The sequence below is a fragment of the Pseudomonas sp. nanlin1 genome, assembly GCF_045571515.1.
Lineage (GTDB): Bacteria > Pseudomonadota > Gammaproteobacteria > Pseudomonadales > Pseudomonadaceae > Aquipseudomonas.
Map to the genome: position 1 here is coordinate 1,436,281 of NZ_CP124218.1, position 225,289 is coordinate 1,661,569.

Annotated in this window: 212 protein-coding genes, 1 tRNA gene and 2 pseudogenes (2 of these 215 running past the window's edge); 93 read left to right on the top strand and 122 right to left on the bottom strand. The window is 61.0% G+C overall.

Going from position 1 to position 225,289, the window contains the following annotated elements; genetic code table 11:
- The 6 genes from QCL65_RS06675 to QCL65_RS06700 all read right to left on the bottom strand — a co-directional run.
- Positions 1–60: the start of an ATP-binding protein gene (locus QCL65_RS06675; protein ID WP_407316715.1), read on the bottom strand. It extends 1,557 nt beyond the left edge of the window; only the first 60 of its 1,617 coding nucleotides appear in the window; it begins with the start codon at positions 58–60; its stop codon lies beyond the left edge, outside the window.
- Between the two features lie 155 nt (positions 61–215).
- Positions 216–2,096, bottom strand: coding sequence for a tyrosine-type recombinase/integrase (locus tag QCL65_RS06680; RefSeq protein ID WP_407315465.1), 1,881 nt, complete (start codon positions 2,094–2,096; stop codon positions 216–218).
- A 240-nt stretch (positions 2,097–2,336) separates the two neighbouring features.
- Positions 2,337–2,410 (bottom strand) — tRNA-Gly (locus QCL65_RS06685).
- A gap of 143 nt (positions 2,411–2,553) precedes the next feature.
- Positions 2,554–3,279: a pseudouridine synthase gene (locus QCL65_RS06690; protein ID WP_407315466.1), complete on the bottom strand. Its 726-nt coding sequence runs from the start codon at positions 3,277–3,279 to the stop codon at positions 2,554–2,556.
- Positions 3,280–3,501 (bottom strand): cysteine-rich CWC family protein, encoded by a 222-nt coding sequence (locus QCL65_RS06695; protein WP_407315467.1) that lies wholly within the window; start codon positions 3,499–3,501, stop codon positions 3,280–3,282.
- Positions 3,494–4,978 (bottom strand): diguanylate cyclase, encoded by a 1,485-nt coding sequence (locus QCL65_RS06700; protein ID WP_407315468.1) that lies wholly within the window; start codon positions 4,976–4,978, stop codon positions 3,494–3,496. Before QCL65_RS06700 ends, QCL65_RS06695 begins: the two co-directional genes overlap by 8 nt.
- A 261-nt stretch (positions 4,979–5,239) precedes the next feature.
- Here QCL65_RS06700 and QCL65_RS06705 point away from each other — a divergent pair, with 261 nt between their 5' ends.
- Positions 5,240–5,641: a hypothetical protein gene (locus QCL65_RS06705; RefSeq protein ID WP_407315469.1), complete on the top strand. Its 402-nt coding sequence runs from the start codon at positions 5,240–5,242 to the stop codon at positions 5,639–5,641.
- 106 nt (positions 5,642–5,747) lie between these two features.
- Here QCL65_RS06705 and QCL65_RS06710 read toward each other — a convergent pair whose 3' ends face one another.
- Positions 5,748–6,860 carry an enoyl-CoA hydratase/isomerase family protein gene (locus QCL65_RS06710; protein WP_407315470.1) on the bottom strand — a complete coding sequence of 371 codons (1,113 nt, stop codon included), beginning with the start codon at positions 6,858–6,860 and terminating at the stop codon, positions 5,748–5,750.
- A gap of 128 nt (positions 6,861–6,988) precedes the next feature.
- On the opposite strand from QCL65_RS06710, the gene ung reads away from it, so the two are divergent.
- Positions 6,989–7,681, top strand: a complete 693-nt coding sequence (ung, locus tag QCL65_RS06715) for a uracil-DNA glycosylase (protein WP_407316717.1) — start codon at positions 6,989–6,991, stop codon at positions 7,679–7,681.
- On the opposite strand, the gene QCL65_RS06720 is transcribed toward ung, so the two are convergent.
- The 4 genes from QCL65_RS06720 to QCL65_RS06735 all read right to left on the bottom strand — a co-directional run bounded on the left by QCL65_RS06720 (position 7,670) and on the right by QCL65_RS06735 (position 11,731).
- Positions 7,670–8,704, bottom strand: coding sequence for an AbrB family transcriptional regulator (locus QCL65_RS06720; RefSeq protein WP_407315471.1), 1,035 nt, complete (start codon positions 8,702–8,704; stop codon positions 7,670–7,672). The genes ung and QCL65_RS06720 overlap by 12 nt on opposite strands.
- Entirely contained in the window at positions 8,697–10,211 is a 1,515-nt protein-coding gene (locus QCL65_RS06725) for a tripartite tricarboxylate transporter permease (RefSeq protein WP_407315472.1), read from the bottom strand. The genes QCL65_RS06720 and QCL65_RS06725 overlap by 8 nt, the downstream gene beginning before the upstream one ends.
- A 3-nt stretch (positions 10,212–10,214) precedes the next feature.
- Positions 10,215–10,673: a tripartite tricarboxylate transporter TctB family protein gene (locus QCL65_RS06730; protein ID WP_407315473.1), complete on the bottom strand. Its 459-nt coding sequence runs from the start codon at positions 10,671–10,673 to the stop codon at positions 10,215–10,217.
- A gap of 77 nt (positions 10,674–10,750) precedes the next feature.
- Positions 10,751–11,731: a Bug family tripartite tricarboxylate transporter substrate binding protein gene (locus QCL65_RS06735; RefSeq protein ID WP_407315475.1), complete on the bottom strand. Its 981-nt coding sequence runs from the start codon at positions 11,729–11,731 to the stop codon at positions 10,751–10,753.
- Positions 11,732–11,976: 245 nt separating this feature from the next.
- Here QCL65_RS06735 and QCL65_RS06740 point away from each other — a divergent pair, with 245 nt between their 5' ends.
- Both QCL65_RS06740 and QCL65_RS06745 read left to right on the top strand, forming a co-directional pair.
- Positions 11,977–12,648: a response regulator gene (locus QCL65_RS06740; RefSeq protein WP_407315476.1), complete on the top strand. Its 672-nt coding sequence runs from the start codon at positions 11,977–11,979 to the stop codon at positions 12,646–12,648.
- Positions 12,641–14,044 carry a sensor histidine kinase gene (locus tag QCL65_RS06745; protein WP_407315477.1) on the top strand — a complete coding sequence of 468 codons (1,404 nt, stop codon included), beginning with the start codon at positions 12,641–12,643 and terminating at the stop codon, positions 14,042–14,044. Before QCL65_RS06740 ends, QCL65_RS06745 begins: the two co-directional genes overlap by 8 nt.
- Here the strand turns inward: QCL65_RS06745 and QCL65_RS06750 are convergent.
- Together QCL65_RS06750 and QCL65_RS06755 are read right to left on the bottom strand one after the other, a co-directional pair.
- A complete protein-coding gene (locus QCL65_RS06750) occupies positions 14,037–14,846 on the bottom strand; it encodes an HDOD domain-containing protein (RefSeq protein ID WP_407316719.1) in 810 nt (269 codons plus the stop codon). The two genes, QCL65_RS06745 and QCL65_RS06750, sit on opposite strands and share 8 nt — an antisense overlap.
- Positions 14,847–14,892: 46 nt before the next feature.
- The gene (locus tag QCL65_RS06755) at positions 14,893–15,834 is read right to left on the bottom strand and encodes a YgfZ/GcvT domain-containing protein (protein ID WP_407315478.1); all 942 of its coding nucleotides are present in this window, start codon (positions 15,832–15,834) and stop codon (positions 14,893–14,895) included.
- Between the two features lie 144 nt (positions 15,835–15,978).
- Here QCL65_RS06755 and QCL65_RS06760 point away from each other — a divergent pair, with 144 nt between their 5' ends.
- On the top strand, positions 15,979–16,233 hold the full coding sequence (locus QCL65_RS06760) for a succinate dehydrogenase assembly factor 2 (RefSeq protein WP_407315479.1): 255 nt from the start codon (positions 15,979–15,981) through the stop codon (positions 16,231–16,233).
- Positions 16,217–16,669, top strand: coding sequence for a protein YgfX (locus QCL65_RS06765; protein WP_407315480.1), 453 nt, complete (start codon positions 16,217–16,219; stop codon positions 16,667–16,669). Before QCL65_RS06760 ends, QCL65_RS06765 begins: the two co-directional genes overlap by 17 nt.
- Here the strand turns inward: QCL65_RS06765 and nadB are convergent.
- Positions 16,638–18,254, bottom strand: a complete 1,617-nt coding sequence (gene nadB / locus QCL65_RS06770) for an L-aspartate oxidase (protein WP_407315481.1) — start codon at positions 18,252–18,254, stop codon at positions 16,638–16,640. The two genes, QCL65_RS06765 and nadB, sit on opposite strands and share 32 nt — an antisense overlap.
- 529 nt (positions 18,255–18,783) lie before the next feature.
- Here nadB and rpoE point away from each other — a divergent pair.
- The 11 genes from rpoE (at position 18,784) to pdxJ (ending at position 29,084) form a co-directional block, all read left to right on the top strand.
- Positions 18,784–19,365: an RNA polymerase sigma factor RpoE gene (rpoE, locus tag QCL65_RS06775; protein WP_407315482.1), complete on the top strand. Its 582-nt coding sequence runs from the start codon at positions 18,784–18,786 to the stop codon at positions 19,363–19,365.
- Between the two features lie 31 nt (positions 19,366–19,396).
- A complete protein-coding gene (locus tag QCL65_RS06780; protein ID WP_407315483.1) occupies positions 19,397–19,978 on the top strand; it encodes a sigma-E factor negative regulatory protein in 582 nt (193 codons plus the stop codon).
- Positions 19,979–19,986: 8 nt separating this feature from the next.
- Positions 19,987–20,955, top strand: a complete 969-nt coding sequence (locus QCL65_RS06785; RefSeq protein WP_407315484.1) for a MucB/RseB C-terminal domain-containing protein — start codon at positions 19,987–19,989, stop codon at positions 20,953–20,955.
- Between the two features lie 315 nt (positions 20,956–21,270).
- Entirely contained in the window at positions 21,271–22,647 is a 1,377-nt protein-coding gene (locus QCL65_RS06790; RefSeq protein WP_407316721.1) for a DegQ family serine endoprotease, read from the top strand.
- A gap of 195 nt (positions 22,648–22,842) precedes the next feature.
- Entirely contained in the window at positions 22,843–24,639 is a 1,797-nt protein-coding gene (gene lepA / locus QCL65_RS06795) for a translation elongation factor 4 (protein ID WP_407315485.1), read from the top strand.
- A 9-nt stretch (positions 24,640–24,648) separates the two neighbouring features.
- The gene (lepB, locus tag QCL65_RS06800) at positions 24,649–25,503 is read left to right on the top strand and encodes a signal peptidase I (RefSeq protein WP_407315486.1); all 855 of its coding nucleotides are present in this window, start codon (positions 24,649–24,651) and stop codon (positions 25,501–25,503) included.
- Positions 25,504–25,570: 67 nt separating this feature from the next.
- A complete protein-coding gene (locus QCL65_RS06805) occupies positions 25,571–25,948 on the top strand; it encodes a DUF4845 domain-containing protein (RefSeq protein ID WP_407315487.1) in 378 nt (125 codons plus the stop codon).
- Positions 25,945–26,634, top strand: a complete 690-nt coding sequence (gene rnc, locus QCL65_RS06810) for a ribonuclease III (RefSeq protein ID WP_407315488.1) — start codon at positions 25,945–25,947, stop codon at positions 26,632–26,634. The genes QCL65_RS06805 and rnc overlap by 4 nt, the downstream gene beginning before the upstream one ends.
- On the top strand, positions 26,627–27,529 hold the full coding sequence (gene era, locus QCL65_RS06815; protein ID WP_407315489.1) for a GTPase Era: 903 nt from the start codon (positions 26,627–26,629) through the stop codon (positions 27,527–27,529). Before rnc ends, era begins: the two co-directional genes overlap by 8 nt.
- A gap of 87 nt (positions 27,530–27,616) precedes the next feature.
- Positions 27,617–28,303: a DNA repair protein RecO gene (gene recO, locus QCL65_RS06820; RefSeq protein WP_407315490.1), complete on the top strand. Its 687-nt coding sequence runs from the start codon at positions 27,617–27,619 to the stop codon at positions 28,301–28,303.
- Positions 28,304–28,352: 49 nt separating this feature from the next.
- Positions 28,353–29,084 (top strand): pyridoxine 5'-phosphate synthase, encoded by a 732-nt coding sequence (pdxJ, locus tag QCL65_RS06825; RefSeq protein WP_407315491.1) that lies wholly within the window; start codon positions 28,353–28,355, stop codon positions 29,082–29,084.
- An 18-nt stretch (positions 29,085–29,102) separates the two neighbouring features.
- On the opposite strand, the gene nadE is transcribed toward pdxJ, so the two are convergent.
- The 5 genes from nadE to lon form a co-directional block, all read right to left on the bottom strand.
- Positions 29,103–29,930 carry an ammonia-dependent NAD(+) synthetase gene (nadE, locus tag QCL65_RS06830; RefSeq protein WP_407315492.1) on the bottom strand — a complete coding sequence of 276 codons (828 nt, stop codon included), beginning with the start codon at positions 29,928–29,930 and terminating at the stop codon, positions 29,103–29,105.
- A gap of 103 nt (positions 29,931–30,033) precedes the next feature.
- Positions 30,034–30,990 (bottom strand): tRNA 5-methoxyuridine(34)/uridine 5-oxyacetic acid(34) synthase CmoB, encoded by a 957-nt coding sequence (cmoB, locus tag QCL65_RS06835; RefSeq protein ID WP_407315493.1) that lies wholly within the window; start codon positions 30,988–30,990, stop codon positions 30,034–30,036.
- On the bottom strand, positions 30,987–31,730 hold the full coding sequence (gene cmoA, locus QCL65_RS06840) for a carboxy-S-adenosyl-L-methionine synthase CmoA (RefSeq protein WP_407315494.1): 744 nt from the start codon (positions 31,728–31,730) through the stop codon (positions 30,987–30,989). Before cmoA ends, cmoB begins: the two co-directional genes overlap by 4 nt.
- A gap of 109 nt (positions 31,731–31,839) precedes the next feature.
- A complete protein-coding gene (locus tag QCL65_RS06845) occupies positions 31,840–32,232 on the bottom strand; it encodes a protease inhibitor I42 family protein (RefSeq protein WP_407315495.1) in 393 nt (130 codons plus the stop codon).
- Positions 32,233–32,332: 100 nt separating this feature from the next.
- Positions 32,333–34,732, bottom strand: coding sequence for an endopeptidase La (lon, locus tag QCL65_RS06850; RefSeq protein ID WP_407315496.1), 2,400 nt, complete (start codon positions 34,730–34,732; stop codon positions 32,333–32,335).
- Between the two features lie 139 nt (positions 34,733–34,871).
- Between lon and QCL65_RS06855 the strand changes: the two genes are divergently transcribed.
- The 5 genes and pseudogenes from QCL65_RS06855 to QCL65_RS06875 all read left to right on the top strand — a co-directional run bounded on the left by QCL65_RS06855 (position 34,872) and on the right by QCL65_RS06875 (position 39,198).
- Positions 34,872–35,555, top strand: coding sequence for a methylamine utilization protein (locus QCL65_RS06855; protein WP_407315497.1), 684 nt, complete (start codon positions 34,872–34,874; stop codon positions 35,553–35,555).
- Positions 35,539–36,172: pseudogene (locus tag QCL65_RS06860) on the top strand (cache domain-containing protein); the annotation flags it as partial. The gene QCL65_RS06855 and the pseudogene QCL65_RS06860, both read left to right, overlap by 17 nt.
- Positions 36,173–36,276: 104 nt before the next feature.
- A pseudogene (locus QCL65_RS06865) lies at positions 36,277–37,899 on the top strand (putative bifunctional diguanylate cyclase/phosphodiesterase); the annotation flags it as partial.
- A gap of 5 nt (positions 37,900–37,904) precedes the next feature.
- Complete coding sequence (locus tag QCL65_RS06870; RefSeq protein WP_407316723.1) at positions 37,905–38,774, top strand: DUF3034 family protein; 870 nt, start codon at positions 37,905–37,907, stop codon at positions 38,772–38,774.
- A 1-nt stretch (position 38,775) separates the two neighbouring features.
- A complete protein-coding gene (locus QCL65_RS06875) occupies positions 38,776–39,198 on the top strand; it encodes a group 1 truncated hemoglobin (RefSeq protein ID WP_407315499.1) in 423 nt (140 codons plus the stop codon).
- 128 nt (positions 39,199–39,326) lie between these two features.
- On the opposite strand, the gene QCL65_RS06880 is transcribed toward QCL65_RS06875, so the two are convergent.
- Positions 39,327–41,729 (bottom strand): glucose/quinate/shikimate family membrane-bound PQQ-dependent dehydrogenase, encoded by a 2,403-nt coding sequence (locus QCL65_RS06880; protein ID WP_407315500.1) that lies wholly within the window; start codon positions 41,727–41,729, stop codon positions 39,327–39,329.
- A gap of 182 nt (positions 41,730–41,911) precedes the next feature.
- On the opposite strand from QCL65_RS06880, the gene QCL65_RS06885 reads away from it, so the two are divergent.
- The gene (locus tag QCL65_RS06885; protein ID WP_407315501.1) at positions 41,912–42,139 is read left to right on the top strand and encodes a VF530 family DNA-binding protein; all 228 of its coding nucleotides are present in this window, start codon (positions 41,912–41,914) and stop codon (positions 42,137–42,139) included.
- Complete coding sequence (locus QCL65_RS06890; protein WP_407315502.1) at positions 42,136–42,789, top strand: Pr6Pr family membrane protein; 654 nt, start codon at positions 42,136–42,138, stop codon at positions 42,787–42,789. The genes QCL65_RS06885 and QCL65_RS06890 overlap by 4 nt, the downstream gene beginning before the upstream one ends.
- A 3-nt stretch (positions 42,790–42,792) precedes the next feature.
- On the opposite strand, the gene QCL65_RS06895 is transcribed toward QCL65_RS06890, so the two are convergent.
- From QCL65_RS06895 to QCL65_RS06910, 4 genes are all read right to left on the bottom strand, one after another.
- Positions 42,793–43,572: a siderophore-interacting protein gene (locus QCL65_RS06895; protein WP_407315503.1), complete on the bottom strand. Its 780-nt coding sequence runs from the start codon at positions 43,570–43,572 to the stop codon at positions 42,793–42,795.
- Positions 43,569–44,147, bottom strand: coding sequence for a PadR family transcriptional regulator (locus QCL65_RS06900; RefSeq protein WP_407315504.1), 579 nt, complete (start codon positions 44,145–44,147; stop codon positions 43,569–43,571). Before QCL65_RS06900 ends, QCL65_RS06895 begins: the two co-directional genes overlap by 4 nt.
- A 96-nt stretch (positions 44,148–44,243) precedes the next feature.
- Entirely contained in the window at positions 44,244–47,321 is a 3,078-nt protein-coding gene (locus QCL65_RS06905; RefSeq protein ID WP_407315505.1) for a transglycosylase domain-containing protein, read from the bottom strand.
- A gap of 105 nt (positions 47,322–47,426) precedes the next feature.
- Positions 47,427–48,860: a M48 family metalloprotease gene (locus QCL65_RS06910; protein WP_407315506.1), complete on the bottom strand. Its 1,434-nt coding sequence runs from the start codon at positions 48,858–48,860 to the stop codon at positions 47,427–47,429.
- A gap of 108 nt (positions 48,861–48,968) precedes the next feature.
- On the opposite strand from QCL65_RS06910, the gene QCL65_RS06915 reads away from it, so the two are divergent.
- Positions 48,969–49,211 (top strand): sulfurtransferase TusA family protein, encoded by a 243-nt coding sequence (locus tag QCL65_RS06915; protein ID WP_407315507.1) that lies wholly within the window; start codon positions 48,969–48,971, stop codon positions 49,209–49,211.
- Between the two features lie 34 nt (positions 49,212–49,245).
- On the top strand, positions 49,246–50,316 hold the full coding sequence (locus QCL65_RS06920; RefSeq protein ID WP_407315508.1) for an AI-2E family transporter: 1,071 nt from the start codon (positions 49,246–49,248) through the stop codon (positions 50,314–50,316).
- A gap of 57 nt (positions 50,317–50,373) precedes the next feature.
- Here QCL65_RS06920 and QCL65_RS06925 read toward each other — a convergent pair whose 3' ends face one another.
- The 5 genes from QCL65_RS06925 to QCL65_RS06945 all read right to left on the bottom strand — a co-directional run bounded on the left by QCL65_RS06925 (position 50,374) and on the right by QCL65_RS06945 (position 54,320).
- Positions 50,374–50,745 carry a DUF2892 domain-containing protein gene (locus QCL65_RS06925; protein WP_407315509.1) on the bottom strand — a complete coding sequence of 124 codons (372 nt, stop codon included), beginning with the start codon at positions 50,743–50,745 and terminating at the stop codon, positions 50,374–50,376.
- 67 nt (positions 50,746–50,812) lie between these two features.
- Positions 50,813–51,283 (bottom strand): RNA methyltransferase, encoded by a 471-nt coding sequence (locus QCL65_RS06930; RefSeq protein WP_407315510.1) that lies wholly within the window; start codon positions 51,281–51,283, stop codon positions 50,813–50,815.
- A 7-nt stretch (positions 51,284–51,290) separates the two neighbouring features.
- Positions 51,291–51,659, bottom strand: a complete 369-nt coding sequence (locus QCL65_RS06935) for a YajD family HNH nuclease (RefSeq protein ID WP_407315511.1) — start codon at positions 51,657–51,659, stop codon at positions 51,291–51,293.
- 65 nt (positions 51,660–51,724) lie between these two features.
- Positions 51,725–52,195 (bottom strand): cyclic nucleotide-binding domain-containing protein, encoded by a 471-nt coding sequence (locus tag QCL65_RS06940; RefSeq protein ID WP_407315512.1) that lies wholly within the window; start codon positions 52,193–52,195, stop codon positions 51,725–51,727.
- 79 nt (positions 52,196–52,274) lie between these two features.
- Entirely contained in the window at positions 52,275–54,320 is a 2,046-nt protein-coding gene (locus tag QCL65_RS06945) for a S9 family peptidase (protein ID WP_407315513.1), read from the bottom strand.
- A gap of 120 nt (positions 54,321–54,440) precedes the next feature.
- On the opposite strand from QCL65_RS06945, the gene QCL65_RS06950 reads away from it, so the two are divergent.
- Genes QCL65_RS06950 through QCL65_RS06960 form a run of 3 tightly spaced genes read left to right on the top strand, consistent with a single transcriptional unit; the run spans position 54,441 to position 56,271 of the window.
- Positions 54,441–54,935, top strand: coding sequence for an MFS transporter (locus QCL65_RS06950; RefSeq protein WP_407315514.1), 495 nt, complete (start codon positions 54,441–54,443; stop codon positions 54,933–54,935).
- Positions 54,936–54,961: 26 nt separating this feature from the next.
- Positions 54,962–55,744 carry a class II glutamine amidotransferase gene (locus tag QCL65_RS06955; protein WP_407315515.1) on the top strand — a complete coding sequence of 261 codons (783 nt, stop codon included), beginning with the start codon at positions 54,962–54,964 and terminating at the stop codon, positions 55,742–55,744.
- 5 nt (positions 55,745–55,749) lie between these two features.
- Positions 55,750–56,271, top strand: coding sequence for a DUF2937 family protein (locus QCL65_RS06960; RefSeq protein WP_407315516.1), 522 nt, complete (start codon positions 55,750–55,752; stop codon positions 56,269–56,271).
- A 15-nt stretch (positions 56,272–56,286) separates the two neighbouring features.
- Here QCL65_RS06960 and QCL65_RS06965 read toward each other — a convergent pair whose 3' ends face one another.
- From QCL65_RS06965 to QCL65_RS06975, 3 genes are all read right to left on the bottom strand, one after another.
- A complete protein-coding gene (locus tag QCL65_RS06965) occupies positions 56,287–57,465 on the bottom strand; it encodes a vWA domain-containing protein (protein WP_407315518.1) in 1,179 nt (392 codons plus the stop codon).
- Positions 57,466–57,495: 30 nt separating this feature from the next.
- A complete protein-coding gene (locus QCL65_RS06970; RefSeq protein WP_407315519.1) occupies positions 57,496–58,341 on the bottom strand; it encodes an AAA family ATPase in 846 nt (281 codons plus the stop codon).
- Positions 58,342–58,418: 77 nt separating this feature from the next.
- Positions 58,419–59,498 (bottom strand): DUF748 domain-containing protein, encoded by a 1,080-nt coding sequence (locus tag QCL65_RS06975; RefSeq protein WP_407315520.1) that lies wholly within the window; start codon positions 59,496–59,498, stop codon positions 58,419–58,421.
- A gap of 120 nt (positions 59,499–59,618) precedes the next feature.
- Here QCL65_RS06975 and cysK point away from each other — a divergent pair, with 120 nt between their 5' ends.
- Positions 59,619–60,593, top strand: a complete 975-nt coding sequence (cysK, locus tag QCL65_RS06980) for a cysteine synthase A (RefSeq protein WP_407315521.1) — start codon at positions 59,619–59,621, stop codon at positions 60,591–60,593.
- A gap of 101 nt (positions 60,594–60,694) precedes the next feature.
- Positions 60,695–61,633, top strand: a complete 939-nt coding sequence (locus QCL65_RS06985) for an aspartyl/asparaginyl beta-hydroxylase domain-containing protein (protein ID WP_407315522.1) — start codon at positions 60,695–60,697, stop codon at positions 61,631–61,633.
- A gap of 56 nt (positions 61,634–61,689) precedes the next feature.
- Here the strand turns inward: QCL65_RS06985 and QCL65_RS06990 are convergent, their stop codons facing one another.
- The 8 genes from QCL65_RS06990 to QCL65_RS07025 all read right to left on the bottom strand — a co-directional run bounded on the left by QCL65_RS06990 (position 61,690) and on the right by QCL65_RS07025 (position 69,509).
- Positions 61,690–62,091 (bottom strand): heme-binding protein, encoded by a 402-nt coding sequence (locus tag QCL65_RS06990; protein ID WP_407315523.1) that lies wholly within the window; start codon positions 62,089–62,091, stop codon positions 61,690–61,692.
- 29 nt (positions 62,092–62,120) lie between these two features.
- Entirely contained in the window at positions 62,121–63,341 is a 1,221-nt protein-coding gene (glcF, locus tag QCL65_RS06995; RefSeq protein WP_407315524.1) for a glycolate oxidase subunit GlcF, read from the bottom strand.
- Positions 63,342–64,403 carry a glycolate oxidase subunit GlcE gene (gene glcE, locus QCL65_RS07000; RefSeq protein WP_407315525.1) on the bottom strand — a complete coding sequence of 354 codons (1,062 nt, stop codon included), beginning with the start codon at positions 64,401–64,403 and terminating at the stop codon, positions 63,342–63,344. It lies immediately after the preceding gene.
- On the bottom strand, positions 64,403–65,902 hold the full coding sequence (gene glcD / locus QCL65_RS07005) for a glycolate oxidase subunit GlcD (protein ID WP_407315526.1): 1,500 nt from the start codon (positions 65,900–65,902) through the stop codon (positions 64,403–64,405). The genes glcE and glcD overlap by 1 nt, the downstream gene beginning before the upstream one ends.
- Positions 65,903–66,008: 106 nt before the next feature.
- Entirely contained in the window at positions 66,009–67,328 is a 1,320-nt protein-coding gene (locus QCL65_RS07010; RefSeq protein ID WP_407315527.1) for a T6SS phospholipase effector Tle1-like catalytic domain-containing protein, read from the bottom strand.
- 147 nt (positions 67,329–67,475) lie between these two features.
- Positions 67,476–68,342 carry a DUF6279 family lipoprotein gene (locus QCL65_RS07015; protein WP_407315528.1) on the bottom strand — a complete coding sequence of 289 codons (867 nt, stop codon included), beginning with the start codon at positions 68,340–68,342 and terminating at the stop codon, positions 67,476–67,478.
- Between the two features lie 91 nt (positions 68,343–68,433).
- Positions 68,434–69,153 (bottom strand): TorF family putative porin, encoded by a 720-nt coding sequence (locus QCL65_RS07020; protein ID WP_407315529.1) that lies wholly within the window; start codon positions 69,151–69,153, stop codon positions 68,434–68,436.
- A gap of 176 nt (positions 69,154–69,329) precedes the next feature.
- Positions 69,330–69,509 (bottom strand): hypothetical protein, encoded by a 180-nt coding sequence (locus tag QCL65_RS07025; RefSeq protein WP_407315530.1) that lies wholly within the window; start codon positions 69,507–69,509, stop codon positions 69,330–69,332.
- Positions 69,510–69,673: 164 nt separating this feature from the next.
- On the opposite strand from QCL65_RS07025, the gene QCL65_RS07030 reads away from it, so the two are divergent.
- A complete protein-coding gene (locus tag QCL65_RS07030) occupies positions 69,674–70,519 on the top strand; it encodes a S1 RNA-binding domain-containing protein (RefSeq protein ID WP_407315531.1) in 846 nt (281 codons plus the stop codon).
- Here QCL65_RS07030 and QCL65_RS07035 read toward each other — a convergent pair.
- On the bottom strand, positions 70,516–71,145 hold the full coding sequence (locus QCL65_RS07035) for a DsbA family protein (RefSeq protein WP_407315532.1): 630 nt from the start codon (positions 71,143–71,145) through the stop codon (positions 70,516–70,518). The two genes, QCL65_RS07030 and QCL65_RS07035, sit on opposite strands and share 4 nt — an antisense overlap.
- 130 nt (positions 71,146–71,275) lie before the next feature.
- On the bottom strand, positions 71,276–71,656 hold the full coding sequence (locus QCL65_RS07040) for a hypothetical protein (RefSeq protein WP_407315533.1): 381 nt from the start codon (positions 71,654–71,656) through the stop codon (positions 71,276–71,278).
- Positions 71,657–71,795: 139 nt separating this feature from the next.
- Between QCL65_RS07040 and QCL65_RS07045 the strand changes: the two genes are divergently transcribed.
- The 3 genes from QCL65_RS07045 to def all read left to right on the top strand — a co-directional run bounded on the left by QCL65_RS07045 (position 71,796) and on the right by def (position 73,616).
- The gene (locus QCL65_RS07045) at positions 71,796–71,975 is read left to right on the top strand and encodes a CsbD family protein (RefSeq protein ID WP_407315534.1); all 180 of its coding nucleotides are present in this window, start codon (positions 71,796–71,798) and stop codon (positions 71,973–71,975) included.
- A 155-nt stretch (positions 71,976–72,130) separates the two neighbouring features.
- Positions 72,131–73,084: a YihY/virulence factor BrkB family protein gene (locus QCL65_RS07050; RefSeq protein WP_407315535.1), complete on the top strand. Its 954-nt coding sequence runs from the start codon at positions 72,131–72,133 to the stop codon at positions 73,082–73,084.
- A 7-nt stretch (positions 73,085–73,091) separates the two neighbouring features.
- Positions 73,092–73,616 (top strand): peptide deformylase, encoded by a 525-nt coding sequence (gene def / locus QCL65_RS07055; protein ID WP_407315536.1) that lies wholly within the window; start codon positions 73,092–73,094, stop codon positions 73,614–73,616.
- On the opposite strand, the gene QCL65_RS07060 is transcribed toward def, so the two are convergent.
- Genes QCL65_RS07060 through QCL65_RS07075 form a run of 4 tightly spaced genes read right to left on the bottom strand, consistent with a single transcriptional unit; the run spans position 73,583 to position 77,989 of the window.
- Positions 73,583–74,026: a GNAT family N-acetyltransferase gene (locus QCL65_RS07060; RefSeq protein ID WP_407315537.1), complete on the bottom strand. Its 444-nt coding sequence runs from the start codon at positions 74,024–74,026 to the stop codon at positions 73,583–73,585. The genes def and QCL65_RS07060 overlap by 34 nt on opposite strands.
- A gap of 3 nt (positions 74,027–74,029) precedes the next feature.
- A complete protein-coding gene (locus QCL65_RS07065) occupies positions 74,030–75,433 on the bottom strand; it encodes an efflux transporter outer membrane subunit (RefSeq protein WP_407315538.1) in 1,404 nt (467 codons plus the stop codon).
- 1 nt (position 75,434) lies between these two features.
- A complete protein-coding gene (locus QCL65_RS07070) occupies positions 75,435–76,463 on the bottom strand; it encodes an HlyD family secretion protein (protein ID WP_407315539.1) in 1,029 nt (342 codons plus the stop codon).
- Positions 76,460–77,989 (bottom strand): MFS transporter, encoded by a 1,530-nt coding sequence (locus tag QCL65_RS07075; protein ID WP_407315540.1) that lies wholly within the window; start codon positions 77,987–77,989, stop codon positions 76,460–76,462. The genes QCL65_RS07070 and QCL65_RS07075 overlap by 4 nt, the downstream gene beginning before the upstream one ends.
- A 79-nt stretch (positions 77,990–78,068) precedes the next feature.
- Between QCL65_RS07075 and QCL65_RS07080 the strand changes: the two genes are divergently transcribed.
- Positions 78,069–78,821, top strand: a complete 753-nt coding sequence (locus tag QCL65_RS07080) for an IclR family transcriptional regulator (RefSeq protein ID WP_407315541.1) — start codon at positions 78,069–78,071, stop codon at positions 78,819–78,821.
- A gap of 5 nt (positions 78,822–78,826) precedes the next feature.
- On the opposite strand, the gene QCL65_RS07085 is transcribed toward QCL65_RS07080, so the two are convergent.
- Positions 78,827–79,882 carry an NAD(P)H-dependent flavin oxidoreductase gene (locus QCL65_RS07085; protein WP_407315542.1) on the bottom strand — a complete coding sequence of 352 codons (1,056 nt, stop codon included), beginning with the start codon at positions 79,880–79,882 and terminating at the stop codon, positions 78,827–78,829.
- Positions 79,883–79,903: 21 nt separating this feature from the next.
- Positions 79,904–80,821, bottom strand: a complete 918-nt coding sequence (metR, locus tag QCL65_RS07090) for a transcriptional regulator MetR (RefSeq protein ID WP_407315543.1) — start codon at positions 80,819–80,821, stop codon at positions 79,904–79,906.
- 217 nt (positions 80,822–81,038) lie between these two features.
- Here metR and QCL65_RS07095 point away from each other — a divergent pair, with 217 nt between their 5' ends.
- Positions 81,039–82,031 (top strand): alpha/beta fold hydrolase, encoded by a 993-nt coding sequence (locus QCL65_RS07095; RefSeq protein ID WP_407315544.1) that lies wholly within the window; start codon positions 81,039–81,041, stop codon positions 82,029–82,031.
- On the opposite strand, the gene QCL65_RS07100 is transcribed toward QCL65_RS07095, so the two are convergent.
- The 10 genes from QCL65_RS07100 to QCL65_RS07145 form a co-directional block, all read right to left on the bottom strand.
- Entirely contained in the window at positions 82,028–83,347 is a 1,320-nt protein-coding gene (locus QCL65_RS07100; protein WP_407315545.1) for a sigma-54-dependent transcriptional regulator, read from the bottom strand. The genes QCL65_RS07095 and QCL65_RS07100 overlap by 4 nt on opposite strands.
- The gene (locus QCL65_RS07105) at positions 83,344–85,257 is read right to left on the bottom strand and encodes an ATP-binding protein (RefSeq protein WP_407315546.1); all 1,914 of its coding nucleotides are present in this window, start codon (positions 85,255–85,257) and stop codon (positions 83,344–83,346) included. Before QCL65_RS07105 ends, QCL65_RS07100 begins: the two co-directional genes overlap by 4 nt.
- Positions 85,258–85,316: 59 nt before the next feature.
- Positions 85,317–86,051, bottom strand: a complete 735-nt coding sequence (locus tag QCL65_RS07110; protein ID WP_407315547.1) for an amino acid ABC transporter ATP-binding protein — start codon at positions 86,049–86,051, stop codon at positions 85,317–85,319.
- Positions 86,048–86,716, bottom strand: a complete 669-nt coding sequence (locus QCL65_RS07115; protein WP_407315548.1) for an amino acid ABC transporter permease — start codon at positions 86,714–86,716, stop codon at positions 86,048–86,050. The genes QCL65_RS07110 and QCL65_RS07115 overlap by 4 nt, the downstream gene beginning before the upstream one ends.
- Positions 86,713–87,459 carry an amino acid ABC transporter permease gene (locus tag QCL65_RS07120; RefSeq protein WP_407315549.1) on the bottom strand — a complete coding sequence of 249 codons (747 nt, stop codon included), beginning with the start codon at positions 87,457–87,459 and terminating at the stop codon, positions 86,713–86,715. The genes QCL65_RS07115 and QCL65_RS07120 overlap by 4 nt, the downstream gene beginning before the upstream one ends.
- Before the next feature lie 81 nt (positions 87,460–87,540).
- Complete coding sequence (locus QCL65_RS07125; protein WP_407315550.1) at positions 87,541–88,461, bottom strand: glutamate/aspartate ABC transporter substrate-binding protein; 921 nt, start codon at positions 88,459–88,461, stop codon at positions 87,541–87,543.
- A 249-nt stretch (positions 88,462–88,710) separates the two neighbouring features.
- Positions 88,711–90,249: a glycerol-3-phosphate dehydrogenase gene (glpD, locus tag QCL65_RS07130; RefSeq protein ID WP_407315551.1), complete on the bottom strand. Its 1,539-nt coding sequence runs from the start codon at positions 90,247–90,249 to the stop codon at positions 88,711–88,713.
- A 249-nt stretch (positions 90,250–90,498) separates the two neighbouring features.
- On the bottom strand, positions 90,499–91,254 hold the full coding sequence (locus QCL65_RS07135) for a DeoR/GlpR family transcriptional regulator (RefSeq protein WP_407315552.1): 756 nt from the start codon (positions 91,252–91,254) through the stop codon (positions 90,499–90,501).
- A 78-nt stretch (positions 91,255–91,332) separates the two neighbouring features.
- Positions 91,333–92,835 (bottom strand): glycerol kinase GlpK, encoded by a 1,503-nt coding sequence (glpK, locus tag QCL65_RS07140; RefSeq protein WP_407315553.1) that lies wholly within the window; start codon positions 92,833–92,835, stop codon positions 91,333–91,335.
- 61 nt (positions 92,836–92,896) lie between these two features.
- A complete protein-coding gene (locus tag QCL65_RS07145) occupies positions 92,897–93,751 on the bottom strand; it encodes an MIP/aquaporin family protein (RefSeq protein ID WP_407315554.1) in 855 nt (284 codons plus the stop codon).
- Between the two features lie 331 nt (positions 93,752–94,082).
- Between QCL65_RS07145 and ybaK the strand changes: the two genes are divergently transcribed.
- Both ybaK and QCL65_RS07155 read left to right on the top strand, forming a co-directional pair.
- On the top strand, positions 94,083–94,553 hold the full coding sequence (ybaK, locus tag QCL65_RS07150; RefSeq protein ID WP_407315555.1) for a Cys-tRNA(Pro) deacylase: 471 nt from the start codon (positions 94,083–94,085) through the stop codon (positions 94,551–94,553).
- Between the two features lie 28 nt (positions 94,554–94,581).
- The gene (locus QCL65_RS07155) at positions 94,582–95,379 is read left to right on the top strand and encodes a PhzF family phenazine biosynthesis protein (protein WP_407315556.1); all 798 of its coding nucleotides are present in this window, start codon (positions 94,582–94,584) and stop codon (positions 95,377–95,379) included.
- Here QCL65_RS07155 and QCL65_RS07160 read toward each other — a convergent pair.
- Entirely contained in the window at positions 95,372–96,442 is a 1,071-nt protein-coding gene (locus QCL65_RS07160) for an ABC transporter ATP-binding protein (RefSeq protein ID WP_407315557.1), read from the bottom strand. The genes QCL65_RS07155 and QCL65_RS07160 overlap by 8 nt on opposite strands.
- Positions 96,439–97,359, bottom strand: a complete 921-nt coding sequence (gene argF / locus QCL65_RS07165) for an ornithine carbamoyltransferase (RefSeq protein WP_407315558.1) — start codon at positions 97,357–97,359, stop codon at positions 96,439–96,441. Before argF ends, QCL65_RS07160 begins: the two co-directional genes overlap by 4 nt.
- A gap of 315 nt (positions 97,360–97,674) precedes the next feature.
- On the opposite strand from argF, the gene QCL65_RS07170 reads away from it, so the two are divergent.
- Positions 97,675–97,971 carry a hypothetical protein gene (locus tag QCL65_RS07170; RefSeq protein ID WP_407315559.1) on the top strand — a complete coding sequence of 99 codons (297 nt, stop codon included), beginning with the start codon at positions 97,675–97,677 and terminating at the stop codon, positions 97,969–97,971.
- A 98-nt stretch (positions 97,972–98,069) separates the two neighbouring features.
- Positions 98,070–98,417: a Grx4 family monothiol glutaredoxin gene (grxD, locus tag QCL65_RS07175; protein ID WP_407315560.1), complete on the top strand. Its 348-nt coding sequence runs from the start codon at positions 98,070–98,072 to the stop codon at positions 98,415–98,417.
- Positions 98,418–98,483: 66 nt separating this feature from the next.
- Here the strand turns inward: grxD and bfr are convergent, their stop codons facing one another.
- From bfr to QCL65_RS07190, 3 genes are all read right to left on the bottom strand, one after another.
- The gene (gene bfr / locus QCL65_RS07180; protein WP_407315561.1) at positions 98,484–98,960 is read right to left on the bottom strand and encodes a bacterioferritin; all 477 of its coding nucleotides are present in this window, start codon (positions 98,958–98,960) and stop codon (positions 98,484–98,486) included.
- 200 nt (positions 98,961–99,160) lie between these two features.
- On the bottom strand, positions 99,161–99,379 hold the full coding sequence (locus QCL65_RS07185; RefSeq protein ID WP_407315562.1) for a bacterioferritin-associated ferredoxin: 219 nt from the start codon (positions 99,377–99,379) through the stop codon (positions 99,161–99,163).
- A 188-nt stretch (positions 99,380–99,567) separates the two neighbouring features.
- Positions 99,568–99,777: a cold-shock protein gene (locus QCL65_RS07190; protein ID WP_002554837.1), complete on the bottom strand. Its 210-nt coding sequence runs from the start codon at positions 99,775–99,777 to the stop codon at positions 99,568–99,570.
- Positions 99,778–100,122: 345 nt separating this feature from the next.
- On the opposite strand from QCL65_RS07190, the gene dcd reads away from it, so the two are divergent.
- Both dcd and QCL65_RS07200 read left to right on the top strand, forming a co-directional pair.
- The gene (gene dcd, locus QCL65_RS07195) at positions 100,123–100,689 is read left to right on the top strand and encodes a dCTP deaminase (RefSeq protein WP_002554836.1); all 567 of its coding nucleotides are present in this window, start codon (positions 100,123–100,125) and stop codon (positions 100,687–100,689) included.
- Positions 100,690–100,786: 97 nt separating this feature from the next.
- Complete coding sequence (locus tag QCL65_RS07200) at positions 100,787–100,990, top strand: hypothetical protein (RefSeq protein WP_407315564.1); 204 nt, start codon at positions 100,787–100,789, stop codon at positions 100,988–100,990.
- A gap of 29 nt (positions 100,991–101,019) precedes the next feature.
- On the opposite strand, the gene pdeM is transcribed toward QCL65_RS07200, so the two are convergent.
- The 13 genes from pdeM to QCL65_RS07265 form a co-directional block, all read right to left on the bottom strand.
- Positions 101,020–101,703, bottom strand: a complete 684-nt coding sequence (pdeM, locus tag QCL65_RS07205; protein WP_407315565.1) for a ligase-associated DNA damage response endonuclease PdeM — start codon at positions 101,701–101,703, stop codon at positions 101,020–101,022.
- Positions 101,696–104,170: a ligase-associated DNA damage response DEXH box helicase gene (locus QCL65_RS07210; RefSeq protein ID WP_407315566.1), complete on the bottom strand. Its 2,475-nt coding sequence runs from the start codon at positions 104,168–104,170 to the stop codon at positions 101,696–101,698. Before QCL65_RS07210 ends, pdeM begins: the two co-directional genes overlap by 8 nt.
- 73 nt (positions 104,171–104,243) lie before the next feature.
- Entirely contained in the window at positions 104,244–105,008 is a 765-nt protein-coding gene (locus tag QCL65_RS07215) for an ABC transporter ATP-binding protein (protein WP_407315567.1), read from the bottom strand.
- A gap of 13 nt (positions 105,009–105,021) precedes the next feature.
- Entirely contained in the window at positions 105,022–106,140 is a 1,119-nt protein-coding gene (locus tag QCL65_RS07220; RefSeq protein WP_407315568.1) for a succinylglutamate desuccinylase/aspartoacylase family protein, read from the bottom strand.
- Positions 106,141–106,149: 9 nt separating this feature from the next.
- Complete coding sequence (locus tag QCL65_RS07225) at positions 106,150–106,860, bottom strand: ABC transporter permease (protein ID WP_407315569.1); 711 nt, start codon at positions 106,858–106,860, stop codon at positions 106,150–106,152.
- Positions 106,857–107,585 (bottom strand): ABC transporter permease, encoded by a 729-nt coding sequence (locus QCL65_RS07230; RefSeq protein WP_407315570.1) that lies wholly within the window; start codon positions 107,583–107,585, stop codon positions 106,857–106,859. The genes QCL65_RS07225 and QCL65_RS07230 overlap by 4 nt, the downstream gene beginning before the upstream one ends.
- 67 nt (positions 107,586–107,652) lie before the next feature.
- Complete coding sequence (locus QCL65_RS07235; protein WP_407315571.1) at positions 107,653–108,447, bottom strand: transporter substrate-binding domain-containing protein; 795 nt, start codon at positions 108,445–108,447, stop codon at positions 107,653–107,655.
- Positions 108,448–108,653: 206 nt separating this feature from the next.
- Positions 108,654–110,318 (bottom strand): ATP-dependent DNA ligase, encoded by a 1,665-nt coding sequence (locus QCL65_RS07240; protein ID WP_407315572.1) that lies wholly within the window; start codon positions 110,316–110,318, stop codon positions 108,654–108,656.
- On the bottom strand, positions 110,315–111,337 hold the full coding sequence (locus QCL65_RS07245) for a ligase-associated DNA damage response exonuclease (protein ID WP_407315573.1): 1,023 nt from the start codon (positions 111,335–111,337) through the stop codon (positions 110,315–110,317). The genes QCL65_RS07240 and QCL65_RS07245 overlap by 4 nt, the downstream gene beginning before the upstream one ends.
- Positions 111,338–111,428: 91 nt before the next feature.
- Positions 111,429–113,876, bottom strand: a complete 2,448-nt coding sequence (locus tag QCL65_RS07250; protein ID WP_407315574.1) for a penicillin acylase family protein — start codon at positions 113,874–113,876, stop codon at positions 111,429–111,431.
- A gap of 102 nt (positions 113,877–113,978) precedes the next feature.
- Complete coding sequence (locus QCL65_RS07255; protein ID WP_407315575.1) at positions 113,979–114,620, bottom strand: glutathione binding-like protein; 642 nt, start codon at positions 114,618–114,620, stop codon at positions 113,979–113,981.
- A gap of 99 nt (positions 114,621–114,719) precedes the next feature.
- Positions 114,720–114,926 carry an SEC-C metal-binding domain-containing protein gene (locus tag QCL65_RS07260; RefSeq protein ID WP_407315576.1) on the bottom strand — a complete coding sequence of 69 codons (207 nt, stop codon included), beginning with the start codon at positions 114,924–114,926 and terminating at the stop codon, positions 114,720–114,722.
- A gap of 5 nt (positions 114,927–114,931) precedes the next feature.
- The gene (locus QCL65_RS07265; RefSeq protein WP_407315577.1) at positions 114,932–115,417 is read right to left on the bottom strand and encodes an LEA type 2 family protein; all 486 of its coding nucleotides are present in this window, start codon (positions 115,415–115,417) and stop codon (positions 114,932–114,934) included.
- 133 nt (positions 115,418–115,550) lie between these two features.
- On the opposite strand from QCL65_RS07265, the gene QCL65_RS07270 reads away from it, so the two are divergent.
- The gene (locus QCL65_RS07270; RefSeq protein WP_407315578.1) at positions 115,551–116,156 is read left to right on the top strand and encodes a hypothetical protein; all 606 of its coding nucleotides are present in this window, start codon (positions 115,551–115,553) and stop codon (positions 116,154–116,156) included.
- Here the strand turns inward: QCL65_RS07270 and QCL65_RS07275 are convergent.
- The gene (locus QCL65_RS07275) at positions 116,146–116,622 is read right to left on the bottom strand and encodes a YchJ family protein (protein ID WP_407315579.1); all 477 of its coding nucleotides are present in this window, start codon (positions 116,620–116,622) and stop codon (positions 116,146–116,148) included. The genes QCL65_RS07270 and QCL65_RS07275 overlap by 11 nt on opposite strands.
- 41 nt (positions 116,623–116,663) lie before the next feature.
- Entirely contained in the window at positions 116,664–117,161 is a 498-nt protein-coding gene (locus tag QCL65_RS07280) for a DUF6231 family protein (protein WP_407315580.1), read from the bottom strand.
- A gap of 168 nt (positions 117,162–117,329) precedes the next feature.
- Here QCL65_RS07280 and QCL65_RS07285 point away from each other — a divergent pair, with 168 nt between their 5' ends.
- Together QCL65_RS07285 and QCL65_RS07290 are read left to right on the top strand one after the other, a co-directional pair.
- On the top strand, positions 117,330–118,067 hold the full coding sequence (locus tag QCL65_RS07285; protein WP_407315582.1) for an OmpA family protein: 738 nt from the start codon (positions 117,330–117,332) through the stop codon (positions 118,065–118,067).
- A gap of 121 nt (positions 118,068–118,188) precedes the next feature.
- A complete protein-coding gene (locus tag QCL65_RS07290; RefSeq protein ID WP_407315583.1) occupies positions 118,189–118,947 on the top strand; it encodes a collagen-like protein in 759 nt (252 codons plus the stop codon).
- Here the strand turns inward: QCL65_RS07290 and QCL65_RS07295 are convergent.
- Positions 118,944–119,408 (bottom strand): CopD family protein, encoded by a 465-nt coding sequence (locus tag QCL65_RS07295; RefSeq protein ID WP_407315584.1) that lies wholly within the window; start codon positions 119,406–119,408, stop codon positions 118,944–118,946. The genes QCL65_RS07290 and QCL65_RS07295 overlap by 4 nt on opposite strands.
- Before the next feature lie 97 nt (positions 119,409–119,505).
- Here QCL65_RS07295 and dinG point away from each other — a divergent pair, with 97 nt between their 5' ends.
- The 6 genes from dinG (at position 119,506) to QCL65_RS07325 (ending at position 127,615) form a co-directional block, all read left to right on the top strand.
- A complete protein-coding gene (gene dinG, locus QCL65_RS07300; protein ID WP_407315585.1) occupies positions 119,506–121,650 on the top strand; it encodes an ATP-dependent DNA helicase DinG in 2,145 nt (714 codons plus the stop codon).
- 66 nt (positions 121,651–121,716) lie between these two features.
- On the top strand, positions 121,717–123,936 hold the full coding sequence (locus QCL65_RS07305; protein WP_407315586.1) for a beta-agarase: 2,220 nt from the start codon (positions 121,717–121,719) through the stop codon (positions 123,934–123,936).
- Positions 123,937–124,010: 74 nt separating this feature from the next.
- A complete protein-coding gene (locus QCL65_RS07310; RefSeq protein WP_407315587.1) occupies positions 124,011–125,156 on the top strand; it encodes a serine hydrolase domain-containing protein in 1,146 nt (381 codons plus the stop codon).
- A 115-nt stretch (positions 125,157–125,271) separates the two neighbouring features.
- The gene (locus QCL65_RS07315) at positions 125,272–126,330 is read left to right on the top strand and encodes an OmpA family protein (RefSeq protein WP_407315588.1); all 1,059 of its coding nucleotides are present in this window, start codon (positions 125,272–125,274) and stop codon (positions 126,328–126,330) included.
- 14 nt (positions 126,331–126,344) lie between these two features.
- Complete coding sequence (pdxH, locus tag QCL65_RS07320; protein WP_407315589.1) at positions 126,345–126,992, top strand: pyridoxamine 5'-phosphate oxidase; 648 nt, start codon at positions 126,345–126,347, stop codon at positions 126,990–126,992.
- Between the two features lie 158 nt (positions 126,993–127,150).
- A complete protein-coding gene (locus QCL65_RS07325; protein WP_407315591.1) occupies positions 127,151–127,615 on the top strand; it encodes a glycine zipper 2TM domain-containing protein in 465 nt (154 codons plus the stop codon).
- A gap of 78 nt (positions 127,616–127,693) precedes the next feature.
- Here QCL65_RS07325 and QCL65_RS07330 read toward each other — a convergent pair whose 3' ends face one another.
- The 7 genes from QCL65_RS07330 to QCL65_RS07360 all read right to left on the bottom strand — a co-directional run bounded on the left by QCL65_RS07330 (position 127,694) and on the right by QCL65_RS07360 (position 135,113).
- Positions 127,694–129,304, bottom strand: coding sequence for an NAD(P)/FAD-dependent oxidoreductase (locus QCL65_RS07330; RefSeq protein WP_407315592.1), 1,611 nt, complete (start codon positions 129,302–129,304; stop codon positions 127,694–127,696).
- A 91-nt stretch (positions 129,305–129,395) separates the two neighbouring features.
- The gene (locus QCL65_RS07335) at positions 129,396–130,073 is read right to left on the bottom strand and encodes a COG3650 family protein (protein WP_407315593.1); all 678 of its coding nucleotides are present in this window, start codon (positions 130,071–130,073) and stop codon (positions 129,396–129,398) included.
- A 78-nt stretch (positions 130,074–130,151) separates the two neighbouring features.
- On the bottom strand, positions 130,152–130,853 hold the full coding sequence (locus QCL65_RS07340) for an ABC transporter ATP-binding protein (RefSeq protein ID WP_407315594.1): 702 nt from the start codon (positions 130,851–130,853) through the stop codon (positions 130,152–130,154).
- The gene (gene livG, locus QCL65_RS07345; RefSeq protein ID WP_407315595.1) at positions 130,854–131,621 is read right to left on the bottom strand and encodes a high-affinity branched-chain amino acid ABC transporter ATP-binding protein LivG; all 768 of its coding nucleotides are present in this window, start codon (positions 131,619–131,621) and stop codon (positions 130,854–130,856) included.
- Positions 131,618–132,871, bottom strand: coding sequence for a high-affinity branched-chain amino acid ABC transporter permease LivM (locus tag QCL65_RS07350; RefSeq protein ID WP_407315596.1), 1,254 nt, complete (start codon positions 132,869–132,871; stop codon positions 131,618–131,620). The genes livG and QCL65_RS07350 overlap by 4 nt, the downstream gene beginning before the upstream one ends.
- A complete protein-coding gene (gene livH, locus QCL65_RS07355) occupies positions 132,868–133,791 on the bottom strand; it encodes a high-affinity branched-chain amino acid ABC transporter permease LivH (RefSeq protein WP_407315597.1) in 924 nt (307 codons plus the stop codon). Before livH ends, QCL65_RS07350 begins: the two co-directional genes overlap by 4 nt.
- A gap of 209 nt (positions 133,792–134,000) precedes the next feature.
- Entirely contained in the window at positions 134,001–135,113 is a 1,113-nt protein-coding gene (locus QCL65_RS07360; protein WP_407315598.1) for a branched-chain amino acid ABC transporter substrate-binding protein, read from the bottom strand.
- A 373-nt stretch (positions 135,114–135,486) separates the two neighbouring features.
- Here QCL65_RS07360 and QCL65_RS07365 point away from each other — a divergent pair, with 373 nt between their 5' ends.
- A complete protein-coding gene (locus QCL65_RS07365) occupies positions 135,487–135,792 on the top strand; it encodes a DUF2288 domain-containing protein (protein ID WP_407315599.1) in 306 nt (101 codons plus the stop codon).
- Between the two features lie 43 nt (positions 135,793–135,835).
- Here QCL65_RS07365 and QCL65_RS07370 read toward each other — a convergent pair whose 3' ends face one another.
- Complete coding sequence (locus QCL65_RS07370) at positions 135,836–138,025, bottom strand: putative bifunctional diguanylate cyclase/phosphodiesterase (RefSeq protein ID WP_407315601.1); 2,190 nt, start codon at positions 138,023–138,025, stop codon at positions 135,836–135,838.
- A 144-nt stretch (positions 138,026–138,169) separates the two neighbouring features.
- Complete coding sequence (gene rapA / locus QCL65_RS07375; RefSeq protein ID WP_407315602.1) at positions 138,170–141,016, bottom strand: RNA polymerase-associated protein RapA; 2,847 nt, start codon at positions 141,014–141,016, stop codon at positions 138,170–138,172.
- A gap of 193 nt (positions 141,017–141,209) precedes the next feature.
- On the opposite strand from rapA, the gene QCL65_RS07380 reads away from it, so the two are divergent.
- On the top strand, positions 141,210–141,548 hold the full coding sequence (locus QCL65_RS07380) for an aspartate-semialdehyde dehydrogenase (protein ID WP_407315603.1): 339 nt from the start codon (positions 141,210–141,212) through the stop codon (positions 141,546–141,548).
- Positions 141,549–141,595: 47 nt separating this feature from the next.
- Positions 141,596–141,757 (top strand): hypothetical protein, encoded by a 162-nt coding sequence (locus QCL65_RS07385; protein WP_407315604.1) that lies wholly within the window; start codon positions 141,596–141,598, stop codon positions 141,755–141,757.
- 198 nt (positions 141,758–141,955) lie between these two features.
- Here QCL65_RS07385 and QCL65_RS07390 read toward each other — a convergent pair whose 3' ends face one another.
- A complete protein-coding gene (locus tag QCL65_RS07390; protein WP_407315605.1) occupies positions 141,956–142,426 on the bottom strand; it encodes a MaoC family dehydratase in 471 nt (156 codons plus the stop codon).
- The gene (locus tag QCL65_RS07395) at positions 142,423–143,391 is read right to left on the bottom strand and encodes an alpha/beta hydrolase (protein WP_407315606.1); all 969 of its coding nucleotides are present in this window, start codon (positions 143,389–143,391) and stop codon (positions 142,423–142,425) included. Before QCL65_RS07395 ends, QCL65_RS07390 begins: the two co-directional genes overlap by 4 nt.
- 180 nt (positions 143,392–143,571) lie before the next feature.
- Between QCL65_RS07395 and fadD2 the strand changes: the two genes are divergently transcribed.
- From fadD2 to QCL65_RS07420, 5 genes are all read left to right on the top strand, one after another.
- Positions 143,572–145,257 carry a long-chain-fatty-acid--CoA ligase FadD2 gene (fadD2, locus tag QCL65_RS07400; RefSeq protein WP_407315607.1) on the top strand — a complete coding sequence of 562 codons (1,686 nt, stop codon included), beginning with the start codon at positions 143,572–143,574 and terminating at the stop codon, positions 145,255–145,257.
- Positions 145,258–145,490: 233 nt separating this feature from the next.
- Positions 145,491–147,176: a long-chain-fatty-acid--CoA ligase FadD1 gene (gene fadD1 / locus QCL65_RS07405; RefSeq protein WP_407315608.1), complete on the top strand. Its 1,686-nt coding sequence runs from the start codon at positions 145,491–145,493 to the stop codon at positions 147,174–147,176.
- 160 nt (positions 147,177–147,336) lie between these two features.
- Complete coding sequence (gene hrpA, locus QCL65_RS07410; RefSeq protein WP_407315609.1) at positions 147,337–151,248, top strand: ATP-dependent RNA helicase HrpA; 3,912 nt, start codon at positions 147,337–147,339, stop codon at positions 151,246–151,248.
- Between the two features lie 91 nt (positions 151,249–151,339).
- The gene (locus QCL65_RS07415) at positions 151,340–152,461 is read left to right on the top strand and encodes a beta-ketoacyl-ACP synthase III (protein ID WP_407315610.1); all 1,122 of its coding nucleotides are present in this window, start codon (positions 151,340–151,342) and stop codon (positions 152,459–152,461) included.
- A 57-nt stretch (positions 152,462–152,518) separates the two neighbouring features.
- The gene (locus QCL65_RS07420; RefSeq protein ID WP_407315611.1) at positions 152,519–153,646 is read left to right on the top strand and encodes a GNAT family N-acetyltransferase; all 1,128 of its coding nucleotides are present in this window, start codon (positions 152,519–152,521) and stop codon (positions 153,644–153,646) included.
- Between the two features lie 13 nt (positions 153,647–153,659).
- Here QCL65_RS07420 and QCL65_RS07425 read toward each other — a convergent pair whose 3' ends face one another.
- The 3 genes from QCL65_RS07425 to QCL65_RS07435 form a co-directional block, all read right to left on the bottom strand.
- Complete coding sequence (locus tag QCL65_RS07425; RefSeq protein ID WP_407315612.1) at positions 153,660–155,492, bottom strand: ABC transporter ATP-binding protein; 1,833 nt, start codon at positions 155,490–155,492, stop codon at positions 153,660–153,662.
- Between the two features lie 50 nt (positions 155,493–155,542).
- Positions 155,543–156,106, bottom strand: a complete 564-nt coding sequence (locus tag QCL65_RS07430) for a peptidylprolyl isomerase (protein ID WP_407315613.1) — start codon at positions 156,104–156,106, stop codon at positions 155,543–155,545.
- A gap of 107 nt (positions 156,107–156,213) precedes the next feature.
- Complete coding sequence (locus tag QCL65_RS07435; protein ID WP_407315614.1) at positions 156,214–157,137, bottom strand: LysR family transcriptional regulator; 924 nt, start codon at positions 157,135–157,137, stop codon at positions 156,214–156,216.
- A 199-nt stretch (positions 157,138–157,336) separates the two neighbouring features.
- Between QCL65_RS07435 and QCL65_RS07440 the strand changes: the two genes are divergently transcribed.
- The 6 genes from QCL65_RS07440 (at position 157,337) to QCL65_RS07465 (ending at position 163,588) form a co-directional block, all read left to right on the top strand.
- Positions 157,337–158,188, top strand: coding sequence for a carboxylate/amino acid/amine transporter (locus QCL65_RS07440; RefSeq protein WP_407315615.1), 852 nt, complete (start codon positions 157,337–157,339; stop codon positions 158,186–158,188).
- Positions 158,189–158,531: 343 nt separating this feature from the next.
- Positions 158,532–159,041, top strand: a complete 510-nt coding sequence (locus QCL65_RS07445) for a hypothetical protein (RefSeq protein WP_407315616.1) — start codon at positions 158,532–158,534, stop codon at positions 159,039–159,041.
- A gap of 3 nt (positions 159,042–159,044) precedes the next feature.
- Positions 159,045–160,724, top strand: a complete 1,680-nt coding sequence (locus QCL65_RS07450; RefSeq protein WP_407315617.1) for an adenylosuccinate synthetase — start codon at positions 159,045–159,047, stop codon at positions 160,722–160,724.
- Between the two features lie 3 nt (positions 160,725–160,727).
- On the top strand, positions 160,728–161,378 hold the full coding sequence (locus QCL65_RS07455) for a DUF7002 family protein (RefSeq protein ID WP_407315618.1): 651 nt from the start codon (positions 160,728–160,730) through the stop codon (positions 161,376–161,378).
- Positions 161,379–161,417: 39 nt separating this feature from the next.
- A complete protein-coding gene (locus QCL65_RS07460) occupies positions 161,418–161,885 on the top strand; it encodes an NUDIX hydrolase (RefSeq protein WP_407315620.1) in 468 nt (155 codons plus the stop codon).
- A 431-nt stretch (positions 161,886–162,316) separates the two neighbouring features.
- Positions 162,317–163,588, top strand: coding sequence for a hypothetical protein (locus QCL65_RS07465; RefSeq protein ID WP_407315621.1), 1,272 nt, complete (start codon positions 162,317–162,319; stop codon positions 163,586–163,588).
- Positions 163,589–163,735: 147 nt separating this feature from the next.
- Here the strand turns inward: QCL65_RS07465 and QCL65_RS07470 are convergent, their stop codons facing one another.
- Entirely contained in the window at positions 163,736–164,998 is a 1,263-nt protein-coding gene (locus QCL65_RS07470; protein WP_407315622.1) for a mechanosensitive ion channel family protein, read from the bottom strand.
- Between the two features lie 192 nt (positions 164,999–165,190).
- Here QCL65_RS07470 and QCL65_RS07475 point away from each other — a divergent pair, with 192 nt between their 5' ends.
- The 4 genes from QCL65_RS07475 to QCL65_RS07490 all read left to right on the top strand — a co-directional run bounded on the left by QCL65_RS07475 (position 165,191) and on the right by QCL65_RS07490 (position 168,986).
- The gene (locus QCL65_RS07475) at positions 165,191–166,525 is read left to right on the top strand and encodes a DEAD/DEAH box helicase (protein WP_407315623.1); all 1,335 of its coding nucleotides are present in this window, start codon (positions 165,191–165,193) and stop codon (positions 166,523–166,525) included.
- A gap of 119 nt (positions 166,526–166,644) precedes the next feature.
- Positions 166,645–167,037, top strand: coding sequence for a transcriptional regulator (locus QCL65_RS07480; RefSeq protein ID WP_407315625.1), 393 nt, complete (start codon positions 166,645–166,647; stop codon positions 167,035–167,037).
- A gap of 204 nt (positions 167,038–167,241) precedes the next feature.
- Positions 167,242–168,693 (top strand): NCS1 family nucleobase:cation symporter-1, encoded by a 1,452-nt coding sequence (locus tag QCL65_RS07485; RefSeq protein ID WP_407315626.1) that lies wholly within the window; start codon positions 167,242–167,244, stop codon positions 168,691–168,693.
- Between the two features lie 161 nt (positions 168,694–168,854).
- Complete coding sequence (locus QCL65_RS07490; RefSeq protein ID WP_407315627.1) at positions 168,855–168,986, top strand: PA1414 family protein; 132 nt, start codon at positions 168,855–168,857, stop codon at positions 168,984–168,986.
- 107 nt (positions 168,987–169,093) lie between these two features.
- Here the strand turns inward: QCL65_RS07490 and QCL65_RS07495 are convergent, their stop codons facing one another.
- Positions 169,094–170,368, bottom strand: a complete 1,275-nt coding sequence (locus QCL65_RS07495) for a glucarate dehydratase family protein (protein ID WP_407315628.1) — start codon at positions 170,366–170,368, stop codon at positions 169,094–169,096.
- Between the two features lie 200 nt (positions 170,369–170,568).
- Between QCL65_RS07495 and QCL65_RS07500 the strand changes: the two genes are divergently transcribed.
- Entirely contained in the window at positions 170,569–171,162 is a 594-nt protein-coding gene (locus QCL65_RS07500) for a tRNA-uridine aminocarboxypropyltransferase (protein ID WP_407315629.1), read from the top strand.
- Position 171,163: 1 nt separating this feature from the next.
- Here QCL65_RS07500 and QCL65_RS07505 read toward each other — a convergent pair whose 3' ends face one another.
- From QCL65_RS07505 to QCL65_RS07530, 6 genes are all read right to left on the bottom strand, one after another.
- Entirely contained in the window at positions 171,164–171,817 is a 654-nt protein-coding gene (locus tag QCL65_RS07505) for an HAD family hydrolase (protein ID WP_407315631.1), read from the bottom strand.
- Positions 171,818–171,843: 26 nt separating this feature from the next.
- Complete coding sequence (locus tag QCL65_RS07510; protein ID WP_407315632.1) at positions 171,844–172,833, bottom strand: ABC transporter ATP-binding protein; 990 nt, start codon at positions 172,831–172,833, stop codon at positions 171,844–171,846.
- Position 172,834: 1 nt separating this feature from the next.
- Positions 172,835–173,632, bottom strand: a complete 798-nt coding sequence (locus QCL65_RS07515) for an ABC transporter permease (RefSeq protein ID WP_407315633.1) — start codon at positions 173,630–173,632, stop codon at positions 172,835–172,837.
- Complete coding sequence (locus QCL65_RS07520) at positions 173,619–174,461, bottom strand: ABC transporter permease (RefSeq protein WP_407315635.1); 843 nt, start codon at positions 174,459–174,461, stop codon at positions 173,619–173,621. The genes QCL65_RS07515 and QCL65_RS07520 overlap by 14 nt, the downstream gene beginning before the upstream one ends.
- Positions 174,454–175,263 (bottom strand): alkaline phosphatase family protein, encoded by an 810-nt coding sequence (locus tag QCL65_RS07525; protein WP_407315636.1) that lies wholly within the window; start codon positions 175,261–175,263, stop codon positions 174,454–174,456. The genes QCL65_RS07520 and QCL65_RS07525 overlap by 8 nt, the downstream gene beginning before the upstream one ends.
- 80 nt (positions 175,264–175,343) lie before the next feature.
- Positions 175,344–176,408, bottom strand: coding sequence for an ABC transporter substrate-binding protein (locus tag QCL65_RS07530; RefSeq protein WP_407315637.1), 1,065 nt, complete (start codon positions 176,406–176,408; stop codon positions 175,344–175,346).
- A gap of 350 nt (positions 176,409–176,758) precedes the next feature.
- Here QCL65_RS07530 and QCL65_RS07535 point away from each other — a divergent pair, with 350 nt between their 5' ends.
- On the top strand, positions 176,759–177,472 hold the full coding sequence (locus QCL65_RS07535; RefSeq protein WP_407315638.1) for a UTRA domain-containing protein: 714 nt from the start codon (positions 176,759–176,761) through the stop codon (positions 177,470–177,472).
- A gap of 9 nt (positions 177,473–177,481) precedes the next feature.
- On the opposite strand, the gene QCL65_RS07540 is transcribed toward QCL65_RS07535, so the two are convergent.
- The 6 genes from QCL65_RS07540 to minC all read right to left on the bottom strand — a co-directional run bounded on the left by QCL65_RS07540 (position 177,482) and on the right by minC (position 183,670).
- The gene (locus tag QCL65_RS07540) at positions 177,482–179,605 is read right to left on the bottom strand and encodes a mechanosensitive ion channel domain-containing protein (RefSeq protein WP_407315639.1); all 2,124 of its coding nucleotides are present in this window, start codon (positions 179,603–179,605) and stop codon (positions 177,482–177,484) included.
- A complete protein-coding gene (locus QCL65_RS07545) occupies positions 179,606–180,895 on the bottom strand; it encodes a M18 family aminopeptidase (RefSeq protein WP_407315640.1) in 1,290 nt (429 codons plus the stop codon). It lies immediately after the preceding gene.
- 101 nt (positions 180,896–180,996) lie between these two features.
- On the bottom strand, positions 180,997–181,632 hold the full coding sequence (locus tag QCL65_RS07550; protein ID WP_407315641.1) for an RluA family pseudouridine synthase: 636 nt from the start codon (positions 181,630–181,632) through the stop codon (positions 180,997–180,999).
- Positions 181,633–181,725: 93 nt separating this feature from the next.
- Positions 181,726–181,980, bottom strand: coding sequence for a cell division topological specificity factor MinE (gene minE, locus QCL65_RS07555; RefSeq protein ID WP_407315642.1), 255 nt, complete (start codon positions 181,978–181,980; stop codon positions 181,726–181,728).
- A complete protein-coding gene (minD, locus tag QCL65_RS07560) occupies positions 181,977–182,792 on the bottom strand; it encodes a septum site-determining protein MinD (protein WP_407315644.1) in 816 nt (271 codons plus the stop codon). The genes minE and minD overlap by 4 nt, the downstream gene beginning before the upstream one ends.
- A 152-nt stretch (positions 182,793–182,944) precedes the next feature.
- A complete protein-coding gene (gene minC / locus QCL65_RS07565; protein ID WP_407315645.1) occupies positions 182,945–183,670 on the bottom strand; it encodes a septum site-determining protein MinC in 726 nt (241 codons plus the stop codon).
- Positions 183,671–183,792: 122 nt separating this feature from the next.
- Here minC and QCL65_RS07570 point away from each other — a divergent pair, with 122 nt between their 5' ends.
- Positions 183,793–184,713 (top strand): lipid A biosynthesis lauroyl acyltransferase, encoded by a 921-nt coding sequence (locus QCL65_RS07570; protein WP_407315646.1) that lies wholly within the window; start codon positions 183,793–183,795, stop codon positions 184,711–184,713.
- A 56-nt stretch (positions 184,714–184,769) separates the two neighbouring features.
- On the opposite strand, the gene QCL65_RS07575 is transcribed toward QCL65_RS07570, so the two are convergent.
- Together QCL65_RS07575 and QCL65_RS07580 are read right to left on the bottom strand one after the other, a co-directional pair.
- The gene (locus QCL65_RS07575) at positions 184,770–185,558 is read right to left on the bottom strand and encodes a VacJ family lipoprotein (RefSeq protein ID WP_407315647.1); all 789 of its coding nucleotides are present in this window, start codon (positions 185,556–185,558) and stop codon (positions 184,770–184,772) included.
- Positions 185,551–186,849, bottom strand: coding sequence for a serine/threonine protein kinase (locus QCL65_RS07580; protein WP_407315648.1), 1,299 nt, complete (start codon positions 186,847–186,849; stop codon positions 185,551–185,553). Before QCL65_RS07580 ends, QCL65_RS07575 begins: the two co-directional genes overlap by 8 nt.
- Positions 186,850–187,071: 222 nt before the next feature.
- On the opposite strand from QCL65_RS07580, the gene QCL65_RS07585 reads away from it, so the two are divergent.
- On the top strand, positions 187,072–187,440 hold the full coding sequence (locus QCL65_RS07585) for a hypothetical protein (RefSeq protein ID WP_407315649.1): 369 nt from the start codon (positions 187,072–187,074) through the stop codon (positions 187,438–187,440).
- Between the two features lie 38 nt (positions 187,441–187,478).
- Here QCL65_RS07585 and QCL65_RS07590 read toward each other — a convergent pair whose 3' ends face one another.
- Complete coding sequence (locus QCL65_RS07590) at positions 187,479–189,026, bottom strand: glycosyl hydrolase family 17 protein (RefSeq protein WP_407315650.1); 1,548 nt, start codon at positions 189,024–189,026, stop codon at positions 187,479–187,481.
- A gap of 183 nt (positions 189,027–189,209) precedes the next feature.
- Here QCL65_RS07590 and QCL65_RS07595 point away from each other — a divergent pair, with 183 nt between their 5' ends.
- The 3 genes from QCL65_RS07595 to QCL65_RS07605 all read left to right on the top strand — a co-directional run bounded on the left by QCL65_RS07595 (position 189,210) and on the right by QCL65_RS07605 (position 192,174).
- Positions 189,210–190,064, top strand: coding sequence for a glycine betaine ABC transporter substrate-binding protein (locus QCL65_RS07595; RefSeq protein ID WP_407315651.1), 855 nt, complete (start codon positions 189,210–189,212; stop codon positions 190,062–190,064).
- Between the two features lie 143 nt (positions 190,065–190,207).
- Complete coding sequence (locus QCL65_RS07600) at positions 190,208–190,519, top strand: DUF485 domain-containing protein (RefSeq protein ID WP_407315652.1); 312 nt, start codon at positions 190,208–190,210, stop codon at positions 190,517–190,519.
- A complete protein-coding gene (locus QCL65_RS07605; protein WP_407315653.1) occupies positions 190,516–192,174 on the top strand; it encodes a cation acetate symporter in 1,659 nt (552 codons plus the stop codon). The genes QCL65_RS07600 and QCL65_RS07605 overlap by 4 nt, the downstream gene beginning before the upstream one ends.
- 68 nt (positions 192,175–192,242) lie before the next feature.
- Here the strand turns inward: QCL65_RS07605 and QCL65_RS07610 are convergent, their stop codons facing one another.
- The gene (locus QCL65_RS07610) at positions 192,243–192,401 is read right to left on the bottom strand and encodes a DUF3309 family protein (protein WP_407316725.1); all 159 of its coding nucleotides are present in this window, start codon (positions 192,399–192,401) and stop codon (positions 192,243–192,245) included.
- A 293-nt stretch (positions 192,402–192,694) separates the two neighbouring features.
- Between QCL65_RS07610 and csrA the strand changes: the two genes are divergently transcribed.
- Entirely contained in the window at positions 192,695–192,880 is a 186-nt protein-coding gene (csrA, locus tag QCL65_RS07615; RefSeq protein ID WP_407315654.1) for a carbon storage regulator CsrA, read from the top strand.
- Here csrA and QCL65_RS07620 read toward each other — a convergent pair.
- From QCL65_RS07620 to QCL65_RS07635, 4 genes are all read right to left on the bottom strand, one after another.
- On the bottom strand, positions 192,877–193,104 hold the full coding sequence (locus QCL65_RS07620; protein WP_407315655.1) for a YheU family protein: 228 nt from the start codon (positions 193,102–193,104) through the stop codon (positions 192,877–192,879). The genes csrA and QCL65_RS07620 overlap by 4 nt on opposite strands.
- A 70-nt stretch (positions 193,105–193,174) precedes the next feature.
- Entirely contained in the window at positions 193,175–194,362 is a 1,188-nt protein-coding gene (locus QCL65_RS07625) for an osmoprotectant NAGGN system M42 family peptidase (RefSeq protein WP_407315657.1), read from the bottom strand.
- A 60-nt stretch (positions 194,363–194,422) separates the two neighbouring features.
- Complete coding sequence (ngg, locus tag QCL65_RS07630; RefSeq protein WP_407315658.1) at positions 194,423–196,165, bottom strand: N-acetylglutaminylglutamine synthetase; 1,743 nt, start codon at positions 196,163–196,165, stop codon at positions 194,423–194,425.
- 3 nt (positions 196,166–196,168) lie between these two features.
- A complete protein-coding gene (locus tag QCL65_RS07635) occupies positions 196,169–197,941 on the bottom strand; it encodes an N-acetylglutaminylglutamine amidotransferase (protein ID WP_407315659.1) in 1,773 nt (590 codons plus the stop codon).
- Between the two features lie 593 nt (positions 197,942–198,534).
- On the opposite strand from QCL65_RS07635, the gene QCL65_RS07640 reads away from it, so the two are divergent.
- Positions 198,535–199,281, top strand: coding sequence for a LuxR family transcriptional regulator (locus QCL65_RS07640; RefSeq protein WP_407315661.1), 747 nt, complete (start codon positions 198,535–198,537; stop codon positions 199,279–199,281).
- Positions 199,282–199,287: 6 nt separating this feature from the next.
- Here QCL65_RS07640 and mnmC read toward each other — a convergent pair whose 3' ends face one another.
- Positions 199,288–201,264 carry a bifunctional tRNA (5-methylaminomethyl-2-thiouridine)(34)-methyltransferase MnmD/FAD-dependent 5-carboxymethylaminomethyl-2-thiouridine(34) oxidoreductase MnmC gene (gene mnmC, locus QCL65_RS07645; RefSeq protein WP_407315662.1) on the bottom strand — a complete coding sequence of 659 codons (1,977 nt, stop codon included), beginning with the start codon at positions 201,262–201,264 and terminating at the stop codon, positions 199,288–199,290.
- A 95-nt stretch (positions 201,265–201,359) separates the two neighbouring features.
- Between mnmC and pap the strand changes: the two genes are divergently transcribed.
- Entirely contained in the window at positions 201,360–202,865 is a 1,506-nt protein-coding gene (gene pap / locus QCL65_RS07650; protein WP_407315663.1) for a polyphosphate:AMP phosphotransferase, read from the top strand.
- Positions 202,866–202,873: 8 nt separating this feature from the next.
- Here pap and QCL65_RS07655 read toward each other — a convergent pair whose 3' ends face one another.
- On the bottom strand, positions 202,874–203,071 hold the full coding sequence (locus QCL65_RS07655; RefSeq protein WP_407315664.1) for a DUF6316 family protein: 198 nt from the start codon (positions 203,069–203,071) through the stop codon (positions 202,874–202,876).
- Between the two features lie 179 nt (positions 203,072–203,250).
- Complete coding sequence (locus tag QCL65_RS07660) at positions 203,251–204,627, bottom strand: class II fumarate hydratase (RefSeq protein WP_407315666.1); 1,377 nt, start codon at positions 204,625–204,627, stop codon at positions 203,251–203,253.
- 191 nt (positions 204,628–204,818) lie between these two features.
- On the opposite strand from QCL65_RS07660, the gene QCL65_RS07665 reads away from it, so the two are divergent.
- The 7 genes from QCL65_RS07665 (at position 204,819) to QCL65_RS07695 (ending at position 212,590) form a co-directional block, all read left to right on the top strand.
- The gene (locus tag QCL65_RS07665; protein WP_407315667.1) at positions 204,819–205,358 is read left to right on the top strand and encodes a DUF2059 domain-containing protein; all 540 of its coding nucleotides are present in this window, start codon (positions 204,819–204,821) and stop codon (positions 205,356–205,358) included.
- An 11-nt stretch (positions 205,359–205,369) separates the two neighbouring features.
- Positions 205,370–205,669: a BolA family protein gene (locus QCL65_RS07670; protein ID WP_407315668.1), complete on the top strand. Its 300-nt coding sequence runs from the start codon at positions 205,370–205,372 to the stop codon at positions 205,667–205,669.
- 150 nt (positions 205,670–205,819) lie between these two features.
- Positions 205,820–206,758, top strand: coding sequence for a rhodanese-related sulfurtransferase (locus QCL65_RS07675; protein WP_407315669.1), 939 nt, complete (start codon positions 205,820–205,822; stop codon positions 206,756–206,758).
- Positions 206,759–206,796: 38 nt separating this feature from the next.
- Complete coding sequence (locus QCL65_RS07680) at positions 206,797–207,399, top strand: DsbA family protein (protein WP_407316727.1); 603 nt, start codon at positions 206,797–206,799, stop codon at positions 207,397–207,399.
- 34 nt (positions 207,400–207,433) lie between these two features.
- Positions 207,434–209,173, top strand: coding sequence for an ABC transporter ATP-binding protein (locus QCL65_RS07685; RefSeq protein WP_407316729.1), 1,740 nt, complete (start codon positions 207,434–207,436; stop codon positions 209,171–209,173).
- A gap of 136 nt (positions 209,174–209,309) precedes the next feature.
- The gene (locus tag QCL65_RS07690) at positions 209,310–211,772 is read left to right on the top strand and encodes an EAL domain-containing protein (protein WP_407315670.1); all 2,463 of its coding nucleotides are present in this window, start codon (positions 209,310–209,312) and stop codon (positions 211,770–211,772) included.
- Between the two features lie 44 nt (positions 211,773–211,816).
- Positions 211,817–212,590, top strand: a complete 774-nt coding sequence (locus tag QCL65_RS07695; RefSeq protein ID WP_407315672.1) for a TenA family transcriptional regulator — start codon at positions 211,817–211,819, stop codon at positions 212,588–212,590.
- On the opposite strand, the gene QCL65_RS07700 is transcribed toward QCL65_RS07695, so the two are convergent.
- Genes QCL65_RS07700 through QCL65_RS07715 form a run of 4 tightly spaced genes read right to left on the bottom strand, consistent with a single transcriptional unit; the run spans position 212,581 to position 216,094 of the window.
- Positions 212,581–213,336, bottom strand: a complete 756-nt coding sequence (locus QCL65_RS07700) for a YciK family oxidoreductase (RefSeq protein WP_407315673.1) — start codon at positions 213,334–213,336, stop codon at positions 212,581–212,583. The two genes, QCL65_RS07695 and QCL65_RS07700, sit on opposite strands and share 10 nt — an antisense overlap.
- Before the next feature lie 23 nt (positions 213,337–213,359).
- Positions 213,360–214,031, bottom strand: coding sequence for an N-acetylmuramic acid 6-phosphate phosphatase MupP (gene mupP / locus QCL65_RS07705; RefSeq protein WP_407315674.1), 672 nt, complete (start codon positions 214,029–214,031; stop codon positions 213,360–213,362).
- Between the two features lie 2 nt (positions 214,032–214,033).
- A complete protein-coding gene (gene ubiG, locus QCL65_RS07710; RefSeq protein WP_407315675.1) occupies positions 214,034–214,732 on the bottom strand; it encodes a bifunctional 2-polyprenyl-6-hydroxyphenol methylase/3-demethylubiquinol 3-O-methyltransferase UbiG in 699 nt (232 codons plus the stop codon).
- A gap of 27 nt (positions 214,733–214,759) precedes the next feature.
- A complete protein-coding gene (locus QCL65_RS07715) occupies positions 214,760–216,094 on the bottom strand; it encodes a TRZ/ATZ family hydrolase (RefSeq protein ID WP_407315676.1) in 1,335 nt (444 codons plus the stop codon).
- A 106-nt stretch (positions 216,095–216,200) separates the two neighbouring features.
- On the opposite strand from QCL65_RS07715, the gene mtnA reads away from it, so the two are divergent.
- The 6 genes from mtnA to QCL65_RS07745 form a co-directional block, all read left to right on the top strand.
- Positions 216,201–217,277: an S-methyl-5-thioribose-1-phosphate isomerase gene (gene mtnA, locus QCL65_RS07720; protein ID WP_407315677.1), complete on the top strand. Its 1,077-nt coding sequence runs from the start codon at positions 216,201–216,203 to the stop codon at positions 217,275–217,277.
- Between the two features lie 317 nt (positions 217,278–217,594).
- Positions 217,595–220,213 (top strand): DNA gyrase subunit A, encoded by a 2,619-nt coding sequence (gene gyrA / locus QCL65_RS07725; protein ID WP_407315678.1) that lies wholly within the window; start codon positions 217,595–217,597, stop codon positions 220,211–220,213.
- Positions 220,214–220,418: 205 nt separating this feature from the next.
- Positions 220,419–221,504, top strand: coding sequence for a 3-phosphoserine/phosphohydroxythreonine transaminase (gene serC, locus QCL65_RS07730; RefSeq protein ID WP_407315679.1), 1,086 nt, complete (start codon positions 220,419–220,421; stop codon positions 221,502–221,504).
- Positions 221,504–222,598, top strand: coding sequence for a prephenate dehydratase (pheA, locus tag QCL65_RS07735; protein ID WP_407315680.1), 1,095 nt, complete (start codon positions 221,504–221,506; stop codon positions 222,596–222,598). Before serC ends, pheA begins: the two co-directional genes overlap by 1 nt.
- A gap of 13 nt (positions 222,599–222,611) precedes the next feature.
- Entirely contained in the window at positions 222,612–223,721 is a 1,110-nt protein-coding gene (gene hisC, locus QCL65_RS07740) for a histidinol-phosphate transaminase (RefSeq protein ID WP_407315681.1), read from the top strand.
- On the top strand, positions 223,714–225,289 hold the 5' portion of the coding sequence (locus QCL65_RS07745) for a prephenate dehydrogenase/arogenate dehydrogenase family protein (protein WP_407315682.1). The gene runs 23 nt beyond the window's last position; 1,576 of the gene's 1,599 nt are visible here — the first part of the coding sequence; it begins with the start codon at positions 223,714–223,716; the stop codon falls past the right edge of the window. The genes hisC and QCL65_RS07745 overlap by 8 nt, the downstream gene beginning before the upstream one ends.

Sequence of the window (225,289 nt, forward strand, 5' to 3'; positions counted from 1 at the left end):
ACCTGCCAGGATCAGCCTGATAGTTGCCTGATTGAGTTCAGCGAGTTTCCAGTCCTTCATCCTCACCTCTGTTTTCAGCGCGGCGCAGAGCTTTTCCTGACGTTGGTTGCAATCCATCGCGCTGTCAATCGTTGATAAGGCCTCAGAGATATTACGGGTAGATGACTTGGCCGGACGCATACCCCCATTCGCCTTGCTCGGCCCTCATACCCGCCTCAAAATTCAGACATGCATTCGGCAATCCTGTTTATGGGGACTCGCTTCTCAACGACTGGCATCGCTGCTTCAGATACGGCCCGGCAAACCGCCTCAACCATCGCTTGCTGATTGTCCGAGGTGAGCGCTTCAATAGGGGACTTGCCATCAAGTTCCTCGCAAGGTCGCGTCAAGGCGTAGTAGATATCCCATGTATCAACGCCACGATGCAGGCGCCTAAGTACCGCCTGCACCAAGCGGCGCTTGAACATGTTGAGTTGCCATACCGGTACCCGCTGCCCCTTGTTGCCCAATTGAATTGAAAGCAGGTTGCGGGCCTGGATCTCGTAAGTAATCCACCGCCGCGATTTGCCCGCGAGCTTTGCATAGTCCGCGACGACCAGGTTGTCGGGCCCTTCAAAAATGTCCAGTACCTCCAATCGCTCTCGCTGGACCTCAGAGATCTTCGGTTGAGCGTATTCAGGCATTTGCACTGCAGAGAGCCGCTGAGTCCCGGTGCCGACAGCTGGCATCGTTTGCTCATTGGGTGCTACCAGCATGATGGGAGCGTGTTGGCCCAACGCCGGCAGCGGCGTGACCTTCTGACCGGCAATCGTGGGAACGCCCTGAAGGTGGATGGTGAGGTGCGTGCTGGCAATCTGAACCTGATTTTGCTCGAACAGATCCAGCCGATCAGCCCAGTCCTGCATCATTAGCCGACGCTGTTCAACGTACTCGGCATGGTTGTAGGTGGCGCTGATGCGATTGGGGTCAGCGTGTGAGAGTTGCGCGTCGACCCATACCTTTGGATAGCCCAATTCATTGAGTGCTGTTGAAATCGTCGCCCGGATGCCATGACCAGTGAGACGACCGTCATAGCCCAGCCGCTTGATTGCGCGGTTGACCGTGTTTTCGCTCATGCGGGCACTGATCTGCTTTACGCCCGGAAAGAGATACGTTTGCGCGGGTTTAAACTGATCAAGCATGTGCCGCACGATCTCGATGGCCTGCACAGGCAGCGGCACGATGTAGGGCGGGATGTCGGTTACGCGCTTTCGCTTCTTCTTGGTCAGCATCTTGCGCTGCTTGAGCGACATCACCGGGATGATCCACAAACCTTGTTCCAGATCGAATTGGTCCGGCGTGGCCAAACGTAGTTCGCCTGTGCGTACACCCGTCAGCAGCAACAGGCGAATGGCCAATTGGGTCATCTGCATGCCGCGGTACTTGCGAAGTGTCTGCAGAAACAGGGGTAGCTCGGGCATACGCAGGAATGGGTTGTGCTCAACGGGCGGCAACGGCACAGCGACCACGTGTAGATCGATGGCGGGGTGCTCGACCATGCCCGGAATGACCACCATGGCGTAGTCGGCGAGTTGCTTGAGCCAGGTGCGCACCTTTTCGGCGACGGACAGTGACTCGCGTTTCTCGATCCGGCCGATCACCTCCAGTAGCACCGGACGGGTGATCTCGTAGATGGTGTAGCGTTTGAGGTAAGGGAATACATCTTTTTTGAACACGCGGCGGATCTGTTCCAGCGAACTCTGACGACCTTCTTCCAGGGTCAGTTGCCGGTGTTCCATCCACTTTTCGTAGACCGCCATGAAGGTGTTTTCGCCAGCCAACCGAATGGCCTGGCGTTTTTGCTTTCGGTCGGTGCGCGGGTTGATGCCCTTGGCGACGAGGGCACGGGCCTGGTCACGAAATTCGCGCGCCTCGCGCAGCGAGAGTTCGGGATAGCTGCCAAGCGAAATCCGGGCACGTTGTCCAACCCAGGTGTAGCGGAAGTGCCAGGCTTTGCCGCCAACAGGGGAGACGTAGAGGAACAAACCGTCGAAGTCTGCGAGGGTGTAGGGCTTGTCGGAAGCCTTGGCTTGCCGGACGACCATATCTGTGAGCATGCGTACCAACTCCTGATGCTGCGAGTTGGATGCGATGTTTGTTCTCAGGTGGCCTGCTCTTCCAGCAACAATGCGGAACGGGTGTTCACCGCATTTTGTACCGCAAAACGTACCGATTTGTACCGGTAGTCAGTGGATTTCGCTGGACGTCACTGGACTGAAGAAGAGGGGTAATTCAGAACCAGATCAATCACTTACAACGTTCCTTGGCGCTGGGTGGACGTCAGTGGAAAGTTGAAATGGAGCGGGTAGAGGGAATCGAACCCTCAACTAAAGCTTGGGAAGCTTTCGTTTTACCACTAAACTATACCCGCATAAAACGTGTGTCTTTGCTCAAAAGCATCTGGCCTAAAAGGCCTTGATGATCAGCTTGGGAAGCTGCCAGCCTGCCGTGATACGGCACCCGTCCTGAGCGGTTGACTTTGTACCAGAAGTCGCCGGGGAATTGAAGTTTTTCTTAACCTTTTTCTTGTTCAGGGCCTGCTGGCTCGCTCAGGCTCAGTAGCTCTGGCGCGGTCAATGCTCGGTAGGCGCCGGGTGCCAGCTGCCGGTCCAGGGGCAGGGGGCCGATGGATTCGCGGTGCAGGCGCAGGACTTTGTTTTGGAAATGGCCGAACATGCGTTTGACCTGATGGTAGCGCCCTTCGACCAGGCTCAGCCGTGCAGTGCGGGGGCCCAGCAGGGTCAGTTCGGCGGGTTGGGTGGTGAGGTTTTCGAAGGCGAAGTACAGGCCTTGGCGAAAGGTGTCGATGTAATGCGCTTCGATGGGCTGCTCGGTTTCGACCAGGTACACCTTGGCCAGTTTGCTGGCCGGTTGGGTCAGGCGGCGTGACCATTGGCCGTCGTTGGTGAGCAGCAGCAAGCCGGAGGTATTGAAGTCCAGGCGCCCGGCGATGTGCAGTTCGTGCCGCGCGGGCTCGTCGATCAGGTCTAGCACTGTGGGGTGTTCGGGGTCGTCGGTGGCGCTGACGCAGCCTGGGGGCTTGTGCAGCATCAGGTAGCGCGCGGCGTGGCCGGTTTGCAGGGTTTCTTCGTCCAGCTCGACGCGGCTGAATATTCGAACTTTGTGATGGGGGTCGCGGGTCACGTTGCCGTCGACCCGCAAGCGGCCGCTGGCCAGCAAGGTGCGCACCTGCTGGCGGTTGAAGCGCGGCAGGTTGCTGAGGAAGCGGTCTAGGCGCACCTAGCGGGCCTTGGCTTGGAGCTGCAGTTGCTGGTCAACCTCGGCGCAGCGTGGGCACAGGCAGGCCACATTGCGCAGTGCGCTGGGCAGGCGCTCTAATACGGCCGGGTCGATGGCGACGCTGTAGCACCAGCAGGCCTGGGCGGCCGTGTCGGGGTTGGCCAGGCTGCATTGATTGCTGGCGCCGCAGGCGGGGCAGCGGCTGGCGTTGGTTTCACTCATAGCTGGATTTGCCTTGTTCACTGCACACCCGGTTGCGCCCGGCCTGTTTGGCTCGGTACAGGGCGCGGTCAGCGCGGGCGATCAGGCTTTGCAGGGTGTCGTCAGCCTGGAGGCCGGTCTGGCCGATGCTGACGGTGACGTGGATGGCCTGGTCAGCGAAGGTAAAGGGCTGCTGTTCGGTGTGCTGGCGGATTTTTTCGGCGACCTGGGTGGCGTGGGCACTGTCGCTGTTGCGCAGTAACACGATGAACTCTTCTCCGCCCCAGCGGCAAATGACGTCGGACTGGCGCAGGCTGTTTTCCAGAACCTGTGCGAAGCCTTTGAGCACTTCGTCGCCGGCCAAGTGGCCGTGGCTGTCGTTGAGTTGCTTGAAATGGTCGAGGTCCAGCAGCAGGGCACTCAGCGGTTGGGTGTCGCGGTTGGCTTCGTGCACCGCGTGCACGGCCAGCAGGTCGAAGCCGCGGCGGTTGGGCAGGCCGGTCAGGCTGTCCACCGTTGCCAGCGCCTGGATACGCCGCTGATAGCCGCGCAACATGCGGTTGAGCAATAACAGCACGGCCAGGGTCACCAGCAGGCAAATCAACAGGTTCAGGTACAGCGACTGGCGGATGTCGCCCAGGGCGCGGTCTTCTAGTTTGTCGACGAACAGGTACCAGTTCAGTTCGGGGATAAAACGCACGTTGAGGAAATGCCCTTCGCCTTGGGCGGAGTATTCATAGCTGCCAATGGCCGGTTTCGGCAGTTTCTCCATCAGGTCTTTCATGCTGCTTAGGCTGGCCAGCGACTGCCCGGCCCGGGCGCCTTGGGGGCCGCCCTCGGCACCGGTCAGTACCAGCCGGCCAAAGGTGTCGACGAAGTACACGCGGCGCTGGTAACGCTGTTGGTATTTGTCGATCAGCTTGATCACCGCGTCGACGGTGAGCCCAACACCAGCGGCGCCAATGAAATGCTCGGCGTAGTCATACACTTTGTAGTTAATAAAGAAGGTCAGGCTGTCCTGGTTGGCCATGTCCACATCGACATTGATTTCATAGGGCTCGGCCATGTCGCGTACACGGTAGTACCAGGTGTCGCGGGGCTCGTCTGCGCGGACCTGTTTCAGTACGCCTTTGGCCTGGTAGTACGTCAGCGTGGCGTCGGAAACGAAGAACGCCGTGTAAGCACCGTAGTGGGCCATGACCTCGTTGAGGTAGCGGGTCATTTGCTGAGGGTCGCGTTCGCCGCCTACCACCCAGTCGCGCATAAAGGTGTCGCGGGCCATCATGGAGGAAATCAGGATGGGCCTGACCAAGTCTTTCTGGATTTCCGAATAGACCGTGTCGGAGGTCAGCGGCAGTTCAGTGTTAACGATGCTGTCGCGGATGGAAGCCCGGGAGGCGTAGTAGCTCAGCAAGGAGGTGGCCAGAAAACCACAGCCCAGCAAACCAACCAGTGCCCACACGAGGGGGCGTTGGGAAAACAGTGCAGAGCGATACATCTGGAACCCGCAAGGACTGGTAGTGAATGGGCGATATTCTAGTGTTCTTGCGGGAAAATAACTGGAGATTTTTGCCGCCTTTTGCGGCAGCCCAGGGGAGTGCTCAGCTTAGGCACCGTCAATGTAGCGGCTTGTGTCAAAGTGTTACAACGATGCACTGAAACTCATTTTTAAAGGTCCTAGTAGCGTCGATGAGCGCCTTGCCCATCGGCGTCGACCAGCCTGGCTGGGTCGAACCGCTTCGCGGTCGAGGAGGCCGCTATGTATAGACGACTGCTGATCATTGCTGTGCTGAGTATGCTCACGAGCGCTTGCGTCCCATACGGAGGTGGAAGTTACTACAGTAGCGAGGTTTACACCGTCGACCGCTACCCAAGCGGCTATTACCCAGAGACCGGTGTGTACTACAACCGTGGCTATTACGTTGCGCCGGCGCCACGTTATTACGTGCCCGCACCCCGTTATTACCGCGCGGCACCGCCGCCGCCGGGCTGGGGTTACTCGCCGCGGCCTTACTACCGCGCCGACCAGCGCCGTGGCCCAGGCCCCGGCTGGCACCATGGCCCGCGCGATGACCGGCGCTATCAAGGCCACCCAGGGCGCAACGGCCCAGGCCGCGACCGGCCCAACGGAGGCTGGCCAGGGCGGGGTTATAACCGGTGATGGCCCCCGTAGGAGGGGGCTTGCCCCCGATCTTTTCCCCTAATACGGTATACCGGCCCAAGATCAAAAGATCGGGGCCGAGGCCCCTCCTACAATCCGATGTCTTTTAGGCAATCAACAGATCCGCCAGCGGGTGGCGGCCTTCCCAGGCTTTGTTGAAATGCGCTTCGACCACCGCTGCCGGGATGCTGGCGATATCGGGCCAGTGCCAGCGAGGCTGCTGGTCGCGGTCGATCATGCGGGCGCGTACCCCTTCGGCGAATTCCGGGTGGCGGCAGCAATTCAAGCTCAGGGTGTATTCCATCTGAAACACCTGGGCCAGGGACAAATGCCTGGCCCGGTGCAGTTGTTGCCAAATCAGCAGCGCCGTCAACGGGCAGCCTTGCGCGAGTGTTTGTGCGGCTTTGTCCAGCAGCGGATCGCTGTGCCCGCGCCACAACTGCAACGCGCGCCAGGCGCCCACCGCGTCGCAGACATCCAGACACTCGTCGATCAGCTCGCGCCGGGCCAGCCAGCGGCCCTCGGGTAGCAGGCTGTGGGCTTCGTGTTGTAAGGCCTTGAGCAGCCCACCCAACTGGATTTTGGTTTGCTCCTGCCAGTTGATTTGCAGCAAGCCGTCGATCAGAGCGTCTTGTTGGTCTTCGCGCAGAAAGCGGTCGGCCAAGCCCAGGTCCAGCGCATCGCGGGCATTGAGCGGGGCGCCGGTGAGGGCGAGAAACAACCCCAGCTTGCCCGGCAGGCGTGAAAGGAACCAACTGGCGCCGACGTCGGGGTACAGGCCGATGCTGATTTCTGGCATTGCCAGGTGACTGCTAGGGGTGACGATGCGAATGTTGGCGCCCTGGAGCAAGCCCATGCCGCCGCCCAAGACATAACCATGGCCCCAGGCAATCAAGGGCTTGGGGTAGGTGTGCAGGTCGTAGTCCAGGCGGTATTCGGCGGCAAAGAAGCGCGCGGCCAGGGGCGGCACTTCGCCCGGGTGGGCGCGGCACGCCTCGACCAGGCTGCGTACATCGCCGCCGGCGCAAAACGCTTTAGGGCCACTGCCGCGCAGCAGCACGCAAGCGACGTGAGGGTCGTGGGCCCAGCGTTTAAGCTGTTCGGCGAGGGCCTGGACCATGGGCAGCGACAAGGCGTTGAGTGCAGCGGGAGCGTTCAGGGTAGCGACGCCCAGGCGCGCGCCGTCGACCCCAGTCAGTTCTTCGAAGGTCAGATTCATCCAAGCCTCTCATGGATTAATGCATGCAGGCCTTGAGTATGGACGCTACCGCCGATACTGCTCGCCGCGCGTCGATTGACAATCGCGGGCGGCTTTTCTAGTGTCCGCGCATTGTTTTACGGACGAGCCTGATGACCACCGACGATCGAATCAAACTGCAAGCGAGCTGGAAAGAGGCCCTGCGTGCCGAATTCGCGCAGCCTTACATGGCGCAATTGCGCGAGTTTCTGCGCCAGGAGCACGCGGCCGGCAAGGAAATATACCCACCGGGCCCGTTGATCTTCAACGCCCTGAACTCCACGCCGCTGCCCCAGGTGAAAGTGGTGATTCTCGGCCAGGACCCTTACCACGGCCCGGGCCAGGCCCACGGCTTGTGCTTTTCAGTACAGCCGGGCATCCCGACGCCGCCGTCTTTGCAAAATATCTACAAAGAGCTCAAGCGCGACCTGAACATCGACATCCCCCGTCATGGTTGCCTGCAGCATTGGGCAGACCAAGGCGTGCTGCTGCTCAACACCACCATGACGGTGGAGCGGGCCAATGCTGCGTCCCATGCCAAGAAAGGCTGGCAGCACTTTACCGACCGGATCATTCAGGTGGTCAGCGAACAGCAGCCCCATACGGTTTTCTTGCTCTGGGGCGCCCATGCGCAAAGCAAGCAGGGGTTGATCGACAGCAGCAAGCACCTGGTGCTGACCTCGGTGCATCCGTCACCGCTGTCGGCGCACCGCGGTTTTATTGGCAACGGCCATTTCAGCCGTACCAATAAATTTCTGCAGCAGAACGGCGAGGCCCCGATCGATTGGCGTTTACCCGAGTGAACGCTTATTCCAACGGCGAAACAGCGCTTCAGCCAAAAACAGCACGAACATCAGGCGCATCACCTGCATAGCCGTAACCAGCGGCACCGATAACTGCAGGGTTTCGGCGGTCAAGCTCATCTCGGCGATGCCGCCGGGCATCATGCCTAGGGTTAGCGAGCGCAAGTCCAAGTGGGTGAGGGCGCTAAGGCCCCAGGCCGAGAGCCCGGCGATCAGCATGGTGAGCAGGGTGCCGAGCAGCGTGCGGGCAAGAAACGACGGCGCTCGGCGGAAGAAGTCACGGTTGAAATGGCAGCCCAGGCCGCTGCCGATCAGCCATTGACCGATTTGGCTGGCGCCGTTGGGCAGGCCAAGGTGCAGGTCACAGGCGACGCTGATCGCCGCGCTGGTCAGCAAGGGGCCGAACAGCCAGGGGTTGGGTTGCTTGCAGCGTTGCCACAACCACGCGGCCAACGCCCCCAGGGGGAAAATCAGCGCCAGCCAGGCCCAGTTGACGCTGCCGGTATGGTTGAGCGGCACGCCGTCGCCCAGCAGGTATTTGAATACCGCCGGTACGCACAGCACCACAACCAATACGCGTAGGCTTTGCCCCGCCGCCACCAGGCTGAGGGTTGCACCGTTGCGGGCGCCCAGGTTGACCATCTCCCCGGAGCCTCCCGGCATGCTGGAAAAGAACGCCGTAGCGCGGTCTTCCCCGGTGCGCCGCATCAACCACACGCCGACCACGCTGGAGGCGCTGGTGATCAGCGCACCGCAGAGGATCAAGCCAATGTGTTGCGACACCTGCTCCATCACCAGGGGCGTGAAGTGCAGGCCGATCCCTACCCCGATCACCCATTGCCCGGTCTTGCGCCCACCGGGGATCTCCGCCAACTGCCAGGGGGTCAGGCAGCGCACCAGCAGAATCGCCAGCAGCGAGCCGATCATCCACGGCAGTGGCCAGCCGATCTGGCTGGCCACGTAACCCCCTGCCAGACCGACGAAGGGCGTTCCCCACCAAGTGGTTAGCCAGCTTTTAGCCATTGGCCACAGCGCGGCGGTTGGCTCGGCGTTTGTTCCAGATGCGCAGCAGCGGCAGCAACAGCATCATGCAAGTCAGTGCCCACACGCCCAGGGTGATCGGGCTGCCCCAGAGGATGTCCAGCGAGCCGTTGGAGATCGACAGCGCCCGGCGCAGGTTCTGCTCCATCAAGCCGCTGAGGATAAAGCCCAACAGCACCGGCGACAGCGGGAAGTCCAACTTGCGCAGGATGTAGCCGAAGATACCGATGCCGATCATCAGGAACAGGTCGAAGGTAGTCGCATGCACCGCATAGACGCCGATCCCGGTGATGATGGCGATAAACGGCACCAGCGCCCAGTTCGGCACCGAGAGAATGCGCGTGAAAATACGGATCATCGGGATGTTGAGGATCACCAACATGACGTTGGCGATAAACAACGAGGCGATCAAGCCCCAGACGATGTCGGGTTGCTGTTGGAACAGCATCGGCCCAGGGGTGATGTTGTACAGCGACAAAGCGCCGATCATCACAGCGGTGGTACCTGAACCCGGTACCCCCAGGGTCAGCATGGGCACCAAGGCGCCGCAAGCTTCGGCACCGATAGCGGTTTCCGGGGCTGCCAGGCCGCGTTTGTCGCCTTTGCCGAACTGGCTGTTGGCCCCGGCAATGCGTTTTTCCATGGTGTAGGCCACAGCGCTACCCAGGGTCGCGCCAGCACCTGGCAATACGCCCATGACAAAGCCCAACAGGCCGCAGCGAATGTTCACCCAGAACACCGAAGCGGCCTCCTTGAGGTTGAACATCATGCGCCCGGTCGCTTTCATGGCGTGTTGGCCGTGGTGGGTTTTCTCCAGCAGCAGCAAAATCTCGCTGACCGAGAACAGGCCCAACACCAACACCACGAACTGAATGCCATCGGTCAGGTGGATATTGTCACCGGTGAAGCGGTACACGCCGCTGTTGGCATCGATGCCGACGCATGACAGAAACAGCCCGATCAACGCGGCGATAAAGGTTTTCAGCGGCCGATCGCCGGCCATGCCGCCCAGGCAGACGATCGCAAAGACCATCAGCACGAAGTACTCGGCCGGCCCAAAGGCAATGGCCCATTTGGCCAGCAGCGGAGCGAATAGCACCATGCCGCAAGTGGCGATAAAGGCACCGATGAACGAGCTCCAGGCCGACAGCGACAGCGCCACACCGGCCAGGCCCTGGCGGGCCATGGGGTAGCCGTCGAGGGTGGTCATGACGGTGGAAGCTTCACCGGGAATGTTGAGCAGGATCGAGCTGATGCGGCCACCGTACTCGCAGCCCAGGTACACCGCCGCCAGCAGAATCAGCGCCGATTCAGGCGGCAGCCCCAGGGCGAACGCGATGGGGATCAGCAACGCTACGCCGTTGATCGGGCCCAAGCCTGGCAGCAAGCCGACCACGGTGCCGATCAGGGTGCCGGAAAACGCGGTGACCAAGTTGTAAGGGGTCAGGGCAACGCCAAAGCCTTGCGCCAGATAACCAAAAGTATCCATAGATCAGTTCTCCAGAACGCTGAGCAAGCCAAGGGGCAGAGGCACGTCCATGACTTTGTCGAAGAGCAGGTACAGGCCGATGCTCATGACCACGGCGCAGACGATGCTCGGCACCCAGCGGCCGCCGTACAAGCGGCCCATGGGAATGCCGATCACGATGCTGGCGATGATGAAGCCTGCGGGCTCGAACAGGCCGGCGAATATCAGCAGCAGGAGGATGCATGCGCCGATCTTTTTCAGCGTGGGCGCGTCCAGTGGCTGTTCATCGTCTTTGAGCACGATTGGGGCAGGGCGGATCAACATGTACAGCGACGCCAGGGCCAATAGCCCAAGCATCAACAATGGGTAGGCACGTGGGCCCACCGGCTCGTAGGAATAGGCCGCTTGGTAGGGCCAGGCCATGGCCGCCAAAATGGCGCAGGCGAGCAGCAGCACAGACGCAAAGATGCGTTGCATGATCATGCTGGAAATCCTTTAGCAAGAGGCGCGTCGCACGCGCCCCGGGGGCGAGGGGCTCGGGCCCCGACAAAACCTAGCGCTTACTGAACCAGCCCGAATTCCTTGGCCATCTCTTTGTAGCGGGCTACTTGTGCCTTGACGTAGGTGTCCAGCTCCGGCCCGGTCATGGCGAACGGGAACAGCTCGCGCTGATCACGCAGCTTGGCGAATTCCTCCGAAACCAGCAGTTTGTCGAACGCCTCTTTCCACCAGGCGTACTGCTCGTCGGGCACCTTTGGCCCCAGGTAGAAACCGCGTACCACCGGCCAGACAATGTCGTAGCCCTGCTCTTTGGCGGTGGGGATGTTCTTCATTTCCGGCTCGTCCAGGCGCTCATCGGCGAACACCGCGAGCAGGCGCATGTCACCACTGAGGATGTGGGGCATGGAGTCGGAGATGTCCGTACTGCCCACCTGAATATGCCCGCCCAGCAGTGCAGTGGCGATTTCGCCGCCGCCTTCGAGGGCTACGTAGCGCAGGTCGCGCGGGTTGATCCCGGCGGCCTTGGCAATCAACGCGGTTTGCATCCAGTCCTGGCTGCCAACGGTGCCGCCAGAGCCGATGACCACCTTGCTCGGGTCGGCTTTCAGAGCCTTGACCAGGTCGTCGAGGGTTTTGTAGGGGGAGTCACTCTTGACCGCGATGGCGCCATAGCTGGTGCCCACGGCTGCCAGCCAGCGCACGTTGGTTTCGTCGAAACGGCCGAACTTGCCTTGCGCCAGGTTCAACAGCGAGCCGCTGGACCAGGCGACCAAGGTCCCGGCGTCGGCTGGGCGCTGGGCTACCACGGCGTTATAGGCCACGGCACCGACGCCACCGGGCATGTAGGTAACGCGCATCGGTTTGCTGAGGATTTTTTCGTTGATCAGTGCGCTCTGCACCAATTTGCAGGTCAAGTCGAAGCCACCACCGGGTGAGGCGGGTGCGATACATTCGGGGCGGGAAGGTTCGGCGGCGAGCAGCTGGCTGGACAGCAGCATGCATGAAGCGGCCAGGACAAGCGGGCGCAGGGCGGCTTTCATAGTGACTCCATTATTGTTTTTGTGGGTCGAAAACACTTCGTGGTGTTTTTCCGGAGAGATCGGAATTGGATCACCCTTGTACAAACGATAGGGCGCCAACCTTTCACCAAGCTTTCAGCGGACAAACCTTGTCACAATAACTCCAATATTGGCTGGCACGGCGGTACACTCCGGGGCGCTCGCGCCTTGGCTGCGGGCGTCACGCCCTTCATGGCACTATCAGCTCACGTAACCTGGAGAATTCGATGCGCGTCTTGCTGGTCGAAGACCATCCTCAGCTGGCCGAAAGCGTCGCCCAGGCCCTCAAGGGCCTTGGCCTGACCGTGGATGTGTTACACGATGGGGTGGCCGCTGATCTGGCCTTGAGCAGCGAAGAGTACGCCGTAGCGATACTCGATGTCGGCTTGCCCCGCCTGGATGGCTTCGAAGTGCTCGCGCGCCTGCGTGGGCGCGGCAAAAACCTGCCCGTGTTGATGCTCACAGCGCGCAGCGACGTCAAAGACCGCGTGCATGGGCTGAACCTGGGCGCCGATGATTACCTGGCCAAGCCCTTCGAGTTGACCGAGCTGGAAGCGCGGGTCAAGGCGCTGTTGCGGCGTACCGTGTTGGGCGGCGAGCGTCAGCAGCGTTGCGGTGCTCTGAGCTATGACCTGGACACGCGGCGGTTTAGTTTGTCGGGAGAGCCCTTGACCCTGACGTCTCGTGAGCAGTCGGTACTCGAAGCCCTGATCGCCCGGCCGGGGCGGGTAATGAGCAAGGAGCAACTCGCCGCGCAAGTGTTTGGCCTGGATGAAGACGCCAGCGCCGACTCCATCGAAATCTACGTACACCGGCTGCGCAAAAAGCTCGATGGCCAGGCGGTAGCCATTGTCACCTTCCGCGGCCTGGGTTACCTGCTGGAGAGCAAAGATGGCTGACCCGGGCAGTCTGCGCTGGCGCTTACTGTGGAACCTGGCGGTGTTGTTGGTGGTGCTGATGTTGGCCAGTGGCCTGAGCGCCTATTGGAACGGTCGCGAAGCGGCCGACACGGCCTATGACCGCACGTTGCTGGCCTCGGCCAGAACCATCGCCGCAGGCCTCTCCCAGCGGGACGGCACCCTGAGTGCCGATGTGCCTTATGTGGCCCTCGATACGTTCGCCTACGACAGCGCCGGGCGTATCTATTACCAAGTCAATGACATCAATAAGCAGCTGATCTCCGGCTATGAGAACCTGCCCGGCCCACCGCCCGGCACTTTGCGCACCGACGCGTACCCGGCCCTGGCGAGCTTCTACAATGGCCGTTACCTGGGGCAGAACGTGCGGGTGGTCAGCCTGTTGCGCCCGGTCAGCGAGCCCAACATGAATGGCATGGCCGAGATCCGCGTGGCGGAAACCGAAGAGGCGCGGGTGGCCATGGCCCGCAGCTTGATGGCCGACACCTTGTTGCGCCTGGGCATGCTCGGGGTGGGCGCTTTGTTGATGGTCTGGTTGACCGTCAGCGCCGCTTTGCGGCCCCTTGAGCTGCTGCGCACGGCAGTCGAGCAACGCCGCCCCGACGACCTGCGGCCTTTGCCGTTGGTGGAAGTACAGCAGGAGTTATGGCCGCTGCTGCGGGCCCTGAACCATTTCACCGAGCGTCTGCGCGAGCAGTTCGAGCGCCAGGCGCAATTCATTGCCGACGCGGCCCACGAGCTGCGTACACCGCTGGCCGCCCTGAAGGCGCGGGTCGAGCTGGGGCTGCGCTCGCCGGAGCCGCCGGTGTGGCACTCCACGCTCGAATCGGCCGCCCAAGGGGCCGACCGCTTGACCCATCTGGCCAATCAGTTGTTGTCCCTGGCCAGGGTCGAGAATGGCGCACGGGCTATTGCCGAAGGCGGCGCGCAGGTTCTGGACCTTAGCCAACTGGCCCGCGAGCTGGGCATGGCCATGGCACCCCTGGCCCATGCCCGGGGCGTGGCGCTGGCGTTGGAGGCGGACGAGCCGGTATGGCTGCGGGGCGAGCCGACGTTGCTCAACGAATTGCTCAGCAACCTGGTGGACAATGCGCTGGCCCATACGCCGTCGGGCGGTAATGTGATTCTGCGGGTCACCGCACCGGCTGTACTGGAAGTCGAGGACGACGGCCCTGGTATACCCATGGCCGAGCGCGAGCGGGTATTCGAGCGCTTTTACCGCAGCAACACGCAAGCGTCGGGCACCGGCCTGGGGTTGGCCATCGTCGGCGAGATCTGCCGTGCCCATTTGGCGGAAATCAGCCTGCATGACGGCCAGTCTGGCGGGCTGAAAGTGCGGGTCAGTTTCGTGGTAGCCGAACCGCAGGCGCTTAGCTGAACAATTTCCGCGCTTCATCGAGCTCTTCAGCGCTCAGGCCCGGCTGTGCATGCAACCCTAGTTGACGCCAGGCCGGCACCTGGGCAAATGGCTCGGGGTCGGCTTCGCGCTGGTTGATCAGGTTGGCGACTGTGACCACGTCGGCGTAATCGACTTGTGGGGATAGACGGCGCAAATTCTGGTACTGCTCGGGAACCTCTACCAGCGTCGGCGGGAAATCCCACTGGGCCAAAATATGTCGGCCCAATTGCGGATGCAGTTGCTCGATCACATATTCGAGGCTAACCAGGTCGTCGAGCAATTCGGTGGCTTCTTCGGCATAGCCCAGGATCGGCAATGCGCCAATTTGATGGACCAGCCCAGCCAAAGCGGCTTGATCTGGGGGCAAGCGGGTGAAACGCCGCGCCAGCTCATGGCTGATCCCCGCGATTTCCAGGCTGCTGCGCCAGATATCGTGCATTTTTTGCGCGACGATGGGGGAACGGGCATGGAAGATCTGCTCGATCACCAGGCCAATAGCCAGGTTACAGCTGTAGTTGATACCCAGGCGGCTAATTGCCCCCTGCAAGTCACGCACCTCGTGCAGCGGCCGCATGGTCGGGCTATTGACCACCTTCATCAGGCGCGCCGACAGCGCTGTGTCGCTGCCGATGACCCGGCTCAGGCGGGCCAGATCGACATCGGGGTCCTCGCAGGCTTCACGAATCTTCCAGGCGACTTCGGGCAAGGTTGGCAGAATCAGAGCGTCGGCGACGATCGCCGCGTTGAGGTCCTCCAGCGCCTTGGCTGCCAGCTCGTTCATATTGTCGTCCGAGAAGCGCAACGGCTGCCCAGCGGGTGGGTGAGAGTCACTGTTGAATTTCACGGTCACGGTCCAATCCATAGGGCAGGCTAAGTAGCGTCAACGCAGGGCCCTCGGCGGTGCCGAGGTGCAACTGGCCTTTTTCCACTGCGTCGGCTTGTAGCACTGCCAGCAGTTCAGCACCTTGGTCGGCGATAGCGCCCAGGGCAACCTCGCCCACGGCGCTGTTGACCCCCGGCGCGAATATCCCGGTGCCCGGCTCAGGCAGTTCGCCACTGGCCAACTGCACGCGGTAAAGGCGGCGTTTGAGCTTGCCCAGGTACTGCATGCGCGCGACGATTTCCTGGCCCGTGTAGCAGCCTTTCTTGAAGCTGACGCCGCCCACCGCCTGCAGATTGAGCATCTGCGGGATAAACATTTCCCGTGTCTGTGCCATGACTTGGCCAATACCGGCGCGCACCTGACCCAATAGCCAGTCGTTCAAAGAGCCTTCGCGCAGTTGCGCAGCCAGGCGGGTGTGCAGGTTGTCGGCTTGGGCCGCGGGGGCCCACAGCTCGGCGCGGTCGGCAGACACCCGCACCGCGATAAGGGCTTCGTTGCGGGCCACGGCATGCTCGCCGTGGGGCAGGTCGAGGCCCAGGCTAACCAAGGCGCCATCGCCGTGCTCAAGGCCGAAGCGCACCCATTCGGCGCTTTCATCGGTCAGCTTGGATTTGGAGAACACGGCGTACTTTTTCAGGTCGGCCAATTGCGCTTCGATCAGCTCGCGGGCCATCGCCAGCAGGCACCCGTCACCTTGCAATAAGATGCGAAAACTCGACTGCATGCGGCCCTTTTGGGTACAGCGGGCGCCGAGGCTGGCCTGGTTTTCGTTGAGGTAGTTAAGGTTGCAGGTCAATTGACCCTGGAGGAATTTGCTGGCGTCCGAGCCGCGTACGGCCAGGACACCTTCGTGGGAAAGGGCTGTGAAGAAAGCTGAGTCGGCCATGGTTGATCGCAGGTAAAGAGACTGGTCACCATGATAGAGCGCGATCACCAAAATAGGTAGGTCGCAGAACCACGCCGATACGAACGGCCAGGTGTGACGGCGCGTCGCTAGGGGTATACTGCGCGCCTATTTGAGGAGGGCTGCATGGTCGAAGACATTGAACTGAACCGGCTGTACTGGCATAGCCGCCGCGGCATGCTGGAGCTGGACGTACTGCTGGTGCCGTTCGTGAAGGAGGTCTACCCGCACCTGAACGACACCGACCGTGAGTGCTATCGGCGCCTGCTGGAATGTGAGGACCAGGACATGTTCGGCTGGTTCATGGAGCGCGCCGAGTCCGAAGACCCAGAGCTGCAGCGCATGGTTCGGATGATTCTGGACCGTGTCCAGCCCAAGTGATCGCTTCGAGTGCCATTGGCAGGCATCGCGTTACCTGCTGATCGCTTATCTGGTGGCGCAAGGCATGGCCATATTGGCCATCCTGTTAATAGACATCGCGCCCGCCTGGGCAGCAGCGGCGCTGATTGCCTGCGTTGCCCATGGAGCCTGGGTGGTGCCGAGGCAGATCAGCCTGAGTAGCCCGCGCGCGTTCAGCGGTTTTCGCCGCACCAGTAGAGGCTGGCAGGCCTTCTCGGCGGCTTCGGGGTGGCAATCGGTCACCTTGCTGCCTGACAGCATCGCTCAGCCGTTTCTGGTGATATTGCGGTTCCGCGTAGCGGGCGCGTTTTTCACCTCCAGTGTTTGCCTGCCCCGTGACACCTTACCGCCGCAATTGCACCGCCGCCTGCGCTTGCGCTTGAAGTTCAGTCGCCGTAGGTGGGCGGCTGCAGAATAGTGTCGACGGCCTCGGGTAGCATGTCGAGGTAGTCCAGGGTGTAATGCAGGCCACGGCTTTCTTTGCGCTGCATGGCCGACTGGATCATCAGCTCAGCCACCTGGGCCAGGTTGCGCAGCTCGATCAAGTCGCGGCTCACCTTGTAGTTACTGTAAAACTCATCGATCTCATCGAGCAGCAAACGCACTCGATGCTGGGCTCGCTGCAGGCGCTTGGTGGTGCGCACGATGCCAACGTAGTCCCACATAAAGCGCCGAAGTTCGTCCCAGTTGTGCGCGATAATCACGTCTTCATCCGAGTCGGTGACCTGGCTGGCATCCCAGCTGGGCAGGGCGCGGGGTGGCTGTACTTGGTCCAGTTGGGCGCTGATATGGCCAGCGGCCGCACGGCCGTAAACGAAGCACTCCAGCAAGGAGTTACTGGCCATGCGGTTGGCCCCGTGCAAGCCGGTGAAGCTGGTTTCGCCGATGGCATACAGCCCAGGTACGTCCGTGAGGCCGTGCTGATCCACCATAACCCCGCCGCAGGTGTAGTGCGCGGCGGGCACTACGGGGATGGGCTGGCGGGTGATGTCGATGGCGTAGGCGAGGCAGCGCTCATACACCGTGGGGAAATGGCTCTTGATGAACTCGGCCGGCTTGTGGCTGATGTCAAGGTACACGCAGTCGGCGCCCAGGCGTTTCATTTCATGGTCGATGGCGCGGGCCACGATGTCCCGAGGCGCGAGTTCGGCGCGCGGGTCGAAACGCTGCATAAAGCGCTCGCCATTGGCCAATTTGAGCAACGCGCCTTCGCCGCGCAGCGCCTCGGTAATCAAAAAGCTTTTGGCCTCGGGATGGTACAGGCACGTTGGATGAAACTGGTTGAATTCCAGGTTGGCCACCCGGCATCCGGCGCGCCAGGCCATGGCGATGCCGTCGCCACAGGCGCCGTCGGGGTTGCTGGTATAGAGGTAAACTTTGGCCGCGCCGCCGCAGGCCAGCACGGTGAAGCGAGCGCCAAATGTGTCGACTTCGCCCGTGCTGCGGTTCAGTACGTAGGCCCCCAGGCAGCGGTCGCCGGGCTGGCCCAGGCGCTTGTCGGTGATCAGGTCGACCGCGACCCGTTGCTCCAGCAGGTCGATATTGCCGCGTTGGCGAGCTTGGCCCAACAGCGTGGTGAAGATCGCCGCGCCGGTGGCATCGGCCGCGTGAATGATGCGCCGGTGGCTGTGCCCGCCCTCACGGGTGAGGTGGTATTCGAAGGCGCCCTGTTCGTGCTCGGCGCCTTCGTCGCGGGTGAATGGCACGCCTTGGTCGATCAGCCATTGGATGGCTTCGCGGCTGTGCTCGACGGTAAAGCGCACGGCAGCCTCATCGCACAGGCCGGCGCCGGCATTGAGGGTATCCTCGACGTGAGACTGCACGGTGTCAGTCTCGTCCAGTACCGCCGCGACGCCGCCTTGGGCCCAAAAGGTCGAGCCATTGGCCAGGTCGCCTTTGCTCAACACCGCAACCCGCAGGTGCGCAGGCAGTGTCAGCGCGAGGCTCAAGCCTGCGGCGCCGCTGCCGATTACCAGAACATCGTGTTGATACTGCTCGCTCATGGAATTCGTCTGTTTTTATTCGAGGTGGAGGCAAGCGGGTGACATCGTAATGTGCGACGGCACTAGCATTCTTTTGAAGCCTAGCGGCACAATGGCCGGGCCTTCATGGCATTATGAGACCATCGAACGGTACGATGGGGCGCGCAGTTATAGCAGTGCAGCCCTGTAGATCGCTACTGTCGCCGTTATTGACCCTGCTGTATCGATTCATTTCATGATGTTGGAAGGGGCAATCCCGCTGATTCCTGGGAACTTTCCCGCGTTGACAGGTATCAATAGAAGGTTGCCCATCCGAAGGGGACTGCGTTGAATATTCGGGTAGAGGCTTAGGGCTTCTGCATAGGAGGTTCAGCGACAAGATTATTAGCGCGGCACGGTACGACCGTGCCGCGTCTTTCGTGTAGGCCTAATTGGGAGCCTGCAGGAAACTTGCCTGGAGGGGAGAACTTTTGCGAAAAGCCCGAGTCTATGGTTACAAGCCTGAACGATGGCAGAAGCGACGCTCCTTCAGGTTCAACGAGGAGTGTTCATGCTAACCCAGGAAGAGGATCAGCAACTGGTCGAGCGCGTACAGCGCGGAGATCGGCGAGCTTTCGATCTGTTGGTGCTGAAGTATCAGCACAAGATTCTCGGGTTGATCGTGCGGTTCGTGCACGACACCCATGAAGCCCAGGACGTAGCGCAGGAAGCGTTCATCAAGGCGTATAGGGCTCTCGGTAACTTTCGTGGTGACAGTGCCTTTTACACGTGGCTTTACCGTATCGCCATCAACACCGCGAAGAACTATCTGGTGTCCCGAGGACGCAGGCCACCTGATAGCGATGTGAGTTCTGAAGACGCGGAATTCTACGATGGCGATCATGGCCTCAAGGATCTCGAGTCGCCGGAACGCTCACTACTGCGCGATGAGATCGAAGGCACCGTCCATCGAACTATCCAGCAGTTGCCAGAAGATTTGCGTACGGCATTAACTTTACGTGAGTTTGATGGTCTGAGTTACGAGGACATTGCCAGTGTCATGCAATGTCCAGTGGGCACCGTGCGCTCCCGAATTTTTCGCGCTCGGGAAGCCATCGATAAAGCCCTGCAGCCCCTGTTGCAGGAAAACTGAGACAGCGGCGACAGCCAAGAGAGGAACCGCCATGAGTCGTGAAGCCCTGCAGGAATCGCTGTCCGCGGTAATGGACAACGAAGCGGACGAATTGGAACTGCGTCGGGTCATCAGCGCCCTTGACGACGCCGAAACCCGCGCCACCTGGGCTCGTTACCAATTGGTACGAGCAGTGATGCACAAGGATCTGCTGGATCCGCGCCTGGATCTGTCCGCTGCCGTGGCAGCGGCCATCGCAGAAGAGGTCGCTCCAGTGGCAGCCACCCGTGGCCCATGGCGTGGTCTGGGCCGTTTGGCCGTAGCGGCATCGGTCACTGTCGCTGTTTTGGCCGGTGTACGCTTGTACAACCAGGACGACATCAGCGGCGCCGAACTGGCTCAACAGCCCGTTCAACCCGCTTCGTCGATGCCGCAGGTGCAAGGCCCGGCCGTATTGGCGGGTTACACTGAAAGCGCCGATCAGCCGACTGGCCCCATGGCCAATGGCGTGTTGCAGAACCAGCCGGACCAACGTCTGCCTGGCTACCTGCGTCAGCACGCTCAAGATGCTGCGGTGAAGGGGGCTGATAGCGCTCTGCCTTATGCTCGTGCGGCAAGCATGGAAAACCAATAAGGTCGAACATGCGCGCGTTACCCCTGACAGCGCTAGTGCTCGGTGGATGCCTGAGCGTCGCGGCCCATGCCGAGCCAGACGCCTCACAGTGGTTGAACCGCATGGCAAAAGCCGAGCAGCTGCAAAGCTATCAAGGGACGTTTGTTTACGATCGTAGCGGCAGCTTCTCCACCCATGACATTTGGCACCTGGTGCAAAATGGCAAGGTCAGCGAGAGAGTTCTGCAAATGGACGGGGCCCCATTAGAGATCGTCCGTAGCAACGACCTCACGCAATGTGTCACCGGCTCGCTTGACGCTGGTGTCGACAGCGCGCCCAAGCCCTCCGAGCGCAAGCTTGATCCCCTCAAATTAATGTCCTGGTATGACCTCTCCGTGGCGGGTACTTCCCGTGTAGCGGGGCGTGAGGCTGTGGTGGTCAAGCTGGCGCCGAAGGATCAGTACCGCTTCGGGTTCGAATGGCACCTGGATAAAGCTTCTGCGGTATTGCTCAAATCATTGCTGCTGGATGAAAAAAGCCGTTTGCTGGAGCGTTTCCAGTTCACTCGGCTTAACCCCGTAGCGCCTACACCGGCCCAGCTCCAGCCCAGTGCAGACTGCAAGCCAATTGCAATAGCCGCCCCTGGCGCTGCAAGCCCTTCGGTGGAGCCGGCCTTGGCGCCTTGGCACGCCGAATGGCTGCCCGCGGGCTTTGAGTTAGTGCAAAGCCATATGATCAAAGGGCTTGGCGGGAAGGGGCAGGTAACGCGATTGCTGTACGACGATGGCCTGTCGCGCTTCTCGGTTTTTGTCGAATCACTCAATGGCACCACTTCCAACGATATCCGTACTCAGGTAGGCCCCACGGCAGCGGTTTCGCGCCGTTTGACGACGCCCTCGGGTGAACTGATGGTGACGGTGGTAGGTGAAATCCCGCTGGGCACGGCTGAGCGCATCGCGCTGTCAATGCGCGAGAGAGACGGCGCGGCAAGCCGCTGAAACCCTTGATTTGCGGGAGGCTGGCCGCTTATGCGGATTTCTCCGACACTTACTGCAAAACTTTGTAAGTGGGCTTGAACATGAAAGTTATGTGGCCATTGTTGCAAAAGCTCCCAAATTTTCTTATAGCTCAATACCTCAAAGGGGGGATCTGGTTGGCCCTCGCTGGACCCTCCAGGGTGAGTTATCGTTCGGTGCCAATGCCGGTAGCGGGCGTGTGCTAGCCCCCCATGCTTAACCATGCTCGTTATGAACGGGAGTTGTATGTCAATACCACGTTTCAAATCTTATCTATCCCTATTCGCCGCGCTGCTGATGCTCGGCCAGGTCGCTAATGCCCAGGCCGAGTCCCTGCCGGACTTCACCACGTTGGTGGAGCAGGCCTCACCGGCGGTGGTGAACATCAGTACCACGCAGAAAATGCCCGAGCGTATGGCAGGCAACCAAATGCCTGACCTCGAAGGCCTGCCGCCCATGTTTCGCGAATTTTTCGAGCGCAACATGCCCCGTAGCCCGCAAACGCCCCGTGGTGATCGCCAGCGCGAAGCGCAGTCGCTGGGCTCTGGGTTCATCATTTCCGATGACGGTTACGTGTTAACCAACAACCACGTGATCGCCGATGCCGACGAGATCATCGTTCGGCTGTCCGACCGCAGCGAGTTGAAAGCCAAGCTGGTGGGTACCGACCCGCGCACCGACGTGGCTCTGCTGAAAATCGACGGCAAAAACCTGCCAACGGTGAAGCTGGGTGATTCGGCCAAGTTGAAAGTCGGTGAGTGGGTATTGGCCATCGGTTCGCCGTTCGGCTTTGACCACTCGGTGACCAAAGGTATCGTCAGTGCCAAAGGACGTACCCTGCCCAATGACACCTATGTGCCGTTTATCCAGACCGACGTGGCCATCAACCCGGGCAACTCGGGCGGCCCGCTGTTCAACATGGACGGTGAGGTGGTGGGGATCAACTCGCAGATCTTTACCCGTTCGGGGGGCTTCATGGGCCTTTCGTTCGCCATTCCCATCGACGTCGCGCTGGACGTTTCCAATCAGTTGAAAAAAGACGGGAAGGTCAGCCGCGGTTGGTTAGGTGTTGTGATTCAGGAGGTCAATAAGGACCTCGCCGAGTCGTTCGGCCTGGACAAGCCAGCTGGCGCCCTGGTGGCTCAGGTGATGGAAGACGGCCCAGCCGCCAAAGGTGGTTTGCAGGTAGGCGATGTGATCCTCAGCATCAATGGCCAGCCGATCAACATGTCCGCCGACTTGCCGCATCTGGTGGGTAGCATGAAAGACGGCGCCAAAGCGAAGCTGGAAGTGATTCGCGGTGGCAAGCGGCAAAACCTTGAAGTCACCGTGGGCGCGCTGCCGGATGACGACCAGGTTGCCGCGGGCGGTGCTCCGGGTGCCCCCGAGCGCAGTGCCAACCGCCTAGGCGTTTCCGTTGCCGAGCTGACTGCCGAGCAGCAGAAGGCCCTGGAGCTCAAAGGTGGCGTGGTGATCAAGGAGGTTCAAGATGGCCCGGCGGCGCTGATCGGCCTGCAGCCCGGTGATGTCATCACTCACCTGAACAACCAGGCGATCACCTCGGCCAAAGGCTTTACCGACATCGCCAAAGACCTGCCGAAGAATCGTTCGGTGTCCATGCGCGTGTTGCGCCAAGGGCGAGCCAGCTTCATTACCTTCAAACTGGCGGATTGATCGCACCCGCTACACGTCCTGATCGATGAGCCAAGAGCCCCGGAGAAGTTGCGCCGGGGCTCGCTGCATCAGGGCTTTGCGCCTATGGCTGGCAACTCGTGCCCGCTGCAAGACCCCCTGCCGGGAAAAATCAGGTACAATTCCCGGCTATTTTTCGTTGGGCGTCCGGCCCGCAGCCTTTTCGAGTGTTGACCCGTGAGTGATTTGAGTCATATCCGCAATTTCTCCATCATCGCCCACATCGACCATGGCAAGTCGACCCTGGCCGATCGGTTCATCCAGTTGTGCGGCGGCCTTGCCGATCGCGAGATGGCCGCTCAGGTCCTCGACTCCATGGACCTTGAACGCGAGCGCGGCATTACTATCAAGGCTCACAGCGTCACGCTGCACTACAAAGCCCAGGACGGCAAAACCTACCAGCTGAATTTCATCGATACGCCCGGCCACGTTGACTTCACCTATGAAGTCAGCCGCTCGCTGGCCGCGTGCGAAGGTGCGCTGCTGGTGGTCGATGCCGGCCAGGGTGTCGAGGCGCAATCGGTCGCCAACTGCTATACCGCCATCGAGCAAGGCCTGGAAGTCATGCCGGTGCTGAACAAGATGGACCTGCCCCAGGCAGACCCGGAGCGCGTTAAGGACGAAATCGAGAAGATCATCGGTATCGACGCCACCGACGCCGTGGCGTGCAGCGCCAAAAGCGGCATGGGTGTGCTGGAAGTGCTCGAACGCCTGGTGCACACCATCCCGGCGCCTACCGGCAATATCGAAGACCCTCTGCAGGCTTTGATCATCGACTCGTGGTTCGACAATTACCTGGGCGTGGTCTCCTTGGTGCGCGTACGCCATGGCCGGGTGAAGAAGGGCGACAAGATCCTGGTCAAATCCACCGGCAAGATGCACCTGGTCGACAGCGTCGGCGTGTTTACTCCTAAGCACACAGCCACCGCTGACCTCAAGGCCGGTGAAGTGGGCTTTATCATCGCCAGTATCAAAGACATTCACGGGGCGCCAGTGGGCGACACGCTCACCTTGAGCACCACCCCGAACGTCGAAGTGCTGCCGGGCTTCAAACGCATTCAGCCGCAGGTGTATGCCGGTCTGTTCCCGGTCAGCTCCGACGACTTCGAAGATTTCCGCGAAGCGTTGCAGAAACTCACCCTCAACGACTCCTCCTTGCAATACGCCCCTGAAAGCTCCGACGCCCTAGGCTTTGGCTTCCGTTGCGGGTTCCTGGGCATGTTGCACATGGAGATCATCCAGGAGCGCCTAGAGCGCGAGTACAACCTGGACCTCATCACCACGGCACCCAGCGTTATTTTTGAGGTGGTACTCAAAACCGGCGAAACCATTTACATCGACAACCCGTCGAAGCTTCCGGATATTTCATCTGTCGAAGACTTCCGCGAGCCGATCGTTTCGGCGACTATCCTCGTGCCTCAAGAGCACTTGGGTAACGTCATAACCTTGTGCATCGAAAAGCGCGGCGTGCAACGGGACATGCAGTTCCTCGGCACCCAAGTGCAGGTTCGCTATGACCTGCCGATGAACGAAGTGGTGCTGGACTTCTTCGACCGTCTGAAGTCGACCAGCCGTGGTTACGCTTCGCTGGACTACCATTTCGAGCGTTACCAGTCGGCTAATCTGGTCAAGCTGGATGTGCTGATCAACGGCGACAAGGTCGATGCCCTGGCGTTGATCGTGCACCGCGACAACGCGAACTACAAAGGTCGCGCGTTGACCGAAAAAATGAAGGAGCTGATTCCTCGGCAGATGTTCGATGTAGCGATTCAGGCGGCCATTGGTGGCCAGATCGTCGCGCGGACCACGGTCAAGGCTCTCAGAAAGAACGTACTTGCCAAGTGTTATGGCGGCGACGTCAGCCGTAAACGCAAGCTGCTGGAGAAGCAGAAGGCCGGTAAAAAACGCATGAAGCAGGTGGGTAACGTGGAGATTCCACAAGAAGCCTTCCTCGCCGTGCTCAGGTTGGAATAGTCGGGTCCTATGTCATTTAATTTTCCGCTGTTGCTGGTCATTGCCGTTGCCGTTTGCGGTGTCTTGGCCTTGGTCGATCTGCTGTTCCTGGCCCCGCGTCGGCGCGCCGCTATCGCTACCTACCAAGGCAGTGTGGGCGAGCCGGACCGGGTCGTGGTCGAGCGTTTGAACAAAGAGCCGCTGCTGGTGGAGTACGGTAAATCGTTCTTCCCGGTGCTGTTCATTGTATTGGTGCTGCGCTCGTTCCTGGTCGAACCCTTCCAGATCCCTTCGGGGTCGATGAAGCCGACCCTGGAAGTGGGTGATTTCATCCTGGTGAACAAGTTCTCCTACGGTATTCGCCTGCCGGTCATCGATAAGAAAATTATCGAGATCGGTGACCCGCAACGCGGTGACGTCATGGTCTTCCGTTTCCCCACCGACCCTAACGTCAACTACATCAAGCGTGTGGTGGGGTTGCCGGGCGACCACATTCGCTATACTCGCGACAAGCGCCTGTATGTGAACGACCAGTTGGTGGCAGAGCAATTGCTGGGCACCGAGCAGGGCACGTTAGGCACCGCAGAGCTCTACCAAGAGAAACTCGGCGACGTCGAACACATGATCCGTAAGGAAATGGGCCGTTACCACGCGCCGCCGGACAGCCAGTGGACCGTGCCCACCGGGCACTACTTCATGATGGGCGACAACCGCGACAACTCCAACGACAGCCGCTATTGGGACGACCCCAACATTCCCAAAGAGCTGCTGGGTATGGTCCCGGACCGCAACATTGTCGGTAAGGCCTTTGCCGTCTGGTTGAGCTGGCCGGAGCCGAAACTCAGCCACATGCCGAACCTTTCGCGCGTTGGGCTGATCAAGTAATCGAAGCGGCGCTGTCCTGGACAGCGCCGATTTTGCTTTAGGGCAGATTCCCAAGAAGGGGGCGGGCATGCACGTCAGGGCATCACAGCAGGGCCTATCGCTGCTGGGCACATTGCTCGGCTTGGCGTTTCTGGCGTTTGTGGTCAGTACGGGCTTGAAAGTCGGCCCCCATTATTACGACCACTACACCCTCAAGCGCCTGGTGCAGTCTGCCGGCAAAGACGGTGCGGCGGGGCCCCAGAGCGTGGCTGAATTCTATAGCCATGTCGCGGCCGGCATGCAGGTCAACAATATGCGGGATCTGGATTTGAACAAAGCGTTAAGTGTGACCGTGGAGGGTGATGTGTTCAAAGCCCGCCTCAAGTATGAAAAGCGTGAGCCACTGATCCTCAACCTGGATGTGGTGGCGAAATTCGACGATGAAATCAGTGTGCGTAAACCGTGAGTGTTTCTTTAAGCCGCCTCGAGCGTCAGCTCGGCTATACCTTTAAGGACCAGGAGCTAATGCTGTTGGCCCTTACCCACCGTAGTTTCGCCGGGCGCAACAACGAACGCCTGGAGTTCCTCGGTGATGCCATTCTCAACTTCGTCGCCGGTGAGGCTCTGTTCGATCGCTTCCCGCTGGCCCGTGAGGGGCAGTTGTCGCGCTTGCGTGCGCGCCTGGTCAAGGGCGAGACCCTGGCCTTGCTGGCCCGGGGCTTCGAGTTGGGTGACTACCTGCGCCTGGGCTCAGGTGAGTTGAAGAGCGGCGGTTTTCGCCGTGAGTCGATCCTCGCCGACGCCCTGGAAGCGCTGATCGGCGCGATCTACCTGGATGCGGGCATGGATGCAGCGCGCGAGCGCGTGCTCGCCTGGCTGACCACCGAGTTCGAAAGCGTCAGCCTGGTGGACACCAACAAAGACCCCAAGACCCGCCTACAAGAATACTTGCAGTCGCGTAGCTGCGATTTGCCCCGTTACGAAGTGGTGGATATCCAGGGAAACCCGCATTGCCGAAAGTTTTTCGTCGAATGCGAAGTGACCCTGCTGAACGAAAAAAGCCGAGGCCAGGGCGTCAGTCGACGTATCGCCGAGCAAGTGGCAGCCGCGGCTGCCTTGATCGCCCTGGGCGTGGAGAATGGCAATGACTGATACACCTGTTACCCGCTGTGGCTATGTGGCCATCGTCGGCCGCCCCAACGTCGGCAAATCGACGCTGTTGAACCACATCCTCGGGCAGAAGCTGGCAATCACTTCGCGTAAACCGCAGACCACCCGCCACAACATGTTGGGTATCAAGACCGAGGGCGATATCCAGGCGATCTACGTCGATACCCCTGGTATGCACAAGAGCAACGAAAAAGCGCTCAACCGCTACATGAACAAAACCGCTTCGGCAGCCCTGAAGGACGTCGACGTGGTGATCTTCGTGGTGGACCGCACCAAGTGGACCGACGAAGACCAACTGGTGCTCGAACGCGTTCAGTACGTCCAAGGCCCGGTGATTCTGGCGATCAACAAGACCGATCGCATCGAAGACAAAGCCGAGCTGATGCCGCACCTGGCCTGGTTGCAGGAGCAACTGCCAAACGCCGAGATCGTGCCCATCTCTGCCCAGCACGGGCATAACCTGGACGCCCTGGAGGGGGTGATCGCCCGCGAACTTCCGGAAAACGAGCACTTTTTCCCGGAAGACCAGATCACCGACCGCAGCAGCCGTTTTCTCGCCGCTGAGCTGGTGCGCGAGAAGATCATGCGCCAGTTGGGGGCCGAGCTGCCTTACCAGATCACGGTCGAGATCGAAGAGTTCAAGCAGCAGGGCAAAACCCTGCATATCCACGCCCTGATCCTGGTCGAGCGCGACGGCCAGAAGAAAATCATCATTGGCGACAAAGGCGAGCGCATCAAGCGTATCGGCACCGAGGCGCGCAAAGACATGGAGCTGCTGTTCGACTCCAAGGTTATGCTCAACTTGTGGGTCAAGGTCAAAGGTGGCTGGTCCGACGACGAGCGCGCGCTGCGCTCACTGGGCTACAACGACCAGTAACGCCGGGCAGGGCGGGAAGATCGGGGGCAAGCGGCGTACCGCTTGCCCCCGATTCGTTTTAAACCAAACTCACGGACGCATACCGCCATGCCACCCCTCGACCTGGCTCAGCCGGCTTATGTGCTGCACTCGCGGGCGTACCGAGAAAGCAGCGCCTTGGTGGACTTCCTCACGCCCCAAGGGCGATTGCGGGCAGTTCTGCGCAGCGCCCGGGGCAAGGCCGGCACCCTGGCCCGGCCATTCGTACCGCTGGAAGTGGAGTTCCGCGGGCGCGGTGAGCTGAAGAACGTCGGCCGTATGGAAAGCGCCGGCGTCGCCACCTGGCTGGTCGGTGACGCCTTGTTCAGTGGGCTTTACCTCAATGAGCTGTTGATTCGCCTGCTCGCCGCCGAAGACCCCCACCCACAAGTTTTCGAGCACTACGCGGCCACCCTGGTGGCGCTGGCGGCAGGGCGCCCGCTGGAGCCGCTGCTGCGATCATTCGAGTGGCGCTTGTTGGATGCCCTGGGCTACGGCTTTGCCCTGTCCGAGGACATCCACGGCGAGCCGATCGCCGCAGATGGCCGCTATCGTCTGCAGGTGGACGCTGGTTTGGAGCGAGTCGAACTGATTCAGCCCGGTTTATTCCACGGCACTGAACTATTAGCCATGGCCGAGGCCGACTGGTCGACGGTAGGCGCCCTGGCCGCCGCCAAACGCTTGATGCGCCAGGCACTGGCTGTGCACCTGGGCGGCAAGCCGTTGGTGAGCCGCGAGCTGTTTCGCAAGCCTTGAGCGAGTATCCTGTCAGCCTTCACTCGCATTCACTTCGGGGACCGTTTCCGTGACCACCAGCAATCGCATCCTTCTTGGCGTCAATATCGATCATGTGGCCACTTTGCGCCAGGCCCGTGGTACGCGCTACCCCGACCCGGTCAAGGCCGCGCTGGACGCCGAGGAAGCGGGCGCCGACGGCATCACCGTGCACCTGCGCGAGGATCGCCGGCATATCCAGGAGCGCGACGTGGAACTGCTCAAACAGGTGCTGCAGACGCGCATGAACTTCGAGATGGGCGTTACCGAGGCCATGCTGGCCTACGCCGAACGGCTGCGCCCGGCGCACGTTTGCCTGGTGCCGGAGACTCGCCAGGAGTTGACCACCGAGGGTGGTCTAGACGTAGCAGGGCAGGAAGAGCGCATCCGCGCGGCCGTGCAACGTCTGAGTCAGGCCGGCTGTGAGGTATCGCTGTTCATCGACGCCGATGAGCGGCAAATCGCCGCGTCTCAGCGCGTAGGCGCCCCAGCCATCGAACTGCACACCGGCCGCTATGCCGATGCGCAAACCCCCTCTGAGGTGGCCGACGAGCTACAGCGCATCATCGATGGCGTCAGCTTTGGCCTGGGGCAAGGGTTGATCGTCAATGCTGGCCATGGCTTGCATTACCACAACGTCGAGGCGGTGGCTGCCATCAAGGGCATCAACGAACTGAACATCGGCCACGCATTGGTGGCCCATGCCTTGTTCGTTGGCTTCAAGGCGGCCGTGGCCGAAATGAAGGCTTTGATTACCCGCTAAGGCCCGTCTGCCGAGGCCTCAAGGCACGAACGGCAGGTCGCGTTTGTGCTGGGTCTTGTCGTAGGTGCTGACAATAATGTCGTAAGCCTCAGGGCTAACCGCTTCGCCCTGCAGAAAGGCATCGATTTGCGCGTAGGTCACCCCATGGGCGTCTTCATCGGGCTTGCCAGGGCGCAGCTCTTCGAGGTCGGCCGTGGGCACCTTGGCCACCAGCTTCTGCGGCGCGCCTAGGTGCTCGGCGATGCTGCGAACCTGGCCTTTGACCAGGCCACTGAGGGGCGCCAGGTCGCAGGCACCGTCGCCGAACTTGGTGAAGAAGCCCATCACTGCTTCGGCGGCGTGGTCAGTGCCGATCACCAGGCCGTTGTTGGCATTGGCGATGGTGTACTGCGCAACCATGCGGATTCGTGCTTTGGCGTTGCCTATCACGAAGTCACGGCGGGCGTCGGTGAGGCCATGCAGGTGCGCGACCTGCTCGGACAAGCCTGATACCGCACCGGCAATATTGACGGTGTCTTCTACGTCGGCGCGGATAAACGCCATGGACGCCGCGGCATCGGCTTCATCGTGCTGTACGTTGTAGGGCAGGCGCACGGCGATGAATTGATAGCCCTGGTCGCCGGTTTCTGCCCTGAGCTCTTCAACGGTCAGTTGCGCCAGGCGCCCGGCAGTCAGGGAGTCGACGCCCCCGCTGATGCCCAGCACCAGCACCTTGACCCCGGCGTTGTGCAGGCATTGCTTGATAAACGCCTTGCGCCGTTCGACTTCAGCGCTCAAGGCGGCAGTGTCTGCAAACGGTGGCACCACGCCTAAAGCCTTGGCGATTTCAGCTTGACGATTGCTCATGGCGAACTCCTCATGTTCAAGATATTCAGGCGCGGCGTTGCGGGGCCCTGGTTGCGAGAGGCAAGCTTACAATGTTTGCCCGGTGCTGTGCCGCGTTGGCCGGCTATTTCCGCGCTTTGATCACCGCGCGCATCGGCGCGGGCAGGCCTTCGACGGTCTTGCTGGGGTCGTTCGGGTCGAGGAAGTCCGCGAGCGACTGGTAGCGCATCCACGGGGTGCTGCGCTGTTCGTCCAGCGTGGTCACGCTGACGTCCACGCAGGTGACGTCGCTAAACCCGGCGCGCCGCAGCCAGCGCTCTAGGGCTGGCACCGAGGGCAGGTACCACACATTACGCATCTGCGCGTAGCGGTCCTCGGGCACCAGCACCTGGTTGACATCGCCCTCTATGACCAAGGTCTCTAGCACCAGTTCGCCGCCTTTGACCAGGCAGTCCTTGAGGGCCAGCAGGTGCTCGATGGGCGAGCGCCGGTGGTAGAACACGCCCATGGAAAACACCGTGTCGAAGCCTTCCAGGTTAGGCGGCAGGTCTTCCAGGGCGAACGGCAGATGCCAGGCAGGCAACTGCGGCAGGTAGCGTTGTACCGCCTGAAACTGGCAGAAGAACAGCCAGTTGGGGTCGACGCCAATCACGCAGTCGGCCCCGGCCCCGAGCATTCGCCACTGGTAATAGCCGTTGCCGCAACCGACATCCAGCACGCGCTTGCCGTGTAAGTTGAGGTGGGGCGCCACCCGCGCCCATTTCCAGTCCGAGCGCCATTCGGTGTCGACGTGCACGCCGAACAGGTCGAACGGGCCTTTGCGCCAGGGCGACAAGCCCATCAAGGCATCGTGCAGGCGTTGGCGCGTGGCGGCGTCGGCTGGGCAGTCCAGGCGCAGGCCGGCGCTGAGGTCGACCTCGCTGGGTTGCAGGGCGGGGAGGGCGTCCAGGGCGCTCTGCCAACGGGCCAGGTCACCATGACCCTTGGCCATCTTGCGGTCCAGCTGCGCTTGCAAACCGTTGGCCCAGTCAGCCAAAGGGGTGTCCGCCAGGCGGCGGGCCAGGGGGCTCAGGTCGATCATGGCAGGGCAATCATCGACGCAAAATTCAGGCATTGGAACCACGGCACCACCTGGCTGAAGCCAGCGGCCAATAGCCGTTCGCGGTGCTCCGTCAGGCTGTCGGGCTTCATCACGTTCTCGATGGCGCTGCGCTTTTGCGCGATTTCCAGGTCGCTGTAGCCATTGGCGCGCTTGAAGGCGATGTGCAGGTCAGTCAGTAACGCCTGATCGCCAGCCTGTTCGAAGCGCAATTTCTCGGACAGAATCAGCGCGCCCCCCGGCACCAGTGCTTGGCGGATGCGAGTCAGCAGGGCCAGGCGTTGCTCGGGCGCGATGAACTGCAGGGTGAAGTTCAGCGCCACCACCGAGGCGGGCTTGAAGTTCAGCTTGAGAATATCGCCTTCCACGACCTGCACCGGCAATAACTCCTGAAACATGGAATTCTGTGCGTTGAGGTACTCGCGGCAGCGTTCGACCATGGCCTGAGCGTTGTCCACCGCTACCACGTCGCAGCCTTCGCTGCGCACATGGCGGCGTAGCGCTTGGGTCACTGCGCCTAACGAGCTGCCCAGGTCATACAGGGTGGTGTGCGGCTGCGCGAACTGGGCGGCCAGTACCCCGAGGTTTTCGACGATGGTCGGGTAACCCGGCACGGAGCGCTTGATCATATCGGGGAAGACCCGAGCCACGTCTTCATTGAAGGCGAAATCAGGCACCTCGGCCAAGGGCTGGGCGAACAAGCGGTCGGGGGGTTGTCTCACGGGTGGGTCCAGGGTTGACGGCGACGCGGGGCGCGCATTTTAGCGGATAGGCTTGAGCCTGTAAAAGCACCCGCTGAACCGCCAGGCGGCACGCCTGCAGGTGTTTCTCTCAATCCACCTCGACCGCACACTCAAAGGTTTCCACTGGTTTCACCTCTAGGGCCCAGGGTTGTTGCAGCACCAACAGCAATTTGCCTTGCCCGGCCGTTTGCGCCCTGAAGCGCCATACCGATTGCCCCGCAGCGCCCACTACGCCTGCATCTTCCGGGTTGCTGTAGACCTCCGGGCCCAGGCTGCGCAGTACGTTGCCTGCCGGCTCCCGCACCTGCCAGCGGTAACCGGTGGTGGGCGTGCTGGGCAGAATCAGGGTGATGCTCTGGCCTACGTTCAGGCGCACGGGGCATTGAGCCTGCTTTTCCAGGGTCACGCTGTGGCGCGGTTGACTGGAGCAAGCGGCCAGCAAGGCGAAACTCAGGACAACGAGGGGGCGGTAGGCGGTCATGGTGACTCCAGACGAACGGCAATCGCCTCAGCATAACCGAAGATGGCCGTGACGCCACGCACCTGCATGGCCGAGGGACGGCCATGCAGTCAAACGAGGGTCAGAAAAGTATCTTCGCTACGTCGGCAAAGCGCTTGGCGAAGTGTACGGTCATGCCCTCTTTGAGGTAGTCCGGCAGCTCGTCGAAACTGCCGCGGTTGGGTTCTGGCAGGATCAACTCGAAGATCTTCTGCCGCCGCGCCGCGATCACTTTTTCCCGCACCCCACCGATGGGCAGTACGTGGCCGGTTAAGGTCAGCTCGCCGGTCATGGCGACGCCTTTTTTCGGCGCTTGGTCGCGGGCCAGGGACAACAAGGCACTGGCCATGGTCACCCCGGCGCTGGGGCCGTCCTTGGGGGTGGCCCCTTCAGGCACGTGGAGGTGCACGAACGCTTCATCGAAGAAAGCGGCGTCGGCCCCGAACTGCTTGAGGTTGGCGCTGACGTAGCTGTAGGCAATCTCTGCCGACTCCTTCATCACTTCGCCCAACTGGCCGGTCAGCTTGAAACCGCGGTTGAGCGTGTGAATGCGGGTCGCTTCGATCGGCAGGGTCGCACCGCCCATGCTGGTCCAGGCCAGGCCGGTAATGACCCCTTTGCCCGAGAGCACCTGCTCGCTGCGGAACACCGGCATGCCCAGGGAGGCCTCCAGGTCCTTATTGCCCAGCTTGATCGGCTTGTCGGGGTTGTCGATCAGATGCACCACGGCTTTGCGCACCAGTTTGCCCAATTGTTTTTCCAATTGCCGCACACCGGCTTCGCGGGCATAGCCGTCGATGACGCTGCGCAGGGCGCCGTCGGTGATGCTCAAGCGGTTTTTGTCCACGCCCGCCTTGGCCAGTTGTTTCGGCCAGAGGTGGCGCTTGGCGATGGCCATCTTCTCTTCGGTGATATAGCCCGACAGGCGAATCACTTCCATACGGTCCAACAGCGGGCCGGGGATCGAATCCAGGGTGTTGGCGGTGCACACGAACAACACTTTGGAAAGGTCCAGGCGCAGGTCCAGATAATGGTCGAGGAAGTCGACGTTCTGTTCCGGGTCCAGGGTTTCCAGCAGCGCCGAGGCCGGATCACCTTGGAAGCTCTGGCCCATCTTGTCGATCTCATCGAGCATGATCACCGGGTTCATGACTTCGACGTCTTTGAGCGCCTGCACCAATTTGCCCGGCTGCGCGCCGATGTAGGTCCGGCGGTGGCCTTTGATCTCTGCCTCGTCGCGCATACCGCCTACGCTGAAGCGGTAGAACGGCCTGCCCAGGGATTCGGCGATGGACTTGCCGACGCTGGTTTTACCCACCCCTGGCGGTCCCACCAGCAGCACGATAGAACCGCTGATTTCGCCCTTGTAAGCGCCCACTGCGAGGAATTCGATGATGCGCGTCTTGATATCGTCCAGCCCCGCGTGGTGCTGGTCGAGCACCTTACGCGCGTGCTTGAGGTCGAGTTTGTCTTTACCGAACACGCCCCATGGCAGCGCAGTGGCCCAGTCGAGGTAGTTGCGCGTGACCGCGTATTCCGGTGAGCCGGTTTCCAGGATCGAGAGTTTTTGCATTTCCTCATCGATACGCTTTTGCGCGGGGGCGGGCAGGGTTTTGTTTTCCAAGCGTTGCTGGAACTGCTCGATATCAGCGCTGCGGTCGTCTTTGGTCAGCCCCAATTCCTGTTGGATGACCTTGAGCTGCTCTTTGAGGAAGAATTCGCGCTGGTGCTCGCCGATCTGGCGGTTCACCTCTGCGGAGATCTCCTTTTGCAGCCGCGCGACTTCAACTTCCTTGCGCAACATGGGCAATACTTTTTCCATGCGTTTGAGCATGGGCACGCAATCGAGCACCTGTTGCAGCTCGACACCGGTGGCCGAAGTCAACGCCGCGGCGAAGTCGGTCAAAGGTGAAGGGTCGTTGGGGCTGAAGCGGTTTAAATAGTTTTTCAACTCTTCGCTGTACAGCGGGTTCAGCGGCAGTAGCTCTTTGATCGCATTGATCAGGGCCATACCGTACGCCTTGACCTCATCGGTAGGCTCGGTGGGCTGATGCGGGTATTCCACTTCTACCAGATAAGGCGGGCGATGGTGCTTGAGCCAGGTGCGGATGCGCACACGGGAGAGGCCCTGGGCCACGAATTGCAGTTTGCCGTTTTCGCGGCTGGCGTGGTGGATTTTGACCAGCGTGCCATACAGCGGAAGGGCCGAGGTGTCGAAGTGGCGCGGGTCTTCCTGGGGCGAGTCCATAAAGAACAGCGCCAGCGAGTGGTGCGGCTCCTTGGCCACCAGGTCGAGGGTCTCCGCCCAAGGCTCTTCGTTGACGATCACCGGCAACACTTGCGCGGGGAAGAACGGCCGATTATGGATGGGGATCACGTAGACCTTGTCAGGCAGGTTCTGCCCCGGCAGGGCCAGCTCGGTACTGGAATGGCTGGAGTGCTCGATGTGCTCGTTGTCGCTGTGTTCTTGCTGGTCGCTCATGTGGCACCTGCGTTATTGACTATGGTGGTTAGATGGGGCGTACGCGTAAGGGTTTCAATGGCACCTCCAGCTTTACTGAATACGGACGATAACCTGAGCAAGACCGATGCTTGCTCTCAGGAAGGGATGTGGTGTTTGCATGTTGAAAATTTTTGCCTGTCGCGTGGTGGGCGCGCTTGCTTTGACGCTCAGCGCCGGGGCCCTGGCGGGGCCCGTGCAATTTCAAGTCACCGACCAGTTGGGCCAACCCCTGGCCAATGCGGTGGTGACGCTCCAGGGCCCGGCCCAGGGTGCCGACCAGCCAGGTACCGCGAGCATGGACCAGGTGCGCCAGCAATTCGCGCCCCAGGTGCTGGCGGTTCGTACGGGCACCCGGGTGACCTTCCCCAATCGGGACAATATCCGTCATCAGGTGTATTCGTTTTCCGCGCCAAAACGTTTCGAATTGCGTCTGTACGAAGGCACCCCCACCGAGCCTGAGTTGTTCGACAAGCCTGGGGTGGTGGTGCTCGGCTGCAACATCCACGATTGGATGCTCGGTTATATCTATGTCACCAATGACCCGTGGTTCGCGGTCAGCGATGCCAATGGCCGAGTGGATTTCAGCCGCCTGCCCAATGGCCAGTTCACCACCACCTTCTGGCACCCGCGCAGCGCCGACATGCAGCCCATGGCTGGCGAGCCGCTGAGCGTCAGTGACGCCGCGCAGCAACGGCAGGTGAAGTTGACCGTCAGCCAGGCCCCGGCCGAAGGGGTTGCGGAGCCTGCGCACAGTGCGTTCAGTGCGGCGTTCGACGAGGCCGCCAGTGAAACTGCGAAGTAGCTTCCAGGCACGCATTGCCTGCGTCTTGGTGTTACTGCTGTTGGTGGTGATACTGGCGCTGACCGTGGCTGTTAAGTTCGCCACCGGCGATGCTGTGCGCGCCCAGGCCAGCGAGCAGTTGCAAGTGGGCGCCCGGGTGTTCGAACGGCTTTTGGATTTTCGCGGCAAACGCCTGCGCGACGGCGTGCAGTTGTTGTCGGCGGATTTCGGTTTTCGCGATGCGGTGGCCAGTGGTGACTCTGAAACCATTCGCTCGGCCCTGCTGAACCACGGTGCGCGCATTGGTGCCAGCGATATGTTTCTGCTGGGCATGGACGGCACGGTCATGGCCAGTACGGTCGCCAGCGTGACGGCGGGCAGCGCGTTCCCCTACGACCGGGCCATGCGCGAGAGCCGGCGGAAAAACCAGTCGATGTTGATCGTGCCCTTCGAAGGCCGCCCGCATTTGTTGGTGGAAGCTTCGGTCATGGCACCGTTGCCCATTGCGCGGGTGGTGATGGGCTTCAGCATGGACGAGCTGCTCGCCCAGGAATTGCGTACGCTGACCAACTTGCAGGTGTCGTTCCTTTCGGTCCAAGACCAGCAACCGGGGCAGTTGGTCAGCACCCAACCGGCGGAGCTGTTTCCTAGCCTGACCCAATGGATGCTCGACCCCAATAACCTCGCCAGCCCCGTATCCCTGGCCCAACTGGGCGGCGCCGCTTACCTCAGTCGTACCGTGCAACTGGCCAGTTCTGCGGACAATGGCGGCGCCCAGGTGATCGCCTTACTGCAAAGCCCCTTGGACGAAGCGCTGCACGCGTTTGTGGGGCTGGATCGAACCATTTTCGGCATTGCCCTGGCGGCATTGCTGGCGTCGTTAGTTGGTGCATTGTTGCTGGCCCGTAGTGTGTCGCAGCCGGTGCAGATGCTCGCCGAAGCGGCCGGGCGGATCGGCCAGGGTGACTACCAGACCCCCGTCCTGCTAGAGCGCAGCGACGAGCTAGGGGTGTTGGCCCGGGCGATAAACTCCATGCAGTCGGGTATCGCTCAACGCGAAAGCCAGTTGGCCCACAACGCGCTGCACGACCGCCTTACCGGCTTGCCCAACCGGGCTCTGGCCATGGAGCGGCTCGGCAGTGCCATTGCGGCCGAACGGCCAATGGCGCTGGTGTATGTAACCATCGATAACCTGGGGGCCTATAACGAAAACGGTGGTCCGGACTTTATCGACAAAATGCTTCAACACATCGGCCAGAGCCTGCTGCGCCAGCTGCGCCCGGGCGATACCGTGGCGCACTTGGTGGCTAACGAATTTCTGGTCTTGCTCGAAAACGTCGCCAGTGACACCGCCGTGGCCCTGGCCGACCGCATTCAGCACATCTTGCTCAAGCCCCAGCGGGTCAATGGCCACGACGTAGCCCTGGATTGCCGCTTCGGCATCGCCGCTTACCCCGAGCACGGCTTGACCGGCGAACAGTTGCTCGAGCGCGCGGCGATTACCAGCCGCGACGCCGCCGCGCTGCCGGGGCGCTTGCAGGTTTACCAGGATGGGCGCGACCTGGCCCATCAACGGCAGATCCGCTTGATCCGAGACCTGCGCCATGCCGCCGTGAATGGTGAATTGTCGTTGCACTACCAACCCAAACTGGACATCCGCAATCACCAGGTCACCCAGGCCGAAGCCCTTCTGCGTTGGATGCACCCACAACTGGGCAGTATCTCACCGGGGGAATTCATCGAACTGGCCGAGCGCACGGGCAGCATTCAAATCCTCACCCGCTGGGTGATCGAAGAGGGTATTCGCCAGCTCAGCGAGTGGAGCCGACGCGGCCTGTTCGTGCAGTTGTCGCTGAACATTTCTGCCGACGACCTGCTGGGTCACGAGTTGGTGGAAAAGGTCATGCGCTTATTGCGCCACTACCAAGTGAGCGCGGCTCAGTTGATTTTCGAGATTACCGAGAGCGCGGTGATGCGCGAGCCCGAGGCGGCACTCAAGGTACTGAATAATTTGCGCGACTGCGGCATCAGCCTGTCAGTGGACGATTTCGGCACCGGCTACTCGTCGCTTGCCCACCTTAAGCGCCTGCCGGTGCAGGAGTTGAAGATCGACCAGTCCTTCGTGCGGGACTTGGATGAAACCAGCGAAGACGCGGTGATCGTGCGTTCCACCATCGAAATGAGCCACAACCTGGGGCTCAAAGTGGTCGCTGAGGGCGTCGAGTATGCCCATAGCTTGCGCCTGCTGGAAAGTTGGCACTGCGACACGGCGCAGGGCTACTTGATCAGCCGGCCCTTGACCGCATTGGCCTTCGAGGCCTGGATCAAACAACCCTTGGTAAACCATTCGGTACAGGTGCACTGATGGCGATGCTTTCTAAGCGCAGTCTTTTGCTGGCGCTCTCAAGCGTGGCCGTGCTCAGCACTGCCGCTGTACAGGCCGACAACGGTCGTTTGCTGGCCACGGGCGGGGCTACCAGCGTGGAAGGCGCCGCCGGGGGCGGCATCATCCCTTGGGCGGTACTGGCCGGTTACGCTGAGGAGGGCGAATGGGGCTCCACGGTGTTCGCCACCCGCGTGGAGTTACCGGACTACCGCCTGGACGCCGTGGGCATGGCCGCCAGCTATGGCAACCGCGTGGAAGTTTCCTACGCCCGGCAACGCCTCGACCTCGGCTCGTTAGTGAACAAACTCGGCTTGCCTGAAGACAGCCTCAGCCAGGATGTACTGGGCCTTAAGGTGCGGTTGTTTGGCGATTTGATTTACGACAACTTGCCGCAGGTGTCCCTCGGCCTGCAATACAAACGGCAGAAAGACTTCCTGATCCCCAGCCTGGTAGGCGCCCAGCGCGACGAAGATGTCGAGGGCTACCTGGCAGCCAGCCGCTTGTTCATGGGCGCCGCCTTTGGTTACAACCTGCTGGTCAACGGCAACCTGCGCTACAGCCGTGCCAACGAAGTGGGCTTGCTCGGTTTTGGCGGCGACCGCCGTGACCGCCGCAGTGTGCTTAAAGAAGGTTCTGTCGCCGTGCTGTTCAACCCGCGCTGGGCGTTGGGTGTGGAATACCGGGAGAAACCCGACAATTTGTCATTCGCCGGTGAAAGCGATTGGGCCGACCTGTTTCTGGGTTACTTCCCGAACAAGCATGTCTCGGTGGTGTTGGCGTATGCCCGCCTGGGGGAAATCGCCACGCTGGATCACCAGAACGGCACGTATCTGTCTATCCAGGGGGCCTTCTGATATGCGTGCCTTGCTCATCGTAACCCTGCTGTTTCTCAGCGCCTGCAGCACCTCCCGGCCACCCGTGGACGATAGCCTTTACCAGGGGCTTGGGCAAAAGGCCGGGATCACCCGGATAGTCGAAGGCATGTTGCTCAACGTCGCCCGCGACCCACGTATCGTCGCGCATTTTCGCAATGTGAACATTGCGCTATTGCGCCAGCACCTGATCGACAAATTCTGCGCTGAGGCAGGTGGCCCCTGTACTTACAAGGGCGACAGCATGGCCGAAGCCCATAAGGGGCAGAACATTTCCCGCAGTGAGTTCAATGCTTTGGTAGAAGACCTGATCAAGGCCATGGAGGCCGAGCAGGTGCCGGTGCCGGTACAGAACCGCTTCCTGGCGCGCCTGGCGGCGCAGCGTGGTGAGGTCATCGAAAAATAAACAGACATCACGTGGGTGTTCGGGGATTTGTTTTTGTAGGGGGCGAAAGATCGGGGGCAAGCCCCCTCCTACGAGCCGCCGACCGTAGGAGGGGGTCTTGCCCCCGAGCTCCGCGTTACGGCCGAGCGTTATTTGGGCAGCGCGAAGGCCATCACGTAATCCCCCTGGCGAGTGCCCAGCGAACCGTGTCCGCCGGCCATCACCAGGACATATTGGCGGCCATCTTTGCCGGTGTAGGTCATTGGCGTCGTTTGCCCACCGGCCGGCAGGCGGCCTTCCCACAGAGTCTTGCCGTTTTTCACGTCATAGGCGCGTAGGTATTGGTCCAAGGTGCTGCTTAGGAAACCTACACCGCTGGCGGTGGTAATGGTGCCACCCAGGCTCGGCACGCCCATGGTCAATGGCAACGGCACGGGTGAGCTGTCGCGCACGGTACCGTTCTTGTGCTTCCAAATAACCTTATGGGTGGTCAGGTCGATGGCGGCCATGTAACCCCAAGCCGGTGCCTGGCAAGGCAGGCCGACCGGCGACAGCATCGGCTCTAAAATCACCCCATAAGGTGCGCCTTTATTGGGTTGTACCCCCTCGGTCTCACTTTTACGGCCAGGCCCGGCATCGGCTTCGGCCCGGGGTACCAGCTTGGAAGTGAAGGCCATGTAGTTAGGGTTGACCAAGGCGATCTGGCGAACCGGGTCGACCGAGATACCGCCCCAATCGAATACCCCAAAGTTACCCGGGTAGACGATCGAGCCCTGCAGCGACGGCGGCGTGTAGATACCTTCGTAGCGCAGCGACTTGAAATTGATCCGGCAGAGCATCTGATCGAACGGGGTCACGCCCCACATGTCCTGCTCCGTCAGCGTCGGCGGCATCATGTTCAGCTCAGACATCGGTTGCGTCAGTGAGGTGAAATCGCCTTCTACCGCGCCTTGCGGAACCGGTGTTTCGTGGATAGGCACGATGGGCTCACCGGTGCTGCGGTCCAGCACATAGATGCTGCCCTGTTTGGTCGACGCCAACAGCGCCGGCTTAACGCCTTGGGCGGTGTTCAGCTCCATCAGGGTTGGCTGGCCGCCGACGTCCATGTCCCACAGATCGTGGTGGGTGAATTGCTGGGTCCAGCGCACGCGGCCGGTGTCGATGTCCAGCGCGGTGACACCTGACGCGTACTTCTCCGACTCGGGCGTGCGGTTGCCGCCCCATTGGTCGGGCATCTGGTTGCCCATGGGCAGGTACAGCATGCCCAGTTTTTCGTCCACGGCGAACATGGACCACATGTTCGGTGAGTTGCGTGTGTAGGTCTTGTCGGCGGCAATGGGGGCGGTGTCGTCCGGGTTACCGCTGTCCCAGTTCCATACCAAGTGGCCATCGCGCACGTCATAGGCGCGGATCACCCCAGATGGCTCATCGACCGATACGTTATCGGTCACGTGGCCGCCGATCACCACCAAATTGCGGGTCACCGCCGGCGGCGAGGTGGAATAGTAGCCACCTGCTGCGAAACTGCCGATATTCGCCGTGAGGTCGATCTGGCCTTTGTTGCCGAAGTCTTCACACATTTTGCCGGTATCGGCGTTGAGGGCGATCAGGCGGGTATCGGCCGTTGGCAGGAAGATGCGCCGAGGGCAGGCGCTGGCAGTAGGAGCGGGGCTTTGCTGGCTGGCGTCGGCGGCGTAGGCGGCTTCGTCGTGATAAGACACGCCACGGCAGGTCATATGGGCCCAGCCCTTGAAGTTCTCAGCGTTCTGGGTGCTGAGTTTCGGGTCGAAGCGCCAGATCTCCTTGCCGGTATCTGGGTCCAGGGCGATCACTTGGCTGTGGGGCGTGCAGACATAGAGCATGCCATTGACCTTCAGCGGGGTGTTTTCCGCCGTGGTTTCACCCGGATCGTTCGGGCCTGGAATATCGCCAGTGCGGAAGGTCCAAGCGGGCGTAAGCTGGCTGACGTTCTGCGGGGTAATCTCGGCCAGGGGCGAATAGCGGTCGCCGAACGCCGTGCGGCCATAGGACTGCCAGTCGCCGTCGGGCATTTTCGGGGCGGTATTTTGCGCGCCGGACACCTGGCCGCGCTGCAGCTCGCCGGGCATTTCACCGGGGTTGGTGAACTGGCTGGCCAGTGCACATACACCCGCCAGGACCACCGCGACACCCAAAGTGCCGGTGGCCAGTGGTGCAGGCTTGCTAGCCAACAGGGGCTTGCGCCACCAGGGTAGGAGCAAAACGATACCCAAGGCGAACCACAGCGCCAGGCGCGGCACCAGTTCCCACCAGCTCAGGCCGACTTCCCACAGTGCCCAGAAGGTGCTGGCCAGTAACACGATGGCGTACACCCCCAGCGCCGCGCCACGGCCGAGCAGCAACAGGACGCCGGTAAGCGCCACGCCCAAGCCTGCCAACAGGTAGTAAAGCGAGCCGTCGAGTGTGACCAACTTGATGCCGCCGGCCACCAAGGCCAAGCCCATCAGTAGCATGACCAGGCCAAGTAAGCTCGGCAGCAAACGCGCGCCGCGCCAAGCACCATGAGTGCCCATAATCCGTTTCTCCATCGTGTTTAAGCTGTTTAATCTAGGTAGGACGTTTCCTGCCTCAGTGTGTTTAAGGGTGCTTCAGGTGCCGATAAGTTTCAGTGGTAAGCGCAATATTCAGCCTCAGTGCTTTTCGAGCAGCGACTGCTCAGCTAAGGTGCGCGCACTTTTCAGCCAAGGGGCACGGCATGAACGACTCCAACCACGACCCGCTGCACGGCGTCACGCTTGAGCAAATCCTCACCGCACTGGTTGCGCACTACCAGTGGCAAGGCCTGGCCGAGCTGATTGACATACGCTGTTTCAAAAGTGATCCGTCGATCAAATCCAGCCTGACCTTTCTACGCAAGACCCCTTGGGCGCGGGAAAAAGTCGAACGCCTGTATGTGAAGTTGCAGCGTGGCAAGCGCAGTTGAAACCTTTGCTCTCACCCCGTTGGTTGCTCTACACCCAAGCCAGCGCCGCCATTGCTTGGGGCGCTCTGGCACTGCAGCTGTACCTGGTGCTGTGGGTGCGCTGGCAAGAGCAGGCCAGCCTGGTCGGCGGGCTGGTGCATTTCTTCAGCTATTTCACCATTCTCACCAATACGGCGGTGGCGACCACCTTGAGCTGTGCCCTGAGCCGGCGTCGGTCGCTACTGTGCGATTTCTTCCGCCAGCCTGTGACGGTGGCCGGGGTGGCCACAAGCATTGCAGTCGTCGGCATCGCCTACAGCCTGTTACTGCGCGACGTGTGGCAGCCGCAGGGGCTGCAGTGGCTCGCCAATGAATGCCTGCACGACATACTACCGGTCGTGTTTGGCGTCTATTGGTGGGCCTGCGTGCCCAAAGGCTATCTGCGTGCGTGGCACGTGTTGGCCTGGGCGGTCTACCCCTTCGCGTATTTTCTGTGGATCATGCTGCGCGGCCAAGTGATTGGGGTGTATCCGTACCCCTTCGTCGATGTGGACGCACTCGGCTGGGGCCAGGTGCTGATCAACGCCTGTGCCATTTTGCTCGGCTTCGCCGCCGTGGCCTCGGCCTTTGTCTTGCTGGACCGCCGCCTGGCGCGTGCGGCCAAGGCTTGAGGGTCATGCGCTTTCGCTGTCCGTGTGGCGCCAATATCCGGCGGCTTTGACCGCTGAGTCATCCAGGCCATGGTGCTCCAACAGCACCTTGCGCAAGCGCCGCGATAGCGCTGCTTCAGTGGCCACCCAGGCATACAGGGGGCCGGCGGGGAGCGTCAGGCGCTCAACGCTGTGCAGTAGGTCATCGCCGTTGCGCAGCACCCAGGTGACTTCCACCTGAGCAGCACTTTGCAGTGGCTGGCGCTCCTGTTCGTTGGCAATTTCGATCAGCACCCGGGCGTGGCGGTTCGCGGGCAATTCTTCCAGGCGCCGGGCAATCGCCGGGATGGCCGTTTCGTCGCCAATCAGCAAATAGTGGTCGAACACGTCCGGTACGATCATTGACCCGCGCGGGCCGCCCATGTGCAAAAACTGGCCGGGCTCGGCCTGGGCCGCCCAGGTCGCGGCGGGGCCGTCGCCATGCAAAACGAAATCGATGTCCAGCTCGCCGGCCTGCAAGTCAATACGGCGCGGCGTGTAGTCGCGCATGTCCGGTTTCGCCTCGCCTTCATTGGAAGCACCGAGGCGCATGTTTTCCAGAGTGGCCTGTTGCTCGGGGGTGCTGGCGAACATCAGCTTGATGTGGTCGTCGCTGCCCTGGCTGATGAAACCGGCCAGTTCCGTACCCCCCAGGGTGATGCGGCGCATGCCGGGGGTCAGTTGTTCGACGCGCAGCACCTGCAAACGCCGACGCTTGATCTCGTGCATGACGCGATGAATGCCATACGGGTTATCGGAGTTCATGCTGTTGCCTCCTCGGGCGGGTTGGCGCCATCGACAATAGCGCGGGCGGTCTGGTTGAGCAGGTCGCTGACCCGGGTGATTTCCTCGGGGTTCCAGCGGCCATGGTGCAGTTGCAGGGCATGGCGTACGTTGTGCACCGCTTCGTGGATTTGCGCGGGGCGTTCATGCCCACGCAATGAGCGCTTGCTGACGTCGATACGGTTGCGCACGCCTTCCAGGGCAACGGCCTGTTCCGTCAATGACGCTTGGCCTGCGTGCGTCACGCTGTAGCGCTTTTTGCCAGCCTGGGCATCCCCCAGGATCATCTCGCTTTCTTCGAGAAAGGTCAGGGTCGGGTAGATCACACCAGGGCTGGGGCTATAGGCGCCGTCGAACATGCCTTCAATCTGGCGGATCAGGTCGTAGCCGTGGCAGGGTTGTTCGGCGATCAGGGCCAATAGCAATAATTTCAAATCGCCAGGGGCGAAGACCCTGGGGCCGCGGCCGCCACGTTCGCGGCCCGGACGTTTTTCCAAGCCGTCGTGGCCATCGCCGAATTCCCGGGGGCGGTGGTGAGGAGGGTGATGTTCTTTCATGAGGGATGTCTCTTGCGGGTTTAGATATACCGTAAGATATATCTTATTGTTGCGCAAGAGTGCTGGATGAACGGTAAGCGGCCTATCCCCTGACAGTCATCGGCATTGGCTGGCTCCACCCGGCTGCAGATATCCATTGAGGATCGGCGCCATGCCTTTGAGTACCTGAACCGGTAGTGCTGAAGTAAAGCGAAATGTCTGGGCCGCTCGCCCTGGCACGAAGGCTGTGAGGGTGCCGAAATGATGCTCGCCGATGTAGAACACAAAGGTGGCGGTGCGGTTGATCGATTTGGAGCTGATCACGCGCCCGCCGGCACCAAAGCTTTCGATACGGTTATCGCCGGTACCGGTCTTGCCACCCATGACCAGTGGCGTGCCGTCCGGCAGGGTGAAGCTGCCTTGCGCGCGCCTGGCCGTGCCGGCCTCGACCACCTGCGATAGGGCCTCACGCATGGCGCCAGCGACCTCCGCGGGCAGCACGCGTTTGCCTTGATCAGGGTCGCTGGTCAGGCGCGTGTCGTAGGGTGTGTCGGCGGCGAAGTGGAGAGTGTCGGTGCGCAGTGTCGGCAAGCGAATACCGTCGTTTTGAATGATGCCGATCAGTTCCGCAAGGGCCGCCGGGCGATCGCCCGAGCTACCGATGGCCGTGGCCAGGGACGGCACCAGGTGGTCGAAGGGGTAGCCCAGGCGCTGCCAGCGGCGATGGATGTCGAGAAAGGCCTCGACCTCGAGCATGGTGCGAATACGGCTGTCCCTGGCACTTTTGTGGCGGCTTTTGAATAGCCAGCCATAGACTTCCTGGCGTTCGAAATGGCTGGCGTTGGCCGCTTCGCTGAAGGTTGCCGCAGGGTGCTGGAGCAGGTAGCCCAACAGCCAGAGGTCTAAAGGGTGCACCCGGGCAATGTAGCCCTGGTCGGGTAGGCTCCAGGCCCCAGGGCCATAGGCGTCGTACATCTGCAGCAGCTTTTTGTCGGTCACGGTTTGGCCCTTGGCACGCTCGCGGACGAAGCTGGAAAACGTCTGCAGGTCGGCGTTGGGGTAAAGGTAGCGATGCACGGCGGCGAGGCGTACTGGGGTGGTACGCAGCCCGTCGAGAAAGGTTTCGACCCGTTCCTCGGCCGACTTGCGTTGGTATTTTTTCCAGAACCGCAGCAAGAATTCGGTGCCCTCTTTGTCGGCGAACCGGCTGAGGTAGGGCTGGCGCCGGGGGTCATCGTCGTCCAAGAGCAACTCTGCACCGTTGCTGGGGCCTTGATAGGTGGTGTAGCGCACCAGGTCACGCATCAGGCGAATGAACGGCAGGTTGATGGACTCGCGCAGCGCCTCTTTCATTGTCGGGATACGGCTGTTGTCTTCGCGGCGAAAGTTATTGAAAGTGTGCACACCTCCGCCGGTAAAAAAGCGCTCGGCAGGGCTGGCCGAGTAGCGCCGCTCCAACGCGGCGTCGAGCATTTGCCGCAGGTCGCCATTGCGGTTGGCGATCAGGTAGTCCAAGGCCCAGCGGGTCAGGCGGTCTTGGTCGTCGACTGACACTTTGCGCAATTGCGCTGGGGTTTGCCCGGCGAAACGTTGATGCAGTTCGGCGATGATCTCCAGGTAGGTGGTCATAACGCGCATTTTGGCGGTGGAGCCCAGTTCCAGCTTGCTGCCCTCGTTGACGTCGAAGGGTTGCTCGGTGCTGTCGGTCTGTACCCGTACCCGTGATGCATCGCCGGTGTTTTCGAACAGGGTGAAGCTGTAACTGACTTGCCCGGTATTAGTCGGGCTGAGGAGCCGCTCACCGATCAACCCGATCTGTTGCGCGAAGGCCGGGTCAGCGAGGTGGCGCAGGTACTGGCTGACCTGGGCCTGCAGTTCACCGTTGAGGGTGCTGGTGGCGGCGAGGTCGAGGCGATCGAGGTCATACAGAGGGCGGTTGAGCATGACCGAAAGCCGATTGCGCGCGCTGTTGATGCCCTTGTTGGTTTCCGTCGCCTGCACCGTCGGCAGGCTGACCCAGTCGCGATACTGCAGGGTGGCGCTGAGCGCGGCCTGGGCCAGCTCCGGTGTGAGCACCTGATGGCTGGCCAGCAAACGGATATGGCTGTCGGCCAATTCGTCCAGTTCGGCGTGACCTTTACTCAGGTAATAAGAAGGCCGCCGTTGGGCAATCATCAGCGCCAGTACCTGGCGCAACGCTAGCCCTTGCCTGGCCAGGCTGTCTGCACTGGTGTCGGTGCTGGCTAGGGCCTGGTTGACCTGATCGAACTCTGCGCCATACCAGACCCGCAGGCCCTCGGCCAGGCCATGGACTTCGCCGTGCCCGGGTACCGCCGAGAGTGGCACGCTATTAAGGTAGTCGCGCACCACCCGTTGCCGCGCCTCCAAGGTTTGCGGGCCGTGGGCATAGGCACGCACGCTGGCGGAAACCATCTGGCGGATTTTTTCCGAGCCGGAGAGGGTTAGGCCGTCGGGCGAGTGGCGGTATTTTTCCAACTGTGTCGCCAGGGTGCTGCCGCCTGCCGATTGGCCCGGCAGTGCGAAGACCTTGGCCACCTGTGACCACGCGGCCTTGGCGAACCTGGGCCAGTCGACGGCGGGGTTGAGTTGGGCTTCCTGTGGGTCAAGCAGGCCGCGGTTTTCGATAAACAGCAGGCTGTCGACGATCACCGGGGGGATGGCGTCGAACTGGCCATACAGCTGTTGCGGATAGCGGAACTGGTAGAGCCAGTCACCTTTGCAATCGGTGATCGATAAGCCTGCCTGGGCTTTTTCTACGTAGGGTACGAACAGGCCGCGCTGGGCGTAGCTCATCAAGGCAGGAGAGAAGCGGCTCTGTTGGGCCACCAGGTAGTCGCGCTTGAGCAGGCGCGGGATGAATTGGCCGAGGGCGCTATAGCCCAGGCGTTGGTCGAAAGGGCCGTTGCTTGGGTAGAAAATAGCGTCGCTGGGGCCCTGCTGCAGGGAGTAGTCGAGGGAACGTGCCAGCTGGCTGAACTCACGCGCCTGCAACCAGGAGGTGCGCATTTCGGCCCAGAGAGCCAAGCCTGCGGCCACCACCAAGGCGATGAGTAACAGCCACAACAAACGCCGCCAGTAACGCCGCCGACTGGGCGGCTGGGGCGGTGGGGTAGGGGCCGGATGGTCAGCGACGATCGCGCTCTTCTTGGGTTCTGTCTGCCATAACGCGCCCATAGTATTCAGCCCAGCCGCATAAATTCATCGATCCTGTTCCAAGCGTAGCTGCTGCTGGGCAGAGTTGAGAATTTTGAATGTAACTGGGCTGATCAAAACGCCAAGCTAGTTGAGCATGTCCTTCACCGCCTGTTCCTGCTTCATCAGTTCCTTCTGCCGGGCGTCGATGCGTGAGGCCATTTGGAAGTTGTCGGCCACCCGGCGCTTGGCGAAGTCCAGCTGTTGGATCGCCTGGGAGAAGTCGCCAACCCGCGCGAAGTACTCGGCCCGCGCTTGGTGCAGGCCAACGATGTTGTTGTTCAGGCCGCGGGTTTCGGCCACCAGATACCAGACGTCGGGGTCATCCGGGCGGCTTTTGAGTAGGTCGTCCAAAGCCTTTTCAGCGTCGGCGGTGCGGTTCTGTTTGAGCAGCAGGTCGACCCGCTGCTGGTTCAGGGGGTAGCTGTCGGGGTACAGCGAGCGCATCCGGTCTAGGCGTTGCTGGGCGTCAGCCAAGCGATTGTTGGTTATTTCCAGGTCAATCTGGGCCATGTTGTAGGTACGCCCGTCGGGCGATTTGGCCAACAGCGCCTTGAGGTTTTCGCGGGCCTCGTTCAACTGGCCGCCTTTGATCTGCGCGATTGCCAGGCCATACCGAGCCGTGTCGGATTTGGGGTTTTCTTCGAGCTGGGCGCGAAATTGCTTGGCGGCCATGCCGGGGGTGTCTTCGTACATCAGTTGCGTGCGCGCGCGCATCAGTTGGTACTGCGGGCTGTCTTCTTTACCGCCTGGGGGGGCCTGCTCGGCGCGGTTGCTGGTGTCGGCGATACGTGACTCGGTGACCGGGTGGGTCAACAGGAACTCTGGTGGGCGCCGGCTGCCACCGTACAGGCGCATCAGGCGGCCGAACATGTTGGGCATGTTGCGTGGGTCGTAACCGGCTTTCTCCATATTGATAATGCCGATACGGTCGGCTTCTTGCTCGTTCTGCCGGGAGAAACGCCGTTGCTCCTGGATCGCCGCCGCTTGGCTGCCAGCGATGGCGGCGATACCAGCATCGCCACCGCCAGCGGCGGCGATCACGATACCGGTAAGCAACGCGGCCATCATTGGCACCTGCATACGTTGTTGCGCCTCGACGCCACGGGCGAAATGGCGCTGCGACAAGTGCGCCAGCTCGTGGGCCAGCACGCCGATGTACTCACCTTCGGTCTGGGCATTGAGGAACAGCCCGCCATTGACTCCGACAATTCCCCCGGGGGCCGCAAAGGCGTTCAGCTCTTTGCTGTCGATGAGGATGAATTCCAGGCGCCGGTCTTGTAGCTGGCTGGTCTCTGCCAGGCTGTAGACGCTGGATTCGACGTAGTCCTTGAGTTGTGGGTCAGACAACTGCTTGACCTGACCACGCAGCATCGCCAGCCAGGCGCGGCCGAGTTCGTGTTCCTGTTGCGGGGATACGATGGCAGAGCTGGCATCGCCGAGTGACGGCAGGTCATCGGCCTGGCTTGGGAGTGCCAGCAGGCACGCCAACGTCAGCAGGGTAGGGCGCAGAAAAGACATGCATGACGCTCGGGCAGAGAAAGGCCTTTACTTTAGCCGGGTCGCCACGCGAGAACCAGAGGCGGGCGCGCTTGATGTATTCTGCTGGGCCCTGCCTGGAGAGTTTCCATGACCGAAGCTGTAATAAAGTGTGACGCCGAACTGGATGCCAGCGGTCTTAACTGTCCCTTGCCCCTGCTCAAGGCCAAGATGGCGCTCAACCCGCTCGCCAGCGGTGCGGTCCTTAAAGTCATCGCCACCGACGCTGGCTCGCAACGTGACTTCCGCACATTCGCCAAGTTATCGGGCCACCAGCTGTTGCGCGAAGAGGCCGAAGCCGGGGTCTACTCGTATTGGTTACGCAAAGCCTGAGCGCGCTGCGTTCGCTGGATTCAAAGGATTACCGATGTTCAAAGTGCTTCGCGACTGGATGCAACGCTACTTTTCAAACGAAGAAGCGGTGGTCCTGGCTGTTCTGCTGATACTGGCGTTTACCGCCGTATTGACCCTGGGCGGCATGCTCGCGCCGGTGCTGGCAGGTATGGTCCTGGCGTTCTTGATGCACGGCCTGGTGCACGGCCTGGAGCGCATGCGGGTACCCAGTGGCATGGCAGTGGGGCTGGTCTTTACCTTGTTTGTCGGGGTGTTGGCGGCGTTTATGCTGATTCTGGTGCCGCTGCTCTGGCATCAGTTGATTACCCTGCTCAACGAACTGCCGGGCATGCTCGGTAAATGGCAGTCGCTGTTGTTACTACTGCCTGAGCGTTATCCCCACCTGGTCTCCGACGAGCAGGTGTTGCAGGCCATCGAATCGGTGCGCGGGGAGCTGGGCAAATTCGGCCAGTGGGCCCTGACCTTTTCGTTGTCCAGCCTGCCGCTGCTCGTCAACATCATGATCTATTTCGTGTTGGTGCCGATCCTGGTGTTCTTTTTTCTCAAGGACCGCGAGTTGATTGGGCGCTGGGTGCGTGGCTATCTGCCGCGCGAGCGGGCGCTGATCACGCGGGTGGCGCAGGACATGAACCGGCAGATCGCCAATTACATTCGCGGCAAGGTGATCGAGATTTTTCTCTGCGGGGTCGCCACCTACATCGGCTTTATCGCCATGGGGCTCAACTATGCAGCGCTGCTGGCATTGTTGGTCGGGCTGTCGGCGGTGGTGCCGTACGTGGGAACGGTAGTGGTCACGGTGCCCGTAGCGGCTATTGCGCTATTTCAATGGGGTTGGGGCGACCAGTTTTTCTACCTGATGCTGGTGTATGGGGTCATTCAGGTGCTCGATGGCAACGTGTTGGTACCGCTGCTGTTTTCCGAAGCGGTTAACCTGCACCCGGTGGTGATCATCTGTGCGGTGCTGCTGTTCGGCGGGCTGTGGGGGTTCTGGGGGGTGTTCTTCGCGATACCCTTGGCCACACTGTTCAAAGCGGTGTTGGATGCCTGGCCCAGAGAGCAGCCTCCCGTGGCGCCATTGATCTAAGCCAACGCTGGCAGCGAGGGCGCCCGGCGGCGCGCCCCACTGCGGCAGGCGCCTGGTTCAGACCTTCGGTGTGACCGCAGGTTTGACGACTGGATCGACTTCAGCCACCACCGCCGACTCAGCTTTCTCTTTCATACGCACCAATTCATCGCCAGCACGTTCGATTTTCGCCCGTACCTGGTCGATGTCTTGACGGCCTTTTTCGATCAGGCTTTTGGTCGAGCTATGGCCGGTAACGCCCCGGGCCAAAATGGCGCCGCCAATGGCGATCTGGACCAAGCCAAAGATACCGCCGCGGCGTACGCCCTTACCGAGCATGACGATACCGGTGAAAACGGAACCTGCGCGTTCCCAGCCATGCACGTTTTTCTCGGTGCGTGAGGCGGGAGTGTTGTCTTCGATGACGTTCAGAATATTGCGCTCGCTCATAGGTAGTGCTCCGTGGATGGCATTGATAGTTAGCTGACTGCCAAACACGGTGGCTGTTCCATCGAAGTTATTTGAATTTCGGCCCCGAGCGAGTGTTATTGCCCTTGGCCAGGCGGTCGTAAAGCACCACGTTGACCGTGGCCGCCAGGTTCATGCAACCCTCGGTGGGAATGTAGATGGTGTCTTCGCACCAGGCCCGCACACTGGGGTCGAGGCTGCCATCTTCCGGGCCAAAGATGTAAATAGCGCGATCCGGGTGGGTGTATTCGGGCAACGGGCGCGCGCCTTCGATCAGCTCGACGGCCACCGGTGTACAACCCAGTGGGATGATCTTTTGTAAATCGTCGATACCGATCAACGGAATGTCGTAATGCACCCGTTTGGTGTCGGTGATGAAGTCACGGGCGCGCTCATAGCGTTTGCCGGTGTAGAACACCGAATTGACCCCATAGCAGCCGGCGGCGCGCATCACCGAACCGACATTTTCAGGGGACTTGGGGTTATACAAACCGATACAACTGTAACGTTTATTGGCCAATGGGGGCTCAGTCTTCTTTTTTCATCAGGCCGGCCAAGGCCGCGAAAGGGTTATGGGTCGCCTTGGCGGTTTTTGGGCTGCTGGTGGAGCCTTCGGCGTAATACTGCTGGTCGGTGTAGCGGGAGTGTTCGTTGTCGTGGCAATACAAGCACAGTAACTCCCAGTTGGAGCCGTCCTGGGGGTTGTCGTCATGGTTATGGTTGCGATGGTGCACGGTCAGTTCGCTCAAGCGCTTACCGGCGAACTCACGGGCGCAGCGGCCGCACACGTGCGGATACATTTTCAGGGCTTTGTCGCGGTAGCCGCTTTCGCGTTCGCGCTGGGCATCGGCCAGGATCCGGTCGAGCTTGGCAGTGTGCGGGGTGGACGAACTCATGGGTTCACCTCAAAGGTAAGGACGGTCAGGCTGCATTCTAGCCGTTTGCTCGGCGCGAAGCTCGCTCACACCTGTTGCGCCAACAGTTGCCCATCGGCCATGCGCAAACGTCGGGACATGGCCACGGCCAGGGCACGGATTATTTTGGCGGCGATGCGCGGGGCTTCGGCGAGCATTTTTTCCAGGGAGTCCTTGCCCAGCATGAGCAGGCGACACTCATTGGCAGCGATGCAACTGGCCGAACGGCGTTCGCCATCGAGCACCGCCATTTCGCCGAAGGCCCCTTTGCGCAGGGTCGCGACTTCGACTTCCAGGCCTTCGGCATTGGTCTTGCGCACCGAAACCCAACCCGAGTGCAAAATGCACATGAAGGTACCAGCGTCGCCTTCCTGGAAAATACTGTCGCCCTTGGCCATGGTTGCGATGCTGAAGTAGCCCGAGACGCCGCTGAATTCTGACGGCGACAAGGCATCGAACAGGCCGCAGTCCAGCAGCATGTTACGGATTTCATTATTGAGATGAGTGGCGTCAGACATGATCGCGATCTTATCAGGGGCTAGGACTAGCGCCGACCAGTTGGCCGGCGCTAGTGGGTTGGACAACGGGGTAACGCATTTATACCTTGCCGAGTACTTTGAATATAAACCCATACTCCAAGGCCACGTCACGTAGGCCTTGGTAGCGGCCACTCATGCCACCGTGCCCCGCGCCGAGTTCGGTCTTGAGTAATAGCAGGCTGTCATTGCTGCGGGTAGCCCGCAGGCGTGCGACCCATTTCGCAGCCTCCCAATACTGCACCCGGCTATCGTTGTAACCGGCGATCACCAGCATGGCCGGGTAGGCCTGGGGCCGCACGTTTTCGTAAGGTGCATAGGCCTTGATGCGCTGGTAGACCTCGGGGTCTTGCGGGTTGCCCCATTCGTCGTACTCGGTGACGGTCAGCGGCAGCTCGGGGTCGAGCATGGTATTGAGCACGTCGACGAATGGCACTTCGGCAATCGCTGCCTTGAACAGCTCCGGGCGTTGGTTGAGCACCGCACCGATCAGCAGGCCGCCGGCGCTGCCACCGCTGATGACCAACTGCTCGGACGTAGTGATGGCTTGCTCGACCAAGTGTTCGGCACACGCGATGAAGTCGCTGAAGGTATTGGCCTTATGCGCCTGCTTGCCGCCCCGGTACCAGGCTTCGCCCAATTCGCCGCCGCCGCGCACGTGGGCGATGGCAAAGGCCACGCCACGCTCCAGCAGGCTCAAGCGCGCGTGGGAGAACCAAGGGTCGAGGCTGCTGCCATAGGCGCCATAACCGTAAAGGTACAGCGGCATGGGCTGGCCCACATGTTCGCGGCGGCAGACCAGGCTGATCGGCACTTGCGTGCCATCGGGGGCGCGGGCCCACAGGCGCTGGCTGACATAATCGTCGGCATTGAAAGTACCCAGCACCGGAGTTTCCTTGAGCACCTGCTGCTCGCCGTCGGCCAGGTTCAACTGGCGTACCTGCGCAGGGCGGTTCAGCGACTCATAACGCAGGCGGATGCAGGGGCTGGCGAACTCCAGGCTGTCTTGCACATACAGGCTGTAGGCCGCGTCGGGCAGTTGCACACGGTAGGCGTCCAGCCCCTGGGGGTGGACTTCGATGATCGGCAGGCCGCCTTCGCGCAAGCTTAAAGTAAAGGCCGAGGCGTTCAGGGTGAGCCCTTCGAGCATCACCTGGTCACGATGGGCGATCAGGGTTTGCCACTGCTCGCGCAGCGCAGGCTGGCCATGGTCGGCCGCGTGGTACAGGGCGAAGTTAATGCCGGCCTGATTGCTGCGGATGAACCAAGTCCAGGCGCCCTGCAACTGGCCATGATCCACCGAATACTCATGGCCTTCGGTACGCGGCGCCAGGCAGGTGAAAGCCTCGTGGGGGGTACTGGCGTCCAATACCCAGGCTTCGCTGGTGGTTTTGCTGTCCAGGGAGATGATCAACTGGCGTTCGGAGCTCGAACGATAACAGTGCAGGAAAAACCGCCCGTCGCTTTCCTCGAATACCGGTTCCGCCAGGTTGCTGCCCACGCTATGCCGGTAAAGCTTGTAGGGGCGGTGGGTGTCGTCCAGCTCCCCGAAGAACAATGTCTGGCTGTCGTTGGCCCAGGTCATGCTGCCGTCGCAATCGTCGAAGGGTAGTTCGCGCACGTAGCCGCTGGCGAGATCCTTGACGTACAGGCGGTAGATTTCGTCGCCGCTGGTATCCAGGCTGTAGGCCAACTGGCCATGGTCGGGGCTGATGCTGAAAGCCCCCAACGAGAGAAAACCGCCATTGGCCAGTTCGTTCGGGTCGAGCAACAGTTGTTCGGCGCTTTCGTCCACCGTGGGTGAGCCATCGGCAGGACGTGGGCAGCGGTAATGGCGGGCATATTCGTCGCCCGCGGTGGTGCGGCTGTAATACAGGTAAGGGCCCCAGGGCGATGCCAGGGACAAATCGGTCTCGCGGATGCGCGCTTTGATTTCTTCGAACAGCGCTTCGCGCAGGGGCGCTTGGTCGGCCAGTTGCGCTTCCTGCCAGGCATTTTCTGCCTTGAGGTAATCCAGCACCTCAGGGCTGTCGCGCTCTTGCAGCCAGGCGTAAGGGTCGTTACCTGGGGCTGGGCGGGCGACGGGGGCGTGCTGTGCGGTGGGCATGGGCGGTCCTTGGGCTGGCGCAGGGAGCCAGGTTCCGGTAGTGGCCTGACGGCGGGGGGCGCCTGCGCGATCAAAAGTCGTTATCATAAGCGCCTATTCGCTCGCCTTGCCACGGACACCATGACAGAAAATGACTATCTCCACGCCTGGGCCGTCTACGCTATCGCTGCTGTAGGCTGCCTATGGGTGTGGTTCAAGCTCACCGGCTGGATGTGGCGCTACCTTCGCGAACCGCTGCGGGTGCTGGTCGCGGTGCTACTGTTCACCCCCACTATCGTCGATCCGGTCAAAGACCTCTACGCGCCGGCGGTGGCCATCAGCGCCCTTGATCTAGTGTTCAAGGTCGGTGGCAATGTCTGGCGGGCGGCTTCGGACCTTTCCATGTACACCTTGTTCGCCTTCGTGGCTTACCTGGTGTTCGTGCTGGTCCGTTGGCCGTTCCTCAAGCGTGCCCGCGAGCGCCGCGAAGCCGCTGCCGCACGTGAGGCGGCGGCGCAAACCGAGCAGGGCACCGAAGTGGCCGACCCCGAGCCTTCTGGCCGAGCAGACCCGCGCTACGCCGAAGCTGTTGCACCTGCCCCCTCCAGCCGCTTGCGAGTCGAGCCAAAGCTCTGAGCCGGCCTTCATGACGGAACCCAAGCATGTGTGAACTTCTGGGCATGAGCGCCAATGTGCCGACCGACATCGTGTTCAGCTTCACCGGGCTGATGCAGCGCGGCGGCCGCACCGGCCCGCACCGTGACGGCTGGGGCATCGCCTTTTACGAAGGGCGCGGCTTGCGCCTGTTCCAGGACCCAGCGGCGAGCTGCGAGTCGCAGGTGGCGGAGTTGGTGCAGCGTTACCCGATCAAAAGCGAAGTGGTCATCGGCCATATCCGCCAGGCCAATGTCGGCAAGGTCTGCCTAGCCAACACTCACCCTTTCGTGCGTGAGCTGTGGGGGCGTAATTGGTGCTTCGCCCACAACGGCCAATTGGCCGACTTCCACCCGGACGCCACCTTCTACCGGCCCGTGGGCGACACCGACAGTGAAGCGGCCTTCTGTGACCTGCTCAATCGGGTACGCAGCGCTTTCCCCGAACCAGTCGAAGCCCAGGCTCTGCTGCCTATCCTGGTGCAGGCTTGCGCCGACTATCGCCGCCAAGGGGTATTCAATTGTCTATTGAGTGACGGTGACTGGCTGTTCTGCTTTTGTTCGAGCAAGTTGGCCCATATTACCCGCCGGGCACCTTTCGGCCCGGCGCGTCTCAAAGACGTGGACGTGATTGTCGACTTCCAGGCCGAGACCACGCCTAACGATGTGGTCACGGTCATTGCCACCGAGCCACTGACCGAAAACGAAAACTGGAACCGCTACCAGCCAGGCGACTGGAGCCTGTGGCGACGCGGCGAATGCGTGGCCACTGGCAGCACTGATAAGGAGTAGGGCCGATGTTGCGAAGCTACCTGCGGTTGGTGCTGTTTACCCTGGGGTTACTGGTGGGTGTGCAGGTACCGGGTGTCATCACCGATTACAGCCAACGCGTCGAGGCCCATCGCCTGGAAGCGCGGGAAAGCCTGAAAGGCTTCAACGAGACCGCGCAACGTTTCTTCAACGGCGATCTGCAGGCGCTGGTGGCTTATTACCGCGCCAGCGAAGACCCAGTGTTTCGTAGCGACGCTGAAAGCATCAATAACGTTCTCAGCCGCAATCAACTGCTCGAACGTGAGTGGCAGGCGCTGCAGGGGCCTTGGTATGCCCGTGCATGGCATGTGCTAAGTGCCGCCGATCCAGAACTGCGTGACGAAACCCTCAATGGCTACAGCTACCAGGTGCTGCTGGCGCCTGCGGCGATTGCCTGGGGCCTGGCCGGTGCCTTGGTATTGTCGGCATTGGTGGAAAGCGTGTTGGTGGGCCTGGCCTGGGTGGCCGGGTTTGGCCGCCGCAGGCCGGTGGTGCGGCGAGACTGGTAATCCGGTAGAAGCCGCCTATTTCGCCAGAAAGCGCATACCTTCCTCAAGCCCGCTGAGGGTCAGCGGGTACATCTGGTCGCCGATCAACTCGCGCACCAGATGGGTCGAGGCGGTATAGCCCCATGTATCCTTCGGGTAGGGGTTGATCCAGATAAGTTTCTTGTAGGTCTCAGTGAAGCGGCGCAGCCAAACGTGCCCGGCTTCTTCGTTCCAGTGCTCGACGCTGCCGCCAGGCTGGGTGATTTCATAGGGCGCCATGGCGGCATCGCCGATGAAGATCACTTTGTAGTCTGCGCCGTATTTATGCAGCAGGTCGTGGGTGGCGATACGTTCGGCATTGCGCCGCAGGTTGTTTTTCCACACGGTTTCATACACGCAGTTGTGGAAGTAAAAGTACTCCATATGCTTGAACTCGGTGCGGCAGGCCGAGAACAGTTCTTCGCAGGCTTTGACGTGGGCGTCCATGGAACCGCCGATATCGAACAGCAGCAGTAGCTTGACGTTATTGCGCCGCTCGGGGCGCAGTTGGATGTTGAGCAGCCCGGCATCGCGAGCGGTGTGGTCAATCGTGCCGTCGATATCGAGTTCATCAGCAGCGCCCTGGCGCGCGAACTGGCGCAGGCGACGCAGGGCCACCTTGATATTGCGCGTGCCCAGTTCAACTTGGTCGTCTAGGTTGCGGTACTCGCGTTGGTCCCAGACCTTGACCGCTTTGCCTTGGCGCTCGCCCGCATCGCCCACCCGTATGCCTTCCGGGTTGTAGCCGCCGGACCCGAAGGGGCTGGTGCCGCCCGTGCCGATCCACTTGTTGCCGCCGGCGTGGCGCGCCTTCTGCTCGTCCAAGCGTTGTTTGAACGCCTCGATCAGTTGGTCGAGGCCGCCGAGTGATTGGATTTGTGCGCGCTCTTCAGCGCTCAATGATCGCTCGAATTCCTTACGCAGCCATTCTTCGGGGATCAAGGCTTGGAGGTGGTCGTCGAGGTTCTGCAGGCCGTTAAAATAAGCGCCGAACGCGCGGTCGAACTTATCGAAGTGGCGTTCATCCTTGACCAGAATGGCCCGGGCCAGATAGTAGAATTCGTCCATGTCGGCGAATACCACGCGCTGTTCCAGGGCGCGGATCAGGTCCAACAGCTCGCGCACCGACACCGGTACTTTCGCGGCGCGCATTTCATTGAAGAGGTTGAGCAGCATGGCTGTCGCCCTTGGTTCGTATGGACAGGTTCAGCGATTACCGCGCCGGCTCATGAACGCCAGGCGTTCGAGCAATTGCACGTCTTGCTCGTTTTTCACCAGCGCCCCTGCCAGGGGTGGGATCGCTTTGGTGGGGTCGCGCTCGCGCAGTACGGCCTCACCGATGTCATCGGCCATCAGCAGTTTCAGCCAGTCGACCAGCTCGGAAGTCGAGGGTTTTTTCTTCAGGCCAGGCACTTTGCGGACGTCGAAAAACACGTCCAGGGCTTCACTGACCAGGCTCTGCTTGATGGTTGGAAAGTGCACGTCGACGATTTTCTGCAGCGTGGCGCGGTCGGGGAAAGCGATGTAATGGAAGAAGCAGCGACGCAGGAAGGCGTCGGGTAATTCCTTTTCATTATTCGAGGTGATGATAATGATGGGGCGATGCCGGGCTTTGATGGTCTCGTCGGTTTCATAGACATAGAATTCCATCTTGTCGAGTTCTTGCAACAAGTCGTTAGGGAACTCGATGTCGGCCTTGTCGATTTCATCGATCAGCAATACGACCCGCTCGTCAGCCTCGAACGCTTCCCAAAGCTTGCCCTTCTTCAGGTAATTGCGCACGTCATGAACCCGGTCGACCCCCAGTTGCGAGTCGCGCAGGCGGCTCACAGCGTCGTATTCATAAAGGCCCTGGTGGGCCTTGGTGGTCGACTTGATATGCCAGGTGATCAGCTTGACGCCCAGGGACTCAGCCAGTTGTTCGGCCAGCAGGGTCTTACCGGTGCCCGGTTCGCCTTTGACCAGCAAGGGGCGCTGCAGGGTGATCGCCGCATTGACCGCCAATTTCAGGTCGGCGGTGGCGATATAGGCGCCGGTGCCTTCAAATTTCATTGAAGCTTCCTCGAACGGTTAGAAACTCTGGCGCGGACTATAGACCAGTGCCGCGCCACTGACCAAACACCACGGTGTTACTTGGCTTGAGGCGCCGGCTGCTCGTAGCGGGCGTTGAACGCCTGCACGAAACCATTGCGCAGGATCTGCCAAAAGGCCTGCAGCCCGCTGATGTTCTGCTGGTGCACATTGCCACTGAGGGTGACGCGGGTGGCGAACTGGTTTTCGTTCTGGTTTTTCAACACGGTTTCGCTACCCCCGACCACGGCTTCCCAGATGGAACGCAGGATGCCTTTGTCCTGGTTCTGCACATCTTGCTGCCAATTAAACACATCGACATTGTGCAGCAGTGGTTTGATATAGCCGCTCAACTGGCCTTTGTCGGCGTCCGCCTCAATGACCAGGTCGCCGGTGCCGGCGTTAAAGTCGAACTTGCCATAGGCGCTGGAAAAACTGTTCAGGCGGCGCAACTCCACACCCGTGGCCCGCAGGCGGAATTCAAAGTCTTCGAAATCGCTGAGCGGGTCGAAAGTAGCGGTGCTTTCCACAGGCGCTTGGCCAAACAGCAGCGCCTTACCCTCGAAACGCGCGTCGCGCTTGCCTTGCAGGTCTTGCACATTGGTGAGGTTATACAGGCTGGCATTGACTTGATTGGCCCGCAGCTCGACCTTGGGTTTGGAGTTGTAGTTGCGAAAGGTCAAGGTGCCATCGATGATGCGCACCTCATTGAGGGTCAGTGGCACGATTTTCTTCACCTGCTCGCGCCAATCGGTGCCGGCACCGGTCTGGGAGGCTTCCTTGTCGTTGGCGCCGCCGTCGACGAAGTTCAATTCCGGGCGCAGCAATTCACCTTCCGCCACTACCGCATGGTCGTACCACAGCGAATGCCAACTGACGGCTAGGTCGATTTGCGCAACTTTGAGCAAAGGCACTGGCACCTTGCCGTCGGCTTTGACGATCTCCAGGTCCTGGATGCGGTAGGCCCCGCGCCACAGCTCCAGTTTGACATCACCGATTTGGCCGCTGTAATCGCCCATGTTTTGCAGCTTTTCGTTGAGGTAGTTGCGCACCAGCACCGAAAGTGCCACGTGCAGAGACAACAACAGGGTCACCAGGATGCACAAGGTGATTAATGGCCAGCGGTAGCGACGTCTCATGGAAAAGTTCCGTAACGTTAGTACAGTGATGGACTGTGCCAGGTCGATTCCGTTCGACTGGACTCGCTCACGCGCCCGGCATACCCTTTGGCTTTTCGCTGGTGTTAAAAGGACCCTACCATGAGCCGAATCTACGCCGACAACGCCCACTCTATCGGTAATACGCCGCTGGTGCAGATCAATCGTCTGGCCCCGCGGGGCGTCACCGTGCTGGCGAAAATCGAGGGCCGCAACCCGGGTTACTCGGTCAAATGCCGTATTGGCGCCAGCATGATCTGGGACGCCGAAAGCACGGGCAAACTGAAAACCGGCATGACCATCGTCGAACCGACCTCCGGCAACACGGGTATCGGCCTGGCCTTCGTGGCCGCCGCCCGCGGCTATAAACTGATGCTGACCATGCCAGCGTCCATGAGCCTGGAGCGGCGCAAAGTGCTCAAGGCGCTGGGCGCCGAACTGGTGTTGACCGAAGCGGCCAAGGGCATGAAGGGCGCCATCGAGAAGGCTGCCGAGATACTCGCCAGCGACCCTCAGCAGTATTTTATGCCGCAGCAGTTCGAAAACCCCGCGAACCCGGCGATCCACGAGAAGACCACCGGGCCGGAAATCTGGAATGACACCGATGGCGCGGTCGACGTGCTGGTCGCAGGCGTCGGCACCGGGGGCACCATCACGGGTATTTCCCGTTACATCAAACAAGTGCAGAAAAAGTCTATCGTCAGTGTAGCGGTCGAGCCCATTGGCTCGCCCATCATTACCCAGGCACTGGCCGGTCAGCCGATTACCCCCGCGCCGCACAAAATCCAAGGAATCGGCGCAGGTTTCATTCCGAAAAACCTCGATTTGAGCCTACTCGACCGGGTCGAGCTGGTCAGCGACGACGAAGCCAAGGCCGTGGCCCTACGCTTGATGCAGGAGGAGGGCATCCTCTGCGGTATTTCCTGCGGCGCAGCCATGGCAGCGGCGCTGCGCCTGGCCGAGAAGCCGGAAATGCAGGGCAAGACCATCGTGGTGATCCTGCCGGACTCCGGCGAGCGCTACCTCTCCAGCATGCTGTTCAGCGACCTGTTCAGCGAGCAAGAGCTGCAAGCGTGAGTTGATCCAGCGCAGGTAGCGGACGAATGTCATGTGCTGCGGGTTTTTGCCGACGCCGCCAGGGTTTATCATGGCGGACTGCCCATCCATGGAGTTGTTGCATGACCCTCTCGTTCGCCGCCAAGGCCGCCTTGCTTCTGCTATTTCTAGGGAGCACGCTCTACGTTCATTTGCGTGGCAAGGCGCGGTTGCCGGTACTGCGCCAATTCGTCAACCATTCGGCGTTGTTTGCCCCCTATAACGCCCTGATGTATCTGTTTTCCGCTGTGCCGTCCAAGCCGTATCTGGACCGCAGCAAGTTCCCGGAGCTCGACACCCTGCGTGACAACTGGGAAACCATCCGCGAAGAAGCCCTGCACCTGTTCGACGAAGGCTACATTCGGGCAGCTGAAAAAAATAACGATGCGGGGTTTGGCTCGTTCTTCAAGAAGGGCTGGAAGCGCTTTTACCTGAAGTGGTACGACAAATCCCTGCCCTCCGCAGATTTGCTCTGCCCCAAGACTGTCGCGCTGGTCAACAGCATTCCTAATGTCAAAGGCGCGATGTTCGCGCTATTGCCGGGTGGTAGTCACTTGAATCCTCATCGCGACCCGTTCGCCGGGTCGTTGCGTTATCACTTGGGCTTATCCACGCCTAATTCGGACGATTGCCGCATCTATGTCGACGGCCAGGTGTACGCCTGGCGTGACGGGCAAGACGTCATGTTCGATGAGACCTACGTGCACTGGGTGAAGAATGAAACCGAGCACACGCGGGTTATCCTGTTCTGCGACATCGAACGGCCCCTCAGCAATCGTTTTATGACCCGCATCAACCGAAGCGTCAGCGCATTTCTGGGGCGCGCCACAGCGCCGCAGAACCTGGATGACGAGCGGGTCGGCGGGATCAACCGCGCCTACGCCTTCAGCAAACGCTTCAGCGATGGCTTCAGCGGCAAGGTCAAACGCTTCAAGCGCGCCAACCCCAAGGCTTACCGGATATTGCGCCCGGTATTGGCCGTTGCTGTTTTGACGTTGCTGGGCTACTGGCTCTTCGGTTGATTATCAGCGATCAGGCCCTGGGTAGGGGCCTGGCCTACTGATCTCAAGCACGGCGCTCACTCCAAACACGCGGCCCCTGCCCGGGCCACTTGGGCGTCCTCGCTGGCTTTGACCCCGGAAACGCCAATCGCCCCAATGACCTGGCCGTCGTGGCGGATCGGTACGGCGCCTTCGAGGCAGGTCATCAGGTCAGCAGAAAGAAACGCCGTGCGCCCGCCCGCGACCATGTCCTCATACACTTTCGAATCGCGACGCCCCAGGGCCGAGGTACGCGCCTTGCCAGTGGCGATGTAGCTGGCGCTGGGGGCTGCGTTGTCCAGGCGTTCCAGCGCAAGTAAGTGGCCGCCATCGTCAACTATGGCAATCGCAACGGCCCAATGGTTTTTCAGAGCTTCGGCGCGGGCACCGGCGAGGATGCGCGTGGTTTCGGCGTGACCCAGAATGGCTTTGCTTTGCATGGCTAGGTGCTCCGGTGGAGTGAGTGGGTTCAAGGATTCAGTGCGGCGTCGACCAGTTCGATCCAATGCCGCACGGGTGTTCTACTGGCGCTGGCCAGGTGTGTCTGGCAACCGATATTGGCCGTTGCGATGATGTCCGGTCGAGCGTTTTCCAGCGCGGCCAGCTTGTTATCGCGCAGTTGCCGGGAGAGTTCGGGCTGAGTCAGCGAGTAGGTGCCGGCCGATCCACAGCAGAGGTGCGCGTCAGGGACGTCTGTCAGATGAAAGCCCAGCCGGCGCAAGATATCTTCAGCCACCCCGGCGAGTTTCTGCGCGTGCTGCAGAGTGCAGGGGCAGTGAAATGCCAGCCGTTGCTGGCCGCTTAGGCTGAGTTGCTCCAGTGGCTCGTCGCGCAGCACTTCGGCCAGGTCCTTGGCCAGGCGGCTGACCGTCGCCGCCTTGGCCGCGTAAGCCGGGTCGTGGCCCAGTAGGTGGCCGTAGTCTTTGACGAAGGCGCCGCAGCCACTGGCTGTCTGCACAATGGCGTACGCTCCGGCTTCGATGGCCGGCCACCAGGCATCGATATTGCGCCGGGCGCGGGTGAGCCCTTTACTCTGGGCATCCAAGTGATAGTCCAGCGCGCCGCAGCATCCGGCCTGGGGCGCGGCGGTGACGCTAATGGCCAGACGGTCGAGCACCCGAGCGGTGGCGGCATTGGTGTTAGGCGAGAGGCCCGGCTGTACGCAGCCTTCGAGCAGCAAGACATGGCGGGCATGCTCGCGCGTCGGCCTGGGTTTGGCCGCTATCGTCTGCTCGGGGAGTTTGTCTTTTAGATTTTGCGAGAATACCGACCGCAGTTGCCTGCCCACAGCCAGTAGGGCCTGAAAGGCGAGCGGGTGGGGCAGCACGGCACGTAGCCCGGCCCTGAGCCAGCGTTGGCTAACGGGCCGTTGCAAGGCTTCGTCGACCACCGCTCGGCCGATGTCCAGCAGGTTGTGGTAGTCCACCCCGGAAGGGCAGGTGCTTTCGCAGCTGCGGCAGCTCAGGCAGCGGTCCAGATGCAGTTGCGTGTGGGCGGTGATGGGCTGGCCTTCGAGCACCTGCTTGATCTGGTAGATGCGCCCACGCGGCCCGTCCAGTTCGTCACCGAGCAATTGATAGGTGGGGCAGGTGGCGTTGCAGAAGCCGCAATGCACGCAACTGCGCAGTATGTCTTCGGCTTCCTGGGCGCGGGGCAGGGCGCGCGCCTGTTCACTGAGGTGAGTCTGCATTCAGAACTCCGGGTACATTCGGCCAGGGTTGAAAATGCCCTGGGGGTCGAGTTGTAACTTCAGCTGTTGGTGATAGCGCAGCAGTATTGCCGCGAGCGGCTCAAATGGCTCAGAACAGGCGCCGGGCGTATGGCAGGCCGCATGGCCGCCCACTTTGCTAACAACGGTACGGATCAAGGTCGCGCTCGCGTCGCTTTTTAGCCAGCGTTGCGCGCCGGCCCAATCGATCAATTGCTCGCCTGGCAGTCCCAGTGCAGTGCAGGCATTGGGCACGGCCAGGCGCCACAGCGGGCGCGGGTCGGCAAAGAAGGCCAGGCGTCGTTCGTTGAGTTCGCTCCAGAAGCTAGAGTCCAGCGGCTCACCCCCCAGCCGTTCGCGCGCTGCCGCGACCGAGCCTTCACCACCCTCCAGGCGCAACATCAAATGCTCGCCGGCATGGCAGGCGGCGCTGATAGGCAGCGGCTGGCAACCCCATTCAGTCAGGCGTTGCAGGGCCTGGGCCGGTGCCATGGGTAGACGCAGGCTGACGCAGGCCCTGGGCCGCGGAAGTACCTTGAGCGAGACCTCGGTGATCAGCCCCAGGCAGCCGAGGCTGCCCACCAGCAGGCGCGAGACGTCGTAACCGGCGACATTTTTCATGACCTCCCCGCCAAAGCGCAGGTGTTTGCCGTGGCCGGTGATTACGCGGGTCCCCAGCACATAGTCGCGCACCGAGCCTGCCCACGGCCGGCGGGGGCCGGACAGGCCGGCGGCGACCATGCCGCCGAGGGTGGCGTCGGGGCCCAGGCTGGGAGGTTCGAATGGCAGTATTTGCCCGGCGGCTTGCACGGCGGCCTGCAATTCCCTCAGCGGCGTGCCCGCCCTGGCGCTGATCACCAGTTCGGTGGGGTCGTAGCTGACGATGCCGCGATGGCCGCGGGTATCGAACGGCCGCGCGTTTACCGGGTGGCCCAAAAAGCCTTTGCTGCCGCTGCCCTGCACGGCCAGGGGCGTGCCCTCGGCCAAGGCCTGGTTAACGGCCTCTAGCCACTGGGCGCTGGCGTCGAAGTCCTGTTCGGCCATTAGAACCGCTCCAGTTCGGGGAACGGCAATTGCCCCTGGTGGATATGCATGGCCCCGAACTCGGCGCAGCGCTGCAGCGTCGGAATATTTTTCCCAGGGTTGAGTAGGCGTTTGGGGTCGAAAGCGGCTTTTACCGCGTGGAAGAGGGTCAGTTCATCGTGGCTGAACTGAGCGCACATTTGGTTGATCTTCTCGCGGCCGACACCATGCTCACCGGTGATGCTGCCGCCCATGGCCACGCACAGCTCGAGTATCTTGCCCCCCAGCGCTTCGGCGCGCTGGAGTTCGCCCGGCTTATTGGCGTCGAACAGGATCAGCGGGTGCATATTGCCGTCGCCTGCGTGAAACACATTGGCCACCCGCAGCGCATATGCATCGGCCAGTGCCTGGATACCTTTGAGCACACCCGGTAGGGCGCGGCGCGGGATGGTGCCGTCCATGCAGTAGTAGTCTGGAGACAAGCGGCCCACGGCTGGAAACGCATTTTTGCGCCCGGCCCAGAAACGCATCCGTTCGGCTTCGTCACGCGCCAGCCGCACTTCAGTGGCCCCGGCGGCGCTAAGCACCGCGTGGACCCGTTGGCAGTCGTCATGGACATCGGCTTGCACGCCGTCCAGCTCGCACAGCAGGATCGCTTGGGCGTGCACCGGGTAACCGGCATGGATGAAATCTTCCGCCGCGCGGATCGCCAGGTTGTCCATCATCTCCAAACCGCCGGGGATGATCCCGGCGGCGATGATCTCGGCCACGGCGCGGCCGGCTTGCTCGACCGAGTCAAAACTGGCCAGCAGCACCTTTGCCACGGGTGGTTTGGGCAACAGTTTGACCGTCACTTCAGTGATGATCCCCAACATGCCTTCCGAGCCCGTGAACAACGCCAGCAGGTCAAAGCCAGGTGAGTCGAGGGCTTCGCTGCCCAGGGTCATGGGCTCGCCTTCGATCGTCAGCATGTCCACCTTGAGCACGTTGTGCACGGTCAGGCCGTATTTGAGGCAGTGCACGCCCCCCGCGTTCTCCGCCACGTTGCCACCGATGGAGCAGGCGATCTGCGAGGAAGGGTCAGGGGCGTAGTACAGGCCGTAGGGCGCGGCAGCCTGGGAAATCGCCAGGTTGCGCACCCCAGGTTGAACCCGTGCGATACGGGCCGCCGGGTCGATCTCGAGGATCTGCTTAAAGCGCGCCATGACCAGCAGTATGCCCTTATCCAACGGCAGGGCGCCGCCGGACAAACCCGTGCCGGCACCCCGGGCAACCACTGGCACGCCCCATTCATGGCACAGCTTGAGTAAAGCGGCGACCTGTTCGAGGCGCTCTGGCAGTGCCACCAACATGGGCGTGGTGCGATAAGCCGAGAGGCCGTCGCACTCATAGGGCTGTAGCTCTTCAGGCCGGTGCAGTAGGGGCAGGTCAGGCACGCGCTGGTGTAGCGCATGGAGCAGCGCCGCCCGGTCTACGCTTGGCAGCGCGCCGTCTACCCGCTCGTCGTAGAGAATATTCATGTGGCGAACCACTTGGGTCGTTATTGTTGTGACTGCATGATTGGGCTATTGCGATGCGGCTGTCCAGCTTATGTTGGGCTGGTCATACCCGTTTTTAGGCTTGGCCTCAGTCGGCCAGCGTCAAAAGCCGCCTGCGGTCAGTGGCTGGCCGATTGGGGTAAAGAGCATCGAGGTCGCTGACGGGGGCGGCCTTCAGGCTGTTCCAATGGCTCGAATAATGGATGTAACGCCGCTTCAGTAGGCGCTCCTCACTATCGCTGAGCAGTAAGTCTGCCTGGCGCCCTAGCAGGTACTGACGGATTTTACCGGCGGCACCCAGCAACTCATCGGGAAGCACCAGGGCCGGGTCTTGAGCCCGCAGGGGATTGAAAGGCACCCCTTTGCTCGAGGCCAGTTCGTGCATGGCTTGCCCATAGACGTGGGCCAACTGATGCTGAACTTCGCGGCGCCCGACCAGAGCTGCGTGCACGTGTTTACCTGACTGGTGATCGCCCCGGGCCGTGAGGTGAAAAGGGTTGGCCCAGGTTTTGATCGCCAGAGCGAAGCCATAGCGTTCCAGCGCGGGTGCAAGCTCGCGTTGTTGCTGCTGAGCCAGCTGATAGCTGGGGCTGCTTTCGTTGGCCACGTGGCGGTCTACGGTCGAGCGACAGGGCCGGCTTAGGTGCAATTCTTCGTGCCAGCAGGGGCGATAGCCCCCGCCGATATCGGCATGGGCGCCAGGTACGAGCAGGTCGGCATCGGTGGTGGGGCTCAGGGGAAAGTGATGACGGTGCTCATCGCGCGCTACGAAATGAGCGATGTGGTCGGCGATGCCGGGTGCTAGCCGCAGTTTGAGCTGGCTTTCTGCGCCGGGGGTGGCAGCGTATAGATCCATGCGAGTGGCTACCGTGTCGAACAGACCGATGAAAGCGATGCTGACACAGCGGCCAAAGCTCCAGTCGAAACCCTCGGCGAGGTGATCCGAATGGCGGCTGAGCATTGCCAGGGGGCTGCCAGGCCCCAATGCCAGTTCGTTGGCGAAGTGCCGCGCCTCGGCTGCGCCGCGGCTGAAACCGAACAGGTCGAAACGTAAATGACTGACCCGCACGCCAGTGCCCAAGGCTTCGATGTGCGCGGCGGCCCGCTCGACAGCGTGCTGGACCTTGGCTTGCATGCCGGTATTGCCTGTGCCTGTCACTTTGTCCAGCAGGGTGTCGGGGTGCCCACCCAAAGTGCCGACACCCTCTACATAGATACTTGCCACCGTGCCATGTGCATCGGTAGCCGAGCGCGGGTAGAGCTCGAAGAGTTTGGCGATGTTGCTTTTGGCGTTGGCGTAGCTGTCTTGCTGACAGGAGGGAGCAGTGGCCCGTAGGTCTGCGTTGTGCCGATTGTTACCGGTGCCGTCAAAGAATACGCCTATGCGTAAGGTATAAGGGTTATCCATGGTGACCGTCCTTGTCGACCAAGCCCTTTAGGGCGCTGGAGGTGTCGAAGGGCAATGCTAGTGAATAGGCGATGCACGGTCAGTCGGGTAACAGCCCTCGGTACCAGGGCTTTGTTCTTCAATAAGGGTGGGAAGGTTCAGACGAACCTACGAAGCCTTTTTGAGGCAATCGAGCTTGCTGAAATCAGCATGCAATTTGCCCAGGCGTTGTTCCAGGCGGGCGCGCTGTTGCTCGGTGCTGGCCTGGGCCAGTGCGACCAATAAGGTTTGCGCCGCCTGTTCGGTGCGGCCATAGGCGGCCCGGTATTCGGGAGTCCACAGGGTTTCACGCTGTTGTAGCAGTTGCGCGACGCGCGCGGGGAAGTCGGCGTTCTGGCGTTGCTGCAAAGCCGCGATCAGCAGGTTCTGCCAGTGCTCACGATTATCGGTCCATTCTCGGTTTTGCTCGCCGAGGCTACTGGACCAGGTTTGGATGCTCTGCTGTTGCGCCGCGTTGAGTGAACCCAGCCAGGGGCTCAAACGCTTCTCCATGCGTTGGGCGCGTTCCTCGATCTGCTCGGCAAGGGGCAGAGCCACATATTTTTTCCGCCGCTGCGCCAGGTCTTCGGCGAAAGCCTGTTGCATGGCGCGCACCTGGTTGTCGTCAAGCCCGCGCAATAGCTCGACCGCAGATGGGGTGACTTCTTCAGCGATCTGGCGGATCGCGACCTTGGCCTCGGCGGTTCGGGCTTGTAGCGCCGCCGTGTCCACTTGATTGCTGGCCACCATGGTTTTGATTCGGTCCAGCCAGGCAAGGTTCGCCGGTAGCTGGGTCGTGCAGTGCCAGCGCAGATGGGTTTCAAGGCGCTCATCGAACCAGCTTTTCTGCTCGCGGTTCATGTCCAGATAGTCGTTTACCGACCACGGAATTAAAACGTCGAGGTTGCGGTAGGCCAAATCGACGCGGCTACAAGCGCTGAGCACGAGCCCAGCGAGCAATAGAACAGCACAGTGGGAGAGGCGTCGGACGGACATGGGGCGTTCCCTGCGTTGGCATACGTGGTCTATACGTGGTCTATAGAGCCTAGGGTGCGCGTGCAGGTTCAGCCAGGTTGCCGTCTCGATTTCAGAACAGTGAACGCACCGCTTGCACGGTCAATACGGCTTCGCACTGGGAATTGTGCCCCGAATAGGCGCCACAGCTAGGGCCGCTGAGGTCGGAATCGGTGTAGGTCAGGTTTAGGTCCAGGCCCATGAATGAGCGCGACAGCTGCAGTGACCAGTCGTTGAAAGCTGAAACGTCGTTGCTGCCGTCAATGGAAAACGGCGTGCCCAGTTGGTGGTTGCTGACTTTGAAGCTGACGTCTATATCCAGCAACGGCAAGCCGCCGAGGTTGGCGAACAAGGTACTGTTACGGCTCTCGGGGGTGTTGCTGAACGCTGCGCCGAAGCGCGTGCCGTAAAGCCGCAGGCCGGTGTACAGCTCGTGGGTGTCGGCGGTGTCGAGGCCAGGGTAGCTGTAGTGGATCATGCCGACCTCGTAGCCGAGGGTGCTGTCGAATGAGTGTTTGAAGCCCGCGTAGGAGTCGATTTCCAAATTACTGGTGGAGGTCAGCCCCATGCTGGGTGACCACTGGCCAACGTACCAGCCGCTCTCGTGGGTGAGGTCGAGCCCGCCGTGCAGCGAACTGGCCGCCGAAGGCTTGATCAAGCCCTGAGCCATGCTGCGCGATGGGGTGGTGCCGAGTTTCAGGTCGAAGTCACCCAAATCACGTTGCAACAGCTGTGCAGAGGCAACAGGGTGAGCCATAAGGCCGGCCATCAGAACAATACTTTTTTTCAGCATTTTCGGCTCCATCGGCTGAAAGGCCCGACTTAGACGCCTGCCAGCATAACGGCGAAATGCGCCGTGGGGGCGCCATTCGTCGATTGCATGGAACATAAGTGATAGGTGAATGTGTGCGAGGTGACAGCGAGGCAGGCAGTGGGCATGTTGCCCACGGGCCCGATACCTGAAAGGAGTTACTTCTTACCGAGGCTGATGTGCTTGGACGGCGTGAACGTTTGGCCGCTAACACCCTTGGCGATCTGCTGAATCTCGCCACCGGATTTCAAGAACGCAGCGATTTGAGCATTGATCGACTCGCTGGTTTCTACCGCTGGAGCCGGCTTGGCTTTACTGGTGGATGCTTTAACGCGCATGGCTGCCACTGACCTGTCAAAAATGAATAGGGCCAGCGATTGTACAGGAAAGTCAGACTATTTGTTGGATTAATGAGGGTGTCAATAGTCAGTGCGCCCTGTAAATAGGGGCGTCGCGGGAGCAAAGTCGGGTAGAATGCGTCCCTGGAAATGAGGATTCATCAATGGCTTTGGTCGGGCGCTACAACAGTTTGCAAGTGGTTAAACATACGGATTTCGGGTTGTACCTGGACGGCGGGGCTGACGGCGAGATTCTGCTGCCCAATCGTTACATCCCCAAAGACATTCCCAGTGAAGATGAAGACTGGCTGAATGTGTTCGTTTACCTCGATAGCGAAGACAAGTTACTCGCTACCACTGAAAAGCCCAAAGTTCAGGTCGGCGAGTTTGCCAGCCTGAAGGTGGTCGAGGTCAACAGCATCGGCGTATTTCTCGACTGGGGCCTGCCCAAGGACCTCTTGCTGCCTTACTCCGAAGAAAAGCGCCAGATGAAGGCGGGTGAGTATTGCGTGGTGCATGTTTACCTCGACAAACGCAGCCGCCGTATCACCGCAACGGCGCGGCTAGACCGTTACCTCGACAAACTGCCCGCCACTTACAGCGTCGGCGAGGAAGTCGACCTGTTGGTGGCCGAAGAGACCGACATGGGTTTCAAGGCCATCATCAACAACAAGCATTGGGGCTTGATCCACAAGAACGAAGTCTTCAAGTTTTTGCGCTCGGGCAAGCAGGAAAAGGGCTTTATCAAAGAGCTGCGCAGCGACGGCAAAATCGCCTTGAGTCTGCAGCCGGTGGGCGCCCAAGCCCAGGGCAGCCTGAACGCGCGGATTCTGCAGAAACTGGCCGACAATGCCGGTGTGCTGCCGGTCAGTGACAAGAGCGACCCTCAGTTAATCAGCGAATGGTTCGGCGTGAGCAAAGGCAACTTCAAAAAGGCGATCGGCGCGCTTTATAAAGAAGGCCGAATTGTGATCCACGCTGATCGCATCGAGCTGGTTGCCACGGTCTAACTGTCCAGGCGCGCCTTCACGGCGTTGTAGAGCCGCTCATAAGGCAGCGCGCCATTTAGCGCGATGCCTTCGCCCAGGCCTTCTCCCACGCCACGCATCTCCCCACCGGGTACGCCCCGTAGGCCCAAACGTTCAGCTTGGGCCTGGTCGGCCAGGACTCTGGGCAAATAATGCCGTTTACCCAGCGCCACGGCCAGTTCCTCACGGGGTAACCCTAAGGCCTCGGCCAAGTACAGCAGTACGCTGGGTTGGCCGATATCTAGGCCCTGCTCAAAGAAAGCTTTGAAAACGCTCAGGTGGAACGCTTCGAAAACGCCACGATCACGGGCGAACTCGCTGGCCTGGAAGGCTAGCCGGCTGCGCGGCTGCACCGGTGGCAGTTGCAGCTGCATACCGCGTTCGAGTGCCAGCGGGTAGACCGCACGTTTCCAGGTCGAGCGCAGGTACTCGCCGTTCGGATCGAGGGTGTCGACCGGTTCCGGGCGCAGCTCGAAGGCATGCCAGGTAACTTTGACAGCTTCTTCGAAGTCTTCCTGCAGGCGGGCTAACAGTGGCAGTTGCAGGTAACAGAACGGGCAGACGTAGTCGCTCCAGATATGAATATCCAGTGGGCTTTTATGCGTCATGGGGCAGGCGTCTCCTCGCGTCAACGGGTCTTTTTGAATGACCGTGACGGAGTCGAAAAAATCCTTTTTTACGCGCCGGTTGCCGATGAAGCGACGCACGTGCGCCGCGGGCTACCTGTGGCGGCTAGGCTCAGGCCTGCACGAAGGTGGCGAAGCCGAGGCCGCTGGCGGTGGGGCGGACGTCCTTGAGAAAGGAGTCTTTGTCGGCGCTGAGTTCCAGGCTGAGGGTCGACTTGCGCTTGCCGGCGTTGCGCACGGTGAGGTTGTCGAGGTTCTCGCGCAGGAAGGCGGTGGTGATTTTCAGGTGCACAAGCTGATCGGTCTGCGGGTTGTGCAGCAACAGGTGTATCCATTCATATTGGCCGACCTGAATGCGGCTGACTGGGATATCGAACCACCAGATATTGCGGCGCCGGTCCAGTTCGGTGAAATGGCAGTTGTTCATGCCGAGTACCGCGCCGCCCAGCGCTTGGTTGCGGCGGGCGATGGCCTGGGGTTTATCGAGTTTCATGGTGGGTCCTGTTCAATTAGCGGCTCATTTTAAAGGCTCTGGCGCACAAGACCAGAAAATATTTGAAACTCTGCGCGCGGCCCGCCAGTCAACTCTATGTCGAGACAAATGACGCTATCTTCCCCATTGGAGAATCATCATGAGCAGCACCACCGACAAGATCAAAGGCGTAGCCAACGAAGCGGCCGGTAATGTAAAGCAGGGCGTGGGCAAAGTGACCGGCAACGAAAAACTTCAGGTTGAAGGCGCGATTCAAGAAAAGAAAGGCGAAGCCCAGCAAACCGTTGGCAAGGTTAAAGATGCTGTAAAAAAGCCATGAGATGAGGGCCAGAGCCCTCATGCATGATCCAGCGGCCATCCTATGATGGCCGCTGTGCTGTGTGCTCGACAATAAACGCGCCATCGTCAAGCGTACCGGTTTGATGTAAAACTCGCTGATTGCGACCGCCGGGCGAGAGGGTGTAAGGAGACGCTATGATCTTTCCAAATATGCAAAATTTGCCGTTTTGGCGCGTACTGGTGCGCACCGTCAAAGAATTCGTCGATGACGAAATGTCGACCTATGCCTCCGCACTGGCCTACCAGATGCTGTTCTCGCTGTTTCCTTTTCTGTTATTCCTGATCGCCTTGATCGGTTTCCTGCACTTGCCGGACTTTTTCTCCTGGCTACGCCTGCAATCGGAGCTGGTCCTGCCACCGCAGGCGCTGGAGCAGGTCAACCCGGTGATTGACCAGTTGCAACAGTCCAAAGGCGGCTTGCTGTCCATTGGTATCGTCATCGCACTGTGGACCGCCTCGGCCGGTGTACGCCTGATGATGAGCGCCATGAATGCCGCCTACGACGTAGTGGAAGGGCGGCCTGCCTGGAAGCGCATTCCGTTATCGGTGTTCTACACCATCGGTATCGCCGGCATGTTACTGGCCGCTGCCGCGTTGATGGTGACCGGGCCACAGGTGATCACCTGGCTGGCCGCGCAAATCGGCATGGAAGACTTCATCGTAACCCTGTGGACAATTCTGCGCTGGCCGCTGATCGTGATCTTGATGATGATCGCCGTGGCGGTCACTTATTACGCCATGCCGGATGTGAAACAGGATTTCCGTTTCATCACTCCAGGCTCGGTATTGGCCGTGGTGGTGTGGATCGTGGCCTCGCTGGGTTTTGGCTACTACGTAAAAACCTTTGCTGACTACAATGCGATGTACGGCAGTATCGGTGCGATCATCGTTTTGCTCCTGTACTTTTATATTTCGGCGGCGGTGCTGCTGCTGGGGGCAGAGATGAACGCGGTCATTGAACATATGTCGGCCGAGGGCAAGGACAAAGGCGCCAAAGACCCTGACCAGGCAGACCCTTCCACCACCCAAGCGCCCAAAGTGGGGCTGGGCCGCGACCACTCTGCGCCGGTCGACGCCGGGCATAACTGAGGCCAGCATGATTCGGGAAATCCTCAAAATGGGCGATGAGCGCTTACTGCGCATTGCCGAACCGGTGCCTCCCAGCATGCTGGGCTCCAGCGAACTGGCCGGGCTGATCGCCGATATGTTCGAGACCATGGAGCACGTGGGGGGCGTGGGCCTGGCGGCGCCGCAGATTGGCGTCGACCTGCAATTGGTCATCTTTGGCTTCGAGCACAGTGAGCGTTATCCCCAGGCCGAGGCAGTACCGCAAACCGTGTTGCTCAACCCCTTGATCACGCCGCTGGCTCCCTTGACCGAGGCGGGTTGGGAAGGCTGCCTGTCGGTGCCGGGGTTACGCGGCATGGTTGAGCGGTACCAGCGCATTCGCTACGAAGGGCTAGACCCCGAAGGCCACGCCATCGTGCGCGAAGCCAGCGGCTTCCATGCGCGGGTGGTGCAGCACGAGTGCGATCACCTGATTGGTCGACTGTACCCTTCGCGCATCAGTGACTTCAGCCAGTTCGGCTACACCGAAGTGCTGTTTCCCGAGCTTAAATAAGCTAAGCCTGCGGCGGGCGCCTGCAGTGCTACCAACTCCTTGGTGCGTTGATAGCGCTTGAGCCGCTCGGCCAGCGCTGGGGGCAAGGCCGTGCAGGTGGTGAACCCCAAGGGTTGATAAAACCCAATGAGGTCGGGGTGGCAGAATAGCCAAGTCGGCCCGTCACAGGTAGCTAAAGCATGGCCCAACAAGGTATGGGCAATGCCCTGGCGGCGCTGGTTTTCGGCGACCAGCAGGCCGGTCAGCCAATAGCCACCCGGCACCGGGGCGAGATTCAATGCGGCGACTATATCCCCAGCGCGGGCGACCCAGGCCTGCGCACCCGGCACGCCGCGCATGGCGCTACGCTGGTTGCGGTAAAACTTGTCGAGCAAAGGCCGCAGCGCTTCGTCGAGTCGTGCGTAGTCCATTTTCTATCCCTTGGGCCAACCGCCACCTAACGCCCGGTACAACTGTATTCGGTCAAGCCCGGCCTGGGTGGCACTGTTGACTTGGGCACTTTGGGTTTCCAGCAGGGCGCGCTGCACGTTCAACACGTTGATAAAGTCGGTCGCCCCTTGGCTGTAGCGCTCACGGGCAGAGCGCAGGGCCAGTTCGTTCTGCCGCACGGCCTCGCTGAGGGCTGCGTAGTGGCGTTGCTCGGCCGCGTAATCACTGGCGGCGTTGGCCACTTCATGCCAGGCGCCCAGTACGGTCTTGCGGTAGTCCAACGCGGCGGCCTGTTGTTGCTGTTCGCGCAATTGCAGGGTACCGCTCAATCGGCCACCCTGGAATATTGGCAAGTACAGGCTAGGCCCGAATGACCATTGCCGTGCGTTCCAGGCACCGATATCGGCGCCATCCTGCGCCTGAAACCCCGCGCTGGCGCCCAGGCTAACCCGCGGGTAAAAGTCGGCCTGGGCGGCACCGATGGCAGCCGTGGCGCGGCGCAGGGCGGCTTCGCTGCGCTGGATGTCGGGGCGCCGCTGGGCCAGCTGCGAAGGCAGGCCCAGGGGCACGTCGGCCACCACCGTGGGCAAGGGTTGTGTCGCTTCCAGCTCACTGCGTAGAGCGCCCGGGGGCAGGTCAAGCAGGTAACTCAGAGCGTTGATCAGGCGTTCGCGTTCAGCGTCCAGAGTAGGCAGACGCGCCTCGATGGTGGCGACTTGTGCAGCGGCGTTGGCCGTATCGAGCTGGGTGGTCACACCGTTGTCATAGCGGGTCTGGGTCAGGTCGCGGTTCTGTCGAGCGATGTCCAGGTTCTGCTGGGAGACCTTCCATTGCGCCTGCACGCCGCGCAGGCGTAGGTAGTTCACGGCGGTTTCGGCGCTGATGCTCAGCAGCACGCCGTCACGTTCGGCCTGGCTGATCTCCACTTGGGCGTCGGCGGCTTCCACGGCATGGCGCACGTGCCCCCATAGGTCGATCTCCCAACTGGCATCCAACGCGGCGCTCCACAACTCGTAGGGCGCTTCGCCGGCGTTGCCCGACGGGTCGTTCAGGCCGACGCCGCTGTTGCGCTGGCGTTGGTACGCGCTACGGCCGCTGAGCCCAGGCAGTTGCTCGGCAGCGCTGACCTGGCGCAATGCGCGGCTTTGCTGCAGGCGGTTAGCCGCGCTGCGTACGTCCAGGTTATTAGCCACGGCGCGCTGCACCAGTGATGTCAGCAAAGGGTCGGCGCTGCGTTGCCACCAATGCGCGTCTATGGGCGTGGCCCTGGCTTGTTGCGTGGGCTCTGACCACTGCTCGGGCAGGCCCGTGGCAGGCCGCTGCCAATGGGGGCCAACGCTGCAACCGGCCAGGCCGGCCAGCAACAAGGCCAAGGGCAATCGCTTCATCTCAATGCTCCTCGGCGGTTTCAACACTGGCGACCACCGACATGCCGACCCGCAACGCTTGCAGGTCAGGCTGGTTGGGCTCAAAGACGATTTTCACCGGGATGCGCTGCACCACCTTGGTGAAGTTGCCCGTGGCGTTGTCCGGGGCAATCGCTGAGAACGCCAGACCAGTGGCCGGGGCAACGCTGTCGACGCGGGCTTTGAAAACATGCTCGGGAAAACTGTCGACATGCACCTCGACCGCTTGTTGGGGATGCATGTGGGCCAGTTGCGTCTCGCGAAAATTCGCCACGACGAATGCTTCGTGTAAGGGCACCACGGCCAGCAGTGGTTGCCCTGGGGTGACATAGGCACCCACGCGTACCGAGCGCTGACCTACGCGTCCGGCCTGCGGGGCGACGATCCGTGTGTAGGAAACGTTCAGGTTGGCCTGGCGCAAATTGGCTTCAGCTTTGCCTAAAGTGGCGCGGGCCACCTCCAGTTGGGCACGCAGCACATCGAGGCTTTTACTCGCGGCGGCTTTGGCGGCGTTGTCACGGTCGAGCGCCGCTTGCCAGTTGAGCAGCTCGGCCTCGGCTTTTTGCCGTTCCTGCTGGGTGCCGGCCCCCGCACTGGACAGGTTACGGTAACGCTGGGCGTTGGCCTGGGCGAATTTGAGCGAGGCGGCGCTGGCGCGGGTGGTCGCGCTGGCTTGGTCGATCAGGGCGCGTTGGCGCTCCAGGGTCGCCGCCAGGTTGTGTAACTCGCCTTGGGCGGCATTGACGCTGGCGGCGGCGCTGGCTTGGTCGGCCAGGTAGTTGCTGTCGTCGAGCAGGGCGAGCAGTTGGCCCGCCTCGACAGCCTGGTTATCGCTGACCGCCACCTGGCGGATTTGCCCGGACAAACGTGCGGCCACCAGCACCGAGTCGGCCGTAATATAGGCGTCATCGGTGCTTTGCACGCTGCTGGGGCGCAGCAGTAAGTAGGCCACGTAGGCGACACAGACGACGACAGCGGCGCCGACCAGGGTAAGGGCAGTTCTATGTTTCATGTCAATACCGGGGGTTGCGGTGGATAGGCACGCGTTGGGACGGCCAGGAGTAGCAGCGCCAGCAGGCCAATGACGACCAGCAGCGCGAGAAATGCGTCACTGAAACTCAGCACGAAAGCTTGCTCGCGCACCCGCGCTGGCAAACCGGCGCTCGGCCCATCGAGCAGCGGTTGCAGGGCACCGCGGTGCGCGCCAAGGCGGTCGAGCAGCACGTTTGAATGAAAATGTTCGCGGGCCGTAATGAAATTTTCCAACACGACACCGGCGATAACCGACGCCAAACCGCGCACGGTATTGACCATCGACGAAGCGAACGGCCCCTCGAGCGGGTGGATGACGCCGGTGGCCAGCATCAACAGCGGCACCACCACCATGGGCTGGCCGACCGCGTGCAAGGCTTGCAAGGCGTAGAAGTCATCGCGAATCCATTCGCTGGTCACCAGCGAGCCGCCAAAACAGGCCAGGCCCAGCAGCGCAATGCCAATGCCAATGACATAGCGCGCGTCCACCCAGCGGCGGTTGATCAGCGCTGCCACCATGGGCGCCAGCAACAGTTGTGGCAGGCCGATGCTGAGGGCGATCGGCATGCTCTGCAGGGTGCGGTAGCCCTGCACATGGGCCAGGTGGGCTGCGGGAATGGCACTGCCGGCCAGCACCACGAACATCAACAGCACCAAGGTCAGCAGGCCATAGGTGAAATTGCGCCGGCCGAGCAATTGCAGCTTGAACAGCGGCAGCGGGTGGTACCACTCGTTGAGCAAAAACAGCGGTAAGGTAATCGCGCTGCCCAGCAATAACCAGGCGATAAGGGGTGAGTTCAGCCAGTCGAGGCGCTCGCCCTGGGTCAAGGCGATCACCAGCAAGCACACACTGCTGCAGCCCAGCAACGCGCCGCGCCAGTCGGCCTGGCGCAGACGCTCCAGGCGCAGCGGGTCCTGGGGCAAGCCGAAGGCGATAAACGCCGCGCCCAGGAGCCCCACCGGAATGATCTGCCAAAACAGCAGACGCCAGTCGGCGCCTTCTTCGCTCCACAGCGCGGCCAGCGGCATGGCCATGTTGGGGCCGAATGTGGCGGTCAGCGCATAGGCCGACAAGCCGTAGAGCTTGATGTGCCAGGGCAGGAAGCGCAGGGCGGCGGTCATCAGCAGCGGCGGCAGTGCGCCCCCCGCCAGGCCTTGCAGAACGCGCAGGGTGATCAAACTTTCCAGGTTCGGTGCCAGCGGGCATAACGCGCCGAAGCCGGCGAAGGCCAAAGTCACGACAATGGCGAAGCGCCGTAGGGAAAAAGTCACTGCCAGCCAGGGGGCGATGAGCATGGCCGACACCTCGGCGGCGCTGTACACCGAGCTGATCCAGGAGCCTTCATCGTGACCCAGGCCGAATACGCCGAGTACATCGACCAGCGCCAGGTCGGTCACACGGTCGTTGATACCCGAGCTCAGCGCTGCGAGCAGGACGCCGATCAGGCCAATAGCCAAGCGCCAGCCGAACGGCGCTGGAGCAGGAGAGGGGGAGGTGGATGACACGAAAATACCTGGGACTAAACTGATTCAAGATGTGATAATCAATACAGTGTACTGAACAGCAATACATGAGGCAATGAGCATGGCCCGCGACGAGGCAGAACGTAACGGCATTCAGGTGATCTCCCGAGCAGCGGCGATCCTTCGCTGCCTGGAAAACGAAGCGGTGGGCTTGAGCCTGGGGGCGATCGCCAAGCGCAGCGGTTTGCCGCGTTCGACGGTGCAGCGCTTGGTGGACGCCCTGGTGCTGGAACAGTTACTGGAAGTGCGTGGCGCGGGCGGCGTGTGCCTGGGGCCGGCGCTGATGCGCCTGGCTGCACGTAGCCATATCGATATCACTCAAGTGGCGCGGCCGTTTCTGGAAGATCTGTCAGCCAGAACCGGCGAAACCTCGGTACTGGTGCACGCCAGTGGGACTGACCTGATGATCCTGCAGTCGGTGATATCGCCCCAAGAGCTGCGGGTGGCCCCCAGCAGTGGCAATTTCCTCAAAGTCTTCGCCAGCTCGGGGGGTAAAGTGCTGCTCGCTTACCAAGAAGACAGCGCCGTGCGCACTTTACTGGCGAATGAGATGCGCGCGCTCACCCCCAACACACTAGGCCTCGAGCCGCTGATCGAGCAACTGGCCGAGGTGCGCCGCGACGGTTTTGCCTATGACCGCGAGGAGCATTCGCCAGGGGTTGCGGCGGTCGGGATAGGCGTGCAGACCTCCCAAGGGCATTACGCAGTGTCGACCGTTGGGCCGAGTTGGCGCATCGAAAGCAACCTGGAGGAAATACGCCAGGCGCTAATCGCGTGCCGGGACGGTCTGGTGGCGGCGTTGCGCAGTATGTAAAGCAGTCAGGCCCTTAGCCACTCTTCATTCAGCGCCTGCACCAACTGCGCCGCCGGCATGGCCCTTGCGCGGCTGGCTTGTTGGCCGGCCCAGTGGGCGGCGAATTCGCCGTTGCCGGCTTTGGCGGCGGCCGCGATCAGCTGCTTTCCGGCATCGTAGGCGATGCCAAAACCCGGCACCTCGGGGTGCCCTGGGGCGCCGACCGCTTGCATGAAACGGTTGACCAGCCCACGCGCCGGTCGCCCGGAAATCACCCGGGTCAAGGCCGTGTGCGCCGCTCGCGGGCTCGCCAGTTGCTCGCGGTACAGGGCGCTGGCCGCTGATTCCGGGCACAGCAAGAATGCCGTACCCAGTTGGCCCGCCACGGCCCCCAAGGCCAGCATAGCGGCGATATCGGCGCCGTCCATTAGGCCCCCGGCCGCGATCACTGGGATATCCAGGCCGGCGACCAACGCTTGCACCAGGGCTCGGGTGGGCAGTTGGCTGTCGGACGCCTCGGCGTCGAATACGCCGCGATGGCCGCCGGCCTCGATGCCCTGGGCAACCACATAATCGATACCCGCGGCCTGCACCCGCAGGGCTTCTTCCAGGCAGGTGGCCGAGGCGAAGAGGGTGATGCCGGCGTCCTTCAAGGCGTCGATGCGCGCCTGCGGGGGCAGGCCCAGGTGGAAGCTGACCACCGCGGGGCGCTCGTCCAGCAGCACCTGCAATTGCGCGTCATCGTGATAGAAACTGGTGTAGATATCCTCCAGGCCGCCAGGGGTGGGCGCGCCCAGTTCGGTGAAAAACGGTTCCAGGTGCTTCAACCAGGCCTGCTCGACCTCGGGGTTGGGCACCGTCGGGCGATGGCAGAACACATTGACATTGAACGGCCGCGCGGTGGCCTCGCGTACCTGGCGAATCATCGCGCGCCCGGCGTCGGCCGCCACGGCGGCAATCGAGATGGAACCCAAAGCCCCGGCATTGCTGACGGCCGCCGCCAGCGCCGGGGTGGCGGTGCCCGCCATAGGCGCTTGAATGATCGGGTAGGCGATGTTCAGGTGTTGGCAGAAGGCGGGCATGGGCTGGCTCCGGGCGGTGGATTAGCGAACCGCACTGACCCCTTCCAACGTAGAAAACGACGTGTCTTTGGCCGTTAGCAAGAAGTCGCGCATATAAGGTGCATCCAGCATGTCAGTGCGCACGCCCGCGTACAAGGTCGCGAACAAGCCTTTGTCCCCTAGGCGTTTGCCTTTGACATAGCCCCGTGCGCTGTATTCATGCAGCGCCCAATGGGGCATGCCGCAGACGCCACGGCCGCTGGCGACCAGTTGCATCATCATGACGGTCAATTCCGAGGTGCGCACCTGGGCCGGTTCGACGTCGGCCGGCTCCAGGAAGCGGGTGAAGATGTCCAAGCGGTCGCGCTCCACCGGGTAGGTGATAAGGGTCTCGCTGGCCAGGTCTTCAGGCACGATGTAGGGCTTGCTGGCCAAGGGGTGTTGGTTGGCCACGGCCAACATGGCTTCGTAAGTGAACAGCGGCACGTAGGTAATGCCCGCCAGCTCTAAGGGGTCCGACGTCACCACCAGGTCAAGGTCGCCGCGGGCCAGGGCGGGCAGCGGTGCGAAGGCAAAGCCTGAGGCCAGGTCCAGTTCGACTTCGGGCCAGGCGTCGCGAAATTGGTCGATGGTGGGCATCAGCCACTGAAAGCAGCTGTGACACTCGATCGCCATGTGCAGCCGCCCAGCGGTGCCGCCCGCCAGCCGGCCGATGTCGCGCTCGGCCGCGCGTAGCAGGGGCAAGGTGGCGTCGGCCAGTTGCAACAGACGCAGGCCGGCACTGGTGAAGCGAATGGGTTTGGTTTTGCGCGCGAACAGCGGCAGGCCCAGGCGTTCCTCCAGTTCTTTGAACTGGTGCGACAGGGCCGATTGGGTCAGGTGCAGCCGTTCAGCCGCTTCCACCAGGCTATCGGCCTCGCGCAGGGCATGCAGGGTTTTCAGATGACGGATCTCGAGCATGAGGGCGGGCCATGAGAAGAATTTGTGAAAAGCTAGAATAGGTTGAGTTTGTCTCATGTTGTTCAGCTTGTCGACAATGGCGCTATTGCTGACGCTAGGCATCGATAGAGATGACCATTCAGCGCCCTTCATCAAACTGTCACGCAACTGTGGCAGCGCGCTTGCACAAACTTCATCAGACTCGCGCCTCAATGGGGTTCTGCGTTCTGGTGTATTCATGCGTTTATTCATTTTGCTGGCCGCCTTGCTGTGCGGCCTGCCTGCGGTAGCGGCTGCGCGTTGCAGCGTCGATGTAGCGGTACAACAAGCCCACGTGGGCGACGTCAACCTGGCCTACCAAAGCATCGGGCGCGAGACCGACCCGGCGCTTTTACTGGTAATGGGGCTCGGTGGGCAGTTGATTCACTGGCCCGATGAGGTGGTGCTTGCCCTGTGCCAGCAAGGTTTTCGGGTGGTTCGCTATGACAACCGCGACGTCGGCTTGTCGAGCTGGAACCGTGCGCCCGATACCAGCAACCTGACCTTCGAAGTGCTGCGCTACAAGCTCGGCTTGCCCGTCGCAGCGCCCTACAGCCTGAGTGACATGGCCCGCGATGGCCTGGGCCTGATGGACGCGTTGCAGGTGCGCCAATTTCATGTGCTGGGGGTGAGCATGGGCGGGATGATCGCCCAGCACCTGGCAGACCTGGCGCCCCAACGGGTTGAAAGCCTGACCCTGATCATGTCCAGTTCGGGCGCGCCAGGTCTGCCGCAACCGCGGCCCGCCTTGTTGCAACTGCTAGCCAAGCGCAGTGCGCCCAGCCGTGCAGTGGCCCTCGAGCAGCAGGCCGATCTGCTGGCGGCCCTGGGCAGCCCGCAAGTCACCGACGACCGCCAGGCCCTGTTGCAGCAAGCCGCGCAGTCCTATGACCGGGCGTTCAACCCCCAGGGCGTGCAGCGGCAAATTCTGGCGATTCTCGCCGAGCCCAGCCGCGTACCGCTGTTGGAACGCCTGCGGGTGCCGACTTTGGTGGTGCATGGCACGGCAGACCCATTATTACCGGTCATGCACGGGGTGCACTTGGCCGCGCATATTCGTGGCAGCCAATTGCGCTTGATCCCAGGGCTGGCGCACCGTTTCCAGGAAGCGTTCAAGGCGCCGCTGTTGGCGGCGGTGTTGCCGTATCTTCAGGCCCATCGGCGCGACGACGCCACCTTGGCGCGACTTTAAGCGAGCCCGTATTTCTTCACTTTATCGAACAGCGTGGTCTTGGCCATGCCCAGTTCCTGGCTGGCTTGGCTAAGGTTGCCGCCGCTGCGTTGCAGGGCATCGCTCAACAGGTTGCGTTCGAACGCTTCCACGGCTTCGGTAAAGCCCAGGGCCTGGCTGGCCCCGGCGGCGGTCTTTTTGAATGGCGGCAAACCCAGGGCGAAGCGCTCGGCGACGTTGCGCAGTTCGCGCACATTGCCCGGCCAATCGTGCCCCATCAGCCGCGCTGAGGTATGGCCGTCCACGGCCGGTGGCTCGCGGTCGAAACGCAACGCGGCCAACTGCAGGAAATGCTCGAACAGGGGCAGGATGTCTTCGCGACGTTCGCGCAGCGGCGGCAGCTCCAGGGTGACCACGTTCAAGCGGTAATACAGGTCGCTACGAAAGCGCCCGTCGCGGCTCAAGTCATCGAGGTCGAATTTGGTCGCGGCGATCAGTCGGCAGTCCACGGCAATGCTCTGGTTCGAGCCCAGGCGCTCCAGCGTGCGCTCCTGCAAGACCCGCAGCAGCTTGATCTGGAGCGGGATCGGCATGCTTTCCACTTCATCGAGGAACAGCGTGCCGCGGTCGGCATGCTCGATTTTGCCGATGCGGCGTTTGCCTGCGCCGGTGAACGCATTGGCTTCGTGGCCAAAAATCTCGCTTTCGAACAACTGCTCCGGCAGGCCGCCGCAATTGAGCGCCACGAAAGCCTGGGGCTGGCGCCGGCTGAAGTCATGCAGGCAGCGCGCGACCAATTCTTTGCCGGTGCCGGTTTCGCCTTCGATCAACACGTTGGCTGAGGTATCGGCAATGTTGCCGATCAGTTCGCGCAGCTGCTGCATGGCCGGCGAGCCGCCGATGATGCGGCTTTCCAGGGACTGCCGGCCGGCCAGCTGGCGGCGTAAGGCGCTGACTTCGCGGGCCAGGCCGCGCTGGGTCAAGGCACGCCGCACCACATCGACCAGCCGCTCCGGGGAGAAGGGCTTCTCCATAAAGTCGTAGGCGCCGTTGCGCATGGCCCCGACCGCCATGGAGATATCGCCGTGCCCGGTGATCAGCACCACGGGCAGGCTAGGGTCCTGCTCGCGCAGGCGGGTGAGCAACTGCAGGCCGTCCATGCCTGGCAAGCGGATATCGCTGACGACGATCCCGGCAAAATTCGTACCGATCCGCTCCAGAGCCTGTTCGGCACTGCCTACGCCTTCGCTGGCGATGTCCTCCAACGCCAGCGCTTGTTGGCAGCCGAGCAGCACATGGGGGTCGTCTTCGACGATCAAAACAGTCAGGTCGTTCATGGGCGCTCGATCGGGCCAGGGGGCACGCTTGCAGGTGCCAAGGGCAGGCTGAGGGTAAAGGTGGTACCACCTTCGCTGGGGTGTTCGACACCTAGGCTACCGCCCGCGGCGGCGGCCAGGCTGGCCGACAGAGTCAAGCCAAGGCCCAGGCCCTGATCGCCCGGTTTGGTGGTAAAAAAGGGCTCGAACAGGTGCTTGCGCAAGTCGGCCTGGATGCCATGGCCGTTGTCGCGAACACTCAAACAGTAACGTTCGCCGAGCATCGCGCCTTCCAGCCAGAGTTGCGGGTGGGCGGCCTCGGCGGTGGCATCCAGAGCGTTGCCCACCAGGTTGACGAGGATCTGCTCCAGGCGCGTCTGATCGATGCCCAGGGTCTGCTCCTGGCAGTGGCGGTGCACCTGCAAGCCACTGCTGTCCAGGCGCGCGCCGAGCAACTGGAGCGCGGCGTCAACGGCCTTGGTCAAGGAGGCCTGGCCCTGGTCGTCGCCACGCCGGGCGAACGAGCGCAGGCTTGCGGTAATGCGGCCCATGCGGTCAATCAGTTCGTTCATGGTTTGCAAATTGGTACTGGCGGTGTCCAGGGCGCCGCGTTGCAGAAAGCGCACCGTGTTGCCCGACAGCGTGCGCAAGGCCGCCAGCGGCTGGTTGAGTTCATGGGCAATGCTGGTGGACATCTGCCCGATGGCCGCCAGCTTGCCGGCCTGAACCAGCTCATCCTGGGCCCGCCGCAGGGTTTCCTCGGCTTGCCGGCGCTCGCGGATCTGGCCTTTGAGCCGTTCGTTGCTGGCGCGCAGGTCGCTGGTACGCTCGGTGATCCGGCGTTCCAGCTGGCTGTTGGCTTCTTCCAGTGCTTCTCGAGCGGCCAAGCGGGTCGCCAGCACCTTGCGGCGTTCGTTCCAGGCGATCAGCACGATGGCCAGCAAGGCGAACGCTACCGCAGCCAGCACGCCCTGGATGATCGCTTCGCGGCGCAGATCGTGCAGCGGGCTGAGCAGGGTGAAGCGCCACGGGGTGTCGATCAGTCGGCGTGATTGTGCCAGGTAAGTGGCCGTGCCCGTCGCGCCGCTGACATCGTCATGGGTAGGGAAGGTCAGACGTTCCACACTGTCGCTGAGTGCCTTGCGGTCCAGTGGCTGCAATTCGACCAGCGGCGACCAGTGATACTGCAGGCTGCGGGCCAGGCGCTCTTTAATCTCGGCGGTCAGCGGGCGGATCGACTTGAGCCGCCGGGCCGGGTCGCTGGACAGGATGATGATGCCGTTTTCGTCGGAGACATAGGCTTCCAGGCGGGCTTTTTTCCAGCGTTCTTCAAGGGCTTCGAGGCGCACCTTGATCACCGCGACGCCGATGATTTTGCCGTGTTCTTCCAGCCCGTGGGCCAGGTAATAGCCGGGCTCGCCGGTGGTGCTGCCGATGCCATAGAAGCGCCCCGGTTCGCCGCGAATGGCGTCCTTGAAATAGGCGCGAAACGACAGGTCTTCACCCTGGTAACTGTCGCGGTCGCGCCAATTGCTGGTGGCCTGCACCCGGCCGCTGCTGTCGAGCACGTAAATAGCCCGGCTGCGGCTGCGCCGGTTGAGGCCGTCGAGGTATTCGTTGACCGCTTGCCGATGTTCGCCATCGGTGTCATTGAGCAGCGCCGAAACGCTGGTTTCCAGCTCCAGCAAGCTGGGCAGGTAGGTGTATTTGTTGATTTCGCTTTCCACCGCACGGGCGTGCAGCTCGAGCTGACGCGCGCTGGTCTCGCTTAATACGCGGATGCCGTTGTGTTCGCTGATCAAAAACGCGGCATAACCCAGCCCGACCATCAGCAAAATGATCAACGGAGGCAATGACAGTTGGCGGATCAAGCGCGGTTTCACGGCAAGGCTGGGGGCGGTGGCGCGGTCGAGGCTGGGGTGGCATTTCATCACAGTGGCCTTGCGCAGACCAGCACGCCCCGGCCAACGGCCGCGGCGTGCGGGTACCATCAGTGTTGCAGGATCTTGGCGAGGAACTGTTGGGCACGCTCGGAGCGAGCGCTGACGTCACCGAAGAATTCTTCCTTGGGGCAGTCTTCGACGATCTGGCCCTGGTCCATGAAAATCACGCGGTTGGCGACTTTGCGGGCGAAGCCCATCTCGTGGGTCACGCACATCATGGTCATGCCTTCCTGGGCCAGTTGCACCATGACGTCGAGCACTTCATTGACCATCTCGGGGTCCAGCGCCGAGGTCGGTTCGTCGAACAACATCACCACCGGGTCCATGGCCAAGGCCCGAGCGATGGCCACGCGTTGCTGCTGGCCGCCGGAAAGCTGCCCTGGGTGCTTGTGAGCATGGGCGGCGAGGCCGACCCGCTCAAGCAATTCCAGGCCTTTTTTAGTGGCTTCGGCCTTGCTGCGGCCCAGCACTTTGATCTGCGCGATGGTCAGGTTTTCCGTGATGGTCAGGTGTGGGAACAGCTCGAAGTGCTGGAACACCATGCCGACCCGCGAGCGCAGTTTCGGCAGGTTGGTTTTCGCGTCGCCGATGGACGTGCCGTCAACCACGATGTCGCCTTGCTGGAACGGCTCCAGGGCGTTCACGCACTTGATCAGGGTCGACTTGCCGGAGCCCGAGGGGCCACAGACCACCACCACTTCGCCCTTCTGCACGTCGGTGCTGCAGTCGGTCAATACACGGAAGTCCCCGTACCACTTGCTAATATTCTTGATCGAGATCATACGGCTAACCTTTTTTGCAGACGCTTGACCAGCAAGGAAGCGCTGAAGCTGATGACGAAATAGACGATACCGGCGAAGACCAGAAACTCATTAGCCTGGCCAATGATGTCGCCATTGGCCCGCGCCGCGTTGAGAAAGTCGACCAGACCCACGGTATAGACCAGCGAGGTGTCCTGGAACAGGATGATACTTTGCTGCAGCAGCAAGGGCGTCATTTTACGAAAGGCCTGGGGCAGGATGATCAGGCGCATGCTTTGCCCGTAGGTCATCCCGAGGGCCTGGGAGGCGCCCATCTGGCCTTTGGCGATCGATTGCACGCCGGCCCTGACGATCTCGCAGAAATACGCTGCCTCGAACATCATGAAGGCGACCAGGCACGAGGTGAAGGCCCCGATCGGGGTGTCTTCGCCGGTGATCCAGCGCAACACGAAGGGCACCGCCAGGTAGAACCAGGTGATCACCAGCAGCAGCGGTATCGAGCGAAAGTAATTGACGTAGGCGCCGGCGAGCCGCGACAGCAGCTTATTCGACGACAAGCGCATCAAGGCCAGTACGGTGCCCAGTGCGATGCCGCCGACAACCCCCAGCGCCATCAATTGCAGGGTCAGCGCCATGCCGTTCCACAAGCTGGGCAGGGCCGGGATGATTCCACTGAAGTCCATCATTTACCTCCCACGGAAATCAGCCCCGGTACGGCGACTTTTTTCTCGATCAAGCGCATCAACAGCATCAACCCCATGTTCAAGGTGAAGTAAATCAGCGTGGCCAGGGTGAAGGCTTCGAACAGGTTGGCGGAGAACTCGGCCGTTTGTTTGGTCTGGGCCAGCAACTCCATCAAGCCGATCAGCGAGGCCACCGAGGAGTTCTTGAAGACGTTGAGGAACTCCGAAGTGAGCGGCGGGATGATGATCCGATAGGCCTGAGGCAGCAGCACGTTCCAGTAAATCTGCGGCAAACTGAAGCCCATTGCCCGGGCCGCCGATTCCTGGCCGCGGGGCAGGGCCTGGATGCCGGTGCGCACTTGCTCACACACCCGCGCAGCGGTGAACAGGCCCAGGCACACGACCACGCTGAGGAAGGCCGATGTGGTGGGGTTGAGGTCTTGCTTGTACCACTCCTGGAGGTTCTCCGGCAGCAGGTCAGGGACCAAAAAGTACCAGATGAACAGCTGCACCAGCAGCGGCACATTACGAAAGATTTCCACGTAGCACGTGGCGATGCCTGACACCAGGCGGTTAGGTACGGTGCGCATGACGCCGAGCACCGAGCCCAGCAGCAGGGCAATGACCCAAGCGGCCACAGCGATGCCGATGGTCCAGCCCAGGCCGCTGATGTACCAGTCCAGGTAGATTTCATCGCCGATGCCGGTGGACTTGAAGAAGACGCTCCAGTCCCAGTTGTAATTCATGGGGGGCTACCCTCGGTTTATTCTAGGTGCGGGCACCCCTACCCAGCCGCGCAAAGCGGTCAGGCAGGGGTAGGGGCAGGCTTAGGACTTGGTTTCGGCAGCCGGGGCTGGCTTGTCGTTGGGGTTAGCGATGAGCGCTTTGAGCTTGTCGCTCATCGGGAACTCCAGGTTCAGCCCTTTAGGTGGGACAGGCTTGAGGAACCAGGTGTCGTAGATCGTGTTGATCTTGCCCGAGGCGTAGGTGGCCTTGATAGCGCCATCGACCGCCTGTTTGAACGGCTCGTCGCCTTTACGCATCATGCAGCCGTAGATTTCATAGGACTGCGCGGTGCCGGTCACTTGCCAATCGGCCGGCTTTTTGGCCTTGGCCATTTCCCCGGCCAGCAGGGCGTCGTCCATCATGAAGGCTACGGCGCGGCCAGACTCGAGCATCTGGAACGATTCGCCGTGGTCCTTGGCGGAGATGATGTTCATGCCCATCTGCTTGTCGGCGTTCATGGACTTGATGATGCGCTCAGAGGTAGTGCCCGCGGTGGTCACTACGTTTTTACCCTTGAGGTCATCGAAGTCTTTGTAGGAAGAGTCTTTCTTGGACAGCAGACGGGTGCCGACTTCGAAAATGCCTACGGAGAAATCCACCTGCTGCGCGCGCTCGGCGTTGTTGGTGGTGGAGCCGCATTCCAGGTCGACCGTGCCGTTTTGCACCAGCGGGATACGGGTCTGCGAAGTGACCAGGTTATAGCGAACCTTGAGGTCGGGCATTTCCAGTTGTTTTTTCAGCGCTTCGACGACTTCCATCTGGATGTCGTGGGAATAGCCGACTGGCTTGCCCGAGGCGTCTGCGATATAGGAAAACGGAATCGACGCGTCGCGGTGGCCCAGGGTGATGGTGCCCGACTCTTTGATTTTTTTCAGTGTGCCGGTCAGTTCGGCGGCAAATACAGGGGTGCTGATCAGTGCGGCGGTAATAGCGGCGCCCAGCAGATGGGGAACGATACGCATCGAATTCTCCTCGACCATTGTTTTTTTTATCGGGCCAGTTAGCCGACCCTGTTTTCGTTCAGCGAGCCAGTGGGGTCTACCCAGGCATCGTGATAGAGAACAGGAGCATGACTCGTGCCAGCTTGGCTATTTCTAGCAACCGGCTGATTTTATTGGATAAAAACAAAGAGTCGGAGAGGAGGGAAGGTCGGCGATGTCCGGTAGGCCGAATGTTCGGCCTACCGGTGTTCGGAAAACCGAACGGGAGGGTCAGGCAGCTTCTGTGGAGTGACGGCTCGTGGCACGCTTACCGAGGTAGGCGGCCAGTTCTGCCTGTTCCGCTTCTGTGGTGAACAAGCCCAGCTTGGTCCGGCGCCACAGAATATCTTCAGCCGTAGTTGCCCATTCCTGGTCGCACAGGTAATCCACTTCGCGAGTGTAAAGCCCACCACCAATGGCCTGGCCAAGGTCGCTCAAGCCTTGAGCGCCTTCCAGCAGGCGCCAGCTGCGGGCACCGTAGGTGATGGCCCAGCGTGCCGCGATCGCCTGGGGCAGCCATGGCGCCTTGGCTTGCAACTCGCTCGCTAAGGCCTGCGGCGTGGTCATGCTTTCGCCGCCGGGCAGGGTCGCTTTGGCGGTCCAGCTGTCGCGCATCTGGCTGAAGAACGGCCGCAGCTGCGCCATGGCCGACTCGGCCAGTTTACGGTAAGTGGTGAGCTTGCCGCCGAACACCGAGAGCATCGGCGCCTCTTCGGCCGACCCGGTCAAGGACAGGGTGTAGTCGCGGGTGATTGCCGAGGGGTTATCCGATTCGTCATTGCACAGCGGGCGCACGCCCGAGTAACTGTGCACGACGTCTTCGCGGCTGAGCTGCTTTTTAAAGTGTGCGTTGACCACCTTAAGGATGTAATCAGCTTCCGCATCGGTGATATCGACCTTGTTCGGGTTGCCGGTGTATTCGCGGTCGGTGGTGCCAATGATGGTGAAGCGGTCCATGTAAGGAATGGTGAAAACGATCCGCTGGTCTTCGTTTTGCAGGATGTGCGCCTGCTCGCCATCGTACAGACGAGGCACGATCAAATGGCTGCCCTGAATCAGGCGAATCCCGTACGGCGAATCCAGCTTCAGATCGTCACGGATAAACTTCGCCACCCACGGCCCGGCTGCATTGACCAGCGCCTTGGCGTGTACGGAAAACAGCGTGCCGTCTTCGCGCTCCAGATGCACATGCCACAGGCCCTTGATGCGGCGCGCGTTCACGCAACGGGTGCGGGTGTGGATATGCGCACCCTTTTCGCGGGCGGCCATGGCGTTGAGAACCACCAGGCGCGCGTCGTCTACCCAGCAGTCGGAGTATTCAAAGCCACGGGTGATCTCAGGCTTGAGTGCGCTGTCGGCGCCAAAGCGCACGCTGCGCGAACCAGGCAGCTTCTCGCGCTTACCCAGATGGTCATAGAGAAACAAGCCGGCACGGATCATCCACGCCGGGCGCAGGTGTGGCCGGTGTGGAAGCACAAAGCGCATCGGCTTAACGATGTGCGGTGCCTTGGCCAGCAATACCTCGCGCTCGGCGAGGGCTTCGCGCACCAGGCGGAATTCGTGGTGTTCCAGGTAACGCAGGCCGCCGTGAATCAACTTGCTGCTGGCCGATGAAGTGTGGCTGGCCAAGTCGTCCTTTTCGCAAAGGAACACGGACAGCCCACGGCCGCTAGCATCTGCCGCAATACCGACGCCGTTGATCCCGCCACCGATTACGGCAACGTCATAGACTTCGGAAAGGGCGGGGCTAGGCGAGGTTGAATGGGGCATGGCGGCCTCCTGTTGTTATCGTCGGCTGGTGAAAGCATCGGGATGGGATGCGTTTCCCATAAGAGTAAATTCGAACATGAATGTTCACTTTCGAAAATACTAGCCGAAGAAAACGGCGGCCGCCAGCGCCATTCGATAGAAAATACCGATGTTTTTTGCGGTAAAAGAAAAATAACGAACATTTGCGCGGGGCGAGGTGTCTAGCTTGCGGTTCGCCGGATCGAGGGCTTGCCCCACGATCCTGGGCAGTTAAACCACTTCGAGGCGGATCTTGTGCTGGTTTAGCAGCTGGATCAGGGCGGGCACCGGTGCCTGGTCAGTCACCAGGCAGTCGATCAGGCGAATCGAACCCAAGCGCACCATGGCATTACGCCCGAATTTGCTGGAGTCCGCGGCAAGGATCACTTTGCGCGCATTGGCAATGATTGCCTGGGACACCCGCACTTCCTGATAGTCGAAATCCAGCAGGCTGCCGTCTTCGTCGATACCGCTGATGCCCACCAGGGCAAAGTCGACTTTGAACTGGTTGATAAAGTCGACGCTCGCTTGACCCACCACGCCGCCGTCGCGGCGCACGTTACCGCCGGCCAACTGCACGTCGAAGTCATCCTTGCCGCTGAGGATCGAGGCCACATGCAGGTTATTGGTGATGATCTTCAGGTGGTTGTGGTTGAGCAGGGCGCGGGCGATGGATTCGGTGGTGGTGCCGATGTTGATGAACAGCGAGGCGTGATCGGGGATTTGCGCGGCAATCGCTTCAGCGATGCGCTGTTTCTCATCGCGCATCTGGTCCGCGCGCATGGCGTAAGCGGTGTTTTCGATGCTGGAGTCATAAGCCGCGCCGCCATGATAGCGGCGTAGCAGGTTGGCTTCGGCGAGTTGATTGATATCACGCCGGATAGTCTGCGGCGTGACATCGAATAGCTGGGCCATCTCCTCGATGCTGACATAACCGCGTTCGCGTACCAGTTCGAGGATTTGTTGTTGGCGTGGAGGCAGATTCATGGGGGTTCCTTTCGTGCTGCCAGGCAAAGTGCAGCATGATGCCGCAGGAACCCCTCCTACCGCCAGTCAATAGGCCGATCACTCCTCGGCGTGGGGTTCCCAGTCACGGGTACGGTCCACGGCTTTTTTCCAGCCAGCGTAGAGCTTCTCTTTTTGCTGCTCGTCCAGCGCCGGCTCGAACTCGCGCTCGATCACGGTCTTGCCGCGCAGTTCGTCCAGGCTGCTCCAGAAACCGCACGCCAGGCCCGCCAGGTAGGCGGCGCCCAACGCGGTGGTTTCACGCATGGCCGGGCGCTCGACCCGAGTGCCGAGAATGTCCGCCTGGAATTGCATGAGGAAGTTGTTGGCCACCGCACCGCCGTCTACGCGCAGCGATTTCAGGCGCTCGCCGGCATCCTGCTGCATGGCGTCGAGCAAGTCGCGGGTCTGGTAGGCGATCGACTCCAATGCCGCGCGGATGATGTGGTCGGCCCTGACCCCGCGGGTCAGACCAAACAGGGCGCCGCGTGCATAGGGGTCCCAGTACGGCGCGCCGAGACCGGTAAAGGCAGGCACCAGGTAGACACCGTGGCTGTCTTTGACTTTGGTTGCGAAGTATTCGGTATCGAGGGCGTCGTTGACGATTTTCAGCTCGTCGCGCAGCCATTGCACCGTGGAGCCGGCGTTGAATACCGCGCCTTCGAGGGCATAGGCCACTTCGCCACGGGGGCCACAGGCGATGGTGGTGAGCATGCCGTGCTTGGACGCCACGGCTTTGTCGCCCGTGTTCATCAACAGGAAGCAACCGGTGCCGTAGGTGTTTTTCGCCTGGCCCGGCTCCACGCACATCTGGCCAAACAGGGCGGCCTGCTGGTCGCCTGCGATCCCGCCGATGGCAATGCCGCTTTTGGTATGGCCGTAGACTTCCGACGAGGACTTGACCTCTGGCAGCATCTCGCGGGGCACGTCCAGCACCTGCAGCATTTTCTCGTCCCAATCCAGTGTATGGATGTTGAAGAGCATGGTGCGCGAGGCGTTGGTGTAATCGGTAACGTGTACCTTGCCGCCGGTGAATTTCCAGATCAGCCAGCTATCGACGGTGCCGAACAGCAACTCGCCGGCACGGGCGCGCTCGCGGCTGCCTTCGACGTTATCGAGGATCCACTTGAGCTTGGTGCCGGAGAAGTAGGGGTCAAGCACCAGCCCGGTGGTCTCTTTGACGTAATCTTCCATGCCGTCGCGCTTGAGCTGCTGGCAGATTTCCGTGCTGCGGCGGCATTGCCATACCACGGCGTTGTAAATGGGCCGACCCGTGGTTTTGTCCCACACCACCGTAGTCTCACGTTGGTTGGTGATGCCAATGGCAGCGACCTGTGCATGGCTGAGGCCGGCTTGCGCCAGGGCTTCGACCATGGTCGCGCTTTGGGTGGCGAAGATTTCCATGGGGTCGTGCTCGACCCAACCCGGCTGCGGATAGTGCTGGACGAATTCGCGTTGCGAAGTGCCCACCACGTTGGCGTCGCGGTCGAAGATGATGGCGCGCGAACTGGTGGTGCCTTGGTCCAGAGCGATAATGTAGTTCTTGTTTTCAGTATCAGTCATGTCGATGGCCTTGCAGGAAAATGGAGGTCGGTCAGGTGTGAGCATCCCGCTCTGTACCGGCTTAAGAAGCCCGGACCTTTCCCTGAGTCGTTTCTACGGTTGCAACGGTGGGTTCGACGACGGCTTCGGGCAGGTGTCGAGCGATCAGGCCGCGATAGATGCCTGCACCCAGGCAGGCGCCCACAATGGGGGCAAACATGGGGACCAGGAAGTAGGGAATGGCCCGGCCGCCAGTGAAGGCTATTTCGCCCCACCCAGCCAGGAAAGTCATTAGCTTAGGCCCAAGGTCACGTGCCGGGTTCATCGCAAAGCCGGTCAGTGGGCCCGTCGCGCTACCAATGACAGCGATCAGCAAGCCGATCAACAAAGGTGCCATTGCGCCACGGGGCAGACCGTTCTTGTCATCGCCCAAGGCCATGATTACGCCCATCAGAATGGCGGTGATCACCACTTCGACCAGAAACGCCTGGCCAGTGGACAGGGCGGGGTGCGGGTAGGTGGAGAATACCGAGGCCAGTTCCAGGCTCTGCACACTGCCACGGATCATCTGGTGGGTCTGTTCGTATTCGAAAAACAAGCTGCTGTACAGGGTGTACACCAGCGCAGCACCGCAGAAAGCGCCGGCTATTTGCGCAATGATGTAAAACGGCAGCTTGTGTTTTTCGAACCCGCCAAACACGCACAAGGCAATACTGACGGCAGGGCTAAGATGAGCACCGGATACGCCGGCCGTGAGGTAGATCGCCATGCTGACGCCCATACCCCAGATGATGCTGATTTCCCAGAGACCAAAACTGGCACCCGCGACCTTGAGCGCGGCGACGCAACCGGTGCCAAAGAAAATGAGCAGCCCGGTGCCGAGAAACTCCGAGATGCATTGGCCGAATAGCGAGGGTTGTCGCAGTGCAGTGGTCATTCGTTACCTCAATTTTTTGTTGTTGTTCGGCGCCCGTTGCGGCGCTTTATGATGCTTGCCCCGGCCGAGTGAAGGCGGGGCGACTTCTGTGCAAGGGCGATCTTCGCCGCCTTTGCCAATATTCACAAACGAAAAAATATAGACAAGAAACGCTAATGTCAAAGGTCGAAAGTGAACTGTGAGCCAGATTTTGACCGCCGGCCGGGTGCGCGGTGCTAAAAGCGAGGTGTCGGTCACAATTTAGAGCGTAGGAATAGGCATTTAGCTATGTCCGTAAACTGGTTAGCGGCGGTGGGTTATGTCCTAATACCGCTTTCCGAGGAGGCGGCGTATGACCCCCGCACTGGACTTATTGAAGCGTAACGGCGTGGCCCACCAAGTGCATAGCTATGAGCACGACCCCAAGGCGGCGTCGTACGGCCTGGAAGCTGCGCAAAAGCTGGGTTTGAACCCCGAACAGGTGTTCAAGACCCTGCTGGCGGCCACCGAAAAGGCAGAGCTGCTGGTGGCCGTGGTGCCTGTGGCCGGCACCCTGGATCTGAAAGCGTTGGCCCACGCGGCAGGGGTGAAGAAATGCGAGATGGCTGCCCCTGCCGCAGCCCAACGTTCCACCGGTTATCTGCTCGGAGGCATCAGCCCCCTGGGCCAGAAAAAAGCCCTGCGTACCTTTATCGACATCCGCGCCCAACCGTTCGCCACCGTGTTCGTCAGCGCCGGTCGGCGCGGCCTTGAAGTGGAGCTGGCACCCAGCGTATTAGCCGAGCAGACCCACGGCCAGTTTGCCTCGATCGGCAAGGCTTGAAGCGTTAACACTCCACAGAGGTGCTGTAATGGATTTGGTCTTTCACCAAGTTGATGCTTTTACCGATCGGCCCTTCGCGGGCAACCCCGCCGTGGTGTACTGCCTGGATGCTTGGCTGGCGGACGGGCTAATGCAAAAGCTTGCAGGCGAACACAACCAGGCTGAAACGACGTTTGTCGTGCGTGAGGGCAACCACTGGCAGATTCGCTGGTTCACCCCGCTGACCGAGGTACCGCTGTGCGGGCACGCTACCCTGGCGGCGGCCTTTGTATTGTATGAAGTGTTCGGTGAGCAAACTGCCCAGCTGGAATTCATCAGCAAGTCCGGGCGGCTCAGCGTCACCCGCGAAGACGGCCGGCTGTGGCTGGACTTCCCGGCCTTGCTGCTCAGTGAAGTCGGCGTCACTCTGGATATCGAGCGCGCTCTGGGCGTGCAAGTGGTCGACGTGCTGGGCTCGGCCGAATTATTCGTGGTGTTGGAGTCCGAGCAGGCCGTGCGGGATTGCTCGCCCGACTTTGCCGCACTGGCGCAGCTACCCTGGCCAGGCGTCGCGATCACTGCCCGCGGTGAGCATCACGACTTCGTCTCCCGCTATTTCGCCCCGGCCATCGGCATTAGCGAAGACCCAGTGACAGGCTCGACCCATTGCAGCCTGATCCCTTATTGGTCTAGCCGCCTTGGCAAGCTTGGCTTGTCGGCCTACCAGTGCTCTGCCCGCGGCGGTGAACTGGCGTGTCGGCTGGAAGGTGACCGGGTGAAGATCGGCGGGCACGCCGTGTTGGTTTGCAGTGGCCGATTTCACCTCGGTGGGGCGTTGCTCAGGTAGCGCCAACGGGCGTGCTGCCAGCGGCGGTAAACAGCACCAGATGGTCGGCGGCTACTTCGATGCCTACGTCGGCGCCCGGCGCATAGTCGATATGGCTGGGAAATATCGCCTCCAGCTGACTACCAGTGGCCAATTGCAGGCGGTACAAGGTCGAGGCACCGGTAAAGCTCTTACTCGTAACCTTTGCCCTGAGGGCACTGGCGGGGGCGTGCACGATATCGTCGGGGCGCAGCAACACATCGACCGCGCCACCCACTGGCCAAGGGTAAGCGCGGTTGCCGCGCAGCTCACCTAGCTCGGTCGAGACGGTTTCCGGGCTGCTCAAGCTGCCGCGAATAAAGTAACCCTGGCCGATAAAGCTGGCGACGAAAGGGGTTTGCGGCTCGTGGTAGAGGTTGTAGGGGGTGTCCCACTGTTCGAGCCGGCCGGCATTGAACACGCCCACCTGGTCACTCACCGCGAAGGCTTCTTCTTGGTCGTGGGTCACCAGAATAGCGCTGGTGCCACGGCTTTTGAGAATATCGCGCACTTCATGGCTCAGGCGCCGTCGCAGTTCCACATCGAGGTTGGAAAACGGCTCGTCGAGCAACAACAGTTGCGGCTCGGGGGCCAAGGCACGGGCCAGTGCAACCCGCTGTTGCTGGCCACCGGAGAGCTCGTGGGGATAGCGCTGGCCTAACCCGTCCAACTTCACCAGTTGCAGCATCTCGCGGACCACCTGGGCCTGGCGCGGGTGCTTGCGAATGCCGAAGGCGATGTTTTCGCTGACGGTCAGGTGCGGGAACAAGGCGTAGTCCTGGAACACCATGCCGATACGGCGTTTCTCCGGCGCCAGGGTGAACCCGGGCCGGGAGATCACTTCGCCGCCCAGGATTATTTCGCCTTCGTGCACCGGCTCGAAGCCGGCGATGGCGCGCAGGGTGGTGGTTTTGCCGCACCCGGATGAGCCCAGCAGGCAGCCGATATCACCGCTGTTCAAATGCAGGTTGAGGTGCTGCACCACCCGTTGATCCTGGTAACCGCAGGCCAGGTTGCGCAGGTCCAACAGCAAGGAATGGCTCATGGTGCTTGGTAACCCTCAGCGACCAGAAACTCCAGCAAGGCCTTTTGCGCATGCAGGCGGTTTTCGGCCTGGTCCCAGGCTACCGAGCGCGGGTCATCGAGCAGGTCGAGGCTGATTTCTTCGCCTCGGTGTGCTGGCAGGCAGTGCATGAACAGCACATCGTCGGCGGCCAGGTCGAGCAGGGCGCGGTTGACCTGAAACGGCGCGAATAACGCCAGGCGCCGGGCGGTTTCTTCTTCCTGGCCCATGGAGGTCCATACGTCGGTGCTCACCAGGTGAGCACCGGCCACTGCCGCCTTGGGGTCGCGAACGATGGTCACGCGGCCGCCGGCCTTGGCCAAGAATTCGGCATTGGGCTCGTAACCTTCAGGGCAAGCGACGCGCAACTGGAAGTCGAACTGAATGGCCGCTTCAATGTAGCTGTTGCACATGTTATTGCCATCGCCGATCCAGGCCACTGTCTTACCTTTGATAGGCCCACGGTGTTCGAGGAAGGTTTGCATGTCGGCGAGCAACTGGCAGGGGTGCAGGTCATCGGACAGGCCGTTGATCACCGGGACTCGCGAATGGGCGGCAAACTCGGTGAGGTTGCTGTGGGCGAACGTGCGGATCATCACCACATCGAGCATGCTCGACATCACAATGGCGCAATCGCTGATCGGTTCGCCCCGGCCCAACTGGGTGTCCCGTGGCGACAGAAAGATTGCCTGGCCGCCAAGCTGGATCATGCCGGCTTCAAAGGAAATCCGCGTGCGGGTCGAAGCCTTTTCGAAGACCATCCCCAGCACCCGGCCCTTCAGGGGTTCGTGCAGTACACCGCGCTGACGCAGGTCTTTGAGCTCGACCCCGCGACGAATCACACTGAGCAACTCTTCGGGCGTGCAATCCATCAGGGAGAGAAAGTGCCTTGCGCTCATCATTGACTACCTTTTGCAACGGACCGCAGAGACTCATCAACAGGTTTTTCGGAAAAACGCGTGAGACCTGCGGCGAAAGCCGCACGGGGCGACGAAATTAAGGAAAGACGCCATCGTATAATTAAATGTCGCGTGTTACCAATAGCCTGCTAGCGTTTGCAGTGAGCTTTTGTTTCAGTCCGGGTCGCCATGGGGCGTAATTCCGTGAACCAGCCGATGAAATGACATTAATTCGCGTTTTCCAAGGTAGCGCGGGATTTCCTAAAAGTTTGGCGTGGGTTATAACGTCTCATCGCGATACATGGAGTCATGGGAATGGAATCTAAAGAACAACAATTAATGGAGTTGCTGGGGGTAACGGCCCGCAGTTTGACCCATTTGACGGCATCGATTACCTCAATGTCTTTCGAGTTGCTGCGCAGCGAAGATGAGGTGACCCGCACGGCGGGCAGGCGCATGATCGATCGCATGGCCACCATCAGTTCGGGGCTCGATGAGCACTGGCGGCTGATCGGCGAACTGACGGGCGTGCATTTCGCCCAGGAACAGATCGAAACGGTGCTGGAAATCCAGCTGCAAAGCGGCCCTGAATCGTCGGCGTCGGCTTCATAAGCGCGTAGGCAATTGCCCTTGGCGCGCCGCGCGCGATGATTTCCGTTACAATGCCTCACCGAGCCGACGACTGTCGGAAAGCTTAGCCGAGGTGTTCCATGGATATCATCGAAACGATTAAAGAGCAGATTGCCAACAACACCATTCTGCTTTACATGAAAGGTTCACCCAATGCCCCGCAATGCGGCTTCTCTGCCAAGGCCGTTCAGGCAGTGATGGGCTGTGGTGAAAAATTTGCCTACGTCGATATTTTGCAGAACCCGGAAATCCGCGCCAACCTGCCTAAATACGCCAACTGGCCAACTTTCCCGCAATTGTGGGTCGGTGGTGAGTTGATTGGCGGCAGCGACATTGTGGCCGAGATGTTCGAAAACGGTGAATTGCAGGCTGCTATCAAGCAGGCGGCCGAAGCAGCAGCCACTGCCAAGAGCCAGGCTGACGCTTAACCGCTTTTGATGGCACAAAAAAACCCGTATCAGCCGATACGGGTTTTTTTTGCACCCTTTTATAGTTTAGGCTTCTTCGCCCATGTTCGATTGCAAGTAGTTCTCCAAGCTGACCTTGTCGATCAGGCCCAGTTGGGTTTCCAACCAGTCGATATGCTCTTCCTGGGACTCGAGGATATCTTCCAGCATGTCCCGGCTACCGAAGTCGCCCACCTTCTCGCAGTGAGCGATAGCAGTCTTGAGGTCAATCAGGGCTTTGTGCTCGATCTTCAGGTCGCACTCGAGCATCTCGCGGGTGTGCTCGCCGATAAGGATCTTACCCAGCTCTTGGAGGTTGGGAATGCCTTCCAGGAACAGGATGCGCTTGATCAGCTTGTCAGCGTCTTTCATCGCGTGGATGGATTCTTTGTACTCGTGCTTGCCCAGCTTGTTCAGGCCCCAGTCCTCGTACATGCGTGCATGCAGGAAGTACTGATTGATGGCGACCAGCTCGTTACCGAGGATTCTGTTGAGATGCTGGATAACGCTAATGTCGCCTTTCATGGAGGGAGCCTGCCTTACTGGAAGTAGTCAATGGCGAGAGTTTGGCCCCAGGAATTACTGCTGTCAAACCTAAGTTATTGAATAATATATGAAAATTAATCGGAATAAGAATGACTGTGTTCCGCATCCAGTGGCTAAGTCATTGTATTTTGGACATAAAAAAACCGGACGCTAGGTCCGGTCGTTTCGAAATAGGGATTTTACGCAGCGGTAAATTCTACCGGGTAGGGCAGGTTGGCCTGGGTACTCTGCAGTTCGGTGAGGGTTTCGCGTACCACTTGCTTAGCTAAGCAAGCGCATTTGCCGCATTGGGTCGCTACGCCGAGGGTTTCGCGGACATCTTTGAAGCTGCAGCAGCCTTCATAGATAGCATCGCGTATTTGCCCATCGGTGACACCTTGGCAGAGGCATACATACATAAGCTAGGACCATCGCTGTTCAGAACTCGATAAAAACGATCGTAATCTTAATGAGAATGCTTGTCAAAACTACTTCGCGTCGGTTTTGGCTTCGGCGATGGACGGTAGGCGAGTGTGGGGGAAGGAATTTCAGGTAATAAAAAACCCCGCTTTGAGGGCGGGGTCTTTTGAAGCAGAATCAGTACAAGTTAGATAACTTGAACTTCTTCAGCTTGCATGCCTTTCTGACCGCGGGTAGCGATGAAGCTAACCTGCTGGCCTTCTTTCAGGCTTTTGAAGCCGTCAGATTGAATGGCTTTGAAGTGAACGAAGAGGTCGTCACCGGATTGTGGAGTGATGAAGCCGAAGCCTTTTTCATCGTTGAACCACTTAACGGTACCGGTTTGGCGATTGGACATGGTGTATCTCCTTGGACAAAGTTAACTGCGGTTCAGGAAACGTCCTGGCCGAGACTGAGTGCAAAGAGCAGGAAAATTCATGAAGATGTTGGACATCGGGTAGAGATTCTCAGTGACACAAGCAACACAGTGGGACTACCTTAACGCGTTTTCCCGGCCCTGCCAATGGTCTTTTTGATCTTTCTGGAAATAGCCCGTTTGCCGGGCCTTGACGCCATAAAGCTGTCGCACTCAGGCCCGGCCAGCGTCTTGAAACAGTAGCCAGCCTTTGAACCCACGGCCGTGGCCCGGTAAGATGCGCGGCATCAACGACTTCAACTCCTCGCTATTTCAGGACACCCCGCCATGAGCATCAAATCGGACAAGTGGATTCGCCGCATGGCGCAAGAGCACGGCATGATCGAGCCCTTCGTCGAACGCCAAGTGCGCGGTGAGGGCGCCGACCGAGTGATATCGTTCGGTGTTTCCAGCTACGGCTACGATGTGCGCTGCGCTGACGAATTCAAAGTGTTCACCAACATCAATTCCGCAACGGTCGACCCGAAGAATTTCGATGAGAAAAGCTTTGTCGACATCAAAAGTGACGTATGCATCATTCCGCCTAACTCTTTCGCCTTGGCCCGCACCGTCGAGTACTTCCGTATCCCGCGCAACGTGCTGACCATCTGCCTGGGCAAGAGCACCTATGCGCGTTGCGGCATCATCGTTAACGTCACGCCGTTGGAGCCAGAGTGGGAAGGCCACGTAACGCTGGAGTTCTCCAATACCACCACGCTGCCAGCCAAGATCTACGCCAACGAAGGCGTGGCGCAAATGCTGTTTCTTGAGTCGGACGAAGAGTGTGAAGTGTCCTACAAGGACCGCGGCGGCAAATACCAGGGCCAACGCGGCGTGACGCTGCCACGCACTTAAATTGGCCCAGGTAGAACTAGTCAGTTTTTTTTCACTCTATTGACATGAACTGTCCCGGATCGCGCCTAGCGTTTCGGGCAATCGCTCAGGAGTGTCTATGAAAATCGACCCGACTATCTCTGCCCGGCTGGCCTCGCTGCAACCTAATCAAATTGGGGTCATGGCCTGGTCGCTGCTTGCCAACCCACATGCTCAGATGGCGGGTGGGGTGCCAGGCCAGCCTGATCCAGATACCCCGCAGCCTACCGAGCCGGGTAGCCCGACGGTCCCCGACGAGCCGCCACCCGCCCCCGTGGCCTGACAACCTGATGCTGGCGCGCCTCAGTGGCTTTAATCCTGGGGCAGCGCCGAAGGTTGCGCGGTGACTGGCCAGACTTGGCCATCACCCACTACGAATATCCGCTGCTTTCCCTTTGCTTCTATTGTGTAGCCGCCGGTAAACGCGCCGAATGCAGGCAGCAGGCTCACCCGTTCGTCCAGCAGAAAACAGGGCAGGCGTAGCTGCTGCCGGCCTGGCCCGCGTAAGCGGTAGGCCGGGTGAATATGCCCTGCCAAAACGGTATGCGTGGGGTGAGGGTCTGGCTCATGCTGCAAGGCAAACGGGCCGAGCAGCAGCGGCTCAGCCACCACCTGAAAATTCAGCGCCTGGGGCGGGTCACCCGCGTGCCGATCGTGATTGCCGCGAATCAGGGTGATCGGCAACAGCGGGGTGTTCGCACGCCATTGGCTCAACGCGGCGAGGGTGGACGGTGCGTGTGAGCCGGGGGCGTGCAGGAAATCACCCAGGAAGATCAGCCCATCGCAAGGGTAACGCTGCAACAGGCTGTCGATGACGGCCAAATTACTCGCGGTGGTGCCGTGGGGCACTGGTTGACCCAAGCTGCGATAGGCCGCCGCTTTGCCGAAGTGCGCGTCTGCGATCAGTAGCAATCGTTGCGCCGGCCAGTAGATGGCCTTCTCTGCCAGTAACCAGAGCTCGCAGCCGCTTAACTCGATGCTGTGATAGCTACTCATCGGCAGCGTGCTCCAGGTCGCCGACCATGCGGCGAATGCGATCGGCGAGTTTTTCCGAACTCAAACTCTCGCGTAATCGGTCGACAATCAACGGAAACGCTAAAGGGGTGGGGCGCTTGATGGTGTGGAAGTCCAGGCGCAAGCCCTGGATCTTCAGGAGAATCTGTTCCAAGCGCTGCACCTCGAGTTCCTGGCGCAGGACCTCTTGCTGCGCTTGACTCAACAGCAGATTGCCGGCGTCGTACTGTTTGAATACTTCGAAGAATAGCCCGCTGGAGGCCTGCACCTGGCGCGTGCTTTTTTGTGCACCGGGGTAGCCGCCGAACACCAGGCCCGATATCCGCGCAATCTCGCGAAAGCGTCGCAGAGCCAGTTCGCCTGCGTTCAGGCTGGCGAGCACGTCGTGCAGTAGGTTGTCGGGGCTCAACAGTTCGGCGGTCAAGGCCTGTGACCAGTCGACTGGGGTGGCGCTGAGCAATTCCAGGCCATAATCGTTCACGGCGATGGAGAAGGTCAAAGGCGCCTGCTGGCTCAGTCGCCAAGCCAGTAAGCTGGCCAGGCCCAGGTGCACCTGGCGGCCGCCAAAGGGGTAGAGGAACAAGTGCCAGCCCTCGCGGGACTTCAAGGCTTCGGCCAGCAGGCTCTGTTTACCGGGTATCGCCGACCAGGCCTGCTGGATCTCCAGCAGCGGGCGAACCGCGCGCATGGCCGGGCTGTTGAAATGGCCATTAGCGGCGGCGTCCAGTTGTTCGACCAGCGCTTGCGCCAGTTCACTGGACAGCGGCATGCGCCCACCGCTCCAGCGCGGCACCACGGCTTTTTTGCCGGTGCTGCGTTTGACGTAGGCGGTCATGTTCTCAACCCGCACCAATTCGAGTTGGCGGCCGGCGAAGAGAAAGCCATCGCCAGGGCGCAGGCGTGCGATAAAACCTTCCTCCACGCTGCCCAGGGAACGGCCACCGCCGCCTTTGCTCCAGAATTTCAGGGCAATGCTGGCGTCGCTGACGATGGTCCCCACGCTCATGCGGTGGCGGCGGGCAACGCGTGCGTCGGGCACCCGCCAAATACCCTCTTCGTCGGGCTCCACCCGCCGGTAGTCGGGATAGGCTGTGAGCGAGTGGCCGCCGTTACGCACAAAAGCCAGCGCCCAGGCCCATTCCTCATCGGTCAGTGCCTGGTAAGCCCAAGCCGTGCGAACCTCGGCCAGCAGCGCCGGCGGTACAAAGCCTCCGCCCAAGGCGATGCTGACCAAATGTTGCACCAACACGTCGAGCGGCTTGTAGGGCGATTCCCGCGATTCGATCAGCCGCGCCGCCACAGCAACATGGGCCGCTGCCGCCTCCACCAACTCCAGGCTATGGGTCGGCACCAGGGTCACCCGCGAGGCCCGCCCAGGCGCGTGCCCGGAGCGCCCGGCGCGTTGCATCAGGCGGGCTACGCCCTTGGCCGAGCCGATCTGCAGGACCCGCTCCACCGGCAAGAAATCCACCCCTAGATCAAGGCTGGAAGTGCACACCACGGCTTTGAGCTGGCCCTCCTTGAGGGCTTTTTCGACCCAGTCGCGCACCTCGCGGGCCAATGAACCATGGTGCAGGGCGATGATACCCGCCCAGTCAGGCCGCGCATCGAGCAGGGCCTGATACCAGATTTCAGACTGCGCGCGGGTGTTAGTGAACACCAGGCAACTGCGGCTGCTGTCCACTTCGGCCAGTACTTGGTCGAGCATTTTCAAGCCCATGTGGCCAGCCCAGGGAAAGCGCTCGATAGACGCGGGGAGCAGCGTATCGACTTCAAGCTTTTTGTTTTGCACCCCTTGCACACTGATGCCTTGGCCGTCGGGTTGCAGCACTTGCAGGGCATGCTCCTGGTTGCCCAGCGTGGCCGAAATACCCCATACGATCAGCCCAGGGTTCCACTGGCGTAGGCGGGCGAGGGCCAGTTGCAGCTGCACGCCACGTTTGTTGCCGATCAGCTCGTGCCATTCATCGACCACCACCATGCGCAGGCTGGCTAGCTCCTCCACGGCCTTTTCGCGGGTCAGCAATAGGGTCAGGCTTTCCGGCGTGGTTACCAGTGCACTGGGCAGGCGGCGGCTTTGCCGGGCGCGCTCGGTGCTGCTGGTGTCGCCAGTACGCAAGCCCAGGCTCCAGCCGAGGTTGAGGTCCTTGACGGGGGCTTGCAGGGCGCGCAAGGTGTCTGCGGCCAGCGCGCGCATTGGGGTGATCCAGAGGACCGTCAGGGGGGCCATGGGCGGCTTGCGTTTGCCGGTGATCGGCGCGGGCAGCGGTTTGGCGAATTGTTGCAGGGCGGCGAACCACACGGCGTAGGTTTTACCCGCGCCAGTGCTGGCGTGGAGCAAGCCGCTCTGGCCTTGCTGCACGGCCGCCCAGACCTGCTTCTGAAATGTGAAGGGCTTCCAGCCGCGTTCAGCGAACCAGGGTTTGGCAAAGTTTTGCGAAGATGGCATACCGGCGGCGGAGTCCTTTTGCTTTCATAAAAGACCGCCGCAGCCGGGGATTAGTTTGGTTGCATTGCGCGAGTTACTTCAGGTTGCCGCTGAGGAACTGGCGCAAGCGCTCGCTGGTAGGGTTGTCGAGCACCTGTTGTGGCGCGCCTTGCTCCTCGACCAAGCCTTGATGAAGAAACACCACCTGGCTGGCGACCTTGCGCGCAAAGCTCATTTCATGGGTCACCATGATCATGGTGCGGCCTTCTTCGGCCAAGCCCTGAATGACGCGCAGCACTTCACCCACAAGCTCCGGGTCCAGCGCCGAGGTGGGCTCATCGAACAGCATGACCTCGGGCTCCATGGCCAGGGCGCGGGCGATAGCCACGCGCTGTTGCTGGCCACCAGACAGAAATGCCGGGTACTGCTCGGCCACCCGCGCCGGCAGGCCGACTTTGTCCAGGTACGCGCGGGCGCGTTTTTCAGCTTCTGGCCTGGCGACCCCAAGGACCCGGCGTGGGGCCAGGGTGATGTTTTCCAGCACCGTCATGTGGCTCCACAGGTTGAAATGCTGAAACACCATGGCCAGGCGCGTGCGCAGGCGCTGCAGTTCGTCAGGGTCGGCAACGCGCATGCCGCCAGCGTCGCTGACCATGCGGATCGGCTGGCCGTCCAGGCTCATGCTGCCGTCGTTGGGCTGCTCAAGAAAGTTGATGCAGCGCAAAAAGGTGCTTTTGCCGGACCCACTGGCGCCGATCAGGCAGATAACGTCGCCACTTTTGGCTTTCAGCGAGACGCCTTTGAGTACGTGGTTGTCACCGTAGCTCTTGTGCAGGCCGTCGATAGTCAGTTTGTACATGCGCCATGCGCCCTCAAGGTGAAAGTAGGTAACCGCTGCGGTAAGGCTGGCGGCCGGCGACATGGGCGATGACCATGCCAGCGCTGGCCATGCGGCGCAGGGTGCGGGCGTACAGCAGCCCGGGGTGTTGGTTGTAGATGGGCGTGACGCGGTCGCTGATAGGGTCAATGATTTGCGCCACCAATTCGCCGGCTTCCAGGTACTGACCCGGTACGGCGTTGAACACCAATAGCCCACCGACCGAGGTGCTCACCGGCTCCACCGCGGCCAAAGGTGTGGCTGGTTGCGCAAGGGCCGGGGGCATGGGGATATCGCCCTCTATGGCGCCGCGATAGGTCAGGTAATTGAGGATCGCTGTGGCATCCCGCTCGGCCATGACGTGATTGACGTCGGCCTGGCCGCGCAGCTCCAGGGTCACAGAAAAACTAATGGGCGGGATGGGGAAACGCGCGCCGAAGCGCTGCTGCAGTTGCCACCCCACCAGGGTAAAGCACTCGTCGAAAGACTGCCCACCCGAGTCGGTCGCCAGCAAGCTGGCCTGGGCCCCGAAGTAGCGCGACAGCGGCTCGACCTGCGGCCATGCCTCAGGGGTGGTGTACAGATGCTCCACGGACTCGAAGTCGCAATGCAGGTCTAGCACCAAGTCGGCGTCACAGGCCAGCCGTTGCAGGGTCAGGCGCTGCGATTGCAATTGGGTGGAGCCCTGTTCGGCCAGCAGTGCTGCGTGCAGTGCCGCACGGATCAACTGGCGATTGTCCTCGGGGTTGTCGCCCAGATGATCCTGTACGGCATCGCCGACCTGGTCGGCAACATCGACGAAGCCGCGGTTGAAGTTTTGCCCCGTCTCCAACTCATAGCGCCCCAGGGGCGTGTCCATGAGTACCTGTTCCAAGCCGGCCGGGTTGGCCAGCGGGACCAAAACAATACGGCTGCGCAGCTTGCCGGCTTGCTCCAGCTCGGCCAGGCGCTGCTTCAAATGGAACGCCACCAGCATGCCTGGCAGCTCATCGGCGTGTAGCGAAGCCTGGATATAGACCTTGCCGGTGGCGGCGTCAGGCCCATAGTGGAAGCTGTGGATCTGTCGGGCGGTGCCGGGCAGCGGTGCCAGTAGCTCGTGGGTATCGTGGCGCATCGAAGAGTCCTAGTGAGCCGGGCCGAGAAAGGCCAGCCAGCGGCGTTCGGCCAGGCGAAACAGGCCCACCAGGGCGAATGTCACGGCCAGGTAAATCAGGGCGGCAATGCCGAATGACTGAAAAGTGAGGAACGTCGCCGAATTGGCGTCCCTGGCCACTTTGAGAACATCCGGCACCGTGGCGGTGAAGGCGACCGTGGTCGAATGCAGCATCAAAATGACTTCGTTGCTGTAGAACGGCAGCGAGCGCCGCAGTGCCGAGGGCATGATCACGTAGGCGTACAGCTTCCAGCCGCGAAGGCCGAAAGCTTTGGCGGCCTCGACTTCACCATGGTTCATGCTACGAATGGCGCCGGCGAAGATTTCTGTGGTGTAGGCGCAGGTGTTCAAGGCGAACGCCAGGATGGTGCAGTTCATCGCGTCGCGGAAGAAATCGTTCAGCAGCGGCTGGCCGCGCACGGCCTCCAGGCTGTAGATGCCGGTGTAGCAAATCAGCAACTGGATATACAGCGGCGTACCGCGGAACAGGTAGGTGTAGAACTGCACCGGCCAACGCACGTAGACCCGCGGCGATACCCTGGCGATGGACAGTGGAATGGACACGACAAAGCCAATGGCGATCGAAGCACTGAGCAGCCATAGGGTCATGGCCAGGCCGGTGAGGTGCTGGCCATCGGAATAGAGGAAAGGCCGCCAGTATTCCTGCAATAACTCGATCATCGAATGGCCTCCCGGCTGCCGGCGTTGTAGCGCTTTTCCAGCCACCGCAGCAGCAGGTTCGAAACACTGGTAATAAGCAGATAGATCAGCGCCGCCAGCACCAGAAAGTAGAACAGCTGGTAGGTGCTCTTGCCGGCGTCCTGGGCGGCCTTGACCAGGTCGGCCAAGCCGATGATCGAGACCAGGGCGGTGGCCTTGAGCATGACCATCCAGTTATTGCCAATGCCGGGCAGGGCGAAGCGCATCATTTGTGGAAACACCACAAAGCGAAATCGCTGCCCGCGCTTGAGGCCGTAGGCCGTGGCGGCCTCGATTTGGCCGCGGGGCACCGACAAAATGGCGCCGCGGAAGGTTTCGGTGAAATAGGCCCCGTAAATAAAACCCAGGGTGATCACCCCGGCGGAAAAAGGGTTTATTTCGATGTATTCCCATTCCATGGCATCGGTCAGGCCGGTGAGCCAGGTTTGCAGGCTGTAGAAGATCAGCAGCATCAGCACCAGGTCGGGAACGCCCCGGATCAGTGTGGTGTAGAGCTGCGCCAGCAGGCGTAATGCGCGCACGCTGGACAATTTGGCGCTGGCGCCCAGGAGGCCGAGGGCCACAGCCACCAGCAACGACAGCGCAGAAAGCTTGATGGTCATCCAGGTGCCCTGCATCAGCAGCGGGCCAAAGCCCTTCAAGCTGAAGGCTGAAAGCCCCAGTTGTTGTAGGAATTCGTCAAACATGAACAGGCCTTTACTGAACGAAAAAACGCCCAGGCTCAACGGCGCGCCTGGGCGTTATCGGGAGGTATTACTTACCGCTGTACAGGTTCAGGTCACCGAAGTGCTTCTTCTGGATTTCGGTGTAAGTGCCGTCATCGTGTAACGCTTTGATACCCTTGTTGATCAGGGCCTTGAGCTCGGTGTTACCCTTTTTGATACCGACAGCAGTCTTGGCGGGCAGCAGCGGGCTGTCGATAGGCTCGCTGATCTGATAGCCAGCGCCTTGGGGTGACTTCAGGAAGCCCAGCTCGGCCTGCAGCATGTCCTGGATCGAGGCGTCGAGACGGCCGGACACCAGGTCGGCGTAGACTTGGTCTTGGTTGGCGTAGGCCTGGGTTTTCACCCCCGCCTTGTCCAGTACTGCCTTGGCGTAGGCTTCCTGGATGGTGCCTTGCTCATAGCCAACGGTCTTGCCTTTAAGCGAAGCCACGTCGGCACTCAGGCCTGCACCTTTTTTGAACACCAGCGATGTCGGGCCGGAGAACAGCTCGTTGGAGAAGTCGATGACTTTCTCGCGGGCCTCGGTCACGGTCATGGAGGAGATAACACCGTCGAACTTGTTGGCCTTCAGGCCGGGGATCATCCCGTCGAAGTCACTTTCGACCCATTTGCACTTGACCTTCAGCTCTGCGCAGATCGCATTGCCCAGGTCGATGTCAAAACCCACCAAGTTGCCATCGGCGGCCTTCGATTCAAAGGGTGCGTACGAAGGATCGACTCCAAAACGCAGTTCTTTGTAGTCCTTGGCCATTGCGCTAGCGGCCGACATCGCCAGAACCAATGCCGATGCGATCGTGGATAGCTTCAGTAATGCTGTGTTCATATGCAGTCCTTAGAACCCGATTTTGGCCCGTGTGCTCTCGTGAAGCAGCGCGGGTATTCGTTACCGGCAAATGCCAGACCTTCGCAAAGTAGCAATTTTCGCACCATAGTCCCTGAACGGGCGTTTGAAAGCACAGTAGCCAAGTGCCATGGACGATGCAATGCCCAAATTCGGGCATGCGCAAAGCTATGCCCCGAGTTGGTGCTTCAGCTGAGCAAATCCTGCAGCGTCGCCAGACTATCTGCCTCTTCCACAGGCTTGTCTTGGCGCCAGCGCAACATACGCGGAAAACGTACGGCAATGCCGCTTTTATGTCTTTTTGACAAGGCAATCCCCTCGAAGCCCAGTTCGAACACCAGGGTCGGGGTGACACTGCGTACCGGGCCGAATTTCTCCACGGTTGTTTTGCGCACGATGCTATCGACCTTGCGCATTTCTTCGTCGGTCAGGCCGGAATAGGCTTTGGCGAAAGGCACCAGGGTACGTTCGCTGCTGCCCGGTGGCCCGTCCCACACGGCGAAGGTGTAGTCGCTGTAAATGCTGGCACGGCGGCCATGGCCGCGCTGGGCATAGATAAGCACGGCATCCACGGAAAACGGGTCGACTTTCCATTTCCACCAGACCCCCATGTCTTTGGTGCGGCCCACCCCGTACAGCGCGTCCCGGCCTTTGAGCATCATCCCCTCGACACCCAGGCTACGCGAGGCTTGCCGTTGTTGGGCGAGGTCTTGCCAACTGCTCCCGGTCAGTTGCGGGGAAAGTTGCAGCGCTGGTGCAGCGGTGCCTTGCACCAGGCTTTGCAACTGCTCGCGGCGCTGCCACTGGGGCGTACTGCGCAGGTCCTGGCCTTGCCATTCCAGCAGGTCGTAGGCCAAAAGCACCACAGGGATATCGTCGAGTAACTTGCGGCTGAGGGTTTTACGCCCGATACGTTGCTGCAGTTGGGCAAAGGGCTGTACCGCCGGGGAGGGCGCAGCATCGGGCTGGCGAGGTTTCCAAACGACGATCTCGCCGTCGATGACCGTGCCGTCCGGCAGGCTGTCTTGCAGTTCGAGCAATTCGGGAAAACGCTCGGTGACCAGTTCCTCACCCCGCGACCACACCCAGACACGGCCATCGCGCTTGACCAGCTGGGCGCGGATACCGTCCCACTTCCACTCCACCAGCCAATTTTCGCAGGGCCCCAGCAGGGTCTCGAATTGCTCCACGGGCTGTTGCAGGGCATGGGCCAGAAAGAAAGGGTAGGGGCGGCCACCGCGTTGCGCATGTTCGTCGGCCGATTCGGCGGCCACCAACTGCCGATAGCTGTCAGCGCTGGGGCGGTGCGACAGGTCGGTGTAGCCAACCAGCCGCTGGGCCACGCGCTTGCTGTCGATGCCGGCCAACTGCGCCAGGGCGCGGGTCACCAGCAGCTTCGACACGCCGACGCGGAAACTGCCGGTGATCAGCTTCAGGCACACCATCAGGCTTTGTCGGTCCAGTTGTGCCCACAGTAGCGGCAAGCGCTGCTGCAGTTCCTCGGGCGGCAGGCCGCGCAAGGGCAGCAGCTCTTGCTCCAGCCAGTAGGCCAGGCCAGCGTCGGAGCTGTGGCGGGACTCTGGCAATAGCAGGGAGAAGGTCTCAGCCAAGTCGCCCACGGCTTGGTAGCTTTCTTCGAACAGCCATTGCGGCAAGCCGGATATACCCATGGCCAGTTCGCGCAATTGCCGCGTGGGCACTAATTGCCGGGGGCGCCCGCCGGCGAGGAAATACACCGCCCAGGCGGCGTCTTCAGCCTTGGCCTGGGCAAAATAGGCCTGCAGGGCGGCAAGTTTGGCATTGCTCGAGGTGGTGGCGTCCAGGTCGGCATACAGTTCAGCGAAGGCTTTCATGGCGTCACCTGGGCGGTGCTGTCGGCCGGGTCTTCCTCGTCGCCATACTCGGTGCTGAAGCCCTGGGCATCGAGGCCCAACTCGCGCAGGTAGCGCACTAACACCGCCACCGAGCCGTGGGTGACCATCACCCGTTCGGCCCCGGTTTGCTCGATGGCCCATAACAGCCCTGGCCAATCAGCGTGGTCGGACAGCACAAAGCCCCGATCCACCCCGCGGCGGCGGCGGGCGCCACGCAGGCGCATCCAGCCGCTGGCGAAGGCATCGCTGTAATCGCCGAAGCGGCGCATCCAAGTGCTGCCGCCTGCCGAGGGCGGTGCCAGAATCAAGGCGCTGCGTAGGGCCGGGTCGGTCTTTTTAAAATCGCCGGCATAGTGGGTCGGTGGAATATACACACCGCCCTCGCGGTACACCCGGTTCAACGGCTCTACCGCGCCGTGGACCAGAATGGGCCCAATACTGGCGTCAATGCCGTGCAAGATCCGCTGAGCCTTGCCGAAGGAGTAGCAGAACAGCACGCTGGCCTTGCCGGCGGCGGCATTGCCCCGCCACCAGTGGTCCACCTCGGCGAAAATATCCGCCTGCGGCTGCCAGCGGTAGATCGGCAAGCCAAACGTCGACTCGGTAATAAAGGTGTGGCAGCGCACCGGTTCGAAAGCCGCGCAAGTGCCGTCGGGCTCGACTTTATAGTCGCCCGAGGCAACCCACACCTCGCCGCGATACTCCAGGCGCACCTGGGCCGAGCCCAGAACGTGCCCGGCAGGGTGCAAGCTGAGGGTCACGCCGTGGTGCTGCAGGCGTTCGCCATAGGCCAGGGTCTGCAGGTTGATGTCCTGGCCCAAGCGTGCGCGCAGAATCCCCTCGCCGGGGGCAGCGGCCAGGTAGTGTTCGTTGCCGGTACGGGCGTGGTCGGCGTGGGCGTGGGTGATAACCGAGCGCGGCACGGGCCGCCAGGGGTCGATATAGAAATCCCCAGCGGTGCAATACAGGCCTTCGGGGCGGGCGACGACAAGATCCATGGGCAGTGCCGGGTTGGGGGCTTATGGTTATGAGCGCCGCCGGCCAGGGGAAGTTCGGCTGGATCGGGGCGCCGCCCGGCGCCCCTGGGCGTTACTTGGCGGGTGTCAGGGTCAGGCGTTTGGCGCCGTAGGCTTTCTCGAAGTTTTGCGGTTGCATCGGGAACGTCACGTATTGGGCTTTGAGCCCTGCATCAATGCCGTCGGCATAGTTCGGGCTGGCAGGATTGCCGGATTGCCCTGGGCTGTTGAGGCCGATCATCGGCTCGGCCTGGGCGAAGTCGACGACCATGCGCAGGGCCGGTGCAACCGTGACATCGAAGTTATCCCCCCAGGCATAGCTGGCCATGTTCAACGTGCTGTGATCGCCACCCGTGGCCAGCGGGCCGCGCACCACTTTGCCGGTGCCGTCAGTCCACTTCAGCGAGTGCAACTTACCCCACTGCCAGGCCTTGCGATCACTGCCCAAGCGACTTTCGGCCGCGTTAACGGCGCCGACCAGGCTGCGCGCAAGGATTTGCGGCTTGTCTTCTTTCTGCGCGGTGCGCTGGTCGTCCCAGAACGGGCTGTCTTCGCGTGCCAGCAGGTGGTCGGCCTGGGCCGAGTAGGACAAGCCAGCGTTAAGCAGCAAAGCCTTCCAGGCCGGTTGGGTATCGGGGCCGAGTTCGTCGAGGAAGGTCTGCCGGGCAGTTTCCTCAAGGAACAGCTCGTAGACCGCCGCATCCGCGGAGGTCGGGCTCAGCCGGCCATCGAACGCCATCAGGCGTGACAGGGCCTCGCGGGCTTTGCCGCGATCCGCTTCAGGCAAGCTATCGATGGCTTTTTTCAGCGGCTGGGCCAGCCCGGGTGCCTCCAGCATGCGCTTGAGTTTGCCCGCGAACAGGGTGGTCTGGTCATATTGCATGGTGATCATGCTGCGGCTGTCCTGCTGGCTGGCACTGGCCAGTTGGGCCAGGCGCTCGCTGCGCTCTGGGTAAGCCCAGGAGTTGGACAGCTGCATGCCGTAACCATGGGGGATGGTGCGTTGCCCGGCGGTGCCGAGCCAGCCTTGGGCCGGGTCCTGGTCGTAGGGGTGAAGCATCGCATCGGTAATCCCGTCCCACTCATAGCGCCAGTCCCAGCCGGGGGAGGGCAGCAGGCCTAGGCCTTCGCGACGGTTAGGGAAGCGCCCGGTGACCTGCCAGCCGATGTTCTGCGCGTCGGCGAATACCACGTTCAACGCGATGGCGCGGATTTCCCGGCTGGCGTCGGAGGCTTTTTCCACCGACTGCGCGCGCGACAGATCAAACAGCGCGTCCAGGCTTTTATCGCCCTTGAAGTCAGGGGTTTGCAAGGCCAGCCCAACCCCACCGGCCTGGGCGGCATTGAGCAGCGGCCCGTGGCGGGTTTCATAGACAACTTCGCGCAGGGCCTTTTGGCCCTTGATCAGGTAGGTTTCATTGCGCGCCAGCGCTGGCTGCCATTTGCCGCCTTCTACCTGATACATCAGGCGATTGCCTTCGGTGCGCAGTTTTTCCAGAAACAGGTCCTGATTGTCGCCCATGGCCGGGGTGATGCCCCAGGCCACCTTGCCGTTGAAACCGCCCATGACCCCCGGCAAACCGGCCAAGCTCATGCCGGCCGCCTGGTACTTGGGCGCGCGGATTTGCACGTAATTCCATAAGGTCGGCAGGCGAGTGGGCATTTGTGCGTCGCTGGCCAGCAAGCTTTTACCATTGCGCGCGCGGGCTGGCGCAATTGCCCAATTGCTGCCGCTAAAGCCCAGCGAGGCGTTCTGCGCCACGTCGCCAGCGGTTTTTTCCAGGGTGGCGAGGCCGGGGATTTGCCCGGCCAGGTTCAGGCCCTTGAGCTTGTCGGCTTCATCGAAGGGCAGCGCCTGGTCTGGGTACACCGGTAACAGCCAGGCCAATTTGTCGCTGCCGACTTTCTGCGCGAGCACCAGGGCAGCCAGTTCCTCTTGCAGGTTTACCGACACACCGAAGTTAAACAGGCAGAAGATCAGCGCGGAATCTTCCGCTTGCCAGTAATCAGGGCGGTAGCCGTTGCTGGCCAACTCGCCGGATAGCTTGTCGCGATAGCGAAACAGGTAGGCGTTAACCCCCCGAGCATAAACCTCGAAAAAGCGTTTGAGGCGCGGCGATGACGCGGCGTACAGCTCACTGGCGCTTTTTTTTAGGTTCACTGTGCGCATGAAACGGTCAGTGTCGAGGGCGGCGGCGCCGTCCATCTCTGCCAGTCGGCCCTGAGCGAGCAGGCGCATACGGACCATCTGGCCGATGCGGTCAGCGGCGTTGACATAGCCTTGGGCGAACAGCGCGTCGTGGAAATTATTGCTCTCGATCAGCGGCATGCCCTGGCTATTGCGCCGGATCGACACGTTCTGCGCCAACCCTTTGAGCGGCTGTACCCCGCTGGTGGGCAGCAGGGTGTCGGTGTCGCGCTCGGCAAGCCAGGCTTGGCAGCCACTGAGGCTCAGCAGCGCCAACACGGCGGTCGCCGCGCTGATTTTAGGGAGGAATAAACGAAGGGCTGGCGAGGCCATGGCAAGGCTCCTGCGGGGTGCGGTATCGCAAAGGCGCTAAGTTAGTCACCGCGACCACACCACGCAAGGGCACTGAGGTGCTTTATTTCGCTCAAAGGCCTATCAAGGCTTTGGCGGGTTGATCCGCGCCGCCTGCGCGTAGGCACGCACGGTGCCCGGGCGTTGCTTGATCGCCTGGAACCAGCGTTGCACGTGGGGGAAGTCGTTAAGGTCTTGGCCTTGCCATTCGTGGGAGACAATCCACGGGTAGATCGCCATGTCCGCGATGCTGTAGTCCTCGCCGGCCACGAACGTACGGTCACTCAGGCGCTTGTCGAGCACGCCATAGAGGCGCGCGGTTTCGTCGACATAGCGTTTGATCGCATAGGGGATTTTTTCTGGGGCGAACTTATTGAAGTGGTGATTCTGCCCGGCCATGGGGCCCAGCCCGCCCATTTGCCAGAACAGCCACTGCAGCGCCTCCTGCCGCCCACGCAGGTCTTGGGGGATGAACTGGCCGGTTTTCTCCGCCAGGTACAACAGGATGGCGCCGGACTCGAACAAGGCCAACGGGGCGCCGTCGACGGGGTCTTGGTCAACGATGGCGGGGATCTTGTTGTTGGGGGAAATCTTCAGAAATTCGGGCTTGAATTGCTCGTCTTTGCTGATATTGACCCCGTGCAGGGTGTAAGGCAGCCCGGCTTCCTCAAGAAACAGGGTGATCTTGTGGCCGTTGGGGGTGGTCCAGTAATAGAGGTCGATCATGCGGCACTCCGAAGCGGAAAGATGGATAGCTCAGGCATGTGGACGGCGCAGCGGCGAAAGTGTTCGCCCGCCATTGCAGCGGGCGTGGTCAAGCTTGCGTCAAGCGCCGTGGCACTTCTTGAATTTTTTCGCGCTGCCGCAAGGGCAGGGGTCGTTACGGCCGACGTCTTTCAGGCTATTACGCACCGGCTCTTGTGGCGCATGGTTACAGTGCGGGCCGTGCACATGGCCGTGGTCGTGGTGCGCGTGGTCATGGTCGTGGTCATGCGCGCAGTCGGGGCCATGGACGTGAGGTTGCTGGGTCATTGCGGTCACTCATGAAGTAAGTTGCCGGGGATTATCTCACCACTGCGGCGTAATTGCAGGTCGTGGCCAAACAACAGGCCGGTTTTCAATTCGCCCTGTAGGCGATAGGGAATCGGCCGGTCCGGGTGCTCCAGCAGCTTGGCGATAGATTTGGCGTGGCGCCAGAGGTTGGTGCGCACTGGCACCTGGTAGAACTCCCGGCCTTCGGCCGGCACGGTGAACCAGTCACTGGCCTCGCCATCGGCCAACAGCGTATCGCCTAAGTGCACACGGTAGCGCAGGCCGCGGATCGGCAGGCTTTGCTCATTGGGGTTGTCGATACGAAAATGCAGGATGAACTCTTGCTGAAGCAGGCGCGCTTTGACCACCTCGACCCTTACCAGGCGCACTTGCGGGTCCTGGAAGTTACCGGTCAGCCATGAGGAGCAACCGCCCAGGCTGGCCAGCCACAGCAAAAGCAAGATGCGTGTCGCATGTGCCCGGTTAAGCATGTCGGTCCCCTTTTTTGGCCCCCAGTCTAACAAGCAGGGCGGTGGCGGCAAGGTCGTACGTCTGGCGCGCTTGTCGTAGGAAAAGTTACTGGTCCATACTGAGCCTCCCGCAATCCACAGTCAGGAGCTGGCCATGGACCTTTACGAGATCGTTTTTTCCGGTGAGCTGGTGCCTGGCGCCCAGCCGGAGCTCGTCAAAGCCAACCTGGCCAAGCTGTTCAGTGCGGACGCGCAGCGCATCGACGCGCTCTTTTCCGGGCGCCGTCTGGTGCTGCGAAGCAACCTGGACCCCGATGCTGCGCAAAAATACCGCGCGGCCCTGGAGCGGGCGGGCGCGCTGGTCCGGGTTGAGATCATGGCGCTGCTGGTCGAGGAAATCGAAATGGCGCCGCCGCCCGACCAAGTGCGCTTCGTCCGCGCGGTCGCCTCGTCTCAACCTATGCCGCCACCGGCACCTACCCCTTCGGCACCGCAATCGGTACATCAGTTGCGTGAGCAAAAGCGCGCCAAGGTGATACCCCGGGATGTTTACATGGCGGCATTTACCGAAGTCGACGCGCCGGACTACGGCATCGCTGCGGTGGGCGCCGACCTTCAGGACGAAAAGCCCAGTGTCCGCCCGCCGGTGCTCGACCTCACCCAGTTCAGCCTGGCCCCCGCCGGCAGCGATATGGGTGAGCTCAAGCGCGCCGCGGCCAAGGCAGCGCCGGATACCTCGCATTTGCGGCTTATTCGTTGAGGTAAGTGGCGCAGCATTTCTTGAATTTCTGCCCGCTGCCGCAGGGGCATGCGTCGTTGCGGCCGGCCTTGAGCCCTACGGTGGGGTCGATGAAGTACCAGCGGCCGGCATTCTGTACGAACGAAGAGCGTTCCCGGTGGCAATGTTCGCCCGCGCTGTCATGCCAGCGAGCCTTGAAGGTCACAAAAGCGTGTTCCGGTTTGCCGCCAAAGACTTCGGCGCTTTCGACCTCCAGACCCAGCCAAGTGCTATTAGCGCTCCACTGGCTGATGCCTGGTACATCTAGATCCGCTTGCTGGGCGGGCAGGGTGGTGGCGACCAGATAGTCGATCAGGCCCAGCACGTAGGCGCTGTAGCGCGAGCGCATTAAGGCCTGGGCATCCGGCGCCGGGTGGCCCTCATGGTAATGGCCGCAGCAGGTGGCCAGGAGGTTGCCACTGGCGCAGGGGCAGATTGCAGTGCTCATGGGAGTCCCTCTGGTGTTAAAGCGGCTAGGCGGTCATCGCCTTACCACCAATATTTGCCGAAATTCTCCGGATTGGCCCAGAAACGTGAGTTCAGCCAATCGGGCACCTGTTTGTACTCGAGCAGGTCGTAGGTGAACAGGCTCAACACCTGGCCGTCGCGCTCGAACCGTTCGCTGGCCTGCAGGGCCAGGGCGAAAAAGTCGGTGTCGCTCCATGCGCAGGCTTGCAGGTCGGCCAGCACTGCGATGCGGCTGGCGTTAAGGTTGCGAATGCCGGCCAATAGCTGGCGGCCTTCAGCTTTGCCCATGTGCTCAAGGCAGCCCACCACCAACGCCAGGTCAAAACGTTGGCTGGCTTGGGCCGCAGGCAGAGGCCCCGGCGCTGCCAGGGTAACCTGGGTATCGGGGTGAGCGGCCTGGAAGGCGGCCAGCGCCGGAAACTCACTGGCCCCGCACACCAGCAGGCGCCGTGGGGCCTGGGTGTCGAGCAGCGCCGCGATCGCTTGCTGGGGGGTACGGGTGGAAAAACGTGGGGTCATTGGAAGTCCTCGAACCTGATCGGCAAGACTAGCCCGGACCCAGCCGTTCTGTCTCGTTCAACACCCTGTTTAAGCCAGTTGAACGAACGCTCGGTGGTTGCGGTCTGAGGCTGCGGACTTAAATAGAAAGTCAACCAGCATCCGCGTTGAATCAGGAGCATCAAAAAAATGAAAAAAATCGTACGGGCGGTTCTACCCGTTCTTCTGGTCAGCAGTATTCTTTCGGGTTGCGCGACGTCCAGCGATGGCAGCGCTCCGCTCAACCAGGGAAATTGGCCTATTTGTAGTGTGCTGGGTGGGCTTGCCGGTGGCGGCCTGGGGGCGATTGAAAGCGGGGCGTGGGCCGCTGGCGGTGGGGCGCTGGGGGCACTGGCCGGTGGTCTGATTTGCTATGCCCAAGACGGCGACGCCGACGGCGACGGTATTTTCGACCGCCGCGACCGCTGCCCGGACACCCCGGCCAACACGCCGGTCAAGCACAACGGTTGCCCAATGCCGGCCTATCCAGCCAAGGCGCCCGTAGCTGAGCCCGCGCCGACGCCGCCTGCGCCTGCTGCTGAAGTGATTACCTTGAGCGACACCGGCCAGGTGCTGTTCCCGTTCGATTCTTCCGAACTGACCGCCGATGCCCGCACTGCGCTGCAAGGCTTGCTGCCACGCCTGCAAGCGGCAGACGTGATCAGCATCAAGGTCATGGGCCACACCGACAGCATGGGCAGTGATGCCTACAACCAGGCGCTTTCCGAGCGCCGGGCGGCCAGTGTGGTGCGCTTCCTGACCGCTGCGGGCGTGCCTGCCAATAAGTTGAGCAGTGAAGGGTTCGGCGAGAGCCAGCCGGTGGCCGATAACGCCACCGACGCCGGCCGCGCGCAGAACCGCCGCGTTGAGTTGCAACTACAGCGCTAAGCGCTTCGCCGACCGGGGGCCCCCGGTCGGCTTCTTCCCCCCCGTTTCATTAGCTAAATGGCACTCTGCTAGGCTACTGTGCGCCCAGTAAAAACGCGCCCGTGTCCTTAGGAATCCGATCATGCGTAATGTCATGCTGTTTGCTGCGCTGCTTTCCCCCATGGCCATGGCGCAATCACTGAGCGTCGAGCCACACTCATTGATGCGCCTGCCGGTCAATGCCGGCGCGGTGACCTTGGAACGTCTGGATGTCGCCGACTACGCGACGGTGCTGGTCCCGGGTAACTTGAGTGAGATCACCATCGGTCAATTGAAAATGGGCCATGAAGCGCGTATCGCTATTGTGCCCAACCGTCAGGAGCTCACCTTGCGGGTGCACGATGCGCAAATGGCAAGCGGCAGCGAGATCCTCGCTCGCGGCGCCCCCGGCACGTTTGAAAAAGCCCCGTCGCCTGGGCGCAACCTGACCTTGCGCATCCATCGGCTGCAGGCCGATGAGCTGGTTCTGGACGCCCGTGGCGGCAGCGGTGCACCGGGTTTTGCTGGATTGGACGGCGGTTACGGGCGCCCTGCCGGGTGCTTATGGGGCGCGGCCAGCCGTGGTGCCGATGGCGACAACGGCGGCAATGGGCGCGAAGGCGGGGCCGGTGCTCTGGTGCGGTTGCAGGTGCCCAGCACTTTGGCCACCGAGGCTATCAAGGTCCGGGTCGACGGCGGAGCGGGCGGCGCGCCTGGGGCCGGCGGCAAGCCGGGCAAAGGCGGTGCGGGGAAAAACTGCCTGGTCTATCAGGCCAAGTCTGGTAAAGCCGGGCGGGCCGGGCAGCCTGGCCAGCCAGGCGCGACCGGTGCGCCGGGCAATTTGATCCTGCAGCGTCTTTAAAAGCTCGGGCGGGCCGCGGCGATAGCGACCACGGCCAGGCCCAGCAGCAGGTTACTGCCGACTAAACGCCGCACTCGTGTCATCACCGCCGCGCCGGCCGGCCAGTCCTCGGCGACGACGGCTTTGCGCAGTTCTGGCAACTGCAGTGCTTGCACGCGCAGAAACAGCGCCACCATCACTACGTACAACCCCATCATTGCCTGGACATAGCGCGGCGCCGTTTCGAAACCAGTGAAGCGCAGATGCAGGATGGCGACGCCGCTGATCGGAAGAATCACGATCGCCAGCCAGACCCAGACGAAGAATCGTCGGAAAACCTCTACCCACAGTGTCAGCCGTTGTGGCCCCGGCAAGGCGGCGACAGCGGCCGGACGCAGGATCATCCAGGCGAAGAACATACCTCCCACCCAAATCAGGGCCGCCAGTACATGCAAGGTGTAGAGCAACGTAAAGGCAGGCATGCAGATCTCCGTTCAGCGCAGGACGAGTTGAGCAGGTATGATAGCCGCCCGAGCCGAAACACTGAAAATTTATCCAGCCCTTGCGCCTCTCTAAGTCATGATCAGTAATCAACTCAAATCCCAGATCCAGGGCGCCTATACGCGGTTTCTCGAAGCCAAGAGCCTCAAGGCGCGTTATGGCCAGCGCCTGATGATCGCCGAAATCGCCAAGGTGTTGGGCGACATCGAGTGCGACGACGAAGGCCGCCGCAGTGGTGAGCCTGCGGTGGTGGCGGTCGAGGCCGGCACGGGTACGGGCAAGACCGTCGCCTATAGCCTGGCGGCCATTCCGGCGGCCAAGGCCGCGGGCAAGCGGCTGGTGATCGCCACGGCGACCGTCGCCCTGCAAGAGCAGATCGTCTACAAAGACCTGCCAGACCTCATGCGCAACAGTGGCTTGAACTTCACCTTTGCCCTGGCCAAGGGCCGTGGCCGCTATTTGTGCCTGTCCAAGCTCGACATCCTGCTGCAGGAAGGCCACGCGCAGACCGCCACCGCCCAGTTGTTCGAAGAAGAAGGCTTTCGCATTCAGGTCGACGAAGCCAGCCAGAAGCTGTTTACCAGCATGATCGAAAAGCTGGCGGGTAATAAATGGGACGGTGACCGCGACAGCTGGCCCCAGGCGCTCGAGGACCAGCAATGGTCGCAGCTGACCACCGACCACAGCCAGTGCACCAACCGCCATTGCCCCAACTTCCAGCAGTGCGCTTTTTATAAAGCCCGCGAAGGCATGGGCAAGGTCGACGTGATCGTCACCAACCATGACATGGTCCTGGCCGACCTGGCGCTGGGCGGTGGGGCCGTGCTGCCCGACCCCCGCGAAACCATGTACGTGTTCGACGAAGGTCACCATCTGCCGGACAAAGCAATTGGCCATTTCGCCCACTACACTCGGTTGCGTTCCACCGCCGACTGGCTGGAAACCACCGCCAAGAACCTCACCAAGTTACTGGCCCAGCACCCGCTGCCCGGCGACCTGGGGCGCTTGATCGAGCAGGTGCCTGAACTGGCCCGGGAGATCAAAACCCAGCAGCAATTCATGTTCAGTGCCTGCGAACAGGTGGCGGACTTCCGCCCCGGCGAAGACATGGAAGGCCGTGAGCGGCCGAGGCACCGGTTCGTCGCCGGCGTGGTGCCCGAACACATGCGGGAAATGGGCATCGAGCTGAAAAAGGGTTTCGCTCGCCTCACCGACCTGTTCACCCGGCTGACCGAATTGCTCAAAGAAGGCATGGATGGCGAGACCAGCATCGGTATCGCTAGCCATCAGGCCGAAGAATGGTACCCCTTGTTCGGTAGCCTGCTGGGCCGCTCACAGGGCAACTGGGAATTATGGACCGCCTTCACCGCTGAAGACCCTCAAGACAGCCCGCCCATGGCGCGTTGGCTCACCTTGGCCGAAAGCGGTGCGTTGTTCGACATCGAGGTTAACGCCAGCCCAATACTGGCCGCCGAGATGCTCCGGCGTAACCTCTGGAACGTCGCCTACGGGGCCTTGGTAACGTCTGCTACGTTGACCGCCCTGGGCAAGTTCGACCGCTATCGCATGCGTGCCGGGCTACCGAAAGCGGCGGTCACGACCATCGTGCCGAGCCCGTTTCACCATGCCGACGCCGGCGTATTGCGGGTACCGGACCTGCGCGCCGACCCGCGCGATGCGGTGGCGCATACCGCAGCCATCATCCGCGATTTGCCAGGCCTGGTAGAGGGGTCGCGGGGGACGCTGGTGTTGTTTTCTTCGCGCAAGCAAATGCAGGACGTGTTCGACGGCCTGGACCGTGACTGGCGCAAGCAGGTGTTTATTCAGGGCAACCTCTCCAAGCAGGAAACCCTGAATAAACACAAAGCGAGGGTGGACGGTGGCGACTCCAGCGTGCTGTTTGGCCTGGCCAGTTTTGCCGAGGGTGTCGACTTGCCGGGGGCCTATTGCGAACACGTGGTCATCGCCAAGATCCCCTTCGCGGTGCCGGACGACCCGGTGGAGGCGGCGCTGGCCGAATGGATCGAAGCCCGTGGTGGCAACCCCTTTATGGAGATCGCGGTGCCCGACGCCTCTTTGCGCCTGATCCAGGCCTGCGGCCGCTTGCTGCGTACCGAACAAGACCGCGGCACCATCACGCTGCTCGACCGCCGGGTAGTGACGCAGCGCTATGGCAAAGCGATCCTCAACGCGTTGCCGCCGTTCCGTCGAGAAATTTCCTGAACGCGGGGGCATGAACGCCCCCGTACGCGGTCTATCCTCATATCCTGCAAGGAGTGCTCACTGTCCATGATCCGTCGTTCATTGCCCGCCATCCTCGCCCTGCTGTGCGCCGCGCCTCTGTCGGCCATTGCTGCCGACAAAGCCCTGACGCTGTTCAATTTCGTACGCCCGGCCGATGTGGTGCAGATCACTACTCAAGGCGCGGAACTGCCGCAGTCTAATGCTGAGCAGACAGCCGAAGGGGAAGTGCTGCGGCGCGTCACGTTCAGCCCCGTGGAGCGCCCAAGCCTGCGCTTGAGCCCGCAAACAGGGGTATGGAATTGGTCTAACGCAAATGTGCTAAGCCTGCGCGTGCAAAGCGCCATGGACTGGGCGATCACGCTGTACGTCACGGTGCAGAGCCAAGACGGTAAAACCCTGACCAGCCGCGTCGACCTGCCGGCCGGCCCGGCGCAGACGCTGCTGGTGCCGCTGCAGGCGAGCTCCGCGCGTAGCCAAGGCATGCGTGCCGGGCCGCCGATGCCCTGGGTTCAGGACGGGCAGCGGTGGTTGTTGGCCGACAGCGCCGGTGAACTCGACCTGACCCAAGTCGCCTCGGTGGTGCTGGCCTTGGACAAGCCCGCGGCTGCCCAGAGCCTGCTCATCGAACGCTTCGGCGTGATTGAAGGCACTGATCTGCAAAAGGCCGCCTATAGCGGCATTGTCGACGCCTATGGCCAGTACAGCCGCAGCCAGTGGCCAGACAAAATCAGCAGCGACGAGCAACTGCGTAGCCGTGCCGATAAAGAGCAGGTGCAGCTCAAGGCCTGGTTGAGTGAGCGCGACAAGGCCGGGCTAGACACCTATGGAGGCTTGAAAAACGGCCCTTCGTTTGCGCCACGGGGGTTCTTCCGCACCGAGAAGCAGGGCGACCGCTGGTACCTGGTGACCCCTGAAGGCCACGCCTTCTATTCATTAGGCGTCAACGCCGTCGCCCCCGACGGTGGCAGGACCTACATCGAAGGCCGCGAGTGGATGTTTCAGGGCTTGCCTGGCGACGCTGGGCCAACCCGGCAATACGTCGGTCAGAGTAACCATATGGACGGCAACGGCTCATCGGTGGGCCGTGGCTTTGGTCAGGGCCGCTGGTACGATTTCTACGCGGCCAACCTGCAGCGTAGCTACGCCAAGCCCTGCCCGGACCGAGAGGACTGTGCTCCGCCGGGCTTCGATGGCTGGCGCTGGCAGAGCCACGCCATGGATCGCCTATTGGCCTGGGGTTTCAATACGCTGGGCAACTGGAGCGACCCGGCTTTCGAAAAGAAACAACGCGTCCCCTATACGCTGCCGTTGTCGATCGTTGGCGATTACACCAGCATCAGTACCGGGATGGACTGGTGGGGGCGCATGCCAGACCCCTTTGACCCACGGTTTGCCATGGCCACCGAACGCGCCGTGGCCATCGCTGCCCGTGATCACCGCGACGACCCGTGGCTGATCGGTTTTTTCGCCGACAATGAACTGGCCTGGGCCGCACCGGGCAACCAACCCAAAGCGCGTTATGCCCTGGCGTACGGTACTCTGCGCCAGACCACCGACGTGCCGGCCAAACGGGCCTTTCTCAAGCAACTGAGGGACAAGTACCGTAACCAGCAGGGGCTATCCAAAGCCTGGGGGATTGACCTGCCAGCGTGGGAGCTAATGGAGGATCCGGGCTTCGAAGCCCCATTGACGGACCCTCAGCACCCCGATATCGAAGAAGACTTCGCGCACTTCCAACGCACCTTCGCCGATGCCTATTTCAAAACCATCGCCGACGCTCTCAATTGGCATGCGCCCAATCACCTGCTATTAGGCGGGCGGTTTGCCGTCAGCACACCTGAGGCGGTCGCGGCCTGTGCCCAGTATTGCGATGTGCTGAGCTTTAACTTCTATACCCCCACGCCCCAAGACGGTTATGACTTCGCCGCCCTGAGGGCTTTGGACAAGCCCTTGCTGGTCTCCGAGTTCCACTTCGGTTCGCGCGACCGGGGCCCGTTTTGGGGCGGTGCGATGGAGGTGCCCCGCGAGGAAGATCGCGGCCCTGCCTACGCGCGCTTTCTGAAAGCGGCCGTGGATGAGCCGATGATTGTCGGTGCGCACTGGTTTCAGTACCTCGACCAGCCCGCGACCGGCCGCCTGCTCGATGGTGAAAACGGCCATTTCGGCTTGGTCGGCGTGACCGATGTGCCGTGGCAAGGCTTCATCGGCGCGGTTCGCAAAGCCAACCTTGAAGCCTTGCAACGTTTGAGTGCGCCGAGCCACTAGGCTATTCCCAAACCGCCTCAGGGCTGGAACAATGCGCTCCTTTTGCCAAGACCCGTGGGGTCGGGAGTTAGCCGGTGCAGATCCAGGGTCACTACGAACTGCAGTTCGAGGCCGTGCGGGAGGCGTTCGCACAGCTGATGGCGGGCCCTCAGGAGCGCGGCGCGGCTTTGTGCGTCCAGGTTGGCGGCGAAACGGTGGTGGACCTGTGGGCCGGCACGGCCGATAAGGATGCCACTGAGGTCTGGCAGAGCGACACACTGGTGAACGTGTTTTCCTGTACTAAGGTCTTCACGGCGGTCACCGCTTTGCAACTGGTCGACGAAGGTAAGTTGCAGCTCGATGCCCCCGTCGCCCATTATTGGCCCGCATTCGCCGCCCAAGGTAAAGAACGCATCACCTTGCGTCAGTTGCTCTGCCATCAAGCAGGGCTACCGGCGCTGCGTGACATGCTTCCCGCTGAGGCGCTGTATCAATGGCAGACCATGGTCGACGCGCTGGCCGCCGAGGCGCCGTGGTGGCAGCCGGGGGCGGGGCATGGCTACGCCGCCTTCACTTATGGCTGGCTCATGGGTGAGCTGATACGCCTGGCTGACGGCCGCGGGCCCGGTGAGGCCATCGCTGCGCGGGTGGCCAAGCCGCTGGGTCTGGATTTTCACGTTGGCCTGGACGACGCCGAGTTTCATCGGGTCGCCCATGTCGCCCGTGGCAAAGGGGTAGCCGGTGACGAGGCGGCCCAGCGGCTGCTTCAGGTAACCTTACGCGAGCCTACGGCGATGCCCACCCGTGCCTTTACCAATCCGCCTTCGATCCTCACCAGCACCAACAAGCCAGAGTGGCGACGTATGCAACAGCCTGCGGCGAATGGGCATGGCAATGCCCGCAGCCTCGCGGGCTTCTACAGTGCCTTGCTCGACGGCCGTTTGCTGGAGGCTGAACTGCTGACCCAGATGACCCGCGAACACAGTTTAGGTGATGACAAAACACTGATGACCCGCACGCGTTTCGGCCTGGGTTGCATGCTTGACCAGCCACAGGTCGCCAACGCAACCTTTGGCCTGGGCGCTGGAGCGTTTGGCCACCCAGGAGCGGGTGGTTCGGTGGGCTTTGCCGACCCGCAATATGATGTCGGTTTCGGTTTTGTCACCAATACTCTGGGCCCCTACGTGCTGATGGACCCGCGCGCGCAGGCTCTGGTCCGGGCACTGAAGGAATGTCTGTAGACGAGTCGACCGACGGTCTCCATCTGTGCGCGTACTGTTCTACTATGAATCAACGCTTTAGGCGGGTTTGTTAACCCGATTTATCTTCAACTGTCTATTTTTTCGTGGAAAGATCATGTCATTCAACAAGTCCATTACGTTCGCGCTGTGCCTGGCCGTCACCGGTTGCGCGCAAAATCCCCAAAATGCCTCGGCCGACCATAGCCCGCGTTGGTGGCAATTTGGCTCCAGTGCGAGCAGCGAGAACAAGGACGTTGAGCAAGCCATTAACGAAAAAGTCGCCAAGGCCGACGCGGCATCGGACACAGCCAGCCATTGGTGGTGGCCGTTTGGCGAGACCGCCAGTAACGACAACAAAGCCAAGCCGGTTGAGGCTCCCGCACCGGCCAAGGTCGCCATGGCCGAAACCGCCCAGCGCTGGTGGTGGCCGTTCGGTTCGACTGAGGAGCCCAAAGAACAGCCTAAAGTCGTGCCGATGCCCGACCCAAAAATCACCCAGGCGTGGCTCGACAGCTACGAACCACGCCTGCGCGAGGCCATCAAAGACAGCCGCTTCGAACTGGAACGCCGGGAAAACCTGTTGGTGATTACCGCGCCGGTGGATTCGTCGTTCAACCCGGACCGCCCAGCCATGCTCCTGCCCGTGAGCCTGGGCCCGATTACCCGGGTGGCCAAACTGGTCGAAGGCGACCCTAAAACCGCCGTATTGGTACTCGGCCACGCCGACACCAGCGGTGCTGCGGCGGCCAACCAAGTCGTGAGCCAGGACCGCGCCAAATCCATCGCGGCGATCTTTCGCCTCAGCGGCCTGGAACGTAACCGTCTGACCCTGCGCGGCATGGGCTCGGTCATGCCACGCGCGGCCAACGACAGCCCTCAAGGCCGCTCGCTGAACCGTCGGGTGGAAATTCTGCTGACGCCGCAGGACACCATGGTGGCCTTGCTGGCTAAGTACAACCAGCCGACGCCACCCGCTGCCGAACTGGTCGCCGTGCAGAACGTCCAGCCGCTGCCCGCCAAAGTGGCGGAAAAAGCCCCGGCCAAGAAAGCCGTTGCCAAGAAAGCCGCAGCCAAGCCTGCAGCCAAAAAAGCCACCCCAGCCAAAACTGCGGCCAAGAAGCCGGCGACGACTGCGGCTAAAAAACCGGCTGCCGATGCAGCTAAAGCCAACTGATCAGGGCGGCGCAGATGACCCAGGCATTGGCCGATATGCGTCGCGACTACACGCGCGACGGTTTGACCGAGGCGCAAGCGCCTGGCGAGCCTTTCGCGCTGTTTCACCAGTGGTTCGAGCAGGCGCGCAATACCGAGCAGGCGCCGGTAGAAGCCAACGCCATGACCCTGGCGACAGTGGATGCGAGGGGGCGCCCGCATTGTCGGGTGCTGTTGCTTAAAGGGCTGGATGATCAGGGCTTCACCTTTTTCAGCAATTACGACAGTGCCAAGGGCGAGCAGCTGGCAGCCAATCCCTGGGCCGCCATGACGTTTTTCTGGCCTGCGCTGGAGCGCCAGGTGCGCATCGAAGGTGCCGTGCAAAAGGTCACGCACCAGGAGTCTGACGCGTATTACCAGGTTCGCCCGTTGGGCAGCCGCCTCGGCGCTTGGGCTTCACCGCAGAGCCGGGTGATTGCCGATCGTGCCGAGCTGGAGTCGCTGTTGGCCGACACCGAGCAACGCTTTCGCGATAACGCCCCCCATTGTCCCGAGCACTGGGGCGGCTATCGGTTGTTGCCCGAGCGTATCGAGTTCTGGCAGGGGCGCCCCAGCCGCCTGCACGATCGCTTGAATTACCGCCTGGAAAATGGCCAGTGGCTGCGCGAACGCTTGGCCCCCTGATCGAGTGTTTTGACCCTTCCTACATTTGGCCTGTCCAACGTCTTACGGTGGGCAGAGCCTGTCTGCCGACTGAATGGAAGCAAAATTTAAACAGACCGTGTCGTGACAGCTGCCGACACTCAGCGTCTAATACGTATCTGTCCCATTGGAGAAGATCAATGCGTAAATCAGTTCTGCTTGTCGCGTGTTTCACCTCGATGTCGCTGCTGTTGGGCGGTTGTGCGTCGAGCCTGACAGGCGACTCCTATTCCCGCGATGAAGCCCGCCGTGTACAAACCGTACGCATGGGCACCATCGAATCGTTGCGTCCGGTGAAAATCGAAGGCACCAAGACCCCCATCGGCACCGGCGCAGGCGCTGTGGTCGGCGGTGTAGCCGGTAGCGCCGTCGGTGGCGGCCGTGGCAGCATCGTTATGGCGGTGATCGGTGCCGTAGCCGGCGGCCTGCTAGGCTCAGCTTCCGAAGAAGGCCTGACCCGCACCCAGGGCGTGGAAATCACCGTACGTGAAGACGACGGCAGCATGCGTGCCTATGTTCAGGCCGTGCAAGAGAACGAGATCTTCCGCGTCGGCGAGCGTGTTCGCATCATGACGGTAGATGGCACCAGCCGCGTTACTCACTGATCTTTGCGAAGATCAAAAAATCGGGGCCAAGGCCCCTCCTACACGCCCGTAGGAGGGGCCTCGGCCCCGATCTTTTTTCTATTCAACAGCAAGGATGTCGCGTGCCACCGCCTCGGCGATCCGTACACCGTCCACCCCGGCGGAGAGAATACCGCCCGCGTAGCCGGCGCCTTCACCCGCCGGGAACAACCCTTTGAGGTTGAGGCTCTGCAAATCTTTGTCCCGGGTAATGCGCAATGGCGATGAGGTGCGGGTTTCGATGCCGGTTAGCACCGCGTCGTGCATGGAAAAACCTTTGATCTGCCGCTCGAACGCCGGCAGCGCCTCGCGGATCGCCTCGATCGCGAAGTCCGGCAGCGCCAGGGCCAGGTCGCCCAGGCTCACGCCGGGTTTGTAGGACGGCTCCACACTGCCTAGGGTGGTGGAAGGTCGCCCTGCCACGAAGTCGCCAACCAACTGCGCGGGCGCTTCGTAATTGCTACCGCCCAGTACATAGGCCATCGACTCCAGGCGCTCTTGCAGCTCGATGCCGGCGAGCGGGCCATCAGGGTAGTCGACCTCTGGGGTGATGCCGACAACGATGCCCGAGTTGGCATTGCGTTCGTTACGCGAGTATTGGCTCATGCCGTTGGTCACCACTCGGCCGGGCTCCGACGTCGCCGCTACCACCGTGCCGCCTGGGCACATGCAGAAACTGTAGACCGAGCGGCCGTTCTTGGCGTGGTGCACCAGCTTGTAGTCTGCGGCCCCTAGTTTCGGGTGGCCGGCGTACTTGCCCAGGCGGGCCTGGTCGATGATCGACTGCGGGTGTTCCACGCGAAAGCCGATGGAAAACGGCTTGGCTTCCATGAACACACCACGCTTGTGCAGCATGCGGAAGGTGTCCCGCGCACTGTGGCCTAGGGCCAGGACCACATGGCGCGACATCAGACGCTCACCGCTTTGCAATTCGACGCCTTGCACGTGCTGGCTGTCGATCAGCAGGTCGGTGACTTTCTGTTCGAAACGAATTTCCCCGCCCAGCGCCTCGATTTCTTTGCGCATGGTTTCGACCATGCCGGTCAGGCGAAACGTGCCGATGTGCGGCTTGCTCACGTACAGAATTTCCGGCGGTGCACCAGCCTTGACGAATTCGTGCAGGACTTTGCGCCCATGGTGCTGCGGGTCTTTGATCTGGCTGTAGAGCTTACCGTCGGAGAACGTCCCCGCACCGCCCTCACCGAACTGTACGTTGGACTCGGCATTCAGCACATTTTTACGCCAGAGGCCCCAGGTGTCCTTGGTGCGCTGGCGCACTTCTTTGCCGCGCTCCAGCACGATCGGCTTGAAACCCATCTGCGCCAGGAGCAGGGCGGCGAAGATGCCGCAAGGGCCGAAGCCCACCACCAAAGGCCGCTGTTCGAGGCCCTCAGGGGCATGGCCGACCACTTTGTAACTGACGTCGGGGGCAGGGTTGACGTTATGGTCGTGGGCAAAGCGGGTGAGTACGCCGGCTTCATCGTGCACTTGCACGTCGATGCTGTAGATAAACTGCAATTCGCTGTTTTTCTTGCGCGCATCATAGCTGCGCTTGAACAGCGTGAAGGCCTGCAGGTCGCCATCGGTGATGCCCAGCCGCTGCACGATAGCAGGGCGCAAGGCCTCTTCAGCATGGTCCAAAGGCAGTTTGAGTTCGGTGATTCGTAGCATGACAGGGTCCAAATGTCCGGGCGTGCCCCCGGCGGCTTTTATCAACCGGCAATTATAAGCGGTTCACGAGCGTGGCTGGCAGGATAAATCGTCAGTCGTCGCGCGCGCCGCCGTAATAGGCGCAACCGCGTTGCACCTGGCCGTTGACGCGCAGTTCTGCGCTCAGCGACTGCACGCTGCCGGTCGTAGGGTCGACGCAGCGTTGCGGGGCAACCCACAGCTCGACCCGCTGATTGTTGGCCTTGGTGGTCAGATTCAGCCGGCCATCACCGCTTTGCTCCTCGATATAGGGCACTGCCAGCGGGGCCTGGCCGTCGCGTTCCAGGATCATGCCTTTGCCACTGGCCCGCAACGACCAGTTCGGGCTATGCCCGCTGGCACGCAGGATCAATGGCTTGAAGTTGGGGTCATCGCAGGCGCTGGCCGAACGTTCGACCCGGTACAGGTGCTGCAAATTGAGCTGGCCGTCGGCGCTGTTGGCGTTGCTGGCAGTGAAGCTGCCACGCACGTCGGCGAACAGCGTGCCTGGTTTACTGGCCAGCGCGCCCGCTTCTTGCAACAGGCCCGTATTGCCGATGTCCTTGACCACAAACCGCCGTTGCTCGTGGCAAGGCAGGAAGAGTAATCGGCCGCCTTCGCCTTTGAGCTCACCCTGCATACGGTTGAGCCCTGCAGTAGACGCGGGCGTAGGCGCGCCGGCGCCGAGCATCTGGCAAGCACTGAACAGTGGGACAAGGGAGACGAGCAAAAGGGAACGGGCAAAGCGCATTGATGGGTACTCCAGGCAAGTGCGCGTACTGTAGCAAAAAGATCGGGGGCCTGCGGAACGCGGCCCCCGATCTATGGGCTAACCGCCTAGATAAGCTTCGCGCACCTTGGGGTCGGTCAGCAGGGTCTCACCGCTGCCTTCCATCACCACCCGGCCGTTCTCCAGCACGTAGGCACGGTCGGCGATCTTCAGAGCCTGGTTAGCGTTCTGCTCCACCAAAAATACCGTGACACCGTCGCGCCGTAGCTGCTCGATGATATCGAAGATCTGCGCGATGATGATGGGCGCAAGGCCCAGGGACGGCTCGTCCAACAGCAATAGCTTGGGCTTGCTCATCAACGCCCGGCCAATGGCGAGCATTTGTTGTTCGCCACCGGACATGGTCCCGCCGCGTTGGGAGAACCGTTCTTTCAGGCGCGGAAACAAGGCCAGGACTTTGTCCATCTGCTCCTGATAGTCGCCTTTTTCGGTGAAGAACCCGCCCATGGCGAGGTTTTCTTCTACCGTCAGGCGGGCGAAGACCCGGCGGCCTTCGGGCACCACGGCAATACTTTTGCGCATGATGATTGCCGATTCCTGGCCGACCAATTCTTCGCCCAGGTAGCGGATGCTGCCCGAATGCGCACGGGGCGACCCGCACAGCGTCATCAGCAGCGTGGATTTACCCGCACCGTTAGCGCCGATCAGGGTGACAATCTCGCCTTGGCGTACTTCCACGTTGACCCCGTGCAGGGCCTGGATCTTGCCGTAGAAAGTGGAAACGTTTTCGAACCGCAGCATTTACGCTTCCCCCAGGTAGGCTTTGATGACGTCCGGGTTGCCTCGGATCTGTTCAGGTGTGCCGTCGGCCAGGGGTGTCCCTTGGTTGATCACGACGATGTGGTCGGAAATGCTCATCACCAGTTTCATGTCGTGCTCGATCAACAGTACCGTGGCGTTGTATTCCTCGCGCAGGGTGCTGATGAGCGCTTTGAGGTCGTCGGTTTCTCTGGGGTTGAGCCCTGCCGCAGGTTCGTCGAGCATGAGAATGCGCGGGCGCGTCATCATGCAGCGGGCGATTTCCAGGCGCCGTTGTTGGCCATAGGCCAGGGTGCCAGCAGTGCGATTGGCGAACTCTTTCAAGTTGACCTTTTCCAGCCAGTGCTCGGCATAGTCCATTGCCTCGCGCTCGCTCCTGCGGAAGGCCGGGGTCTTGAACAGCCCCGCCAGAAAGTTGGTGTTCAAGTGGCGGTGCTGAGCGATGAGCAGGTTTTCCACGGCGGTCATGTCTTTGAACAGCCGGACGTTCTGGAAGGTACGCACCACGCCTTTACGCGCGATCTGGTGGCCGGGCAGGCCTTGGATGGGCTCGCCGTCGAGCAGGATCTGGCCGCCGCTGGGGCGATAGAAGCCGGTCAGGCAGTTGAACACCGTAGTCTTGCCGGCCCCGTTGGGGCCGATCAGTGCCACGACCTGTTTTTCTTTGACTGTCAGGCCTACGCCGTTGACCGCCAGCAGGCCCCCGAAGCGCATGCTCAGGTCGCTGACGTGCAGAATATCGCGGCTCATGTGCGCAGCTCCATGTGCGGACGCTGCATGGGCAGCAGGCCTTGGGGGCGCCAAATCATCATCAGGACCATCATGGCGCCAAACATCAACATGCGGTAATCGCTGAATTCACGCATCAATTCCGGCAGCAGAATCATCACGATGGCCGCCAGGATGACGCCCAGTTGCGAGCCCATACCGCCCAGTACCACGATCGCGAGGATGATCGCGGACTCGATGAAGGTAAACGACTCCGGCGTGACCAAGCCCTGCCGGGCAGCAAAGAAGCTCCCGGCAAAACCGGCAAACGCGGCGCCCAGGGTGAAGGCCGAAAGCTTGATCACGGTAGGGTTGAGGCCCAGCGCGCGGCAGGCGATTTCGTCTTCGCGCAAGGCTTCCCAGGCACGCCCGATGGGCATGCGCAGCAGCCGGTTGATCACGAATAGCGCCGCCAATGCCATCAGCAAGGCAATCAGGTAGAGAAAGATGACCTTACTGATCGGGCTGTATTCCAAACCGAAAAACTGGTGAAAGGTCTGCGAGCCTTCGGCCGCCCGGCGTTCGAAGCTGAGCCCGAACAGGGTCGGTTTCTCGATGTTGCTGATGCCGTTGGGCCCACCGGTGATGTCGGTGAGGTTGCGCAGGAAGATGCGGATGATCTCACCGAAGCCCAGCGTGACGATGGCCAGGTAGTCGCCCCTGAGCCGCAGCACCGGAAAACCCAGCAAGAAACCAAACGTCGCCGCCAGCAGGCCGGCCAGTGGCAGGCATTCCCAGAAGCTCAGGCCGAAGTAGTGAGAGAGCAGGGCATAGCCGTAGGCGCCCACCGCGTAAAAACCGACGTAGCCCAGGTCGAGCAAGCCGGCCAGGCCAACCACGATGTTCAGACCGAGCCCGAGCATGACGTAGATCAGGATCAGCGTGGCGATGTCCACCGCGCCCCGCGAGCCAAAGAACGGCCAAACGAATGCCAGTACCACCAAGGCCAGGATAAACCAGCGCTGGGTACTGGGCAGGGTGAAGAAATGGGCGGCTTTTGCCGGGATCAGGGGCGTGCCACTGTTGCGGCGCAGGCCACCGATGCGTTCGGCGAACAACACCCGCAAGAACATCAGCAGCGAACAGGCGGCGATGGTGATCACCGTTCCGGCGCTGGCATTCTGCACCACCAGGGTGACGCCCGAAAACGCCAGCTTCAGGCCAAGCACCGGGTAGGCCACGGCCCACACCAGCAGTGCGCTAAACAGCGCGGATTTAAAAGGCTTGCTCATACTTTCTCAACCTCCGGACGGCCCAGGATGCCGGTCGGCCGGAATAATAGGACCAGGACCAGTAAACCGAAGGACACCACGTCCTTGTACTGGTCACCGAACAGGTCGGCACCGAAGGCTTCGGCGACGCCCAAGACCAGGCCGCCCAGCATGGCGCCTGGGATGCTGCCGATACCGCCAAGCACGGCGGCAGTGAAAGCTTTGAGCCCCACCAGAAAACCGGCGCTGGGGTTGATCACGCCGTATTGCATGCTCAGCAACACTGCGGCAACTGCCGCCAGCGCAGCGCCTACCACGAATGTCAGGGCGATGATGCCATTGGTGTTGATGCCCAGCAGGTTGGCCATCTTCATGTCCTCGGCGCAGGCACGGCAAGCGCGGCCCATGCGTGAACGCGAGATGAACAAGGTCAAGCCGACCATGGCTGACAGGGTGACTAGGAACACCACGATCTGCATGTAGGAAATCTGTACTTCCTGAGCGCCACCCGGGCCGAAGGTCAGGCTACCTGGCAGCAGGTTGGGAATGGCGAAGTTGCCTGAGCCCTGGGACAGCTGTACCGAGTTTTGCAGGAATATCGACATGCCGATGGCTGAGATCAGCGGGATCAGCCGGTTGCTGTTGCGCAACGGTCGGTAAGCGACCCGTTCGATGCTGTAGCCATAGGCGCTGGTCACCAGAATGGCCGCGGCGAAGCCGGCGATCATCAGGATAGGCAGGCTATGGATACCCATCATGGCCAAACCGGCCAAGACGATGAAGGCTACGTAGGAGCCGATCATATACACCTCGCCATGGGCGAAGTTGATCATTCCAATGATGCCGTAGACCATCGTGTAACCGATGGCGATCAATGCATACGTGCTGCCGATGGTCAGGCCATTCACCAGCTGTTGCATATAGTGAAAAATCTCGGGCATTTACCGCGCTCCTAAAAACCTGATCTGCATTTCTCTGGCCACTCAAGCGTCGCGAGCTGCACGTCGCGTACGGCAGTGCCAGTGAACCGCGGGTAACGGTTTTAAGATTTTCAGGGGGGCCAGGCCACGGATCGCGCCGCCTGGCCCATCACTCTTAAAACAAAGCCCACTGCGGGTGCAGTGGGCTTCGGGATTGTGTTGCCAGGGGGTTACTTGGCTTCGGTTTTAGGTTTGCCGAAGTGCCACTCGTAGACCACGAACTGGAAGTTCTTCAGGTCGCCCTTGCTGTCGTAGCTCAGTTCGCCCATCGGGGTCTTGAAGTTACCGGCGTGGATCGCAGCGGCGACCTTGTCGGTATCGTCAGACTTGGCGGCGGTGATCGCATCGGCGATGACCTGCACGGCCGAGTACGATGGGAATACGAACGGGCCGCTTGGGTCTTGTTTCTTAGCCTTGAATGCTTCGACCAGGGCTTTGTTGACCGGATCCTGGTCGAACGATTTCGGCAGGGTGACCAGCAGGCCTTCGGACGCTTCGCCAGCGATCTGCGAGATGGAGTCGTTGCCCACGCCTTCAGGGCCCATGAACTTGGCGTTCAAGCCTTTTTCCTTGGACTGGCGCAGGATCTGGCCCAGCTCCGGGTGGTAGCCGCCGTAGTAGACGAAATCGACGTTGGCTTGCTTGAGCTTGGCGATCAGCGAAGAGAAGTCTTTGTCGCCAGCATTGATACCTTCGAACAACGCGACTTTCACGCCTTTGTCGTCCAGGGTTTTCTTCACGGCGGTAGCAATGCCTTCACCGTACTGCTGCTTGTCATGGATGACCGCAACGATTTTCGGCTTGATGTGGTCGGCAATGAAATTACCAGCCGCCGGGCCCTGGGCGCTATCCAGACCAATGGTGCGGAACACCAGCTTATAGCCACGGGTGGTGATGTCCGGGCTGGTGGCCGCTGGGGTGACCATGATGATGCCTTCGTCTTCGTAGACGTCGGAAGCCGGTTGGGTGGAGCTGGAGCAGAGGTGGCCGACCACGAACTTGACGCCGTCATTGACCACTTTGTTGGCCACGGCTACGGCTTGTTTTGGATCGCAGGCGTCGTCGTATTCAACGGCCTCGAGTTTTTTGCCGTCGACGCCGCCTTTGGCGTTGATCTGCTCGATCGCCATTTTCGCGCCATTGAACTGCATGGTGCCGTATTCAGCCACCGGGCCGGTTTTAGGGCCGGCGATACCAATTTTGATGGTATCGGCCGCGAAGGAGTGGCTGGCCACCCCAGCCAGAACCATGGCGGCGAACAGCTTGGAAATCTGCTTAGTCATAATGCTCCACTCTAAGTGTTGTATTTCTTATAGTCCGTGCGCTATGGCAGTTGGACCGGGTCCGTTTACCGACAGGTGCCTACCCCCGCAACCTGTGGTATCCATGGCTCCCGCTCATCCCCATAACTGTACCGGTACAGTGTAGAGCGCCGCTTTGTCCCTTGAAAAGCAGGCGTTCGAGGGGAGGAGAGGGGGTGTCGCTTAATCGACAGATATGTACAGAAAAGCGCCGAACCCAGCCCCCACCCTGACGTGCTTGAGGCGCCACATCCTTAGCCTTTCTGTCGCAGCCGCCAATTGGTTATGTGCTACCGGGTTTTTCCGTGGGTGCACCGAGGCTATCATTGCCGGGTTTTTCAATGTCGGTGAGCCCATGTCTCAAGAACCTAGCACCCTCTATGCCAAACTGCTTGGCGAAACTGCAGTCATTCCCTGGGGCGACTTAGAGCCGTTCTTTGCCCGCGGTGCGCTGTTATGGGTCGACCCTGCGCTTGATTTGATTGCCGTGGCCCAAGCCTTGGCGCAGGATCAGAGCCAGGCCGTAGCCGCTTGGCTGGCCCAGGGGCAGCTCGAGAAGCTGTCTAGCCCAAGGGCTGTCGGATTTGCCGAGGGCGACCCCGAGCTGTGGGCTGTAGTGGTATCACCCTGGGTAGTGATTCAGGAGCGTACCCAGCATTGACTGTTTGCACCTTCATGGGGCGACTGGTCAAGCACGTGCACCGCTAGCGCTCACCGACCCTGCCCACTGCGGGGTCCTGACGCTGGCGCAGCCTGTCCAGCACCGGCCCCAGTTGGCTTAGCGGCACCGGCCGACTCAGTAGGTAGCCTTGCAAGTAGTCGCAACCGTGGCTCTGCAGAAACTCATATTGCGCCAAGGTTTCCACCCCCTCAGTGACCACCTGCAGGCGCAGCGAATGGGCCATGATGATAATCGCCTGGACGATTTCCATGTCTTGGGGAGAGGCAGGAATATCTTGAATGAACGATCGATCGATCTTCAGTGTGTCCAGGGGTAGGCGCTTGAGGTAAGCCAATGACGAATAGCCGGTGCCGAAGTCGTCGATGGACAATGACACACCCAGCTCACGAATCTGATTGAGCAGGCCGGCGGTGCTGGCAATGTTGCTCATCAGCGCATTTTCCGTAACCTCAAGTTCCAGGCGCTCGGGCTTGAGCCCCGCTTTGGCCAGGGCGTCGGCGATCTCGCCGGGCAAGGCATCGCGGCCCAGGGTCGAGGCGGAGCAGTTGACGGCCATCTTGAGCGAGGGATGTCCGGCCAGGCTTAAGCGGGCGAGATCGCGACAGGCCCGGCGCAATACCCAGCTGTCGAGTTCGGTGATCAGCCCATTGGCTTCGGCTACCCCGAGAAAGCGGTCCGGCGCCAGCCAGCCATGCTGGGGGTGTTGCCAGCGGATCAGGGCTTCGAGTTTGGCTACGGTGCCGCTGCGCAGGTCGAAGATGGGCTGGTAGAACAGCTCCAGCCCTGAGCCTTCACGCAGGGCGTGGCGCAGTTCCTCTTCGAGTTGCAGTTCCAGCGTCGCCCGGGTACGCAGGCTGGGGCTGAAGAAGTGAATACTGTTGCGCCCGCTGTCCTTGGATTGATAAAGGGCCAGGTCAGCGTTTTTCAGCAGTTCTTCGCTGGTGGTGCCGTCATCTGGGTAAATGCTGATGCCGATGCTGGTGGTCATGACCATGCGCCGCCCGGCAATGCTGATCGGTGCCGTCATGCGCTGCATGATACGCCGTGCCAGGTGTTCAGCGTCTTGCTGCTGTTCCAGCGCGAGCAACACACAGAACTCATCGCCGCCGAAGCGTGCGACTACGTCATCGGGGTGGCGCACCGCATGGGTGATGTGGCTGGCAATGACGGTGAGCAATTCGTCGCCCGCGGCGTGGCCGAGGCTGTCGTTGATGCGTTTGAAGTGGTCGATGTCGAGGAACATGATCGCCAGTTTGCCGCCACTGGCTTGCTGTTCGAGCAGCTTGTCGGCGAAAATCTGGTTGAAGCCGCGGCGGTTGATCAGGTTGGTCAAGGCGTCGTAATGGGCGGCGTGTTGCAGCGAGGCGCGGGCTTGATCCAGTTGGCTGAGCAAGGCATTGACTCGTTGCAGGTCGTGCTCTTTGCCTTGTAATTTTTTGTCGGCAATGGCGGCGCTGACGCTGCCGGCAAGGATCATCAGCGTGACCGCTGCGATGGTCAGCGCCAACTGCTGGCCGTTATTGGTGGTCACTGGGGCAAACATGTGCCCTGGGTGCATCGCCATGTTCATGGCGTTCATACCGGTGAAGTGGGTGCTGACGAATCCTGCGCCCATCAGTAGGCTGGCGCTGAGCTTGAGCACGTGCTGCATGGCGCCGTTGCCGCTGCGAAAATGCCGAATGATGCCCAGGGTCGCCAGGCTCGCTGCAATGGATACCCCGATCGATAGGCTGAATAGGGCGGGGTCGTAGTACATCGCGGCATGGGAGCGTATGGCTGACATGCCCACATAGTGCATCAGGGCAATGGCCAGGCCCATGCCGACCCCCGTGCACAGAAACTGCAGCCAACTGATGGTGGGGCGGCCCATGCAGTCTACCGCGAGGCAGCCAGCGGCCAAGGCAATCACTAGGGAGGCGACGGTGATTACCAGGTCGTAATGCAGATCGACCGGGGCTTCGAACGCCAGCATGCTAATGAAATGCATGGCCCAAACCCCAACGGCCAGGCAGCCAGCCCCTGTCCAGCGCCAACGCGTGCGTGCCCTAGGGACTTCGGTATGGCGCAGCCGGTCGGCCATGTCCAGAGTCGCGAAACTGCCAGCGCAGGCAATCAGGTAAGCCAGGAGAACCAGGAAACCGTTGTGAGAACATTCCAGCAGCAAGGCGCTGCCATTCGAAAGCTCGCCGAAGCGCAGCCCTAGCCATTCCATAGCGTGCCTCGATAGTAGCTCGTGCTTAGCCCATGCAAGTATAGGGCACATCGCCACTGTGCAACCCTGACCATTTGGTAATTAAGTTAATAGCCAAATGATCTAAGGCGCAAATACGGCCGCGGCGCTACCGCAGCCGATTTTCTAGCCGGCCACCAGAACCCGAATCGCTTCCAGGCGCAGGGCGGCTTTTTCCAGCATGGCCAGACCGTCTTCGCGCTGCTTGCGCAAGGCGGCCAACTCGCTGTCACGCACCGTTGGGTTAACCGCTTGCAGGGCGGTCAGGCGTGCCAGCTCTTCATCGGTTTCAGCGGCCAGGCGACGCTGCGCTTCGCTCACCCGTTCGATGTGGCGCGGGGCGATGCGGGCTTCGCCAGCGTTGATGCGCGGTGCCAGTTCGTCACGTTGTGCCTGGATAAACTTATTGGCGCTGGCTTTGGGCACGCTTTCGAGCTGGTCGTTGAGGGTTTCGAACGAGACCCGCGCCGCCAGGTCATTGCCGTTGCTGTCCAGCAGGCAGCGCAACGCCGCCGGTGGCAGGTAGCGACCCAATTGCAACGCACGCGGGGCAACCACTTCGCTGACATAGAGCAGCTCTAGCAGGACGGTGCCGGGCTTGAGCGCTTTGTTCTTGATCAACGCGACGGCGGTGTTGCCCATGGAGCCGGACAGTACGAGGTCCATACCGCCCTGGACCATGGGGTGCTCCCAGGTGATGAACTGCATGTCTTCGCGGGACAGTGCCTGGTTGCGGTCGTAGGTGATGGTCACGCCTTCGTCGTCGCCCAAGGGGAAACTGGCGTCGAGCATCTTTTCGCTGGGCTTGAGGATCAGGGCGTTGTCGGAATGGTCTTCGCTGTCGATGCCGAAGGCGTCGAACAGGGTTTCCATGTAGATGGGCAGGGCGAATTGGTCGTCCTGCTCTTCAATGGCGGCAACCAGCGCCTGGCCTTCGCCTTCACCGCCGGAGTTGAGCTCGAGCAAGCGGTCACGGCCACTGTGCAGCTCGCTTTCCAGGCGCTCGCGCTCGGCACGGACTTCGTCGACCAGGGCCTGCCATTGATCGTCGTCGCCGCTTTCGAGCATGGGCAACAGGCGCGGGCCGAACTGGTGTTGCAGGGCGTTGCCGGTAGGGCAGGTGTTGAGGAACGCGTTCAGGGCCTGGTGGTACCACTGGAACAACCGCTCTTGCGGACTGTTCTGCAGGTAGGGCACGTGTACCTCGATAACGTGTTTTTGGCCGATGCGGTCCAGTCGGCCAATGCGCTGTTCAAGCAGGTCCGGGTGGGCGGGCAGGTCGAACAGGGCCAGGTGATGGGAGAACTGGAAGTTACGCCCCTCACTGCCGATTTCTGAACAGATAAGCACTTGGGCGCCGAATTCTTCGTCAGCGAAGTAGGCGGCCGCGCGGTCACGCTCCAGGATGCTCATGCCTTCGTGGAACACCGTCGCCGGAATGCCCGAACGCACGCGCAGGGCGTCCTCGAGGTCCATGGCGGTCTCGGCATGGGCGCAGATCACCAGCACCTTGGTGCGTTTTAGCATCTTGAGGGTGTCGATCAGCCATTCGACCCGCGGGTCGAAACGCCACCAGCGTTCTTCTTCGCCGCTTTCGGCCTGGGCCTGGAAACTGACTTCGGGGTAAAGCTCGGCGTGCTCGCCGAGGGGCAGCTCCAGGTATTCGACGGGGCTGGGCAGCGGGTAGGGGTGCAGCTTGCGCTCGGGGAAACCCTGTACGGCGGCACGGGTGTTACGGAACAGCACCCGGCCGGTGCCATGGCGGTCGAGCAGTTCGCGGATCAGCCGGGCGCTGGCTTCGCTGTCGCCCTGGTTGACGGCCGCGATCAGGGCATCGCCCTCGGCGCCCAAAAAGCCTTGGATCGTGGTTTGCCCCTTGGGCGACAGTGCGCCCTTGTCGAGCAGTTCCTGTACTGCTTCAGCCACCGGGCGGTAGTTTTCGCTTTCGGCGCGGAAGGCCGCCAGGTCGTGGAAACGGTTGGGGTCGAGCAGGCGCAGGCGCGCGAAGTGGCTGTCCTGGCCCAGTTGTTCAGGGGTCGCGGTGAGCAGCAGCACGCCGGGAATGACCTCGGCCAGTTGTTCCACCAGGGAATATTGCGGGCTGGCTTTGTCTTCGTGCCAGACCAAGTGGTGCGCTTCGTCGACCACCAAGAGGTCCCAGCCTGCGGCGAACAGGGCGTCCTGGGCCTTTTCGTCTTCGGTCAACCACTCTAGAGCGACCAATGCCAATTGGGCATCGTCGAACGGGTTGCCGGCGTCGCTTTCGATAAAACGTTCGGCGTCGAACAGCGACACTTCCAAGTTGAAGCGCCGGCGCATTTCCACCAGCCATTGGTGCTGGAGGTTTTCCGGAACCAGGATCAATACGCGGCTGGCGCGGCCGGTGAGCAGTTGGCGGTGGATCACCAGGCCCGCTTCGATGGTCTTGCCCAGGCCCACTTCGTCGGCCAGCAGTACCCGTGGGGCGATGCGGTCGGCGACTTCGCGGGCAATGTGCAACTGGTGGGCGATAGGTTGCGCCCGAACGCCGCCCAGGCCCCAAAGGGCAGACTGCAACTGCTTACTGGTGTGTTCGAGGGTGTTATAGCGCAGCGCGAACCAGTTCAGCGGGTCGATTTGCCCGGCGAACAGGCGGTCGCTGGCCAGGCGGAACTGGATGAAGTTAGAGAGTTGCGTTTCGGGCAGGGTGAGCAGTTGGTTCTGCGCGTCGAGGCCGTGGTAGACCAGCAGGCCGTCGACAGCTTCGACTTCACGCACGGTCAGCTTCCAGCCTTCGAAGTGGGTGATGACATCGCCGGGGGAAAACCGCACGCGGGTCAAGGGCGCATTGCGCAGGGCATATTGGCGGGTGTCGCCAGTAGCCGGATAGAGCACGGTCAGTAAACGGCCGTCTTGTGCCAGAACGGTGCCTAGACCTAACTCGGCTTCGCTGTCGCTGATCCAGCGTTGCCCCGGTTGATACTGCTGCGCCATGCTGCCTGACTCCCGCCTTGAAAAGCGCATGATTCTAACGGATCAGCGGGCCAAGGGCCAAAAACTTGGTCATTAATCTGGTTCAAAGGCTGTCTTTAGCTGTCGTTGAGTGTCGAGATCGTTACAATTGCGACAAATTGCCTCAAGTCGACGCCCGCCCCGCCGACATGGTGAGAACAGGAGACCTGAACCCATGTTGCCGCCGATCATCCCCTTGAGTGTCATACCGGTCACCTCGCAACTCGATCCGGTCAAGCCGACGCCGGACATTCCGCCGGTGGTGCCGCTGCAGCCTAGCGCTAGCGACAATAATGTCGACTTGCGTCAGCGCGACCCTGAAGAACAAGCACGCCTGCTGCGCGAAGAGCAAAAGCGCCAGCAGAATAGGCGCCGGCGCAGTCAAGAAGTGCCGCAGATGGAAGACTACCTGCCCGTGCCGGGCGACGAACTCAACGCCGATAACACCGTACCGGTTGCGCCGTTGGTCGATGAGCAACCGCGCCAAGGCCTGTGGGTCGACATCCAGATCTAGCTCGCGGCATGATAAGCGCCCACCCTCACGTATTGCCGGCTGCCCCTATGAGCGAAGACGACAACCTGATCGATTTCGGCGCCGAGCGCGCCAAGCGCGTGCACGACCTCAATGACAAGCGCCTCAACGAGATGCGCCAGGTCTTCGAACAGGTGATGCCTTTGGGCAAAGCCAAGAAAAAAGCCAAGGGCAAGCCAAAAAAACGCTAGGCCCATCAGCCCTTTCGCTGCCGCCTTTGATCTCGATCAATGGCTGCCCCTACGGCTTTCGCTATCGTAGCTGCAACGCCCAGGAACTTGGGCAACGAGCACGCAAGGCATTTAGGGCAACTTCGGTTGCCTTTTTTTTGTTTTCGTTTGGAGCGTCAGCCAGGGGCAGCGTCGGGACTGCCCCTGAACGGCTGCCCGTCAGCCGATGCTGATAGGGGGCAGTTGCACGAGGGTGACTGTCTGCTGTTTGCGCGGCGCAATGATTTCGGCTTCGCCATCGACCACCAGCTCTTCGCGCTGGTTGAACACCCGGGTCGCGATACGCACGCGAAACTTCGCCATTTTTTCCAGGATTTCCAGGCGCACCGTTAGGGTGTCGCCGATTTTCACTGGCTTCTGGAAAGTCATTTGCTGGCCGATGTAGATGGTCCCCGGCCCTGGCATCTCGCACGCCACCGCCGCGCTAATCAGCGCACCACTGAACATGCCATGGGCAATGCGTTCGCGAAACATGCTTGCCGCCGCGAATTCAGCGTCCAGGTGCACCGGGTTGTGGTCGCCGGACATGGCCGCGAACAGTTGGATATCGCGCTCTTCCACGGTTTTGCTGAATTGTGCGGTCTGGCCGACTTCGAGGTCTTCGTAAGGGATGTTGCTGACCTGGGTCATGGGATGACAGTCCTTGATGATTGGCTAGGGTCTTGAGCGGTAGCGGTACCTGGCAAGTGCTTGTCGAGCCAGGCGACCACATCGGCGGTGACCTCTTCACGGTGGCTTTCGTTGAACAGTTCGTGGCGCGCGTTACTGTACAGGTTCAACTGCACCTCGCGGCTACCGGCACGACGCAAGGCCGTGCTGAGGTCAGTGAGACGCTCGCCCGCGCTGATCGGATCACATTCGCCGCCGATTATCAGCAACGGCAGGTCCGCAGCGATCTCGGCCAAGTGCCTGGGTTGGCTGATATGGTCCAGCCCGGCGAGCAGGTCGAGCCACAGCTGGTTAGTGCAGCGGAAGCCGCAGAGGGGGTCCTGGATAAACCGGTCGACCTCGGCGGGTACGCTGCTCAGCCAATCGAAGCGCGTGCGGTTCGGTTTGAAACGTTCGTTCATGCGCCTGAACGACAGCCATTCGATGAGCGCGCTGCGGCCCTCAGCGCCCTGGCGCCAGCGCTCGAGCATGGCCACGGTGCGCATGCAGCGGTAATACAGGGCAGGGTGGAAGGTCGAGCCACTGAGGATCGCCCCTTGCAGGTTGGGTTGGCGCATCAGCCAGGCCTGGCCGATGTAGCTGCCCATGCTATGGCCCAGCAGGTAGATCGGGGTGCCTGGATGCGCGGCGGCCACGTGGGCGGCCATGCTGTCGAGGTCGTCCAGCAGTTTGCGCCAGCCGTTGGCATAGGCGAACAGGCCGAGTTGGTCAGTGGCGGCGGTCTCGCCATGGCCGCGCTGGTCATGCCCATACAGCGCGTAGCCTGCGGCATTCAAGGCTAGGCCGAGGCGGGCGTAGCGGCCCGCGTGTTCGGCCATACCATGGGCCAGCAGCAGCACACCTTTGGGCGGTGTGGGCGGCTGCCAGCGATAGGCATGGAGGCGCAAACCATCTTTGGCCGGCAACCAGAAAACATCGTCGGACATGGCTAATCCTTTTATGGCTGAAGGGGACCGAGCGGGGCAACGTATCCCTTGGGCAGGGAATAGATTCAGGATGTTAATAGTGTGCGCATTCAGGTAGGCCTGTCGACGCGCGCCTGCTAACGTCGGCCAAACCCGTAAGCGCATGAAGACGACACGGTGCAGGCAAAGGATAAAATAATAATGAACGCTGAATTCTGGAACGATAAACGCCCTGCCGGCGTCCCCAACCACTTGGCATTCGACACCTACCGCTCGGTGGTCGATGTATTCGAGCGCTCTTGCCAGCGCTTCTCTAGCCATCCGGCCTACAGCAACCTGGGAGTGACCCTAAGCTACGCCGAGCTCGATCGGCACAGCGCTGCGTTCGCCGCCTGGTTGCAGCAGCATACCGACCTCGCGCCCGGTGACCGCATCGCCGTGCAACTGCCCAACGTTCTGCAATACCCGATCGCCGTATTCGGCGCCTTACGCGCCGGGCTGGTGGTGGTCAATACCAACCCCTTGTACACCACGCGCGAAATGCGCCATCAGTTCAACGACTCCGGCGCCCGCGCCCTGGTGTACTTGAATCTGTTCGGTCAGCGGGTGCAGGAAGTGCTGCCCGACACCGCCCTGGAGTACCTGATCGAAGCCAGAATGGGCGATCTGCTGTCGGCGCCCAAGGGCTGGTTGGTCAATACCTTGGTCGACAAGGTGAAGAAAATGGTCCCGGCCTACCACTTGCCCCAGGCCGTGCGGTTCAACCGGGTGTTGCGCGACGCTGCCGGGCAGGCCCCGCGGCCCTGCGCCCTGGGGCCGGATACCCTCGCGGTGCTGCAATACACCGGCGGTACCACTGGCCTGGCCAAAGGGGCCATGCTCAGCCACGGCAATTTGGTGGCCAACATGCTGCAGGTGCAGGCGTGCCTGAGCCAGCAAGACGCCAGCGGCGAGCAGATCATGCGCGAAGGCCAAGAGGTGATGATCGCGCCCTTGCCGCTTTACCACGTGTATGCGTTTACCGCTAATTGCCTGTGCATGATGGTCAGCGGCAACCATAACGTGCTGATCACCAACCCCCGCGACATTGCCGGCTTTGTCAAAGAGCTCAAGCGCTGGCGCTTTTCTGCATTTCTTGGGCTCAACACCTTGTTCGTCGCACTTATGAACCACCCGCGCTTCAAGGAGGTGGACTTCACTCATTTAAAAGTCACCAATTCCGGGGGGACCGCGTTGGTCAAGGCGACGGCCGAGCGCTGGCAAGCGCTCACCGGGTGCCCGGTTGTCGAAGGCTACGGCCTTACCGAAACCTCTCCCGTGGCGTGCGCCAACCCCTACGGTGGCTTCGAGCGCCTGGGCAGCGTAGGCATCCCAGTGGTCGCCACGGCGCTGAAGGTCATTGATGAGCAGGGTGAGGAGCTGGCGCTGGGCGAGCGGGGCGAGCTGTGTATCAAAGGGCCCCAGGTGATGCAGGGGTACTGGCGGCAGCCCGACGCGACCGCCGAAGTGCTCGACGACCAGGGCTGGCTCAAAAGCGGCGATATCGCTGTGATTGACCCTGACGGTTACGTACGCATCGTCGACCGCAAGAAAGACCTCATCATCGTCTCTGGCTTCAATGTCTACCCCAATGAAATCGAGGACGTGGTCATGGCCCACCCGAAGGTGGCGCAATGTGCGGCGATTGGCGTGGCCGATGAGCGCACCGGCGAGGCCGTCAAGTTGTTCGTGGTAGCGCGGGACGCCGACTTGACCGTGGAACAGCTCAAGGCCTACTGCAAGGCGAACTTCACTGGCTACAAAGTGCCACGGCAGATCGTCTTGCGTGAGGCATTGCCGATGACCGCGGTCGGAAAGATCCTTCGGCGTGAACTGCGGGACGCGTAGGGCTTGATCCAGAGCGGCCCGAGAGAAAAGAGCAAAGCATAAAATATTGTGACTAAAATTGCTATTTTAGTCTTTTTTGTGACCATTTGGCCGCCCATTGCCTCTGGCTGCGTCTTCGCAAAGCTGCTAATCTCGGCGCGCTTTTGATCTTTTCGGTCTGCGAATCCGAAATTACATATCAATAATAATCGCAAACAATGCGATGGACGTTGTCGCTGGAGGAGTGGGCTTCCATGATCGAAAATTTTTGGAAGGATAAGTACCCGGCAGGTATCGCCGCGGATATCGATCCCGACCAGTATCCGAACATTCAGGCGGTACTGAAAGAGTCTTGCCAGCGCTTCGCCGACAAACCAGCCTTTACCAATTTGGGCAAAACCCTGACCTACGGCGAGTTGTACACGCTGTCCGGGGCCTTCGCTGCCTGGCTGCAGCAACACACTGACCTGGTCCCCGGGGACCGTATCGCCGTGCAGTTGCCTAACGTGCTGCAGTACCCCGTGGCAGTTTTCGGTGCCATTCGTGCCGGGCTGATCGTGGTCAACACCAACCCGTTGTACACCGCGCGGGAAATGGAACACCAGTTCAAGGACTCCGGGGCCAAGGCGCTGGTATGTCTGGCCAACATGGCTCACCTTGCGCAAGCTGTGGTGCCCCGCACCGCAGTCAAGCATGTGATCGTCACCGAGGTCGCTGACCTGCTGCCGCCGCTCAAGCGGCTGCTGGTCAACGCCGTGATCAAATACGTGAAGAAGATGGTGCCGGCTTACCACTTGCCCCACGCCATCCCCTTCAATGACGTGTTACGCAAAGGCCATGGCCAGCCGGTCAGGGATGCCAACCCGACCAGCGCCGATGTCGCCGTGCTGCAATACACCGGGGGCACCACGGGCGTGGCCAAGGGTGCCATGCTGACCCACCGCAATCTGGTCGCCAACATGTTGCAGTGCAAGGCGGTGATGGGCTCCAACCTCAATGACGGCTGCGAGATCCTGATCACGCCATTGCCGCTCTATCATATCTACGCCTTCACCTTTCACTGCATGGCCACCATGCTGGCGGGCAACCACAACATTCTGATCAGCAACCCGCGCGACCTGCCGGCGATGGTCAAAGAGCTGTCCAAGTGGAAATTCAGCGGTTTCGTGGGCCTTAACACTTTGTTCGTAGCCCTGTGCAACAACGAAAAATTTCGTAACCTGGATTTCTCGGCCCTCAAGGTCACCCTGTCCGGCGGCATGGCCCTGCAGCTGGCGGCGGCGGAACGCTGGAAAGCCGTGACCGGCTGCTCCATCTGCGAAGGCTATGGCATGACCGAGACCAGTCCGGTCGCGTCGGTCAACCCGGCCGAGGCCATCCAAATCGGCACCATCGGCATTCCCGTGCCTTCCACCCTGTGCAAGACCATCGACGACGAAGGCCGAGAGTTGGGTTTCGGAGAAATCGGCGAGCTGTGCATCCGCGGCCCGCAGGTGATGAAGGGCTACTGGCAGCGGGAAGACGCCACCGCCGAAGTACTCGACGACGAGGGTTGGCTGAAAACCGGCGACATCGCCCTGATCCAGCCTGACGGTTATATGCGCATCGTCGACCGCAAGAAAGACATGATTCTGGTCTCCGGCTTCAACGTCTACCCCAATGAGCTCGAGGACGTACTGGCCGGGCTGCCGGGTGTGCTGCAATGTGCGGCGATCGGCATTCCAGACGAAAAGTCGGGTGAGTTGATCAAAGTCTTCATCGTCCCGCGCCCAGGGGTGACCCTGACCAAAGAACAGGTGATGACCCACATGCGCGCCAACGTCACGGCCTACAAGGTGCCGCGTACGGTGGAGTTTCGCGACAGTCTGCCGACCACCAACGTCGGCAAGATTCTGCGGCGCGAGCTACGCGACGAAGAGTTGAAAAAGCTGGCCCGTTGAAGTGCCAGGGCCGAGGCTGCTCAAGCCTCGGTCAACTACCCTCGCAAACCCATGCCCCAAACGTCTCCCAGCCCCGCAGGCTGCCCGCCAATATCAATCGTGGGGCGAAATCTGCGACAATCGTCGGCATATTTTCTACCGCGTAGCCTTTGCGTACCTGATGACCGACCAAACCCCCGCCATCGACCAGCTTCTGAAAAACCTCGACCAGGCCATGATCGGCGATCGGCATCGCCTACGCCGGCAACTGCATGAACTGCGGAAAAAACCTGATGAGCTGAAACTGGCGCAATGGGTGGACAAGGTCCAGGCCTCGTTCGCCCGGGTCAACGCCCGGCGTGACAGCGTGCCGCGCATTCGCTACGACGACAGCCTGCCCATCGCCGCCAAGCGTGACGAGATCAAAAAGGTCCTGGCCGAGCATCAAGTGCTGATCATTGCCGGCGAGACCGGCTCGGGTAAAACCACCCAGTTACCGAAGATTTGCCTGGAGTTGGGCCGCGGCCAGCACGGCCTGATCGCCCACACCCAACCGCGCCGAATCGCCGCGCGCAGTGTGGCGACCCGGGTGGCCGAAGAACTCGCCACGCCGTTGGGCGGCCTGGTGGGTTACCAGGTGCGCTTCGAAGACCAGAGCGAGGCCAATACGCTGGTCAAGCTGATGACCGACGGTATTCTTTTGGCGGAAACCCAGCATGATCGGTTTCTTGAGCGCTACGACACCATCATTGTCGATGAGGCCCACGAACGCAGCCTGAACATCGATTTCTTGCTCGGCTACTTGAAAACCCTGCTGCCTAGGCGCCCGGACCTCAAGGTGATCATCACCTCGGCGACCATCGACCTGCAGCGTTTCTCCGAACACTTCAACGACGCGCCGATCGTCGAGGTGTCTGGGCGCACCTTCCCGGTGGAAACTTGGTACCGCCCGCTCACCCGTGAGCAGGACGAGGACGGCAACCAGGTCGAGGACGACCTTAGCGTCGACCAAGCCATCCTCGCCGCCCTCGATGAAATAGAAGCCTACGAGCGGCATCAGCGGCGGTCGCCGGGGGATGTGCTGGTGTTCCTCCCGGGTGAGCGGGAAATCCGTGACGCCGCCGAGATGCTGCGCAAGGCCCAGCTCAAGCACACCGAGATCCTGCCCCTGTATGCGCGCCTGTCGCCAGCCGAGCAGCAGCGCATTTTTCAGTCGCACATTGGCCGCCGGGTGGTGCTGGCCACCAACGTTGCGGAAACCTCGCTGACAGTGCCTGGCATCCGCTACGTGATCGACAGCGGCACGGCGCGTATCAGCCGGTACAGCTACCGTGCCAAGGTGCAGCGTTTGCCCATCGAAGCGGTGTCCCAGGCCAGCGCCAACCAGCGTAAAGGCCGCTGTGGGCGCGTTGAGCCGGGTATCTGCATTCGCCTGTTCAGTGAAGAAGACTTCGACGCCCGCCCGGCCTTTACCGACCCTGAGATCCTGCGCACTAACCTGGCGGCGGTGATCTTGCAGATGCTGCACCTGCGCCTGGGCCAGATCGAAGACTTCCCCTTTATCGAGGCCCCCGACGGTAAGGCCATCAGCGACGGGTTTAACCTGCTCCAGGAGCTCTCGGCGGTTAACCGCGAAAACCAGCTGACCCCCCTGGGCCGCCAATTAGCCCGCCTGCCCATCGACCCGCGGCTGGGCCGCATGCTTCTCGAGGGCACCCACCAAGGCAGCCTGCAGGAAGTCTTGATCATCGCCAGCGCGTTGTCGGTGCAGGACCCGCGCGAGCGCCCGCCGGAGCGCCAACAGGCCGCTGACCAGGCCCACGCCCAATGGAAAGACCCCGATTCTGATTTTGCCGCGCTGGTCAATCTATGGCGCGGGTTCGAGGAACAGCGCCTGCAACTGGGTTCCAGTGCACTGCGCAATTGGTGCCGCAAGAACTTCCTCAACTACTTGCGCCTACGCGAGTGGCGCGACGCCCATCGGCAATTGGGTTTGATCTGCCGTGACCTGCAACTGGGGGTCAACAAAGACCCGGCCGATTACCCCAAATTGCATAAAGCCGTGTTGTCCGGCTTGCTCAGCCAGATCGGCCAGAAAACCGAAGAGGGCGACTACCTGGGCGCACGGCAGCGGCGTTTTTGGGTACACCCCTCATCCGGCCTGGGGCGTAAACGCCCGCAATGGCTGATGGCCGCCGAGTTGGTGGAGACCACCAAGTTGTATGCGCGCATGGTGGCCAAAATCGAGCCGGATTGGATCGAGCCCCTGGCCGGGCATCTGATCAAGAAGAACCACTTCGAGCCCCATTGGGAGAAGAAGCGCGGCCAAGTGGTGGCGTTCGAACAAATCACCTTGTACGGAATGATCGTGGTGGGCCGTCGCCCGGTGCATTTTGGCCCTATCGACCCGGTCGCTTCCCGTGAGCTGTTCATTCGCGAAGGCTTGGTGCGCGGTGAAATCCAGTCGCGCGCTCGATGCCTGAGCGCCAACCGCCAGTTGCTCGAACAACTCGACGAGCTGGAAGCCAAGGCCCGTCGCCGTGACATCCTGGCCGACGAAGAAACCCTCTACGGCTTCTATGAAGCGCGCTTGCCCGCAGAAATCCACCAGAGCGCCACCTTCGACAGCTGGTACCGCGTACACAGCCAGAAAGACCCGAACCTGCTGATCATGCGCGAAGAGGACGTGCTGGCCCGCGACGCCAGTGAGGTGACCGCCGCGCAGTACCCAGACACCTTGCACCTGGGCGATTTGAGTTTGGCCATGAGCTACCATTTCGAGCCCAATCACCCCCGCGATGGCGTCACGGTCAGGGTGCCCGCGCCTTTGCTACCAGCGCTGCCCGCCGAGCGCCTGGAATGGCTGGTGCCGGGTGTGCTGGAAGCTAAATGCATCGCCCTGGTGCGCAACTTGCCCAAGGCCCTGCGCAAGAACTTCGTCCCCGTGCCGGACTTCGTGCGCGCGGCCTTGCAGCGTTTGAGCTTTGCCGAAGGTTCGTTGCCCCAGGCCCTGGGCCGTGAGCTGTTACGCATGACCGGCGTGCGGGTGTCCGACGAAGCCTGGGCCGAAGCGGCGCAGCAGGTCGACAGCCACCTGCGGATGAACCTGGAAGTGGTCGACGGCCAGGGCAAGTTCCTCGGCGAAGGCCGTGACCTGGCCGAACTGACCGCGCGCTTTGCGCAAGCCAGCCAGGCCGCGCTGGCCATTCCTGCCAGTGACAAGAGCCAGCAGCCGGTGCAGCCCAAGGCCTTCGACGCCGTCGCGGAAAAGACCCAGCAGAGCATCGCGGGGCTGTCGATGACGGTGTATCCCGCGCTGGTCGAAGAAAAAGGCACGGTGAAGGAAGGGCGTTTCTCCACCGAAGCCGAGGCCATGTACCAGCATCGGCGTGCCTTGCAGCGCTTGTTGTTGCAGCAATTAGCCGAGCCCGCGCGCTTTTTGCGCAGTAAACTGCCCGGCCAGACTGAGCTAGGCTTGCTTTATCGCGAACTGGGGCGCATCGAAGCGCTGGTTGAAGACATCCTACTGGCCAGCCTCGACAGCTGCATTCTCGATGGCGAAAGCCCCTTGCCCCGCGACGGCGCCGGGCTGGCGGCACTGGCCCAGCGCAAGCGCGGCGACTGGAACGCCCATGCCGAACGCTTGGCGCGCTTGACCCTGGACATCCTGAGCCAGTGGCACGGGCTGCAAAAACGCTTCAAAGGCAAGATCGACCTGGCCCAGGCGGTGGCGCTCAATGACATCAAGCAGCAGTTGGCCAACCTGGTCTACCCAGGCTTTGTCCGCGATACGCCCGCCGCCTGGCTGAAAGAACTGCCGCGCTATCTGAAAGCCATAGAATTGCGCCTGGAGAAAGCCGCTGCGCAGGTTCAGCGTGACCGGGTATGGAGTGGTGAACTGGCGGGCTTGTGGGCGCAGTACCAGGCCCGGGCCAGCAAGCACGCCCAGGAAGGCAAACGCGACCCGGAGCTGGCGCTGTACCGTTGGTGGCTGGAAGAGTACCGGGTGTCGTTGTTTGGGCAGCAGTTGGGTACACGGGTGCCGATCTCCGACAAGCGGCTGAGCAAGCAGTGGGCGCAGGTAGAGGGCTGAAGAAGCGCGCGAGCGCTGAATATGGCAAACTCGGCGCTTAATTATTACAAGATTTCCCCCGCCCCGAGCGGCAGATAAAAGAGGAACGCGCGTGCACAACGTGGTGATCAGCGGTACCGGCCTGTACACCCCGGCCGAGAGCATTTCCAACGAAGAGTTGGTGGAGTCGTTCAACTGCTATGTTGAACAATTCAATACCACCAACGCGGCCGCCATCGAGCAGGGTGAGGTGCAGGCCCTGGGGCCTTCGGACGCTGCCTTTATCGAAAAAGCCTCAGGGATCAAAAGCCGCTTCGTCATGGATAAAGCCGGCATCCTCGACCCCCAGCGGATGAAACCGCGCTTGCCAGAGCGTGGCAATGACGAGCCTTCGATCCTGTGCCAGATGGCCGTAGCGGCGGCTGAGCAAGCGCTGCAGCGCGCCGGCAAGACGGCTGCTGACATCGACGCGGTGATCGTCGCTTGCTCCAACCTGCCACGGCCTTACCCGGCACTGTCCATCGAGGTGCAGCAGGCGTTGGGTATTCAGGGCTTCGGCTTTGACATGAACGTGGCTTGCTCGTCGGCCACCTTTGGCTTGCAGGCGGCCAGCAATGCCGTGCAGTTGGGCCAGGCCCGCGCCGTGTTGCTGGTAAACCCGGAAATCTGCACCGGGCACCTGAATTTCCGCGACCGTGACAGCCACTTTATTTTCGGCGACGCCGCCACTGCACTGGTGGTCGAACGCGCAGATCTGGCCACCTCGGCCAACCAGTTGGCGGTGGTCAGCAGCAAGCTGTTGACGCAGTTTTCCAACAATATTCGCAACAACTTCGGTTTTCTGAACCGCGCCGGGGAAGAGGGCGAGGGTGCCCGTGACAAGCTTTTCGTGCAGGAAGGGCGCAAGGTGTTCCGTGAAGTGTGCCCCATGGTGGCGGACTTGATTGCCCAGCATCTGGCGGAAAATAACTTGCAGGTCACTGATATCCGGCGTTTTTGGCTGCATCAGGCTAACCTCAGCATGAACCACCTGATCGTCAAGAAGCTGCTGGGTCGCGATGCCAGCGTGGAAGAAGCGCCGGTTATCCTCGACACCTACGCCAATACCAGCTCGGCCGGTTCCGTGATTGCCCTGCATAAGTACCAGGACGATTTGCCCTCGGGTGCGTTGGGGGTATTGAGTTCGTTCGGGGCCGGGTATTCGATCGGTAGCGTGATTCTGCGTAAACTTTAAAAGGGTAAGGGCCTGGCGCAGCGTTGCCCGGCCCTTACCGTTCTCTCGGGAGCCGCCATGCCGTTGCACGTGTTGCAAAGCCTATCCTCGCTCCCTGCGGCTGACTGGGACGCCTTGCTCACCGAGGCCTCGCCGTTTCTGCGCCATGCTTTCCTCAGTGCCCTGGAAGACAGCGGCAGCCTTGGCCCCCAGTCGGGTTGGCGCGCCGAGCATTTGCTGCACATCGAAGACGGGCAACTACGGGCTGCGCTGCCCGGTTATCGCAAATGGCATTCTTATGGCGAGTATGTCTTCGACCATAGCTGGGCCGACGCTTGCCGGCGCGCGGGCATCGACTACTACCCCAAGTTGCTCTGTGCCGTACCCTTCAGCCCCGTCAGTGGCCCGCGGCTGCTGGCGGCGGAGCCCGCTGATGGCGTGGCGTTACTGCAAGCATTGCCCAGTTACCTGCAAGCCGAGGGGCTCTCCAGTGGGCATATCAACTTCACCGACCCCGCCCTGGACCAGCTCATGGCCAGCCAGGAAGGCTGGATGGAGCGGCTCGGTTGCCAGTACCACTGGCATAACCGGGGCTATCGGGATTTCCAGGATTTCCTCGACACCCTGACTTCACGCAAGCGCAAGCAGATGCGCAAGGAGCGTGAACAGGTGCTGGGCCAGGGCATAGCGTTCGAATGGCGTGAAGGTCAGCAGATGAGCGAGGCGCTGTGGGACTTTGTCTACGCTTGCTATGCCAATACCTACGCCGTGCGCCGCCAGGCCCCCTACCTGACCCGCGCGTTCTTCAGCCTGTTGGCCGAGCGTATGCCAGAGGCGATCCGGGTGGTGCTGGCGTATCAAGCGGGCACGCCAGTGGCCATGGCCTTCAGCCTAGTGGGCGGTGGCAGCCTGTATGGGCGCTATTGGGGCTGCCTGGCCGAATATGACCGGCTGCATTTTGAAACCTGTTTTTACCAGGGCATGGACTTTGCCATTAGCCACGGCTTGCAACGTTTCGATGCGGGCGCCCAAGGCGAGCACAAGTTGATCCGTGGGTTTGAGCCGGTCATCACACGCTCTTGGCACTACCTGCTGCACCCTGGGTTAAGGGCGGCGGTCAGCGATTTCCTCGAGCAGGAGCGCTCGGGCGTGCAAGCCTATGCCATCGACGCCCGCGAATCGCTGCCTTATCGGGCGCCGCAGTAGCGGCCGGCCCGCGTTAATCGGCGCCTACAAACCCGCCGGTTTGGTGGTGCCAGAGGCGCGCATATAAGCCATGCTGGGCCAGGAGTTCGGTATGGCTACCGATCTCGACGATGCGCCCTTGCTGCAACACCACCAGGCGGTCCATTTTTGCGATGGTTGATAGGCGGTGAGCGATGGCGATTACGGTTTTACCCTTCATCAGGGTTTCCAGGCTTTCCTGAATCGCCGCTTCTACTTCCGAGTCCAGTGCCGAGGTGGCTTCGTCCATGATCAGGATCGGCGCGTTTTTCAGCAGCACCCGCGCGATGGAGATCCGTTGCCGCTGGCCCCCGGACAGCTTCACCCCACGCTCACCAACGTGGGCGTCGAAGCCCATACGGCCCTCAGCGTCTGAAAGCAGCGGAATAAACTCCTCGGCGCGCGCTTTACGCACCGCTTCCCAGACCTGTTCCTCGTTGGCGCCGGGCTTGCCGTAGCGCAGGTTCTCTAATATGGAGCGGTGCAGCAACGAAGTGTCCTGGGTGATCAGGCCGATTTGTTCGCGCAGGCTTTCCTGGGTGACCCCGGCGATGTCCTGGCCATCGATGAGGATGCGCCCACTGGGCAGGTCGTAGAGGCGCAAGAGCAGGTTGACCAGGGTCGATTTGCCCGCACCGGACGGGCCGATCAGGCCGATCTTTTCGCCAGGGCGAATATCCAGGGTCAGCCCCTCGATGATCTTCGCGCCTTTGGGGTAGTAAAAGTCGACGTTCTCGAAGCGCACGGCACCGCGGTCGATTTTAAGCTTCGGCGCGCCTTTGACATCGTTCACGCTCACCGGCTGGGCGATGGTTTGTAGCCCGTCCTGGACCATGCCGATGTTTTCGAAGATGCCGTTGACCACCCACATGATCCAGCCAGACATGTTGACGATCCGAATCACCAGGCCCGTGGCCAGGGCAATGGCACCCACGGAAATCAGCGACTGGCTCCACAGCCACAGGGCCAGGCCAGTGGTGGCGACGATCAGCAGGCCGTTGATTGCGGTAATGGCGAAATCCATGCTGGTGATGACCCGGCTGGCTAGCTGGGTTTTTTCAGTCTGTTCGGTGAGGGCTTCGCGGGCGTACTCTTTTTCCATGCTGGTGTGGGCAAACAGTTTCAGCGTGGCGATGTTTGAGTAGCCGTCAACGATGCGCCCCATCAGCTTGGAACGGGCGTCGGAAGAAACCACCGAACGCGCCTTCACCCGTGGCACGAAGTAGCACAGCGAAATGATGTACAGCACGATCCAGGTGATCAGGGGCAACATCAGGCGCCAGTCCGCCTCGGCGAACAGTACCAGCGCGCTGATGGAGTAAATCAGTACGTGCCATAGGGCATCGACCGCCGCCACGGCCGAGTCGCGCAGCGAGTTACCGGTTTGCATGATGCGCTGGGCAATACGCCCGGCGAAATCGCTGGTGAAGAAATTCATGCTCTGCTTGAGCACATAGTTATGGTTTTGCCAGCGGATCAGGCTGGTCATGCCGGGGGTGATGGTCTGATGCACGAGCAGGTCGTGCAAACCAATGAAAATGGGCCGCAGGACCAGCGCCACCACCACCATCCAGGTCAACTCGGCAGCGTTGTCGCTAAAGAAATTAACATTGGGCGTGCCTTGAGCCATGTCGATGATGCGGCTCAAGTAGCGAAATAGCGCCACCTCGATCAGCGCACCGATCAGGCCGACCACCAGCAAAGTGGCGAAGGTCGGCCAGACCTGGCGTAGGTAGTAAATGTAGAAGGCCAGGACTTTACTGGGCGGCGACTCGGTGGGCGCTTCGCGAAAGATATCGATCCATTGTTCGAAACGGCGATAGATCATGGGCTAGAGCTCCTTCAAAAGTGCACGTCGACCGGTCCTGGCCGAAAACATCAGTCCACGCGTTTGGCCGATAGAATCGTCACGGGTTCAACAGGTACGTCGCTCATGCCCTTTGATCTAGCTGTGCGGACCTGGCTGATCTTATCGACCACCTCGGTGCCTTTGACCACTTTGCCGAATACGGCGTAGCCGGCGTCACGGCCTGGGTCGAGGAAGGCATTGGTGGTGGAGTTGATGAAAAATTGGCTGGTGGCCGAGTCCGGGTTCGACGTGCGGGCCATGGCCAGGGTGTATTTTTCATTATGCAGGCCGTTATTGGCCTCGTTTTTGATCGGCGCCAGGGTGTCTGTTTTCTGCTGCATGTCTTGGGTGAAGCCGCCGGTCTGCACCATAAAGCCTGGAATCACACGGTGAAAGATAGTGCCGTTGTAGAAACCCTTGTCGACATAGGCGAGGAAATTCTTCGTACTGATCGGCGCTTTCAGGGCGTCCAGTTCCACCACGATAGTGCCCTGGCTGGTGTTCAGTTCCACTTTCGGTTTGTTGGCATCGGCGGCCAGCAATTGGGTAGCGAACAACAACGATCCGGCAGCCATAAAAAGTTGTTTCAACATGGTGTCAGGCATCCTTATGCAGTGAAGGGCTAGGCAATACGCTTAGCCATAGTGGGTTTGAATGCAGCGGTTCGACCCCTGGTGGTCTGTGTCATGGCACGGGCCTCTCAGGCAGGGGGTGCAATGGGTGGCAGTTCGGCGAGTGGCGCGCTGTCGAAGCTGCGCAGCAATTCGACGAGTATTTGTGTGGCTGGGCCCAAGGGTTTGTCTTTGTTGGAATAAAGATAGAACGCCGGGTGGCGGCTGCCACCTTGTTCCAAAGGCAGCGCTTTGAGCAGCCCCTCATTCAATTCGCGGGTGATGATGTGCCACGGCAGCCAGGCAAAGCCCAGGCCGCTGGCAACAAAGGTGGTGGCGGTGGCCAGGCTGCCGACGGTCCAGCGCTGCTCGGCGCCCAACCACCCGACATCGCGGGGTTGCTGGCGGCCGGAGTCGCGGATCACCACCTGCATCTGGCTCTCGAGGTCGTGAAAACTCACCTGCCGGTTCAGGCGGTGCAGGGCGTGGTCCGGATGCGCCACGGCGACGAACTCCACCGTGCTCATTTCGGTGCCCAGGTAGCCTGGGATGGCATAGGCACTAATGGCCAGGTCGGCGACACCTTCTTGCAGCACTTCCTCCACCCCGGACAGCACCTCTTCGCGCAAGCGTACCCGGCAGCCTCGGCTTTGCGGCATAAAAGCGGTCAGCGCCCTGACCAGGCGGGCGTTGGGATAGGCCGCATCGACCACCAGGCGTACCTCCGCTTCCCAGCCCTGTTCCATATGATGGGCGAGGTCCTCCAGCTGGCTGGCCTGCTTGACCAATTGCCTCGAACGACGCAACAACACGCCGCCAGCTTCGGTCAGCACGGCTTTACGACCGTCGATGCGCAACAGCGGCACACCCAATTGCTCTTGCATGCGCGCCACGGTGTAGCTGACCGATGACTGAGAACGGTGCAGGGCTTCTGCCGCTTGGGCAAATCCACCGTGGTCGACTACCGCCTGCAGCGTTCGCCATTGATCGAGGGTGACGCGTGGCGCTTTCATCAGTGGCTCCTGGAGGGCCGGTTCAGGGACCCGTTGCGAGGGGGTTAAGAGTAGAGCAACGGTTCGATAAAACAACTTATTTGATGGGTTTTCAGAGGTTTATCCTGTTTATGATCGAGCTGGCACAGGCAAGTTCCGGGTAATTGCCTTGCCTGGCTCGCCGCGCTAATGTCCACGCCCCCGCAGAGATGAGGCACCCATGGGCTACCTGTTAATCGTTACGCTTATCCAGGCTTTTTCTTTCAGCTTGATCGGCGAGTTTCTAGCCGGGCATGTCGATAGCTACTTCGCCGTGCTGGTACGGGTACTGTTGGCTGGGTTGGTGTTTGTGCCGCTGACCCGCTGGCGCCAGGTGGAACCGCGCTTCGTCCGCTCGATGTTGCTGATTGGCGCCTTGCAGTTCGGGGTCACTTACGTGTGCCTGTACCTGAGCTTCCGGGTTCTCAGCGTGCCGGAAGTGTTGCTCTTTACCATCCTCACGCCGCTGCACGTGACCCTGATCGAAGACGCCCTGAACCGCCGCTTCAACCCGTGGGCGTTACTTGCGGCACTGGTCGCGGTCGCGGGGGCGGCGGTGATCCGCTATGACCGTATCGACCCCGAGTTTTTCGGCGGCTTTCTATTATTACAGTTGGCCAACTTCACCTACGCCGCCGGCCAGGTCCTGTACCGTCACCTGATCGCCCGCTACCCAAGCGACCTGCCGCATTACCGCCGGTTCGGCTATTTTCATGTGGGTGCCCTGTTGGTCGTGCTCCCGGCTTTCCTGGCCTTTGGCAACCCGCAACACCTGCCCGACGCACCCAGCCAATGGTTGGTGCTGGGTTTCCTCGGCCTGGTCTCGACCGCGCTGGGAATGTACTGGTGGAACAAAGGCGCTTGCCTGGTCAGCGGCGCGACCTTGGCGGTGATGAACAACCTGCACGTGCCGTTGGGGCTGCTGGTGAACCTTGTGATCTGGAACCAGGCCGAGCCGTTGGGGCGCCTGGCGTTGGGCGCAGGGATCATTCTGTTGGCGGTGTGGGTCAGCCGTCGTGCCAGGTCAACCTAACGTAGGGGGGGGGCCGGGCGGCGCTCCGCTTGCCCCCGAGCTCCTCAGCCCCTGCGAACACAAATTGTTCACAATGCCGAGGATCAAGAGCTCGGGGGCGAGACCGCCTATGGAGTCTGGAAGGCGCCGTCTTATGCCGAGGTGATCAAAGCTTGGCAGCAGAGGAGGCTTGCTACATTTTCCGAGGCGGAACCCAGGTCTGTCCCATGGGAGCCGAGAACGCGCGCCTCTCTCACAATCGCGCTGTGTTATTGACGAACTAAGCTACGCTTTACCGTGATATTGAATAGCCAGGACAGGGACAGTTATCACGGTGAAGCGACTACTCCTTTTAAGTGGCCCCATGGCCTGCGGCAAAACCTCAGTTTCTGAAATGCTGCAAGCAAGCTATGGCTTTTTACCCGTGAGCAGTGGTGCTTACCTGCGTGCGCAATTGGCTGCCCGAAACCAGGCGCTTGACCGTCATAGTCTGCAAGACCTTGGCGACGTGTTAGATGGTGAGACCGATTTTTCATGGCTTATAGACTCCGTGGCGATACCCGCCATCACAGTTCGCCCTGACGTTGAGAATTTGCTACTTGATGCCGTCCGCAAACCCCGTCAGGTGGAGCTATTCAGGCTTCGTTTCGCAGGCGCAGTCAGGCACGTGCACCTGGTCGCGTCAGAAACCGAACTAAAGCGGAGATACGCTTTCCGAAATCCCCATCAACTCTCGCAGTACGAGGCGGACGTCTTGCATCCAAACGAGCAGAGTGCTCGCTCATTGGCAGCTCTAGCCGACCGAATGTTAGATACCGAAGCGCTCACCCCATCCGATATCGCAGATCAGATCATGGAAATCTGGGAGAAGTAGTTCATGCAAACTCGGCAGATCGTCGTCATCAGCGGAAAGACCTGTAGCGGAAAGAGTGGTTTAGCCGACTTGCTGGTAAAGGAGTATGGCTTTGCCGTCGTGTGCGATCGTCGGGCCTCCCAGGATGCGGAATGGCATCTTCGGCTGGATCAACCAACGATGCTTGATCGCCGACGTGAACTGAAAGGAGCGGACCATGAGCATTGGATGCTTCACGAAACCAATGCGAGGTGCGCCAAGGACGCGGGCGGCTCGCCGTTGGTAGTCGATCACCTGAACACACTGGCGCAGGTGCTGGAGTTTCGAAGGACCTTCGGGGCGAACCTTATCCATGTCCATCTTTATGCAAGTGACCCTACGCTCCAGAAGCGGTATGCAGATCAAGTGAAGGGTCAGACTGACCCTGTGCCCTATGACCAGGTCAATCAGCTCAGAGATCTGGCAGAAATCGAACTGCTCAAGGCGGATGCAGACGTCCGCATTTACACCGAACGATGCGACTCCAGTGACACGCTCGTGCGAGTCGCCGCTCGGTTGCATCTCTTCACTCCACCAGAAATCAGGTGTGTGGATGTGTTAATCGGGGGGCAGTACGGGAGCGAGGGCAAGGGCAACATCGTTTCTTACTTGGCTCGTGAGTACGACGTCATGGTTCGCGTAGGCGGGCCCAACGCCGGACACACCGTGGCAAGCCCTCGCGGCCCTTACACATATCACCACCTGCCTTCCGGGGCGCGGGATGTGAGTGCAAGACTGCTTCTGGGCCCTGGCATGACGATCAGATTGCCGGGACTTTTAAAGGAAATTGAAGAGTGCAATATCGGCCCGGATCGACTATTCATTGATCCGCAGGCAACTATTATCGAAGACGGAGACCTTGAAGCTGAGCAGGTTCATCTGGTCTCGACCATCGCCTCCACGGGCAGTGGAAGCGGCGCTGCGGCGGCGCGACGTATCCTTAGCAGAGGCAAAAAGACGATCAGGCTTGCGCGGGATGTCGAGGAGCTACGGCCCTACGTCGGCACGCAGGGGAATTATCATGGCTGTACAACAGATAGGCTGGAGGAGGCCTATCGTAATGGTCACTCCATATTGCTGGAGGGCACGCAGGGAAGCGGACTGAGTATTTTTCATGGCGACTACCCGCACGTGACGTCCAGGGACACCAATGTTGCAGGATGCCTTGCAGAGGCGGGGATCTCACCGAGTCGTATTCGAAAAATTCTGATGGTTATCCGTCCTATGCCGATCCGTGTTGGGGATCCTGACGGAGACCAGGGCCACACTTCAGGACAGCTTAAACACGGAACAACCTTCGACGAAATTGCTGAATTCGCAGGCCTCGAAGGCACAGCGCTAAACGCCGCTGAGAAAACCTCCACCACCCGACGAAACAGGCGCGTGGGTTGGTTTGAGTGGAATCAATTCCGCAAGGCCTGTGCGCTCAATGCGCCCACCGATATCGTTTTGACGTTCGCGGATTACCTCAAATCTTCTAACAGCAAGGCACGTAGATTTGAGCAACTCGATCCAGACACCATCAAGTTTGTGGAGGAGCTGGAGCGTGTTTCCCAAGCCCCTGTCTCGCTGATCAACACCCGATTTTCTCGCGACACAGGTGCCACCGATCTGCGCTCGCTGATCGACCGGCGTAACTGGACTGCACGATCGGGCAGGAAATAACGGATGAACTTGGAAAAGTTGATTGAGCTGTACCCGCGCGCGTATCACATGGCAGAGCGTGGTGCTTGGGACAACATTCGTGCCCATGGGTTGATGAGCACCACTGCCGTGCTCGACCATCTCAAAGTCCACGGCGATGACCGTACGCGGTTTGAGAGCGAGCACCGCGATCAGAAAATGGATGTGAGGGCAGGGCACCCGTCGAACATCGTGCTACGGGATCAAAAACCCATGCCCGAAGGGCGTCTACTTCAGGCGCTCACGGACGGGACAACCCCTCAGCAGTGGTATGAGCTCATCAACGAGAAAGTCTTTTTCTGGGTGGAAGAGGAAAGGCTGCATCGTCTGCTGGGTGCCCGCGACTATCGGAATCTCGAACACGATGTGCTGACGCTGAACTCAGAGAAACTGATTCAAGCTTACGCTGACAACATTTGGCTTTGCCACATGAATTCTGGCAACACTTGGCCCATTCCTCACCGCCGTGGTACCGAGGTGTTCCGCAGGATTGCAGACTACCCTGTGAAGGCGTCAGGCAGGCCTGCCAAGACTGTTGTAGAGCTCGTGGTCGATTACGCCGTGCCTAACATCGCAGATTACGTGCTGGAGGTTCGCCGGATGAAAGGCACTGAGGTGTTGGGCGTCATTGAATAGCGGATGTCCTTCTGATAACCCATTCATCACGGAGGGCCAATGCCGCGCCAACGTTTAGCTTCCCGCATCCTGCTGATAAGCCCCTCGAACCGGATGCTGTTATTCAAGATCCTTTACCGTACGGGTGCCTTGGCAGGCATAAGTTACTGGGCCACGCCTGGCGGGAAACTCTGGGCTAAAGAGTCTTATGAGGCGGCAGCAATCCGCGAGCTGTATGAGGAGACGGGCATCGAGGTTCAGTCCGTCGGTCAGTGCTTGGCACACAAGGAGTTTCCTTGGGTGATGCCCGATGGGGAGCTGGTGCTTGCAGTCGAACACTATTTCGTGGTGCGTGCACATGATGTGCAGCTCTCGAACGCGAGCTGGAGTGACAAGGAGCGCGAAGTGATATGTGAGGTGAGGTGGTGGTCAGAGGAGGAGTTGGCAGCTTGCCGGGAGCCCGTATTTCCACCGGAGCTCTCTAGCTTGTTCGCCCAGGCCCTTACTCGAAACCTCCACCTTACCTGACGTTGCACGCGCTTCAGCCTCGGCCATATCCTAGTCCGACGTTCGGCATCAAGCGTGGAGCGCGGCCATGGAAGACAGAGAGCATTGGTTTACGTTGTTGGCGCAGAAGGACTGGGAAGCGACTGGTAAATCATCTACCAGAAGAAGGCCAAGGTGTCGGTGTACTTCATCGAGCTGGATAGCAGCTTGCATGATGATCCCCAGGCCCAAGTCAATGACTAGCCCAAAGACGCCATTTTCCGCGCAGTCAATACCAAGCTCATACGCATCAGGCCTCTGGACGCCAAAGTCTCATCAGTAGAGGAGTTCGAGCAGTTGGTGCGGGAGCTGATGCGCCAGCTCTGACTGTCTGGTGCAGCGGATCTGAATTGACTTCGGGCGGACGCTGAGGTGTCGAATTCCATAGGTAGCGGAGCGGAGTTTTTTCTCTGATGATCGGCAGTGCCGGGATTGCTACCTGGCGGCTTTCATCTGCGCGCGTCACTGACAAGGACAGGGAAATGCAATCAAGCAAGCCAACCGTTATTTACCTCGATAGCTCTGACTATTCGACCCTCACCCGCCCTCGTCTGGAGCCCGCCCAGAGCCAGCAGCTGGCCGCCTTAAGAGCGCTCAAGGAGCGCAAGGACGTTATGTTTGTGTATTCAGGGGCGCACATCGCAGAAATGTCGCCCTTGGAGGCGCAATACGCCAGTGCAGGCGTGGAGCGCACTGTTCTGATGGTTGAGCTGTGTGGGCGCACCACAATGATTTCCTATGATCGCCTGATGAAGGCCGAGTTGTTGCGGCTGGTGGAGCGCGATTCAGCTCCTGTTGAGGTGCTGGATGCCAACGGTGGCTGGTTCCCGGACATGGGGGCGCTGATGAGCCCGCTGGATGAGTTGGACATCTCTGGCATGATGCAGGAGGAGATGGACAAGCACCAGATGAACCGCAAGGGGCGCCGGATCTTCCAGAAGAACATGTCCAAACAGGGTGGCTTTAACAGCAACTTTGAGAAGAACACTGGCGAGACGCTGGATTTCACGGAGCTGTTGAAGAAGGTGCCCATGCGCAAACGCGATGCGGCAGTTCTCAAGCGGTATGTGCTGGGGACTGCAACGCGCGCGCAAGCCGACCAAGCCTTTTTGGAGAGCCTTCGTGACCCTACCTTCATGTCCCAGTGGTTCATCCACAACCACCACCAGCTGGGGGCAGTAGTTGAATGGGTTAGGAAACCGGCGCAGCAACTCCTCGCAAGCTGCCAGCAGACGCTTGACGACCTTAATGATCAGCTTGCTCGACTGTCAAAGTCTGAACGTGCTGAGGCGATGCGAAGTGTAAAGGGCGAGCCCTGGACGAAACTGAAGAAGCAGGGGGGGCTCGACATCGTAAACAACCTGCTTGAAAGGCTGCTGCCTGAAGCCCCCAAGTGCGATGACGCGTCGCTGATTGAGCGCTACTGTCCAGGCCTTTTTGTCTGCATCAACGCCTTCTACACCTCGCTTCACAAGTCGCTTGGGGAGGGTGGTCGGAAGCCGAAGGCCAGTGACTTTGTTGACCTGATTCATGCCTTGTACATCCCCTACGTTTCGTACTTCCGGGCCGATCGCTACATGTGCGGTGTGCTGCAGCCGCTGGCCGAGGCTTTGAATACCTGCGTCGTGGCATCTCCAGCTGCAATTATCGAAGCGCTGGAGATCGGTGAATCTCGAGTGATCTGATCGCTGTCTTTGGGCAGGGGGAGTGTGGATCTGTGGGCGGACTGCTTTATAGACCCCCTCCGGGGCAGCGACACATTTGAATATCAGATATGCCGCTAATTGTAGAAGGGGGCTACACCCCTAGCCCTTTAGCGTCCAAATGGCCCTCTAAGCCCCCCCAACCCGCGCCAACCCCGCGCGCATATCCCCGCCGCTCGGCTGCTGAAACACCCCCAGACCGAACTCCGGCAACACCGCCAGCAGGTAGTCGAACACGTCACCCTGAATCCGCTCGTAGTCAGCCCAAACGGTGGTTTGCGTGAAGCAGTAGACTTCCAGCGGAATGCCTTCGGCGGTGGCCTGCATCTGGCGCACCATGCAGGTCATGTTGGGTTGGATGTCCGGGTGGCTTTTGAGGTAAGCCAAGGCGTAGGCGCGGAAGGTGCCCAGGTTGGTCATGCGCCGTTGGTTGGCGGAGAGGGCGCTGACTTCGCCCTGGGCCAGGTTCCAGCTTTTCAGTTCGGCGCGTTTGCGCCCGACGTAGTCGGTGAGCAGGCGGACTTCGCTCAGGCGTTGTTGTTCGGCTTCGTCGAGAAAGCGTACGCCGCTGGCATCGATAAACAGGCTGCGCTTGATGCGGCGACCGCCAGATTGCTGCATGCCGCGCCAGTTGCGGAACGACTCGGACATCAAGCGCCAGGTGGGGATGGAGACGATGGTTTTGTCGAAGTTCTGCACCTTGACCGTGTGCAGGGTGATGTCCACCACATCGCCATCGGCGCCCACTTGGGGCATTTCGATCCAGTCGCCGACCCGCAGCATGTCGTTGCTGGTCAATTGCACGCTGGCCACGAAGGACAGCAGTGTGTCCTTGTAGACTAACAGGATCACCGCCGACATCGCTCCCAGCCCTGACAGCAGCAGAAGGGGCGAGCGGTCGATCAGCGTGGCGACGATGATGATGGCCGCGAAAATGAACAGGATCATCTTCGCCAGTTGCACATAGCCCTTGATGGAGCGGGTGCGCGCGTGCTCGGTGCGCGCGTAAATGTCGAGCAGTGCGTTGAGCAGCGCGCTCAGGGCCAGCACCTGGAACAGGATGGTGAAGGCCAGGGCCAGGTTGCCGATGAAGTGCTTGGTGGCGTCGTTCATCACGGGCATCAGCACCAAGCCGAATTGCACCACCAATGAGGGCGTCATCTGCGCCAGGCGGTGAAAAACTTTGTTGTGCAGCAGGTCGTTGAGCCAGAACAGCGCGGTTTGCCGGCTGAGCAGTTTAACCGCGTGCAGAATCAGGAAACGGGCCACCCGGCCGAGAATTAACGCCACCGCCAGTAACAGGGCGAGCGATAGCGTGGCATGCAGTACCGGGTATTGGTCGAGCATGCCCCAGAATTCCTGGGCGCGTGAAAGCAGTGCTGGAAAGTCCATGAAGATAAGGCCTGGCAGTTCTAAATGGCGCGATTCTATAGGGCTGAGCCTGTAGAGGGGGGCTTTTCATTGGTAACTGCCAGTGACGGCGAGGGTTGCTTGCACAGCGTACTGACTAAAGAAGCTCGGCTAATTCGGCGCAAACCGTTACTCTATGCAGTTGATTTTATGTACTTCGCCGAGGTAACACCCGTGTTCTCCCAATTCGCCCTGCATGAACGCCTGCTCAAAGCCGTGGCCGAGCTTAAATTCGTCGAGCCGACCCCGGTGCAGGCGGCCGCCATTCCGCTGGCTTTGCAGGGGCGTGACCTGCGGGTAACCGCCCAGACCGGCAGCGGCAAGACTGCCGCGTTCGTCCTGCCGATCCTCAACCGCCTGATCGGCCCGGCCAAGGTGCGCGTCGATATCCGCGTGCTGATCTTGCTGCCGACCCGTGAGTTGGCTCAACAGACCCTGAAGGAAGTTGAGCGTTTCTCCCAGTTCACCTTCATCAAGTCCGGGCTGATCACCGGCGGTGAAGACTTCAAGGTGCAGGCCGCAATGCTGCGCAAGGTGCCGGACATTTTGATCGGCACCCCAGGGCGCATGCTCGAACAGCTCAACGCCGGTAACCTTGACCTCAAGCATGTCGAAGTGATCGTGCTTGACGAAGCTGACCGCATGCTCGACATGGGTTTCGCCGAAGATGTGCAGCGCCTGGTCGACGAATGCCCGAATCGCCAGCAGACCCTGCTGTTCTCCGCCACCACCGGCGGTGCTGGCTTGCGCGAGATGATCGGCAAAGTGCTGAGAGACCCGGAGCACTTGTTGATCAACACGGTCAGCGAATTGGCCGTAGGCACGCGCCAGCAGATCGTCACGGCCGACCATAATGTGCACAAAGAGCAGATCCTCAATTGGCTGCTGGCCAATGAGACGTACCAGAAAGCCATTATCTTCACCAACACTCGGGCCATGGCCGACCGTATCTACGGCCGCTTAGTGGCGCAGGACTACAAAGCCTTCGTGCTGCATGGCGACAAGGACCAGAAAGACCGGAAGCTGGCCATTGACCGCCTCAAGCAGGGCGGGGTGAAAATCCTCGTGGCCACCGACGTAGCGGCTCGTGGGCTGGACGTCGACGGCCTGGACCTGGTGGTCAACTTCGACATGCCGCGCAGTGGTGACGATTACGTGCACCGCATCGGCCGCACCGGCCGGGCCGGTAATGAAGGCCTGGCGATCTCCTTGATCTGCCACGGTGACTGGAACCTGATGTCGAGCATCGAGCGTTACCTCAAGCAGAGCTTCGAGCGCCGGGTGATCAAGGAAGTCAAAGGCACCTACGGTGGCCCGAAGAAGGTCAAGGCGTCCGGCAAGGCCGTGGGCGTGAAGAAGAAAAAGACCGACAAAAAGGGTGATAAGAAAGCGCCGTCGAAAACCGCGACCAAACGCAAAACGGTGAACCGACCCAAAGCAGACTCTTTGGTCAGCGCCGATGGCATGGCCCCCCTCAAGCGCCGCAAGCCGGAACCGGCCAGCGAATAAATAGGCTGTATGGCACGAACGCCCGCCCTCGCGCGGGCGTTCGTGTTTCTGGAACGCCAGTACCGAGTAGGCGGTCACAACTCAGCTAGCCCTATTCGCATGCCCGAGGTTGACCTGCCATGACCGTTTACAATTGGGATTTGATCGAACGCCTGCTGCACGAAGTGCAAAACGGAGCCGACCACAGCTTTGACCCTGAACCCTACGCGCAGGACCACGCTGCTGCGCTGGCCCAGCAAGGCGAGCCGGTGGCGGACGTCGACGCCTTGCAAGCCGAAGCCCGCCAGTATCAACAGTTGCTGCTGGAACGGGGTTTTATCGCGGCGAGGCCTGCGGAAGAGGGCGGCAATGGGCGCAACTTCATGCTAACGGCCCGCGGCTCAAGCCTGCTGTCGGTCCTCGATAGCAGCATTCCCGGCAATGACCACCCACGCCAGGTGCTCGATGAACAGGCCGACGCGCTAGACCCGACCACCTTCGACGGCCTGTCGGCCAAGGCGCAAATCGCCTAGAAATTGTATACAAAGTCGCTTTTTTTGCACCACGACGGGCATAGGTGGGAGTTTATCGCTCTGTTTTCGTGCGCTATCTGGGTGCATAACAGGGGCTGAGGCCGCTGAAGGGCGGCTGGCACGCATTCTGCTTTTCAAGATTGTATACAATCCGCCCGGCACGCTTTTGCAGCGTTACGGGCAATGTCTACAAGGAGAAGAGCAATGTCCGAGCAGTTGCCCAAAGGCTACAGCCCCCGTTTATACAACGAAGATTTAGGCCCGCTGAAGCAGAAGTGGAATTGGTACAACATCTTCGCGTTCTGGATGAGCGACGTGCACAGCGTCGGCGGCTATGTATTCGCGGCCAGCCTGTTTGCCTTGGGCTTAGCCAGTTGGCAAGTGTTAGTGGCACTGCTGGCGGGCATCTGCATCGTTCAGGTGGTGGCCAACCTGGTTGCCAAGCCTAGCCAGCAAGCGGCGGTGCCTTACCCGGTGATTTGCCGCCTGGCGTTCGGGGTGTTCGGCGCGAACATTCCTGCGGTGATTCGCGGGCTGATAGCGGTGGCCTGGTACGGCATTCAAACCTACCTGGCGTCCAGTGCGTTGATCATTGTGGTGCTGCGCTTCTTTCCAAGTATGGAGGTGTACGCCAACAGCTCTTTCGCCGGGCTGTCCTACCTGGGTTGGATGGGCTTTCTCACCTTGTGGTGCCTGCAGGCAGCGGTGTTCTGGGCGGGTATGGAGTCGATTCGGCGCTTTATCGACTGGGCCGGGCCGGTGGTCTACGCGGTGATGTTTGTCCTGGCGGGGTGGATTGTCTGGAAAGCCGGTTGGTCCAACATCAGCTTTACCCTGGCAGAAAAGTCGTTGTCAGGCTGGCAGGCGTTCGGCCAAGTGATCATGGCCACGGCCTTGGTGGTGTCGTATTTCTCCGGGCCGACCTTGAATTTTGGCGACTTCAGCCGCTATTGCCGCAGCATGAAGGAGGTCCGCCGCGGTAACTTCTGGGGCTTACCGGTCAACTTTCTCGCGTTCTCATTGGTCACAGTGGTCATCGTTTCGGGCACCTTGCCGGTATTTGGTGAGATGCTCCACGACCCCATCGCCACCGTGGCGCGCATAGACAACGATATCGCGGTATTACTGGGCGCGTTCGCCTTTGTGACCGCCACCATCGGCATTAATATTGTTGCAAACTTTGTATCGCCAGCGTTCGATTTTGCCAACATCGCGCCCAGCAAAATCAGCTGGCGAGTGGGCGGAATGATCGCCGCTGTGGCCTCGATTTTCATCACGCCGTGGAATCTGTTCAATAATCCTGAAGTGATCCACTACACCCTGGATGTGCTCGCCGCTTTCATCGGGCCGCTGTTTGGCATTCTCTTGGTGGACTACTACCTGATCAAGCAGCAGCAGATTGACGTCGATGCACTTTTTGACGACAGCCCCACGGGCCGGTACTTCTACAGCAATGGCGTGAATGCACTTGCGGTCAAGGCCTTGTTGCCGACCACCTTGGTCGGGGTCGCTATAGCCTTTGTCCCAGCGTTGCAGTTCATGGCTAACTTCGCCTGGTTCACCGGTTGCTTCCTGGGTGGCGCCCTGTATTTCCTGCTGGCCAGGCACCAGCGCGTTGGCAGTGCTGAATCGCTCTCATCCGCTGTTGCGAATTGACCCGCCAGACCGGCGGTAGCGTTACTGGCTGAGTTTGCCCCTGCAAAGGGGCTTACCCAGGGCAGGGGTCTCTAGGCGAGTGTTTCCGTTAGGGCTATGATCAGGGTGTAGCGACGTAATAGCTAACTTGTCGCTCAGGTTTTTTCCCTGAAGGGGGCACTATGAAAGGCAATTCGTTCAACTGGCTCCACGACCTTGGCGTTGCACTGGGCTTGATCCCGCCGCCCCTGCAACCTATCCCTATTCCCGCAGAGGACGAGAACCGCCGCCGCCGGCCCCAGCCGCGGCGCTGATGCCTCGCGTTTGAAAAAACTGCCCGGGCGGGCGGTGTGGGCGGCTCGCACCCACTTGAAAAGATCGGGGGCCTGGCACTTCAATGCCAGCCCCCGATTTTTTTAGCTCAAAAGCGCGGTTTGACCGTGGTCCATCCTGGCTTGTATTTGGCCATCTGCTTTACATCGTCGCGTTGGCGAATCCCACAGCGCAAAAATTGCTCATGCAGCTTGCCCAACTGATCCCGATCCAGCTCCAGGCCCAGGCCCGGTGAAGTGTTGAGGGTGACGCAGCCGTCGACGATCGGCAGCTTGCCGCCCTTGATTACTTCCTCGTCAGCTTCTTGCCATGGGTAGTGGGTGTCGCAGGCGTAGTCCAAGTTAGGCACCGTGGCGGCGACATGTGCCATGGCCATTAGGCTGATGCCCAGGTGTGAGTTGGAGTGCATGGACACACCCAGGCCCCAGGTTTGACACATACGCGCAAGCACTTGGGTGTCGCGTAGGCCGCCCCAGTAATGGTGGTCGGCGAGTACGATCTGCACGCTATTTCGCTCGACACTGCGGCGGAACTCGTCGAAATCGGTGACCACCATGTTGGTCGCCAGGGGTAGGCCGGTGCGCTTGTGCAGCTCAGCCATACCGTCCAGGCCCGGGCAAGGGTCTTCGTAATATTGCAAGCTGTCGCCGAGTCGTTCGGCCATGCGTATGGACGTGTCCAGGGACCAGTTGCCATTAGGGTCAATGCGCAGCGGGTGGTCGGGGAAGGCTTTCTTCAGCGCCAGGATGCACGCCACCTCATGCTCAGGCTCGAGCGTGCCGGCTTTGAGCTTGATGCTCTTGAAGCCGTATTGCTCGATCATCGTGCGCGCTTGGGCGACGATTTGCGCTTCGTCCAGGGCTTCACCCCAGGCGTCGGCGGGGTAGGGGCTGTCGATGTGTTCAGCGTACTTGAAAAACAGGTAAGCACTGAACGGCACCCGGTCGCGCACCGCCCCACCGAGCAGGTCGGCCAGCGGGCGGTTCAGGGAGTGGGCCTGGAGGTCGAGCAAGGCCACCTCGAACGCCGAATAGGCGTTGCTCACCGCTTTACTCGCATGGGACCCCGGGGCCAGTTCGGCGCCGGCAATGCTGGCCGGTCTGTGTTTGGCCACGCTGTCGATTACCACTTGGCGCAGGCCGTTGAGGTTGAACGGATCGAGCCCGATCAGGCCGTCCTTGACGGCCATTTGAATCGCCAAGGCCGGGGCATCCCCGTAGCTTTCACCGAGGCCGATGTAGCCGTTATCGCTTTCGACTTCAATGATCGAACGCAGCGCATAGGGTTCGTGAATCCCGCTGGCATTGAGTAATGGCGGGTCGCGGAAGGCAATGGGGGTGACGGTGACGCGGGTGATTTTCAAGAGATTTCTCCCGTGGCGAGCAGATGGTCAGTGCGCAGGGATGAGTCACTGGATCTTGCTCCCACTGTTTATTTTTATCGGGGGGAGATATTTGTAACATTCTTCATCAGTTATCGTACAACTATTTAGTGTTGAGCGCCTGCGGATTGCTGTAGTGGGGCGCTTGCTGCGCTATGCCTGCTGCGGCACAATCCCGGCCCATGTCCAGACCCCAATGCCCACGCTGCCAGCGCCCGCAATCCCATTGCTTGTGCGCGCTGATCCCGCACTTGCCTAGCCACACCCGAGTGCTGGTATTGCAGCACCCCAGCGAGGCCGGCCATGCATTGAATACGGCGCGGTTGGCGGCGTTGGGCCTGCAGAACGCAGAGCTGAAAGTGGGGGAAGTCTTCACGGAGTTGGCGGCATGGTTAAGCGAACCCGGCTACGACGCTTGCCTGCTCTTTCCGGGGCCACAGGCCCAGGCCTTGCGGCCATACGCCGAGGGCCAACGGCCGAAACTGCTGGTGGTACCGGACGGCACCTGGCGTAAGGCGCGCAAGTTGCTGCACCTGAACCCGCTGCTGGCTGCGCTGCCTCGGGTATGCCTGGCCCAGGTTGCCCCCTCGACCTATCGGCTGCGCAAGGCGCCGGCGGCCGATGCGCTGTCCACCCTTGAAGCCGTGACCCAAGCCCTGAGCGTGCTGGAGGCCCCGGCGTCATTCGAGGCCCTGTTGAAGCCGTTCGATGCGCTGATCGACAGGCAGATCGCCGCCATGGGTGAGTCGACCTACCAGCGCAACCACGCGCGCTGAGTCACTGCCATTGGTGAATGGGCCAGCCATGTTTTTCGGCGTGTTCGCGTAGCACCGGGTCGGGGTTCACCGCTTGCGGCTTGTCCACCAGCCCCAGCAGGGGCAAGTCGTTGCGCGAGTCGGAATAGAACCACGCACCCTCGAGGTTTTCCCCTTCAGCGTCCAGCCAGTCGTGAAGGCGTTTAACCTTGCCTTCGCGGTAGGTCAAGGTGCCCTGGGTCTGGCCGCTGTACACCCCGTTTAGCACCTGCAGGTCGATGGCCAATACCTCCTCGACACCGATACGTTCGGCAATCGGTTGCACCAAGTGCACGCCTGAAGCAGAAATGATCAAAATACGGTCGCCGGCCTGGCGATGGGCAGCGATGCAGCGCGTGGCGGCGCTATAGATCAGCGGTTCGATCACGTCTTCGACCCAAGGCTCAACGTCATAGGCGACTTCTTCCGGCGTGCGCCCGGCCATGGGTTCCAGGGTAAAGGCCATATACTCCTCCATGGCCAGTTCCCCGCGCGCGTAGGCGGCCATCAGTTCGTGGTCCTTTTTCACGAACGACTCGGCATCCACCCATTGCAGGCGCGCCATGTGTTCGCTCCACAGCGACGAGCAATCGCCGTGGATCAGGGTTTCGTCCAAATCGAAAATCGCTAAAGCCATAATGTCGCTTACTCCTCGAAAAGCCTTCAGGCTACCTCACACAGGGCCTCAGGATCGATGCTCAATGAGACCCGCTGACCATTGGGCAACAGATCACTGGCCGAACGGTTAAGCACATCGACCACCAGGTCGACCCCACGCGCCTGTACCCGATACCGGATGACATTGCCCAGCAGGCTGTGGCTGCGGATCTCGCCTTCCTGCTCACCGCTCAGGCTCAAGCTTATGGACTCGGGGCGGATCGCCAGGCGCGCAGCGATGGGGCGTTGCAGCAGGCGGCTGGCCTGCTCGGTGTCGAGCAGGTTGTAGTTGCCGATGAAGCCTGCAGCGAAGGCGTCCTTGGGGGCGGTGTAGACGCTTTGCGCATCGCCGCTCTGGACGATCTGCCCCTTATTCATAAGAAAGATGCGGTCTGACATAGTCAGCGCTTCTTCCTGGTCGTGGGTCACGAAAATGGTGGTCAGGCCCAGCTCTTGCTGGATCTGCCGGATCTGTTCGCGCAGGTGCTTGCGGATCCGCGCGTCCAGTGCCGACAGCGGTTCATCGAGCAGCAGCAAGCGCGGCCGGGTCACCAGTGAGCGGGCCAGGGCCACGCGCTGGCACTGGCCTCCGGAGAGCTGATGAGGGTAGCGCGAGGCGAAATCCTGCAGCTCCACCAGGCGCAGCACGTCAGCTACCCGTTGCTGGATCTCCTGGCTCTTGACCTTATGCATGCGCAAGCCAAAGGCGACGTTCTGTTCCACGCTCATGTTGGGGAACAGCGCATAGCTCTGGAACACCATGCCGATGTCGCGCTTTTGCGGGCTCAGCGGCACCAGGTTTTGCCCGTCCAGGAGAATGTTGCCGCTGTCCACCGAGGTCAGCCCGGCGATGCAGCGCAGCAGGGTGGACTTGCCGCAGCCAGAGGGGCCGAGCAGGGTGATGAACTCACCCCGGCTGATCGTGAAATTAATGTCGCTGAAAATGGGCGTATCGCCGTAGGTCTTTTCCAGGCGTTCGACGCTGACAAAGCTCATATCACTGTTTGTCCTTGTTCAGACGGTTGGCGCCCCAAGTCAGCACCAGCACGAAGACGAAGTAGGAGATCACCAGGGCACTGTTGAAATGGCCACTGCTGTTGCGCATGTTGTTCAAATACACCTGCAGGGTTTCGTAGCGGGTGCCGACCAGCAGGTTGGCGAACACGAACTCGCCGAATAGAAAGGAGAACGACAGCAGCAGCGCCACCATCAGGCCTTTGCGCAGGTTGGGCAGTACCACTAGAAACGCCGCTTGCCAGGTGCTGGCGCCGAGCAGCTGGGCGCTGTCCATCAAGTCACGCAGGTTGATCGCCTGCAGGTTGTTGGTGATTGCCCGGTACATGAATGGCAAAGCGATGGTGAAGTAACAACCGATCAGAATCCACGGCGTACCCACCATCGCCATCGGCCCGGAACCGTAGAGGTTCAGCAGCCCCACCGAAGAGACCACAGGCGGTACCGCAAACGGCAGCAGGATAAGAATGTTCATCAGCGCATCCAGCCGTGGAAAGTGGTAATGCACGACGAACAGCAGTGGCAGGATCAGCACCACCGAAAGCAGCAATGCCCCTACACACACCAGCAGCGATTGGCCGAATGCCTGCAAAAAGCGCGGCTCGCCCCATAGGGCCAGGTACCACTTGAACGTTAGGCCACTGGGCAGGATGGTCGCCGACCAACTGCTGGCCAGGGAATAGAGCAGGGTGCCGGCCAGCGGCAATAGCAGGATCAGGAACAGCAGCCAGACCACCGCGCGGTGGTAGAGGCTGGCGGGCCCGGCGTCAGCGCGCGACATGGTAACTCCTCTTCAATAGCCATTGGTGCACGGCCGTGACCAGGGTCATCAGGCCGACCAGAATCATCGCCAGAGCGCTGGCCAGGTTCGGGTCCAGGCTGATATCACCGGCCACCATGGCGGCGATACGAATCGGCAACACGTTGAAGTTGCCGGTGGTCAGCGCGTACACCGTGGCGTAGGCGCCCAGGGCGTTGGCCAGCAGAATCACGAACGTGCCAAGCAGCGCCGGGGTGAGTACGGGCAGGCCGATATGGCGCCAGTAGTCCCAAGTGCTCGCGCCGAGCAGTGCGGCGGACTCGCGCCAGTCTTCGCGCAAAGCGTCGAAGGCAGGGTAGAGCAGCAGCACACCCAGAGGGATTTGAAAGTAGGTGTAGGTGATGATCAGGCCGGTCTTGGAGTACAGGTTAAAGTCGTCGATCAGCCCGGCATCTTTGAGAATCAGGGTGATAGCACCGTTGAAACCGAGCAGGATGATAAACGCGAACGCCAAGGGCACGCCGGCGAAGTTGCTGGTCATGTTGGCGAACGCGCTGACGAAGTCGCGCAGTTTCGAGTCGACCCGGCGCAGCGAGTAGCTGCCCAGCAGGGCGATCAACAGGCCGAATACGCTGGACCAGAAACTGATCTCCAGGCTCAGTTGAATGGCCTGGCGGTAGAATTTCGAGCCAAAGGCCTTGTAGAAGTTGGCCAGGCCCCAGCCGCTTTCCGACTGTAAGCTGCTGATCGCCACCCAGACCAGAGGGGCGATTTGGAAGACGATAAAAAATACCGCGAAGGGCAGTAAGCACAGGAGTGCCAGCCCTTTGCCTCGGGTCGGGTTACTCACTCAGCAACTCCTGGCAAGTGGGTTTGTCGTGGGCTACGCCCAGCAAGTCGCACACCAGCCCGCACAGCTGCGTTTGCAATGGCTGCACATTGGGGTTGCGACTAAAGGCGTCGCCGATCAGAAACAGCGGCACTTCCCGCTCCTCCGCCAGTAGGCCGTTGTGGGAGCGGTCGTTGTTCATGCCGTGGTCGGCGGTGATCAGCACCTGGTAGCCGGCGTCTAGCCAGCCTTGCAGGTAATCGGCCAGCAGACTGTCGGCGTTACGTGCACTATTGCGGTAGGCCGCGCTATCGAGGCCGTATTTATGCCCCGCGTCATCGATGTTCATGGGGTGTATCAAGAGGAAGTCCGGCGCGTGCTTGAGCCGCAGGCTCTCGGCATCGACGAACAGGTGCGAATCGGGGTAGTGGTCTGCGTAGTAAAAATGCCCATGCTGGATGGGCAGCGTTGGGTCTTCGGTGTGGCGGTCCCGTACGGCGTTGAAGGGTGAGCGGTTGTACAGCTCGCTGACCCAATGGTAGGCCGCCGCCGCCGTGCTGCGACCACCCTCACGGGCATAGTGAAAGATACTGCGCTGGGTGGACAAGCGGCTGACCTGGTTATGCACGATACCGCTTTCAATCGGCGCGATGCCGCTGAGGATGCATTCATAGAGCGGCCGCGACAGCGCGGGCAGCTCGCATTGCAATTGATAGAAGGCGCCGTGCTCAGCCCCGATATGGGCCTGCAGATGGCCCATGGCATGGCGGGCCACGCTGTAGTTGAGGCCGTCCAGCAAGACCAGAATGACTTTGTGCGGCATGGCGCAGGGCTCTTGGTGAGAGGTCGTTATTGCGGCCGCCCAGGTCGGGGGCCAGCGGCCCCCTCGCTACGGCTGGGCGGTCAGTTCATTTCGATGATGACTTGTTCCTGCCACTGTTGCGGCAGCGCCTTGGAGCTCTTTTCCCAGGCTTCAGGCTTGGTGATGGGCTTGGCTTTGGCGTATTGCTGGGATGGCAACAGTTTGGCCGCGACCTCAGCTGGCATCTTTACATGGTCGGCACGGATCGGCCGGGCGTGGCCTTCGGCGAGGTTGATCTGGCCCGCATCACTCAGGATGAACTCACGGGTCAGCTTGGCGGCGTTAGGGTTCTTGGCGTATTTGTTGATCACGGTGGTGTAGCCGGAAGTCACCGAACCGTCGGATGGGATCAGCACCTCGAAGCGTTTGGGGTCGATCTGTTCGCGGTAGCTAAGGCCGTTGAAGTCCCACACCACGCCTACTTCGACTTCACCTTTTTCCAGGGTCTGAATGCTCGGGTTCGCCAGCGACAGGCGTTTCTGCTGGGCCAGCTTAGTGAATAACTGCAGGCCTGGCGCCAGGTTGCTTTCATCGCCGCCACGGGCAATGGCTGCGGCCAATACGCCATTGGCGGCCTGGGCGGCGGTGCTGACGTCACCGATGGCAACCTTGTATTTGCCTTTTTCCAGGTCAGCCCAGCTTTTCGGCATGTCGGCTTCTTTCACCAACTGTTTATTGATGATGAATGCGATGGTGCCGGTATAGCCGAGCATCCAGTGGCCATCTTTATCTTTGGCCCAGTCCGGAATTTGCTCCCAAGTGGTGGGTTTATAGGGTTGAGTGACCCCCTGCGCCACGGCAATCGGGCCAAAGGCTGCACCCACGTCGCCGATGTCGGCGCTGGCGTTGTCTTTTTCTGCGGCGAACTTGGCCAGTTCCTGGGCCGAGCTCATGTCGGTGTCCATGTGTTTGAGACCGTACTTGGCGGTCAGATCGTCCCACGTGCCTTTCCAGTTAGCCCAGGCATCGGGCATGCCGACGCTGTTCACGGCGCCTTCAGCCTTGGCCGCCGCTTCCAGGGTGGACAAATCGGTGTCAGCGGCCATGGCCGACGTGCACAGGGCAATGCTTGAACCTAACAGTGTGGCCAGGAAAAGCTTTTTCATCCGAAGCTCCTAGAGAGGACAGGGGGCACTAGTGGGTGATGGGAATTGCCGTTATTGGTCTAGGTCAGCAATACCTGAGCCAATTTAGGCAGGTCGCATGACATTTTGATGTAAGTGCAGCTGGCGCAAGCCTTGCAGAGTGTTTCCGCAGGCGCCTGCCCGCTAAGCGTAGACCATGCTGAAACACTTGATTCGCAAGGCTTGTAGGCCGGGTGCAAGGGGCCTGGTGGCGGCCCGATGGCGAGCTCACGGCAGCCCCGTCACGGCAGTGTCATTTTCTGGGCCTAGGCTCTGTTTAAGAAATGCAGTGCGCTATTTTGGCTCTGGACTAGACCAGAAGGATGATTTTGATGCGTGAGGCTGCGCCCCGAGCGGTGACCCTGATTTGCCAGGCATTGCAGGAACAGATCGAACACGGGCTGTTGTCCTCGGGCTGCAAGCTCCCGGCCGAGCGCAAGCTCAGTGAGGTCTTCGACACCACCCGCATTACCTTGCGCGAGGCCTTGCTGCAGCTTGAAGCCCAGGGCTTGATCTACCGCGAGGAGCGGCGCGGGTGGTTTATCGCGCCAGCGCGGCTGGACTACGACTTGATGAAGCGCAGCCATTTTCACGCCATGGTCCGCGACCAAGGCCGCGAACCCTCTACGCGCCTACTCAGTGCCCGCCAGCAACCGGCCCCGGCGGCGGTGTGCGAGGGCCTGCAATTGCCGCCTTTGTCCAGCGTGGTGCAGCTGCGCCGCTTGCGTTGTATCGACCAGCGCCCAGTGCTGTACGTCGAGCATTACCTCAAACCGGCGGTATTCCCCGGCATTCTTGAGCATGACCTGAGCCAACCCCTGACCGAGCTGTACTTGAACCAGTATGGGCTGCGTTATGGGCGAGTCTGTTTTGAAATGACGCCCACCGCTTTGCACGTGGAAGCGGCGGCTGCGCTCAAGGTGTCGGTGGGGAGCCCGGGTTTGCTGATCACGCGGGTCAATTTCGACCAGGATGGACGCTTGATCGACTGCGACCTGGAGTACTGGCGCCATGATGCAATCCGGCTGAGCGCCCAGGTGGGGTAAGCCGCCGTTTCAAGTTTGCGCCACCATTTGCACACTCAGGCGTGGCGTCGCCAGGTCCAGGCCCGCTTCGTCCAGCTGGCGCTTGAGCGCCAGGTTGAATGCCCGCGACACCTCCCACTGCTTGATCGGCCCGGTCTTGAAGCGCGCCCGCAAGATCGCGGTGCCCGACTCGAAGCTCTCCACCCCTTGGATTTCCAGGGGCGACCAGATATTGCGCTTGTGCAGTGGGTCGCTGCGCATCTTCTGGCCGACCTCGCGCATCAGCTTGATTGCGTCGTCAATGTTCATGCTATGGGGTACCGCTACACGAAAGATCGCGTAGCCAAATTCCCGCGAGTAGTTCTTGATGCTTTTGATTTCGCTGAACGGGATGGTGTGCACGATGCCGTCAATGTCCCGCAGGCGCACTGTGCGGATGGTCAAGCCTTCGACCGTGCCCAGGTGCCCACCCACGTCCACGTAATCATCGATGGCCAGGGAGTCTTCAATGATGATGAACAAGCCGGTGATCAGGTCAGCCACCAGCGATTGCGCGCCGAAGCCGATGGCCAGGCCGATCACGCCAGCACCGGCCAGCAGTGGCGTGACGTTCATGCCCATATTGGCCAGGGCGACGATGGCGGCAATGATGAAAATCGCCACGAACAGCACATTGCGGATCAGCGGCATCATGGTCTGCGCGCGGGCGTTGGCCAAGCCTTTACGCGAGCGGGTAAGGGCATGATGCACCGCCGTGTCGGCGAGTATCCAGACCAGCCAGGCGGCGATCAGCGTGCCGGCCAGGCCCAGCAAGCGCACGCTGATATCGTGGCCTTCACCGTCGGCGAAGCGAATCAGCGATAAATCCCAAACCCTTAAGCCCAACTCGATGAACACCAGCCATACGCCCAGATGCACCAGGGTGTAGCAGAAGTTCTTCAAGCGCTCGGAGTACACCGCGTGGCGTCGCAGGCTTTTGCCCGGCCGCAGGGCGTGGCGCCGGACCAAGCCATTGAGCACCATGCACAATACCAGCAGCACGGTGCACATCAGTGACTGGCGCAGGGCCGTGCTGGTATCCCCGGCGGAGAAGAACGTGGCGAACAGCGACACCCCCACCAGTGCCAGGGCCGGTAGGTACCAGAAGCCCCCCAGCACTTCGATGGTGTCGCTCAAGGCCCGTCGGTTCAGGCGCCGTGCCAGGGGCTGGTTGCGGATCAAATGGGCGATGGGCCGGCGAAAGCGCAGCACGAACAGCCCGGTCGACAGCGCCGCCAGCACGTTGGCCAGGGTTGCAGCCGTATGGGCCAAGTGGTTGCCCAGGCTGGCGGCCATGCGCGGGTCGCTCATGGCTTCGCCAAAGGCAGCGAAACTGCCGATCATCCACAGCGGGCGAAAGGCGCGGTGGCGCAGAATGTAGAGGGCGCGATGGCGGTGAGGGCCATCGAGCAAGGAAAAGGCGATCACGCAGATCGCGGAGAAACAGGTACCCACCACCAAGGCGTAGGCCAATACCATGGCCAGGCTTTTACCCAGAGATGAGGGCAGGGCATAGCCCACATAGAGGGTAATCAACAGGGCGATCAGCCAGGGCCCCAACTTGCGCAGGGCGAAGCGCAGCAGGTCCCATGTGCGAGGGTGCTGGGGTAGCTCCTCGGGCAGTTGAAAGCGTTCGCGTACGCGGTGGCTGGCCCAGATCAGGGCGTAGGCCAGCAGGCTCCAGATCAGCAAGATCAAAACGAAGCCAAAGATAATCGGTGGCCACTCTCTGAGCGGCAGTACCAGCGCCTGCAGCTCTTGCCCGGCCAGGGCGAGCTCGTCGTCCCAGCGGGTCAGGGGGCTGTCCTTGCCGGCGAATTGCTGCTCGAACTGTTGCAAGGCGGTGCCAATGATGCCCAGTACGCCAGCCTCTTGGGCAGGCTGGGCGCGTTGGCTGGTGTCGCGGAGTTTTTTCAGGTCGGCCAGTAACTTGCCGCGCTGCTGGTCGTTTTCCAGGCTGTGGATGACCTCATCCAGGGACTGGCCCAAGGGTTGGCTGGGCTCTGCCTGAGGCGCGGTGGAGCTGCTCGTCAAGCCAGGCAAACCTGCCGCTTGGCTGTAGGCCAGCGGCAGGAGGCAGATCAGAAGCGTCAGCAGGGTGCGGCGGATGTTCACTCAGGGCAAGTCCCGGCTGGCGTAGAAGGCGCCGAGGACTTTGACCAGATGAGCCAGGTCTTGGCTGCCGGCCAGTTCGCGGATCGAGTGCATGGCGAAGGTCGGCAGGCCGATGTCCACGGTGCGCACGCCCAGGTGGCTGGCGGTGATAGGACCAATGGTCGAACCGCAGGCCATATCACTGCGCACTACGAAGCTTTGCACGGGGATCTCTTCGGCCATGCACAAATGACGGAAGAACCCGGCGGTTTCACTGTTGGTGGCGTAGCGCTGATTGCTGTTGACCTTGATCACTGGCCCGGCGTTGAGCTTGGGCCCATGGTTGCCGTCATGCTTGTCGGCGTAGTTAGGGTGCACACCGTGGGCGTTGTCGGCGGAGATCAACAGCGAACGCTGCATGCAGCGCACGAAGTCATCGCCGTCGTCCAGCAAGCGCCGCAGGGTTTGTTCGAGCATCGGGCCGTCGGCGCCGCAGGCGGAACTGGAGCCGATTTCTTCATGGTCGGTGCACACCAGCACGCAGGTTTCGTCGCCTTCGGCATTGAGCAAGGCCTGCAGGCCCGCGTAGCACGACAGCAGGTTGTCCAGGCGCGCGCCGGCGATAAAGTCGCCGTGCAGGCCAATCACGGCAGCGCTCTGGGTATCGTAGAAACTCAGCTCGTAGTCCAGCACCACATCCGCGTTCAGGCCATGCTCGCGGCCCAATTGCTCGGTCAGCAGGGCGCGGAAGTCGACCCGTTCATCCCCCGCGACCTGGGCGAGAATCGGTGGCAACTCGGTTTGCGCGTTGATCGCCCAGCCCTGGTTAGCTTCGCGGTTCAGGTGAATGGCCAGGTTGGGGATGATCGCGATGGGCACACGGAAATCGATCAGTTGGCTTTCGACCTTGCCGTCACGGCGAAACGTCACCCGCCCGGCCAGGGACAGGTCACGGTCGAACCAAGGCGCGAGCAGGGCGCCGCCATAGACTTCGACGCCCAGCTGCCAAAAGCCTTGGCGTTGCAGTTCGGGTTGCGGTTTGACCCGCAGGCAGGGGCTGTCGGTGTGGGCGCCGACCAGGCGCATGCCGTCGATCAGGGGCGAGTGGCGGCCCAAGCGAAAAGCAATGATCGAGGAGTCGTTGCGGGTCACGTAGTAGCGCCCACCGGCGACCGTGGCCCAGCTGTCGCGCTCGTCCAGGCGTTGGTAGCCGGCAGCGTCCAAGCGTTGGGCCAGGCTGGCGGTCGCGTGAAAAGGGGTAGGGGAGGCCTTGAGGAAATCGATCAGGCCCTGGTTCAAAGCATCGCGCATAATTCACTCCAAGCAGCAGTGGCGCGAGTTTAACCGATTGGCCGCTGGGCGTGGCGAGGGAGTTCAGGCGCCTTGGCAGCGGCGCCTGCGCTGGCGGGCTTTTAGAACGGTGCCGGGCACTCGAAGCGCAACCGTTCGCCGGTCACCGGGTGGGTAAAGGCCAACAGGCTGGCATGTAAACACAGCCGGTCGTAGGCCGCCAGGGCTTGCGGATGGGCGTACAGGCCGTCACCCAGCAGTGGATGGCCAATGGAGAGCATGTGTACGCGTAGTTGGTGAGAGCGCCCAGTGATCGGCGTCAGCTCTACCCGGCACCACTCGCCGCAGCGCTCCAAGACCCGCCAGAAAGTCAGCGCGTGCTTGCCATGCTCGTGGTCGACCACGTGGCGCGGCTTGGTCGGGGGGTCGTAGCGCAAGGGCAAATCGATGCTGCCGCTGTCCAGGCTGGGTTGCCCCCAGCAGCGCGCGGCGTAGGCTTTTTCGGTTTCACGGTCATGAAATTGGCGTGAGAGCTCGCGATGGCTGTCGGCATCCCGGGCCAGCAGGATGATGCCCGAGGTTTCCCAATCCAGCCGGTGCACGATGCGCGCCTCTGGGTAGCCGTTTTCCTGCAGGCGGGTGATCAGGCAGTCTTTGTTATCGTCGGCCCGGCCGGGCACAGACAGCAGCAAAGTGGGCTTATCGACCACCAATACGGCGGCGTCTTGGTGGATGATGCGAATAGTGGACAACGGCATTGGGGGCCTTTTCAGTAAACCCAGACAGGTAAAACGGCAACGGCGACTCGCAGGCCTTACACCCGGGAGTCGCCGTTGCCTGCACTCAGCCGATCAGCGATCGGGCAGGGTGATGTTCAGTTCCAGAATCGAGCAGCTGCCCTGGCTATCGAGTGCGACGTGAACCTGATCGTTCTCGATATTGACATACTTACGAATCACCTCGACCAGCTCCTTTTGCAGAGCAGGCAGGTAATCCGGGGTGCTGCGTTGGCCGCGTTCGTGCGCCACGATGATCTGTAGACGCTCTTTCGCTACCGATGCGGTACTTCCCTTTTTGCGGTCACGAAAGAAGTCAAAAATATTCATTCACGGCCTCCAAATATGCGCTCGATCCAGCCTTTCTTTTTCACGTCGAGGAAACGATGGGAGATTTCTTTGCCCAGCAGGCGATCGACCGCGTCGCTGTAAGCCTGGCCCGCATCGCTTTGTTCGTCGAGGATCACCGGCACACCCTGGTTGGATGCCTTGAGTACCGCTTGAGATTCAGGAATCACACCCAGCAGGCGCACCGCGAGGATTTCTTCGACGTCTTCCACGCCGAGCATTTCACCTTTGCTCACGCGCTCCGGGTTGTAGCGGGTCAGTAGCAAGTGTTGCTTGATCGGCTCTTCGTCTCGCTCGGCACGGCGCGATTTGCTGGCCAGCAGGCCCAACATGCGGTCCGAGTCGCGCACCGAAGACACTTCCGGGTTGGTCACGACAATCGCTTCGTCGGCGAAATACATCGCCAAGTGGGCACCTTTCTCGATACCGGCCGGCGAATCGCAGAGCACGTACTCAAAGCTTTCCTTGAGTTCGTTGATGATTTTCTCGACGCCTTCGAGGGTCAGGGCGTCTTTGTCGCGTGTTTGGCTGGCGGCCAGCACGTACAGGTTCTCAAGGCGCTTGTCCTTGATCAGGGCCTGGGTGAGGGTGGCCTCACCGTTGACCACGTTAACGAAGTCGTAAACCACTCGGCGCTCGCAGCCCATGATCAGGTCGAGGTTACGCAGGCCGACGTCGAAGTCGATAATCACGGTCTTGTGCCCGCGCAGTGCGAGCCCGGTACCGATAGCGGCACTGGAGGTGGTTTTGCCCACACCGCCTTTACCGGATGTAACCACTAAAATCTTGGCCAAGGTGTATCACCCCTAATGAAAAAGGGATTGTTAATCCCCAAAAACGTGACTTGAAAACAACCACAGGTAGCAAAAGCTGTCGGAAATTTCCGAAAAAGATGGCTTATTGCCTTCCAAATTAAAAGTTGCGTTGAAAAAGGCGGCAGTATCCGTTAAAGACGGGTGATGTTCAACACATCACCGGAGAGACTGATATGGGCCGCCGAGCCCCATAACGGGTCGCGGCGCAAGTCTTCGGCAACCTTATACTGGCCGGCGATTGACAGCAGTTCGGCGCTCAACTGCTGGCAAAAAATACGCGCTTTGCGATCACCCTTGATACCGGCCAACGCCCTGCCGCGCATCGGCCCGTAGACATGGATATTGCCATCGGCGAGAAGTTCCGCACCGGGGCTCACCGAAGAAATGATCACCAGATCGCCGCCCTGGGCATAAACCTGCTGCCCCCCACGCACCGGCGTGGTGATGATCTTAGTCGGCTGAAGCACTGGCTCAGGGGGCTTTTCGGGCTTTTTCTCCTCAACCTCCAACGGCCGCTCGCGGGCGCCGGACGGCGGCAACACGGGCAGGTCGATAGCGATCGCGGCAGCGATGTCCTCAATGCGGCTGGCGCGCACGGCCAGGGTGCGCAAACCATGCTGGCGGCAAACCCGCATCAGCGCAGGCAGGTCAATGTTGCCCTGGTTGGCGGGCAGCTTGTCGAGGGCAATCACTAGCGGCGTATTGCTGAAAAAATTGGGAGCCTGGGCCACCTTGGCGGCCAACTGGCGGTCGAGGCCTTCGAGGTCGTTGTACGCCAGCTCAAGCACGGTGATGGCGAGCATGCTGCCCTTTAGCTGGAACACGGGGGCGTGGTCTTGCGAATCGGTCTGGCTCATGGTCGGCAAAAAGCGCCTTGTTACGAAAAAGTGCCGAGACTTATAGCGAGAACGCCTGCGAGCCGCAACCCGCGGCTGAACCGTTGTAGAATGCCCGGCCTTGTTATTTGCCCGGATTGCCCATGGAACGCCCGCGTTTTCGTCGTTACTTCCTCCACCCTAAATTCTGGCCATTGTGGCTGGGCCTGGGCCTGTTGTGGCTGCTGGTACAGCTGCCATTCCCAGCGCTGGTGCGGGTTGGGCGGGCGCTGGGGGCGCTGATGTATCGGGTGGCCGGCGACCGGCGACGCGTTGCGGCGCGTAATCTGGAGTTGTGTTTCCCCGAGTTACCGTCCGTCGAAAGGAAGCGTTTGCTTAAAGAAAATTTCGCTTCCACAGGCGTGGCATTCTTCGAAATGGCCATGAGCTGGTGGTGGCCAAAGGCCCGTTTGGCGCGGCTTGCGCACATCGAAGGGCTGGAGCATTTGCAGGCCGCGCAGCAACAAGGGCAGGGCGCGATCCTCATGGCGCTGCATTTCACCACGCTGGAGATCGGTGCCGCGTTATTGGGCCAGCGCCACACCATCGACGGCATGTACCGCGAACACAAGAACCCGGTATTCGACTTCGTCCAACGACGTGGCCGCGAGCGGCACAACGATGATTCCCTGGCGGTTGAGCGTGAAGATGTTCGCGCGATGATCAAACAACTGCGCAAAGGCCGCGCCATCTGGTATGCGCCGGATCAGGACTACGGGGCCGGGCAAAGCGTGTTCGTGCCGCTGTTCGGTATCCCGGCGGCGACCGTGACGGCGACGACTCACTTTGCCCGTTTAGGCAAAGCGCGGGTGATCCCTTTTACGCAGCAGCGCCTGGCCGACGGCAGCGGTTACCGCTTGGTCATTCACCCGCCGTTGCAGGGCTTTCCTGGCGAGTCGGAAGCCGCGGATTGCTTGCGCATTAACCAATGGGTCGAGCAGGCTGTGCGCGAGTGCCCGCAGCAGTATCTGTGGGCGCATCGGCGCTTCAAGTCGCGCCCCCCGGGGGAGGCGAAGCTGTATTGAGGGGCAAGCCAGATAAAAAAAATCGGGGGCAAGCCCCCGATTCAGTCGCGCTAGGGTTACTCGGAGATCTGCAACTTGCGCGCTTCGGTGTAAACGTAGCGAACCTTCTCATACTCGAATGGCGAGTTGGTCTGGCCATAGCGGAAGCTGGTGGTGTGGCGTCGGTCAACCACACGCAGGGCCCAGATCGCAGGGTGGTCGCTGGCCGCCTGGGACACGTTGAGGAAGTTGATGGCCGACTCAGCGCTGAAGTCGAATACCAGCCCGCCGGTGTCACGCAGGTTGGAAGGGCCAAGGAATGGCAACATCACGTAAGCCCCGCCCGGCACCCCGTAGAAGCCCAGGGTTTGGCCGAAGTCTTCGCTTTGCTTGTTCAGGCCGACCATGGTCGCCGGGTCCCACAGACCAAAAATCCCCACGGTGGTGTTCATCACCAGCCGCCCGGTGATGTCCAGCGAGCGCTTGCCCTTGAACTGCAGCAGGCTGTTGACCAGGTTGGTGACGTCGCCCAGGTTGCTGAAAAAGTTGCTCACGCCACTGCGCACGAAGCGCGGCGTGACGTAGCGATAGCCGTCGACTACGGGCAGAAACACCCACTCATCGAAGCGGTAGTTGAAGTGGTAAACGCGCCGGTTGAGGTTTTCCAGCGGGTCATAGACGTTCAACGCCGTGAGCGTGGAGCGCTCGAACTCGCGTTGGTCCAGGCCGGGGTTGAATTTGAGCTGCTTCAACGGCTCGGTGAAACCGTCTTTGTCGACGGTGACGCGCGCAGGTGCCGGGGCAGTCTCGGCCTGAACCAGGCCAGCGCACAGCAGTGCGCCAATGAACAGGAATGCTCTAGCCACGGAAGAACTCCAGCATGGCGTCGCTGTTGACGCGGTAATTGATGTTGCCGCAGTGGCCGCCGTGTGGATACACGGTCAGGCGGTCACCGAAGGTGTCACGCAGGAAACCCAAGTCGCCCGGGCCGAGGATCACGTCGTCGGCGTTGTGCATAACGGCGATTTTCGGGCTGTTTTTCAGGTAGTCCTTGAGGGCGTACAGGCTGACCTGGTCGACCAGTTGCAACAGGCTGCCGCCATCGGTACGGGCGCGCCACATGGGGATCACTTGCTCGGTCAGGTAGCAGTCGAAATCGCACTGCAGCGCTTTGCGCAGGAATGGCGTCAAGCTGGTGCCTTCGCTGATCGGATACTTGGGCGGGGTGATCAGCCCACGGCGGTTGATCAGGTCCGAGGTGAAGGCGATATCGGCGGCCGAGAAACGGAACGAGGTGCCGATGATCATTGCCATCTGTTCGTTCGACAAGTGCTGCTTGGACTGCTGGAAGTCGTACAGCAGGGCGTCGTTGAGGTCGATGTAGCCCTTTTGCTGGAAGTAGCGGGTCAGCTTGGCCAGCACCAGTTCGTAGAACGTAGTGCTGTTGTCGATCCCCTTCACGTGGGTCTGCACCAGCTTGTCGAGGTTGCTGATCGAGGTGTAGAGGTTGACTGGCGGGTTGAGCAACAGCACTTTTTTGAAATTGAAGCTGCGGCGGGTTTCATCCAGTTTGGCCACGAACGCGGCGTCCAGCGCTCCGAGGCTATAGCCGGTCAGGTAGAAGTCGCTGATTGGCAGCTTGGGGTGCTGCGCACGAACGGCTTGCATGACGCGGTACAGATCCTCGGCATCGTCCTGGCTCACCCCGGGGGTGGCGAAGCGCGAGGCCGCGGTCATGAAGTCGAAGCTGGTCGGCGACGACAACTGCACTACGTGATAACCGGCCTTGTAGTAGAGCTTTTTCAGGTACTCGTTGAGGCTGCTGTCATAACGCGCGCCGGTGCCTGCGATCAGGAAGATCAGCGGCGCGGCGTGGTCCTGTTCGGCCAGCCGATAGCGCAGCGACTTCACGGCCCAGAAGTTGTCAGGCAGGGTGAACTCGCGCTCGGGGCGCAGTTTCAGGCTGTAGTCGTCTTGATCGATGTCGGCATCGGCCGGCAACTCCGGGCGCAGGTCCGGCGGGGTCGAGGCGATGGTCGCTTCAAAAGGATTGGTCAACGGGTAGCCGTAAGTGGCGGGGTCGACATCCTTCGCCAGGGCGGACGCACTCAAAATGAGGCCGCCCACAAAGGCAGCGAAGCGTAATGATCGAGGCATGACTGGGTTCCTGAAAGGAAGTGCTGATTAACGTACGCAGGCTAGGACAACCGCGCTGATGGCAAGTTGCCAAGCGGGGGCGCATTTACACACAAAATAACGATGGCGGCAGCAAGATACACCCAATCGGCTTTTTCTCGCGAGCCACCGACCTACCGTCGGCGGTATTCAGGCGACGCACGGGCGTTTATCCTAGAGCTCCTTCGCTCAATCGAGTCACCCATGGCCCGTCACGTTCCTCTGATCGTTCTACTGATTGCCTTGGCCGGCTGCCTGGCCGCCAGTTATGGGCTGCGCTATGGCCTGATGGAGCGGGCGGACTGGCTGGGCATCTGCGCTGAACAGGGCCAGCGCTGGGAGTGCCAAGTGCGCAGCGGGCTGGGGTTGGTCATTCATTTTCGGGTAATGGCCTGGGCCGCATTGGGTTTGGCGTTGGTCAGTTTCTTCACGGCCCATCGGGCGGGCCGCGGCCTGGCTGTGGTGGCGCTGCTGCTGGGTTTGCCTTCACTGGTGCTATACACCGCCAGCCTGGCCGTGTTTGCAGTGGTCATCGCCGGCCTACGCCTGGTGCGCGAAGCTCAACACCCGTAGGAGGGGCCTTGGCCCCGAGAGGCCGCGGCAGCGGCCGTTCACCGGGTGCGAGATGCGCGTACAAGGGCGGCTGCCATTACAGCGCTGGCTGCCGCCCACGCCCAGGCTTGTGGGTTACGCAGGCCTTCCAGGTAGAGCTGCACGGGAATCCCCAAGGCCACGATTGCCAGCAACAGCGTGACTTCGCCACGCCGCGCCGCCACTGGGCGCACCAGGTACACCAAGGCCGGGAGCATTATCGCGGGGTAGGGAAAGCTGCGATAGCGAGGTTCGAAGACCATCGCCAGCATCAACACCGCGCCCACGAAGCCACTGGCGGTCAACCAGAACCGCGCACGGGCCTCCAGCCAGTTGAACCAGTGCTGGCGCCAGCCGCTGGGCTTGGCCATGGCAAGGGTGGCATGGGCCAGCACCACCAGATTGAGCAAGCCGATCAGGCCGGCCCACAGCCATTCTTCGATGAAACGGCTGTCGACCCAGCTCTGATGTGCCCATAGGCCAATGCTGCCCGCGCCGAACGCGGCGAGCAACGGCACGCCCAAGGTGGAGCGCGCTCGCGGCGAGGGGCCCGCCAGGTAAAGGCCGACGAAAAATAATGCGGCACTGAGCGCCAGCCAACGCGGCCAGCTCGGCAGGTTGGAAACCCTGCCAGCCAGAATGCCTTTGTCCTGACGGTCGGCATCGTAAATGCCCCAATGGCCGCCCATCGCGCCTTCGTTCGCGCGTTTCCACGGTTGGTCGAAGGCTTCGATCAGGTTGTAGTGCCATCCGCGTTGTTCGGCCATGAACACGAAGTTGCGCAAGAATTTGGCTTCATTGACCCGGCTGGGTCGGGCGGTCTCGCGCTGGCGGCCTTCGCTGGGCCAGCCGGTTTCACCAATGAGGATATCTTTCGGGGCGAAGCGTTCGCCGAAGTCCTGGCGGATTCGCGCGACATGGGCCAGCGCCTGGTCGATACCCTTGGGGTTGTCTTCCCAGTAGGGCAATAGGTGGATAGTCAAGAAATCCACGGCGGGCGCCACTTCAGGGTATTGCTCCCAAAACTCCCAGACATCGGCGTAGGTGACCGGTTGCTTGATCGCCGCCTTGACCTGCGCGATCAGCTTGACCAACTGGCCGCCGGTAATTTCCTTGCGCAGCAACACCTCATTGCCGACGATGACCGAGGTCACCACGTCGGGGTTAGCGTTGGCCGCATCGATCAGCGCCTGCACTTCATGGGCGGTGTCTTTGGGGTTCGCGTTGACCCAAGCCCCCAGCATAACTTTCAGGCCATGCTTGCGGGCCAGCGCCGGGACCCCTTCCAAGCCGGTCATCGAATAGGTGCGAATGCATTGGAAACGCTTGGCCAACAACGCCAGGTCGGCGTCGATACGCGCCGGGCGCAGTTGCAGGGGCTGGTCGTAGGGCGACTGGTCTTTATCGAAAGGGGTGTACGACACGCATTGCAGTTTATGCGTGGGGCTCGCGGCGTCCGCTAATTTCACGGGACGGCCCAGGCTGTACCAAAGGCTGAACAGCGCTAACAGGCTGAACAGGCACGCTAATAGATAAAGGGGCAGGGGAGGGCGAACGGTCGTTGACATAGGGGGCCGCTAATCAGACACAGGGGGGCATCTTACCTGTAAATATATTGCGGCAGGTTCGCAATGTCCGATGTCGTTGATCGTATGTTTGAGGTCGTACGCGGAGCATGGCGTTGCGCGGTGGAAGCCGATGATCGAAGGGGGGCCCGACAACCGTCGGCCACTGTCTTTCGGGGAAGTCGGATGAAGATGAAAAAGATGCTGGGCGCTGGCGCCGCGCTCATTCTGGCCATGGGCTGCAGCCTGGCCAGCGCCGCCACCAAGGAGACCATCACGATCGGCTATGTGGACGGCTGGTCTGACAGTGTAGCGACCACTTTCGTTGCTGCTGAAGTGATCAAAGAAAAACTTGGCTATGACGTCAAACTGATGCCGGTCGCCACCGGTATCATGTGGCAAGGCGTGGCGACCGGCAAGCTTGACGCCATGTTGTCCGCCTGGTTGCCGGTGACCCATGGCGAGTATTGGGCCAAGAATAAAGACAAAGTGGTCAACTACGGCACCAACTTCAAAGATGCCAAGATTGGCCTGATCGTGCCCGAGTACGTCAAAGCCAAAAGTATTGCCGACCTAAAAGACGACGCCAGCTTTAAACAGAAAATCGTAGGCATCGATGCCGGCTCGGGCGTCATGCTCAAGACCGATCAAGCCATCAAGGACTACGGCCTGGACTATAAGCTGCAAGCCAGTTCAGGCGCGGCGATGACCTCCGAGCTAGGGCGCGCCTATGCCAAGAATGAGTCAATTGCCGTTACCGGCTGGGTTCCGCACTGGATGTTCGCCAAGTGGAAACTGCGCTTCCTGGATGACCCGAAGGGTGTCTATGGCGCTGCTGAAACGGTCGACAGCATTGGCAGCAAAGGGCTGGCTAAAAAAGCCCCAGAAGTCGAAGCGTTTTTGAAGAAGTTCCAGTGGAACTCCAAGGACGAAATTGGCGAAGTCATGCTGGCGATCCAGGAAGGTGCCAAGCCGGAAGCCGCAGCCAAGGCCTGGCTGGCCAAGCACCCTGAGCGGGCCACTGAGTGGGCCGGTAAGTAATATCCCCCTCTGAAACCCGCCACCGGCCCTGTCAGAGCCGGTGGCGGGCTTAGGTTCTACTACTAAGGTCGTTCTTGCAGCCGCCGTTGGGCGGCCTACAGTACAGGTGGCAATGCCCCATCTGTGCTGCGAGGACAAAAACAATGAACGACAGCATTTACCTTTCGATTCAAAACAGCCCGCGCTTTAAAGAGCTGGTTTCAAAACGCGAGCGGTTCGCCTGGATTCTTTCGGCGATCATGCTCGGCCTGTATGCCGCTTTTATTCTTCTGATCGCTTATGGTCCGCAAATACTGGGTGCCAAGCTCAGCCCTGAGTCATCCATTACCTGGGGTATCCCGATCGGTGTCGGCCTTATCCTGTCGGCGTTCGTGCTGACGGCGATCTATGTTCGGCGCGCCAATGGCGAGTTCGATGACCTGAACAACGCCATCCTCAAGGAGGCCGCGCAATGATCCGGCGGCTATCGGCAATATTGGCCCTGGCGGCCATGGCGCAACCCACCTGGGCGGCCGAAGCGCTGACCGGTGCGGTGCAAAAACAACCCCTAAACGTGGCCGCGATCATCATGTTCGTGGCTTTCGTCGGCGCAACCCTGTGCATCACCTATTGGGCTTCCAAGCGTAATAAGTCGGCCGCCGACTATTATGCGGCGGGCGGTAAGATCACCGGTTTTCAAAACGGCCTGGCGATTGCGGGCGACTATATGTCGGCGGCTTCTTTCCTGGGGATTTCCGCTCTGGTATTCACCTCCGGGTACGACGGGCTGATCTACTCCATCGGCTTTCTGGTGGGCTGGCCGATCATTCTGTTCCTGATCGCCGAGCGCCTGCGCAACCTGGGTAAGTACACCTTCGCCGACGTGGCGTCCTACCGCCTCAAGCAAAAAGAAATTCGCACGCTGTCCGCGTGTGGTTCTTTGGTGGTGGTGGCGTTCTACTTGATCGCGCAAATGGTCGGTGCCGGTAAGTTGATCCAACTGCTGTTTGGTTTGGACTATGCGGTTGCCGTGGTGCTGGTGGGTATCCTGATGTGCCTGTACGTGCTGTTCGGCGGCATGCTGGCTACTACCTGGGTGCAGATCATCAAGGCAGTGCTGCTGCTCTCCGGTGCGTCATTCATGGCCCTGATGGTGATGAAGCACGTCAACTTCGACTTCAATATGCTGTTCTCCGAGGCGGTCAAGGTTCACCCCAAAGGTGAAGCGATCATGAGCCCAGGTGGCCTGGTGAAAGACCCGATCTCGGCGTTCTCCCTCGGCCTGGCACTGATGTTCGGTACCGCTGGCCTGCCGCATATCCTGATGCGCTTCTTCACTGTGAGCGACGCCAAGGAAGCCCGCAAATCCGTGCTCTATGCCACCGGTTTTATCGGTTACTTCTATATCCTGACCTTTATCATCGGTTTCGGCGCCATCTTGCTGGTCAGCACCAACCCGGCGTTCAAAGACGCGGCAGGCGCGTTGATCGGCGGTAACAACATGGCGGCGGTGCACCTGGCCGATGCGGTGGGTGGCAGTATCTTCCTGGGCTTTATCTCGGCCGTTGCGTTCGCCACGATCCTGGCAGTTGTAGCAGGTTTGACCCTGGCCGGTGCGTCGGCGGTGTCCCATGACCTGTATGCCAGCGTGATCAAAAAAGGCAAAACCAACGACAAAGATGAAATCCGTGTGTCGAAAATTACCACCATTGCCTTGGCAGTGTTGGCAATTGGCCTGGGGATTATGTTCGAAAGCCAGAACATCGCGTTCATGGTCGGCCTGGCATTCTCCATCGCCGCCAGCTGTAACTTCCCGGTGCTGCTGCTTTCCATGTACTGGAAGAAGCTGACTACCCGCGGTGCAATGATCGGTGGCTGGATGGGCTTGGTCAGCGCCGTTGGCTTAATGGTGCTGGGCCCAACCATCTGGGTGCAGATCCTGCATCACGAGAAGGCGATCTTCCCGTATGAGTACCCGGCGCTGTTCTCTATCGCCATTGCATTTGTCGGCATCTGGTTCTTCTCGATCACCGATAAATCCGAAGCAGGCGTGAAAGAACGTGCACTGTTCTACCCGCAATTCGTCCGTTCGCAAACTGGCCTGGGCGCCAGTGGGGCGGTTTCCCACTAACCTCAGATAACCGCCACAAAAAAAGGCAGCCTAATAAGGCTGCCTTTTTTCATGGGTATCGCGTGCGGTTATATTTTACCGAGCAATACCAGGATCAGCAGAATCACCAGCACGGTACCGAGAATACCCGACGGGCCATAACCCCAACTCCTGGAGTGCGGAAACACGGGCAAGCCGCCGATCAGCAGCAGGATCAGGATGATGATAAGTATTGTGCCCATGGCGATTTCCTTATTTAGACTTTTTGAAGGACTCGTCAGTCATCTAAATATGACCGCTTACAACCTCCGACTCTGCCGCGTTAAAAAAAGTCAGAAATTTTTTGAAAATCTTTTTTGCTGGCTTCCTGTGCGAAGCCGCGTGTAGCGAAATGGGTTCTGAATGGTTCAACTTCGGGCAGGATTTCTGTAGGGAAAGTTACCGTTGTTTGTAAGTCGTGGCTCTTTCCCCCTGTATGTATTGAGGGCCATTGTTAGACGCGGCAGTCTCCAGGCTCCAAATAGACAGGGAGTGCAAGGTCATGCTGGTGTTGACTAGACAGGTGGGAGAGTTCATCGCCATAGGCGACGACATCTGGGTAAAGATCATCGAGGTGCGCGGGGCGACGGTGCGTGTGGGCATTCAAGCGCCGCGCAACGTGGAGATTCATCGCGCGGAAGTCTACCGGCGCATCCGTGAAAGCCTTGCCGAAAGCCAGCCAGGTTAGTCGAACAACTCCCGGGGAATGTCGTGCTTGAGCATCAGTTGGCATTGCTGTGCATCGGGGTCGAAAACGATGAAGGCTTGGGCTTTATCCAACGCATGGCGGACCCGTTCTACCCGGGTCTGCAGCGGCGTTTCATCACCGTTGTCGGTGCCCTCGCGGGTCACGAATTCCTCGATCAAGCGGGTTAGGGTGTCGGCTTCCAATTGATCGTGGGGAATAAGCATTTCGGGTTCCTGTCAGGGGTTGACGACCGGGCCAGGCGCAAAAGCGCTCTGCCCCGATCCGTCGCAAACCTCAATTATGCTTGTGACCCACGAGGCTATCCACCGCGGGCACGCGGGTTTCGTTTTCCAGTTGGGCATCATGCTCCAATTGGTGGCTGAAACGCTCGAGTGAGGTATGCCCTGGCTTGGCGTCGCTGGCAAATACCGGGGGGCTGAGCATGTAGGCTGTGAGCATACGGCTCAGCGCACCCAAGCTGTCGATATGGGTCCGCTCGTAGCCATGGGTGGCGTCACAGCCGAAGGCCAGCAAGCCCGTGCGAATATCGTGCCCCGCAGTGATTGCCGAATGGGCATCGCTGAAGTAATAGCGGAACATGTCGCGGCGTACCGGTAGCTCGTTTTCTTCTGCCAGTTTCAGCAGATGGCGCGACAGGTGATAGTCGTAGGGCCCGCCCGAGTCCATCATGGCCACACTCACCGCGTGTTCGCTGGAGTGCTGCCCTGGGGCCACGGGGGCAATGTCGATGCCCACGAATTCGCTAACATCCCAGGGCAGGGCGCCAGCGGCACCGGAGCCGGTTTCTTCGGTAATAGTGAACAGTGGGTGGCAATCGATCAGCGGTTGCTCACCACTCTCGACGATGGCCTTGAGCGAGGCTAACAGCGCTGCCACGCCGGCCTTGTCATCCAGGTGCCGCGCACTGATATGCCCGCTTTCGGTGAACTCTGGCAATGGGTCGAATGCCACATAGTCGCCAATATTGACCCCCAGGGACTCACAGTCGGCACGCGTGGCGCAATAAGCGTCCAGGCGCAGCTCGACGTGATCCCAACTGACTGGCATCTGATCCACTGCGGTGTTGAAGGCGTGCCCCGACGCCATGAGCGGCAGAACGCTGCCGCGGATCACACCGGTGTCGGTAAACACGCTGACGCGGCTACCTTCGGCGAATCGGCTGGACCAGCAACCCACCGGCGCCAATGACAGTCGCCCGTTGTCCTGCACTTCACGTACGCACGCACCGATGGTGTCCAAGTGCGCGGAGACCGCACGGTCTGGCGAGTTTTTCTGGCCCTTGAGGGTCGCGCGGATGGTGCCGCGACGGGTCAGCTCAAAGGGAATGCCCAGTTCTTCGAGGCGTTCGGCGACGTAGCGCACGATGGTGTCGGTGAAACCGGTCGGGCTGGGGATAGCAAGCATTTCCAGCAGGACTTTCTGCAGGTAGTTGATATCCGGCTCGGGAATTCGGCTCGTCATAGGGACTCCTGATATGGATAAAAATTAGGCGAACGCCCGGGCCCGTGGGGCCCGGCGTAATCAAGCGGGTCGACTGTGCGGAAACAGCAAATCGACGAATTTTTCGGCGGTGGGGCGTGGCTCATGGTTGGCCAAACCGACCCGCTCGTTTGCCTCGATAAAGACATACTCGGGCTGGTCCGCCGCAGGCACCATAAGGTCCATGCCGACCACCGGAATGTCCAACGCCCGTGCTGCGCGTACCGCCGCGTCTACCAAGGTGGGATGCAGGGTGTCGGTTACGTCCTCCAAGTGGCCCCCGGTGTGCAGGTTCGCGGCGCGGCGCACGGCGAGTAGCTGGCCCTTGGGCAAGACACTGTCGTATTCGAAGCCGGCGGCCTGCACCGTACGCTGGGTTTCCTGGTCGACCGGGATGCGGCTTTCGCCACCGGTGGCCGCCTGGCGCCGCCGGCTCTGGGCTTCGATCAACTCGATGACGCTGTGCTGGCCGTCACCGGTGATCTGCGCGGGCCGGCGAATGGCCGCCGCCACTACGTTGAAGCCAATCACCACGATGCGCAGGTCGAGGCCTTCGTGGAAGCTTTCCAGCAGCACACGGCTGTCGAACTGGCGGGCATGCTCAATGGCGCTTTGCACGTCTTCAAGGGTGCTCAGGTCCACGGCGACGCCATTGCCCTGTTCACCGTCCAAAGGCTTGACCACGACCCGCTGATGCTCGTCGAGAAAGTCTTGGTTGTCGTCGGCGCTGCCCGCCAGCTGTTGGGCTGGAACCCTTAGGCCCGCGCCCTTGAGCATTTTGTGGGTCAGGCTTTTGTCTTGGCACAGGGTCATGCTCACTGCGCTAGTGAGGTCGCTCAGCGATTCACGGCAGCGCACTCGGCGGCCGCCGTGAACCAGGGTGAACAACCCCGCCTCGGCGTCGTCAACCTGCACTTCGATGCCCCGGCGGTGGGCTTCGTCGACGATGATCCGCGCATAGGGGTTGAAATCGGCTTGAGGCCCAGGGCCTAAGAATAGGGTTTCATTGATGCCATTCTTACGCTTGATCGCGAAGGTTGGCAGGTTGCGAAAACCCAATTTCGCATACAGGTTCTTGGCCAGGCGGTTGTCATGCAGCACCGACAGGTCCAAATAGCTCAAGCCGCGGCTCATAAAGTGTTCGACCAAGTGGCGCACCAACACCTCGCCCACCCCAGGCCGGGTGCAGCGCGGGTCCACCGCCAGGCACCAGAGGCTGCTGCCGCGCTCAGGGTCTTGGAAGGCTTTTTGGTGGTTGAGGCCCATAACACTGCCAATCACCGCACCGCTGTCGTCGTCTTCGGCCAACCAGTAAACCGGCCCGCCCTGGTGGCGGGGGGTCAGCAGGCTTGGATCGATTGGGAGCATGCGGCGCCTAAGATACAGCTGGTTGATGGCCGCCCAGTCCGCCTCGTTCTGCGCGCGGCGAATGCGAAAACCGCGGAACACCCGCTGCGCGGGCCGGTAGTCGCTGAACCACAGGCGCAGCGTATCGGACGGGTCGAGAAACAACTGCTGCGGCGCCTGCGCCAAGACCTGCTGGGGGGCAGCGACATACAACGCAATGTCGCGCTCGCCGGGGCGCTCGTTGAGCAGCTCAGCTGACAGCGCGGCGGGCTCCGGGTAGGTATGGCCGATCAATAGCCGGCCCCAACCGCAGTGCAACGGCCGTGGCGCTACGCCCAGCTCGCTGCCGTCTTCGGCGAAGCGTGCCTGTAGGCGCTCGTATGACGGCGACTGGCCGCGTAACAGGCGCTGGTTATAGGCACTGGCATGCTGTTTCATCAATCAGATTCCTTGTTCGCTGAGCCACAGGTTCAGCGCTGCCAACTGCCAGAGCTTGGAGCCACGCAGCGGCGTCAGTTGGCCTTGGGGGTCGGTCAACAGGCGGTCGAGCATGACCGGGTTGAACAGGCCACGGTCCTGGCTGGGGTCGAGCAACAGGTCGCGCACCCAGTTCAGGGTGTCGCCTTCCAGGTGCTTGAGGCCTGGCACGGGGAAATAACCTTTCTTACGGTCGATGACCTCGCTGGGGATGACCAAGCGAGCGGCCTCCTTGAGTACCTGCTTGCCGCCGTCTGGCAGTTTGAAGCGTGCCGGTACCCGTGCCGACAGCTCCACCAGGCGATAGTCTAGAAACGGCGTACGCGCTTCCAGGCCCCACGCCATGGTCATGTTGTCTACGCGTTTGACCGGGTCGTCCACCAGCATCACGGTGCTGTCCAAACGCAGGGCTTTGTCCACGGCGGCGTCGGCGCCAGGCATGGCGAAGTGTTCGCGCACGAAGTCGCCAGCAGCGTCATTGGCGGTCAGCCATTTCGGTTGTACGGTTTGCGCGTAGTCGTCGTAACTGCGGTCGAAAAAGGCCTCGCGGTAGGCTGCGTACGGGTCGCTGGCGCCGTCCACCTGCGGGTACCAATGGTAGCCGGCGAACAACTCGTCCGCGCCCTGGCCGCTTTGTACCACTTTGCAGTGCTTGGCCACTTCCCGCGACAGCAGATAAAAGGCGATGCAGTCGTGGCTGACCATCGGCTCGCTCATGGCGCGGAACGCGGCGGGCAGTTGTTCGATGATCTCACTTTCTTTGATTCGCAACTGGTGGTGCTGCGTACCGTAATGCTTGGCGATCAGGTCCGAGTACTGGAATTCGTCACCGCGTTCGCCGCCGGCGTCCTGGAAGCCGATTGAGAATGTAGACAGGTTGTCGACCCCCACTTCCCGTAACAGGCCCACGAGCATGCTCGAGTCCACCCCGCCCGACAGCAGCACGCCAACGTCGACCGCTGCGCGCTGGCGAATGGCGACGGCTTCGCGGGTGCTGTCGAGCACGCGGTCGCGCCAGTCTTCCAATGTCAGGTTGGCTTCGTCGGCGTTCGGGCCATAGGGCAGGGTCCACCAGACTTTTTGCTCAGTGTTGCCTTTAGCGTCAATGCGCATCCAAGTGGCGGGCGGCAGCTTTTCGATACCGGCCAGCAGCGTACGCGGGGCGGGCACTACCGCATGGAAGTTGAGGTAGTGATTGAGTGCGATAGGGTCCAGCACAGGGCTGATATCGCCGCCCTTGAGCAGCGCTGGCAGCGCCGAAGCGAAGCGCAGACGTTGGCCGTTGCGGGCCAGGTACAAAGGCTTGACGCCCAGACGGTCGCGGGCGATGAACAGGCGCTGGGTATCGCGTTCCCAAACGGCAAAGGCGAACATGCCGTTGAGTTTCGGCAGCATGGCTTCGCCCCAGGCGTGGTAGCCCTTGAGCAGAACTTCGGTATCGCCACCGGAGTGGAAGCTGTAGCCCAAGCCTTCGAGTTCGCTACGCAGTTCCGGGAAGTTGTAGATGGCGCCGTTGAACGCAAGCGACAAGCCCAGATGGCCGTCGACCATCGGTTGCGCCGAACCGTCGGACAGGTCCATGATTTTTAGGCGGCGATGGCCCAGGGCAACCGGCCCTTGACTGTGAAAACCCCAGGCATCGGGGCCGCGTGGCGCCAAATGGTGGGTGATGCGCTCAACAGCTGCCAGGTCGGCAGGTTGGTGATCAAAACGTAACTCGCCAGCTAATCCGCACATAAGTCCTTACCGGTTTTCCGTTGGGGAGATTGGGGTGCCCAGAGGGCGTCGATAAGAAACTGACAGGTGAAAAAACAGGGAGTTTTAGATCAATCAGTTATAAGAAACACCTGCGACCTACTTGCTCCGCCCGCTATGGCGGTTTGCAGGCCGCTACTCACAGGGCTACGGATCCCCACTCATGGGCTCTCAGAAAGGCTTGAAAGTTGAATTACAGTCCCGCTATAAAAGTTTAGTTTCGACAGACGTTCGACTCATTTACGTGCAACTAAGCCCGTGCAAATAAGCTAACCAGCTGCCTCTCGTAAAACAATTTATAAATTGTAATTAACAGCCGTCCCGTGTTGGCACAGTTTGGGGGCTGTGGTTAATTAGTACTGCCCCGTGACATGCCCCTCGAACCTCGGTTCTGTACGTAAAGTCGCCGAGCGGCGATCAGGCAAGGCAAAAACAGGCGAGGAAGCGGAGTTTACTGGTCGTAAATGAGCATTCCGATCGGACTCGCGCTCGAGCCTGTTTTTAACGCAGCATGATCGACGCGCAGGCACGTTACGTACAGAACCTAGGCGGGCCGCTATTAGCGCAGGTTATATATGAATAGATGGAATGGACTTCAACTACCTCATCTCGGCCCCGGTTTGTCAGGGCGCGAAGCGTTTCAGGCCTTAGTGCAATGTGCCCATTTGTTGGGGTTTGATTATTGCAGCCTGAGTTTCTTGCATGGCCGCGCTGCGGCGGCGGCTGTCATTGTGTATGCCGACGACAACTTCCCTGCCCGTTGGCGCGATCGCTGCCGGTTACAGCAGCACCGAAGTTGCGATCCCATGGTCACGCTGGGCATCGATTCGCTGACCCCCGTCGGTTGGTCAGCGGAGGTGTTTAGCGCCTTGCCCGGTTATTGGGACGATATTAATAAACATGGGTTGGCCTATGGTTTTTCGCAGTTGACCATCGATGCTAGTGGGCTGGAGAGCGTGCTGACCCTCGGCTGTCCCCATGCGCCGACCGACCTGGCCGCATACGAAGATCGCGCCTTATTACTCCCCTGGCTCGGCGGTGCAGCCCACCAAGCGTTGCTGGACCAGGCGCTGCCACGCTTGCCTAGCCCAGCTCCCAGTGTGTTATCGAACCGTGAAGTCGGGGTGTTGGCGCTGTGTGCTGAGGGTAAAACCGCTGCTCAGACAGCCTCGGCGTTACGTATCAGCCAACGCACGGTGGCTTTTCATATCGCCAGTGCCATGGACAAGCTCGGCGCTGCGAACAAAACCGCCGCTGTGGTGCGGGCCGCTCGAGCCGGCCTGTTCGGCAGCCCTGCTGCACCTAAGCCAGGCTGCCTGTAGGCGCCGTCAAGGCTTGCCGCGCACTAACTGGCGTACCGCAAAGCGGTTGGGGTGGCAGGCCTCTGCGACCGCTCGGGGCAGGGGTAGCACCTCGTTGTCCAGCCAGGCCGCGATCAGCTCACCCGACAGCGGGGCGGTGATCAGGCCGCGGGAGCCATGGCCACTGTTGACGTAGAGGCCCTCGAGCCAGGGGCAGGGCTGCTGGGGGACCTGGCGGGCGTTTTTGGCCAGTCCGGCATACGCCTCGGCGAAGGCATTGGGGTCGGCCAGCGGCCCGACGATGGGCAGGTAGTCCGGGCTGGTGCAGCGAAAGGCGGCGCGCCCCTGGAGGGCGTCGGGCGCGTAGTCGGTAATGGCGAGCCTTGCGCTAAGGTCGACCGAGATATCCTGCAGGCGTGCCAGGTTGCTTTGGTGCTCGGCGACACTTGGCGCCAGGTCCTCACGTTGAAAGTCAAAGCTGGCGCCGACCGTGTGCTCACCGTCGCGCGCCGGGGCGACGTAACCATCGGCGCAGACCACGCACGCCAGGGCCTGGCTGGCGCTGGTGGCGGCTAGCCGCGTGATCTGCCCGCGAATGCGTTTGAGGGGCAGTTGCGCAGCGAAGGTCGTGACCTCGGCCGCGCCCGCCAGGATGGCAACCGGCGCCTCAGCCAGCAGCTGTTCACCTTCCCAGGCCTGCCAGAGGCCATCGACTCGGCGCAGCTGTAGCGTCTGGTGGTTGCAAAGTGTCTGGATGTTGGGGTGTTGTGCCTGCCAACGGCACAACGCCGGCGGGTGCACCCAGCCACCTTCGGGGTAGTACAGCCCGCCATGGGCCAGGCCGACACCGGCTAGCCGCTGCGCCTCGGCCAGGTCTACCAGTCGCAGCAGGCTGGCATCGAACGCCTCAGCCAAGGGCTGTTGGCGCTGCACTTCCTTGGCATCGAAGGCCAGTTGCAATACACCACAATCGGCCCAGTCGACGCCGCGCTGCAAATGTTCGAGCAGGCGCCGGGTGTAGCCAAAGCCACTGACGATCAGTTGCGACAGCGCGGTGCCGTGGGCCGATAACTTAAGGTACAGCACGCCTTGGGGGTTGCCCGAGGCCTCGGCGGCAAGCTCGGCATGCCGCTCCACCAGGCACACCTGCCAGCCACGCCGGGCTAGGCTGTTGGCCGTGGCGCAGCCTGCCAACCCGCCGCCGATCACCAGCGCGCGGCGTTCACCAGTGTGTGCGGCGGGCCTGGCGAACCAGGGTTTGCCTAAGGGCAGGGCGCCCAGCTCGGCAGGGCGGCCGAGGAACTCTCCGCGCAGCACCTCCCACTTGTGGCCGATGCCGGGCACCCGTTTCATCTTGAAACCTGCGGCCTTGAGGCTGCGGCGTACCCAGCCGGTGCTGGTGAAGGTCCCCAGGGTGGTGCCCGGGTGGCTCAGCCGGGCGAGTTCGGCGAACAGCTCGGGGCTCCACATCTCGGGGTTTTTCGCCGGCGCGAAACCGTCCAGAAACCAAGCGTCGACCTGGCCGTCGAGCAACGGCAATTGCTCAAGCGCGTCGCCCACCAGCAGGGTCAAGCTGACCCGGCCGCCGTCGAACATCAGCCTCTGGAATCCTGGGTGGATTGCCACGTACTGCGCCATCAGCGGTTCGGCGTAGGCCGCCAGCTGCGGCCAAAGGGCCAGCGCACGTTGCAGGTCGGCCGGGCGTAGCGGGTATTTCTCGACACTGACAAATTGCAGACGGGCGCCGGGGCAGGCCAACGCCTGAAACAGCTGCCAGGCGCAGAGAAAATTCAGGCCGGTGCCAAAACCCGTTTCACCGATCACGCAGCGCTCGTGGGCGGCCAGCGCCTGGAAGCGCTCCTTCAGGCGGTTTTGCTCGATAAAAACGTGATGGGTTTCCGCCAGGCCGGATTCGGTCGAGAAGTACACATCGGCGTACGCGCGCGAGCGCGGCAAGCCGTGCTCGTCCCAGTCGATCTGGGCATGCTGGGGGGCGCTGATCATTTGAAACTCATGGGGCGGTCAAGGCGTCCATTCTACGTACCCTTGCAGCCTGCATTCCACTACGCTGGGGTATTAACCCCAAGGACCTGCCCTTTATGTTCGAGTCTGCCGAGATCGGTCATGCCATTGACAAGGAAACCTATGAGGCCGAAGTCCCGGCCCTGCGCGAGGCCTTGCTCGAGGCGCAATACGAGCTCAAGCAACAAGCGCGGTTCCCTGTCATCATTTTGATCAATGGCATCGAGGGCGCGGGCAAGGGTGAGACGGTTAAATTACTCAACGAGTGGATGGACCCGCGGCTGATTGAAGTGCGTACCTTTGACCAGCAAACCGATGAAGAACTGGCGCATCCGCCGGCCTGGCGTTATTGGCGGCAGTTGCCGGCCAAGGGCCGTATGGGCGTGTTCTTCGGCAACTGGTACAGCCAGATGCTGCAAGGCCGTGTGCATGGGCGCTTCAAGGACCCCGTGCTGGACCAGGCGATCCACGCCGCCGATCGTTTGGAGCAGATGCTTTGCGACGAAGGCGCGCTGATCTTCAAATTCTGGTTTCACCTGTCGAAAAAGCAGATGAAGGCGCGCCTGGATTCGCTCAAAGATGACCCCTTGCACAGCTGGCGCATCAGCCCGTTGGACTGGCAGCAGACCCGCACCTACGACCGTTTCGTACGTTTTGGCGAGCGCGTGTTGCGGCGCACCAGCCGCGAATATGCCCCTTGGCACGTGATCGAAGGCTTCGACCCGTGCTATCGCAGCCTGGCGGTTGGGCGGATCTTGCTGGAGGGGCTGCAGCAGGCCTTGCAGGTGCGCACCGAGTCGCTGCATCAGGCCATGGCGCCGATAGGCGACAGTATTGACCGGCGCAGCCTGCTGGGCAGCCTGGACATGAGTGTGCGCCTGGACAAAGCCGACTATCAGCACCAGCTCATCGAGGAACAAGCGCGCCTGGCTCATTTGATGCGCCACAAAGCGATGCGCCGCCATGCGCTAGTCGCGGTATTCGAAGGCAACGACGCCGCAGGCAAGGGCGGCGCCATCCGCCGCGTTGCCGCCGCCCTGGACCCTCGCCAGTACCACATTGTACCCGTGGCGGCGCCCAGCGAAGACGAGCGCGCCCAACCCTATCTATGGCGTTTCTGGCGCCAGGTCCCGGCCCTGGGTAAGTTCACCGTGTTCGACCGTTCCTGGTATGGGCGGGTGCTGGTGGAACGGGTCGAGGGCTTTTGCAGTGAGGCGGATTGGATGCGGGCCTACAGCGAAATCAATGATTTCGAAGAGCAGCTGCATGATGCGGGCATTGTGGTGGTGAAATTCTGGCTGGCCATCGATGAACAGACCCAGCTGGAGCGTTTTCAGGAGCGCGAGCAGATCCCGTTCAAACGTTTCAAGATCACTGAAGAAGACTGGCGCAACCGTGACAAGTGGCCGCTTTATCGCGATGCCGTAGGCGATATGGTCGATCGCACCAGCACCGAGGTTGCACCCTGGACACTGGTCGAGGCCAACGACAAGCGCTGGGCCAGGGTGAAGGTGCTACGCACCCTGAACGAGGCACTGGAGGCGGCCTTCAAGCGCGACAAAAAGCACCGCAAAGGCCATTGAAGGTCGAGTCAGGCCGAATCGCCTTCGCGCCGCACCACCCGTTCAACATATTTGCTACTGGCGGCGAGGGCTTCCTCCCGGGTGCGGAACGGGCCTTCGAGGGTGTCTTCGCGAGTGCTGAAGAAAAACTCACCGTTCACCACGCTTAACCGATCGGCTCGGAAATGCGTAGCGGGGGCGGGGTCTTCAGCGCGTTTGCCGAACATGGTTGTCTCCAAGGGAATAGGGGCAGTTTGCTGGCTATTCTGGGCATAACGGCGGGGCGGTTCAACCTTGATGTTGGGCTGAGCGCCGGGAAATCGCCCTATGGAGGTCAGCGGCACATACAATCTCGCATATGCCACGAACCGTAGGAGGGGGCTTGCCCCCGAGCTCTCCCCAAGGGTCAAAGCATATCTTCAGCCTTCACCCACTGATCAAACTGTTCATCGCTCAAATACCCCAACGTCAGGGCAGCCTCACGCAAGGTGGTGCCCTCGGTATAGGCTTTTTTCGCGATTTCTGCAGCCTTGTCATAACCGATGTGCGGGTTGAGCGCCGTCACCAGCATCAGGCCACGCTCCAGGTGAGTGGCCATCTGGGCGGCATCCGGCTCCAGGCCGACAATGCAGTGGCGCTGAAAGTTACTGCAGCCATCGGCCAGCAAGCGGATCGATTGCAACAGGTTATGGATGATGACCGGTTTATACACATTCAATTGCAGATGGCCTTGGCTCGATGCCAGGCCTATCACCATATCGTTGCCCAGTACCTGGCAAGCCAACATCGACAGCGCTTCGCATTGGGTTGGGTTGACCTTGCCAGGCATGATCGAGCTCCCCGGTTCGTTGGCCGGCAAGCGCACTTCGGCCAGCCCGGCGCGCGGGCCGGAGCCCAGCAGGCGGAGGTCGTTGGCCAGCTTCATCAGCACCACGGCGAGGGTCTTCAAGGCGCCCGACAGGCACACCAGCGGCTCATGGCCCGCCAGTGCGGCAAATTTGTTGGGTGCGGTGACGAACGGCAAACCTGACAGCGCCGCCAGCTCGGCGGCGATGGCTTCGCCGAAGCCATGGGGGGCATTCAGGCCGGTGCCTACCGCCGTGCCGCCTTGCGCTAATTCGCACACGGCAGGCAGGGCATTGCGCAACGCGCGCTGGGCGTAATCGAGCTGCGCCACATAGGCCGACACTTCCTGACCGAAGGTGATGGGGGTGGCGTCCATCATATGAGTACGGCCGGTCTTGACCAGTTTGGCATGGCGCGCCGACAGCTCGGCCAAGCCTGCCGACAACTCGGCAATCGCGGGCATCAGCTGGTGGTTGACCGCTTGTACGGCGGCGATGTGCATAGCCGTAGGGAAGCAGTCGTTGGAGCTCTGCGAGCGGTTCACATGATCATTGGGGTGCACTGGCGTCTTGCCGCCGCGCACGCCACCGGCGAGCTCGTTGGCGCGCCCGGCGATCACTTCGTTGACGTTCATATTGCTTTGGGTACCGCTGCCGGTCTGCCATACGACCAGTGGAAATTGATCGTCATGCTGCCCCGCCAAGACTTCGTTAGCGGCTTGCTCGATCAGCCGCGCGATGTCGGCCGGCAAGTCGCCGTTGCGGTCGTTGACCCGCGCGGCGGCCTTTTTCACCAAAGCCAGCGCGTGCAGTACGGCCAATGGCATGCGCTCTTCACCGATGGCGAAATTGACCAGCGAGCGCTGGGTTTGCGCCCCCCAATAAGCGGCTTCAGGAACTTCGACCGGCCCCAGGCTGTCTGTTTCGGTGCGCTTCATTCTGCTCTCCTTGTGATGCAGCCAGCTTCTGCTGCTCCAGCATTAACGTTGCTGTTTTAGGCGCCAGCTGCTGCAGCCAGTTCCATCTGAGTCATGGTTGCCGCGCGACACCAGGGTTGAGTGCCAGCCTTGCTTGGGCGCAGAATGGTTCATTCCGGGGTGTGACCCCGCCTGCTAATAAAGGAAACTCGATGACTCGTCTTCGTGCCATCTGCACCGCAGCCGTACTGGCTTGCGCCAGCGGCCAAGTGCTCGCCGACACTGCCAGCCACAACGCCAGCGCCGAAGCCTTTCTGATGATGGCCCATGCCGACAAGCTGGGTACTCCTGTGTACATGCAGGTTCAGCAAATGTTTGCCCAGCGTTTCGAACAAACCAAGGCACCGGCTAGCAAACAGGCCACGCTGGAAAGCTATCAGGCCAAGGCCAATGCTGCATTGGATCAAGCCATTGGCTGGAACAAGCTGAAACCGGACATGGTCAAGCTGTACACCACCAATTTCAACGAGCAAGAACTCAAAGACCTGGTCAAGTTTTACCAGTCGCCCCTGGGCAAAAAGGTCCTGGAGAAAATGCCAGCGATCACCCAGCAGTCGGCTCAGTTGACCCAGCAGAAGCTGGAAAGCGCTGTACCGGTCGTCAACAAGCTGCTGGCTGACATGACCAAAGAACTCGACCCTCAAGGCGCTGCCGGCAAGGCTGACGCGCCAGCACCGGCCAAGAAGCCGTAACGGAGCGGGCAATGTCCATGCAGCAACGCATCGAGTCTTCCCTGGCTCTATTGCAACCGCAGCATCTTCAGGTGCTTGACGAGAGCCATATGCACAGCCGTGGCCAACAGACGCACTACAAGGCGGTGTTGGTCAGTGAGCAATTCGTAGGGCTCAACAGCGTCAAGCGCCACCAGAAGGTGTATGCCACGCTGGGTGAACTGATGGGGCAGTTTCATGCCCTGGCGCTGCACACCTACACGCCTGAAGAGTGGAGCAAGGTCGGTGCAGCCCCTGCCTCGCCCACCTGCGCAGGCGGCAGTAAGGGCTGATCGGCCCTCACACATGCCGTACGGATTTTGCTAAAATCCGCGACGCGCCAACGGTTCTGCCGTTGGCGCGTTTTTTTTGCGCCGATATCCGCATTGGCGGTACTGACCCGGTCCGGCCCTTACGAGGCTGACCACCTGGAGGCTTCACCCATGACACCACCGATTGTCGTGGCGGCACTGTACAAGTTCGTCACTCTGGAAAACTACGTCGAGCTTCGTGAACCGCTGCTGCAGGCCATGCTCGAGAATGGCATCAAAGGCACCCTGCTGATTGCCGAAGAAGGCATCAACGGCACGGTTTCAGGCACTCGCGAAGGGGTCGACGGCCTGCTGGCCTGGCTCAAGCTTGACCCGCGCATGGACGATATCGACCATAAAGAATCGTACTGCGACGAGCAGCCGTTCTACCGCACCAAGGTCAAGTTGAAAAAAGAGATCGTCACCCTGGGCGTGCCCGGTGTCGACCCTAACCGCAAGGTGGGTACCTATGTCGAACCGGCGGACTGGAACGCGCTGATCAGCGACCCTGAGGTGCTGCTGATCGACACGCGCAACGACTATGAAGTGGCCATTGGCACCTTCGAAGGCGCCATCGACCCCAAGACCACTAGCTTTCGTGAGTTCCCGGACTATATCAAGGCGCATTTCGACCCCAAGGTGCACAAGAAGGTCGCTATGTTCTGCACCGGTGGCATTCGCTGCGAGAAGGCTTCCAGCTACATGCTCAATGAAGGGTTCGACGAGGTGTATCACCTCAAGGGCGGCATCCTCAAATACCTGGAGGAGGTGCCCCAGCAGGAGACCCGTTGGCAGGGCGACTGCTTCGTATTCGACAACCGCGTGACCGTTCGCCATGACCTGAGCGAAGGTGATTACGACCAATGCCACGCCTGTCGCATGCCTATCAGCGTCGAGGAGCGCCAGTCGGAGCATTACGTGCCAGGCATCAGTTGCCCCAATTGCTGGAACAGCCTGAGCGAGAAAACCCGCAAAAGCGCGATTGACCGGCAAAAACAAATTGAATTGGCTAAGGCGCGTAACTTGCCTCATCCCATAGGCCATAATTACCGCAAAGCCACCGAGGTCTGACCATGCCCCGCGCCCGCCTGCTCTACGTGATGGACCCAATGTGTTCGTGGTGCTGGGGCTTCGCCCCGGTGGCTGAAGCATTGATCGAGCAGGCGCACGCAGTGGGCGTCGAGACCCATATGGTGCTGGGTGGGTTACGCACCGGTGCCGGGGCGGCGCTGGACCCTTCGACCCGCAGCTATATCCTCAAGCATTGGCAAGCCGTGCACGAGGCCACGGGGCAGCCTTTCGCGTTCGAAGGGGCGTTACCCGAGGGCTTCGTTTACGACACCGAGCCGGCGTGCCGTGCCGTAGTCGCCGTGCGTCAGCTCGACCCGGGTAGTGCTTGGCCTTTGGCGCGGCTAATCCAGCACGCGTTTTATGCCCAAGGCCGCGACGTCACCCAGGCGGCCGAGCTGGTGGCGTTGGCCGAGCAAGCGGGAGTGCCGCGTATCGAATTCGCCGAGGCCTTTGATGGTGTCGAGCACTACCGCGCCACCGCTGCCGATTTTGCTTGGGTACAGGACCTGGGCATTGCCGGTTTCCCGACGTTACTGGCCGAGCGTGATGGCCAGCTTGCGTTGCTGACCAATGGCTATCAGCCGTTGGACACCCTGGCCCCCTTGTTGGGTCGCTGGCTGGAGCGAACGCCCCGTGCCTGACCAGCTCAGCTGGGCCCAGGTCCGCCGCCTTGCCATGCGCCATCGCAAGGCGCTCTGGGCGGCCAACGTGGTAGCCGTGTTGGCGGCGCTGTGCAGCGTCCCCATCCCCTTGCTATTGCCATTGCTGGTCGACGAAGTGCTGCTGGGTCAGGGCGACGCCGCGCTGCAATGGATGAACCGGCTATTGCCGGCGCACTGGCAAGTGGCAGCCGGTTACATTGGCTTGATGTTAGTAGGCACCCTGTTATTGCGCAGCGCGGCGCTGTTGTTCAACGTGATCCAGGCGCGTCTATTCGCTGTGTTGGCGAAAGACATCGTCTATCGGTTGCGGGTTCGCTTGATCGACCGGCTCAAACGCATTTCCCTCAGCGAGTATGAAAGCCTGGGCAGCGGCACCGTGGCCACGCACCTGGTCACCGATTTGGATACCCTGGATAAATTCATCGGTGACACCCTTAGCCGGTTTCTGGTGGCGATGCTGACCCTGGTCGGCACGGCGGGCATCTTGTTCTGGATGCACTGGAAACTCGCGCTGTTGATCATGCTGTTCAATCCCCTGGTGATCTATGCCACGGTGCAATTGGGCAAGCGCGTCAAGCACCTGAAAAAACTCGAAAACGATAGCACCTCGCGGTTCACCCAGGCGCTGACCGAAACCCTCGATGGCATCCAAGAGGTCCGCGCCGGCAACCGGCAGGGGTTCTTCCTCGGCCGTCTTGGCTTGAGGGCACGGGAAGTGCGCGATTATGCCGTGGCGTCGATGTGGAAAAGCGATGCCTCGAATCGCGCCAGCGGCTTGCTGTTCCAGTTCGGTATCGACATCTTTCGCGCGGCGGCAATGTTGACGGTGCTGTTTTCCGACCTCTCCATCGGCCAGATGCTCGCGGTGTTCAGCTACCTTTGGTTCATGATCGGCCCGGTAGAACAGCTGCTCAACCTGCAATATGCCTACTACGCTGCTGACGGTGCGCTGGTGCGGCTCAACCAACTGCTGTCGCGTAAAGATGAGCCGCAATACCCTGGTGGTACCGACCCATTCACGGGCCATGCCACGGTGAGCGTCGAAGCCCGCGGCCTGTGCTTCAGCTATGGCGAAGACCCGGTCCTGGACCGCCTCGACCTGAACATCGCGGCCGGGGAGAAAGTCGCCATCGTCGGTGCCAGCGGCGGCGGCAAAAGTACCTTGGTGCAATTACTGCTCGGCCTGTATACCCCGCAAGCCGGGGAAATCCGCTTCGGCGGCGCCACCCTGGCGGACATCGGGCTGGAAACCGTACGCGAGCACGTGGCGGTGGTGTTGCAGCATCCAGCGCTATTCAACGAAAGTATTCGCGCCAACCTGACCATGGGCCGCGAGTGCACCGACAGCGCCTGCTGGAATGCTTTGCAGATCGCCCAGTTGGACGCCACCATCCACGCCATGCCCCAGGGCCTCGATAGCATTGTCGGGCGTTCTGGCGTGCGCTTGTCCGGCGGGCAGCGGCAACGCTTGGCGATCGCTCGCATGGTGTTGGCTGACCCCCGCGTGGTCATTTTGGACGAGGCCACCTCGGCGCTCGACGCCGCCACTGAATACAAGTTGCACCAAGCGCTGGGGCGCTTTTTGCGGGGCCGCACGACGCTGATCATCGCCCATCGGTTATCGGCGGTAAAACAGGCTGACCGGGTGTTGGTGTTTGACGGCGGGCGCATTGCCGAAGACGGAGACCACCAGCAACTGATTGCTGACGGTGGGCTGTACGCCCAGCTCTACGGTCACTTGCAGCAAATGTGAGTGCAATGCTGTCACAATGCCGGGTTATTGAAATGATCCTTCTGTTTCATCTCTCTAACACTATTGGCCTAGTCTTAGCCGATCGAAAAGCAGTTTTATCGGATGTTTGTCAGCCGTCGCCGATTCAAGGGATCTCATGAAGCTAAAGTGGACGATCGAATCGCCCAAGCTATTAGGAATTGTCTGGCCATTCATCGCCGTCGTCGTGGTGTTAGTGGTCATGGGCTGCCTGAGCCTCTACGCACTGTCGGCCATGCGCAGCTATGTGGCGGGCGAAAGCCTGTGGTCAAAGGGCCAGAAAGACGCGATCTATTACTTGAACCTGTACGCCGATACGCGTGATCAGGATGTATTCATGCGCTACCAGCAGGCGATCGCCATTCCCCAGGGCGGTCACGACCTGCGCATCGCCCTGGATCGCCCCGAGCCCGATTTGCAATTGGCGCAGAAGGGCATTCTGCAGGGTGGCAACGACCCCGAAGATGCGGCCGGCGTCATTTGGCTGTTTCTTAACTTTCGCGATGTCAGCTACATGTCCCGAGCTATCGAGCGCTGGACGCTGGGTGACCGTTACTTGGTCGAACTGGATGCATTGGCCAAGCAAATGCACGCAACGGTGACGTCTGGCGCGGTGACCAACCAGGACGTTTATCGCTGGAAGCGCGAGATCATGGCGATCAACGAAGGCGTGACCCCGGCCGCCATCGAGTTCAGCCTGGCGCTGGGAGAAGGCTCACGCTTCCTTCTGCACGCCTTGATCTACGCCAACCTGGTCATGGCCTTGGTGCTGATCATAATCGCCCTATGGCGCACGGATAAACTGCTGTCGCAGCGCCAGGGTTTGGCCCACGCCCTGGAGTTGGAGCGCGAGCGCGCTCAGGTGACACTGGAGTCCATCGGCGACGGGGTCATTACCACCGACGTCGATGGCGCCATCGCCTACATGAACCCTGCCGCCGAGCGTCTGAGCCATTGGGGCGCCGAGCAGGCCGCCGGGTTGCCTTTGGCGGCTTTGTTCAACGTGCTGGAAGAAAACGCCGAGTGCGACAGTTTCACCCTGATCGATCGTATCCTCTCCGGGCAGCTACAAGGAGGGAGTGAGCACGCCAAGCTGATCCAGCGCCTGGACGGCAGTACTGTTTCAGTGACCCTGATGGGTGCCCCCATTAATACCGATGGCAATATCAGTGGCGCCGTACTGGTGTTGCACGACATGACCCAAGAGCGGCAGTACATCGCTAATCTATCATGGCAGGCCAGCCACGATGCCTTGACCGGGCTGGCCAACCGCCGCGAGTTCGAGACCCGTCTGGAGAGCATTATTGCCTCACTGGGGCGCCAGCCAGCGACCCACTCGCTGATGTTCCTCGACCTTGACCAGTTCAAGCTGGTCAATGACACCTCAGGTCATGCGGCTGGCGATGAATTATTGCGGCACATCTGCACCTTGCTGCAATCAGGCCTGCGCGACGGTGACATATTGGCCCGCCTGGGCGGCGACGAGTTCGGTATTTTGCTGGAAAACTGTTCGCCGGAAGTGGGAGAAAAAATCGCCGAAAACCTAAGGCATTTGGTGCAAAACCTGCACTTCGTCTGGAAAGGTCGGCCTTTCGTGACCACCATCAGCGTTGGCATGGTGCACCTCAATGACACGCCCATCACCTTGGAAAGCTCATTGCGCTGCGCCGATATGGCCTGCTACATGGCCAAGGAAAAGGGCCGCAACCGGGTACAGATCTACCATGCCGACGACGCCGAGCTGTCGGTGCGCTTCGGTGAAATGGCCTGGGTTCAGCGCCTGCATATGGCGCTGGAAGAAAACCGCTTCTGTCTTTACGCCCAGGAGATCTGCGCCCTGGGCTTGATCGACGGGCGTGCAGGCGGGCACATCGAAATTCTTCTACGGCTCAACGATGAAGGCGGACGGGTCATTTTGCCGGCCGTGTTTATCCCCGCGGCTGAGCGCTACGGTTTGATGACCTCGCTGGATCGCTGGGTGGTGCAGAACGTTTTCCAGATTATTCGCCAGTGCATGGATGAGGGGCATCATGGCCCATTGGCGATGTGTGCGATCAACCTGTCGGGTAGCAGCATCGGCGACGATGAGTTCTTAGGGTTTCTGCACCAGCAATTTGCGCAGTATCGAATTCCTCCGGAAATGATCTGTTTTGAGATCACCGAGACCAGCGCCATCGCAAACCTGGGTAGCGCCATTCGTTTTATTAATGATTTGAAGGGCTTAGGCTGTCTTTTCTCGCTGGATGACTTCTGCGCGGGTATGTCTTCCTTCGCTTATCTGAAGCATTTACCGGTCGACTACTTGAAAATAGACGGCAGCTTCGTCAAGGATATGCTTGATGACCCTATAAACAGGGCTATGGTAGAGGTGATCAATCACATTGGTCATGTCATGGGCAAGCGTACCATTGCCGAATTTGTCGAGACCCCTCTCATAGAACAGGCGCTGATGGAAATCGGCGTCGACTATGCGCAGGGCTACCTGATCGAGCGACCTCAGGTGTTCGCCGCCTCCAGTCTGCTGCAGCGTGATGTACGTCGCAAACCGATGCTTTTTCGTACGCCGGGTACCTTCCGCTGAGGTATATAGCAGGGCGCAATATGCTTGGGACAAGGAGTTCTTAAATGATTGAAACGTTCGTACGTAATGGGCCGCTGATGGAGATCACCAGCTACCCGGTCTGGGCGCAAAAGCTGGTAGCCGACTGCGCGGAGAGCAAGCGCAGGGTCGTTGAGCATGAGCTGTATCGGCTAATGCGCGATGGCACGCTGAGCCAGGAAACCATGCGGCAGTACCTGATCGGTGGCTGGCCCGTGGTGGAGCAGTTTGCCCTGTACATGGCCCGTAACCTGACCAAGACGCGCTTCGCCCGTCATCCTGGTGAGGACATGGCCCGGCGCTGGTTGATGCGCAATATTCGCGTCGAGCTTAACCATGCCGATTATTGGGTCAATTGGAGTAAGGCCCATGGCGTCAGCCTGGACGACCTTCAGGCCCAGCAAGTACCGCCTGAACTACACGCCTTGAGCCAGTGGTGCGAGTACAGCTGCGACCACGACTCCCTAGCGGTGGCCATGGCCGCGACCAACTACGCTATCGAGGGCGCGACCGGTGAATGGTCTGCGGTCGTGTGTGCCAGCGACGTTTACGAGCGCCTGTTCCCCGAAGAAGGACGCCGTGCGGCAATGCGCTGGTTGAAGATGCACGCTCAATACGACGACAGCCATCCATGGGAAGCCTTGGAAATCATCTGCACCCTGGCCGGCAATCAACCGACTGAGGCGTTGCAGGCCCAACTGCGTGAAGCGATCTGCAAAAGCTATGACTGCATGCACTTATTTCTCGAAGAGTGCATGGTGTTGGAGCGCGAAGCCAGCCGCGAAGACGCCTATGCTTGACGCGCAGCTTGCGCGTCGAATGCTTGGCCACTGATGCCCTGGCTGTCGGGGCCCATCAGGTATAGGTAGACCGGCATGATGTCTTCCGGGGGCGGGTTGCGCTGCGGGTCTTCTGCGGGGTAAGCCTGGGCGCGCATGCTGGTGCGCGTCGCCCCTGGGTTGATGCTGTTGGCGCGCACCGCCGTGTCGCCCTTCAGCTCATCAGCCAATGATTGCATCAGGCCCTCGGTGGCGAACTTCGACACCGCGTAAGGGCCCCAGCAGGCCCTTCCTTTGCGTCCTACGCTGCTGGAAGTAAATAGCAACGATGCATCGGCGGATTTTTTCAGCAATGGCAGCAGGCTTTGGGTCAGCATGAACATGGCATTCACGTTGATGTGCATCACCTGCATGAACTGTTCACCTGATACCTGCTCCAGCGGGGTTCGTGGGCCAATGATCGATGCGTTGTGCAGCAGCCCATCGAGGCGGCCGAATCGTTCAGCCAGCGTGGCTGCCAATTCATCGTACTGATGGGGCAAAGCGGTTTCCAGGTCGAAGGGCAAAACCAGCGCTTGGGCGTACCCGGCCAATTTTATTTGTTCACTGATGTGCATCAGGTTAGCGGGCGTTTTGCCGAGCAGCACCAGCGTGGCACCGTGTGCCGCATAGCTGAGGGCCGCGGCAGCGCCGATACCGCGGCCGGCGCCGGTCACCAGAATGACGCGATCGGCCAAAAGGTCGGGGCGGGCGCTGTAGTCGAACATAAAACCGGTTTCCTCGGGTAGATTCAGCAGCCGCACAGAGCCTGGTCGAGCATCTTGCGTAGGTCGCGGGGTTGGTCGACCACGATGTCGGCGCCCCAGTGGCTAGGGTCGTCGTCGGGGTGGATGTAGCCATAGCGCACGGCGGCAGTGCGCGTGCCGGCGTCGCGCCCGGATTCGATATCGCGGCGGTCGTCGCCGATGAATAGAACGCTGGCGGGGTCGAGGTCGAGCATCTTGCAGGCCAGGGTCAGCGGTTCTGGGTCGGGCTTACTGTTGGTCACATGATCGGGGCAAATCAGCAGGGCAGAGCGCTGCGCCAGGCCCAGTTGCTGCATGATCGGCTCAGCGAAGCGCACGGGCTTGTTGGTGACCACCCCCCATAGCAGGTTGGCTTTCTCGATATCGACCAGCAGTTCGGCCATGCCGTCGTAGAGGTGGCTGTGCACTGCACAACCGACTTGGTAGCGCTCCAGGAACTCAAGGCGCAGGGCCTCGAAATCTGCAGCTTGCGGTGAGATGCCGAAGGTGGCGGCAACCATTGCCTTGGCGCCACCGGAGACAACGTCGCGAATGTTCTGATCGGGCACCGGCGGCAAGCCACGCTCGGCCAGCATGGCCTGGCAGATGGCGATGAAGTCCGGCGCGGTGTCTAGCAACGTGCCGTCCATGTCGAATAGAACCGCTCTGAGCTTCATGCTCATTCCTCGCGAAGGGTCTGGATCATGTAGTTGACGTCTACGTCAGAGGACAATTTATAGTGTTTGGTCAACGGGTTGTAAGTCAGCCCGGTGATGTCCTTGACCGTCAGCCCCGCACCCCGGCACCAGGCCCCGAGCTCAGAGGGGCGGATAAACTTCTTGAAGTCATGGGTGCCGCGTGGCAGCAGCTTCATGATGTACTCGGCCCCGATTATGGCGAACAAGTAGGCCTTCGGATTGCGGTTGATCGTGGAGAAGAATACCTGGCCGCCAGGCTTGACCATGCGCAGGCAGGCGCGGATCACCGAGGCTGGGTCTGGCACGTGTTCGAGCATCTCCAGGCAAGTCACGACATCGAACTGGGCGGGCATCTCGTCGGCCAGGGCTTCGGCGGTGATCTGCCGGTACTCCACCTCCACCCCGGACTCCAGCTGGTGCAAGCGCGCTACGGCTAATGGTGCTTCACCCATGTCGATGCCGGTCACGCTAGCGCCGCGCTGGGCCATGGCCTCACTGAGAATGCCGCCGCCACAGCCGACGTCGAGGACCTTTTTGCCCGCCAGGCTGGTGCGCTCGTCAATCCAGTTGACGCGCAGCGGGTTGATGTCGTGCAGGGGTTTGAATTCGCTCTCCCGGTCCCACCAGCGATGGGCCAGGGCTTCGAATTTGGCAATTTCTGCGTGGTCGACGTTACTCATGGTGTGTCCTCGGAAACCTTTGAAAAATCAGTGCGCGCTGCGGTCGGCGATGCGCTCGCCCCAGCCCGCCGCCATGGCGGTGAGCTTTGCGCTGTCCATACGGGTCAGGCGGCCTTGCTCCAGCAGCGGCTTGCCTGCCACCCAGACGTACTGGGCACAGTCGCGGCCGGTGGCGTAGATCAGTTGCGAAACCGGGTCGTAAATAGGTTGCTGAGCCAGGCGGGACAGGTCGAAGGCAACCATGTCTGCCGCCTTGCCCAGTTCCAACGACCCCACTTGCGCGTCCAGGCCCAATGCGCGTGCCCCGTTGAGGGTGGCCATGCGCAATGCGCGGTGGGCGTCCAGCGCCGTCGCCGAGCCCGCCACCGCCTTGGCCAGCAACGCCGCCGTGCGGGTCTCACCGAGCAGGTCGAGATCGTTGTTGCTAGCGGCGCCATCGGTACCTACCGCTACATTGACCCCGGCCTGCCACAGGCGTTCGACCGGGCAGAAGCCGCTGGCCAGTTTCAGGTTGGACTCCGGGCAGTGGATGACGCTGCTATTGCTCTCGACCAGCAGGGCGAGGTCTTCGTCGCTGATCTGGGTCATATGCACCGCCTGGAAGCGCGGGCCGAGCAGGCCCAGGCGCGCCAGGCGAGCGAGCGGGCGCTCACCGGTGGCCTCCGTTGCCTGCTGCACTTCGAAGGCTGTTTCGTGCACATGCATGTGCACGGCTGCGTCCAATTCGTCGATCAGCACGCGAATCTTCCCCAGGTTCTCGTCGCCTACCGTGTAGGGCGCGTGGGGGCCGAAGGCGATCGAGATGCGTGGATGATGGCGCAGGTCGCTGAACAGCTCGACCCCCAGGTGCAGCGCCTCGTCGGCGTCACGCGCGCCGGGAATGGGGAAGTCCAGTACGGGGATGGTGATTTGCGCTCGCATACCGCTTTCGTGCACGCGCTCGCTGGCCACCCGAGGGAAGAAGTACATGTCGGAGAAGCAAGTGATGCCGCCCAGCAGTTGCTCGGCGATAGCGAGGTCAGTGCCGTCACGCACAAAGGCCTCGTCGACCCAGCGGGCCTCGGCCGGCCAGATGTGTTGTTCGAGCCAGGTCATCAATGGCAGGTCGTCGGCCAGGCCGCGGAACAAGGTCATGGCGGCATGCCCATGGGCGTTGATCAGGCCGGGGCAGAGCAGATGCCCGGGCAACTCCACGACCTGCGCGGCCTGCAGGCGCAAGGCTTGCTCGCGGGGGCCGATAAAGGTAATTAGGCCATCACGAATGCCTAGCCCGTGCTCTTTCAGCACTACACCGGCTGGTTCGACGGGCACCAGCCAGGTGGGCAGGAGCAGGAGGTCGAGAGCGGTGTCGCGGTTGGGCATGGCGAAGTCCAGTGCTTTGGTCGATGATGCCGAAGTATACCCGAGCGTCCTCGCCGGGGGGGCGGTATAATCGACCGCTTTTGATGTCAGAGTTATGGGGTGAGTCATGCGCGATCGACTGTTGGCAGCAGAGAAAGTGAAAGCCATCGATTGGCGAGACGGCGCCTTGTATCTGCTCGATCAGCGCCTGCTGCCGTTCGAGGAGACTTGGTTGGCCTACCGGGATGCGCCGAGCGTAGCGTTGGCGATTCATACCATGGTGGTGCGCGGCGCACCGGCGATCGGCATCAGCGCCGCTTATGGCATTGCCCTGGCCGCGCGCCTGCGGGTGGCGGCTGGAGGCGACTGGCAGGCGGCCCTGGATGCCGACTTTCGCGTGCTGGCGCAATCGCGGCCGACGGCCGTGAACCTTTTCTGGGCGCTCGACCGCATGCGTGACCGGATCAAGCGCCTGCGCGCTGGTGAGGACCCTGTGCTGGCCCTGGAGGCCGAAGCCCTGGCCATTCATGAAAGCGACCGCGAAGCCAACCTGACCATGGCTCAGTTGGGGGTCGACCTGATCCGTCGGCATCAAGGCAACATGCAAACCCTGCTGACCCACTGCAACACCGGCGCCTTGGCCACAGGTGGGTTCGGCACTGCCTTGGGCGTGATTCGCGGCGCCTGGCTGGAAGGTATGGTCGAGCGCGTCTATGCCGATGAAACCCGGCCTTGGTTACAAGGTTCGCGGTTGACCGCCTGGGAGCTGGCCAATGAAGGCATCCCGGTGACGTTGAACGCAGACTCCGCCGCCGCCCATCTGATGAAAACCAAGGGCATTACCTGGGTGATCGTGGGTGCTGATCGCATTGCCGCTAATGGTGATGTGGCGAACAAGATAGGCACCTACCAGCTCGCCGTGACGGCCATGCACCATGGCGTGCGTTTCATGGTGGTTGCGCCTAGCTCCACCATCGATATGACCATCGCCAGTGGTGAAGACATTCCGATCGAGGAGCGTCTGGGCAGCGAATTGCTGGAAGTGGGCGGCAAGCTCATTGACGGCAACATCGATGCGTTCAATCCGGTGTTCGACGTGACGCCCGCCGATCTGATCGACGTGATCGTGACCGAAAAAGGCATCGTAGAGCGTCCCGACACGGCAAAACTGGCCCAACTGATGTGTCGCAAGCGCTTACATTGATCCCTGGGAAAGTCAGGGCGCTTGCCCTCGATCTTTGCCCTTGCGGCCTTTAAAGGCTCTCAGAGCGCCGCAAAGCCGCTTCGCCCGCCAATTAATGGTCTCGCAAGGGCTAGAGGGGATAGGTGCTCAGCGGCGATTGTGGTAACATCCGGCGCTTTCCAGGGATGCCCAGTTGGCTGGTATCGGTTGGCTGGCCCCGAGGCATAACTCGTTGATTTGTCGTAAGTCGCTACTGGGCACAGGCCTGTGGCGGCAGGCTTCGTTCGCCTTTCTATGGGCGGGACGAAGTTTCACCAGAAAAAGGAATCAGGCTTCTCATGGGCGAACTGGCCAAAGAAATTCTACCGGTCAATATCGAAGACGAGCTGAAGCAGTCCTACCTCGACTACGCAATGAGCGTTATCGTTGGGCGCGCGCTGCCCGATGCACGTGATGGCTTGAAGCCCGTGCATCGCCGTGTTCTGTTTGCGATGAGTGAACTGGGTAACGACTGGAACAAGCCCTACAAGAAGTCCGCTCGTGTGGTCGGTGACGTCATCGGTAAGTATCACCCCCACGGTGATACGGCGGTCTACGACACCATCGTTCGTATGGCCCAGCCGTTCTCCCTGCGCTACCTGCTGGTCGATGGCCAGGGCAACTTCGGGTCGGTCGACGGCGACAACGCCGCCGCCATGCGTTACACCGAAGTGCGCATGACCAAGCTGGCCCACGAGCTGCTCGCCGACCTGCACAAAGAAACCGTCGATTGGGTGCCCAACTACGACGGCACCGAGCTTATCCCGGCGGTCATGCCGACGCGCATCCCCAACCTGCTGGTCAACGGCTCCAGCGGTATCGCCGTGGGCATGGCGACCAACATTCCGCCGCATAACCTTGGCGAAGTGATCGACGGCTGCCTGGCGCTGATCGACAACGCCGACATTACCGTCGATGAGCTCATGGAGTTCATTCCAGGTCCCGACTTTCCTACCGCCGCCATCATTAACGGCCGCGCCGGGATCATCGAGGCCTATCGCACCGGCCGTGGCCGTATCTACATGCGTGCCCGTTCCATCGTCGAAGACATCGACAAAGTCGGCGGCCGCCAGCAGATCGTCATCACCGAGCTGCCGTATCAGTTGAACAAAGCGCGGCTGATCGAAAAAATCGCCGAGCTGGTCAAGGAAAAGAAACTCGAAGGCATCACCGAACTGCGCGACGAATCCGACAAGGACGGCATGCGCGTGGTCATCGAGTTGCGTCGCGGTGAAGTGCCTGAGGTCATCCTCAACAATCTCTACGCGCAAACCCAGCTGCAAGCGGTGTTCGGTATCAATATCGTCGCCCTGATCGATGGCCGGCCGCGGATCCTCAACCTCAAGGACCTGCTCGAAGCGTTCGTGCGCCATCGCCGTGAAGTGGTTACCCGGCGTACCGTGTTCGAACTGCGCAAGGCCCGTGAGCGTGGTCATATCCTTGAAGGTCAGGCGGTCGCGCTGTCCAACATCGACCCAGTGATTGCCTTGATCAAGGCCTCGCCCACGCCGTCGGAAGCCAAAGAAGCGCTGATCAAGACCGCGTGGGAGTCCAGTGCGGTAGTGGCGATGGTCGAGCGTGCCGGGGCCGAGTCGTCGCGCCCGGAAAACCTCGACCCACAATACGGTCTGGTGGGGGGTAAATATTACCTGTCCCCTGAACAGGCCCAGGCCATTCTCGAGTTGCGCTTGCACCGCCTGACCGGGCTGGAGCACGAAAAGCTACTGGCGGAATATCAAGAGATCCTCAACCAGATCGGCGAGCTGATCCGCATCCTCAATAGCGCCGAGCGCTTGATGGAAGTCATCCGCGAAGAGCTGGAGCTGATCCGCGCCGAATACGGCGACGTGCGCCGCACCGAGATTCTCGACGCGCGCCTGGACCTGACCCTCGGTGACATGATCCCGGAAGAAGAGCGCGTGGTGACCATCTCCCACAGCGGCTACGCCAAGACCCAGCCTCTGGCCACTTACCAGGCCCAGCGCCGTGGCGGCAAAGGCAAGTCGGCGACCGGTGTCAAAGATGAAGACTACATCGCCCACTTGCTGGTCGCTAACAGCCACACCACGCTGCTGCTGTTCTCCAGCAAAGGTAAGGTGTATTGGCTGAAAACCTACGAAATCCCCGAGGCGTCCCGTGCCGCCCGTGGTCGTCCTTTGGTTAACCTGCTGCCGTTGAGCGACGGTGAGTACATCACCACCATGCTGCCGGTGGAAGAGTACACCGAGGGTCACTTCATCTTCATGGCCACCGCTAACGGCACCGTGAAGAAAACCCCGCTCGAACAGTTTAGCCGCCAGCGCAGCGTGGGCCTCATCGCCCTGGAGTTGGATGAAGGCGACGTACTGATCTCGGCTGCCATTACCGACGGTGAGCGCGAAGTGATGCTGTTCTCCGATGGCGGCAAGGTCACCCGCTTCAAGGAATCCGACGTGCGCGCCATGGGCCGTACGGCACGCGGCGTGCGCGGTATGCGGCTGCCAGACGGGCAGAAGTTGATATCCATGCTGATCCCTGAAGAAGGCAGCCAGATCCTCACCGCGTCGGCACGTGGCTACGGCAAACGCACCGCGATCAGCGAGTTCCCTGAATACAAACGTGGCGGTCAGGGCGTAATTGCTATGGTCAGTAACGACCGTAATGGCCGCTTGGTAGGGGCGGTACAGGTGCTCGACGGTGAAGAAATCATGCTGATTTCCGACCAGGGTACTTTGGTGCGCACGCGGGTCGATGAAGTGTCCAGCTTGGGTCGTAACACCCAGGGCGTGACCTTGATCAAACTGGCCAGCGACGAGAAATTGGTCGGGTTGGAACGGGTTCAAGAGCCTTCGGAAATCGAGGGTGAAGGCGAGCTGGTCGATGATGCGGATGCCACTATCGATGCCGCCATCGACGGTACGGATGACGCTCAGGTATAACCAAACCGTCCCCGTAGCGAGGGGGCTTGCCCCCGCCACCCAGGCCAGGAACCCAGGCTCGCCCCCGAAACCCGGCCAGTCACCCAGGCCCGTAGCGAGGGGGCTCGCCCCCGACACCCGGCCAGCAACCCAGGCCTGTAGCGAGGGGGCTAGCCCCCGACAGCCCAAGCCAGCAACCTAGAATTCAAGCAGAGCGAGAGTGGATGTGAGCAACCGAGCCTTTAACTTCTGCGCAGGTCCCGCTGCGCTTCCCGAAGCTGTGCTGCAGCGTGCCCAAGCCGAACTTCTCGATTGGCAAGGCAAAGGCCTGTCGGTCATGGAAATGAGCCATCGCAGCGAAGACTATATGGCGATCGCCGCCCAGGCTGAACAAGACCTGCGCGACCTGATGGCCATTCCCTCGAACTACAAAGTGTTGTTTCTTCAGGGCGGCGCTAGCCAGCAGTTCGCTGAGATTGCGCTGAACCTGCTGCCCGAAGGCGCGACTGCCGACTATATCGACACCGGCATTTGGTCGCAAAAAGCCATCGCCGAGGGCAATCGCTATGGCCACATCAACGTCGCGGCCACCGCCAAGCCGTACGACTATCTGGCGATTCCTGGCCAAAACGAGTGGAACCTGACCCCTGGCGCCGCTTACGTTCACTACGCCTCCAATGAAACCATTGGCGGCCTGCAGTTCGACTGGGTGCCCCAGGCCGGGGATGTACCGCTGGTGGTAGACATGTCCTCTGACATTCTGTCGCGCCCAGTGGACGTTTCACAATTCGGCCTGATCTACGCCGGAGCCCAGAAGAATATCGGCCCCAGTGGCCTGGTCGTAGTGATCGTACGCGAGGACCTTCTCGGTCAGGCTCGCAGCGCTTGCCCCACCATGCTCAACTACAAGATCGCTGCCGATAACGGCTCGATGTACAACACCCCCGCGACATACTCCTGGTACCTCTCCGGCCTGGTTTTCCAGTGGCTGAAGGAGCAGGGCGGGGTGGCTGCCATGGAACAGCGCAATCGCGCGAAGAAAGACCGCTTGTATAATTTTATCGACGCCAGCTCGTTCTATTCCAACCCGATCTCGCTCAATGCGCGGTCCTGGATGAACGTGCCGTTTCGCCTCGCCGACGAGCGCCTCGACAAAGCCTTCTTGGCCGGTGCGGATGCCCGTGGCCTGCTCAATCTCAAAGGCCACCGTTCAGTCGGTGGTATGCGCGCTTCGATCTATAACGCCCTGGATCTCGATGCAATCGAGGCGCTGGTGGGTTACATGACGGAGTTCGAAAAGGAAAACGCCTGATGTCCGAGCATGAACTCAAGGCTTTACGTGTCCGTATAGACGCGCTCGACGAGAAAATCCTCGAGCTTATCAGCGACCGCGCACGCTGTGCCGAAGAAGTGGCACGGGTCAAAATGGCAGCCTTGGCCGAAGGCGAAGTGCCGGTGTTTTACCGCCCCGAGCGCGAAGCGCAGGTCCTCAAACGTGTTATGCAGCGCAACAAGGGGCCCCTCAGCAATGAGGAAATGGCGCGCTTGTTCCGCGAAGTGATGTCGTCCTGCCTGGCCCTGGAAAATCCCCTAAAAGTGGCCTACCTGGGGCCTGAAGGCACCTTCACGCAAGCTGCTGCCATGAAGCATTTTGGTCACGCCGTGATCAGCAAGCCAATGGCGGCCATCGATGAAGTCTTCCGTGAAGTGGTCGCCGGAGCGGTGAATTTCGGTGTGGTGCCGGTGGAGAACTCCACCGAAGGTGCGGTTAACCACACCCTCGACAGTTTCCTTGAACACGACATGGTGATTTGCGGTGAGGTCGAACTGCGTATTCACCATCATCTGCTGATCGGCGACAGCACCAAGACCGACAGCATTACCCGCATCTATTCCCATGCCCAGTCCTTGGCCCAGTGCCGCAAGTGGCTCGATGCCCACTACCCGAACGTTGAGCGCATCGCTGTTTCCAGCAATGCCGAGGCGGCTAAGCGGGTCAAGGGTGAGTGGAATTCCGCCGCCATTGCCGGGGATATGGCTGCAGGGCTCTATGGTTTGCAGCGCCTGGCGGAAAAAATCGAAGACCGCCCAGACAACGCCACCCGCTTTCTTATTATTGGCAACCAGGCCGTGCCACCCACCGGTGACGACAAAACGTCGATCATCGTGTCGATGAGCAATCGCCCCGGAGCGCTGCACGAATTGTTGGTGCCGTTCCATGAAAATGGTATCGACCTGACCCGTATCGAGACCCGGCCTTCGCGTAGCGGTAAATGGACCTATGTGTTCTTCATCGACTTCTGCGGCCACCGGCACGACCCGCTGATCAAGGGCGTCCTGGAAAAAATCAGCCACGAAGCCGTGGCCCTAAAAGTCTTGGGCTCATACCCCAAAGCGGTTTTATAAAGGTTTTGCAAAAATGAGCGATTTTCTCGCGCTGGCCCAGACCGGCGTTCAACAGCTCTCGCCCTATGTACCCGGCAAGCCAGTGGACGAACTGGCTCGCGAGCTGAACCTGGACCCAGCCGGTATCGTTAAGCTGGCCAGCAACGAAAACCCCCTCGGCCCGAGCCCAAAAGTGTTGCAGGCGATCACTACTGCGCTGGCCGAGCTGACACGCTACCCGGACGGCAATGGTTTCGACCTCAAGGCCAGGCTGGGCGAGCAGTGCGGGGTCCAACCCAATCAAGTGACCTTGGGCAATGGCTCCAATGACATCCTTGAACTGGTGGCCCGTGCCTACCTGGCGCCCGGCTTGAATGCGGTGTTCAGCGAGCACGCTTTTGCCGTATACCCGATCGTTACCCAGGCCGTCAGCGCAGGCGCGCGGGTTATCCCAGCCAAGGACTGGGGACACGACTTGCCCGCCATGCTGGCAGCCATCGATGACAAAACCCGCGTGGTATTTATCGCTAACCCGAACAACCCTACCGGGACCTGGTTCGGCCCCGAGGCGCTGGGTGATTTCCTCGCCGCCGTGCCGAGCCATGTACTGGTGGTATTGGACGAGGCCTACATCGAGTACGCCCAGGGTGGCGAGCTGCCTGACGGTTTGGATTATTTGGCCGAGCACCCTAATCTGTTGGTCTCGCGGACCTTTTCCAAGGCCTACGGGCTGGCGTCTTTGCGCGTAGGTTATGCGGTGTCTTCTCCGGTGATCGCTGACGTACTCAACCGCGTGCGCCAACCGTTCAACGTCAACAGCCTGGCTTTGGCGGGGGCCTGCGCGGCTTTGGCCGACCAGCAATACCTGGCCCGCAGTCGGGCGGTGAACGAGGAGGGCATGCAGCAGTTGCAAGCCGGCTTACAGGCCCTGGGGCTGACCTGGATCCCCTCCAAGGGTAATTTCCTGGCCGTCGACCTGGGTCGCGAAGCGGCGTCGATTTTTCAGGGTTTGCTGCGCGAAGGCGTCATTGTGCGCGCTGTGGCCAACTACGGCATGCCCAATCACTTGCGCGTCACCATTGGGCTGCCCGCCGAAAACCAACGTTTCCTGGATGCTTTAGGCAAGGTCATAGCCCGTGGTTGATGTCATCACAGAGCAACCTGTGGTGCCTACAATCGGCCGGTTGGTAGTGATTGGCTTGGGCTTGATCGGCGGTTCGTTCGCCAAAGGGGTTCGTGAAAGCGGCCTGTGCCGCGAGGTGGTTGGGGTCGACCTGAGCGCTGCTTCGCGCCAGCTCGCCGTCGAGTTGGGCGTGGTGGACCGCTGCGAAACCGACCTGGCCGCCGCTTGCGTTGGGGCGGATGTGATTCAGTTGGCCGTGCCCATCCTCTCGATGGAAACCCTACTGGGTAAATTAGCTGCGCTTGATCTAGGGCAGGCTACGCTGACTGATGTAGGCAGTGCCAAGGGCAATGTCGTGCGCGCCGCGCGCCAGGCTTTCGGGCCACGCTTGCCGCGCTTCGTGCCTGGGCACCCGATTGCCGGTTCAGAGCGCAGTGGTGTGGAGGCTGCCAACGCCAGGTTGTTTCGGCGGCACAAGGTAATCCTCACCCCTCTGGAGGAGACCGACCCGCAGGCGCTGCAAAAAGTCGATGCACTGTGGCGAGCCCTGGGGGCCGATGTTGAGCACATGCAGGTAGAACGCCATGATGAAGTTCTGGCGGCCACCAGCCATCTGCCCCATCTGTTGGCATTCGGTTTGGTGGATTCCCTGGCCCGACGTAATGAAAATCTGGAGATCTTCCGCTATGCCGCGGGAGGGTTTCGTGACTTCACGCGTATTGCCGGCAGTGACCCAGTGATGTGGCACGATATCTTTCTGGCCAATCGCGACGCCGTTCTGCGTACCCTGGACACCTACCGCAGTGATCTCGACGCGTTACGTGACGCGGTCGATGCCAAAGATGGCAGCCAGTTGCTGGAAATCTTCACCCGCGCGCGCATGGCGCGGGAGCACTTTGGACGAATTTTGGCAAGGCGCGCCCACGTCGAGCCAGTGGGGCACGCCGATATCGTGTTTCAGGCGGGGCCCGGTGCCCCATGGGTCGGTGCATTGCAATTGACGGAGGCTGAGCAGAGCCTCCAAGCCGCGTTAATCGTCGCGGCGGCGATCATGCCGGGTTCCGACGTATGTTTACAGGGCGTTGTCGCGTCGGGTGCGGCGCAGGCGCTGGTCAAGGTCCTGGGCCTGATGGGTGCCGATGTGCGTCTGCTCGATGGGCAAACCGTAGGGCAATTTGACGTGCATGTTCGCGCGGCCCCGCTTAGGGGTATCGAGGTGACTGAAGATCAGGCGGTAGCCGTTGCTGAAGGGTTGCCATTGCTGTTCGTCGCTGCCGCATGTGCCGAAGGGCGCACATTGTTGCAGGGCGCTCGTAGAACCTGGGCTCGCGAGGCGGACCGTATTCAAGTGATGGCAGATGGGCTACGGACATTGGGCGGCAAATGCCAGCTCGCGCCCAGCGGCATTATTATCGATGGCGGCGCGTTGGGCGGCGGCGAAGTGCATGCTCATGGCGATCCTCAAATCGCCGTAGCGTTCAGCCTCGCTGCCCAGCGCGCGATGGCCTCGGTGCGTATTCATGATTGCGCGAACGTCGCAACATCCTTTCCTGGCTTTCTCGGTGTATGCGAGCAGGTCGGGATCCGAG

Bases quoted from the DNA above. Each gene is read 5' to 3' on its own strand.
- QCL65_RS06680 (WP_407315465.1), bottom strand. From the start codon at position 2,096: ATGCTCACAGATATGGTCGTCCGGCAAGCCAAGGCTTCCGACAAGCCC.
- QCL65_RS06695 (WP_407315467.1), bottom strand. From the start codon at position 3,501: ATGAGTGAAACCAACGCCAGCCGCTGCCCCGCCTGCGGCGCCAGCAAT.
- QCL65_RS06700 (WP_407315468.1), bottom strand. From the start codon at position 4,978: ATGTATCGCTCTGCACTGTTTTCCCAACGCCCCCTCGTGTGGGCACTG.
- QCL65_RS06705 (WP_407315469.1), top strand. From the start codon at position 5,240: ATGTATAGACGACTGCTGATCATTGCTGTGCTGAGTATGCTCACGAGC.
- QCL65_RS06710 (WP_407315470.1), bottom strand. From the start codon at position 6,860: ATGAATCTGACCTTCGAAGAACTGACTGGGGTCGACGGCGCGCGCCTG.
- QCL65_RS06720 (WP_407315471.1), bottom strand. From the start codon at position 8,704: ATGGCTAAAAGCTGGCTAACCACTTGGTGGGGAACGCCCTTCGTCGGT.
- QCL65_RS06725 (WP_407315472.1), bottom strand. From the start codon at position 10,211: ATGGATACTTTTGGTTATCTGGCGCAAGGCTTTGGCGTTGCCCTGACC.
- QCL65_RS06730 (WP_407315473.1), bottom strand. From the start codon at position 10,673: ATGATCATGCAACGCATCTTTGCGTCTGTGCTGCTGCTCGCCTGCGCC.
- QCL65_RS06735 (WP_407315475.1), bottom strand. From the start codon at position 11,731: ATGAAAGCCGCCCTGCGCCCGCTTGTCCTGGCCGCTTCATGCATGCTG.
- QCL65_RS06740 (WP_407315476.1), top strand. From the start codon at position 11,977: ATGCGCGTCTTGCTGGTCGAAGACCATCCTCAGCTGGCCGAAAGCGTC.
- QCL65_RS06745 (WP_407315477.1), top strand. From the start codon at position 12,641: ATGGCTGACCCGGGCAGTCTGCGCTGGCGCTTACTGTGGAACCTGGCG.
- QCL65_RS06750 (WP_407316719.1), bottom strand. From the start codon at position 14,846: ATGAACGAGCTGGCAGCCAAGGCGCTGGAGGACCTCAACGCGGCGATC.
- QCL65_RS06755 (WP_407315478.1), bottom strand. From the start codon at position 15,834: ATGGCCGACTCAGCTTTCTTCACAGCCCTTTCCCACGAAGGTGTCCTG.
- QCL65_RS06760 (WP_407315479.1), top strand. From the start codon at position 15,979: ATGGTCGAAGACATTGAACTGAACCGGCTGTACTGGCATAGCCGCCGC.
- nadB (WP_407315481.1), bottom strand. From the start codon at position 18,254: ATGAGCGAGCAGTATCAACACGATGTTCTGGTAATCGGCAGCGGCGCC.
- rpoE (WP_407315482.1), top strand. From the start codon at position 18,784: ATGCTAACCCAGGAAGAGGATCAGCAACTGGTCGAGCGCGTACAGCGC.
- QCL65_RS06780 (WP_407315483.1), top strand. From the start codon at position 19,397: ATGAGTCGTGAAGCCCTGCAGGAATCGCTGTCCGCGGTAATGGACAAC.
- QCL65_RS06785 (WP_407315484.1), top strand. From the start codon at position 19,987: ATGCGCGCGTTACCCCTGACAGCGCTAGTGCTCGGTGGATGCCTGAGC.
- QCL65_RS06790 (WP_407316721.1), top strand. From the start codon at position 21,271: ATGCTCGGCCAGGTCGCTAATGCCCAGGCCGAGTCCCTGCCGGACTTC.
- lepB (WP_407315486.1), top strand. From the start codon at position 24,649: ATGTCATTTAATTTTCCGCTGTTGCTGGTCATTGCCGTTGCCGTTTGC.
- QCL65_RS06805 (WP_407315487.1), top strand. From the start codon at position 25,571: ATGCACGTCAGGGCATCACAGCAGGGCCTATCGCTGCTGGGCACATTG.
- era (WP_407315489.1), top strand. From the start codon at position 26,627: ATGACTGATACACCTGTTACCCGCTGTGGCTATGTGGCCATCGTCGGC.
- recO (WP_407315490.1), top strand. From the start codon at position 27,617: ATGCCACCCCTCGACCTGGCTCAGCCGGCTTATGTGCTGCACTCGCGG.
- nadE (WP_407315492.1), bottom strand. From the start codon at position 29,930: ATGAGCAATCGTCAAGCTGAAATCGCCAAGGCTTTAGGCGTGGTGCCA.
- cmoB (WP_407315493.1), bottom strand. From the start codon at position 30,990: ATGATCGACCTGAGCCCCCTGGCCCGCCGCCTGGCGGACACCCCTTTG.
- QCL65_RS06845 (WP_407315495.1), bottom strand. From the start codon at position 32,232: ATGACCGCCTACCGCCCCCTCGTTGTCCTGAGTTTCGCCTTGCTGGCC.
- lon (WP_407315496.1), bottom strand. From the start codon at position 34,732: ATGAGCGACCAGCAAGAACACAGCGACAACGAGCACATCGAGCACTCC.
- QCL65_RS06855 (WP_407315497.1), top strand. From the start codon at position 34,872: ATGTTGAAAATTTTTGCCTGTCGCGTGGTGGGCGCGCTTGCTTTGACG.
- QCL65_RS06870 (WP_407316723.1), top strand. From the start codon at position 37,905: ATGCTTTCTAAGCGCAGTCTTTTGCTGGCGCTCTCAAGCGTGGCCGTG.
- QCL65_RS06875 (WP_407315499.1), top strand. From the start codon at position 38,776: ATGCGTGCCTTGCTCATCGTAACCCTGCTGTTTCTCAGCGCCTGCAGC.
- QCL65_RS06880 (WP_407315500.1), bottom strand. From the start codon at position 41,729: ATGGGCACTCATGGTGCTTGGCGCGGCGCGCGTTTGCTGCCGAGCTTA.
- QCL65_RS06885 (WP_407315501.1), top strand. From the start codon at position 41,912: ATGAACGACTCCAACCACGACCCGCTGCACGGCGTCACGCTTGAGCAA.
- QCL65_RS06895 (WP_407315503.1), bottom strand. From the start codon at position 43,572: ATGAACTCCGATAACCCGTATGGCATTCATCGCGTCATGCACGAGATC.
- QCL65_RS06900 (WP_407315504.1), bottom strand. From the start codon at position 44,147: ATGAAAGAACATCACCCTCCTCACCACCGCCCCCGGGAATTCGGCGAT.
- QCL65_RS06905 (WP_407315505.1), bottom strand. From the start codon at position 47,321: ATGGGCGCGTTATGGCAGACAGAACCCAAGAAGAGCGCGATCGTCGCT.
- QCL65_RS06910 (WP_407315506.1), bottom strand. From the start codon at position 48,860: ATGTCTTTTCTGCGCCCTACCCTGCTGACGTTGGCGTGCCTGCTGGCA.
- QCL65_RS06915 (WP_407315507.1), top strand. From the start codon at position 48,969: ATGACCGAAGCTGTAATAAAGTGTGACGCCGAACTGGATGCCAGCGGT.
- QCL65_RS06920 (WP_407315508.1), top strand. From the start codon at position 49,246: ATGTTCAAAGTGCTTCGCGACTGGATGCAACGCTACTTTTCAAACGAA.
- QCL65_RS06925 (WP_407315509.1), bottom strand. From the start codon at position 50,745: ATGAGCGAGCGCAATATTCTGAACGTCATCGAAGACAACACTCCCGCC.
- QCL65_RS06935 (WP_407315511.1), bottom strand. From the start codon at position 51,659: ATGAGTTCGTCCACCCCGCACACTGCCAAGCTCGACCGGATCCTGGCC.
- QCL65_RS06940 (WP_407315512.1), bottom strand. From the start codon at position 52,195: ATGTCTGACGCCACTCATCTCAATAATGAAATCCGTAACATGCTGCTG.
- QCL65_RS06945 (WP_407315513.1), bottom strand. From the start codon at position 54,320: ATGCCCACCGCACAGCACGCCCCCGTCGCCCGCCCAGCCCCAGGTAAC.
- QCL65_RS06950 (WP_407315514.1), top strand. From the start codon at position 54,441: ATGACAGAAAATGACTATCTCCACGCCTGGGCCGTCTACGCTATCGCT.
- QCL65_RS06955 (WP_407315515.1), top strand. From the start codon at position 54,962: ATGTGTGAACTTCTGGGCATGAGCGCCAATGTGCCGACCGACATCGTG.
- QCL65_RS06960 (WP_407315516.1), top strand. From the start codon at position 55,750: ATGTTGCGAAGCTACCTGCGGTTGGTGCTGTTTACCCTGGGGTTACTG.
- QCL65_RS06965 (WP_407315518.1), bottom strand. From the start codon at position 57,465: ATGCTGCTCAACCTCTTCAATGAAATGCGCGCCGCGAAAGTACCGGTG.
- QCL65_RS06970 (WP_407315519.1), bottom strand. From the start codon at position 58,341: ATGAAATTTGAAGGCACCGGCGCCTATATCGCCACCGCCGACCTGAAA.
- QCL65_RS06975 (WP_407315520.1), bottom strand. From the start codon at position 59,498: ATGAGACGTCGCTACCGCTGGCCATTAATCACCTTGTGCATCCTGGTG.
- cysK (WP_407315521.1), top strand. From the start codon at position 59,619: ATGAGCCGAATCTACGCCGACAACGCCCACTCTATCGGTAATACGCCG.
- QCL65_RS06985 (WP_407315522.1), top strand. From the start codon at position 60,695: ATGACCCTCTCGTTCGCCGCCAAGGCCGCCTTGCTTCTGCTATTTCTA.
- QCL65_RS06990 (WP_407315523.1), bottom strand. From the start codon at position 62,091: ATGCAAAGCAAAGCCATTCTGGGTCACGCCGAAACCACGCGCATCCTC.
- glcF (WP_407315524.1), bottom strand. From the start codon at position 63,341: ATGCAGACTCACCTCAGTGAACAGGCGCGCGCCCTGCCCCGCGCCCAG.
- glcE (WP_407315525.1), bottom strand. From the start codon at position 64,403: ATGGCCGAACAGGACTTCGACGCCAGCGCCCAGTGGCTAGAGGCCGTT.
- glcD (WP_407315526.1), bottom strand. From the start codon at position 65,902: ATGAATATTCTCTACGACGAGCGGGTAGACGGCGCGCTGCCAAGCGTA.
- QCL65_RS07010 (WP_407315527.1), bottom strand. From the start codon at position 67,328: ATGGATAACCCTTATACCTTACGCATAGGCGTATTCTTTGACGGCACC.
- QCL65_RS07015 (WP_407315528.1), bottom strand. From the start codon at position 68,342: ATGTCCGTCCGACGCCTCTCCCACTGTGCTGTTCTATTGCTCGCTGGG.
- QCL65_RS07020 (WP_407315529.1), bottom strand. From the start codon at position 69,153: ATGCTGAAAAAAAGTATTGTTCTGATGGCCGGCCTTATGGCTCACCCT.
- QCL65_RS07025 (WP_407315530.1), bottom strand. From the start codon at position 69,509: ATGCGCGTTAAAGCATCCACCAGTAAAGCCAAGCCGGCTCCAGCGGTA.
- QCL65_RS07030 (WP_407315531.1), top strand. From the start codon at position 69,674: ATGGCTTTGGTCGGGCGCTACAACAGTTTGCAAGTGGTTAAACATACG.
- QCL65_RS07035 (WP_407315532.1), bottom strand. From the start codon at position 71,145: ATGACGCATAAAAGCCCACTGGATATTCATATCTGGAGCGACTACGTC.
- QCL65_RS07040 (WP_407315533.1), bottom strand. From the start codon at position 71,656: ATGAAACTCGATAAACCCCAGGCCATCGCCCGCCGCAACCAAGCGCTG.
- QCL65_RS07045 (WP_407315534.1), top strand. From the start codon at position 71,796: ATGAGCAGCACCACCGACAAGATCAAAGGCGTAGCCAACGAAGCGGCC.
- QCL65_RS07050 (WP_407315535.1), top strand. From the start codon at position 72,131: ATGATCTTTCCAAATATGCAAAATTTGCCGTTTTGGCGCGTACTGGTG.
- def (WP_407315536.1), top strand. From the start codon at position 73,092: ATGATTCGGGAAATCCTCAAAATGGGCGATGAGCGCTTACTGCGCATT.
- QCL65_RS07060 (WP_407315537.1), bottom strand. From the start codon at position 74,026: ATGGACTACGCACGACTCGACGAAGCGCTGCGGCCTTTGCTCGACAAG.
- QCL65_RS07065 (WP_407315538.1), bottom strand. From the start codon at position 75,433: ATGAAGCGATTGCCCTTGGCCTTGTTGCTGGCCGGCCTGGCCGGTTGC.
- QCL65_RS07070 (WP_407315539.1), bottom strand. From the start codon at position 76,463: ATGAAACATAGAACTGCCCTTACCCTGGTCGGCGCCGCTGTCGTCGTC.
- QCL65_RS07080 (WP_407315541.1), top strand. From the start codon at position 78,069: ATGGCCCGCGACGAGGCAGAACGTAACGGCATTCAGGTGATCTCCCGA.
- QCL65_RS07085 (WP_407315542.1), bottom strand. From the start codon at position 79,882: ATGCCCGCCTTCTGCCAACACCTGAACATCGCCTACCCGATCATTCAA.
- metR (WP_407315543.1), bottom strand. From the start codon at position 80,821: ATGCTCGAGATCCGTCATCTGAAAACCCTGCATGCCCTGCGCGAGGCC.
- QCL65_RS07095 (WP_407315544.1), top strand. From the start codon at position 81,039: ATGCGTTTATTCATTTTGCTGGCCGCCTTGCTGTGCGGCCTGCCTGCG.
- QCL65_RS07100 (WP_407315545.1), bottom strand. From the start codon at position 83,347: ATGAACGACCTGACTGTTTTGATCGTCGAAGACGACCCCCATGTGCTG.
- QCL65_RS07105 (WP_407315546.1), bottom strand. From the start codon at position 85,257: ATGAAATGCCACCCCAGCCTCGACCGCGCCACCGCCCCCAGCCTTGCC.
- QCL65_RS07110 (WP_407315547.1), bottom strand. From the start codon at position 86,051: ATGATCTCGATCAAGAATATTAGCAAGTGGTACGGGGACTTCCGTGTA.
- QCL65_RS07115 (WP_407315548.1), bottom strand. From the start codon at position 86,716: ATGATGGACTTCAGTGGAATCATCCCGGCCCTGCCCAGCTTGTGGAAC.
- QCL65_RS07120 (WP_407315549.1), bottom strand. From the start codon at position 87,459: ATGAATTACAACTGGGACTGGAGCGTCTTCTTCAAGTCCACCGGCATC.
- QCL65_RS07125 (WP_407315550.1), bottom strand. From the start codon at position 88,461: ATGCGTATCGTTCCCCATCTGCTGGGCGCCGCTATTACCGCCGCACTG.
- glpD (WP_407315551.1), bottom strand. From the start codon at position 90,249: ATGCCCCATTCAACCTCGCCTAGCCCCGCCCTTTCCGAAGTCTATGAC.
- QCL65_RS07135 (WP_407315552.1), bottom strand. From the start codon at position 91,254: ATGAATCTGCCTCCACGCCAACAACAAATCCTCGAACTGGTACGCGAA.
- glpK (WP_407315553.1), bottom strand. From the start codon at position 92,835: ATGACTGATACTGAAAACAAGAACTACATTATCGCTCTGGACCAAGGC.
- QCL65_RS07145 (WP_407315554.1), bottom strand. From the start codon at position 93,751: ATGACCACTGCACTGCGACAACCCTCGCTATTCGGCCAATGCATCTCG.
- ybaK (WP_407315555.1), top strand. From the start codon at position 94,083: ATGACCCCCGCACTGGACTTATTGAAGCGTAACGGCGTGGCCCACCAA.
- QCL65_RS07155 (WP_407315556.1), top strand. From the start codon at position 94,582: ATGGATTTGGTCTTTCACCAAGTTGATGCTTTTACCGATCGGCCCTTC.
- QCL65_RS07160 (WP_407315557.1), bottom strand. From the start codon at position 96,442: ATGAGCCATTCCTTGCTGTTGGACCTGCGCAACCTGGCCTGCGGTTAC.
- argF (WP_407315558.1), bottom strand. From the start codon at position 97,359: ATGAGCGCAAGGCACTTTCTCTCCCTGATGGATTGCACGCCCGAAGAG.
- QCL65_RS07170 (WP_407315559.1), top strand. From the start codon at position 97,675: ATGGAATCTAAAGAACAACAATTAATGGAGTTGCTGGGGGTAACGGCC.
- grxD (WP_407315560.1), top strand. From the start codon at position 98,070: ATGGATATCATCGAAACGATTAAAGAGCAGATTGCCAACAACACCATT.
- bfr (WP_407315561.1), bottom strand. From the start codon at position 98,960: ATGAAAGGCGACATTAGCGTTATCCAGCATCTCAACAGAATCCTCGGT.
- QCL65_RS07185 (WP_407315562.1), bottom strand. From the start codon at position 99,379: ATGTATGTATGCCTCTGCCAAGGTGTCACCGATGGGCAAATACGCGAT.
- QCL65_RS07190 (WP_002554837.1), bottom strand. From the start codon at position 99,777: ATGTCCAATCGCCAAACCGGTACCGTTAAGTGGTTCAACGATGAAAAA.
- dcd (WP_002554836.1), top strand. From the start codon at position 100,123: ATGAGCATCAAATCGGACAAGTGGATTCGCCGCATGGCGCAAGAGCAC.
- QCL65_RS07200 (WP_407315564.1), top strand. From the start codon at position 100,787: ATGAAAATCGACCCGACTATCTCTGCCCGGCTGGCCTCGCTGCAACCT.
- pdeM (WP_407315565.1), bottom strand. From the start codon at position 101,703: ATGAGTAGCTATCACAGCATCGAGTTAAGCGGCTGCGAGCTCTGGTTA.
- QCL65_RS07210 (WP_407315566.1), bottom strand. From the start codon at position 104,170: ATGCCATCTTCGCAAAACTTTGCCAAACCCTGGTTCGCTGAACGCGGC.
- QCL65_RS07215 (WP_407315567.1), bottom strand. From the start codon at position 105,008: ATGTACAAACTGACTATCGACGGCCTGCACAAGAGCTACGGTGACAAC.
- QCL65_RS07220 (WP_407315568.1), bottom strand. From the start codon at position 106,140: ATGCGCCACGATACCCACGAGCTACTGGCACCGCTGCCCGGCACCGCC.
- QCL65_RS07225 (WP_407315569.1), bottom strand. From the start codon at position 106,860: ATGATCGAGTTATTGCAGGAATACTGGCGGCCTTTCCTCTATTCCGAT.
- QCL65_RS07230 (WP_407315570.1), bottom strand. From the start codon at position 107,585: ATGTTTGACGAATTCCTACAACAACTGGGGCTTTCAGCCTTCAGCTTG.
- QCL65_RS07235 (WP_407315571.1), bottom strand. From the start codon at position 108,447: ATGAACACAGCATTACTGAAGCTATCCACGATCGCATCGGCATTGGTT.
- QCL65_RS07240 (WP_407315572.1), bottom strand. From the start codon at position 110,318: ATGAAAGCCTTCGCTGAACTGTATGCCGACCTGGACGCCACCACCTCG.
- QCL65_RS07245 (WP_407315573.1), bottom strand. From the start codon at position 111,337: ATGGATCTTGTCGTCGCCCGCCCCGAAGGCCTGTATTGCACCGCTGGG.
- QCL65_RS07250 (WP_407315574.1), bottom strand. From the start codon at position 113,876: ATGGCCTCGCCAGCCCTTCGTTTATTCCTCCCTAAAATCAGCGCGGCG.
- QCL65_RS07255 (WP_407315575.1), bottom strand. From the start codon at position 114,620: ATGATCGACCTCTATTACTGGACCACCCCCAACGGCCACAAGATCACC.
- QCL65_RS07260 (WP_407315576.1), bottom strand. From the start codon at position 114,926: ATGACCCAGCAACCTCACGTCCATGGCCCCGACTGCGCGCATGACCAC.
- QCL65_RS07265 (WP_407315577.1), bottom strand. From the start codon at position 115,417: ATGCTTAACCGGGCACATGCGACACGCATCTTGCTTTTGCTGTGGCTG.
- QCL65_RS07270 (WP_407315578.1), top strand. From the start codon at position 115,551: ATGGACCTTTACGAGATCGTTTTTTCCGGTGAGCTGGTGCCTGGCGCC.
- QCL65_RS07275 (WP_407315579.1), bottom strand. From the start codon at position 116,622: ATGAGCACTGCAATCTGCCCCTGCGCCAGTGGCAACCTCCTGGCCACC.
- QCL65_RS07280 (WP_407315580.1), bottom strand. From the start codon at position 117,161: ATGACCCCACGTTTTTCCACCCGTACCCCCCAGCAAGCGATCGCGGCG.
- QCL65_RS07285 (WP_407315582.1), top strand. From the start codon at position 117,330: ATGAAAAAAATCGTACGGGCGGTTCTACCCGTTCTTCTGGTCAGCAGT.
- QCL65_RS07290 (WP_407315583.1), top strand. From the start codon at position 118,189: ATGCGTAATGTCATGCTGTTTGCTGCGCTGCTTTCCCCCATGGCCATG.
- QCL65_RS07295 (WP_407315584.1), bottom strand. From the start codon at position 119,408: ATGCCTGCCTTTACGTTGCTCTACACCTTGCATGTACTGGCGGCCCTG.
- dinG (WP_407315585.1), top strand. From the start codon at position 119,506: ATGATCAGTAATCAACTCAAATCCCAGATCCAGGGCGCCTATACGCGG.
- QCL65_RS07305 (WP_407315586.1), top strand. From the start codon at position 121,717: ATGATCCGTCGTTCATTGCCCGCCATCCTCGCCCTGCTGTGCGCCGCG.
- QCL65_RS07315 (WP_407315588.1), top strand. From the start codon at position 125,272: ATGTCATTCAACAAGTCCATTACGTTCGCGCTGTGCCTGGCCGTCACC.
- pdxH (WP_407315589.1), top strand. From the start codon at position 126,345: ATGACCCAGGCATTGGCCGATATGCGTCGCGACTACACGCGCGACGGT.
- QCL65_RS07325 (WP_407315591.1), top strand. From the start codon at position 127,151: ATGCGTAAATCAGTTCTGCTTGTCGCGTGTTTCACCTCGATGTCGCTG.
- QCL65_RS07330 (WP_407315592.1), bottom strand. From the start codon at position 129,304: ATGCTACGAATCACCGAACTCAAACTGCCTTTGGACCATGCTGAAGAG.
- QCL65_RS07335 (WP_407315593.1), bottom strand. From the start codon at position 130,073: ATGCGCTTTGCCCGTTCCCTTTTGCTCGTCTCCCTTGTCCCACTGTTC.
- QCL65_RS07340 (WP_407315594.1), bottom strand. From the start codon at position 130,853: ATGCTGCGGTTCGAAAACGTTTCCACTTTCTACGGCAAGATCCAGGCC.
- livG (WP_407315595.1), bottom strand. From the start codon at position 131,621: ATGAGCCGCGATATTCTGCACGTCAGCGACCTGAGCATGCGCTTCGGG.
- QCL65_RS07350 (WP_407315596.1), bottom strand. From the start codon at position 132,871: ATGAGCAAGCCTTTTAAATCCGCGCTGTTTAGCGCACTGCTGGTGTGG.
- livH (WP_407315597.1), bottom strand. From the start codon at position 133,791: ATGCCCGAGATTTTTCACTATATGCAACAGCTGGTGAATGGCCTGACC.
- QCL65_RS07360 (WP_407315598.1), bottom strand. From the start codon at position 135,113: ATGACTAAGCAGATTTCCAAGCTGTTCGCCGCCATGGTTCTGGCTGGG.
- QCL65_RS07365 (WP_407315599.1), top strand. From the start codon at position 135,487: ATGTCTCAAGAACCTAGCACCCTCTATGCCAAACTGCTTGGCGAAACT.
- QCL65_RS07370 (WP_407315601.1), bottom strand. From the start codon at position 138,025: ATGGAATGGCTAGGGCTGCGCTTCGGCGAGCTTTCGAATGGCAGCGCC.
- rapA (WP_407315602.1), bottom strand. From the start codon at position 141,016: ATGGCGCAGCAGTATCAACCGGGGCAACGCTGGATCAGCGACAGCGAA.
- QCL65_RS07380 (WP_407315603.1), top strand. From the start codon at position 141,210: ATGTTGCCGCCGATCATCCCCTTGAGTGTCATACCGGTCACCTCGCAA.
- QCL65_RS07385 (WP_407315604.1), top strand. From the start codon at position 141,596: ATGAGCGAAGACGACAACCTGATCGATTTCGGCGCCGAGCGCGCCAAG.
- QCL65_RS07390 (WP_407315605.1), bottom strand. From the start codon at position 142,426: ATGACCCAGGTCAGCAACATCCCTTACGAAGACCTCGAAGTCGGCCAG.
- QCL65_RS07395 (WP_407315606.1), bottom strand. From the start codon at position 143,391: ATGTCCGACGATGTTTTCTGGTTGCCGGCCAAAGATGGTTTGCGCCTC.
- fadD2 (WP_407315607.1), top strand. From the start codon at position 143,572: ATGAACGCTGAATTCTGGAACGATAAACGCCCTGCCGGCGTCCCCAAC.
- fadD1 (WP_407315608.1), top strand. From the start codon at position 145,491: ATGATCGAAAATTTTTGGAAGGATAAGTACCCGGCAGGTATCGCCGCG.
- hrpA (WP_407315609.1), top strand. From the start codon at position 147,337: ATGACCGACCAAACCCCCGCCATCGACCAGCTTCTGAAAAACCTCGAC.
- QCL65_RS07420 (WP_407315611.1), top strand. From the start codon at position 152,519: ATGCCGTTGCACGTGTTGCAAAGCCTATCCTCGCTCCCTGCGGCTGAC.
- QCL65_RS07425 (WP_407315612.1), bottom strand. From the start codon at position 155,492: ATGATCTATCGCCGTTTCGAACAATGGATCGATATCTTTCGCGAAGCG.
- QCL65_RS07430 (WP_407315613.1), bottom strand. From the start codon at position 156,106: ATGTTGAAACAACTTTTTATGGCTGCCGGATCGTTGTTGTTCGCTACC.
- QCL65_RS07435 (WP_407315614.1), bottom strand. From the start codon at position 157,137: ATGAAAGCGCCACGCGTCACCCTCGATCAATGGCGAACGCTGCAGGCG.
- QCL65_RS07440 (WP_407315615.1), top strand. From the start codon at position 157,337: ATGGGCTACCTGTTAATCGTTACGCTTATCCAGGCTTTTTCTTTCAGC.
- QCL65_RS07445 (WP_407315616.1), top strand. From the start codon at position 158,532: ATGGCCTGCGGCAAAACCTCAGTTTCTGAAATGCTGCAAGCAAGCTAT.
- QCL65_RS07450 (WP_407315617.1), top strand. From the start codon at position 159,045: ATGCAAACTCGGCAGATCGTCGTCATCAGCGGAAAGACCTGTAGCGGA.
- QCL65_RS07455 (WP_407315618.1), top strand. From the start codon at position 160,728: ATGAACTTGGAAAAGTTGATTGAGCTGTACCCGCGCGCGTATCACATG.
- QCL65_RS07460 (WP_407315620.1), top strand. From the start codon at position 161,418: ATGCCGCGCCAACGTTTAGCTTCCCGCATCCTGCTGATAAGCCCCTCG.
- QCL65_RS07465 (WP_407315621.1), top strand. From the start codon at position 162,317: ATGATCGGCAGTGCCGGGATTGCTACCTGGCGGCTTTCATCTGCGCGC.
- QCL65_RS07470 (WP_407315622.1), bottom strand. From the start codon at position 164,998: ATGGACTTTCCAGCACTGCTTTCACGCGCCCAGGAATTCTGGGGCATG.
- QCL65_RS07480 (WP_407315625.1), top strand. From the start codon at position 166,645: ATGACCGTTTACAATTGGGATTTGATCGAACGCCTGCTGCACGAAGTG.
- QCL65_RS07485 (WP_407315626.1), top strand. From the start codon at position 167,242: ATGTCCGAGCAGTTGCCCAAAGGCTACAGCCCCCGTTTATACAACGAA.
- QCL65_RS07490 (WP_407315627.1), top strand. From the start codon at position 168,855: ATGAAAGGCAATTCGTTCAACTGGCTCCACGACCTTGGCGTTGCACTG.
- QCL65_RS07500 (WP_407315629.1), top strand. From the start codon at position 170,569: ATGTCCAGACCCCAATGCCCACGCTGCCAGCGCCCGCAATCCCATTGC.
- QCL65_RS07505 (WP_407315631.1), bottom strand. From the start codon at position 171,817: ATGGCTTTAGCGATTTTCGATTTGGACGAAACCCTGATCCACGGCGAT.
- QCL65_RS07510 (WP_407315632.1), bottom strand. From the start codon at position 172,833: ATGAGCTTTGTCAGCGTCGAACGCCTGGAAAAGACCTACGGCGATACG.
- QCL65_RS07515 (WP_407315633.1), bottom strand. From the start codon at position 173,632: ATGTCGCGCGCTGACGCCGGGCCCGCCAGCCTCTACCACCGCGCGGTG.
- QCL65_RS07525 (WP_407315636.1), bottom strand. From the start codon at position 175,263: ATGCCGCACAAAGTCATTCTGGTCTTGCTGGACGGCCTCAACTACAGC.
- QCL65_RS07530 (WP_407315637.1), bottom strand. From the start codon at position 176,408: ATGAAAAAGCTTTTCCTGGCCACACTGTTAGGTTCAAGCATTGCCCTG.
- QCL65_RS07535 (WP_407315638.1), top strand. From the start codon at position 176,759: ATGCGTGAGGCTGCGCCCCGAGCGGTGACCCTGATTTGCCAGGCATTG.
- QCL65_RS07545 (WP_407315640.1), bottom strand. From the start codon at position 180,895: ATGCGCGATGCTTTGAACCAGGGCCTGATCGATTTCCTCAAGGCCTCC.
- QCL65_RS07550 (WP_407315641.1), bottom strand. From the start codon at position 181,632: ATGCCGTTGTCCACTATTCGCATCATCCACCAAGACGCCGCCGTATTG.
- minE (WP_407315642.1), bottom strand. From the start codon at position 181,980: ATGAATATTTTTGACTTCTTTCGTGACCGCAAAAAGGGAAGTACCGCA.
- minC (WP_407315645.1), bottom strand. From the start codon at position 183,670: ATGAGCCAGACCGATTCGCAAGACCACGCCCCCGTGTTCCAGCTAAAG.
- QCL65_RS07570 (WP_407315646.1), top strand. From the start codon at position 183,793: ATGGAACGCCCGCGTTTTCGTCGTTACTTCCTCCACCCTAAATTCTGG.
- QCL65_RS07580 (WP_407315648.1), bottom strand. From the start codon at position 186,849: ATGCCTCGATCATTACGCTTCGCTGCCTTTGTGGGCGGCCTCATTTTG.
- QCL65_RS07585 (WP_407315649.1), top strand. From the start codon at position 187,072: ATGGCCCGTCACGTTCCTCTGATCGTTCTACTGATTGCCTTGGCCGGC.
- QCL65_RS07590 (WP_407315650.1), bottom strand. From the start codon at position 189,026: ATGTCAACGACCGTTCGCCCTCCCCTGCCCCTTTATCTATTAGCGTGC.
- QCL65_RS07595 (WP_407315651.1), top strand. From the start codon at position 189,210: ATGAAGATGAAAAAGATGCTGGGCGCTGGCGCCGCGCTCATTCTGGCC.
- QCL65_RS07600 (WP_407315652.1), top strand. From the start codon at position 190,208: ATGAACGACAGCATTTACCTTTCGATTCAAAACAGCCCGCGCTTTAAA.
- QCL65_RS07605 (WP_407315653.1), top strand. From the start codon at position 190,516: ATGATCCGGCGGCTATCGGCAATATTGGCCCTGGCGGCCATGGCGCAA.
- csrA (WP_407315654.1), top strand. From the start codon at position 192,695: ATGCTGGTGTTGACTAGACAGGTGGGAGAGTTCATCGCCATAGGCGAC.
- QCL65_RS07620 (WP_407315655.1), bottom strand. From the start codon at position 193,104: ATGCTTATTCCCCACGATCAATTGGAAGCCGACACCCTAACCCGCTTG.
- QCL65_RS07625 (WP_407315657.1), bottom strand. From the start codon at position 194,362: ATGACGAGCCGAATTCCCGAGCCGGATATCAACTACCTGCAGAAAGTC.
- ngg (WP_407315658.1), bottom strand. From the start codon at position 196,165: ATGAAACAGCATGCCAGTGCCTATAACCAGCGCCTGTTACGCGGCCAG.
- QCL65_RS07635 (WP_407315659.1), bottom strand. From the start codon at position 197,941: ATGTGCGGATTAGCTGGCGAGTTACGTTTTGATCACCAACCTGCCGAC.
- QCL65_RS07640 (WP_407315661.1), top strand. From the start codon at position 198,535: ATGAATAGATGGAATGGACTTCAACTACCTCATCTCGGCCCCGGTTTG.
- mnmC (WP_407315662.1), bottom strand. From the start codon at position 201,264: ATGATCAGCGCCCCCCAGCATGCCCAGATCGACTGGGACGAGCACGGC.
- pap (WP_407315663.1), top strand. From the start codon at position 201,360: ATGTTCGAGTCTGCCGAGATCGGTCATGCCATTGACAAGGAAACCTAT.
- QCL65_RS07655 (WP_407315664.1), bottom strand. From the start codon at position 203,071: ATGTTCGGCAAACGCGCTGAAGACCCCGCCCCCGCTACGCATTTCCGA.
- QCL65_RS07660 (WP_407315666.1), bottom strand. From the start codon at position 204,627: ATGAAGCGCACCGAAACAGACAGCCTGGGGCCGGTCGAAGTTCCTGAA.
- QCL65_RS07665 (WP_407315667.1), top strand. From the start codon at position 204,819: ATGACTCGTCTTCGTGCCATCTGCACCGCAGCCGTACTGGCTTGCGCC.
- QCL65_RS07670 (WP_407315668.1), top strand. From the start codon at position 205,370: ATGTCCATGCAGCAACGCATCGAGTCTTCCCTGGCTCTATTGCAACCG.
- QCL65_RS07675 (WP_407315669.1), top strand. From the start codon at position 205,820: ATGACACCACCGATTGTCGTGGCGGCACTGTACAAGTTCGTCACTCTG.
- QCL65_RS07680 (WP_407316727.1), top strand. From the start codon at position 206,797: ATGTGTTCGTGGTGCTGGGGCTTCGCCCCGGTGGCTGAAGCATTGATC.
- QCL65_RS07685 (WP_407316729.1), top strand. From the start codon at position 207,434: ATGCGCCATCGCAAGGCGCTCTGGGCGGCCAACGTGGTAGCCGTGTTG.
- QCL65_RS07690 (WP_407315670.1), top strand. From the start codon at position 209,310: ATGAAGCTAAAGTGGACGATCGAATCGCCCAAGCTATTAGGAATTGTC.
- QCL65_RS07695 (WP_407315672.1), top strand. From the start codon at position 211,817: ATGATTGAAACGTTCGTACGTAATGGGCCGCTGATGGAGATCACCAGC.
- QCL65_RS07700 (WP_407315673.1), bottom strand. From the start codon at position 213,336: ATGTTCGACTACAGCGCCCGCCCCGACCTTTTGGCCGATCGCGTCATT.
- mupP (WP_407315674.1), bottom strand. From the start codon at position 214,031: ATGAAGCTCAGAGCGGTTCTATTCGACATGGACGGCACGTTGCTAGAC.
- ubiG (WP_407315675.1), bottom strand. From the start codon at position 214,732: ATGAGTAACGTCGACCACGCAGAAATTGCCAAATTCGAAGCCCTGGCC.
- QCL65_RS07715 (WP_407315676.1), bottom strand. From the start codon at position 216,094: ATGCCCAACCGCGACACCGCTCTCGACCTCCTGCTCCTGCCCACCTGG.
- mtnA (WP_407315677.1), top strand. From the start codon at position 216,201: ATGCGCGATCGACTGTTGGCAGCAGAGAAAGTGAAAGCCATCGATTGG.
- gyrA (WP_407315678.1), top strand. From the start codon at position 217,595: ATGGGCGAACTGGCCAAAGAAATTCTACCGGTCAATATCGAAGACGAG.
- pheA (WP_407315680.1), top strand. From the start codon at position 221,504: ATGTCCGAGCATGAACTCAAGGCTTTACGTGTCCGTATAGACGCGCTC.
- hisC (WP_407315681.1), top strand. From the start codon at position 222,612: ATGAGCGATTTTCTCGCGCTGGCCCAGACCGGCGTTCAACAGCTCTCG.